This is a genomic window from Haloferula sp. BvORR071, assembly GCF_000739615.1.
Lineage (GTDB): Bacteria > Verrucomicrobiota > Verrucomicrobiia > Verrucomicrobiales > Akkermansiaceae > Haloferula.
This window is the reverse complement of the sequence record NZ_BATP01000003.1, coordinates 1-230,686: the sequence shown is the minus strand read 5'-3', so window position 1 is coordinate 230,686 and position 230,686 is coordinate 1. Positions and strand designations below refer to the sequence as shown.

Here is a 230,686-nt window from a genome sequence, read left to right as displayed (position 1 = left end):
GCGGCGGATGAGGGCACGCAGGCGGGCGAGCAGTTCCTCAAAGTCGAAGGGTTTTGTTAGGTAGTCGTCGGCGCCGGCATCAAGGCCGCGGATGCGATCGGGGATGGCGTCGCGGGCGGTGAGCATCAGCACCGGGGTCGTCTTTTCTCGACGCAGGCGCAGCAGGAGTTCCCAGCCATCGAAGCCGGGAAGCATGCCATCGAGAATGATTGCGTCGTAGCCGGACTCGCTGGCCTTTGCCAGACCCTCGGGCCCATCGGCTGCCGCATCGACGGCATACTGCTCCTCCCGCAGCCCTTCGGTCAGGCTGTGGCGGAGCAGGGGATCGTCTTCGATGACTAGAAGCCGCACGAGTGGTGGATGGTCTATAGGTGATGACTGATAGTTTGAAGCGGGTCCGGGCGATCGTTGGTTTTACCGTCCAACCATCAAACTCATTCGTGTCTGAGTGCTTCGATCGGATCGAGCTTTGCCGCCCTGCTTGCTGGCATGAATCCGAAGACGATGCCGATCACCGCGGAGAAGACGAACGCGATGATGTTGATCTTGGGGTCGAAATGGAAGGGAGCACCGCTCATCGGCGCCAGGAAGTAGCAGGCCACATAGGCAAGGCCAATGCCGGCCAGCCCGCCCACACAGGACAAGGTCACCGCCTCCACCAGGAACTGCGCCATGACCTCACGCGCCCGCGCGCCGATGGACATGCGGATGCCGATCTCCCGCGTCCGCTCGGTCACCGAGACCAGCATGATATTCATGATCCCGATCCCGCCGACCAAAAGGCTGGCTCCGGCTACCGCCCCGAGCAGGCTGGTCATGATCTTGATGCTGGAGCTCATCACCTCCGCGACCTGGCGCGAGTCGGTGACCGAGAAGTTGTCCTGCACCGTGCGAGCCAGATTGCGGCGCTCGCGCATCAGCGCGGCGATATCAGTCATCACCCCGTCGGTTGGGTAGCCATCGATGGTGGAGATCATGATCTGATTGACGTTCTGCTTGAACATCTGACCGTTCAGCCGGCTTTGCAGCGTGGTGATCGGGATGATGATGTTGTCATCCAAATCGTCGCCCCAGCCGGCCAAGCCTTTCACCTCGGTCACGCCGATCACCGTGACGGCCGTATTGAGCAAGCGGATCCGCTTGCCGATCGGATCCTCACCCATGAACAGCTCCTTCTTGATCGTCTCGCCGATGACAGCGACCGGTTCACCGGTGTTCAGTTCGCTGATGTCGAAGAATCGGCCGCTAGAGATCTTCCAATTGCTGATCGGGAAATACTCGGGATAGACGCCCTGGACATCGGTCTGGCGCGCCTGCTCCTGATAGATGGCCTGCACCGTGGTGTTCGACAGCGGCGTGATGTGCTTGATGCCGGGAACCTGCTGGCGGATCATCTCCACATCCGTGCGGCTGAAGAGCGGCGAGGCGGAAGGCCCCCAGCCTTGACCCGGGCGCACGGTCAGCAGGTTGTTGCCGAGCTTCGAAATGCCTTCCTTCATGGCTTCGGTGGCACCGTTGCCGAGCGTGACCATGGTGATCACTGCCGCCACGCCGATGACTACGCCGATGACAGTGAGGAAGGCGCGTAGGAGATTCCGGCGGATCTCCCGCAGGGCGATAATGAGAGCGTTCCAGAACATCTTGGTTCAGTGGGTGGCTGCCGGCGTGTTGCGCAGCGCGCGGTCTTCGTTGATCACGTCAGAGCCGATCAGGCCGTCGCGGACATGGACGATGCGCTTGGCATAGTGGGCGACCTCGTCTTCGTGGGTCACCATCAGCACGGTGATATTGCGCTCGTCGTTGAGACGGCAAAGCAGCTCCATGATTTCCAGAGTGGTCTTTGAATCGAGGTTGCCGGTCGGTTCGTCAGCGAAAAGGGTCCCGGGGTGGGTCACGATCGCGCGGGCGATGGCGACGCGCTGCTGCTGACCTCCGGAAAGCTCGGCGGGCGTGTTGCGCTCCTTGTTGCCCAGGCCGACACTGCGGAGCGCCTCGCGGGCCATCTCGTGGCGCTGGCTACGGGTGTAGCCGCGGTAGAGCAGCGGCAGCTCGACATTCTCCAGCGCGGAGGTGCGTGCGAGCAGATTGAAGCCCTGGAAGATGAAACCCAGTGCGTGCCGCCGCAGCAGCGAACGCTGGTCCTTGTTCAGCGTCTCGACGGCGATGCCCTCGAACATATAGCTGCCAGTAGTCGGGGTATCAAGGCAGCCCAGCAGGTTCATGAGCGTGGACTTCCCGGAGCCGCTGGGCCCCATGACTGCGACGAATTCGCCCTTGTGGATGGTGAGGTCCACGCCTTTCAAGGCTTGGAACGCGGCATCGCCGCGACCGTAGGTCTTGGTCAGAGCCTGGAGCTCGATGAGGGTCTTTTCCACGACAGCTCAGGTGGTGGTTTTCGGCTTGGCACTGATGATCACAGCCATGCCTTCCTTGAGTTGTTCGCCGCTGACTTCCGTGCGGTTGCCATCGGTCACGCCGGTGGTCACAGAGATCTCGACCGGCTTGCCGTCCTCCAGCACCCAGATCCGCGCGCCCTTCTTGGGGTCGGGGCCACCTGATGGCGGGCCGCCGGTGTTGCCGCGGCCGATGCGTCCCCCGCGGCGACCGCCAAAGGGGGACATTTGCTGCACCAAGGTCTTGCCACCGCTATCGTCGGCTTTCTGGCCGAGCCTGGCGGCGGATTCAGGGTCGAAGCGCAGCGCCGCATTGGAAACGGTGAGGACGTTCTCCTTGCGCGTCACGTAGATCTCGGCGGTGGCGGTCATGCCTGGGCGCAGGCTCAGGTCGTCGTTGTTGACGTCCAGTTCGGTGCTGTAGGTCACCACGTTGTTGGTGACCACGGAACCGAAGAGCACTTTCTTGACCGAGGCCTTGTAGGTGCGCTGGCGCCAGGCGGAGACGCTGAACTCGGCTTCCTGTCCGGCCTCGATGCGACCGATCTCGGCCTCGCCGACGGCGACGTTGAGCTCCATCTTACTGAGGTCCTCACCGATGACGAAAAGCTCCGGTGCGGTGAAGGAGGCGGCCACGGTCTGGCCGACTTCCAGCTTGCGGGTGAGCACGGTGCCGTCGACGGGCGAGCGGATGATGGTCTTGCTAAGGTCACGCTCGATCGACTTGAGATCGGCTTGGGCCTGCTCCACCGAGGCATTGGCACTCTCGAGATCGGCCAGACCACGGGCGACAGTTGCATCGGAAGTTTCCATCTCTGCCTTCGACGGAGTCTGGCCACCGCTGAGCTTGTGCAGTTCCTTGAGGCGTGCGTGGTTGGCCTCACTTTCCGTGAGGGTGGCCCGCGCCTGGTTGACCCGGGCCTTGGCAGCGGCCAGCACGGCGCGGCTGCGATCGGTCTGGCTTTCGAGCTTGGTGGTATCCAGCTTTGCCAGCGGTTGGCCCTTCTTCACGAGGTCATTGGTATCCGCATAGACCTCCGATGCAGTACCGGAAAGCTCGCTGCCCACGGTGACCTGGTTGATCGGTGCCAGCGTGCCGGTGGCGGTGACTTCGATCGAAATGTCACCCGGCTCCAGAGGTTCGGTCAGGAATTCAGGGCCGCCCGCGACTTCCTTGTCACGGGACTTATAGTAGGCCCAGCCACCGCCGATCAGGCCGAGGCCGATGACGATGTAGATCCATTTTTTCAAAGGGTTGGAAGCACCTTGGCGGACAATCGCGGCAAGATCCTCGGACGAGTCAGGCTTGGACATGGGTGTAGGAAGAAGAAAGAAGGGAAGGGGGAATAATTCAGGAAGCTGAGGACCAGCCGCCGCCGAGGGCCTTGTAGAGCTGGACGTGGGCAGCGGCGCGGTCGGCGCGGGCATTGATGAGGGCTTCCTCCTGAGCGAGGGTATTGCGCTGGGCATCCAGCACGGTGAGGAAGTCGATCACACCGGTGCGATAGCGCTGGGTGGCGAGCTTGGACGCCTCGCGGCCGGCGTCGGCAGCCTTTTCCAAGGTGGAGAGACGAAGCTCCGTCTGGCGGCAGGCGATCAGGGCGTCCTCCACTTCGGAGAGGGCGGTGAGAATGCTGCGTTCGTAAGCGAGCAAGGACTGCTCTTCCGCCGCGCTCTGGGCGGTGATGTTCGCGCGGATGCGGCCACCATCGAAGATCGGACCAGAGATGCCAGCGATGAGGCCAGCGGCGGCGGACTCGGGATTGAACAGTTTCGAAGAGTGCAGCGTATCCACGCCGAGATTACCGCTGAGGCGCAGGCTTGGGAGGCGCTCAAGCTCGGCAGCGTGGGTGTTTGCGATCGATGCGACCCATGCATAGCCGGCGGCGCGCACGTCCGGGCGCTGACGAATGGTATCGGCGGGAATGCCCACGCCCAAGCGGCGCCCTGGCACGGGCACGGACCCGGCTCCCGTGGAGACATCACCGGGGACCCGTCCACAGAGCAGGGAAAGACGATTGCGGGTTTGCTCGATGTTTTGATTGAGGGTGGCCAATTGAGTGCGCGCGGACTCCAGGCTCGATTCGGCTTGGCGGAGTTCGAGGGCGTCGATCTGACCCGCCTGAGCACGCCATGATGCAATCTGGGTGGTTTCCTCGCGGGTCTTTACACTCTCCTTCACCACCTGCAGGCGGCCTTCAGCGGCGCGGAGATCCAGATAGGCGAGGGCGACTTCCGACGCGAGCGATGCCTGTGCGCTGTGGAGATCCTCCTTTGCGGCTTCGGCATTCGCGGTAGCCGCAGCGATGCTCTGGCGATTGCGGCCGAAGAAGTCCGGCTCCCACGAAGCACTCAGGCCAGCGGAATAAGCGGTGCCGGAGCTGGTGCGGGTCCAGTCATCGAAACGGGCGTTGGTACTACGCGCACCGGAGTAATCGAGAGTGGGGTAGAGCGAGGCCTTCTGGGCATCGCGGCGCGCTTGGGCCTCGCGCACCCGGGAGACGGCGGAGGCGAGATCCTTATTGCCGGCCAGCGCCTCGCCAATCAGACGGGTGAGTTGAGGATCTCCGAATTGTCCCCACCAGCGCGAGAGATCGCGATCCGGCGAGGCTGTGGGGAAACCCGCTGCATTCCGCCACGAGACCGGGAGGGTGACGCTCGGGGCCTTCGGTGCCGTCGGGGTACACGAGGGCGCGACAAAGGCGGTGGAACCCATGGCGAGAATCGCGATGAGTCGGCGGCGGGCAGGCGAGGTCATGTGCGGGAAGGTGGCAGTTGTCACCTTTAGACAAGGTGAAGGAGCTGGATTTTTCAGACATGACGGAGCTACTTTTCCTTGAAAGAATGGGAATAAATCCAGCGTTGCGCATTCGTGAATCGGCGTTGGTATCCATGCCCCTTGCTTGGCATGATCGCATCAATGCAAGGGGCCGATTGAGGGAAGTGTCCGGGATTGTGGAGACGGACTGCCAAGTAATCTGCCTCGACCCACCAAAGGAAAAGCCGCTCCCATCACAGGAGCGGCTTTCAAATCAATTAAAGAGACGGGCTCGGGGCTCAGCGGCTGGAGTTGGCGCCGCTGTAGTGGCTGCGGCCTCCACTGCGGCGACGGCGCCGACGTGCTGGGTTGAATCCGGTTGCACCCGCCACCGCTGGGGCAGCTTGGGATTCGCCTTGGCTCTGACTTTGGCCTGAGCCTTGTCCGCCACGATTCTGCCCTTGGCCTCCTCGCTTTTGGCCGCCGCCTTGGTTGCGGCCGCCACCCCCGCCACGCTTCTGTCCGCCGCCGGACTTCCCGCCACGGGCAGGAACCGGCCCACGGATGCCGCGAGCGTGTTTGTCGGCCACCGTTTCGTCATGCCAGCGGTGGTCATTCCAGAGTGGCACGGGCATCTTGATGACCTTCTCGATGTCGCGCAGGAACTCGAGTTCTTCATCCGAGCAGAACGATACCGAGAGACCGTCGGCTCCGGCGCGACCGGTCCGGCCGATGCGGTGAACGTAGGCTTCCGGCTCGTTCGGCAGGTCGAAGTTCACCACCAGGCCCACATCCTTCACGTCCACGCCGCGGGCTGCCACATCGGTGGCCACCAGCACGGGAGTGAGACCTTTACGGAAGCGGTCGAGCGCCTTCTCGCGCTGGGCTTGGGACTTGTTGCCGTGGATGGCATCCGCTTGGAAGCCGACGGCGCAAAGGCCCTTGGCGAGCTTGTTCGCGCCATGCTTGGTGCGGCTGAAAACAATCGTCAGCTTCGCGCTGCCAGCCTTCGCTTGTTCGGAAAGCAACTGCTCTAACAAGTGGCGCTTGTGCTCTTTGTGGATGAAGGCCACGCGTTGCTCGATCCGCTCGGCGGTCGTGGTCTGCGGCTGGATGCTGACCCGCGCCGGATTGCGCAAAATGATCTCCGCGAGCTGCACGATATTCGGTGCCAGGGTGGCGGAGAAGAACAGTGACTGGCGTTGCTGCGGCAGCATCGAGACGATCTTGTTCACGTCGCGAGCGAAGCCCATGTCGAGCATGCGGTCCACCTCATCGAGCACGAAGAACTCCACGCCGCTCAGGTCGAGGTGCCGTTGTTCGATCAAGTCGAGCAAGCGGCCCGGGGTCGCGACCAGTACATCCACGCCGATTCGCATCGCGGCGACCTGTGGATTCTGGCCGACGCCACCGTAGATCAGCGTCTGACGAAAGCGGACTTGCTTGCCATAAGTGGTGAAGCTCTTGGCCACCTGCACTGCGAGCTCGCGAGTGGGTGTTAGAATCAAGGTGCGCGTCGTCTTCGGCTTGAGAGCCTTGGGCTTTTCATGGATGGCGTGTAGAATCGGCAGCGCGAAGCTGGCGGTCTTGCCCGTGCCGGTCTGGGCGCAACCCAGCAGGTCACGGCCTTCTAACAGAAGTGGAATCGCCTGCGCCTGGATCGGCGAGGGCACGGTGTAGCCAAGATCGCGCAAAGCACGATGAAGGGGCGCAGCCAGTGGCAACGCCTCGAATGTATCAGGGGTCATGTTTTCAAGTGCCTGCCCGGCCGGATTCCCGGCGGCTGGCGGTGTCGATGAGCATCAGGTAGAAGTCCCAGAACAATCTCTCATCGATGAAGACCGGAAGGGGCTGGAGTTCTTGGAAAAAACTCCTTCGGCCTCGGCCGACGCCGGGAACTTAGCCGTAAAGCTCACGAACGCAAGGTGAATCGCGAGAAAGGGGCAAGGGAGTTACTTTGGTGGGGCCGCGATATCAGCAGGTAGTTTTGACATTGGACAGGGCATCCAAAAAGAAAGATCTGTGTATTCAGGCCCACCCCCCCCGGGGATCTCCACTGCTCTTTTCCCATGCTTTGCCGCGGGCCCACCGGTCTTCGAGAAGCCTTTTGCGATCAAGGACCGCTGGCTTGAGCCGATGACCATCCCCGCAGGCAAGGAACGTGTCCGTTCTGCCATCGTCATCGGGGATCGGGGTAAAAAGAAGTGGCCTCTCATTGTGATTTCTCCCGGCAGCACTTGGACCGGCGGCGACAAGGGCCGGGTGGAGATCTCCGGGGGCAATCTGCTGGCCACGAAATGCCAGTTCGAGAAGCTGCCACTGGAGGTGGACCACGCCTGCCACTATTATTTCACCAATTGCTCTTTCGACGACTGCCGCTTCGGCAAAACCGGCATCTGGTATGGCGGTGACCTCGCCGCGAAGACCTATATGGATGGCTGCATCATCCGGAAGAATTTCGCGAAGCCGCTCAATATCGTTGATACCGGTTTCCGGATTCAAGACTCCGTGTTTGAGAACATCGAGCTACCGCCGATGAGCTTCAAGAAGAAGCAACCCGCCGACTTCGTCAACGAGCGCTGGCTGCGGGTCATCCACTGCCGCTTCATCAAGTGCACCGTGCCTCTTAGCTTCGCGATGATCACCCGCGAGTGCGTCTTCGAGAACTGCACCTTCATCGGCGACAAGGACAAGGATGAGGAATACACCAAGCTGATCGCCGTCGAGGTCTTCGACAAGGGCAGCAAGTCGAAGATCGAGGTCTATCCACGCAACGTCAGCTTCAAGATGCGGCCCGAAGCCGAATTGCAGGGAGCGACGATTCCCACGGTAGCCTCGCTGACTCCGGCGATCACTGCGGCCTGAGGAGACTTCGTAACGGCGATAGCAACCGAAATGAAACCCTCCATCCCGGCCGTGATCTTCCGGCTCGTCTGTTTTTTGGCGGCCGTCCTTTTCTGCTCCTGCGCCACCAGTCCGCCTCGGTTTGGCCATGCCGTGTTCGAGTTGCCTCCGTCCTACTCACGCGTCCACTCCCCGGGGGTGTTTATGGCATTGGACCAAACTTCCAGTGGACCCGCATGTTCATGGTGCAGCGGGCAGCTCACCAACAGGATCTAGACAAGATGACTCCGCGGGAATGGGATCAAGCCGGGGCTCTTGCGATGAAGACCGCGTCCTCACAGCTCAATTTCAAGAATGCCCGGGAGCTCCACCGGAGTAGGGGGTGGCACTCAGGGCTTCGCACGATGGATCATGTGTTGTCAGGAGACTTGGCCAGCTTCGGTGGTGGGATGACAGGGGTCGTGATCAGCAGTCGGATGTATTTCTCTCCCAGCGAGGTCTACTTCTTCGCCCTCGCGGAGACTCAAGGAAGTCACTCGAAAGATCCCAGTCGTTTCTCACGGCTGATGACTACTGTTAGATTCGAGTAAGGCCGGGCCTCGATCTGGCCGGCAGATCTTCAGGTGTCGAATTCGACACCTGAATGATGAGTTCGTGTGACGCGGCGTCATGCTAAATCCACATTGCGATTAGTTTGAAACTCTTGAATATCCATGAGAATTGACATCGTCACTGACACCTTTGCTCCCGACGTGAATGGCGTGGCCATGACGCTCGGTCGCCTCTGCGACGGTCTCCGCCTCAAGGGTCATCTGGTCCATGTGATCCGCACGGGCGAGGGCGGGGGCAGGGGAGAGACCGTGGCCGCGTCGGTGCCATTGCCGGGCTATAAGGAGGTGCGTGTCGGCCTGCCCGGGCCCTTCAAGCTGCGCAAGCGCTGGACCAAGAGGCGCCCGGACGCTGTCTACGTCGCCACTGAGAGCCCGCTTGGCAGTTCCGCGATCAAGGCGGCGAATGCCCTGGAGATTCCGGTGGCTGCGGGCTTCCACACGAATTTCCATCAATACATGGAACAGTATCTCCTCGGCGGCTTGCAGCCCGCGGCGATGGCCTATCTCAAGCGCGTCCACAACCGCGCAAACCTGACCATGGCGCCCACGACCGACGTCGTGGACATGCTGCGGCGGGAAGGTTTCAATAACGTCCGCCTTTTAGGCCGGGGCGTGGATACTGTGTTCTTCCATCCCGCCAAGCGCGATGCCGCGTTGCGCGCCGCTTGGGGAGCCCGTGCGGAGTCGCCGGTGGCCCTCGTTGTTGGTCGCGTGGCTGCGGAGAAGAATCTGCCCTTCGCGATGGAGTGCTTCCGCAAGATGCGCGAGCAGATTCCGGACCTGCGCTGTGTGGTAGTGGGCGATGGGCCGATCCGCGAGAAGCTCCAGCTTGAGAATCCCTACGTCCACTTCGCTGGCATGCAGACTGGCGAAGATCTCGCCCGCCACTACGCCTCCGCGGACATCCTGCTCTTTCCCAGCGAGACCGAGACCTTCGGGAACGTCTTGTTAGAAGGCATGGCCAGCGGCTTGGTCACGGTCAGCTACGACTATGCAGCCTCCGCCCGCCACGTTACCCAGGAGAGCAACGGCCTGAAGGCACCCAAGGGTGAATCCGATGCTTACCTTGCTGAATGCTTCCGCTCCCTGCGGCACTGGCGGAACGATACCTTCCGCGCCGAGGCCCGCGCCTCCGCTGAAGACCTCGGCTGGGATCAAGTCGTCGACTCCTTTGAAAACCACCTCCTCGAAGCCAGCGAGGCCCGCGGCCCGGTGACACTCACGCTACGGGAACGCAAGAAGCGCCCGAAGCGGAACTTCCGCAGCATCTTCATCTCCGATGTCCACCTCGGCACCGAGGACTCCAAGGTCCACGAGGTGATCGATTTCCTCAAGCACACCCGCTGCGAGAAGCTCGTGCTGAATGGCGACATCATCGACGGCTGGGCTCTCAAACGGGGCGCGAAGTGGCGCAAGCGCCACAGCCGCTTCATCCGCACCGTGCTCAAGAAGATGGAGAAAGATGACACCGAGGTAGTCTATCTCCGCGGCAATCACGACGATATCCTTGAGCGCTTCCTGCCACTCGGCTTCGGCAAGCTGCAGTTCGTGAAGGAGCACATCCACAAGGGTGTGGACGGCAAACGCTACCTCGTCGTCCATGGCGATGGCTTCGACGCGGTCTCCACCAATCACAAGTGGGTCGCCGTGCTTGGTGCGATCGGTTACGACGCCCTGCTCAGTGCGAACCGCATCTACAACCGCTACCGGGCTTGGATTGGCAAGGAATACTACTCTGTCAGCAAGGCCATCAAAGCCCGCGTGAAGTCTGCCGTGAACTTCGTGGGCGAGTATGAGACCCAGCTCCAGGAATTCGCCCGCAAGAAGAATTGCGACGGCATCATCTGCGGCCACATCCACACCCCCGAGGACAAGCAGGTTGGCGAGATCCGCTACCTGAACTCCGGTGATTGGGTCGAGAGTCTCACGGCCATCGTCGAGCACCACGACGGACGTCTGGAGCTGATCCACTATACCCAGTTCATGGCCGAACTCGCGGCTGAGGTCCGCAACGACACCACCCGCAGGACAGGGCAAGCGACAGTGGTGCTTTCCGCTTGAGCGCGCTCCCGATCGGAGCGATCTAGCAGGGATGAAAAAAGAGCTCTTCCCAGCGGTCCTGCTTCTCGCCGCTTCCGCTTCGTTGGCAGCTCCGCGGGCGCAAGGCAAGTTCATGATGCCACAGCCGCTGCCGGTGGAGCGACTGGCGGCAGGTGCTGAACGCTATATCACGGCCCACGGGGATGATCCGATGGGCCCCTACGCCTTGGCACGGATCCACTATGCCGCCTTCATCTACGGCGCTACTCAAGTCGCGGCCTTTCCCATCAATGAGGACAGCCCGCCAGCAATCGGTGATGGGCCGCAATCCAAGGCCGATCCGGTTCGCGCGGAGGCCGTCCGGCGGGTCGCGGAGCGCCGCAATCTCGCCGAGCCGCCGCCCTTGTTCGGCGGCGATGCCGATTTCCGGGCCGCGGTGGATGCTGAGATCGAGGCTCTCAGGAAGAGCAATTGGCAAGCGCCTGCCATGCCTCCCGCAGACTCGTTGAAGCACTTCCTCTCCGCTCGTGACGGCTTCGAGAAAGCCATCACGATGAAGCCGGACGATGCCTTGTTCGCCCTCGGCAAGGCCTCCCTGTGGCAACAGTTTTCCAGCCCGGCCCTGCGCGATCCCATGAAGGCACTGCCGGACCTTCCCGCTGCCAAGTCGGACGCTGAACTCGCGGAGCTTTACCTTCATGCCTTCGAGTTGTCGGCCACTGCCGATGCCGGGGCCGCGCACATGCCGATCCGTGGCATCAGCTCCCTGGTCAGTCATGAAGCAGGAGAGGCTTACCTCAAGCTGGCTCCAGATGCCCCGCAAGCGGCCAAGGTCAAGGCTCACCTCGAACGTCTCACGAAATTGCCGCGAGGACCGATCACGCCGCTGGTCTTCGCGACCTCCGCCAGGGACCAGGCTCTAGACTCGCTCATCGATGCCAACGCGAAGGTCAGCTTCGACATCTCCGGTATGAAGCAGGGCTCGGTCTGGCCATGGCTCCGCCCACACGCGGCCTTCCTCGTCTGGAATGGCGACGGCACGCAACCCATCCATGATGGTCGCCAGTTCTTTGGAACCTACACGTGGGGCATCTTCTGGCGTGATGGCTTCCAAGCGCTCTCGATGCTTGATTCCAACGGCGATCAAAGCATCAGCGGCCCCGAATTGGAGGGTATCGCCGTCTGGCAAGACCGCAATGGCAATGCCACCTGCGAAGCCGGCGAAGTCGAGTCACTCTCCGGCATCGGTGTCACCGCCATCGCCTGCGTAGCCACCGGGCACGATGGGATCCACCCGCTCCACCCGCAGGGCATCACCCTGCGTGATGGCAGTCAGCGGCCGCTTTGGGACTGGATCGCGGAGCCGCGCTGAGCGAGCCTTTCTGTTCAGGCATCATCCGCAGATATTTCCCAGCGCTCTTCCGCGAAGGGAGGCGGCACCGGCTTGCCGACCTCAGCCACGAAGCCCGATTTGCCCTGATACCAGTCAGCAGGCTGGAGCTGCGAGAGGAAGACCTCGCCTCGGATCACCTCGCCCTTCGATGAGGTCCAGCTCACCATGCCGAGAGCTCCGGAAATATCCTCCACCTTCAGCAGCCCCGGGAAGCCGGGCATCCGCACCGTATCACCGATTTTCACTTGCATGGCAGGGTGGGGAGTTGCGCCCGGAGAGCAGGATGCTTCCTCCGGGCTGGCTGCCTCCTCCATCGCGCCATCCACCACGCCCGTCAATCCGCTTTCCGTGGTAGGGAGACCTCGGGTCGCGCGCTTACACGCAAGCCCTTCGATTGGAATGGCATGCCTTCAGGAATCTGACAGTCTGCCCGACGATGAAAACACCCCATGCCCTCGGCTTGGTGCTAGTGGCGATCGCCGCCACCGTCGCGATCGAAGAATCCCGCATCGCCTCCCTCCGTGGCTCGCTCGCGTCAGCGACGGCCAACGCCGCGTCCGTCGCCTCCCCGGCGTCCTCTCCACCCTCCCCAAACCCAGCAGCAAAAGATCCATCCCCCGCAACCCGTACCGCGAAGACCGATCGAGCGGCCAAATCCGACTCGCCCAAACCGGCGGACGAGAAGGATGGCCCCGAGGATTTCTCCAAGACGGTGCGCAAGATGTGGGACAATCCCGCCGGCAAGGCGATGATGAACCAAGGCGTCAAGATCGCCGTGGCCATGATGTATGAGGACTACCTCGGTGGCCTCAGCCTGAGCAAGGAGGAGAGCGACTACTTCAAGAATCTCCTCGGCAAGGACATCTCCGACCAGCAGGAACTCGGCATGAAGATGATGGGCGGCGGTGTGGACATGAAGGAGCTCCAAGCCGAAATGGACAAGCGCAAGGCTAGCAACGAAGGCGAGATCAAGGCCTTCCTCAATGACGACGAGGACTTCAAGAACTACACCGCCTACCGTGACCGCTTGCCGGAGCGCCAGCAACTCGAGGGCATCCGCGCCACGATGAACAGCAAGAGCGCCAGCCTCGACGCGGCTACCGAGCAGAAGCTGATCGACGCGATGTATACCGCCCGCACCCAGTCTGATGCGCCGGACTACTCCGGCCCCAAGGCCTTCGAGGAGCTGTCCAAAGGCAACCTCGAGGAGAACTTCGAATCCGGCTGGCAAAAACAGGATGCCAAGCTCACCGCCGAGACCGCCAAGATCCTCAACCCCGAGCAGCAAGCTGCCTTCCTGGAATACCGCAAGCAGGCCAAGGAAATGCAGCTCATGGGAATCAAGATGGCCCAGCAGATGATGTCCGGGAAGAAGGACAAGTGAAGCCATCCCATTCTCACGGCACTCCCATCTTCCGCTTCAGCGCATTCACCTTCTCGTCCAGTTCGCTCACTGCATCCGCGAGCGTCGCCAGCCCCTGCGCTTGGCGCTGCAGCCCCGCGAGCATATCCGTGAGGACAGACGGATCCAGCCGCCCGAGGTTCATCACGCCATTGAATGCTCCCTGGAGCCGCCCTTCCGCCCCCCGGAAATCCTGCGCTGCCCGTTGCGTTTTGTCAGACATGGGATGATGGGATTGGGTTAAGGTGAATTCAACCTGCTAGGATGCGCCATTCCCCGCGGGAAACAAGGAGGAATCGGCCGAAGCCAAACCCGATGCCATTCGACAGCGGAAATTTTCGCGCCGAGTGTCCATCCGGTCGCGACTGCTTCGTCGCTTGCTTGAGTTCCATCCATCACCACCACCACCGCGCCATGCCACTCTCCAAGTTAAGCCCCTGCCTCTGGTTCGATAGCAATGCCGAGGAAGCCGTGAAGTTCTACACCTCGATCTTCAAGAACTCGAAGATCGGGGACATCGGCTACTATGGCGAGGCCGGACGAGAGCACCACGGCCGCGAACCCGGCAGCGTCTGCGCCATTTACTTCGAGCTCGATGGCCAATCCTTCACTGCGCTCAACGGCGGCCCGCTCTTCAAGTTCAACGAGGCCATCTCCCTCCAGATCGACTGCGCCGACCAAGCCGAAGTGGACTACTACTGGGAGAAGCTGAATGAAGGTGGCGACCCCTCCTGCCAGGCTTGCGGCTGGCTGAAGGACAAGTTCGGAGTATCCTGGCAAGTCGTCCCCAGCATGCTCCCCAAACTCTTCGTGGACCCCGATACCGTGGCATCCCAGCGCATGCTCACTGTCATGCATGAGATGAAGAAACTGGACATCGCCAAGCTCCAAGCCGCCTTCGACGGCCGCTAGCCGAGCACTCAATCCGGCACGAATCCCGTCTGCTCTGCGAGCTTCTTGCCTTCCTCACCGGTCGCGAAGGCCAAGAACTCCTTCACCGCAGCTGACGCATCTTCCCGCGAGTAGTAGTAGCACACGCGGCTGTAGGCGTATTTCTTCGCATTGGCGGCTATCGGCTCGATATCGTCGATCACCACGCCGCGGACGTTTGCATCCTTCATCACGGAGGCCAGCCCCACGTAGCCGATTCCGTTTTTGTTCGCGCCCACCTCTTGCACCACCTGCTCGGTGCCGGCCATCTTCTGGGCGCTGGGCGCATAGTCCTTGCCATTCATCGCCATCGCCTGCCAGTCCTTGTAGGTTCCGGAGGCGCTGTTGCGGGTGTAAATGGAGATGGCACCTGGCGCACCGCTGAGTTCGCTCCAGTCCTTCACCGCGCCCGTGAAAACCTTGGCCACCTCGGTCTTCTTCAGGGCCTTCAACTTGTTGGCCTTGTTCACGACCACCACGATCATGTCGTGGCAGGCCACTGTCTCCACCAGCTTGATGCCCTTTGCCTGTGCTGCTGCTAGCTCCGCCGGCGTCGCCTTGCGCGACGACATCCCGAGATCCGCCGTGCCATTGACTAGGGCAGGGAAGGCCACCGCGGATCCCTCGGCGGACAATTCGAAATCGATGCCCGGGTGCTTCGCCCGGTAGCTCTCGTTGAGCCGCGGCATCAGCTTCGCCCCCAGCGTATCGGAGCCCTTGATCCGGATTACCTCAGCCCCCGCCAGACCAATCATCGCCACTCCCGCCAGAATCTGAGCCGCCAACTTCATCCCGGCACATTCTCCTGTAATCTCTCTTCTTCAAGTGGCTCGCCGTGACAAATCCGCCATGCCGTCCCTCAGCCCCGGCACATTTACTCCGACTTTACTCAACTCGAACCGTCCGCCGTGCTAAGGCTTCAGGCAATCCATGAAGCTACTTCTCTCCGCCATCTTCTCCGGCGCATGCGTCGCGCTGGCACCCGCAGCAGAGCAGAAAGAGCCTGCTGAGTATCAGCAGGCAGTGGTCGAGGCTTCATCGGAATATCAGGCCGCCGCACTCGCGAAGCTGATCGACCAAGGGCAACCGCCTGCTCCAGTGCAAGCCCCCCTTTTCGGGCCACAGATCAAACCGGAGATCCCCCAATCCCGACGGGAGAAAGCCGAAGCAGCCTTCCGCGCCATCCTCATTCGCTTCCAACTCAGCCCCACCGACCAGCCACCCGAATTCGAGGACCGCGGCACCGAGCTCGCAGTCACCCAGAGAGACAAGGAGAACAAAACCTTTCTCTCGATAGGCTTCGATGCGGAGAACCAACCGGTATCGATCTACTTCTCCGACGCACGCCTGCCACTGTCAGGCAACCGCATCACCACCCCGGAGAAATTCGCCGAGTACGCCGCCGATTGCTACCTGCGCGCCTTCGGCTTCAAGCCCGTGGGCGACCTTGAGATCGACCACATCAACGCCGGCCCCGAAGGACTCACAGGCGCTTCGGATCTCACTTGGACTCCACTCCCCGAAGGCATCCCCATGAAGACCTACGCCAACCTCGGCGCCTCTCTAGATGGGTTCGGCAGATGGACTCTCTCCTGTCACCGCGGCCCGACTGCAACCGAAGTCGCCGACATCGCGACCCTCATCCAGACTTACCCCACCACGATCACCGAAGCCCGGGCCGTCGCCATCGCCTGGAAAAACTGGAAGGCAGTCCGCGACGTCCGCTACGAAAATGGCAGCTTTCGGCTCTGGTCCAAGCTCCGGGAACTCGCCCCCGACGAGATCAAGCCGTGGAGTGGCATCGAACATGGCGGCTTTTCCGAGCAGCAAGCATGGCTCCCCGCCGAGCCTCCATTGCAGCCCCTCGATCCGGTTGCCTATGAGATCACCATGTCTGAGGGCCTCTTCACCGCCCACGCCATCATCGACCGCCGCAGCGGCAAAATCCTGCGCCTCAGCCACGCCCGCATGCAGTGGTGAGGGCAGGGGCCCTCGCATCAACCCCCTCCCGCCAGCCGCACCGCTACCGAGCAGCCATAGCGCTCGAAGCCCAGGGCCCGCGCGATCGCCACCGATGGCGCATTCGCCTCCAGCGTCCGGTACTGTGGCAGCAGCCCCGCTCTCAAAGCCCGCGCCGCCAGATGCGCCACCGCCGCACGACCATAACCACGCCCGCGATATCCCGGATGCGCCACGATCGAAATGTGCGCGATCTCCTCCGACCAAATCTCATATCCCGCCAGCGCCGCGATCTCACCATCCTCCGCAAAAGCAGCGGAGCAGGGGACCTCGCCCGCCTCACTCCCACCGTGATCCCACTCCTCTGGATCACACGCCAGCCGCAAGCGTTCCACCGCCGCCAGATCCGCCTCTGACAAATTCCGCACACCCTCCATCTCCGGCACCGCTCCCGCATAGCCGATGTAGGCCGGCCCGATCACCCGGAAGCCAGCATCCCGAAAATACCCGGCCCAAGCCCTCGGATCAAGGGCAGGGGACCACTCAGGCAGACGCCGTTGGAGAGCCTCGAAACGATCTCCCGGCAGCGAAACCATCACTCGCCCCTCGCGGAACAACGCGAAGATCCCATCGTAATCCGCCAGCGCCTCGGCATGTCGGACCAGCATCAATTCCTCCGCGAACATCCCTTCCGGATCGATGCCGAATTCACTCGCCCAATGACGGTTCGCGATCCCGACTGCCGAGTCCGAAAGCATGGCTGAAATAAGCAGAGGGGAACCGCGAAGGGAAAGCTCGAACGGTTAGGCCAAAGGCTCCGCGTTCAGACCCCTGTTAGATCCTGGGCTGCCAGATCCGCCCCGCAGTTCCAACAAATCTCGAAACTCCCCGGATTCATCTCTCCACAGGCCGCGCATTTCCGCTCCGCGACCGGAGCCTCTGCCGCCTCCTGCTGGTTTTCGCGAATCAGCGCCACCGCCTTCTCCAGATCCTCATCATTCACCACGCATAGCACCGGCATGAATGCCGGAATCGGTGCCTCCAACTGCGACAGATTTTCGTTGCGGATGAAGGTCGGAATCCCCGCCGCCTCCAGCAAGGACTGGTAACGGCTCAGTGCCACCTGATTGCGCTCGCGGAATAGCTCTTTCATCGCTGCTGCACCCCTAAGCCCGGCACCGCCGCCTGTCGAACGAAACGAAACACCCGCAGTGCTCCCATTTGCGGCCCCGCCGCTCTCGGAGCGCGCGCGGGCAGCACCGCTTCTCGACGGACCCCGGTAGGGCGCGCTGGCCTCAGCGCGCCGCGTGCGATGTCGGGATCTCCCACAATCCATCAACCAAGAGAAAATCCGCGTGGATCGCCCAAGGCGGCCTGAAGCCAGACCACCCTTAACCGAATGCCATCCAAATCTCAGACAGCCTCAACACCCCGGGATCTCGACGGATGCCAGGGGCAGGGGCCTCCAAGAGCAAGAATCGAAATCTGCCTGCGGTATTAACACCAAGATCCTCCACCCACACACGCTCGCCTAACCGATCTGACCTGACCTCGCCATGACCCGCTATCATGTGCTGCCAATCGGCGCGCTTTCGCTTTGTTGCTCCGCGCTTGTCCTCAGTCCGCTTCATGCGGCCGAGGGCCATGAGACGAGCCTGGCGAAGCTCGATGCATGGCAGCCCGCAAACGGCTGGAGTGAAGTCGCTGCGGTGAAGCTCGATCCCGCCGACTCCTCGCGCTTTGTCGCCACTCACGGAGTCGGCGTGCTCTTGGCCTCGGGCAAGGAAGTGCCCTTCCTGCTGAGCAAGCAGCTGTATGGCGACGCCGAGATCCACGTGGAGTTCAACCTCCCCGCGCACTCGAACTCCGGCGTCTATGTGATGAGCAGCTACGAGGTCCAGATTTACGACAGCCATGGCGTCGCAAAGGACAAGTATCCGGCATCGAATGCGGCGGCATCTACCCGCAGTGGATCGGAGAGGCGAATGTGAACGGTCACTCGCCGCAGGTGAATGTCGCGTTGCATGCCGGCGAGTGGCAGACCTTCGACATCGTCTTCCGCGCCCCTCGATTCGACGCCCAAGGTCACAAGACCGCGCACGCCCGATTTGAAAAGGTCCTGCACAACGGCAAGCTCGTGCAGGAAAACATCGAGGTCCTAGGCCCCACCCACGGCGGAGCGGAGGAATCCACAACCGGAACGGGCCCGCTATGCCTGCAAGGCGACCACGGCGTGGTGGCCTACCGGAATATCACCATCAAGCAGCTCGCCCCGCGCCCCTGAGCTTGATCGGCCAGCTTCATAAGGAGCCAAGGGGAGAAGGCGGGCGGGGTGGCCTCGCGCTCAGCCCTGCCTACTTTCTCGACCGGCACGACGTCATCGGAGACGAGCCGGAAGGACATCGAGGGAAGCTGGCACGGATCGGTGCCGACGACATACAGCCAGGTCGCTTTGTGGCCGCGGTGGCCGAACCACGATTGATGCACGGGCAGGATGAAGCCGCCGAAATCGTCACCAAGGCCGGGCAGGGGCAATGCCTGATCGGCCCACAGCTGGGAGTACGCCGGATGCTCAAGAACGCCACCACAGCGGCGGACCTCGGCCACAGCAAAACGGGCCTGCTCGATTTCATCGGGCCGCGGCTTGGCGTTGTGGCGGAGCTTGCCCCATGCACGGCAAGGCGGATGGCAGACCACCGGCAAGCGGCCGGCACAAATCCGGGCATCGCGCCGGATGTCCCAGACATCACAGCCAGGGCAATCGCTATAGTTTGTCCGCCGACGGGCGAACAAGATAGCGACCCGAAGCGGGTCTGATCCACGGCGCGGGCTAACCTCTGCGCTGCCATGTTCTGGCTTTTCGCTCCTCATTCCCACGCAGTGGATAGACCCCGGCCAGGAGCATACTTCGGATTATTCTTACAGTGGATTCCGCGCCCGTTGCCTTGTGCTGCGGCCCCTTACTTTTCATTCGGCTTGCTACACCGACCGGCTTACTACACTGGATGACCGATGGCCACATGCGCGACTACAATCGTCCGCTTCGAGGCCAAGCGGATTATCTTCCGAGAATAGCAGCCGAAACAAATTCCCTTAATTCACGGAGCTCACCATCGGCTGCAAGATCCTTTCGAGACAGAACTTCGCCGACCCACCTCTCACCGTGCTTCCCGACCGATTTACAATAGGCCTCAACCTCACCGTTTGGAAGAACCCAAATACCCCACTTAGACAACAGTTGGATTACGTCGACACATCGCTGATAATCATCCCCGCGAAGCATCCCTATTCCATGAGACTTGGCACCTTTCCATAGGGAGGGTGTTTTCAAAACCTCAACCAAGGCAGACCTAATTTTCTTATCGAAGGGGCCGTCGCCTGCACTGTCGAATACCTCTTCCAGTTCGGTTTTCACTTGAGCCCTTGTTCTTTTAGCGTTGGACGATTGCATCGCGGCCCCGATGCGTTTCAGGGGCTCAAGGATCTCGCCAAAATTTCCCCCCATCGTTGAAACGAGCCGCTCGACGTCTCCCAGATCACGGAGGAAGTCGAAATCTACAATTGCGATCGCCGTAACACCAATTCGCTGGAGGGCGGCGGCTACGACGGGCATTCTTTGCTTCCCGCCGCAGTGCGTGAACATCAGGTCCGGACTTCGTGCGTCTGCTGGCGTGATAGCCTCCACGATGGCCGCGAAAATCCGGCAATCGGTATCCGATTCGCAAACAACGACCTTCTCATGAAAGAGACCCTCCAAAATATTAGAATGACGAAGGAGTGAATCCCGCCCACCTCGCTGATCCCGGCGGAATCGAGCTGATTCACATAATCTGATCTACTGCGATCCAGCCTCACGACCTTCACCCGTTCAGGAGCAGCTTGGAGAAGCCCTTTAAGGAAATCTGCGCTGTGCGTAGCAACGAAAATCTGACGGTCCTGCGGTGTCTTCTGACCGACAAGCTTCCCCAGAATGCGAGCCTGAGGGGGATGAAGGAATGCCTCAGGCTCATCGATAAGCACTAAAAACCTTCGCTGGACTAGGACGTACAGAAGCGTGCCCATGAAGGACCTCATTCCATCACCCTGATGGTCCACTCGAGGTAGCTTGGAAAGGGCCGCACCTACCGCCGCCAAATCGTAGGCATCAACCTTGGGCAGCTCCTCCTTTTCTCCAATTACAAGTGTTACCTGTGATCCAGCTGCTTGATTCACAATGATCCCGCTTCCAAACGCCTCGTTGAAGGCCTTTGATAACGTTTCAGCGATCTTTGCATCCTTAGCCATTACGTGAATCGGATGTTTTGGCGCTTCCTCGTGAGTGAGGATGGAAGGCGGCGGATTGGCTGCGTTCAGCTTTTCCTCAGTGGAGAGGTAAGCGACAAAGAAGCTAGACAGCATGCTCAGCATCGATGGCTGATCCTTATGATTCACCCGTTGCCAAGTGGCGGCGATGTGGCTGACGTGAATAGAATGCCCCAACGAATCATAGTTCAGGCCTCCGGCGGAATCGATTCTCCTAGTGGTGTTCTCCTCAAACCACGCCAGAACATCCTCTTCGGCACCAGCCGTCGTAGCCCACACGCTAGAAAGGTTGCGGCTCGGCACAGCACTGTTCTTCAACTTACCGGAAATGCTCCTCAAGGCCTCACTTTTGCCCGAATTATTGGGGCCGACGAAGACTACAATACCAGCGGGCGGAACCTCCACTTGATCGCCAGAAAGGAAATCCAACCTTGAGATTTGTATATCGATCATAAGGGCCGAAAAAAGCCCCGGGTGGTAGCAACACCCCGAGGCGGAAAGGAACACAACAAGACCCACGGGCGTGAGACCTTGCAGCGATGGCGGTTCATTACCAGCCACTCCGAGAGGGGGCAAACGGAATCCACAGATAGCTGGAAAGCGTCAAACACGATTCCGCATTACATGCATTGTAACAAGTTAATTGCGATTCCAATTGGATGACCACGAGGCCTCGGAAGCCCAGAAATCCAAGGATCCCAGCCATCTGGATCTCACTTGAGCCTCCTTGAACCAGAGCCCCGATCTAGCCTTCATCGCAGCAAGCTCTCCATGTCCTCGGCGGTCCAGTTCTGCGGCACCGCCTCATCCTCACCGCCACCAGTCGCCGCGTTGATCACCGCGCGCTTCTGATCCTGCATTCGCCGCACGCGTTCCTCCACAGTTCCTCGGGTGAGCAGCCGGTAAACCGTCACCGGACGACTCTGGCCGATCCGGTGTGCCCGGTCGGTCGCTTGGGCCTCGACCGCCGGATTCCACCAGGGATCCATGTGGATCACCGCATCGGCCGCGGTCAGGTTCAGGCCGTAGCCGCCAGCCTTCAGGCTGATCAGGAAGACCGCAGCACCGGGCGCGGCTTGGAAGGCATTCACCAGATTCTGGCGCTTTTGGGTGCTCCCATCGATGCGAAAAACCTGCGAATAAGCCTTCGGAAGTCGCTCCTCAATTCGACGTAAATTCGTAGCAAATTGACTGAATACCAGTGTTTTTAGGCCGTTCTCAGCGCGTTCTTCCAATAGAGCCAACAAGCGTTCGATTTTAACCGCTGTTTGCTTCTCTTGTTTCTCCAGATCCAGCAGCCCCGGATCCACGCAAACCTGCCTCAGTCGCAACAGCAGCGTCAGCAAATGCATCCGCCCGGCACCTTCGCCCTGCTTGTCGCGGACCCGCTCGAGTTCCTCTAGACCGGCCCGCGCCAGGCTCCCATAGAGCGCCGCTTGGTCGTCCGCGAGGTCCAGCCATTCATCGATGACCACCTTGTCCGGCAGATCCGTGGCGACCTGATCCTTGGTCCGACGCAGGACGAAGGGCGAAACCCGCAGCCGCAGGCGCTGTAGTAATCCTGGTGCGGCCGCAGCGCCGCCACCAGCCGATGCTGGTGCCTCGTAGCGCTCCTTGAAGTCCTGGCGATTGCCCAGATAGCCCGGCGCAATGAATCGGAAGATCGACCACAGGTCCTGCATCCGGTTTTCCACCGGCGTCCCGGTCAGTGCCAGCCGCGCTTTAGCCTTCAGCTTCACCAGCGCCTTGCTCAGCTCCGCGTCCGGATTCCGCAGCAGGCTCGCCTCATCCGCCACGATCAGCCGGTATTCCCTCCCCAAGTGGAATGCGAGGTCCCGGACCAAGGTTCCATAACTTGTGACAACAACATCCACCCCGTCACTGCGCTCCCGCAACTTGTCCCGGCTTGGACCATGGAAAAGCAGCGTCTCCAGTCCCGGTGCGAAACGTTTGAATTCCGCCATCCAGTTCCCCAGCAGCGAGGTCGGCGCAACCACCAGATAAGTCTGCTTGGCCTCCGGCTCAGAGTGCTTGAAATGGTTGATGGAAGCGATGGTTTGCAGGGTCTTTCCCAGCCCCATTTCGTCTGCCAGAAGCGCCCCTCCGAGGCGTTGCAAACGCTCCGCCAACCACGCCGATCCCTGCTCCTGGTAGGGTCTCAAACTCGCGTTTAACCCAAGATTTGGGAGGGTCTTAAATTGAAGGTTATTTCCAGATCCCGGTAAATTGCTACCTAGTGGATTAGCTAGAATTTCACGGAGATTCTGTAACAGCAGCGAAGAAGCCCCCGAAAGCTGGAATGGCTCATCCGGACGTCCGATTCCGAGCTCCTCCACTAGTGGCTGGACCAGTTCCTCACAGCTTTTGCTCACCACCAACTCAGCCCCGCTCGCCAGCCTCACACTGCGCTTACCACCCCGCAGAATACGCCGGATTTCCGGCCCCGGAATCCGCTTTCCACCGGTGGTCTGGAAGGACAATTCAAACACCAGCGACTGGCTCGGGTCTCCCCGTTCCTGAATGTCTGGTCGCACAATGTGGACCCTTGAAGTCGCCGTGGTGAAACGTTCGTTCTTCCTCAGAGTCCAGATCGTCTCTAGTAGGGGCAGCCCGTCCGCCAGCAGACCGAAGATCTCCTCCCGCCCCCGCATCCGGAACCTCGCCGGATCCGATCCCGCGCTGAAGCCGAGGCCCAGCAAGCGGGCCCTAGCCGAGGCCTCCGCCGTCATGCTCCGGGCCTGCAGGTGGCCATCCGGAGCCAGCCGTGGCAATCCGGGAATCGCTTCGCCCTCCGGTGGCAGCGCCCTAGCTGAGAGCCCCGGATAGCGGACCTTCAGCACCACCTCGACCAGCTCCAGAGAGCCGTCGATCTCCAGCTCGAAGTCCGGCTGAGCGCCCGCCAGCCTTAGCTCGCCGAGCCAACCCGGCGGCGGCGATTCAAACAAATCCGACCACGAATCGAAGCCAGCCAGAAAGCGATCCAAGGGCAGGGCCAAACGCCGCTTCGCGAAAAGCTCCGCCGCCTGCTCATGCCAAGCCGGATCCGCAGACTGCGCCGGCAAGCGCCGGATCCCTGCCGGACTGGCCAGCGCCGCCGCGTCACCCCAGAGCACCAGAGTGCCCGCCGGAAGCTCCGCCCCCAGCTCCAGAATGACCCGTTGACCCTCCAAGCGACTGAGCGCCAAGGGCAGGGGCTCAGCCACTTCACTGAAGACCCGCAGGAGGCCCTTACGCCCATCGATCTCCACCCGCGGGTGCCCCGCCACGAGATCCAAGAACTCCCCGATCTCCGGCCCACTCAGCCGCAGGTGCACCGCGGTCTCCGAGGCCGGGACCTTCCGGGTCTCCAACCAGCTCGAAATCAAACGATCCTGCTCCAGCAACGGCTCCTTTGCGACCGTCAGCCGCAGCGACAAGCGCCCGCCAGTCCATTCCGACTCGAAGCGGGGCGAGAGCCGGATTTCCCAAGCGCGCGGCGCACGCGCCAGCTGGGATGATCTCACCGAAACCGGCTCAGCCACAGCAACTTTGGACGCCGCCGGAGCCGCCAGCGCAGACAGCATCACCGCCACCGCATGGGCGCAGATTCCTCCAGTGGCGCGGTGTTCCGTGCACCCGCAAGTCACCCGCACATCGCTCGGTCCCGCGATCTTCACGGTCGGCCGCAGGTTCATTTTCCCTTCACGTAGAGTCCCTTGCAGGATCTCGCCCTGCCGCTTGAATCCGGAAATCCGCCCCTCTGCGGCCATCGCCTTGCCCTCCTTAAAGGGCTTCCAGCCGGTGAGTCCCCTCACCCAATCTTCCGTGATCTCCATGCGCTGCCTGGGACCTTAGCCAGCCACGCCGCCCGGGCGAATCGAAAAGGCCGCCCGGCGCTCCAATCCCGGCTAGCTTGAAGTATTGACAATCGCCATCGTTCCGTCCCATAAGCGAAACGCAATAAACCCATTCCGGCGCCTTGGGGTTCCGGTCATAAATTCCTCCTATGTAACCATATAGCAAACCCAAGCGATATGTACTACGTGATGATCAATGAAGAGGTGTCTGGGCCTCACGAAATGGATAAGATCGCAAGCATGCTCCAAGACGGCACCATCCTGCCGTTCACATTGGCGGTGGAAGAAGGCCACCAAAACTGGATGGCCTTGGACAAACTGGTCGATATCCGCATCGAGAAGGCGTCTTATCCTGTGTCCGGCGGGGACCTCCCCCCCGAGAAGGAACACCACGACGAACATCATCACGGGCCAAGCGGAATAAAGAAATGCCCCTTCTGCGGAACCAGGAAGATAAAATCTGTATCCAAGGAATTGAATTATTCCACCAGCATGCACCTGTTTTCCCCAAAAGTGTGCAAAACCTGCCATGCGATATGGACACCGAAAGTCCCAAAAGCCAGCGCCATGCAGGTGTTCTTTATCGGAATCGGCTGTATCGGTGCCGCCTCGGTGTTCCTCGCTCCCGAGATTGCCTATGTTGTCGGAGCCAAGACAAGCCGGATGGTGGCGCCAGGCCCCCTGCTGATTATCGGCTGGATCCTGAGCTGCATTATCTGCATCGGTGGCGGGGTCGCCGTCGCAAAATCCCTGCGCTATCTGAGATCCGAAAACGCCCGCGCCTTCAAGGTCCTGCGACACCCGCACTTGGTTTCCCACTAAAGTCGTAGAGTTCGCTCCCGCCCTCCTGTCTCTTCCTTTCAAGTTCTCCACCTCCTTGTCTTCCTCCTGCCTTCTCCTGTTAAAGAATCCGCCTTTTAGAAACCAGACCGGGAGCTCGCCCGCCTTGGTCCGGAGCCCCTGCGCTTGAACCGGCTGTCCCGCCGTTTCTCCCGGCTGTTCGGATTCCGCGCCCTTTCGCGTTTTCGCGGTCCATTCTTCCTCGCCCTCGACCAGCGGATCTGACCTCCCAGCACGAGTCTGAAAGGCATTTCAGTCTCGACACTTGGCGAGCGTTATCCTCGGCCTACACTGCTGCGCATGTCATCCAGCTACGGCCACGCATTCCGCATCCACACCTTCGGTGAATCGCACGGGGGCGGCGTCGGCGTGGTCATCGATGGCGTGCCGCCGCGGGTCCCGCTGACGGTGGAGGACATCCAGCACGAACTCGACCGCCGCCGCCCGGGCCAGAGCGAGATCGTCACCCCGCGCAAGGAAGCCGACCGCGCGGAGATCCTTTCCGGCGTGGTCGATGGCCTGACCCTCGGCACCCCGATCGCGGTGGTCGTCCGCAACGAGGACCAACGCCCCGGTGCCTATGACGAGATGGCGACCAAGTATCGGCCCTCCCACGCCGACTACACTTACGATGCCAAGTACGGCATCCGCGCCCTCTCCGGCGGTGGCCGCGCCTCGGCTCGCGAGACCATTGGCCGCGTGGCCGGTGCCGCCGTGGCCAAGAAGGTGCTCGATAAGCTTGCGCCCGGCATTGAGGTGCTGGCTTGGGTGAAGTCGATCCATGATCTCAATGCCACGGTCGATTCCTCCGCGGTCACTTCCCAGGACATCGAAAGCAACATCGTTCGTACCGGCGATCCCGCGATGGTAGAGCCGATGATCGAACGGATCAAGGCAGTGCGCGCCGAGGGCAACTCGGTCGGCGGCGTGGTGGAGTGCGTGATCCGCAATTGCCCGCCAGGACTCGGCGAGCCGGTCTTCGACAAGCTGGAGGCGGAACTGGCCAAGGCAATGCTCTCGCTGCCGGCAACCAAGGGCTTCGAGATTGGGTCGGGCTTTGCCGGCACCTTGCTCACCGGTCGCGAGCACAATGATCCCTTCCGCATGGTCGAGGGCAAGGTCCGAACCACCAGCAACCGCTCCGGCGGCATCCAAGGTGGTATCAGCAACGGTGAGAACATCGTCTTCCGCGTCGCCTTCAAGCCGACCGCCACCATCATGACCTCGCAGGAAACCGTCACCAGCGGCGGCGAGAACACCGAGCTCGCCGGCCGCGGCCGGCACGATGCCTGCGTCCTCCCTCGCGCCGTCCCGATGGTCGAGGCCATGGCCGTGCTGGTCCTCTGCGATCACCTCCTGCGCCAGCGCGCCCAAGTCGGCGGCTTTCCCGCGCCGGAGCCGCAGGTGGTTCGGGCTGATATGGCAAAGAGCGATATTGATTCTTAACCGCGAAATGGCGCGAAATTTGAAGAGGGTGTTTGAGCTAGGCGCCCCTGATTTGTTGGCTGTTAGATTTCGCGCCCTTTCGCGTTTTTCGCGGTTTAATCTTCTACCCGAGCCATCAGCCCGATGATGAAGGAACTCTTGGCAGCGCTCGACCTCGAGACCATTCCCCAGATTAGCCTGGGAACGGCCGCCCTCCTGATCTCCGCGGCCTGTGCAATCCTGGCCATGCTGCGCGGCTTCCTGCGTCTTCTAACAGGCTCGCTCATCCTCTGCGCCAGCGGCATCGCCGGCTACCTGGTTTGGCGCCACCTACCGGCCTTGGGTGGCACTGGCATATCCTTAGCGATTCCCGCGATTGTCGCCTTGGTGGTATTTCTGACTCTTCGCTCTGTCCTGCGCTTCGCCACTAGACCCTTCAGCAGCTCCAGTGAGGATGGCGGCTCATCGCGCCGCTCCCCGCTGCGGCGCGTCCTCACCCTGCTCTTCAGTCTCTTTCCCGCCTCCATGCTCGGCTTCACCGGCGCGAGCGCGGTCCGCCATCTTGGCTCGGTAGCGGAAATCCAGCGCTTCATCGATGGCTCCAATGCGGAAGGCCCCTCGATCTTCGTCGCCGAACTGAAAAAGACCATCGACCGCGCCCTGCCCGCGGATTGGTTCAAGAACCTCGATCCGCTCACCGACGATGCGCGCGTGACCCTGGCCAAGCTGATCGCGATGGGCGACTCCAGCCCACCGCCCAAGGCCATCCCGGTGATGGAAGAACCCGAGATCCGCGATCTGGTTGAGAACGACCCGAAGCTCCGCAAGCTCGCCCAGGAAAAGCGCTACGGCGAAATCCTCAAGGACCCGCGCCTCGACACCATCATGGCCGATCCCGACCTTCGCAAGATCCTCGCGGACCTGAAGCTCTGAATACCGTCCGGCTGCAGTCCGCTAGACCGGATGGAAAGGCCAGATCAGCGGGATCAGCGAACAGGACACCACCCAGCAGATGATATTGAGCGGTATCCCCACCTTCAGGAAGTCCGAGAACTTGAAGCCGCCCGGGCCATACACCATCATGTGCGTCTGGTAGCCCATCGGCAGCGCAAAGGCGGTCGATGCGGCCACCGTCACCGCCATCGTGAAGGGCCAATGGTTGACCCCGAGCTTGTGCGCCAGCGTCACCACGATCGGCACCATCATCACCGCGGTGGCGTTGTTGGATAGCACCTCCGTGAGCAAGAGGGTCAGCAGGTAGATCCCCCACAGCATCACCCAAGGCATCAATTGCGGGCTCACGAAACCCTGGGTCATCCCGACCATCCCCTCCGCCAACCACTTGGCCGTGCCCGTGTTCTGCATCGCGAGGCCCAAGCCTAACAGCCCGTAGAGCATCAGCAGCACCTGCCAGTCGATGCTCGCATAGGCCTCGCGCGGAGTCACGATCTTGGACCACAGCAGCATCAGCGCACCCACCATCGCGGCGTAGTGAATCGGAATGACCGGCAGCCATGAAATCACGCCCTTGCCATCCTCGCCGCCGAAAAGATCGGTAATCGTGGCCACCAAAACTACCCCGATCAGCACTGCCCAGGAAACCCACGCATGATGCCGCGGCTTGGGCGGTTGGTCCGTGGCGACAGCTTCTTCCGCGATGTCCGTAAGCACGAAATCCCGGGTTTCATCCAGCGCCGCCAGGTTGTTCACCGCGGTGATCACCAGCAGTGTGTCGCCAGTCTCCAGAGGGATCTCCGCCAGTTGATGGGTGATATTCACCCCATTGCGGTGCACCGCGATCACCACGCTGTTGTAGCGCTGGCGGAAGTCGGACTTGGCCAGGGTGCGGCCGGCAAGCGAGGACTCATCGCGGATCACCAGCTCCGTGACCACTCCATCGATGGTGGAAAGCACGCTTGCACCGATCTCCGCACAGAGTTCCTCGGCCTTCGCCGCCTTTCCGCTGCGGCCATGAAGTGCGATCAGGAAGCGGTCGTTCTTCTCAATCGTGATCGTATTCAGCGAATGCATTTCGCGCGCGCCCTTGCGCCGCACCTCCATCACGTGCACGTGCTTGTTGCGATCAAAGAACGGCGTGTCCTTCAGCGACCTCCCGATCAGCGGCGAGTTCTCGCCAATCAGAATATGATACAGTGGCGTGGTCCGGTCTTTGATGTCCAGGCTGCCGGAAATCGTGGAGCGCGAGGGAATCAGCTTCGGCCCGAAGATCGAGAGGTAAGCGATGCCCGCGATCGACAGCGGAATCCCGATCGGCGCCAACTGGAACATCGTCATCGGCTCCATCTTCATGTCCTTCAGCGTGCCATTCACCAGCAGGTTCGTGGAGGTGCCGATCAGAGTGCAGACCCCGCCGAGAATCGAGCAGTAGGAAAGCGGCATCAGCAGGCGGGACGGCGCCACATCCTTCGAGCGCGCGAAGCCAAGTGCCACCGGCAGCAGGATCGCCACGATCGCCGTGTTGTTCATCCAGGCGCTGAAGAAGCAGGTCAGCACCGAGAACCCGAGAATCGCGAGGCGGATATTCCCCGGCAGCTTGTCCCGCAGCACCCGCCCGATGTGGTCCACCGCCCCGGAGGCCTCCAGCGCCCCGCCGATGATGAACAGAGCGGCAATCGCCAGCGGTGCCTCGTTCTTGAAAACCGAGGACATGGCGCTGACATCGATGAGTCCCAGCGCCACCACCCCGCAGAGCACCGTGAGAGCGATCACGTCGGGCGCGGCCCATTCGCGGATGAAGGCGATCAGCGTGATGGCGATCACCGCCAGGGTAAGGCCGATTTGTAGAGTGAACATGGGTTTCGTCTCCCCGTGCGGGGTCAACGGCCCCGCCTTGCACCGGGGATTGCCTCTTTGCAAGTGCCGGTCGAGCCATCACGGGCGAGATTCAGGGTTGGCCAAGTGGCCCTCGCCCGCCAAGCTCCCGCTGTTTCCGCCACCATGCCTTACCTCGTCACCATCGGCCTCGAAGTCCATTGCCAGGTCAAAACGCGCACGAAAATGTTCTGCGCCTGCGAAACTTCCTTCGGCGAGGAGCCCAATACCCGCACCTGCCCGGTCTGCCTAGGCCTGCCCGGCGCCCTGCCAGTGCTGAACCGCCACGCGATCGAGAAAACCCTGCTCGCGGGCCTACTGCTGGATTGCGGATCGCCCGAAATCTCCCGCTGGGACCGGAAGAGCTACTTCTACCCGGACATGCCGAAGAATTTCCAGACCACGCAGATGGATTTTCCCCTCTGCATCGGCGGCGAGGTCCCCCTCTACGACTTCTGTTACCCCACGGACGTGCGGAAAAACATCCCCCGTCCCGGCCACAAGGTCCGCCTGAACCGCATTCACCTTGAGGAAGATGTGGCGAAATCCACTCACCTCGGCAGCTCCTCGCTGGTCGATTTTAACCGCGCCGGCACTCCGCTGATGGAAATCGTCAGCGAGCCGGACATCGAGTCTGCGGAGGAAGCGATGTCCTACATCCGCTCGCTGCAAATGATTCTCCAGCAAGGCGGTATCTCCGATGCCGACATGGAAAAGGGCCAGATGCGCGCCGATGTGAATATCTCCCTCCGTCGCCAACAGGGAGACCCCTTGGGCGCTAAAATCGAGCTGAAAAACCTCAATTCGATCTCAGCCATCCGCCGCGCCATCCAGTTCGAGGTCGAGCGCCAGACAGAGGAGCTCAACGCCGGGATCCCGCAGATCCAATCCACCCGCCGTTGGGATGACGATCGCGGCGAGTCGCAACTCCTGCGCACCAAGGAGGATGCTCACGACTACCGCTATTTCACCTGCCCCGACCTCCTCCCGGTAGTCACCGCCCCCCTCCTCGAAAAGGTCCGCCCCCTCCTCGTCGAGCGTCCCCACGAACGCGCCGCGCGTTACGAGAAGGACTATGGCGTGAGCGCCTACGATGCCTCGGTCCTCGCCGCGGATCTGCCGCTTGCCCACTACTTCGAGAAGCTCGCCGCTACGCCGGGGTTGCCCGGGAAGAAGGCCGCGAACTTCCTGCTCAATACCCTGCTCGGCTTGCTGAACGAACGCTCGGTGGCCATCGCGGATTCACCGCTTTCCCCGGAGAAGATCGGCGCGCTGTTAGGTCTGGTCGAGGGCGGAACTCTGGCTCTCAGCCAAGCTAAGGAAGTGTTGGTCGTGCTGCTTGAGTCCTCGGACAAGGACCCCGCCACTGTGGCCAAAGAACTTGGCTTTGAGCCCACCGATGCCGGAGAACTCGATACCCTCTGCGACCAGGTCATCGCCGCGAATCCCGACAAGGTTGCCGAGATCAAGGGCGGTAATGAGAAGCTCCTCAACTGGCTGACCGGGCAGGTGATGAAGGCTTCGTCCAGTAAGCCGAATCCCAAGCAGGTGACGGATTTGCTGAAGGGGAAGTTGTCTTCCTAATCCTCGGTCAATGAACATTCAACGGCTGCCATTTCCGCCCGTGGCCGACACGGAGGCCGGGCCGGTGATCAGGTGGGAATCGGGAGACCTGATCGTGGAGTTCCGAGACTACAAGACCGAGGAGCACCATGTCCAATTCGTGGACGTGCCTCATTTCGCGCTACTCGGCGAGGGCGAAATGGATGGCAGTAAATTTGCCTATGATAGCTCGATGGAGGTGATCAATTCGCCGCTGATAGCCAGCTTGGTGAAGCATGGTGCGATTTTCTCAAACGACTATCGGCACCTCGTCATCGGCTTCAATGAGATCGGGTCCTTTTTGGAGGTCGTTTGTCGCGACTTGAAGGTGAGCAGTGGAAGCGCTAGCCATGCTGCGAACCAATATTGATGACCGAACAAGTCGGGCAAGATGGCCGAATTTTGGTGAGCTGATTCTTCCGATCAAGGATTGAGCTTCGGCAACCCGCCCTCCAAGCTCCCGCCAGTGCTCCACCACGGCGATTGTCTCAAAGTTCTTCCGACACTTCCCGAGAAGTCGGTCGACCTCATTGTCACATCGCCGCCCTACAATCTGGGCATCAATTACCGCAGCTTCGACGATACCGCCGGGCGCGCGGAGTTCCTCGAGTGGTGCAAGTCTTGGGCCGCGGAGTTGAGACGCGTGCTCGCTGATGACGGCTCTTTCTTCCTCAATGTCGGTGCTGCTCCAGCGAATCCGCTGATGCCGCACCAGATCATCCTCGCCTTCACCGAGGGACCGGAACCGCTCTTCGTGCTCCAGAATACCTTCCACTGGATCAAGTCGATCACCGTGGAGACCCGCAGCGGCGACCAGATCAGCGCCGGCCATTTCAAGCCGATCAACTCGAAGCGCTACGTCAACGACTGCCACGAGTATATCTTCCACCTCACCAAAAGCGGCGAGGTCCCGGTGGACCGACGGGGCGCGGGCGTGCCTTATCAGGACAAGTCGAACATCGCCCGCTGGGGTCACACCGGCGGTGTCGATCGTCGCTGCCGCGGGAATACCTGGTTCATCCCCTACGACACAATCAACTCCCGGGACAAAGACCGCCCCCACCCCGCGAGCTTCCCGGTGGGCCTGGTGGAGCAATGCATCCTGCTCCATGGCAAGGGACCGGAGACCCACCTGCTGGACCCCTTCCTGGGTATCGGTACTTCCGCGCTAGCCGCTCAGCGTCAGGGTCTCAAGGAGTTCACTGGTATCGAGCTGGATGACTACTACCTCTCCGTGGCCAAGGAGCGGCTGGCGGCCGATGCCGAGCTGCCGGTCCAGCAGGACCTCCTCTAGCGAGTCAGCGAGAATCGTAATTTCGCGTTTGGATTTCCCGCATTCCCGCTTCTACCCTACCGCGTGCCAGAGCCTGAGGAGGTCCAAGTCGAAGAATACACCAAGGTCGAATCGATTTTCGTCCGTCATCGCAATGCGCTGTTGCTGCGGGCGAATTTCACCCCGATCTACACTGACTATTATTTGCATCTCATGCAGCACGGCATCCGCCATAGCGCGGATCTCGACCAGATGCTCAAAGATAGCTTCGCCGGTTTGACCCTGCACTTGGTGGCGCGTCCTTGGGCGGAAACCATCGCGTGGACCGCCAATCTTCGCGCCCCACGGGTCAATGTCTTCGTTACCGGCGGCTCCCTGCAGGAGTCGATCACGGGCCGCCTCTTTACCGAGGATGTCCGCGAGCCCGACCGCAATTTCTTCTACTCGCAGACCACTGCCAAAAATCTGCCCGAACCTCGGCTCTCCACCGTGGAGGTCGAGGGCCGCGATCCGCTTGCCTGGGTTGAGCAATACTACGCCCAGTCCGAGCAGCGTCCGGCACGCATGTTCCGCCACGAGGACGAGTGGTTTTCGCTCATTGTCGCGCAGCCGGATTGCGATGAGGCATGGCTGGCGGGGCTCGATGCCGAGTCTGCGGAGCGCATCCAGGCGACCGAGGAAACCACCCTGCTGGAGACCCGCCGTTTCCGCTTCCACTGCGGCTGCGACCTCTCAAAAATCCTGCCCGTGCTCGGCTCATGGCGCGAGCGGCCCGATGATCTTTTCGAAGATGCCGATGTGATCACCGTGCAATGCCCGAGATGTGCGGCGCGCTACAAGGTCACGCGGGACATGATCTGAGACGATGAAGCGACCTCCAGTCATCGCCGAGACCCGGGAGTTCGTTCAGAAGAATAGGTCGGACCGCCTGCAGGCGGAGCGGCTCTCGCTGCGGCAGAATCGGCTGGCGAAGTTCCTCGGCTGGATGCTCGTCACTATCGTGCTTTTGGCGATCCAGGGCATCTGCGTGTCCGACCCGCGCGCCATGCCCGACCTGCGCCTGTTCGTCTTTTTCCTCTTTCCGATCCCCGGGATCCTGATCCTCCGGGGATCAGCAGGAGGATTGAGATTTGCGACCGCGACGCTCGCCATCACTTCACTCTTGTGGTTCCTGTGGTTACTCCCGGCTCTTTTGGGACGCCATCCCGTGATAATCCTGCAGCAATGGATTTCCGTGGATCAGATCGGATTCTTACCCTTCGGGCTCGTCCCTTTGATCTATCTCACGGCGTGCCTGGTGATGGCGGTGGCTTGCTTGGTGAGTTCTCGCATCAAGTTCGCCACCAAACCTGTGATCGCCTTCCTCGTGATCGTCGGTCTGGGAATTGGTATTCCATGGAAAATTGAATCAAATCGTGCGGCGAAAGTTCGTAGCGCTTACTCTGCCGAATTGGCAGCCGCGAAGGCGTTTCTGATTGAGAAACGCTTCCAGGATGTCGAGGGGAACTACCCGATCGGTGCCACCCATCCTCAATCTCAGGAGATCGCTCCGGTGTTCGAAAAGTATCCCGGGCTTATCTCAGTCGCCACTTATCGGTCCACGATTTCAGGATGGGTCGTGCTCTACCAAGCCCGGCAAGCGAAGGGGACCGGCTACTACCATTACAGTGACTGGGTCAGGATGCCTTCGGGATACTGGCTTAATCTTGAATTAAGGCTCTATCTCTCCTCCCTGCCCTGAACTGAAGCCGTGCCCGCGACTTTCCACCACCGTGACTTTGGAGATCTCGCTGCCTTGGCGGCGGAGAAGGAAGCCGCGGGTCTGCGGGTTTCCCTCTGCATCCCCACGTTGAATGAGGAGGGCACCATTGCCCGCGTCGTGTCGGTACTGCGGGCAGAACTGTTAGACCGCCATCGCCTGCTGGATGAGCTGGTCGTGATCGACTCCGGCTCCACCGACCGCACCCGTTCGCTAGCCGCCGAGGCCGGGGCTGAGGTTATCCAGGCCTCCGATATCCTGCCCTTTCAAGGTCAGCGCACCGGCAAGGGCGAAAACCTGTGGAAGGCCGTGCACCATTTGAGAGGCGATATCCTCTGCTTCGTCGATGGCGACATCGGGAACATCCATCCCCGCTTCGTCTATGGCACCGTCGGCCCACTCCTCCGGCATCCTGAAATCGGCTATGTGAAGGGCTTCTACGAGCGCCCCTTGCTCGCGGCAGAGGGTGTCGATCCCCGTGGCGGCGGCCGAGTCACGGAGATCCTCGTGCGGCCGCTCTTCCAGCGCTTTTGCCCGGAGCTGACCGGCCTGCACCAGCCCCTCGCCGGCGAGTATGCCGCCCGCCGCGAGATCCTGGAGCAACTGCCCTTTCCTACCGGCTACGGGGTGGAGACCGCCCACCTCTTGGATGTCCACCGCCTCTTCGGCATTGGCGCAATCGCCCAGACCGATCTCGACGAACGCATCCACCGCAACCGCTCGCTGGCCCAGCTCGGACGCATGTCAGGCGAGATTCTGGAGGCCTTCTTCGCCCGGATTCCTGAGCCCGTCGCCGTGCCTGCCGAGCGGCCGCCGATGATTTCTCTACCAGACTATCTCCAGCGCTTCCCTGCCGCCGCAACTCGCGCTAAGAAACCGGCGTGAGCATGAGCCCGCCGGAGATCCGCCAGCTTGTCCCTGAAGATTACCCCGCTGCTGTCCTACTGCTCGGACACCTGAATCCCGGGATTCCCCAAGAGGTTCTGCTGCAACGCTTCGAGACCATTCTCACGGAGCATCCCCATTACCACATCTTTGGAGCCTTCATCTACGGTAAGCTCTCCGCCATCGCCGGTGCCTGGATCGCCACCAAGATCTGGTGCGGCAAATACCTCGAAGTCGACAATCTCGTGGTCGATCCCGAGATCCGCTCCCTCGGCTTTGGTTCCTTGCTAATCCGCCACGTGGAAGAGTTCGCCCGGCAACAAGGCTGCTTGCTAATGGTGCTCGATAGCTACACTTCGAATCATCCCTCGCACCGGCTCTATCATCGGCTAGGTTTTGAAATCTGGGGCTTCCATTTCGTGAAGCCCTTCGGCCCCCACGATCATTGACTCCTTCGTCCCCATGACCGCGCCCTATTCTGTCGCCATTGTCCACTACCACCTCCACCGCGGTGGCGTCACGCGGGTGATTCATACAGCTTCCCGCTGCCTGACCGAGGCCGGCATCCCGCATGTGATCCTCAGCGGCGATGCGGATGAGAGCGGCGCGAAGCTGCCGGTGCAGGTCGTGGGAGGACTCGGCTATGGCACCGAGCCCGGCGGCCCCAGTGCGCTCCAATTGGTGCAGGCCATGCGCGCTGCCGTCTCCGCCACGCTCGGGCCCGGTCCGGTGGTCTGGCACGTCCACAATCATTCGCTCGGCCGCAACCGGGCGATGGCTGATGCCGTGGCAATCCTGGCAGAGGCAGGCGACCCGATGATCCTGCAGATCCACGACTTTGCTGAAGACGGTCGCTCCCAGAACTACGAAGTGATCGCCGGTGCGGAAACGCTCTACCCACACTCGCCCCGCATTCGCCAGGCCTTCCTCAATTCGCGTGACCGCGGTTACCTGATAGCGGCAGGCCTGCCCGCCGCCCGGGCAGCTTTGCTTCCGAATGCGATTACCGCACCGGCTTCCGTGAAGCCTCTGGAGAAGGTGCCCGAATCACCGCTGGTAATCTACCCGGTGCGCGGCATCCGTCGCAAAAACCTCGGTGAGCTCTTCCTGCTCGCGGCTCTTTCGCCGAAGGGCACCCGTTACGCGGTGACACTCGGGCCGGACAATGTGCGCTGGCAGGCGGTACATGAAGAGTGGATGGCCTTCGCGGAGGATACCCAACTGCCGGTCATGCTGGACGTGGTGGGACGCCTTTCGCCTTCACCAAAGGCACCGCGATCCTACGCCAGTTGGTTGCGGCACTCGACGCATGCCATCACCACCTCGGTGTCAGAGGGATTTGGTCTGGGCTTCCTGGAACCCATCATCGTCGGCAAGCCACTGCTCGGCCGCAATCTGCCCGCCGTGACCAATGACTTCTCGGAAGCCGGCATCGTCCCCGGCAGGCTTTACGATCGATTGCTGGTTCCGGCTTCATGGGTGGGTATGGAAACGCTCCGCCAGCGCCTCGTGCGCAGCCTGCGGATGACGCTGGAAGCCTATGGCCAAGCCATGTCGAACGAACACTTGGAGCGTTCCTTCGCGGCCATGCTTCACAGGGGCCACCTCGACTTCGGCAATCTTCCCGAAGATCTCCAGCGGCAGGTCATCCACCGCATCCTTGCCGGTGAAGATGAAGACAACGTGTTGGTCGAGATCCGAGCGGAGACACAGCCGCTCAAGGCATGGCTGCGGCGCACGCTCAAGCAGACCACTCCCACTGCAAAGCCCCAGGACTTGGCGGCCTATACCACGGAGGCCTATGGTGCCCGCCTCCAGCAGCTCTACCAGGCTGTCTTCGAAGCTTCACCCGCAGCGCCGGAATACGTGCCCAAGCACAAGGTGCTGAACCGCTTTCTCAAGCCCGGCTCCTTCCACTTCCTTTGCACCTGATCTGACGTGGCCATTCGCGCCGTGCTTTTCGATATCTACGGGACTCTTCTGGTCTCGCATGCGGGCGGCAGCCACCCCGATCCGCAGCTCAGGCAAGCCATCGCCCGGGCCCACGCCGCCTCGCCCTATTCCTTTCCGGAAGTGGATATTCGTGAGGTCTATTCGGAGCTACATCCTAAGTTGGAACCCGTGGAGATCGAAGCTCTCGCCCTGGAGCAAGAGCACGCCTTCAATCCTGTGTCCGCGATGCCCGGCGCCACGGAAACGCTGCAGGCGCTGTCTTCCGCAGGCATGCAGCTTGGGTTGGTATCCAACGCGCAGTTCTATACCGTCCCGATCTTGGAGGAATGCTTGGGAGCAAGCATCATGGGTTTGGGAATCGATCCCGATCTTTGCCAGTTCTCCTATCTACTGAGGCGCGCGAAACCGGACCTTTTTGTCTTTGAAACCGCGCGGGATACTTTGGCCCGCCGCGGCATCTCCGCCGCCGAAACTCTCTACGTGGGCAATGACGTGCTAAAGGATATCGACCCTGCACGAAGCGTGGGTTTCCGCACTGCCCTCCTCGCTGGCGATCCACAGATGCTGCGGTTGCACGGCCGCAATCTAGCCGACTCCGGAGCCAACTGGCTCCTGAACGATCTCCGCGAGATCATTGCAGGAGTAGCGCAACTTTGAAAGTAGCGGAGGGAGCGTGTGGTTCAGGGTCCGCCACTCAATACACCCGGTGCCTAACCCCCAGCTTATCGTCATAGAAGACCTTGGTCTTGGTTCCAGCAGCCTTCTCTTCCTTGATCACCTTGTGGCCTCCAGAGGGATTCCTCACGCCACCGACTGAATTGATCACAAAGCTCCCGTCTCCAAGCGACCCAACACCGCATCCGATGATCTCCCAGCGTTCCGACGAAACGGTAATGCGAACCTCGCTTCCATGCTCCGTAACATCGAAGCGCAGATCTTTGGGCGGGATCGCAGCAAGCCCCGCAGGCACATCTCCGAGCACAACGCCACCGTCATGGGTTGCGATCACGGGCTGGCTGAACTGACGGCCGATCAGGTAGTCGCAGGCGCTCAAACCCGCACAAGCTCCGACTAGAGGCAGCGACAGCAAAGACCTTGATCCAAAAACAATACCAAGCTTCATAGTGCTGGAAATCCAGCATTTAAATTCCATCGGGTCAACTATTCTCTATACCAAGCGCCGCCCACTCCGGAGCCTGAGCCTCAAAGCTAGCCCTTTCTCCCGTTGAAGGATGCTGGAACCAAATCCTCCAAGCATGCAGACACACGGCCGGATCCCCGACCGCCGAGGTCTGCATCTCTCCACGCTTACCCTCGCGCAGATACACCGGATCTCCCACGATCGGGAAACCCGCGTGCCACAGGTGAATCCGGATCTGATTGGTCCGTCCTGTGAGAGGACGCACTTCTAACAACGCCGTCCCATCCGCGTCTCGCCGCAGCACCCGGAATTCCGTCTTCGACTCCAAGCCTCCCTCTTCCTCAATTTCACGCGCCCCGAGATAGACGGACTCTTCCGAGATCGATGCATCCACGATGAACTGATCTTCCGCCGGATGCCCGTGCACCCGCGCCAGGTAAAGCTTCTCCACCTCGCCACGCGCGAACTGCGGGTTCAGCAGCTTGGCGAAGTGTCGTGTGCGGGCGAAGACCAATACACCGGTGGTGTTCGCGTCCAGGCGATGTGCGGGTCGCGGTTTTTCCGGATGCCATGCCTCGTGAACAAAGCGCACCAGCGTGTTGCGGTTGAATCTTCCACAGGGGTGCATCGGTAGCGGTGCCGGCTTGTCGATCACCACGATCGCTTCGTCTTCATGCATTACCCGGATCCCGGCATTCACCTCCGGCTCGACATTGCCCGGGATCAGGCGCATCCACTCTTCCCCTGCCCTCACGATCCGCTCGGGACTCGCGGGCACACCGCGCGGATCAATCACATGACCCGCATCGATACGACCCCGCCATTCTCCTTGCGGCGCATAGGCGAAGATGGCCTCGAGCGCATCAAGGATAGTCTTGCCATCATGCTCACCCGGAATCCGCAGAGGACGGCGGTTCTCGTAGGGCTGGCTGCCAGGGAGCGGATGCGTGATCGCCTGCAGGGCTGCATGCCGCGCCGCGATTCGCTCCACCATCTGATCAGGGGCACTGCGGTAACAATGCGGACAGGAGACATGCGCCACGTAGCGAGTGTCCTCCTGCTCCTCCTGCGTCAGCGGAGCCTGGCAAGTGAAACACACCGCCGAGCCCGTCTCCTGCAGTGCTGGGTCCACGCCCACACGTTGATCGAAGACGAAGCACTCGCCATCGTAGTGGTCGCCGCCCACTTCCTCGAAATACTTCAGGATCCCGCCCTCAAGCTGATAGACCTCGCGGAAACCTGCCCGTTCCATGAAGGGCGCGGCCTTCTCGCAGCGGATGCCGCCGGTGCAGAAGGTCACCACCGGCGCATCCCGGATCTCCGCCGGCAGCTTGGCAACCGCCTCCGGGAAATGCCGGAAGTGATCGATCCCGGCAGTGATTGCGTTGCGGAAGGTGCCGAGCTTCACCTCGTAGTCATTCCGCGTGTCGTAAAGGATCACCGGCTTGCCCTCGTCCAGCCACTGCTTGAGCGTGCGCGCTTCCAACCGTGGCGACGTGTAAGTCGCGGGATCGATTCCCTCCACGCCGAAGGCGATGATCTCTTTCTTCAGGCGCACCAGCATCCGCGAGAAGGGCTGCGCATCGCTCTCGCTATACTTCGGCATGAGGTCCGCCAGCCCCGGCAAGGACCGCAGTTTCTCTAACAGCTCCTCCACTGCCGCGCCGTCACCCGCCACAAAGAGATTAATCCCCTCAGGTGCCAGCAGGATCGTCCCCTTCAAGGCGCGAGCCTTGCAGAAATCAATGAGGTCCCCGCGCAGCTCCTTCAGCCCCTCCATGCGGGCGAAGCGATAGGCGGCAATATTGGTAATGGCAGGCACAGGAAGAGAATCTCGGATCAGGTGGCGCGCGTCCCGTAGCCTTTGAACCACAGGCATTCAACCGCGAAACTCTAACTACTTGATCCCTACCCCGCTGACCAAATAGGTCGCAAAGGAACCGAGCCAGTGCTCGCCCTCGTAGTGCCCGGTCGTCACCATGGACAGCCCGGCCTCCGAATGCTTGGCTGCAGCATCCAGAAGCACTTTCTTGCGCGGATCTGCCTCCGGTAGCGCGGAAGCAATCCCTCGCATGGTCCATCCCCGGCTGAGGTTCAGTCCGGCGAGATGAATCAGGTGCCCGTCCGTGGGATCGCTGACGGTGACCGGAGTCAGCAAATTCCCCGCCTCGCCCTTGGCCAGTCCGGGGAGGTAATCGGCCAGCCACTGGGCAAATTCTTCCGGAGACAGGACCCGCCGCATCAGGTCGGCCACATTCAGGCCCGGCGAGAAAAAGTCGTTTCCGGAGGGCTCGTAGGCGGCCGGATAGGCCCGGTCGCGGCCATAAAAGGCCCTCGCCTTGGCCTCCAAAAGCCTCTTGAAAGCCCCGTCTCCGGTCGCCTCGGCATAGTCGAGCATCTGCGCCAGAGCAAATGCCGACTCGGGGTGAAACCCGCAGCGAATCGGCCAGTCGAGCTTGGGCAAATAATCCTTGGCGAGGCCGCTGATCTCCTGCTCCAGCACCGCATAGTCTGCCGCCCAGCGCTTTGCATCGGGATCATCCCATGTCCGCAGCTCGACCGCCAAACGCAGCGCCCAGGCCCAGCCATACATCCGCTCGAAGCTCTTGTTCTCCTTGCTCCGGAAGTAGGCGGCCTCCCCCTCCAGAGCCTGCTTGGTGAAGCGCCCGTTCAGGACTTCCCGGACCTCAGGGGCAAAAGGGGCGTCCGGAAACAGCTTCAGCAGGCGCACCAAGGTCCAGTGGCCGTGGACCGAGGAATGCCAGTCGAAGTGACCATAAAACACCGGATGCATCTGCCGCGGGGTCTTGAGATCCTCCGCTCCGATCGTGACGTGGCTGGTCTTGTTCGGATACTCGCGGTCGAGACCCGCCAAGGCCAGTTTCACAAAGCCCGCCGCCTGCTCCTTGGTCATGGCATTCTCCTGTGCGCTCAAAGGGGAAAGGGCAAGCGTGGCGAGAACCGGGATAATCGCAAAGATGCGCAACATGAGCGCAGGGATAGCGGACGGCGCGCCAGCGGCGAGCAGATATCCGGAAATCCCGCGCTCAGGCCTTCACCGCCCAGCGCAATTTGGCCGGAGAGCTCCGTGGATTATTCCGGCGCTCTTCGGCGGAAGCCACGATCACGCCGTCACTGACGCTGGCGTAGACCCCATCCTTCTCGCCGAACTGGAAGGATTTTTTTACCCTCCGGTCCTCGCCGGAGTGGAAGGTCAGGATCACCGCCCGGCCACCCGGCTTGAGGCAGGCGGGCAGAACTCGCAGGAAGGCATCGAGGGCTGAGAATTCCTCGTTCACGGCAATCCGGATCGCTTGGAAAACCCGGCGCAGGGTCAACTCCCGGAGCTCCTCATCCAGTCTCGCAACCGCGGGAATTCGCTCTACTAGCCGCACCAGATCGGAAGTCCGCCGTAGGGATGCACCCGCGAGGGCCTCGGCGATTTCCTCAGCCCGTGGCTCATCCGAATTTTCGCCGAGCGCAGTGGCCAGTTTCAATGGGCTCACCTTCGCAAGCCAATCGGCGGCGGACACTCCGCGCTCGGGATTCATGCGCATGTCCAGCGGGCCCTCGGTCTTGAAGCTGAAGCCGCGGGAAGGATCGTCAAATTGCATCGACGAGCAGCCGAGATCGGCAAACACGAAGTCCACGGCCTCAATCTCTTGGGCATCCAGCACCTTGCGGATGCCCGCGTAATTCGAATGCCGCGCCAAGAAGCATTCCGCACCGAATCCGGCCGCCTTGAGCCGTTTACCGGTCTTGGGTTGCTCGATTGGATCGACATCCAGGCCGATCAGAAAGCCACCGGGCGAGATCCCTGCCAGGATCTCCCGTGCGTGGCCGCCGTAGCCCAGGGTGGCGTCCACGCCTTGTTGACCCGGAGCCAGTTGGAGAGCCCCGAGGCATTCCTCCATCATGATCGGCACATGCATCCCGGCCGGGGTTTTTCCGGAAGCCAGCACCTTCGAGACCGTCTCCGCGTGGCGGCTTGGGTCATGCTCCTTGTATTTGTCCTCAAAGCGCCGGGGATTCTTCCCGGCGTAGCGCTTTCTCCGCGGGGGCCGTGGCGGCTGGTCGTCCATGGCGGGAGCCTATGCGCGGTCCGATTCAATTCCGCAATCCTGAACCAAAATGCTTGCCATCTCCTCGCTGATTCCCCAAAACCTCGGCCCCGCCGCAAGGCACCCCAAAAAGCGCGCTTAGCTCAGTGGTAGAGCACATCCTTCACACGGATGGGGTCGCAGGTTCGAACCCTGCAGCGCGCACCATCTTGAATCCGTTTGGTTCAGGAATCGGGGGGGGTCGGATTAGCACTTTGCTGATTCAAATCAGGCCTGAGTTTGGGCCGTTCTCATTTGAGATCTCCACTGAGCTTAAGGGTTTGGCCCTTCGTAGTGCTCAGCGGAATCGAGAGGTCGCCGCTTCGCAAGGTGGCCGTGCCTCCCAGGGTCGAGATGATCGTGACGTTGGATAGCTTCCCGGCCTTCCATTCGAGGTCGATGGTGAAGCCGCCGCGGGCTTTCAGGCCGCTGACTATGCCCTCGCTCCATGCTGTGGGCAGCGCGGGCAGGAGGTCGATCACGGGGTTTCCCTGTGTATCGGACTGCTGGCTTTGAAGAAGCATTTCGGCAATCGCCGCGGTGCCGCCGAAGTTGCCATCGATCTGGAAAGGCGGATGGAGGCAGAAGAGATTGCCCGCGCCGCGGCCGATCAACATCGACAACAGCTTGCGGCTGCGGTCGCCATCGCGGAGGCGGGCCCAGAAGTTTGCCTTCCAAGCCATCGACCATCCGGTGGAGGCATCGCCACGGCGCTCGAGAAGCAGGCGCGCGCCCTTGAAGAGTTCCGGCGTGCCGGCGGTGATTTGGTTGCCGGGATGTAAGCCCCAGAGCGGTGAACAATGGCGGTGATGCGGATCGGTTTCCTCGTAGCCCTCGATCCACTCCATGATGCGGCCCTCGGCGTTGACGCGGGTGGGAGCAAGCTTGGTGCGCGCGGCATCGATCGTCGCCATCAGATCGGCATCGGTCTTGAGCACCTTGGCGGCGGCGATGGTGTTCGTGAAGAGGTCGCGCACGATCTGCATGTCATAGGTCGCGCCATAGGTAAGCGAGGTGTGGGCGTCCTTCGCTTCCTTCTGCGTACCGGGGATGACGTAGTCGTTTTCCGGAGAGTTCGAGGGGCTGGTGACAAGCCAGTGGTTCTTCGGTTCTTCGACCAGGGTGGCGAGAAAGAAGCGGCAGGCCTCGCGCATGACCGGGTAGTTCTCGCGCAGGAAGGCCTCGTCGCGGGTGTAATCGTAGTGGAGCCAGATGTGCTGGGCGAGCCAAGCGCCACAGGTAGAACCGGAGCCCGCCGAGAGATTGGTGGGCGCGGAGTAGCCCCATGGATTCTGGGTATGGAAGCAGAGCCAGCCCGGTGCGTCGTAGTAGGCCTTGGCGGTCTTCTCGCCCTCCTTTGCGGTCCGCCGGATCAGATCGAAGAGTGGCAGATGGCAGTCGGAGAGATTGGTCGCCTCCGCCGGCCAGTAGTTCATCTGGATGTTGATGTTGCTGTGGAAGTCGGCATTCCACGGGGCCTTGATCTCCTCACACCAAATGCCTTGCAGATTATTCGGTAGCGGCGAATCCGGGCGCGAGCCGGAGACCAGCAGGTGCCGGCCGAACTGGAAGTAGATCGCATCCAGCGCTGGATCGGGAGTCTTCTCCGCCTGCTTCACCCGCTCCGGTGTAGGAAGTGATGCAGCAGCGGTGGTGGGAAGCGTGAGTTGGCAGCGCTCGATGTAGGACTGGTGGTCCTTCGCCGCGGCATCACGAATGGCGATGTAGTCGGCGGCCAAGGCGGCATCCAGGCGTTTCGCGATCAGGCCGGTGAAGTCCTTCTCGCGCATGTCAGTGCCGGCGGAGACGTAAAGCGTCACCTCATCGGCACCGCTGACTTGAATGCCTTCATCCGTGATCGCGATCTTGCCGCCCTTGCTGCTGGCACCGAGCAGGGCATGGTAGCGCAGGCCCTGCTTGCCCGGCCAGTCGAAGGTGAGTTGGCCTTCCATCACGAAGCGTCCACCCTCCTTGCGGGTCTTTACCTGCGCGGGGCGTGCGAGCGTGGCGAGGAAGCTGAGAGTTCCCGGCTTGTCCGCCGTGAGATGCAGCGCGATGACCTCCTCTTTCTTCGGCACCACAAGCTCGCGGGTGAATTTTACACTACCGCGGGTGTAGGTGGTGGTGGCGACGCCGGTGAGCAGGTTCAAGTCGCGCCGGTAGCCGCTGGCTGGCTCCGCGCTGTCGGGGAACTTCAACAAGAGATCCCCCAAGGTCTGATAGCTGCCGAACTGGGAGGGATCGAAGCGCTTGCCGATCCAGCCGAAGTTTGCCTCCAGCACCTCGCGCGCAGCGGTGATCTCACCCGCGAAGAGCTTTTTCCGGATCTCCGGCAAACTCTTATAGGCATCGTACTTGTTGCCATCGTAGTCACCGCCGGACCAGACGCTGGATTCATTCAGGATCACCCTTTCCAGATCCACGCCGCCGCAGTCCATCGCGCCAAGGCGGCCATTGCCCAGTGGCAGGGACTGCTGGAAGTCATACTTCCGGGCTTCCTTCGCGAGATCCGCCTGTGTGCCATCCTCGCCGATCTCCACTCGCGGCTTGTCGCGTTGCTCGGCGGGGGCCGTGAACCACAGGCTGGCGGGTTCGGCCGGTGGCGTGCGATCACCGGTGACGGAGGGTTCCTTGGCGTGGACGCAACCGAAGCTGGCCAGCAGGAGAATGAACGGAGAACGGCGCATAGGGTGCGGGTATACCAGTCTTGGACCCAGCGCCAAGCCGATAGCCCGGCCAGCTCCGCTCAGGGATCGGACTTGATGTCCTTCTCCGTCCATTCCACCGGCTTGCCATCGCGAGTCACCCGGTTGTCCTTCTGAACGAAATTCTTACAATGACGGAGAATGAAGGGCGGCTTGTTCCAAGCAGGATAGTGGTCATTGTAAGTAACCTCGTTTCCCGTGAAGGACAGACCGCTGGTGGACATGGCAAAGAGCAGCGGGACGTCGAAGGTCTCGAAGCGGTTGCCCTCAATGCGGACATTGCGGTGATAGAACTCCTTCTGACCTTCCAGATCCGGGACCTCCGGGTAGATTGAGATGAGGGCCTCTGTGAACTGGAAGCGGGAGGTCAGGTTGTCGCGGAAGGTATTGTTGCGGATGAGCACATCGTGGCATCCCCCGCTCTCATACCAGCCGTTGGCATCGCCCGCGAGGAGGATGGCAGAGCCGGCGATGGACTCGAAGGTATTGCCTTCCACGATCACCTTCTCCGGCGTGGTGAAGAGCGAGCCGCGGGCGCGATTGTGGCGCACGGTGTTGCCACGGAAGGTCACTTGAGGGAACAAATCGGCATTCTCGACGGCATCGCCCTTGCCGAGATCGGCAGGTGTGTCGGAATCCAGGGTGATGATCAGCTCGGTATCGGAGAGCCGGCGCACGGCTACCACCTTGCGCGGGTCCCGCGGGGTGAGGTGCTTCGCCTCGATGAAGCGCAGCGTCTCGCCGGGTAGGAAGGTCTCGAAGCCGATCGACTGTTCGTGGATGTAGCTGCAGCGCAAGGTCCGTGAGTCCGGCTTGTCCTCGATCCGCAGACAAGTGGCATGGACGTTGATGGCGTCGTCCATCATGCCCTCGTAGAGGCCGTTCTCGGAAAGGATGAGGCCCTTGCAGTTCGAGAAATGGGTGGCATCCGCCACGGTGCTGAAGTAGCGCCCGGTTTCCTTGCGTGGATACACGCCGCCTCCGCTGAGGCGGATATTCTCCGAGCGCTGGGCGAGCAGGCCCATGCCGTGGGATGAGTGGATGGGACAATCCACCAGCGCGGTGTCCTTCGCCCGGTAGAGGGTGATCGCCGGATGGGGTCGTCCGCCCTGGCGGAAGGTGAGGATATCCCCCGTCTTGATGCCGGACTTGGCGAGGTTCTTCTCCACGCGGTAGTGCCCGGGCGTAAGTTCCGTGAGTCTGCCGCCGAAGTTGTAGTCGGAAGTCCCGGCAACGATCTCACGGGTCTTGCCATCGAACACAATGCCGCCCTTGCCGCCGCCGGTTTCCCAGCCATCCCCCTTAAAGGCCGGCCAGCCATTCCTCACTTCGTGAGGATAGCGCACGGGATCGACTTCGACCTCGTAGGCGTCTTGTTCCACTTTCGTTAGAGTGCCCTGCGAATGATGGGGAATGGCGTAGTCGATGCCGATGCCCTGCAGGGTGACCTTCTCCGAATCCATCACCAGGACGGGCTGGACTTCACCATGGAAAAGGAAGAGCGAGCCCTGCCCATCGATGGTGACGCCGCGGAGATCGACGAGGGGGATGGAGACCGGATGCCACTTCGGTTGATCGTGATTCGAGACATGGAAGTGGTGCTTGAGAGCACCCTCGCGGCGGAAGTGATAGGTGCCCTTGGCAAGTTTAAGGGTGGATCCCGGTGCCTCGCGCAGGGCTTGGATGGCCTTGCGGAAGGCCGAGCTCTGATCTTCCTCTACCTCCGGACGAATGCCGAAGTCCGCGCCAGCGAAGGTCCGCGCCTGGCCGGTCGCCGCGGTGCCGCCCTCCTTTTTCCACTGGAGATCCACCCAGTCCGCGTGGTCGTAGGAATTCTCACCGAGATCGTCGGCTTGCAGGTAGAGCTTGCGGTAAAGGATGGAAGAAACCGGGAGATCGAAGGCAGCGGCAGGGTCGCCGCTCTTGAGTTCGGCAGACTCCCACAGCACTGCATTGCCCGAAAGAATCCGGAACTTCACCGAGCCTTTTCCGGGGCCTTGAGCATCGTCCACCCCCGCGGCACCGGTGAAACGTGTCGCGCCATCCGGCACGTCGATAGGGATTTCGGAAACCGCGTGGCTGCCGAGGCCCTGCGGGTAGACCTTGCCGCCAATGGTCAGCGGGCCGCCCTCTACCGCTAGGTTTTCGCGAAGCTCACCATACGCTTGGGCGGCCAGCGGGAGATCCAGCGCAAAGCCGGGGCTCGCGAGGAAGGCGAAGCAAAGGAAGGATTTTGTAGGGCTCATGATCTCGTCTTGGCCAGCACGGCGGAGGAAAGTTCCGCGAGCTTGGACGAGCGAGAGACGGGGCGTCAATCAGAGGAACAAGTCCATCCCCGCCTCACGGAGTCGCCCGCATGCGCATGAAGAGACGCGGCGTCGCCGATCCCAAGGGCGCGAGCGCACGGACGAGCAGGGCATCGGGCGCGCTCGCCGTAACCTGTGTGTAAGTGGGGCCGGAAGACCACAGCGCAAGATCGGTGGAGACTTCCGTGATCAGGGTGGCGGGCCGATCGAGGCGGCGTGGAATCGAGATTTGCAGGTACCTTTGGCCGGAGATTTCTACGATAGAGATTGGCGTGACAGGCAAGGCATCACGGCTGCGGGGGCGGGTGCCGAAGAGGTATTCTAGGATGTTCGGGATGCCGTCGCCGTCCGGGTCATCGTCGGGCCCGTTCAAGGCGACGTCACTGAGTTCCTCAACCCGCCAAAGATTGAAGGTGCTGGCGGGTGGCGCGCTATTGGACACCGCGGCGGAGCGCATCAGAATCGCGGGGCTGCCGGGAGGCTTGATGGCGCCGAGCACGACCTGGGTGGCGTCATCCGCATTCCAATCGAAGCCAATGGGATCAATCGGATCGGGTTCCGGCCAAGTCCATGAGAGCGCACGGAAAAGGATCCACTCCCTGCCCGAGGTGCCGCCAAAGCCCCAGACCCAGGCCTGCGCGCCGGCAGTGAAGGGCGAGGCATTGCTGGTGACGGTGAACTGCGCTGTGAAGAGCCGATTGCTCTCGTTGTAAACCGCACGCTGGGCGGAAGCCCAATGCGAGGCCCAATCCGCGGTATTGGCGCTGGTAGGAGTGAAGCCGCCGGTGAAGACGCCAAGCTCGAAACGGAAGCCGCCATCCATCGCGGCTCCGCTGCTGGTGCGGTTGTCCTTCAGCGGATCGCTGAACCAGCGGATGGTTTTGGCTCGGAGCGCTGTCGTTGTTAGAGCCAGCAGGCAACAGACGGAGCCGAAAAGGCGAATGAATGGGATGCTGCGGCTGGCGAACGACATAAACTGGACCATCAGGCTTTCTGCGGGCGACGGCGCAGGAAACACAGGCCGGCCGAGAGAATGGCAAGCATGAATGCGGAAGGCTCCGGAACCATGGTGTAGGTCTGGATGTTGTAGTTCCCCGGTTGGCTGGCCGAGCCCGCACCCGTGGTCGCCCCCTGGCCGCCGTAGATCGGGACATCGAAGACGCCGAGATCGCTGGTGGACCACTGGAGTGGCAAGGTGCCACTGCAGCCGCAATCCTCCGCCAGTGAGGGCATCACCCAATTGTCGTTGCGACCGAGGAACCACTCCGTGCCACTCTGCATCTCCTGGTCGTTGTAAACCCACAGGTAAGCCTCGCCCTCCGCGAAATTCAGACCGAGGTCGGCAAAGGCGCTGCTGCTGCTGCCATCGGCCTTCAGGTCGGCGGTACCGGTGAAGTAACCCATGTCCGGATCGAAGTTCGCGAGGTCAAAGGTTTGCCAGTTTGCAGCCCACTCAGAGGTGTTCTCGCTGGTAGGCACGAAGGAATTCGCGAAGGTGCCGAGTTCGAACTTGAAGCTCGAATCGAGTGCCTGGCCCTGGCTGTCGACCAGATTGTCGAGGACCCGGCCGCCCCAGTTGATGGTGGTGGCACCCGCTTGCAGCGAGCCCAAGGCAAGCAGGGCAACTACAAGGTGTGAGGGGTGAATGCGGAGTTTCATGGGATCAGCATTAAGGGGTGTTTGTTCAGGGCTGCCACGGACGTGTGATCCGGTGGGATGGCAGCGGGGCATTCAGCTTGATGAATGCACTGTGGTCTCGTTTGAACAGGAGGGTGGAATCCTGCGACTGCAGCGTGGCATCGCCCACCTTCGCCCAACGCTGGATCAGCGGCGTGCGCGGTGCGGTATCTAGCAGGAAGTAAGTATCATAGCCGCTGCTGCCGGAGACAATATCACCGCGCCAGATGAAGATCTCATCCGCCTTCTTGAAGTCGCGGTCGCCATCGTAGCCATTCGGTATGGTCATGCCGCGGGAGACCGGGGACTCATCGAGTGGGTAACCGCCACGGACGAGGTTATTGCCAGCGGCCATGGGCAGCACGAAGTCATTCGCGCGAACCTTGCCGTAGGCGAGCATCGAGCCCGGGGCATTGAGGCACTTGATGAAGGTCCCCTGCTCTGCCGGGACGATGGTGGTGTCCTGATCGGCAAGGTCAGCATCACCCACGCGGACCCAACGCTTGGACGTGCCATTGTCGTAGAGCCAGTAGGTGGTGTAGACGCCATTGGCAAAGGTCTGGACCTGATCGGCCGTTTCCTGGCTGGCGGAGCCGGTGAAGGACTCGACCGGGAACATATTCCCGAGCGTCCAGTGGGTGCGGATCACGAAGCTGTCTCCCGCGAGGCTGGCCGGCAGGGCGCCGGTGAGCGTATTGAAGGGCACGCTGCCCGCGAAGAGGTTAGCATCATTCGCCAGTGTGAGCGAGGACGGGCCAGTGCCGGTAACGTCGAAGCGGTGGCCGGCCCAATCGCCAGACGTGACCTCGATGTAATAGGCAGCGCCCGGCGGCAGGACGGTGGCGAGATTCAGTCCGGGAGCTGATGTCGTCAGACTGAGCTGCTGACCGTTCACCGCATCGATCACGCCGGAGAAGCTCGGGCAGGAGATGAAGGGATTGCTGTAGGTCACGCACTCGGTACCCCAGCTCGTGCCAACCCAACCACCGGTCTCGGTGACGGCTTGTGCTTCGAAGACACTGTTGTGGTCTGCATCCAGGCTGACACGGATGCGAACGAAGCCCGCATTCGGAGAGCCCGTCAGAGCCTGCAGATCGAGGATGCGGACCGTCTCGGAGCCATCGCCATTGTCGGTGATGGTGAAGTTGGCAGGCGTGAGCGCGACCGTGGACCAGCCGCCAGGCGAGAGCACGAGGCTGGAGACGAACTGAAGTTCATAGGTCAGATCGAGTGGACCGCCAGCGGTGCGGGTGTAGACTGCATCGATCGCGGTAGAGCTGGTCAGCGATGGAACCAGGCAGAAGGGGCTGCCCGAGCCATTGGCCGGATCGGTCCCGAAGGCGTATTCGATCAGGTTGTTCGAAAGGTCGCCGTCGGGGTTGCCAGCCGGACCGTTGTTGCCGCCAAGCGGATTCGCGGTTTGCCACCCGCCGAAGGTGTTCGGGGTCTTGATTGGACGCTCCAGGAAGTTGCGGTTGCCCACGGTGGCACCGGCGGTGACCACGATCGGGGTCACGTCACCGATGTTGTCCAGATCACCACCATCACTATCAGAGACACTCAGATAGCCGGTGGGTTGGAGCTCTACGATCACGTAGTTGCCCGGGGCGATGCCGTTGAAGACATAGCTGCCGTCAGCACCCGTGGTGGTCATGGCGAGTCCGTGGCCTTCGGTATCGAAGAGGCCGATGGTGACCCCTGCCAGCGGAAGGTCCGGCGTGCCGTCGCCATTGGTATCCACCCGGACGAAACCGCTGATGCTGCCCGGCGTGAAGTAGCCGTTGTCACCGGTGAAGACATCGTTGCCCGCAGATGCGGTGACCGTGACCGGATCAGTGCCCTCCTTGTGGATCGCTCCCGCAGGAATCGGTCCGCCGGCTTCAATCACATTGGCGGTGGTCAGGCCCGGAGGGACGGTGGCGGTCCAGATGCCGCTGGCATTGGTGATGACGGTCTGGGAGGCACCATTCACATCGGTGATCAGGATCGAGACGCCTTGCAGATCCGGCTCGCCGGAATCCTGGTCGCCATTGCCATTGGTATCGGCATAGACGTGACCGCTCACGGTGCCAGCCAGGTAGAAGCCATCGTTCTCCGAGAAGGTCTCGAGGGTGGCCACCGCGGTAACTTGGGAAGGGTCGCTGCCCTCAGTTTGGGTGTAGCCTGTCGGGTAGTCCGGATCGGCGTTGTCGATGTCGATCGTTGTTGTGCCCGGAGGAACGATGGCGTGCCAGTTGCCGTGTTCATCGGTGCTCACGGTCTGGGTGTTGTTGATCGCACTGGTGACGAATACGTCCACGCCCGTGAGGCTCGGCTCGCCGGAATCCTGGATGTGGTTGCCATTTGTATCGACATAGAGGTGACCGGTGACGATCGCCGGGAAGAAGAAGCCGACCGGTGTGCTACTAGTTGGGGTGGGGCTATTCGCCACCGCGGTGAAGGCAGTGGTAAGGGAACCCTGGGTGATCACCGAGCCGGAGGGATATTCCGCATCGCTGGAGTCAACCGTGGCAGTGGCCGGTCCCGGAGGCACGGTGGCCGTCCAGTTACCGTTGGAATCCGTGGTGACACGGAAGGTCCGGTTATTCGCGTCCGTGATGATGACATCGACGTTGGCAAGGTTGTGGATCACGAAGTCCTGCACCCCGTTGCCATTCAGGTCGAGATAGAGGTGACCGCTGATGGCCGCAGGCACGAAGTAGGCCAAGGTGCCAGCGCCTACGGTGCCGCCCGCGATGGCGGTGACGGTGGTCTGTGGCAGTCCGGCCGTGAGGACACCACCCGCAGGGAACTGCGGATCGGTCTCGTCCACATCCACCAGGGTCGGCCCCGGTGGCACACTGGCGATCCAGTTGCCGTTCGAGTCGGTCTCCACGGTGATGAGCGCGCCATTCGAGCCGAGAACGAAGACATTCACTCCGGCGAGGTCCGGCTCACCGTCGTCCTGCACTCCGTTGCCGTTCACATCCTTGAAGAGGTGGCCGGTGACGAAGGCCGGGACGAAGTAGCCATTGGTGCCGCCATCGGCCGTCTGGCCGGGCAGGACGGTGGTATTGGTGAAGGCATTGCCCTGCGTCTGCTGCGAATTCGCCGGATACTGAGGATCGGTCTTATCCACCTCCACGCCGACCGGGCCGGATGGAACGGAAGCCGTCCAATCGCCAGTTCCATTGGTCGCGACCGTGGTGATGCCACCGGTGCTATCGTGGATGAGCACGTCGATGTCGGCGAGATCCGGCTCGGTGCCGTCCTGCTGCCCGTTGCCATTCACATCGAGGTAGAGGTGGCCGCTGATGCTACCCGGGAAGTAGTAGCCGGTGAGATCCGCAGACACCGGGGCGCCTGGAGCGGTAGTCAGCGAGTCATTCCCACTGCCCTCGCTGCGGACGAAACCGGAGGTGAAGACCGGATCGGTTTCGAGAATATCCGTGAGGACACTGCCCGGCGGCACGCTGGCTACCCAGACACCATTCGAATCAGTAAGAACGAACTGATCGTGGTTCACCGAGTCGGTGACTTTCACGGTCACGCCTGCCACTCCGGGTTCGCCGGAGTCGCGGGTGCCATTGTTGTTGAGGTCGTTGTAGACCGTGCCGGTGACGGAGGTGGCGATGTAGTAGCCATCGGTGCCGCCGTTCGCAGTCTGGCCGGCAATGACCGTGACCGTGGTCGGGTCGTCGCCCTCGCGATGCTCGGGGCTATTGCCCGGGAACTGTGGGTCGCTTTCTTGAACATCCGCCGTGGTGTTGCCGGGCGGCACGCTGGCAGTCCAATTGCCAGTGCCATCGCTCTCGACGATCTGCGTGTTGCTCTGCGAATCGGTGATCAGCACACTGATACCCGCGAGATTCGGCTCGCCGGGGTCTTGGGTGCCGTTCCCGTTCGTGTCGATGTAGAGGTGGCCGGTGATGGTGCCGAGGATGCGGAAGCCGGTGGGCGGAATATTCGTCGAACCTGCCGTGGTGGCAGTGACGGTGGTCGGATTCGTGCCCGTGGCCGGAGTGCCACCAACCGGGAACTGCGGATCATTCACATCCACGAGAACCGTCGTAGCTCCCGGCGGAACACTGATGGTCCAGTTGCCGCTGGCATCGGTTGTGACGATATGCGGATTGCCGTTGCTATCGGTGACGATGACATCGACACCTGCCAGCGGCGTGTCGCCGGGGCCTTCCGTTCCATTGCCATCGTTGTCCACGTAGAGGTGGCCGTTAACCACGGCGGCGAGGTAGAAGCCGTCGTTGCCCGTATCCACAGTCGAGCCAGCCAGTGCTGTGGCCGATCGCGGATCGCTGCCTTGCGTGCGGGTCGCGCCGAGGGGGATCGAGCCGCTGCCTTCAAGCACGTCGATGGTCGCGGCGCCCGGCGGGACGCTTACGGTCCAGCGGCCATTACTATCGGTCGTCACGGTGCGAGGCATGCCGAGCACATCCGTGATGGTCACCGAGACACCGGCGATGCCGTTCTCAGCAACCTGACGGCTGCCGTTGCCATTGGTATCAAGGTAGACAATACCAGTGAGAGTGGCGGCGGTGTAGTAGCCATCGAGGCCCGCGGAGGTCACCGCATTGGGCACAGCATTCACGGAGCTCGGGTCCGTGCCGGCGGATTGGCTGGTACCAGCAGGATACTGCGGATCGCTCTCGTCCACCTTCACCTGGGTGCTGCCAGGCGGCACGCTGGCGGTCCAAGTGCCGGTCGAGTCGGTCACAACGATCTGCTGCCGGCTGTTGCTATCGGTGATGATGACGTTGATATCGGACAGACCCGGCTCGCCGCTTTCCTCGGTGCCGTTGCCATTCGTATCGAAGAAGACGCGACCAGTGACAGTAGCCGGGAAATAGTAACCGTCCTTGCCCGCGTTAGTCGTGCTGCCAGCCACCGCGGTGAAGAAGGTCGGATCAGAACCCTCGATGTGGACGCCGCCCTCCGGGAAGGTGGCGTCGAGATTCAGCACGTCGGCGATGGTTTCGCCAGGTGGCACGCTGGCGGTCCAGATGCCTGCGCTATTGGTGATGACGTCCTTGGTGGCGCCGGTGCTATCCGTGATGCGGACGATTGCATTCGGGATGCCGAGTTCGCCACTGCCTTGCGCGCCATCGCCATTGACATCGCGATAGACGAGGCCGGTGACGATGGCAGGGAGGTAGTAGCCATCTCGGCCTGCGTCCACGGACTGACCTGCCTGAGCGGTGACGGTGGTGGGCTCAGTGCCATCGGTGAGGCTGACGCCTGCCGGGAAGTCGGGATCGGTGGTATCGATCGCCACGGTGGTGGTGCCCGGCGGCACGCTGGCGGTCCAGACGCCATTGGCATCAGTGACCACCACATGGACGTTGTTGAGACTATCGGTGACCCGGACATTCACGTTCGGGATACCCGGCTCACCATTCTGGAGGGTGGTGTTGCCATTCGTGTCCAAGTAGAGGACGCCTGTGACAGAACCGGCCTGATAGAAGCCGGCAGCATCGCCCGCCGGGGTATCGATGCCAGCCACGGCTGGAACCGTCACCGGATCCGTGCCGGGAGTGGTGCGCACGGCTCCCGAGGGGATCTGCGGATCGCTATCGACGATATCCACGATGGTGTTGCCTGGCGGGACCGTGGCGATCCAATTGCCATCCGAACCGGTGGTTGCAGTCTGGGTATTGCCATTCGAGTCCGTGATCAGGATATCGACATCCGCGAGATCGGGCTCACCCGGGTCTTCAACGCCATTGCCATTCGTGTCGACAAAGAGGTGGCCGCTGACGGTGCCCGGCTGATAGAAACCGTCGTTGCCTGCGAAGGTGGTGGTGCTAGCCGTCGCGTTGACGATGGTTGGGTCGTCCCCTTCCCGATGAAGGAAGCCGGTGGGATAGTCCGGATCGGTTTCCCTGACCTTCGCGATGGTATTGCCCGGCGGCACGATGGCCGTCCAGTTACCGTTCGCATTCGTGGTGACCGTCTGGGTATTATTGATCGAGCTGGTGACCAGCACATCGACATTCGCAAGATCCGGCTCTCCGGAATCCTGGGTGCCGTTACCGTTCGTATCGATGTAGAGATGACCGGTGATGGTGGCCGGGAAGTGGAAGCCTACCGGCGTGCTGCCGGTGGTGGAACCGGCGACCGCGTTGATATTGGTAGTGATCGCACCTTGAGTGATCACCGAACCGGCGGGGTATTGCGGGTCGGTGTTGTCGATTTTGGCGCTCGTCAGGCCCGGTGGAACGGTGGCGCTCCAGTTGCCGTTCGAGTCAGTCACCACGATCTGGGTGTTCCCGTTCGAATCGGTGATGATGATGTTCACGTTGGCCAGATCGTGGACCACGAAGTCCTGCTGACCGTTGCCATTCAGATCAAGGTAGAGGTGGCCGGTGATCACTGCCGGGATGAAGAAGCCGGCGGGCGTGCTGGACTTGATGACACCGGCCTCCGCGATGACTGTGGTCTGATTCGTGCCCTGAGTCTGCGTCGAGCCCGCGGGATACTGGCCATCGGTTTCGTCGATATCGATGATGGTAGTGCCCGGCGGCACGCTGGCGCTCCAGTTGCCGTTCGAGTCGGTCAAGACGGTCTGGGTGCCGCCATTCGAAGCTGCTACGAAGACATTCACATTGGCGAGGTTCGGCTCGCTGCCGTCCTGCGTGCCGTTGCCATTGGTATCGACGTAGAGGTGACCGGTGACGGTGGCGGCCTGATAGAAGCCAACTCCCCCACCCGCCGGAGTATTCACGCCGGAGACCGCGGTGATAGTAACCGGGTCGACGCCGCCGGTGCGGACGGAGCCGGACGGGATGTCAGTGTCGCCGTTGTCGATGTCGACGATGGTGGTGCCTGGCGGCACGGTGGCGGTCCAGTTGCCGCTCGCATTGGTCACGACGAACTGGGTATTCCCGAGGCTGTCGATGATATTGACGGTGATGTTTGCAAGGCCCGGCTCGCCGGAGTCCTCAATGCCGTTGCCGTTCGTGTCGCTGAAGACATGGCCGCTGATGGTGCCAGGGAAATAGTAGCCATTGATCGGCACGCTGGCCGGGCTGCCGTTGACCGCGATAACGGTGGCCGTGCTCGTTCCTTCCGTGCGGCTGAATCCAGCCGGGAAAGCCGGGCCGGTCTGTTGAACCGTAGCGATGGTGCTGCCGGGCGGCACGCTGGCAACCCAGACGCCGTCACTATCCGTGATCACGGTGCGGGTCGCATTGTTCACGTCGGTCACGAGCACACTGGCTCCGGCGAGGCCGGGCTCACCCGGATCGCGGCTGCCGTTGTGGTTGGTGTCGACGTAGATGGTGCCAGTGACAGAGGTGGCGATGTAGTAACCCACATTGCCAGCACTCACCGTCTGACCGGCAATGGCGGTGACAACCGAAGGATCGTTGCCTTCACTGCGGGAACTTCCCACCGGGAATTGCGGATCGGTGGTATCGACCTTCGCGGAGGTGCTGCCGGGCGGCACGCTCACGGACCAATTGCCTGAAGCATCCGATTCGATGGTGTGAATCGCACCGAGGGAATCGGTGACGATGACATTCACCCCAGCAAGACCCGGCTCGTTGGGACCCTGCGTGTGGTTGTTGTTGACGTCGATGTAGAGGTGACCAGTGACGACTCCAAGGATTTGGAATCCGGTGGCAGGAATGTTCGTGGCGGTTCCCGCGACGGCAGTGGTCTGTTGAGGATTGGTGCCCGGGGCGAAGGTGCCACCGGCGGGGAACTGCGGATCGTTGACGTCCACCAGGGCAGTCGTGGTGCCGGGCGGCACGCTCACGGTCCAGTTGCCGCTGGCATCCGTGCTCACGGTGCGGACGGTGCCGGTGCTATCGGTGACGATGATGTCGATATTCGCGACCGGAGTGTCGCCAGCGTCCTCGATGCCATTGTCGTTATTGTCGGAATAGAGGTGGCCGCTCACTTGGGCCGGGATGTAGTAGCCATCCTTGCCGGCATTCGCGGTGGTGCCAGCGACGGCAATGACCGTGGTCGGATCGGTGCCTTCCTTCCGGATCGCACCGGTCGGGATGTCAGGATCGCTATCGACAATGTCGGCGATGGTGCTGCCGGGAGGCACTGTGGCGCTCCAGTTGCCGTTCGCATCCGTATTGACGGTCTGGGTGTTGCCCAGGCTATTGGTGATGACCAGGGAGACGTTCGGCAGGCCGGGTTCGCCGCTGTCTTCCACCCCGTTGCCATTCACGTCGCGGTAGATGTGACCGACGACCGTGGCAGGAACGTAGTAGCCATCGATGCCGCCGGAAACGGAACTGGCGGCGATAGCGGTGAAGCCAGTCGGATCCGTGCCCTCGGTGTGATTCGAACCGGACGGGAACTGTGGATCGAGTTCGTCCACATCGGCGGTGCCGGCACCGGGCGGCACGCTGGCGGTCCAATTTCCGGCGGAGTCGGTGGTGACACGGAAGGCCGCGCCGAAGCTCGGAGTGATGATGACGTCCACACCGGGAAGCGGCGACTCGCCGGAGTCCTGAGTGCCGTTGCCATTCACATCGAGGTAGAGGTGGCCGGTGACGGTGCCGGGGAAGTAGTAGCCGTCCTTGCCGGTGTCGACGGTCGTGGCCGCAAGCGCGGTGACGGTCTCAGGATCGGTGCCCTCACGATGGATGCCACCGACCGGGAAGTTCGCGGCAAGGTCCAGCACATCCACGATGGTGGCTCCCGGCGGCACGCTGACGGTCCAGAAGCCGGTGCTATTGGTGGTGACATCGCGCACCACGCCGAGGATGTCGGTGATGCGAACGGTCACGCCGGAGAGTCCCGAATCAGTGCCGTCTTGGCTGCCGTTGCCATTGACGTCGCGATAGACGATACCGGTGAGGGTGGCAGCGCGGTAGTAGCCGTCATTGCCTGCGCTGATGCTGGCACCACCGGTGACCACGACCACGGTCGGATCGGTGCCCTCGGTCTGAGCGGAGCCGGAGGGGAGATCAGCAATCGTGATCTTGGCCGAGGTGCTGCCGGGCGGCACGGTGGCCGTCCAGTTGCCACTCGGGTCGGTGGTAACGGTCTGGACCGAGTTGTCTGAAGCAGTGACCACCACGCGGATGCCGGAAAGATTCCCCTCCCCACCTTGCTGGCTACCGTTGCCGTTGGCATCGAGATAGACATGGCCGGTGACGGTTCCCGGGCGTTCTTCCACGAAGGAAGCGGTAGCATTCGCCCCGGCTCCGAGCGCAACGACCACCGCATTCAGGGTACTGTTGCCGTCACTATCAGAGACGTTCAGGTAGCCAGCAGGTTGGCTCTCCACCACCACGTAGGTGCGCGGGGTGAGACCGGTGAAGGAATAAGAGCCATCTGCGGCAGTGGTGGTCGTGCCGATCTGGACACCATCGGCCGGATTGCCGTCTCCATTCGGATCGGTGTAGAGCGTGAGGGTCACACCCGCGATGCCGGTGTCGCCGACATCATCGTTGTTGGTGTCGTCTAGGACCGTGCCGACAATGCTACCGATGCTGCTGTTCGGGACGAAGCCGAAGTCGACGGTGTTGTCGGTCTCATTCGCGGAGATCACGATCACTGGACTGCTCACCGGCTGCCCGGAAGCGGTCTGGATGCCGTTGTCGTCGTTGTTGACCTGGTTGTCGCCATTGACAGTGATTTGCGACGAGAGCGGCGCAGAGGCCAAGGGGCCGCCAGCGACGAAGTTCGAGGCCGGGAAATAGATCCGATAGCTACCTGCAGGCACGTTCGCGAAGGAATAGATGCCGCTGAGATTTGTGCTGGTGATGCGATACGGGGTGTCCGTGCCGGGCGTCTGGGTGGAGCGATAGAGCTGCACGTTGACACCGGGAATGCCGGACTCCGTGGCGGTGTCAAAGATGCCGTTGTTGTTCGTATCTGCCCAGACCGAGTCACCGATGGTGCCAAGCAAGGTCAGCGTATTGGTGTCCAGGAAGTCGTTGCCGCTATTCGTGACGGAGGCAACGGCATTCACCGGCACGCGGTTGTCGTTAGGCAGGGTCTTGTCGCCAGTGCTGGCGTAGCCACTAAGATCGGTCTCCACCACCACATAGGTGCCGGGAGGCACGAGGTTGAAGGCGTAGTTGCCGGAAGCGTTGGTCGTGGCGGTGGCGTAGAGGGTGCCATCCACCGGATTGCCGTCGCCATTCGGGTCGGTGTAGAGATCGATGGTAACGCCACTGATGCCGGTGTCGCTATCAGTCAGATCGCCGTCGCCATCCGCATCGTTGCGGACCTGGCCGGTGATGTTCGCGTAGAGCGCTGGATCGATGTATTTATCGAGGAAGTTGTTCCCGGTCGAGGCCGCGAAAGTCGTCAGTGTGAGCGCTATCCGGTTGTCGTTCGCGCCTTGGGTATCGGCAATGCTGTTGAAGCCGGTAGGATCGGTCTCAACCACCACATAGCTCCCCAGTGCCAAGCTCAGGAATTCATAGCTGCCATCAGCCAAGGTGCTGGTGATCGCTACCAAGGTGCCATCGGCAGGATTACCGTCGGCATTCGGATCGGTGTAGAGCGAGAGGTTTATCCCGGCGAGCGGAGTATCGCCGCCACCGAAGCCGGCAGTGCCCTTGTCTTCCAGAACACTGCCGCGGATGCTGGCGGCAGTGGTGACAATGGTGGCCACGCCGCTGGAGCCGGGAACGGAATTGCCGTTCGAATCCGTGGCGTAGTTGACCGCTGCGGTATTTGTCGCGGGGTTCGCCTGACCTTTGACCTTGAGGGTTACGGAGATGGTCTGCGTGGCGCCGACCGCGAGACTGCCGCTGCCAGTGATATCGTTCCAAAGGATAGTCCCTGAGCCCGTGGCATTCGGAGCCAAGGAGGCGGAGACGTATTCAAAGGTGTCACCACTGTAGAGATCCTCCAACGGAAGATTCGGGATCGCGGTGGTGCCGCTGTTTTGCACGGCAATGCTGAAGACAACGTTGTCGCCCTTCCCTGCTGTGCCAGTGGCCGGGCTGGTCACGGTCTTGGTGACGGTGACTCGCGGGCGGGTGATGGTGAGGTTTGCGGAGCTATTCGAACTGGCGGTGCCGGCAGTGACCGCCGCGGAGTTGGTCACGGTGCCACCCGCGGCGTTCGCGGTGAAGTTCACGAAGATCTCGGCCGCCTGGCCTTGGGCCAACGGACCGACATTCGACCAAGTGATCGTGCCGCCGGAGACGCTGGTCGGCGTGGTGCTGGCGGAGACGTAGGTTAGGTTCGAGGTTGGAAAGGTATCCGTGACCGTGGCACTGGAAAGCGCGGTACCGCCGGTGTTCGTCACCCGCAAACGATACTGCACGGACTCGCCGACGATCGCCTGACCGCCAGCGGGGGTGATGAGGACCTTGCTGATCGAGACGCCATCCACCGCGGTCGGAGTCGGAATCGTCGCGGTGTCGGTGGAAGTGTCGGAAGAGTCTGTGGGATCGACATAGCTCACGCTGAGAGCACTTCCGGCAATGGCATAGAGCGTCCCGTTGTTGCTCGTGCCGGCCACCGTCGAGCTGGTCGGCACGGTGGCGGCGAAGATCCCGGTATTGATGCCGGTCTCGGTGAGGGTAACGACCTCAGTATCGCCGGTGCTGCTGGTCAGGGTGACGGTGAGCGTTTCGGCGACCGCCGGATCCATATTCTGGTCAAGGTCGGTGACCCGAATGACGATCGACTCGTTGGTAGCGTAGGTCAGCGTGCTATTGCCGCCGGTGTTGAAGAACTCGACGGAGGAAGGGGTGCCGAGATCGAGGTAGTTGAGATTCACCGAGGTCGAGCGCGAGGCGGAAATCGTGTTCTCCGTGCCTTCCTTGGCGTTGGCCACGATCTGATAGGCGCCGGTGGTAGAGCCGGTGCGCCACTCGTATTCAAAGGTCTTCGACGAAGCGGTGGTGGCCGCGGTGACTACGGACATGTTCGCCGAGATGTCGCCGGCCGTGCCGGGACCATCGATGCTCAGCGGCATGCTGGTGATGTCATAGGCGCCGAAGGGGTCGCCAGCAGTCGCGCGGACGTAGAGAGTCTGGCCATTGGCGGGGCTCGTGACCAGCGTTCCGTTCGGATACGGGGCATCGTAAACGCCGATCGAGTCGACGTGAATCACCGTGGTCGTCGGCAGCGTGATGCGCGAGGGCTTAGTATTCGCGTCGTAGTCGATGGTGAAGCCGACTCCGGCGACCGCGCTGGAGATATCGATCGAGAGAGCTTGGCCGGAGGGGATCGTCACCGCGCTGGCCAAGGCCGGGAAGGTGAAGGTGATCACCCCGCTGGCAGCGCTGGCCGAACTGCTGGTGGCAACTGTGGTCGAACCGTAACGCAGCGTGGCAGTCACGGCCACCGTGCCACTCAAGGTGCCGGAGGTGGTGGTGAAGTAAGTCTGTGCACCCAGCACCGCGCCAGCGGGCAAGGTGAAGCTCTCAGCATAAGCCGGGCTCTGTGTGAAGGTCGCCGTGGCCGTGCCGGTAGCCGGCTTGATCGGCACGCCGATTGCAGCCCAGGCATCCGCGGTTCCCAGGGTCCACGACGAAGTGCCCGCGGAGCCAGTGCCAGCCCGGGTGCTGCCGACGGAGCGGATGCCGTCGCTTTCCGAAACACCGCTAAGGGCATTCCAAAGTGCGGTCTGGCCGCTGGAGGCGATGGTCGCGGTGCGAGCATCATCAATGCCAGCGGTAACGAAGACGAGTTCGTTGGTCGCGCCCGTGACGCTGATGGTCGCGGGACTGGTCGCGGCCGTGGCAGTGACGGCCGCGCCGAGCGGAGTGGTTTGGTTGACACCGGTGAAGGTGGTGGCAGCGACGTGCAGAGCATCCGCATTGCCGAAGCTCGTCATATTCACCGTAACGTTGGCAGTGCCTGCGGCGGGAGCGACCAGACTCCAGAGCTGCGCATTCGCTTCCTGGCTGGAGGCTCGGCTGGCCACCAAGGTCATCGCCTGTGAACCATAGCTCACCGAGTTGATCGCCATCCCTGCAGTGCTGTCGTCCTCGAAATTGACCGCGACGAGCAACAGGCGGTTATTCCCGGCTGCCACGGTGTGGCTGAGGGTCACGCTGGCAGTGGAGCCCGAGTTCGGACCGGCGTAGGCCCCCAGGCTCGGGGTTCCCGCGACGATGGTCGAAGAAGGGCTCAGCACCGCAGTGCTGGCGACCGTGGTGTCGACCGGGTTGGCCGGATCGACACGATCAAGGATCTGGCCGGAAGTGCCGGAAGCATCCGTGCCGAGGTAAAGGATCTTCGTCGCGGTTCCGGCGGTCACGGTCGCGGTGGTGTTCGCGGTCTCGCCGTAGATTGGGTCCGTGTAGCTGACGGTGAGGCTATTGCCAGGGAAGACGTTCAGCGTGCTGTCATTCGGATTGGTCCCCGCCGCGGAGGAAGATGCCAGAGGTGCACCCGTGTTACGAAAGACTCCGGTATTCACGCCGGTCTCCGTGAGAGTGATCGTCTCGTAGTCGCCGGTGGTCGCGTTCTTCACGATCACGGTGATGGTCTGCACCGTGGTGGCGCTGGTGTTGGCATCGGGATCGGTGACAGTCACGTAGATCCCATCCCCCGCCCCATAGGTCGTGGTGGCAGTGCCGCCTGCGAGGCTGAAGCTGATCTGGGCTGCGGTGCCGCCACCGGGAACAGAGACACTATTGGTGGAGGTGACGCCCGCGTATGAGGTCGTCACCGTGTTGTTGATCGAACCCGCTGCGTTGACGACCGCGCGATACTTGAAGACCGTCGTCTGGCCGCGGGGCAGGATCGGCACGTTGTAGCCGCTGGCATCCAGCGGGAAGGGCGTGGCGGGGAGGGTGTTGTCGGCAATGGCGACTCCGTCGCGCGTCGTGCTGCCTGCGACATAGGTGATCTGCGCGGGCAAACCGTCGATCACGAGCAGGTTGCCGAGAGCCACGAGTCCGGCATTGTCCATGGTGATCGAATATTCCAAGGTATCACCGATACTGAGGCCGTTGCTGGTCGGGTCGATGACCACAGCGGAGTTCTTGCGAACCACCGGCACAGGGAAGGCCGGGATGGTGGTGCCGGCATCCAGATAGGGATTGCCAGGACCCGCCGTGGCTGGATCCTGACCCCAAGCGCCCGCGATCAAAGTGCCATCCAGCGTGTAGACACGCATACCCGTCTGGTCCTTGTCAGGATCGAAGAGGCGCTGCACCTGCAGCGCGGAAAGCGTATAGGCGGCATCGTATTTGCCGCCGAGGGGGTCAGTCAGCGACCCGAGGCGGTCGCCATTGTAGTCCACGTAGATGGTGGTGGCCTTCACCGGAGTCACCCACACAGGGTTGCCATTCACGGTAATCGTGCCGGACTCGGAGCTGCCCGGTCCCCAGCCAAGGGAAAGAGTGGTGGTGAGATCGGCTTCCTGAATCAAGCTGAAGCCCCAGTCATGTACGTTGTTCGCCGTAGGTTCTGCACCCACGGTGGCGATGGCGTAGAAGGGCTTGTTCGAGGTATTGATGAAGCTCGCCCCCGAGTCTTGGGGCATCAGGTAGATGTAGTTGCTCTTCGCCGGGATGCTGATGGTGCTGGCTCCGACGCGAGTGGTGACGTTCACCGAGATCGCCGCGCTGTCCGGGTTGTAGAGGAAGACGTAGGTGTCATCGCCATTCGAGGCCGTGCCCACCGGGCTGTAGTAGCGGGTGCCCCATTGGGTGGTGGGAGCCACGGTATACCAGCGGTTCTCATAGTTGCCGCCGATATCGCCGGTAATGATGTCCACCTGCACCGGCTTCGACGAGGTCACGGTGGCGCCGCGCAAGACGCCACGCTCGATGTAGTAGGTCTCGCCCTGATTCAGGGTGACCGTGGTTTCAGCAGTGCCGTTCGCATCCTTGTCGATCTGCACCGTGGTGCCCGGCTGGGATGCCTGCACGAAGAGCGAGCAGAGCTCGAACATCGAGGAAGTCAACGGAGTCGGGAAAATCTCATTCTCGCCGACAGGGATGATGAAATTGCTGCCCCAGTCGATGGTCGAGTAGACCTCGGTGGCATCCGCCAGCACCGCCCCGGGAGAAGTCGCCCAAGCCGAACGGGTCATCACGATGCCTCGCGTCGCACCCACCCGGTCACGGCCATCGTAGAGAAGCGTCGTCGGATTGCGAGGCAGCGCGATCTGGTTGCGCAGGGCGATCACAGCGCCGGAGCTCAAGCCGTTTGGATCGGTTGCAAAACCCGGAGGCTTGCCGTTCACGTCATTGCCATCCCCCCAAACTTGGGTCGTCGACTGCGTCGGATTGTCGAGGCTCAGTTCGTAGCCGTCTTCCCACTGGTCATAGACAATTTTGGTCCCGCTCACCGCTGCGACCAGCGAGACGGTACTGTCCATGGTGGTCCCAGTGCCCGGCGCCAAGGCCAAGAAGGTCTGCCGGATCTGCGCTTCCGGCATGGGCACATAGTATTCTTGAACGATTGACTGGGCATGCGCCGCGATCATCCCCGCAAGCGCGAGGAAGGAATTCAGCAACAGCGTTCGAACTCTTGGGAGAGCAGTCCGGTAGGTCATGGGGTGGGATGCATGGGACATCCGCCTCTGGGAGAGCCTTCCGATGGAAACGGATACGCTCTTCGACCAGCGTAAACACGCCGTCGGTAGATTCTCCCGGATGCGAATTGGTGGGTGATGAACAGCAACAATGTGGTCCGGGAGCGAGTATCGCCCCGCTTGAAGCGAAGCGACGAACCACGGAACCTTCATACCTCGAATGCTCGGATCGTCAACCTTTGGAAACTAGTTTGATTACCTAATCTTCAATACCCCCATAAGGGCTTGGGTTTGTTGCAAAATGCCACGTCCGATTTTGCGTAGACCAAACTACTATGGACCTAGCAGACGCGCGGGGAGTGGCTTCAAAATCAGAAGTTTGGCGACGCGCTCACAAGAGGCCCAAGGCGCTTGCCGATGCTGCCTCCCTGACATCAAGAGAGCGGTCGTCATGATTCCGCATGCCCCTATTACCGGCCCCCAAGCGGCGCCCGGGAAAGGTCTCCGCCCCTCGGTCGCGCTGGAAGGGAGCATTCGACGCATTTTCCGTTAAGGAAGATGCTTGCAATGGGCCCCAAAGTTGTATTACATCTTCGCAACCCAAGGGTCCTCGCCGACCGCTTTTACGAATGAAACCCTCCCGCAACCCCTTCCTGGTGGTCGCTCTTGCGACATCTGCCACAGTCTCACTCTCGTCCGCCATCGACAAAGCCGCCACCGGCACTGAGCTCACCGACGGGACGAGTTGGGCAGGCGGAGTCGCTCCAGCGACCGCCAACCCCGCGAACTGGACATCGACTTCGCTGACCGGAGGCCAGACGGTCAGCGGCCCGGTGACGTGGAATCAGATTGGTTTCGCGAATACGACGGCGCTTTCGCTCACTGGCTCGGCCATCACCCTTTCGGGGGCGACTTCCAACGGTTCATTTAACGTCATCAACGACACCGGTGCGACCGGCACCCGTAGTATTGGCAATGACCTGCTGCTTAGCGGGGTCAACAGCACTACTGCTGTCGCTGTAGGAAACCTCACGTCACGCCTGCAAATCAATGCGGGCACCGGCGGCCTGACCTTGGGCAATGTCACCAGCAACGGCGGCGCCTTGGCCAACGATGCCAATCTCTTCCTGCGCGGCACTGCCGGATCCTCCATCATCAATGGCACGCTGACCGTCGATGGTCAGCTCGGCAAAGGTGATGCCGGAACCTGGACCCTCAACGGCAACAATTCGCTGGGTTGGGTCTTCATCAACAACGGCACCCTGCGTGCCGGAAATGATGGGGCCTTTGGCAGCGGCACCATCTACCTCGGCACGGGTGGCGGGACCACTACCTTGTCATCCGCCGACGGCACCGCCCGCAACTTTGGCAATGGCCTCAACTTCTCCATCGGCGCGACCTTCGGCCAAACCAGCGGCGGCACTGGAGCGCTCACCTTCACCGGTGGGGTGAATCTGAATACCGCCCAGCGAGCCATCACCACCAATGTCGACACCATCTTTTCCGGGGTCGTAACCGGCACCGGTGGTGGCATCGCCAAGGACGGTGCGGCCACCCTGACACTCTCCAATGCGAATACCCACAGCGGCGTCACGGCAGTCAATGCCGGCACCTTGGCATTGGGAAATGACGGTGCCCTTGGCACTTCGCAGCTTCGCATGGGCGGCGGCACCATTGCCTCCGCGGATTCCACTGCCCGGGTCATCACCACAAACAGGCAACTCGACTTCGCCAACAGCAGTACCTTCGGCACCGCGAGCACCGGCAATCTGAAATTCGTTGATACCGTCAGTCTCGGCAATGCCGCCGATAAGATCGCCACGGTGAACAATACCGTCACCGAATTTGCCGGAGTAATTTCCGACGGCGGTGATACCACCCGGAAATTCACAAAAGCAGGCACGGGCAACCTCATCATCAGCGGGAATAACACCTATTCCCGCCAGACCACGGTCACTTCCGGCACGCTGACTGCCGGTCACGCGTCGGCCTTCGGCACGGGTACGATTACCATCAACGGCGGCGTCCTCAACACCGGCGCCTATGCGGTGGGAAATACAATCACCCTGGCGGGCGGCACTCTAACCGGAACTGCTGCTACCTCGACCGTGACCGTGACCGGAAGTTCATCGATCTCCGGCATCTTCTCCGGGATGGTGAATACCGGGACCGATCCGGCGCGGGCAATTAATACCACCGGTGGACTCACGGTCGGCACACTGACCGGTCAAGGCGCCTTTGGCGGCGGCTTGGTCACGGTGAATGGCCAGCACAATCCCGGCAACTCGCCTGGCAGCCAGAGCTTCGCCAACGGGTTGAGTTACGGGAATAACGCCAATGTGACCACGGAAATTGCCGCCGACGGAAGCGCTGCGGATCAGATCTCCATCACGGGCGACTTGGGCATCGGCAACAATGTGGCGCTGGCGGTGACCTTGTTTGGCGCGGCCGACTACACGACCGCCTTTTGGGACAGCAACCATTCCTTCGATCTTTTCACCTACACGGGCGCACTCAATGGGGCCTTCTCCAGCATCAATCTGAGCGGGTTGGACAACACCGCCGGCCAAGGAAGCTGGAGCACTTCATCCGGCGGAGGAAAGGTCACTGCGACTTGGACCGCGGTGCCTGAGCCAAGCATGGCGCTGCTCGGAGGCCTGGGGCTGCTCGCGCTGTTGCGCCGCCGGCGCTGAAGTGTAGCGACGTGCACCTTGGTTACATCCCTTTTGCCCTCCGGCATCGCCGGAGGGCAAAATAATACGCGTTTCTTATCTCGCCAGCATTGGCTGATGCCGCGCTGGGTGCCGTATGCTGGGCACGATGTGGGTAGTGAGTGAGCCGAGGCCGGATGTGCCGTTCTATTCGTCGGGCGGAGGTCGTTTCACCGAAATTCCCGGCGAGAACGCCATGTATCCGCTTATACGCATGAATCCAATGCCGCCGAACCTTGGGACGCCTCGTGAGAATGCCGGCCATGAAGTCTAGCCTCGACTTCCCAGCCTTTGCGATTTCGCCGCGCGCGGTGCGACTCCTGTCCTTGGCGGGCGTGATCAGCTGGTCACTACCAGCCCAAGCGGACATCCACTATGGCCGCGACATCCGGCCGATTCTTTCCGACAAGTGCTTCTATTGCCACGGCCCCGACCCGAAGACGCGTGAGGAAGATCTCCGGCTCGACATCCGCGAGGAGGCTCTCGCCTCCAAGGCCTTCGTCCCGGGCAATCCGGAGAAGAGCAGGTTGATCAAGCTGATCAATGCCGAGGACGAGGACGACCGGATGCCGCCGCCGGAAAGCCACAAGACCCTCAATCCGGCGGAGAAGCAACTGCTCCGCGATTGGATCAAGAAGGGTGCTGCTTATGAACCCCACTGGGCTTACACGCTGCCCAAGCGGGATGCCGGCCAAAGCATCGACTCCCTGGTGGCCCATCAATTGGAATCCCGCCAACTGGCGTTCTCTTCACCAGCGGACCCGACTACCTTGCTGCGGCGCTTGCACTTCGATGTGACCGGGCTTCCTCCGAGTCCAGAACAGGTGACCGCATTCCAGCAGGCCTACGCCCGCGATCCCGAGGTCGCGGTCCGGGAAGTGGTGGAGCAATTGCTTGTCTCGCCCCATTTCGGCGAACGTATGGCGGTTGGATGGCTGGACAATGTCCGCTATGCGGACACCGTCGGTTATCACGGTGACCAGGATCGCTCTGCGTCGCCTTACCGCGACTACGTGATTGAGGCATTCAATAGCGACAAGCCCTTCGATCAATTCACGATCGAACAGCTTGCCGGCGACTTGCTGCCGAATGCAACGCTGAGCCAGAAGGTCGCCGCGTCCTACAACCGCCTCAATCAGTTGTCCGAGGAAGGCGGCATCCAAGACGCCGAATACCTCGCCAAATATCAAGGTGAACGGGTGCGCACCACCTCCGCCGCATGGCTGGGCTCGACCATGGCCTGCTGCGAGTGCCACGACCACAAATTCGATCCCTTCACCACGAAGGATTTCTATTCCTTCGCCGCTTACTTCAGCGACATCTTGGAACGAGGCGCGTGTAACGACGACGGCCGCTACCAGGAGGACATCTCGAAATGGACTTCGCAGGGTGTGGTCTTCGACAAATGGGGCCCCCTGCTGCAGGTCCCCTCGCCCGAGCAAGCCGGCCGCCTCGCACAAGTGGATGTCGAACTCGGCCAGTTGCGACCACAGTTGGAGTCCAATGGCGCGGTCGAGCCGAAGGAAGTCGCGGACTGGATCGCCCGCCAGCAAGCTTTGCTCGCATCGAAGGATGCCTACGACGCGCCGATTCTCGATGAGACATTGCCCGAGCCCGCCTCGATCGATCAACCGGGCTTCGTCGAAGCGAGCAGCGGTGCTCCAGTTCAGTCCGGCACCCATTCACGCCGCCAGGAATCCGGTGGGCTTGTCCAGCACATCGCGGTCTTGAAGCGGCCGGTCACAATCCAGGACAAGGATGAGTTCTACCTGTGGGTCTATCTCGATTCCGCCAAGCCAACCCGGACTCTAATGCTGCAGGCCAACATGGCCGGAGATTGGAGCCACCGTGCCTATTGGGGAGACGCGGAGATTCCCTACGGCAAGGGCAAGGATGGCCCCGCCTATCATCGCGCTGGAGATCTACCCAAGGCCGGTGCTTGGACTCGCCTCACCGTGTCCCCTGCCGACATGGGCCTTCCGCCCGGCTCAGTCATCGGTCAAGTCGCGTGCACCCAAGTTGGAGGCCTCATCTACTGGGATAATGTCGGTCTCCATACCACGAATCCTGCGCAGCGCCTCGGCCACTTGCCAAAGGAGGCCATCGCCCTTCTCCAGTCCGCATCTCCGGACCCTGCCAAGCTGGCGCTCTACTACCGGCAGACGACGCCCGCCTGGCAGAAGCTTTCATCTGAAGTAGCCAAGCTGGAACGCGAACGGACGGAGATCCTGAAAGCGGCCCCCAGCGTGCCGATGACGATTTCCGCGAAGCCGCGCGAGCTCCGGGTCCTCAACCGCGGGGATTGGCAGGACAAGTCGGGTGCAGTCGTCACCCCAGCCCCGCCAGCCTTCTTGGCCACGGCATCAAACGCCGCTCCTGCCGCGGGTCGTGCAACGCGCCTCGATCTCGCACATTGGATTGCCAACAAGGACAATCCCCTCACTGCCCGGGTCTTCGTCAACCGGCAGTGGGCCCGCCTCTTCGGGGTCGGATTGTCGAAGGACACCGGCGATTTCGGCTTGCAGGGAGAATACCCCAGCAACCGGGAGCTGCTCGACTGGTTGGCAATCGAGTTCGTGGAGAACGGCTGGAGCACCAAGCACCTGCTGCGGACCATCCTGCTTTCAAAGACCTACCGCCAAGCGAGCACACCCACTCCCGCGCTGTTAGAGATCGATCCCCAGAACCGCCAGCTGGCTCGCCAGTCCCAGCTGCGCCTGCCAGCGGAGCTGATCCGCGACAATGCGCTCGCGGTGGCCGGGCTGCTCAACCCGGCGATCGGCGGACCAAGCGCCAAGCCCTATCAACCGGCCGGCTACTACCGGCACCTCAACTTCCCGCCCCGCGAGTATCAGGCGGACAAGGGCGCGATGCTCTATCGTCGCGGCCTCTACACCCATTGGCAGCGGACATTCTTGCACCCAATGCTCAAAGCCTTCGACGCCCCGGCACGCGAGGAATGCACCGCCGAGCGGACGCTTTCCAACACCCCGCTCCAGGCTCTCGACCTGCTCAATGACCCTAGCTTCACGGAGGCCGCTCGTGCGCTTGCGACAAGCTTACTTAAGGAACCTGAGGGCGAGAAGAACCTGACCACACGAGCATGGGTCCGTTGCCTCAGCCGGCCACCGACAGAGGAGGAACTCAAGGTTCTTGGAGAGTTTAATGCCGGAGAGCTCGCCCGCTTCACCGCTGATCCCAAGGCCGCAAGCGATCTGCTAGGCGTCGGCGATTTGCCCGCGCCGCAGGACATCCCGCCAGCCAAGTTGGCCGCCGCCACCTCGCTGGCCCGGACGATCCTCAACTTGCACGAAACCATCACCCGCTACTGAGCCACGGCCATGTTGTTCCACTCTGCCACTCGCCGGACCTTCCTTGGCCAAGGCTTGACCGGTCTTGGTTCGATCGCTCTGTCGCGTCTGCTGGCGGGCGACCTGCCCAGTGTCCTGGCTGCCGCTCCCACGCGCGCGGCCAAGGTCAAGCGGGTGATCTTCCTCAGCATGTCGGGCGGGCCGTCCCATCTGGAGACCTTTGACTTCAAGCCCAAGCTGCGCGAGATGCACGGCAAGCCGATGCCCGAGTCCTTCACCAAGGGCCAGCAGCTCGCCCAACTTCAAGGCAAGGCCCTCAACTGCATGGGGGCTCAACACGATTTCTCCCGCCACGGCAAGTCCGGCATCGAAATCTGCAATCTCTTCCCCCACATCGCCAAGCACGCCGACGAGATCGCGGTGATCCGTTCGATGAACACCAAGCAGATCAACCACGATCCCGCGCAAGGTTTCTTGAACACCGGCTCGATCATTCCGGGTCGGCCCTCGATGGGCTCCTGGGTGCTGTATGGACTCGGCAGCGAATGCCAGAACCTCCCGGGCTTCGTCGTTCTAACAAGCGTCGGCGGCGGCCAAGCGCAGCCGATTTCCTCGCGGCAGTGGAGCAGCGGTTTCCTTCCCGGCCATCTGCAGGGTGTGGAGTTCCAATCCGCCGGGGATCCGGTGCACTACGTGCGGACACCACCGGGCAATACCGACGAGTCCCAGAAGAAGCTGATCCAGACGGTCAATCGTCTCAACCAGATCGGCGCGCAGCAAAGCCGCGATCCGGAAGTCGCCACCCGGATCCAGCAGTATGAGCTAGCCTTCCGGATGCAGGCTTCCGTCCCCGAGTTGATGGACAACCGCGGCGAATCCAAGGAAACCCTTGAATTGTATGGCTGCAAGCCGGGCGATGGTTCCTTCGCTTCGAACTGCCTGCTGGCCCGCCGCCTCGCCGAGCGCGGCGTGCGCTTCATCCAGCTCTATCACCGCGGCTGGGATCATCATGGCGGGATCAAGCAAGGCCTGGTCGACATCGCAAAGCTGGTGGACCAAGGCACTTCCGCTCTGCTCACCGATCTCAAGCAGCGGGGTCTACTGGACGACACCCTAGTGGTCTGGGGCGGCGAATTCGGCCGCACTCCGATGGCCCAGGGAGATGGCCGCGATCATCACATCAAGGCCTTCTCGATCTTCCTTGCCGGCGGTGGGATCAAGGGCGGCGTGGTCCACGGCGAGACCGATGAACTCGGCTACGACATCGCGCGCGATCCTGTGTCCGTCCATGATCTCCACGCCACCCTGTTGCATCTGCTGGGCCTCGACTTCGAGCGATTCACCTATCGCTACCAAGGCCTCGACCAAAGGCTGACGGGCGTCGAGCCGGCTTCGATCATTCGACCGATCCTCGCTTGACCGGCTACTTGGCCCAAACTCCAGCGTCACTGATTCCACCCCATGGGAAAGGAAAGGCCGGGAGAGAAAACCCCTCCCGGCCCGGATACCCGGATGGACCCAAGAAGCCTGTTTTAGTTACGGCGCATCCACGGTGTCGATGTCGATGAAGCCCTTCGGCCCCCGCGGAGTGGCACCACCAATCGCGCCGTCCAAGCGGAAGGTGCGGTAGGTCCACCCGGTGCTCAGCACCGGCATTCCGGTTGAGCTGACTGCAATCTCGGTGATGCCTTGGTCAAAGGCCGCGAAATTGTTCCCGCCCCTGACGGTGTAGATCAGGTCATCAATGGTCGCCGACTTCGACGGGGTGCCGCTGAAGGTAGCCCCACTGCGAACCGGCAGCGTGATCACCAGAGCTTGATCAGCACCCACCGTTTCAATCCGCGAGCGGACCTTGCCGGTGCTGGCACCGCTGGCGGGATTACCATCAAGCGCAAACTCCTCCAGGTTGGTGAGGCCGTCACCGTCGGCATCATCGGCCTTGCCGGTGAGAGCGCCGACCGAGAAGCTGCCAATCCAAGCGATGTAAGGATCGGCGGCCGCCACACGGAGCGAACCGGTGCCGGTGATCCGCCCGCCGCTATTCGCAGAAGTGTAGGTGCCGGGACCTTGGGACACGCCGTTGATCAGGAAGTCCTGAACCGTATCGACCTGACCGTGGGGCAGATTGATGACAGCACCGGTGGCCACGTCCACGGTGGCCGCATCGCTGAGCGTAGCGGTGCCCAGCACTAGCGTCCCCGCGGTGACGTTCGTATTGCCCGTATAGTTGTAAGTTCCAGAGAGGGTCAGCGTGCCAGCCCCGCTCTTCACCAATGAGCCGGTCCCGCTAACGGCTCCGGATAGGGTAATGTCGTGCGCGACACTGCTGGCGTCCGCAGCTTTCACCTCGAAGACGTTCGAGGTGGCGACCGGCAGTGCCGTTGACCAGGCAGCCTTCGCACCGATCACGCCACCGGAGAGACGGAGCGTAGCCACGTAGCCTGGCTCAGTCGTGCCCATGACCATTCCGCCGGAGCCAACATAGAGCTCACCACCGCTAACGGCGACTGTGCCGGTGCCACCAAGGGCCAGGTTCCCGAACTGGAAACGCTCGACCGTGGCAACACCGCCGCGGGTAAGGAAGGCCGCATTGCCTTGGAGCGGTCCGCCGAGACGGACGCCGGTCCCGGTGTCGGCACTACTGAAGACGCCACCACCCACATCCACGACGGACCAGCGACCGCCATTGTTGAGGCCGATGGAGATGGGACCGGTAATATCGAGGCTACCGGAGTCGATGCGGGTGCTCACCGAAGAGTTGGCTCCGGAAGTATTGCCCAGCAGCAGGCTCCCGACGATGTCCACATCACCACCATTCACATACAGACCATCGTTGACCGAGCCCGCGGCAGGTTCCGTGGTGTAGACCAAGCCGGAGCGGCCGATGCTCATGCCGCCGGCGCTCAAGCTGCCACCGCTCACCTGGATGCGATAGACGTTGGTCGCGTTACCCACGCCATTGAGTCCTCCGGGGAAATTCGCCGTCCCGCCGAAGACTTCAAAGATGGCCGCGCCTGTGGCCCCAGCCGCCACATTGGACGCCACCGAGGCATTGATCGTGGCTCCGTTGCTGGTCAAACGGCCGGTCGCGCCTACGCTCACCGTAGTGTTATTGAGTGTCACCGTTGAGTCCAACTCCAAGGCACCGCCATTCACCTGAGTAGCGCCGCTGTAGGTATGTGCTCCCGTGAAGGTCATGATTCCGGCACCGGCCTTGGTGAAGGATCCTGCCCCCGAGAGGACACCGGTGTAGGCGGTGGCTGCTCCGTTGCCACCGGCCGTGAGGATCACCGCACTCGCCGAGCCATTCTCAAGCACGAGATCCTTGTCACCGCCAAGCGACCCGAGCGTTGCCGCGGAGTTTGCTCCGAAATCGAGAGCGCCGCCTGCGGCATTGTAGAGGAGCGAGCTATTCTGCAAGGCCAAGCCACTGCCCAGAACCGCGGTGCCGCCATTGATCGTGGTCGTCCCGCTAAAGGTGTTCGGCTGCATCAGCGACTGCAATCCGTTGCCATCCAGCACCAGGCTGCCTGTGCCAGAGATGAGATTGTTGATCACCGGATCACCCGAGTGGCTCACGGTCAGGATGCTGGAGGCATTGTTCAGGGCGATCGCTCCGAGCACCGACCCCGTCGCGCCACCGTCACCGAGCGTGAGATTGCCGTTCAGAACCGTCAGATTCCCCAAGAAGCTGGTGTCTGCGACCAAGGTCAGCTTGCCAGTGCCGTCCTTGGTGAGGTTGGCCGTTCCTGAGAGGCCGAAGTCATTCGAAAGAATGACATCCGAATCCATGGAGAAGGTGATCGGGTCATTCCCGAAGGTGATGGCACGACCGATCGTGATGTCCTGGTTATTGCCCGGGCCCCAGACCAGGGAAGCGTTGTTCAGGGTCAGGGCTCCCGAGCCTAGGCTCTTGTTGCCAAAGGTCAGCGTGCCGTTCGCAAAAGAGAGATTCCCCAAGAAGTTGTTGCTGCCTGCCAACGCCAGGTTACCCGGCCCGGATTTGGTGATCCCGCCCGCACCACCGATGTTTCCAGACAGGGTGAGCGAATTGGCACCGTTGAATAAATCAATGCCGATTGGATCTGCTAGCTGGATCGGCGTCGAAATGGAGTGAGCACCCAAGAGCACGTCGACTTGGGCATTCCCCACCGCTTGGTTGAGCGTCAGTGTAGCCGTGCCGTCGATCGCATAGGAGTTGGCGTTGTTGAATTGAATCAAGCCCACCGTGCGGCTGCTGTCCAAGGTCACGGTCTGGGTTCCGGTGATCTTGCTGTCAAACTGAGCCGTGGCACCGATCGCATTGGGTGATCCATTCGCCCAGTTACCGGCAGCGCTCCAGTTGCCGGACGCATCGACATTCCAGATCGAGGGCAAGTTGCCGGCCACCACGAGCTGGATGCTATTCCCTACGACCGAGAAGGTATAGGTCTGGCCGGCCTGCTGGCTGGCTGGAGTCACCTCGAACAGATCATTGGCGTTTCCGACGAAGGAGCCTGCAAACTGCAGGATGGTATAGGTTCCCGGAGTGGTCCACTTGGCGGTGGAGTTGGCCACCCGCAGATCCACCATCACTGGATTGGCAAGCGATGCGGACACGGTCAATCCGTTCGGGTTGGAAACCGTGATCTTGTCGTAAGTCGCGGAATTGGTGAACTCGGTGTAGAGCGTGGTGCCACCTGCGAGAGCGAGCGAGCCGACGGTCAGATTGCCGACGCCCGAAGAAGTCGGCGTCAGTGCACCGGGCTTCAGAGATACGCCTGAAGCCGTGGTCACGGCACCGGCAATGGTGCCCTCGCCCGCCAGCGTGCCAGCCGAGAATGACACCGCGCCGGACGAGGTTGCGCTTCCGGAAAGATTCGCCGCGACCAGCGCGCCACTGCTGACAGTGGTAGGACCGGCGTAGGCATTGGCGCCGGAGAGCGTGAGGAAGCCATCACCGCTCACAGCCAAGGAGCCAGCGCCGGTGATGGAACTGGTGACTTCCAGCGAATCCCCAGCGGTCGCGCCCCCGAAGCTGGCGGTGAGGCCACTGGCCACGTTGAAGCTGCGGCTCTCCACCACACCGGGCAAGATTGAGATCACCCCGCCATTGGCGGTGGTGAAGCTGACCGCACCGGCGCTGCCGAGCGATGCCGGGCTATTGATGCCGATGATGCCGCCTTCGATTGTGGTGCCCGCGGTGTAGGTATTGGCACCGGTGAAGTTCACCTGGCCAGCACCACGCTTCGTGATCGTGCCCGGTCCGGAAAGGATGCCGGGATAGACGCTCGATGCGCTGCTGCCGCGGTTGAAGATGAGTTGGGTTCCCGCAACGGTGATCACGTTGGTCGCTGCCAGACTACCGGAAGCACCACCGTTTCCGACCGAAATCTTGCCGGCATTGAGCTGGGTGTCCCCGGTGTAGGTGTTCGCACCACTCAATGTCAAAGTCCCGGTGCCCACTTTGTAGAGGCGGGCCGCACCGGCCGAATTTCCGATGACGCCGGCGTATTCGGTATCCTGATTCAGAGCCCCCACCTGCCAGTTGACGAAGCGCCCGCCCACCGGGCTGCCGCCCAAAAAGGCCGCTGCGCTTCCACTCAGCCTGCCGATAATCTGGGTGGTGCCGACCGCATTGTTAGGCGGGTTGTAGGTCTGATAGACGCTGGCATTCGTAATATTCAGCGCGAGCCCCGCATGCAGGATGTTTGCACCGGCGATGCGGACATCGGAATTGCCGGCCGTGTTGGCACCGGATGCATTGACGGTGCCAGTGAATCCGGTCCAGTTGCCGTTCAGGTCACCGCGCACATAGTTGCCGATGAAATTGAAGGTGCCGCTGCCAGTCAGCGTGGAGTTGAAAGCACCACGCTGGGGCCCCCAGACGGTACCGGTCTGTCCTGCTGCGACCACCACGGGATTGGTGAAGGCAACGGTGGTCGGGCCATTGCTTCCTGTTGCTCCATTGAGCATGAGCGCTCCACCTTCAAAAGTAATCGTCTTCGTGAGCGAACCGATGGGCTCTTGATTGAGTGCGACGCCAGTGGCACCGGTGGCCATATTGCCACGGATGCGGACCAAGCCGCCCTTCAGGGTCATCGGGCCGGTGAAGCTCGCAACATTCGCGCCGGAGAGCAGCACTTCACCTGCGCCATCTTTCGTGAAGGTGCCAGTGCTGGTGATGACGCCGCCGAGGTTCAGTTGGCCTGCAGTCGCCGTAAGCGTGATGGCACCCGGAACGTTGATTGCACCCGTACCCATCGCCAGATTGCTCGGCCCCGCGAAGGTGAAGTTCGAGTTCCAGTTCTGCGCGTTGTTGTTGTTGAGTGTTACTGCGGCACCGGTGCTGCCGATATTGCCCCCGGCCAGAGTCAGGGTGCTCGTGCCGATCGCAGTGGCGCTATTGATGTTGAGCGTGCCTGCGTTCACCGCAGTGGTGCCGCTGTAAGTGTTCGCTCCGCTCAAGGTCAGGGCACCAGTTCCCGCCTTGCTCACTCCGGCGCTGCCCGCGACCACCGCGCTGATCTCCGCCGCGGCACCGGTTGCCATCGCATTCACGGTGAGCACCGGCGTGCCATCGAGCGTGAGGACGTTGAGTGGATCGAGATTATTGTCCACCAACCACGAGCCAGCGGTGGTGGTATTGATATCGCCAAAGCTCAGATTGCTCAGCGTGCGCGGCGTATCCAGCGACAACTGGAACGGGCCATCCGGGAGATCGATGGTTTCGAAGTGTGCCGTATTTCCGGATCCGCTGGCGACGATCCCACCAGTCCAGTTGGCGGTGTTACTCCAGAGTGCCGGGCTTGCGACTCCGGTCCACGTGCCACTCTGGGCATGGGCAGCTGAAATCGCGCAGACAGTGGCGCAAGATAGCAAAGAGGCTCGCTTGAAATTACCAATAGACGGGGAGTTTTTCATGGGTTTGTGGCGTTGGGTTCTGCCGAAGGCCGGAACTGGGCAGGTTCCCGCATTACAAGAATCGTTATCCACGCAGGGCTAAAATCCGTCCATTACCCCATCGGAGTTATGAAGGGCGAGACCGGCAGCCAATGGACCGCTTGCTGTTCCCGGCAGTGCAGGGCGCGATCAACCGAGTGCCCCCATTCCCTAACCGGGTTATTGAATTCCCGTTCGCCAAGCGCGCAGTCTTGTATCGGCACCTTGGGGCGAAATGAGCCTTGGCGGTGTCTGTCACTCCCGATCCCGGAGCCCAACCGGGACTTCAAACCCCAAACCTCCATTTGCTGCGGCTTTTCCTCCTGCCGCAGGGATGTTTCCGCCCGCTGCCTTCGGAGCCAGCCAGGACGACCGCGCTGTTTGGCTAATACCGCGAGGCACTTCGACTCCCAAACCCATGAAAGCCCAAAACCCGACTTCCACCCCTTCATTCTGCCGCAGCAGTCTCTGCAGGCTGGCACTAGGCATGGCCGCCGCCTCACCGCTGTTCGCCGGGGACTGCACTTGGACCGCAGTTCCGAGCAGTTCCAACTGGTCGCTCCCGGCCAACTGGGGCGGCACCGCTCCGGTGGCCAATGATGCATTGATCTTTGGCAATTCGGGAATCGCAACTCTCAACAACGACCTCGCCGCGAACCTCGCCCTCAACGGCATCACCTTCAACGCCGGAGCCAGTGTTTTCACGCTGGGAGGGAACGCCATGAACTTGAACGGCAATCTGTCTAACAACAGCTCAGTCACTCAAGCCATCGCCTTGCCGATGGGGCTGCAGGCAGCCACCGTGGTCGTTTCAGGTAACAGCGATGTCAGCTTCTCCGGCAAGCTCACCTCCGGGATTCTTGGCGGAATCGCCGGTGCGAACCGAACCCTCACCAATAACCTCAGTGGAGCTGCCAAGCTCACCTTGGGCGCGATCGATCTATCGATCGATCCTGATACCTCGGTCCGCACCCTCACCTTGAATGGCGCTGCCGACGTCACCATCAACGGTCCGGTTGCCAATGGTAGCAGTGCCGTGGCTGCCGCGAACAAGCTCACCTACGCCGGCACCGGAACCCTCACAATCAGTGGCAGCACCGGGAGCACCTACACCGGCTCCACCACCCTCTCCAGCGGCTCCCTGGTGCTGGATTTTTCCAGTATGGCCGTGCCGTCGAATCTGCTCGGCCTGACCAATCTGACTCTCGGTGGGGCCGCCACCTTGAAAGGGAAGAACGCCGCTGCCGTCTCGCAGACTTTCAATGGCATCACCACCAGCGCCAACCGGGCCGCTTCTCTTACCGTCGTTCCGAATGGGGCGACGACTGTCGACGTCACCCTCGGCGGCATGACCCGCAATGCTCAGAGCACGATGGATTTCGTGCTCCCCGCCTCAGGCTCGGTCACGACCACCAGCGCCAACACAGCCAACGGCATCGCCACCAACAGCTCGAATTCAGCCTACCAAACCGTTGGTGGCACCACCTGGCTCACGAAGTCCGGAACGGGACCCTACACGCTTTCCGGCCTGCCAGCGGGCTCCTACGGGACTACCTACACAGCCGCGACCAACGTCGATGTCGCAGGCGGTGATTCGGTCTCCGGAGTCACGGTCAATTCGCTGCGATTCAGCGGTGCTCCCAATAAACTGCTCGGCTTGGACGGTGTGAATACCGTTGCCACCGGCGGCGTATTGGTGACACCCGTGGCCACTGGCTCGATGATCAGCGGTGGCACCATCCGTGGCAATGCCAACGGTGCCAGCCGCGAGCTGATCCTCATCAATCACGCCTCTCTTGAGGTCGCCTCGAACATTGCCGACAACGGCAGCAACAGCGGCCTCACGCTTTCCGGCCCCGGCACGACTACCTTGAGCGGAAACAACACCTTCACCGGTGCCGTTTCCATCAACCAGGGCATCACCAAGCTCGGTGTCAGCCAGGTGGGCACTACCTCAAGCCCCCTCGGTATCGGCAACGCTGCGGCCCCTTCCGTAACCATCGCCTCGGGGGCCGTCCTCGATCTCAACGGCTTCAATCAGACCATCGGCACTCTTGGCACCGCCGAGGGCGCGATCCGCAATAGCAGCGGTCAGCCCAGTTCACTCACGGTGAAAAACAATGGCATCCAAAACGGCATCAACATCATCGGCGGAGACATCAACCTCATTTCGGACATCGGCTCCGGCAACCAATACCAGCTCAACACCAGCCTGAAGAACTTCAGCGGCTCGCTGAGCCAGCGCAGCGGCAACATCCGCAGCAACAACTTCAGCGCCGATTTTTCAAACGCCCTCATCGTGCTCGATGTAGCCGCGGCCGGTGCGATTGGGACCAATGGCACGCTCGGAACCAACAACCGGCTTTACCTCAACGCAGGCACCGGAAATCTGCCAAATGACATCGAAGTTCTCAGCAATGGTTTCATTGCCCAGAACGCCAGCGGCCGGACCCTCACGGGCCGCCTTAGTGGCAGCGGCGTGCTCAACATCATGGACGGCAGCGACACACTGACCGCGGACAACTCGGCCTTCACCGGCACCTTCAACCTCTGGCAAGCCGGCACCACCATCCTCTTCAACAGTTCCAGCTCCTCAAGTCAGGCCGCCAAATTCACCTTTAGCACCGAAGGAACTCTCTCTTCCACTTCCGCCTACGTCGCCAACATGGCCGCCGGAGGCACGGTCCACATGGGCGAGCTCTCGACCACCGGAGCCACATCCAACTCCCGGCTTCGCAACAACGTCAACAACACCACGGCTACCTTTTCGGTCGGCGCGCTCGGCACTGACAGCAGCTTCGGCGGTGTGATTGCCAACGGCAGCGGCACCAACCAGATTACCGCGCTTACCAAGGTCGGCACGGGCAAGCTGACCCTGACAGGCAGCAGCACCTATACCGGCAACACCACCGTCCAGGAGGGAACTCTGGCCATCCTTGCTCCTCGCAGCATCTCCGCTTCCAGCCCGGTAAATGTCTCAGCCGGAGCCAAGCTTGCAGGCACGGGTATCTTCCCCGGCACTGTCACGGCGGCGGGCAGCATCGCCCCGGGAACGAGTGTCGGCACGCTGACCACAGGCCCCACCACCCTCACCGGTTCCTTGGATATCGAGGTCAGCGGTGTCGCCGCCGACAAGCTGGTCGTCAGCGGCAATCTCAACATCAGCGGTGCCACCCTCAATGTCACCGAGCTTAGCCCCGCCACGCAACCGAGCTACGTGATCGCTGAAGCCACCAGCCTCACTGGCACCTTCGCCATCAAGAACCTGCCTGCCGGCTATTCGGTCGCCTACACCGCCACCCAGATCATCATCAATCAGACCGGCAGCGGTTACGACGCTTGGAAGACCCTGCCGGCCAATGGTCTCACCGCCGGAGTCAACGACGGCGTGAATGACGATCCCGACCACGATGGCGTGGCCAACTTGCTGGAATTCGTCTTCGGCGGAGTTCCCGCCGGCACCGGCGCCTCAAGCCAGTCGGGCTTGCCCGCCTGCTCCCTCACACCCACCCACCTGGTGCTCAGCTTCAAGCGCACCGACCTCAGCGAAGGTGATGTGACCATCAAGGTTCAATGGACCAACGACCTCTCTCTCTGGAGCGCGGCTCATGAAGTCGCTATCGGTGCTACCAGTGCGGGCATGGCTAGTATCGCGGAGGACTCTCCCTCAGCGGCGCTCGACACCGTGGAGGTTTCGATCCCGCGGACCGAGGAGTCGGCAGGCCACAAGCTCTTCGCCCGCGTGCTCGTTTCCCGTCCTTGAGATTCCAGACGCACTTGGACGGAAAGGCTGCTGCCACAGTAAATCGCTGTGGCAGCACGATTTCCGGCAACCAGGATGAGAACTTAGAACCGCCAAGTGAGCCCGCTCCGCAGCGAAAAGTCGCTGGAGGCCTGGCCGATGCCCACACCCGCACCGAGCCGGATGGTGCAGGAGTGGATCGGGGTCCAGTAAAGTCCCGCGATAAGCTCGTTCTCACCGTGGGTATTAAAGTCCCCGATGTTCTCGATACCCGCGGCCCAAGCGTGACTGAACTGGTAGCGAAGCCCAATCGCATAGCCGAAGTCATACTCCCCTCCGCCAGGGGCCACGCCGATCAGGTTCGCCACCAGCCGTGTGTGATCACCCAGCTTGGTATCCGCGATCAGCCGCATGTGGAAGTGATCTTGGCCGTGGCGATGAATGCCGTTGTGACTGTGCGAGTGCTCATGCTCCTCACCGTGATCATGGTCGTGTTCCATACCGCCGCCCAAGGGGCCGTCGGGACCGGGGTCCACCCCGCCATCATCTTCATCATGGTCGTGGTCGTCAGCACCATGGTCATGATCGTCGTCGGATTCGTCGGCAAAAACGTAACCCGCGTGGACTGCGAACTTCACTGGGAAGTCCCCGATCGGCAGGGTCCATTGGATCGAGGGATCCACAGCGCTGTATTCCCAGCCCGCGCCGTCCTCGTCGCCGAACTGGAAGCTACTGCCCACAGCCAGCCCCGGCAGCACCCCGGCCATGAAGCCGGGCTCGAAACCGACCTCGTCCTCGGTGCCCCGGCGCGACCACTCGATCGCACTGAAGACCGTGGCATGCATCGGTTCCGGCACGGTCGAGTCCATGACCACGAGGAAGTCCTCACCGTGGTGGGCATTGGCAATCCCTTGGAGCAAAGCCGTCACCAGCAAGGCGGCACGGCAGCAAATCATCGTTTTGTTAGAGCGCATGGGTAAAATATGATTGGGAAGCTTGGATTAACGGCGGCGACGAATCACCAGGAGCCCGGCGGCAAAGGCCCCCAGCAGTGCGGATGAAGGCTCGGGCGCCGTGGTGAAGGTTGCCTTGAATCCCTGCCGCGGCGGGTTCGATTCGGAGGGCGCATTGCTCCCCATCACCAGGGTGTAGGTGCCCGCAGGTAGGAACCAAGTGGCCTCAGCGAAAGACTGAGTGCTGTTCTCCTTTAAGCCAACAAAGGTGAGATCCTCGGCCCAGTCGATGTTGCCGCGGTTATTGTACATGTGGTTCTCACCGTCCGCGGGGTTCAGCCCCAAGGCTTCCGCAATCGCATCCGGGATCGCATCTTGGTCGATTCCCGAATAGAGCGTGAACGACGGGAAGAAGTTGTCGCTTGGCCGGAATCCACCGACGTTACCTGCCCCGGTATAAGGCACCGCACCATTCGCTTCGAGCCGGACCGTAAAATAGGCAGCCTCCGTAAGGGTGATGGCTGCCCACTGGGAAGTATGGGTCCAGCCCACCGTCGGATCGCCGGGATCGAAAAGACCCTGATCTTCCCAAGACCACGCACCGACATGCGAACCCGCGACGTTAGGCGTCGAGATGACCTCCTCGCTACCGAGCGTGACCGACCATTCATATCCGATGCCTCCGGCGGCATCAGGATTCTCGGCATCGTGGAAAGTAACGGTGGCGGCGTGGGCAAGCGGAGCGGCGAGGAAGACCGCGAGGAGTTTGGCTTTCATGGTATGTATCGATTCAGTTAGGAAAAAGAGCTCACCAGGTGCGGCGCAGGCGGAAGAACTGGCTGCCGCCACTCACCGGACTCGGATTGATGCGCAGGAAGGGACCCTCGGTAACCGGCACCGCGTTCAGCGGCAGCCATGACCCCGGCAACACGGAGGAAGACTCAGGCGTCCAGTCCCTTGCCGCTGCTGGCCAAAGGAAGGCGCTGTCGCTCGCACTCACTTGGATCAAAGGCACCGGCTCCAGCTCGTCTGCGTCGCGGATACCATCGCCATCGCGGTCTCCACCCATCCGCGAGCCATCTCCCAGAGACACGCCGAGGAAGGTGAAGGACTCGCCAGCAACCAAGAGGTCGAGCGTCTGGGCCCGGGTAAGCGGAGGAATCGAACTGCGATCCGCCTCATACTTCTGGCTCCCCGGGTTGAAGCGGAAACGATGGCCGTCCACCGCCGACCTTCCCTGCACCACCAGATCACAATTCGTTCCCGCCTGGGATTCTAGCAGCGCGATCTCCGCCAGCGCCGTCGCCGAATTCCGGCTCACCAGATCCACCGTCACACTGCGGCCCACCGCCGGTGCGGTCCCCGTGTCGAAACACAACACAAAGGCGGTCAGGTTCGCGAGGTCCGACTCGGAATCGATCGTGTCGAGCTGATAGAAGTGGATCCGCGGCAGTTCGTGCCCCGTGCCGTCCGAGCCCAGCCCGAAGCCCGAAAGCGATGTCGCGCCCGCAGCCGGATCGTAGAGCTCCGCGCGCTGATAGACCGTGCGCAGCGGTGGGTTCTTCATCTCCTGCGTGCCATCCACCTCGCGGCGCAGGTCGATATTGTTGTCCGTTCCCGCCGGCAACGGATGGCAGACCACACAATGGCTTACCAAGTGGTCGTTGAAGAGATCGCGGCCAAACACCGCATTCCCGCCGTGAAAGGAAGTCGGCAAGCTGCGATCCGGATTCCGGTTCGGATTCGGATGATGCGGGATCGTCATCAAATACGCTGCCAAGGCATCCATGTCCGCCGCCGGAAGCTGGCTGCCACCCATCAGATTGCTGAAGGTCGGATTGAAACTCTGGATCGATGGCTTGTCGCCGCGCCAGTGGAACTTCGGCGTCACCGCCGCAGCGGGAATCGTCACCCCGCTAATATTCCCCACCATCCCGCGCAGCGTTTGCGTGACCATCGGCCCCTTCATCGGGTGCAGGCTGCGGTTGCGGAGCTGCGTATTGTGGGCAGAGAGATTCGCGCCCTGCACCATCACCATGGCACCACCCGGATCCCCGAGATCCCACGCCAGTCCATCGCGGTCGGCATCAAGATGGCAGCTCGCACAAGAGTTCGTGCCATTGCCAGAAAGCCGCGCATCGAAAAGGAAGCCGCGCCCGGCCCGCACCGCAGCGGATGTCGGATCGAAACTCCCCACCGGAATCTCGGACAAGATCGCCCGCGTCGCGGCATCGACCACGGTCAGGCTGTTAGATAGCTTGTTCAGCACAAACAGCCGCGCCCCGTCAGCGGATAGCACTAGCCCTCTTGGTCCCCGCATCGCAGCGGAGCCTCCCCCGCCCGTCCTCAGATCCACCCGGTTCAGCACACCCCCATCCGCCGCATTCACCTCGGCAACCCGGTCCGAATTGAACGCCGCCACCCATGCACGCGAGCCATCGCCAGTGAAGATCAGTCCAGTTGGCTGCGCTAGCGCTACGGCCTTCGCCGCCTCATTCGGCAGCATGCTGTAGTTGACCGTCGGATTGAGATCATAAGCAACCGGGGTTCCCAGCAGCGGCAGCTTGGTCAAGCGATGCCTTACGAAGTTCCCTCGCAGTTGCGGTTCGAAGCGCACCAAGTTCAGCGACTCCGAATTCGCAATCCACAGATCCCCGGTCCCCGGATGCAACGCGAGATCGAAGGGATGAGTGCCAGTCCCACCCAGATAGCGGCTCACGCTCAGCGTTGCGCAATCGATCTCCGCCACGTCGCGATCCAGCACCTGATGATGAATCCGCGGATCGCTCGCCGCCACGATCAAAGCCGTCTGCGGCGCAGCGGGCAAGCTGCTGTTAGACGGCGCGGGCTGCGCCGGTGCCTCGCTCCTCGGCAGGATCGTCGTCCCATTCCCCGAGAGCAGGAACGCAACATAGACCTTGCTACCATCCGCACTTGCCACGAGCGCCCGCGGATACACCCCGTTCAGAGGAATCGACCCCAGGCTCGCACGAGTCACCGCATCGAAGACCCGCAGCTGCGAATTCCGTGCACAGGACACGAAAGCCTTCCCTGCTGCAAACACCACATCCGCCGGCTCATCCGGGACGGCCAGCGTTGCAAGCACCCGCCGCTCGCTCAGCGAGATCACCGAGACCGAATCCGAAAGCTCGTTGACCACCCACGCCTCGTCATTGCCGCGGGCACGCACCGAGACCGGCTCCAGCCCGGTGCCGATCTCATCGATCAACAAGGGCGCACTCCGCGCAGGGTTCGAGATATCGAAGACTGAAAGCGCGGCCTCCGGCGAATTAATCGCCAGCAAGCGCGTCCCATCCGGGGTTAGCGCCACGGGATGCACTTGGCGGGCCTCGAATTGAGCACGCAGCGGCGCGACAGCCGCGAGAAGGATCGCGGCGAAGACAGGAATACGAAAAAGCATCGGCGAAGGAATTCGCAGTCAGGGGCCTAACAGGACCCACGGAGGCACACGCATCCGCGGAGCGAACGAAGCAAGGCACGCCATCCCCTCGTCAGCCTTCCGCCTCAGCCATGATCAGCCGTGCAGACAAACAAACTCGCCCTTCATGCAGGCGGCTTGAATCGGGCCACGATGATTCCAGTAGATAGCTATCGATGAACGGCTCGGCACCACCTCGGCATCCTCGCCTCGCTCCGGCCCGGCACAGGTGTGCCGCCCACAGCTAGGCATGAGTCAACCCGACGACAGTCCTCCCGCGGCAATCAATCCACCGGAAGTTCGGGATGGATCAGGCGGCCAGTCGTGGCGGTGGCACTGGCGGACGATAGCCAACCCATGCTCCGTTACTCGCGAAGTCAGGCAGGACCACCACCGTCGCTTCGCAAGTCACAGGCGGAGGCACCACGATCGGCTTGCCGAGCACACACTCCTTCAGCGCCAGATTCTGCGCCGCGAGGGGTGCTTTGCTATTCTGCTCCTTGCTCTCCTGTTTCTTGCCCTCGGCGATCGCCTTGCACATGCAGCAGGGGTGCGCCCCGTCGAAGGTCTTTGCAGCGCCTTCGGCCAAGCCATCCTGCGCCGAGTAGTCGACGATCATCTTCGTCCACGCCACCACCTGCAACGCCCCCCACTGGCCGCCGCAGAGATGCAGGCAGCCAAGGACGGCGACGGCAATGCGCACGAAGCGGTTCAAGACGCCCGTGTGGATCTTTCCTCGCGGACGCAGCGTCAATTCGAAAAAGCGCGGCATCCCCCTTCCCCTACAACATCCCTATGCAAAATCGGGGCTGGCCGGGGGCGGATCCACTCGGGTTAAATCGACACGCGTTCGCGCATTTCCCCCGCTTCCCTTCGTAATTTCACGGTTATGCCGAATTCCCGTGAATCCTTGAATTTATGGTCATTCCGCTAAACCGGGCATGGCCTCCCTCACGTGAATTAGCGTTCTCGCTGCCCATGGACCGCAAAAAGAAGGACAACCTCGAAGACTTCGTTCAGGAGCTGACCCAGTGTCAGGGCGACCTGTTCTATTTTATTCGAGCGCTCTGCGGGGACCCGCACGCGGCCGCCGATATCCGCCAGGCCGTGAATATGATCCTCTGGCGCAAGCGCGAGAAATTCCGGCCCGGCAGCAGCTTCAAGAACTGGGCCTTCCGCATCGCCCAGCTTGAGGTGATGACTTACCTCCGCCGCAAGAAGAAGGACCGCTCGGTCTGCTTCGATGCGGATCTGATCGAGTGCTTCGCCTCCGAGATGCCCTCGGTCATCGACGAACTACCCGAAAGGCGCCTCGCTTTGACCGAGTGTCTCAAGAAACTCACCCCCAAAGACGACGAATTGATCCGCCACCACTACTGGTCCGGCGGATCCCTCGAAGCCCTCGCCCGCGCCACCGAGCGCAGCGTCGGCACCCTCAAGGCCCGATTATTCCAGCTTCGCGGCAATCTCCGCCGCTGCATCCGCGGCCAACTCTCCCCTCGCGAATCCTGAGCTAATGGAAGAACACGATGTCAACCGCCTCCTCAATCGCCTGATCGATGGCTCGATCAGCCGTGAGGATTTTGCGCGGCTACAAGGCGCGATGCGGGTCAATCCAGAGATCCGCGCTGAATACTACGATCTTATCGGCGTCGATCTGATGCTCTCGGAGCGCTACGAAGTGCCCACTCACATTTCGGTCCAGGCCAAGACCATGGAGGATCATTGGGTGGTCCGGCGCTCGAAGCACAAGGTGATCAGAATCGCCTTCTGGGCCGCAGCCGCCTGCGTACTGCTGACCTTGGGCGGCACCTACCTCTTCCGCGGCCAACCCTCCGCCGCGACCCTGAGCGCCTCCAAGGAGTGCATCTACACCATCGCCGGCGTCAGACAGCCCATCGATACCGATACCACCCTCGAGAAGGATCAGGAAGTCGTGGTCACGAACGGCCTGCTGTCTATGGACATCGGCACTCACGTGAAGGTTGTCGTCGAGGCTCCCGCACGCTTCCGCCTACCGGCTAAAAAGGGCAAACTGGATCTCCAGGAAGGCAGCGCTTTCCTCGCTATCCAGCCCGGCGGCAAAGGCTTCGAGGTCTTGACCCCAGGTGGCGGCACTCTCCGCGACATCGGCACCCAGTTCGGCGTCAATGTGAGCAGCACCAAGCAGGTGGAAGTCCACGTGATCGACGGCACCGTGGGGATTGTCCGGGAGGCAGACGGCAAGGTGGAACACGAGATCCGCGCCGGCGAGATGGCCCGCTGGACCGGCAAGGGCGCGATCCAAGGTGGCTTGGGCACCCGCGGTCGCTTCGCCGAGAGCCTGCCGCGCGATGTCACCATCTTCGACGACGACTTCAACGAAGCGGACGGCACCAAGATCGACGGCAAGATGCCGGACATCGGTCTGCCTTGGGTCACCCAGATGGAGATCAACCCCTCTACCATCACCGGCGGCAGGCTCGATACTTCGAAGGGCCCGCGCTCTCTGCTCGCCCGCTTCAAGGGCGGGCAGACTACCGACCGCAAGGTTTACATCGTCACCTTCTCCACCCGCGGCCCCGCGAATATCTGGGACAAGGCAGCCTTCCCCGATGCTGCAGAGCGCATCACCTTTATTCGCAGCGGCAATGCAGGCCCCGCCTTCAGCTTGGTGGCCCGCAAATCCCGCGACCACCACTGGCAGATCAAGGACGAGATCAAACCTGAGAACGATCCCACGAAGTACTCGATCGGCACCCGGGTCTCCGCCCTGTCGGAGGCTGACATCACCCTCAGCTACGACAGCGGGACTGGCTTGGTAAGCCTTTACAAAGGGACCGACACCAAGGGCGAACTCATCGACACTCCCTTCCAGGTGGGATCCGGTCATTCGCTCGACTCTCTCGTGGTTTCGAACGATGGCGGCGGCGACGTTTCCTTGGATGACCTCAAGGTACGGATGCTTACGTATCAGCAAGACGGGGGAAACTCGTCGAATCGCTAATTTTGGCGAATTCCTGCGCAATCGCGCCACGGGTAATTCCGTATCAAAGCTCAACCCCTAGGGATCATTGAGCATATTCATCTATTCCTCTGCGAAAATGAGATTGAAGACCACAGGAAAAGGGCCTACCACTTAGCGATCGGCCCACAATCTGCGTGATTACGGAGCAGGTACAAAACCCATGACGCCTTCCGGATCGGCCCGCTTCAAAACCCCACACTCCCGGATGGCTCGTGCCGCCGGCAAGAAGGGGTTTGCGCTGGTGGTTGTCCTGATGCTGCTGACGCTCCTGTCCGTTCTCGCCATAGGTCTCCTCTCCTTGGCGAATGTTTCGCTCCGCGGCTCCAGCATGAGCGAAGCCCGCCGCACCGCTCAGGCAAATGCCCGCTTGGCCCTGTCCCTAGCCTTGGGCCAGATGCAAAGCGAACTCGGTGACGACCGCCGGGTGACTGCGGATGCATCTCTGCTTTCCGTCACCTCCGCCCAGCCACAATTGGTCGGCGTCTGGAACTCCGCCGCCGGCAGCCAAACCAGCAATGTGACTTCGGCGGCACCTGCCTATGATGCTTGGAAGCGTGATCGCTTCCGCACTTGGCTGGCCTCCAGCCCGGATCCGGATGCCCTGAAGACCCGCGACTTTGCAAGCAGACCTCTTTCCCCTGGGGACCCGCGGCTGTTTTCAAAGGAGCGCGATGGCTTCGAGATGCGCGCGGCCTGCATTCCGGTAGCGGATCAGACCGGCGGCAGCAGCTCGATGGCCTGGGCCGTGACCCAGGAAGGCACCAAGGCCCGGATCAATCTTGGCAACGATTCGCAGCGAACCGCCAGCAACGACGCAATTCAAGCACCGGACGGCCCGAATCTGGCACTCTCCGATCTCGCCCTGCAGCCCAGCAAGGGCTGGTCCCAGCGCTCTGCCCGCGTGCTCGGCATCCAGCAGGCCGTACTCGATCAGGACTTCAATCTCGCCAAAAACAAAGTCGTCCAACTCGGCCGCGAGCACACGGCAGTTGCCCGGGGCGTGCTCGCAGACGTGGTGAAGGGTGGTCTCAAAACCGACCTCTCGCTCGGCTTCGAGCTCGATGACAACAGTTTCAGGCAGCCGCGCTGGGACAAGGTGGTGAATCCCTTCGGCGGTGGCAATGCCCCTCAGGGCGAAGTGCCGCTCTTCCAGCCGCTCAACGGCGGCACCCCCGTGAAGGTCACCATGAACTACCGCTCGGTGACCTACGATCACATCTTCGAAAGTGGCTCGGCACCCACCTTCCAGTCGCTGCGTTCCTACCACAATCTCTACAAGTATCTCTACGACTCCGGCGGCCCCACCGCCTCTTACCGCCCGCAGGCTAGCAGCTACTGGGGTGATCCCCTCGCCACCCGTGGCAGTGAGACTTCGGTCGCGCCGGTGCTCGACCGGATCCTCTTCTTCGTCTGTCTGTCGGTGGATTCCTCCGGCTATCTCAATACCGTGTTCACCCCGGTGATCACGCTGTGGAATCCCTACAATGTCGCGGTGGAATCAGAAGGCTTCGTGGTCTTCCCATGGATGGACATCCCGATTTTTGAGACCTTCAGCGTGAATGGCCAAGCGCTCCCGCAGGTGCCGCTTTCCTATCACATGGGCAAGGATTCCACAGGTGCCCGTGAAGGCCGGCAAAAGGAACCTTACTTCTATTGCAATCTCACGGGCGACGGCACCAAGAGCCTCAAGACCCCGATCCGGATCGGCCCGGGTGAAGTTAGGGTCTTCGTCCCCTCCTCTAAGTCGGTGGTCCGCTATGACCGCTTCCCGGACGAGAAGAACCGCACCTCGATCTACATGAAGCCGGCAGTCACGGCGGAAGACCTGGCATTGGGCGGCGGCATCGGCGTGCCGATGAACATTAGCATGGGCGAACCCATCACCCGCCAGATCTCCAGGACCGATCAGGTGAAGGTCAAAATCGATCTCCGCTTCGATGGCTTCCATTACTTCGTCCGTGCCGAAGACGCTGGCCGCATGAAGAACTTGGTCCGCGGCAAGACGCTCTCTGAAGTCCAGATCCATAGCGGTAAGATCGCCCAGCAGACGCTTGAATCACCGTCCTATCCCGGCGCCGCTCTAAAGGCCAAGCCGCAGCCGGTGGCATTGCTCGAAACCTATCATCGCACCGCCGGTGAGGCCGGTCAGGTGGCCGATCTCGTCTATACCGTCAATCCGCGCCAACGCTACGTGAATGGCATGCTCTCCGGCTCGCAGAACTTCGCGGCCGGCCCGCACTACGAGTCGACCATGCATGCGGTCTCCGACTTCATCAGCACCGCCTTTCAGGTCACCGGCGATGGCCAGCGCTCCTACTATGGGATGAGCAATACCTCCGGCAGCGGTCGGGACCACCTCTCCTTCTTCGAGATCCCACGCGAGCCCATGCTCTCGCTCGGAGCCTTCCAGGGTGCTGATCTTGCGGACTCCGCTTTCACCCCGGGTTCGCAGTTCGGGAATGCTTGGGCCTCCGGCTTCGTCGCCAATTCCAAGGTAGTCAACCATCTCAGGACCGCGCCGATCAACGGCGAGAAGATCGAGCCCAACGGCGTCGGGCTCTATGACAGCTCCTATCTGGTGAATGCTGCACTGTGGGACGGCTTCTTCTTCTCCTCGCTTGGTCCCCGCACCGAACCCACATCATCACCGCCCGGCACCCGTGGTTCGGCGCAGGCTTATGACCGGCCGCTCGCCCCGGTGAAGCAGAGTCTCGGCGATGTCCTCAAGGAGTGGGTGACAGACCCGGAGGACCATCCGCTGCGCAATCCGCGCCACCTCCTCTACCGCGGTGGCCTGACCAATGAGCAGATCCTCAACCGCTTGAACTCGCCCGCCGGCTGCCGCTGGGCTGCGGCACACCTGCTGGTGGACGGTGCTTTCAATGTAAACTCGGTGAACGAGGCCGCTTGGCGGGCCATGCTGTCCAGCCTGCGTGGCAGCACCCTGGATGTCACCGGCAAGGGACCTTATTATTCGGACGATTCCACTCCGGTGCCGCGCCTGCGTCATCCTGCAGGTAGCCCCGGTGACCTGTGGAACGGCTTCCGCGAACTCTCCGATGCCGAGATCCGCGTCTTGGCCACCGAGATCGTAAAGGAAGTCCGTGACCGCGGGCCCTTCCAATCCCTTGGTGAGTTCGTCAACCGCCGCCTCTCGTCTGGCAAGGTCGGCCTCAAAGGTGCGCTTCAAGCCGCCATCGACCGCGCCAAGCTGAACTCCCAGGCCACGGTCGAGAGATTCAGCCGCGACGGCTATCCCTTCCAGGCCAACATTCCCGAGCCCTACACCGGCATCGGCACCCCGGGCTGGCTGACCCAAGCGGACCTACTGACTGCGCTCGGCCCCTTCATCACGGTCCGCTCGGATACCTTCACCATCCGCGCCTATGGCGAGGCGAAGGACGCGAATGGCAAGCTCCTCGCCCGCGCCTGGTGTGAGGCTGTGGTGCAGCGCGTGCCGGATCTCCTCGATCCCGATCCGAACGACAACGCCACCGAGCAACCGCTCGACCTTACACCCATCAATGCGCGCTTCGGCCGCCGTTTCGAAATCGTCTCCTTCCGCGACTTGCAGGAGGATGAATTGGGCGCCTGATTTCCCGTCTTGTTTTGTTTCATGAAGTCTTTGCTCCGCTGTCTTGTCGCCTCGTCCATCGCCGTCCTCCCCGCTGCCCGCGCCCTTGATGTCAGTTTCCTCGCTTGGGACGAGCAGGTCGCGACCCGCCAGATCGCGGTGGGCGAGAGCGAGATCGCCGTGAAGGAACTTCATCCCTTGAAGCGCACCGAAGCCGTGACCGCATCGCTGCTGCCAAGCGGCGAACTCGCCCTGCGCGCGCTCGATCGCAAGGATAGTTCCGACAAGCCGCTGACCTTCACGGTGAAGCTCGGCACCGGTATGACCAAGCCCTTGGTCTTGCTCCTGCCGGATACCAAGGCTGCCTCAGGCCTCCGCGGCTTCGCCATTGAGGATGACACCAGCTCCTTCCCTTGGGGTACCTTCCGCGTCCTGAACTCCACTGGCAAGCCGCTCAACCTCGCCCTCGGCAGCATCCGCAAGCAGCTTCCCGTCGGCTGGCAACCGGTCGATCTCCAACCGGAAGGCGAGAAGGCCTTGCCCATCGCCATCTCCACCACGGAGGCACCTCAAGAGCCTCTCTATACCGGCATCTGGAAGGCCGAGCGTGAGGTCCGCCGCCTCGTCTTCATCGTCCCCGGTACCGAGCCCCGCCTAGGCCCTCTGGCCATCAAGGTGATCCCCGAAGACCGCCGGATCCTGGCGGCTACAGCTGAGCCCTAGCGAGGCACGGACTTTTCAATCCTCCTCTTCCGCCTATACAACTGCCACCAGCTCAATAGAACCCACAGCGGCAAGTAGCTCGCCAAGAGCTGCCACAAGGGTATGGTTACGGTCGATGTGTGATGAAGGACCATCGTCACCCGGTTTCCGCATCTTCCCGGTGTAGGAAGGTCGGAAACCAAGATTCATCGCTGACATCAGGATGGCGATGCCATGAGCCCCAAGGTCCGGTCACGGGGAAACCGAAGTTCGGACCCTCCTCGAATTCCAGAAGCTTCTCCTTGCGGTGGAACTCGGCGTCAATGGCTGAGGCCCAGAGCCTTGCCCCCCATGGCGCGCTCTGGAGTCCGCGAATAATACCAGCCTGTCGCGTGATTTGGGGAATCCGCCCAAGCCCATAGAAGAATCACCACCAGCAAGAGCCCTATCCAGAACACGGACGGTAGTCGTTTGACGGGGCCTATCGTGGTCATGACGTTTTACGAACAGCATCTGTTCCCGGCCCGGGAAAGCAAATCCCGTTGGCTGTCAGGACATAGTAGTCGTTGGACAAAAGGGAGGCCCGGATCCATCTTGGCACCCTTGCCGGAAAATTCTTCCAGCCTCGCGACCTCGCGCCCGGCCATCTACCAGATGCTGCCGCGCTTGTTCGCGAATACCGTTGAGACCCGCCAGTTCAACGCGCCGCTGGCGGTGAATGGCTGCGGGAAGTTCAACGATATCACGAATGCAGCCTTGGACTCGCTGAAGCAGATGGGCTTCACGCACATCTGGCTTACCGGAATCCACGAGCAGGCCAGTGGCACTGCCCACCCGGAGCGCCCGGCCGATCCCCCGGACATTCTCAAAGGCATCGCGGGCAGCCCCTATGCGATCAAGGACTACTTCGATGTCTGCCCGGACTATGCGGTGAATCCCGCCGAACGCCTGGCGGAGTTCGAGTCCTTGGCGGAGCGCTGCCACGCCCACGGACTGAAGGTCATCATCGACTTCGTGCCGAACCACGTCGCCCGATCCTACCACTCTGACATCAAGCCCGACCTGTCCTTCGGCGAGGGTGATGACCACGAGGTCTTCTTCGCTCGCGACAACCATTTCTTCTACCTGCGCCCGGAACATCCCGGCGAGGGTCCGCCGCTAAAGCTGCCCACTGCCGGGCAGGCCGGCTGCAGTGGGCTCTTCGCACCGGAGACGGACTATGGCCGGGTCAGCGGCAACAACGTGATCTCCTGGGCACCCTCGATCTACGATTGGTATGAGACGGTGAAGCTCAATTACGGCCACGACTTCACCAAGGGCCGTGACACCTCCCACCTGCCCGCCTCGAATGCCTCGCCGGAAACAGTGCCCCGCACCTGGCGTACGATGGATGCCGTACTTTCCTACTGGCAAAAGTTGGGAGTGGATGGCTTCCGCGCGGACATGGCCCACATGATCCCGATGGAGTTCTGGCGCTGGGCCGTTCGCCGAGCCCGCGCCCGGAATTCCGCAGCCTTCTTCTGCGCGGAGGCCTATGACAACGATCCCGCCAAGCTCTGCGACGGGCATGTACTCGACGCGCTGTTAGAGGCTGGCTTCGACGCGATTTACGACGACCCGGTCTACGATGTCCTTGAAGGCCTTTACGACTCCTCGGGCAAGTGGGCCAACGACCTCGACGCCCTCACCTTCACCGGCACGCGCTTCCACCGCTCGCTGCGCTATGCCGAGAACCATGACGAAGTGCGCCTCGCCAGCCCGAAGGAATGGGGTGGCCTCGGCATGGCAGTCGGCCGCCCGGTGTCGGCGGTCGTTTATGCCATGGGCCGCGGTCCGATCATGCTCTACAGCGGTCAGGAAGTCGGTGAGCCCGCGGAAGGCGCGGCGGGCTTCGGTGGCGACAATGCACGCACGACCATCTTCGACTACTGGTCGATGCCCGAGTTCACGAAGTGGGTTAATGGCGGCAACTTCGATGGCGGCCGCCTGAGTCCTGAACAGCGCGAGCTGCGCGGGTGGTATGGCCGCCTAATCCGGCTCATGCACGAGCCCGCCTTCACCCGCGGCGAGTTCTACGGCCTGAACCATGCGAACAAGGAGAACCCCAACTTCGGCAGGCTGGATGGTGAGACTGCCAGCGGACACTGGCTCTACGCCTTCCTGCGGCAAGATCCCGAGTCAGGCCAAGCCTTCATGGTCGTAGCGAACTTCAACGGCAGCCAAGCCATGCACGGAATTCGCGTGAGAATCCCCCAGCATGCGCTGGGCTGGCTGGGCATGGATACCGCCGGGAAGCTAAGCTTCCGTGAGCGCCTGGCTGAAGGCTGGGCAGCGGAGATGGCATCCGAGGAACTGCCCTACGGCGGCATCCCCTTGCCCTCCATGCCGGCGCTAAGCGTGATGATGATCGAACTCCACGCCTAGGCACCCAAGCGCGGCTTACTTCTTCAAGATCACCAGCAAGGGCCGATGATCGCTGCCACCGCTCACCTCTTTGCCATCGACGACCCGCGACTTCTCGCGATCCACCGATTCCTTCAAAGCCTGCGAGACCATCACGTAATCGATCCGCGAATAGACATCCTGAAAATCCCAATGATGGGTCCAATACTCACCGCGGGAGTCCCGCAGCGGCAGCATGTTCAGGGTGCTGGGATCGCGCCCTGAACCCTGAACCGTGCGGATTGAAGGGCTATTGCGGGTATCGTTGAAATCCCCATACACCACCAACCGCGCTTGCGGGTCTTGGCTAAGGATCGCATCGAGTTCGCGCCGCAGCAGATGGGCCTCGTTGCGCCGCATCTCTTCTTCATCGCCCTCCTGGACATCGCGCTTCGACTTCAGGTGCAGGCCGATGAAGCGGAATGTACCCACCGGCGTATCCACACTGGCATCTAGAATCCCGCGCTGCATGGCGAACTCCTCACCCTGCAAGCGATAGGTGAGATTCTCATGCTTGACCGTCTTACCGATCGGATAGCGCGACAGCAGCACCAGGCTTCGCGTGGGATCAGCCCCGTGGTTCTGGTATGAATAGGTCATTGGCCATCCGGCATCAGCCAGATGCTTCTGTAAATCCCTCACGTCCTCCTCTTTGCCGATCTCCGCAACGCCAAGGATATCCGGCTTCACCGAAACGATCGCCTGCGTGACCGCATTGCGTTGTTTCTCCGGCTTGGCACCACTCGTGAGCTTGCCGTTCTCGGTGCGTTCGATCGTCAGCCAGTTCTCCACATTGTAGGCCACAAAGCGGAGCCTTGAAGGATCGCTGGTGTCAGCTGCCGGTGCGACCGGACCCACTGAGGGTGCTGACTGAGGAGCGGGCGCCGACGACGCCTCTCCCTGTGCGGGGACCTTCTGGCCTGCCCAATCGCCGCCCTGCTCCTTTTCGCGGCAGGCACCCAGGCCAAGTGCCAAGCAAAACGCCCCGAGTAATCCCGGGGCGCTGCGTTTAAAATCGATCTGAGGGAACTCTGACATCAGGCCTTCTCGACCGGCTCGCTGCTGGCGGCTTGCTTGATGCGGATTTCTTCTTCCTCCTTTTTGGCCGTTTCGCGAGTCTTCACATCCTGCTCGGAGCGGGTGATCTCGCGTTCGAAATCATCACGGGCCTTCTTGAATTCGCCCATGCTCTTGCCCACCCCGCGGGCCAGTTCCGGAAGCTTCTTGGCTCCGAACAGGAGCAAGACGATCAGGAAAATGACAATCATTTCTTGGCCACCGAAGTTCATAGCGAGCGTGGAGTTGTTGGTAAAAAGAGTAGGCCCCCTTGGCTGGCCATGCAATGGGAATCACTGCCTGGCTGCTCGGATCGCCGCCCTCATGAGGCGAGCGTCCGCCATGTGGGAAACCGTCTGGAAAAATTAAAGAGCGATCGCTTTTTTCAGCCCTTGATCTCGTTCTCGAAATCGTTGCGCGCCTTCTTGAACTCGCCCATGCTCTTGCCCACCCCGCGGGCCAGTTCCGGAAGCTTCTTGGCCCCGAACAGGAGCAAGACGATCAGGAAAATGACGATCATTTCTTGGCCACCGAAGTTAAACATAGTGTCTGGAGTTTAGGCCCTGCACCGGGCCTTGCAATGCCCAATACCGGGCCATTCCCGACCCTCTTTCGCCCTGCTTTGGCCTTTTCCTTACCCCGGTTTCGCCGCTATCGCGGGGCGTGCGCTTGCCCGTCCATGAAATCGAAGCCGATCTGAAAGCCGCAGTAGCCCCCGGCGAACGCGACCGTGTGCTGCTCAAAGCCCCCACAGGATCGGGTAAATCCACCGCCGTGCCAGGGATGCTCATGGACGCCGGAATCGCTGGGAAAATCCTCGTGATCGAGCCGCGACGAATGGCTGCACGCCTGTTGGCGGGCTGGGTCGCGAAGCTCCGCGGTGCCACCCTCGGCGGCGAGGTCGGCTATGCGGTCCGCTTTGACACAAAATACGGCCGGGACACCCGCCTGATCTACATGACCGACGGGGTTTTCCAGCGCTGGCTGCAGGACGATCCACAGCTCAGCGGAGTTGGCGCGGTGGTTTTCGATGAGTTCCACGAGCGCCGTCTGGCGGTGGACGTGGCGCTGGGGCGCTGCCTTAATCTTCAGGAGACTGGCCGCCCTGACCTGCGGGTGCTGGTGATGTCAGCCACCCTCGAAACCCATGGGCTGGCGGATTACTTGGCCCCGGCCAAAATGCTGGAAGCGGGCGGACGGACTTACCCGATCGAGGTCGCCTACCGTCCGGAGCGGCCGAAAACCAATGATCGCCGCGGCGGGCCGCCGATGGAGACGCCGGTCTGGGAGCGGATCGCGACGGTCTGCAAAGAAGCCTTGGGAATGCCAGAGCCGGGCGATGTGCTGTGCTTCCTGCCGGGGATGCACGAGATCCGCAAGACGGTGGAGGCGCTGGAGAATTCGTCGGCCTTCCGGAATTACGACATTTTCCCGCTGCACGGTGGGCTGCCGCCGGCGGCTCAGGAGGCGGCGGTTTCGCCGGGGAAGCGGCCGAAAATCATAGTTTCGACGAATGTTGCCGAGACCTCGCTGACGATTGAGGGGGTGCGGACGGTGATTGATGCGGGACTGGCTCGGGAGGCGAGCTTTGATCCCAGACGAGGCATTGATACTCTGTTGATTAGGAAGATTTCACGAGCATCGACCGAGCAGCGGGCCGGACGTGCCGGACGCACTGGCCCGGGGCGGGCGTTCCGCCTGTGGAGCGAGAGTGAGCATGCCCGGCGCGAGGCCTTCGATGCGCCGGAGGTGCGGCGGGTGGACTTGGCGGAGATGGTTTTGTTGCTCAAAGCAGCGGGGGTCGCAGAGGTGCGGAAGTTCCGTTGGCTGGATGCTCCGCTCGAGGAGAGCCTGGTGCGAGCCGAGTCGCTACTGCACGATCTGGGGGCTCTGGATGCGCATGGTGCGCTGACGGATGAGGGACGGGCGATGGCGGCGCTGCCACTGGAGCCGCGCTATTCGCGGCTGATGCTGGCCGGAGTAGAGCAAGGCTGCGTGGCGGAAATGGCGTTCATTGCAGCAGCGGTGCAGGGCGAAGGGATCTTTGCCTCGAAGCGCGGTGGGATCGGGCGGAAGGATTTTGTTTTCCCCGGGGATGGTAGCGACTTCGAGGCGGAGTGGCGGGCCTTCGATTCGGCCGCGGGCATGGACTTCGATGGTCGGCGCTGCGGGCCACTGGGGATCCACGGGCGCGGTGCGAAGGAAGTGGCGCAGGGTTTTGATCGCTTGCAGCGGCTGGCGCTGCAACGGGGATGGCCATGGGAAGGTGTCGATTTTGCCAAGCGCCGCGAGGCGGTGGGCCGGGCGATGCTGGCATCCTTCAGCGACCGGCTGGCGGTGCGTTTCAGCGAGGCGACCCTGGCCTGCCGGGTGGTCGGCAAGCGCCGGGGCAAGCTGGATGAGGAGAGCGCGGCGAAGCGGGCGGATGCTTTCGTGGCGGCGGAGATCACCGAGGTGGAAGGGCGCGAGGTGATCGTGCAACTCAGGCGCGCGACGGCGATTGATCCTGAGTGGCTGAAGGAGCTTTTTCCCGAGGATTTCAGCTTCACGAATGGTGCCAGCTACGATGAGCCTCGTAGACGGGTGGTCGCGCTGAAGGAGACGAAATTCCGCGACCTGGTGCTCGAATCCAAGGAGAGCGACCACGGAGTGAACGAGGATGCCGCGGCGGAGATCCTAGCCGCGAAGGTGCTATCGGGAGAACTCATCTTGAAGAACTGGGATGCTGCGGTGGACCAGTGGTGTGCGCGACTCGACGGCTTGGGCAAGTGGATGCCGGAGTTGGAATTGCCGGGTTGGTCGGAAGAAGACCGCGCGGCGGCGGTGGCGCAGATTTGCCACGGGGCGCTCGGCTACAAGGACATCAAGGAGCGGCAGGTCTGGCGGGTGCTGAAGGATTGGTTGAATGGACCGCAGCGGGCGGCATTGGATTCCTACGCGCCGGAGCGTATGACGTTGGCAAATGGCCAGACGCCGAAGGTGACTTATGAAGCGGGCAAGGATCCATGGATTGCCTTGAGGGTGCGGGATCTCTTCGGCGTGTGGCAGACGCCCATGATTGCGAATGGCCGCGTGCCGCTGCTGGTACATATTCTGGCGCCAAACCAGCGGCCCTGGCAGATGACCAAGGACCTCACGAGCTTCTGGGCTGGGGGCTATACCCAGATGAAGAAGGACCTCGCCGGGCGCTATCCAAAGCATCCTTGGCCGGATGATCCGAAGGCATGGCTTGCCGCGGGCGGCGGGAAACGCTGACCTATTTGTCTCAAGCGTGGCAAAGCTCCTCATTCTATTGGCTCTAATTCCTGTGCTCGGTGCATGGGCTGCCCGGCGTTGGTTCTGGAGCCGGGTGAAGCTGGAAGGCACGCGGCGTGATTGTGAGACCAGCGTGAAGGACCTGCGGGTGCGGCTCGGCCTGCCGGCAGGTCGCCGCGGCAAAGAGACGCACGCCGCGGCGCTGGGGAACGCCGTGCGCGAGTGCGGGCTCGAGTTGTTAGAGAAGGATGGCGACACGCTCGCCAAGGCACGGCTGAAGGGAGCCTATCTGACCCGGGCCTTGCCGGTCCTGGTGATGGTGGTTGCGATCTTTGCGATCTTCTCGAAGCGGATGTCAGCCAGTTGGGCGATCGCCGGGGCGATCGGCGTGGTGGCGATTTGGACCGTGCTCCGGCTCAGCGGTTTGGCGGTCGAATGGCGCGCGGTGGCGCGGGGCACGGAGGCGCTCAAGGCCAGCCGGGCGCTCAAGCGGATCAATGATGAGACAGAGGTGATCCGTTGTGCGAAGGCGAGCGTGTGGAGCAGTGTTTGGCCGTTTTGAGGGGTGGTCGGGACATTCCTTGGACGCGGGCAGCACTGGTAGCTTCCGCGTTCTGACGAACGCGCCTACGTATCAGGTGAGCCTTCGGCCTCGATTGGACCTCGGGGTTCGCTTATCGAGTAGTAGCGGGTCACCTCCCGGTTGTGGATCTTCCAGAACTTTCCCCAAAACTCGCAGGCCGGGTGTATTGGAAGTTCAGGATAGCCCGGGACGATGGCACCGCCATAGAGCCAGTGCTGCCATTCGTTCACCAAGCCCGCACGTTGAGGGTTGTGGCGGATGTAGAGCACAGTGTCCTCGAAGGAATCTGGCCGGCATTCGTGGTGGCGGAGGACGCGGTCGTGGGCTTGGGTTTGAAGCTGGTGGCCAAGTGGAAGGAGGAGTGCATTCCATTGTTTTCGCAGGAAGCGGGCCGCCAGAAGTTGGTCGGAGTCGGGAGAGATCCCCATCCAGAGGATGTGGGCGTGATCAGGCATCAAGCAGTAGGCCGGACAGTGAACGAGGTGGCGCGATCCTGCGTGGAGCAGGAGCTCTCGGAATGCGTGGTGCATCGTGGCGTCGAGCCAACCGGAGGTTCGTTTGTGTATGCCCATGGTCCAATGGACCCACGCTCGACCGCGATAGGTTTCCGGAGGAAGACGCGGGAGGTGTCCGGGATGGGACATGTCCGGTATGTTAGAGGATGTGGAGGGAGAGGGACAATCTTGTTTTTGGGCTTGGGGGGAAGCGGGCTGGTCTCGTGGCTTCCGCGTTCTCACGAACGCGCCTACATTTGAGGGACGTTGTGGCGAGACTGTGGACGCGCTGTTGGCCGAGCGGGACGATCCTTCGGCGCGGGCTGCACTGGTGGCTTCCGCGTTCTGACGAACGCGCCTACGGTTCTTCGGGGGCGCCCTTCTGAGGCGAGCGGCTTCTCAGGCCCATGCCGAGGATGGCGGCGAGGGCCAGGCCGATGAGGCCCCAGTCGCCGATGATGGAATAGAGGGTGCGGATGGGATGCTTGGGGATATCCACGTCCACGAAGAGGGTGCCGCGGGTGAAGGTGCTGCCGTTTTCGTCGCGCAGTTCCTGGGACTTCCACTCGCGGGAGTGCGGGTTGAGGGTGATGCCGGTGGAGGTGATGGCGGCGCTGACGCCGGTGTTGGCGGCGCGGATCATCGGGCGGCGGAGTTCGATAGCGCGGAAGCGGGCGTTGGCGAATTGCTGGTCGGCGCCTTCGCTTTCCTTGAACCAGCCGTCGTTGGTGATGTTGACGATGATCTGCGGTTCGTCGCGGGTGAACTTGCGGACGAGGCGCGGGACGGTGTCTTCGAAGCAGACGGTGGGGATGATGCTGACGGACTCGCCCTTCACCTCGGCCGGCATTGGATCGAGGCTTTCGCCGACGGAGAAGCCGTGGCCGAACTTGGTGCCGGTCTGCTGCTCGTAGATCTTCGCGAGGAAGGGCAGCTTCTCCACGAAGGGAATGTATTCGCCGAAGATGACGAGGTGATGCTTGCGGAAGGTCGCGATCGAGCCGTCGGGAGGCAGGATCGTCATGGTGTTCCAGCCACGGGCGTTTTCCTTCATCCAATACTCATCGCCCTTCTGTTCGCCCTCGAGCTCATTGAGCCCCATGATCAGGGTGAAGTCCCCGCCCTCGCGGACACGGTCGATCGAGATCTTGTTATCGATCGGCATCAAGGCGGTGCCGTCGTCGAGACGGAGGATGCGCCCGGTTAGGGCGGTCTCAGGCCATAGCACCCAATCGGGCTTCGGAGCGCCGGGCTGCTGCAGGGCTTTGAGGGTGTCGTCCTCATAGCCCATGTGGATTTCGGTGGCCTCCCATTCCTGCGCGCCGGCCTGTTGCGGGATATTGAGCTGCACGAGCAGGGCCTTGAGCGGGATCGTTTCGCCCTTCTGCACGGTATTGATGCGCCACATGCCGTAGCCGTAGCAGGCGGCCATGAAGAGGGTCGCGGAACCAAGGGCAACGCGGCGGCGTTGCTCCGCGGAGTGATATTGGGAGCTGCGGCGGACGCAGAGCTGGAGTAGCGTGCCCTGCACGAAGATCGGCAGGATCGAGAGTGCAGTGGCGCCGAGGAGATCGGCGGCTTGGGCGAAGACCGGGGTCTCGTGGAAGGCAACGCCGAGTGGGTTCCAACCGAAGCCGGTGAAGAGCCAGCTGCGCAGCCATTCGAGGCCGGCCCAGACCAAGGCACAGGCCATGGCGTGCAGGGGGGCATGGAAGAGGCCCTCATCCTCGTTCTTGCGCCATGGGTTGCCCCAGGTGGAGGCGAAGAGGGCGAAGAAAGCCGGGAAGAGCGAGAGGTAGAGGGAGAGTGCGATCCAGCCGGCATCGCTGACGGTGCGGAGCCAGACGATGTTGAGGAGGAAGAAGGCGAGGCCGGTTAGATAGCCGAGGCCGAAGGCTTTGCGCTTGCGACGTTTCTCGGGGAGGGACCAGAGGGATGCCAGTAGCGGCACGAGAGCGATCCAGACGAGCTTGCCGAAGGAGTGAGGCGGGAAGAGCAAGGCCATGCCCAGGCCGCTGGCGATGGCAGCGAGGGGACGGAGGATGATGGCGAGGAAGCGGGGCATGGTGCGACTCAATTAGAAAGCGGAATGTGAGGTGCGCCACCGGCATCTTTCTGGGGCCACCGAGAATGTGGAGATGCCACTTCCGCATGCGTGAGCTCCTCGCCCCCCTTCAGGGGGCAATTCGTTCTCCATGCCCTGCCCAGGGTTGCGCTGCGCTTACCCTGGGCTATCTCCCGGCCGCCCCTTTGGGGCTTTGGAAATAGGCGCCGCTCTGCGTCCACCCTTGTGATCATGCAAGGCGAGCCTTGGCATCGCTTTCGATCCAGGCCCAGAGGCTGTCGAGCGAGGCGCCGACCTTGGTGCGGGCAGCGGCGAGATCGGCCGAAGGCTTGGCCTTGCCGAAGAGGTAGAACTTGATCTTCGGTTCGGTGCCGGAGGGGCGCACGGCGAAGGAGCGTCCGTCTTCAAGATCAACAAAGAGCATCTTCTCCTTGGGCAGCGGATCGCCTTCGGCATCGAAGAGATCGTGGGTGGCGAAGTCGCGGATCCGCGAAACCTTCGAGCCATCGACTTCGATGGGCGCATTGAGCGAGTAAGAGCCGGCGAGCGCCTGGATCTTGGCCGCGCCATCCGCGCCTTCCATGGTGAGGGACTTGCCGCGCTCCTCGTGGTAGCCGAACTCGATGAAGATATCGTCGAGCAAGGTGGCCAGCGACTTGCCGACGGACTTCGCGTAGGCAGCGACTTCCGCGAACATCACCGCGGCACCGTTGCCGTCCTTGTCGCGCACAAAGTCGCAGCCGAGGTAGCCGTAGCTTTCCTCACCGCCGAAGAGGAAGAAGCGCGAGTATTCCAAGCGCAGGGCGCGGGTGGTCGCTTCGTCGAGCGAGCGGTAGTCGCCACCCTTCTTGTCGGCCGGGATGGCTTCCTCGTATTTGCGGAGCTTCTCGGCGATGTACTTGAAGCCAGTGAGGGTATCGACCACGCCGATGCCGAATTTCTCGGCGATTTCGCGCTGCAGCTCGGTGGTGACGAAGGTCTTCACGAAGAGCGCGCGGGCGCGGGTGGCATCGTTCAGCCAGCCGATTTCGAAGGCGGTCTTGGCGCGATACCAAGCCATCAGCGAGCCGATCTGATTGCCGGTGATGACGCGCATCTTGCCGCCATCCTCGCGGACGGCGATGCCCATGCGGTCGTTGTCAGGATCCGTGCCGATGACCAGCTCCGCGCCCTCCTTGTCGGCCAGATCGATGGCCATCTTGAGGGCCGGCGGGTTCTCCGGGTTCGGCGACTCCACGGTCGGGAAGCGGCCGTCCTGGATGTCCTGCTCCGGCACGGTGAGGACCTCGAAGCCGAGCTCGCGGAGCATCGGCGCGATGATCACGCCACCGACGCCGTGGAGATTGGTATAGACCACCTTGGTGCTGCTGCCCTTGAGAAGCTCGGGGCGCATCAGCAGGGACTTCAGCCGGTCCATGTAAGGACGGTCGATATCCTTGCCGATGATGGTGACGGTGCCCTGCTGATCGGCGGGCAGCGCCTCGTAGATCTCATTCTGGAGCGAGTTCACCTCGGCGATGATACCGGAGGCATTCGGCTCGACGATCTGCGCGCCATCGGTGAAGTAGGCCTTGAAGCCGTTGTCGTGGGACGGATTGTGGCTGGCGGTGAGGACCACGCCGGCATCGGCACGCAACTGGCGGATGGCGAAGGAGAGCTCCGGGGTCGAGCGGCCGGACTCGAAGAGATAGGCATCGCAGCCGAGCTCGGCGGAGGCCTTGGCGCAGAACTCGGCGAAATCGCGCGAGAAGTGGCGGCTGTCGTGGGCGAAGACCAGCTTGGCCTTGCGGGAGCTGCCGACGTGCTTCTTGGCGTAGGCGATCAGGCCGCGAACCGCGCGGGAGACATTGAAGAAGTTCATCGTGGCCGTGCCGGCGCAGGGATGCTCCGGGCGGTCGTTAGGGCCACCCTTCCCCTGCTCTGCCTTGGTCACGATCCTGCCGATGGTGCGGCCGCGCAGACCGCCAGTGCCGAAGGCGAGAGTCTTGAAGAAGCGGTCGTTCAACTCCTGCCATTCCCCGGCCTCAGCCAGCTCGGTGACAGCCTCGCTGGCCACCTTGGTGGCGGAGCCTGCGAGCAGCAGGTCGATATTCACGCGGGAGCTCTGCAGCAGGAGTCCGTTGGCCAGGGCTTCGTCTAATCGGGAGGCGAGGTCGCTCATTTCGCGCTGGATGCTAGCGGGCCGATGCTCCATGGCAATGCCTCCCATGCGCCAATTGCTCGATGCCGCCCTCGCCAAACGTGCCCCGCTGCGGGTGCCGGGGACGGACGCCCTGCGGCTGATCGACGGGGACGGCGACGGGCTTCCGGATATTGAGCTGGAAGACTTTGCGGGAAATTGGCTGCTCTCCACCCGCGACCGCGAGGTGCCGCGGGAAATGGGTACCTGGCTGCGGGACCAGGGCCGGAGCGTCTATTGGAAACGGCTGGACCAGCAGCAGAAGGAGTCCCCTGCCCGCCTCTCCGGCCCGCCCCAGGAGGAGCCCTTCACCGCCCACGAAGGAGGGCTGGCCTTTGAGATTTCGTTTCAATCCGGCTACTCGCAGGGGATCTTCCTCGACCAGCGGGACAACCGAGCCGAGTTGCGCTCCCGCCTGAAGCCGGGCATGACCCTGCTCAATACCTTCGCCTACACCGGGGCCTTCTCGGTCTATGCGGCGGCGGCCGGGGCGACAGCAACCACACTGGACCTAGCCCAGCCTTACCTCGACTGGGCGAAGCGGAACTTCGAGCTGAACGGCTTCGACCCTGCCGCGCACTACTTCTGCAAGGGCGACACCTTCCAGTGGCTGGCGCGCTTCGCGAAACAGGGCCGGAAGTTCGATGGCATCGTGCTCGATCCGCCGACCTTCTCGCGGGACAAGGAGGGCAAGGTCTTCCGCGTCGAGAAGGACTATGGGCGACTGGCTGAGCTGGCCTTTGCCTGTCTCGCGCCGGGAGGTTTCTTGCTGGCCTCGACCAATTGCCGGACCTTGCCGCCGAGGGCCTTTGAGGCGCAGGTGCGCGGGATAGCAAAGCGGGCTGTGAAGACGCGGCTGGCGCCGATGCCGACGGATTTCACCGGCGAGGCATATCTGAAGAGTTTGTGGGTGGATCCGGCATGAATGGAAGGCGGCAAGGTTGTCCCTGCCGCCCTCCAGTCAATCCAACTTCTACTAGCAACTCTCTATCGCTACAGCGGAGCCTTGGGGCCGCCGGGGTTCCATTCATCGCGAGTCAGCACTGCGTCCTCGTTCGCATCGAGCTTGGCAAACTTGGCCGTGACCTTGGCACCTGCGGCACCACGCGGGTAAACGTAGGAGAACTCCTCGAGGCTGAGCTTGTTGTCCTCGCTGTAGTCGGCGAGGTCGAACTTGAGAAACCTGGTGCCCGGCTCCGGCTTGGCCTTGCCCTGCTTGAAGAGAGTCCACTCTTCCAAGGAGAGCAGGTGATTGTCATCCGTATCCGCGATGCGGAAGTTTTTGATCATCGCGATGATCGGGGCCTTGCTGAGCGTCGCCCAGTAGAACTCGTTGATGTCTAGGGAGAGGTTATGATTCCCATCCGCATCAGCGAAGGACAGAGCTTCCTTGCCGGGCGATTCCTGTTCACCGACGAAGACGAGATACTCCACCAGTGAGATCGAACCGTTCTTGCTGAGGTCCGCCTTGGCAAGCTGGCGGTTCACCGTCTTTGCCGAAGCCCCGACTTCGAGGGTGGTGGTGAACTCGGCCTTGTTGAGGGCGGAAGAGACATCGACATCGGCGGCGGCGAAGGCCGCGGCACCGGGAGTGAGGACACCGGCGGAGGCGGCGCCGGAGAGCGCGATCGCACAAGCGATCAAGGCGTTACGGGAGTTGGTATGGCTGGTCATTTTCATGTGAGGAGAAACAAGAAAAGGGAACCGTGGGGGCGAGCGAAGTTGATATCTGGATATCACAAAGACAAGCCAAATACCTTCCTAACATTGATTTCACGGACCACCCTAACAATAAAGTTGACCGGCACAACGGCGGACGGGTCCGGAGCAGGGCCGGCGTGCCTCGTTTTGGATTCCACTTTTAGCTATCGAATCCAAAGAGGGATTTGCGTGGATCATTGATTCTCGGGGCCTTGCAAATGCGAGTAAGCCACACAAATCGTGCCGCCGGGGTTGGCAGGCGGGCCGGGAGCGACTAAATCCATCCCCTCCGTTCGTTCACACTTCCATGCCGCACTCGACCCACATCCAGAATCCCGACGTCATCCTCATTGGCAGCGGCGTGATGTCAGCCAATCTCGCTGCGCTGCTAAAGCGCCTGGAGCCGTCCCTTTCGATCCAAGTTTACGAGGTCACCGAGGAGCTTGCGCAGGAGAGCTCGCACGGCTGGAACAATGCTGGCACCGGGCACGCGGGGATCTGCGAGCTGAGCTATACCCCGACCCACGAGGCCGATGGCACGGTGAAAGTGGGCAAGGCGATTGAGATTTTCGAACAATTCGACCACTCCAAGCAGTTCTGGGCCTACGCGGTGGCCAGCGGGATGGTGGAGAAGCCGCGGGAGTTCATTACTCCCCTGCCCCATATCAGCTTCGTCCACGGCGAGAAGATGGTCGCGTATTTGAAGGCGCGCTACGAAGGCATGGCGGCGCACCATTTCTTCAAGGAGATGGAGTTCAGCACCGACCGGGACAAGATCCGCTCCTGGGCACCGCTGCTGCTCGACAAGCGTGGTGATGTGCCGATCGCGGCGACCAAGATGGATGCCGGGACCGATGTGAACTTCGGGAACATTTCCCGCAAGCTGCTCGGCTGGCTGGAGAAGCAAGCGGGTTGCGGTGTGGCGACCAACCATCGCGTGACCAATCTGACGAAGAACGATCAGGGCTGGGAGGTCGAGGTGAAGGATCTGGTGAGTGGCGCGACGCACCACAACAATGCGAAGTTTGTCTTCGTGGGTGCAGGCGGCGGCAGTCTCGGGCTGCTGCAGAAGGCCGATATCCCGGAAGCCAAGGGCCTGGGTGGCTTCCCGATCGGCGGGCAGTGGCTGGTGTGCGACAATCCGGAGATCGTGGCGCAGCACGAGGCGAAGGTGTATGGGCAGCCGCTCGACTCCGCGCCGACGATGGCGGTGCCGCACCTGGATACCCGCTATCTTGACGGCAAGAAGACGCTGCTGTTCGGGCCCTTTGCGGCGTGGACCACGAAGTTCCTGCACAAGAAGGGCAGCTATCTGGATCTGCCGCTCTCGGTAAAGCCGGACAACCTGGCGACCCTGATCAAGATCGGCCTGAGCAACATGCCGCTGGTGAAGTATCTGGTCCAGCAGGGCACCCAGAGCATGGATGACCGGATGGAGGTCCTGCATGTCTTCTACCCCGGGGCCAAGACCGAGGACTGGAAGCTCATCGACGCCGGCATCCGGGTGCAGGCGATCAAAAAGACCGACGGCGAGGCGGGTATCGTGCACTACGGCACCGAGGTCATCACCAACGAGGACAAGAGCATTTCCGCACTGCTGGGTGCTTCGCCAGGGGCCTCGGTCTCGGTGAACATCGTGATGGAGGTGATCAAGAAGTGCTTCGGCCACCTGCTGGAGACGGCCGAGGGCAAGGCCCGGATGAAGGAGATGATCCCGAGCTGGGATGAGGATCTCAAGAAGCCGGGGATGGAGGGGCGCTATCAGGAGATTGAGAGGCGTTCAAATGAACTACTTCAGTTGGGCTAAGCCGGCGCACTTAATCTGAATAAGAGACGCCCTTGCGGCGTCTCTACCCTGCGCTGTTTCACCGATTCCGGGCATTCCGCAACTTCCGGCTGGCCGGACGGTTCGTCACGGTAAGAATGGAAGCAGCACTGACCTTCCCGACCTACTGCATGCCATCGTCACGCCCGACCTCAGCGACCGACAGCGCGGACGGGGATGACATTGACGTGGCTCTGATGCGCAAGATCGCCGAGGGCGACGAGCGGGCTTTCCGCGAGCTGGTGGAGCGGCACCAGAATGCGGTGGTCGGCACCGTGGCGCGGATGCTGAATGACTCCACCGAGGCGGAGGACATCGCGCAGCTGGCCTTCCTGCGGATCTGGAAGCACGCCAAGCGCTGGCGGCCGGACGCGAAGTTCACGACCTATTTGTTCACGATCACCCGGAACCTGGTCTTCAACGAGTCCCGGCGCCGGACCCGGCGCAAGGAGGTCTCCTCCGAGGAGCGCGAGGAGGAGAGTGGATTCCAGGTGGCCTCCGAGTCGCGGCATGAGCCGCAGGAGGAGGCGATGAAGGTGGAGATGCACCAGCAGATCGACCGGGCGATTGCGACCCTGCCTGAGGCCCAGCGGACGGCGGTGATCCTCTACAGCTACGAGTCGCTGCCGTATGAGGAGATCGCGACGGTGCTGAATACCTCGGTATCGTCGGTGAAGAGCCTGCTTTTCCGGGCGCGGACGACGCTGCGGGAGAAGCTGGCGAATTACATGGCGGAATAATTTCCCTATCTAGTTCGAGATAGGTGAAACCGGATGACGGGACTGGTCGGAGCATGTATAGCCGCATCACTCCTCCATCATGAGATTCCTCCGTTCCCCCTTCCTTTTGCTTCTGGCTCTGACGGGACTTTCCCAAGCTGCCAGCACTCTGTTCCACCTTGAGACCGATTACTCGGGACCGCTGACCCCGTCGATCAACACGACGGCCACCCAGTCGAGCGACCTGAGTGACTTGAGCGGCCTCGCTCCCGGACAATCGATCCAGCTCCAATTCATCCCGGACAATCCGGTCGCGTGGTCGGGGAGCATGTTCTACCCCGCCGGAGATCTGAGTCTAACATGGACTGCCACGGTGGAGATCTCGGTGGGCGGCCATATCCTGACTTACACTGACACCTGGACCTTGAACGCTCAGGGCGCCCCTGAGAGCGGGGCTAGCGGAGTCTTTGGCATCGGGGTGCCAGGGCCGTCCGCCGTGATGCATACGCTGGACCTGCCGTGGGGCACGGATCTCAGCAACATCACGATCACGCTGCGGGATTTGAGCAACTTCTCCGGCGGCGACTTCGGTGATTCGTCGATGCTGCTGAAGGGAAGCCTGAAGACCGTATCGGTCCCCGAGCCCTCGGCCTTGCTGATGGCGGGCCTGCTTCCGGCGACGCTACTGTTGCGGCGCCGCCGGTGTGTGGCTTGAGGTCTTGCTCAGCGCTCCAGCAGTTCCCGGAAGCGCGGCATGATCTTCTGGAAGAGCGAGTTCTTGCCGCCGCGGGCGAGTTGCTCGCCGAGAAGGCCGACCGAGCTATCGGGATCGACCGGGCCCGGTGATTCGATTTCGTGACCCGATGCCTTGATGCGGCGGGTCAGGAAGCTGGCACCTGCCTCGCGGGAGATGGCGACTTCCACGCCCCCACCCTGCAAGGAGACGAGGCTGAGCGGGGCTGCGCTTGCGTCGGCTGTTAGAGTGGCGGTGATGGACTTGCCGGCGGCCCCCTCGAAGGAGAAGCCTTCCTTGTTGCCGCTGCGGCGGGTCACGGCGAGATCGAGCTCCATGCCATCGCGCCAGCTGGCCTGCACGGCGAGCCAGGCGAGCATTTGCAGGGCGGTGCTGCGGTGAGCGGGATGGTAGACAATCTCCACGCTATCCACCTTCGGCAGGGCGCCGAGAACGAGCGGGTCATCATACACAGCGGCGACCGAGACGCGGAACTGGAAGCTGCGCGTCCATGCGAGGTCCTGCACCACCAGTTCGCGGGTGGCGCTATCGACCGCCGCGGAGATGGTGGCGAAGGCCGCTTTCGGCTCGGCCCATTCGCTGCTATCGAAGACGAAGCGATCTACCAGGCTGTAGAGGCGATCCTCGAAGATCGGCGAAAGTTCGCCCTGCCACCAGAAGATCAGCGGCAAGTCCGAGGCAAGGTGGGCGAAGACAGTATTCCGCAGGCGGCCGGTGGCCCGGCCGGTGAGGGCGAAGGAGATCTGCTCGCAGCAGACCGACTTGCGGCCGTGCAGGAGGTGGCAGTGTGCGGTGATCCAAGCGCGGATCGACGCGTCCTGCTCACTGCGGTCAATGCCGATGAGGATCGCGCGGCAGGCGTGCTCCGTGGTGAGCTCGCGGACAGCGGCGGAGTTTTGCTCCAACGCGCCCGGGGCCTCGGAGTAAACCGCGAGGTTCATCAGCGAGGCATTGGTGCGCGCCTCGTCTTCCTCCCAGAGCTTGCGCAGCTCCTTGTCGATCGAGCCGACAAAGACCTCGCGGCCGAGTTCGGGATGCATCTCTAGAGTGGCCATGGGATCTTCAGAGTCTGCGCCAGGAATTCCCGTCGCGCTGCAAAAGTTCGTCCGCTTCCTTCGGTCCCCAGGTGCCGGCGACGTATTCGGCCATCGGCGGCGGGGTGTCGCTCTGGTGCCAAGCGTGCTCGATGTGGTCGATGAACTTCCAGGCTTCCTCCACTTCGTCGCGGCGGGCGAAGAGGGTGGCGTCACCGGCCATGGCATCGAGCAAGAGGCGCTCGTAGGCTTCCGGGCTGCCCTTGCCGAAGCTGGTGGCGTAGTGGAAGTCCATCTTCACCGGCTCCAGGCGCAGGCTGGTGCCGGGGATCTTCGAGACCATGCGCAACGAGATGCCTTCATCCGGCTGGATGCGGATGACCAGCACGTTGGCACCGGGAACGCCGCCGGGCAGCGCATTGAAGAGCACACAGGGCGGGGCCTTGAAGTGCACGGAAATCTCGGTGGCCTTCTTCGGCAACTGCTTGCCCATGCGGATGTAGAAGGGCACGCCGCTCCAGCGCCAGGTATCGATCATCAGGCGCACGGCCACGTAGGCCTCGGTCATGCTCTCCGGATCCACGCGGTCTTCCTCGCGGTAGCCGGGGACCTCCTTGCCATCGACGAAGCCCTTGGTGTATTGGGCGCGGACGACGTTCTCGGCGACCTTTTCCGGGGTGTCCCACTGGCGGAGCGAGCGGATCACCTTGACCTTCTCATCGCGGACGCCATCCGCGCTGAGGTCGGTGGGAGGCTCCATGGTGATCAGGCTGAGGAGCTGGAGCAGGTGGTTCTGCACCATGTCACGCAGGGCACCAGCAGTGTCGTAATAGCCGCCGCGGCCACCTTCCATGCCGAGGTTCTCGGCGCAGGTGACCTGCACGTGGGAGATGTAGCGGTTGTTCCAGAGCGGTTCGAAGATCGCGTTGGCGAAGCGCAGGACCATGATGTTCTGCGCGGTCTCCTTCCCGAGGTAGTGGTCGATGCGGTAAGTGTCCTTTTCGTGGAAGGTCCGGTTCACCACCTCGTTGAGGTGCTGGGCGGTCTTGAGATCGGTGCCGAAAGGCTTTTCCACGATCACGCGGGCCCAGCAGCCGTCCTTGGCCTCGTTTAGACCGGCTTCCTTGAGCTTCTCCAGGATCACGTCGAAGAACTCGGGAGCGCTGGCGATGTAAAAGAGGCGGTTGCCCTTCCCGCCGCGGTCGCGATCGATCGTGTCGAGGCGCTCGGCGAGGCGCTTGTAACCGTCGGTTTCGTCGAACTCGCTCTGGTGGTAGTGGATGTTGTCCACGAACTTGCCCCAGATGGTGTCGTCATGGCCGGAGCGGGAGACCTTGCGGTTGAGTTCTTCGAGGCCCTTGCGGAACTCCTCGTCGGATTTCTCACGGCGCGCAAAGCCGAGGATCTTCACACCGGGTGGCAGCTCGCCGTCCACGGCCAGATTGTAGATCGCCGGGACCAGCTTGCGGTGGGTAAGGTCTCCGGTGGCACCGAAGATCACGACTGTGCAGGGCTCCGGGCGCGAACGGGAGACGAGGTCTTCGCGAAAAGGGTTCGTCATGGCAGGGCGGCGGTGTCGCTCAAAGTCCCCCGCGGGGGAAGCGAAATGGGTATGAATTCTCGTCACCATTACCATCAAGGCCGCGATTTGGAAGCTCTTCCAAGCGGTGCGGGAGGGCTGATGATCCTTTCAGGGCCAATGGTTCGCAGTGGAAATTCGTTCGTCCACTGCTGATTCCCGCAGCATGGCATCTTTTGCCAGAAAATGGTTCACCGACGCTAGCCCGGGCTATCGGGGCTTCGCTGGAGGCTAGCGGGTAAAAAATCCAAAGGGTTGAAAGTTGGACTTGAATTCCCACCGTTGAGTATGCAAATTCGCCCCGTCAGCCGCACCGGCCAGCTCACCTGAGATGGGCGGATGCGAATCGCCACCCCGCGGAGGGGAGCATGTTGGCATGGTGCCGGGTCAGGTTGCGGACTTCCGTTCCGATCCCGGCGAATGAAACAGCGCTCCTCAAGATGAGAACTCATTCGACCAGAAACTCCGCAGCCGCGACGGCTTCGTGTTGACGCCTTCCTCGCGGTGACCCGCTGACGATGGCATGTCGCAAAGCAAGGACTTGCCGCGCCCGCGCGAACCACGCCGGAGCCCAGTGATCCCGTGCGGGCAAGGTGTGCCCGCGCATCCCGTGCAAGGGCAACAAGCTTTCACCTTTCATCTTCTCCAAGCCAATATGATCAAGCAATTCGTCAGGGACTTCCAATACGCTCTCAATTCCCGGGAGCACTCCTTGTTCACCCACCTGCTTCCCAATGAGAAGCGAGACCGACTCGCCGCGCACGCTGCGAAGTACGACAACTTCGTGGAGACGGGCACTTATCTCGGTGAAACCACGGCCGCCATGTCCGGCGTTTACCGCAAGGTTTACACGGTGGAGATTCACGAGGAACTTTACCGCAAGGCTGCCGCGCGCTTTGCCGGGCAGGACTACATCCGCTGCTTCCACGGCGACAGTGCCAAGGTCCTGCCGGAGATCGTCGCGCAGCTCGATGGGCCCGCCGTCTTCTGGCTCGATGCCCACTACTCCGGCCCGCGCACTGGCAAGGCAGGATCCCGCGAAACACCGATCGAAGATGAACTGGCGACGATCTTCGAGAGCGAGTCCAAGGAGCACCTGATCCTTATCGATGACGCCCGGCTATTCGTCGGGAAAAACTCGTATCCGACGATTGGCCGCTTGTGGAAGTTCGTGCGGACCCACTCGCCCTACAGCATGACCGTGCGGGATGACATCATCCGCCTGTATCGCGACCCCGAGCGCTACTGAGTCCGTTTCTTTCCTTGGATGGTGGTCTCAAGCTGCCGGTGCTCCGGCCCGGCAGCTTGAGCGTATCAGCTTCTCCACTTCACCCCACATCGCATCGTTGCGTTGCTTGATGCGGTTTGCAGCCTGCGTGAGTCGCTCTTGATAGCCGCCGCGCTCCTCGGGGGAGCAGAGCTTGTCGATGGTGGCCTCAAGCAATACTTCGTTATCCAGCTCGTCGATGAGCAGATCCGGGCAGCCGAAGTCTTGGTAGAGCTGTGGATACTTGTGCGACCAGCCGACGGCAATCGCGGGCAGCCCCTGCGAGAGCGTGCTGACAAGAGCATGGAAGCGGGAGCCAATGACAAGGCTCGCTTTTGCCAGGATGGCCTTGAGCACGCGGGCGTCCTCGTGCTCGATCACCGGCAGCGTCAGGCCGCGTTCTTTCAAGGCTGCCACCACCTTGCGGTCGTCGTTGGCATCGTGCAGCAAGAAGACGGGGTTCAGCCCGCGGCGCTCGAGGGAGCGGGCTGAACGCAGCAAGAATGCGAGATAGGTATCACCTGCCTCTCCCTTGTCGACCATGCGCTGATTGGGAACGATGGCGGAGAAGCTCTTCGGGATGCGGAGTGAAGCCGGGTGCAGCGGGCGGATGCCGATGGTGAAGTCCGGATAGACGCGGAGAGTGGGCAAGGTGCCCAAGGCAAGCAGCTCCTCGCGTGAGCGAGAATCGCGGGCACAGACAAGACTCGCTCGTCCGCAGAGCTGGCGCGTGGCCTTTGCTGTCTCCGGATCGGTGAAGGGACCGAAGGCCTGCGGAAGCAGTAGCAGTGGCTTCCCCGCGCGGGCGGTGCGGGTCATCTTGCGGTGGAGATGACGGGCACCCTTCGGTCCCCACTTATCGGAGAAGGAAAAACCGGAAGCATCCAGCACCACATCGATCGTGGCGGGATCGACAATGCCGGCGGCCTCTTCAATGCCCGGTGAGTAGCGCCGGATACTCGCAGCGGAGAGCCGCGATTGCCAGCGCTTGGAAAACTCCCAAGTGGTCCAGAAGCCATAGCGGGCGCGCGCCTCGAAATCACCGAAGCCCGGCGGCACGACCAGACGGACTCCCGGGAAGCTGGCGCGCAGGCGTTCGGCAATGGCGATAGCCATCAACTCCGCGCCACGGTTGTGGGTGCCGGTGCCATGGATCTCGACGGTGAGAGGCTTCTTCATTCGAAATTGTAGCGGCGGATGAGCGGCAGGCTCTTCTTGGTAGAGTGTGCCACCATGCCTTCCGGATCGGGATAGCCAAGGGCGACCAGCATCACCGGACGCTCGTCCGGGGCCAAGTTGAGAAGCTTCGCCATCTGAGTCTCGTTTGCCTCGATGTCGGGCCAATTCACGCAGCAGGAGCTCAGGCCCTGCACCTCCAGACCGAAGAGCAGGCCCATGACCGCGAGCGAGGAATCGATATAGATGAGATGGCGGTCGCGCTCGCTGAAGAAGTGCCGCTGCTGCCCCAGCACCACGATCACCACCGGCACATTGTGGCCATAGCCCGCGAGGCCGAAGGGAATCCCGATCACCTTCTGCACAAGTTCCGGGTCATCGAAGATCCGGAATTCGAAGGGCTGGCGATTGCAGGCGCTCGGGGCCTGGGTGCCCACTTCAATGGCTTGGTCGATCGCCTCGCGCGGGACCGGCTTCGGCAAGAACCAGCGCACCGAACGCCGGCGTTTTGCCAATGCCTGCAGGCCCGCGAGATCAAGCGGCAAGGGACCCAGATCGCGGCGATACGGAATCCGCGAAGGCTCCGCCGGATCATGCCCGGCTGCGGCATCAAAGCTGATGGCATGCGGATCGACCACCGATTGCCCGGCGTGACGCCTGAAATATTCCGTCAGAACATCGCGAGCCCAAGCGAGCTCTGTGGCATCGATCCCGGCGGTGCTGGCGGTGACGAAGGCAGCCACTGTCTCGCCGATGTAATCAAGGGCGAAGGGCAGGCGCTGCGGCCGCATCAAGAGGCCCTTCTCCAAGCGATGCACGTTGCGCCGCAAGATGGCCATGCTGCCACCGGGGCGCCGAAGGGAATCCTCATAGGCCTGCCGCCCCGCGGCAAAGGAGCGCTGCTCCCGCCCGAAGTCTGAGCGGACGAAGCCATAGTAGAAGCCAGAGCCCATGGCACTGCGAGCCGCGGCTTTCGCAAGCAAGGGATCAATCCGGCGGAGCAAACGGCGAAAAAAGCGCATGAGACGGGCGGCTTGCTTACTTCTTCGGCACGTAGCCCGGGATCAGGAGTTGGCGGATCCAGCGCTTGAGGTAGCGCTTCCGGTAGCGGCCGGTGCTGCCCAGCACGTTGTCCGCATAGATGCGGTTGTAGGCAGCGGAGACCGTGATTTCCGGCGGATGCTGCAATGGAAACGCAAGTGGCGTGGTCGGTGCATTCGCCGCATGCAGGCTACCCTCCCCGGTGGTGTGGGTAGCCTCGCCACCGAAGCCGGTGTTCGAGATCTGATTGACGGCTGGAGCCAAGCAGAGGCCGCGGTTCTTCATCACCGCGAAGTGCCAGCGGTAGCCCCACATGCTGTCCTTCTGCCTGACCGAGATCACGCGATCCCGCTGCGCGTATTGGCGATAGCGGTCCACGCCTTCCATAACGAAGTAGGACTTGAGAATCTGCTCGGGTGGCGGGACCTCGTAGCGGAAATGCTTCCAAGCGCGGGCCCAGGTTCCCCAGCCCCAGAGATCGGGGTAGCGGGTGAAGGCGTAGCTGTAAGGAGCACAGGCAGCCGTGGTCCGCTGATCCGCATAGCTATTGCCGCAGATGTGCATTACTCCGGGATGATCCCGGTAGCGCTCTAACAGCTCGGCAACGTACGCGAAGAAGGTCGGCTCCGGCAGGCAGTCATCCTCCAGGATGATTCCCCTCTCCTCCCACCCGAACATCCAAGTGATCGCGTTGCTCACGCCGCGACCGCAGCCTTGGTTCACTTCCGAGAAGCGAGTGAGGACTTCGCAGGGCCAATCGACCTGGTCCGCGAGTTCGCGGCACTGTCGCGTGGCTTCCGCATCACGCGGATGGGTGGAGGGATCACGGGGGCCGTCCACCGCGAGATAGAGGCGCTCCGGTCGATACTCGCGGATCTTTTCGAAGACCTGCCGCGACAACTCCGGGCGGTTGAAGGAGAGCAAGAGGATGGGCGGTTTGCTCGACATGCCGGAACGGAAAGAGGTGGCCGCCGCTTGTGTCGCCGCTCTCCCTGAAACGGGCAAGCATTTTCACACCATTCAGTATGGTATTAAGTAGAGTTTATGGCGGCTTCCTGCTGCCAGATGCTCCTGCAAAATGCTAGCGATGATCTGGCAACCCATTCCAATTCAGGATCTCGGCCCGGAATTGGCGGGCTTCGAGGACTGGGTGCTCGGCGGCGGCCACTCGGTTGACTTGGTCGCTGGCAAAGACAGCCGCGAGCACGGCGATACGGACATTGGTGTCCTGCGCTCGCGGCTGGGAGAGTGCCTGCGTTGTTTGGATCGCCGGCGGGTCTTTCTTTGCCTCGCCGGGCAGCATGTGGCGTGGGATGGCGGAGAGGTTCCCAGAGAGGTCCATGACATCTGGGTCACGGATCGGCTGCGCGAGCATTGGTCCTTCCAGATCATGGTCTTCGATGAGGAGGGCGATGAGGTGATTTACCGCCGCGACCCACGGATCCGCTGGAAGCGCGACCATCATCATGTGATGGTGAATGGGATCCGGGTGCTGAATCCCTTCATCACCTTCTTGTTCAAAGCGAACCAGACGATCGTGGGGGACAAAGATGCACACGATCTTGCGACGCTCATCGCAAGTGTGTCCTCCCGAGTAGTCCCCTACCCCCGCTTCCCATGACCCGCGATCCGGCTCTTCTTGCGCTCGCCCTAGTCCTCGCCTCGTGTGCGGGAATCCCGCCCACGCCGTCCGAGCCGACGGTGGCCGAGTCCAAGGCCCAAGGGCTTCCGGCTGCACCAATCGAAGGAAAACGGGTTTCCGAGGTGGCGATCCGCTACACCCTGCCAATCGACATCGATCCACCCCGGCGGCTCCGCTCCTACATCGGCACCCATAGCGGCGGAACCTATTCAGACAAGCAGGTCGACTCTGACATCAAGGCGCTTTACGAAAGTGGCTATGTCGACAAGGTCCGGGTGCTGGCTGAGCCATCGGGCGATGAGGTGCTTCTCATCTATGAGGTGACGCCGCGGGCTTCCCTCTTCTCCGGCCGATGAAGATCGATTCGGCGTGAAATAGGTGGAGTCACCCAAACGCAAATCGCTTGCAAATACCACCTTCCTGCGCGAAGCATCGCTTGTCGGAGCCATGCGCGGATCGCCCCTTTTGAGAACTTTGATCGTCCTGGCCGCGTTGCTGGCGACGGGGCTGGCGCTTGGCAAGCTGACGAAGTCCCATGCCCCGGTCGCACCACTGCCAGTGAAGACCGAGGAGCCCCCCGCGGCCAAGGCGACGAAGAAGGCAACCTACGAGTTGGTGCTTTCCGGGGTCGCCAAGGAGGTCGCGATCAATGACCAGCCGGTGGTGGTGAGCGAAGCTGGCCCGTTGGCGGGACGGCTGGAGATCACCGGAGAGCAACCGGTGGTCGCCTTGCGGGTGACTTGGGCAGATCAAGCTGCGGGGCACCGCTTCGCCAAGCTGCGGCTGGAGATCCCGGGCAAGCCGACGCTTGAGCACGTTTTCGATTCCAGCGGCGACATCGACGACATCTGGGAACCATGAGCCACGAGCACCACGACTGCTGCGCCCACCACGCGCATCACCACGAGATGGTGATCGACGCGCTGCAGGTGCGCTACCGGAACAATCTGGCGCTGGATGGCGTGTCCTTTGCGACCTCCTGCGGCAACCGGGTGGCGCTAGTGGGGCCGAATGGCGCGGGCAAGAGCACGCTGCTCAAGGCGATCGCAGGGCTGGTGCCACGCAGTGCCGGCAAGATCCTGTGGCGTGGCACGGCGGTAAAGCGCTGGTCGCGGGAGTTCGCCTACCTGCCGCAGCGGGAGGAAGTGGACTGGTCCTTCCCCATCACCGTACGCGGCCTGGTGGAGATGGGGCGCTATCCGCAGACCGGGATGTTCGGGCGCTTCAGCGACAAGGATGATGCGGCGGTGGAAAGTGCCCTCGCCGCCTTGGATTTGCTCGATCTCCAGCGGCGGCAGATCCGCGAGCTTTCCGGCGGGCAGCAGCAGCGGGCCTTCTTGGCGCGAGCGCTGGCGCAGGAGGCACACGTGCTTTTGTTAGACGAGCCCTTCACCGGGCTGGACCGGAATGCCTCACGCCAACTCAGTGATTTGTTGGAGCGACTGGCACATGAAGGCCGACTGGTGGTGGCATCGCATCATGACCTGGCGAGTGCGCCGCGATTGTTTGACGAGGCACTGCTATTGAAGACGCGGCCGATTGGCTTCGGTGTGGCGGCGGAGGTTTTGAGCGCGGGGAATTTAGACCGGGCCTTCGGGCATATTTCGGATGTGGAGGATCGCGCGGCGCCGCAGCCCGTGACCTCGGATTTGTGAGGGCGCTGATGGAATGAAGGTGAACTTTCAGATGGCAATGGCCCTACCACGCATGAGGCGTCCTTACGGGACACAGGGTTTGTTGCGGGTTCTACCCGGCACTTTGTTCCGGGCTGGTATGAGTCGTCCCGTTGGGACGGAGAGTGGTGGGAGCGAAGCCCTAACGGTGGTTTTGGCATGAGCGAGTTGTTCTCCAATCCCTTCTACCAGCGGGCGCTGGCGGCGGCGCTGATGATCGGCTTTGCCAATGGCTTCTTCAGCGGCTTCGTGGTGCTGCGGCGGAATGCGCTGTCGGTGAGTGCGCTGTCGCACACGATGCTGCCGGGGATCGCCTTCGGGATCCTGCTCACGGGCGCATTGACGCAGGGCAGTGCTTTCGTGGGCGCTTTGTTCGCGGCACTGATGGTCGGGCTCGGCTCGGTGGCGATCGCGCGCGGCAACCGGGTGGCGCAGGGCACTGCACTGGCGGTGATCTATACTTCCGCGTTTGCGGCGGGCGTGGCGATCTTGCCGCGGCTGGACACGCGGCAGGAGCTGGAGCACTGGCTCTTCGGCGACATTATGGCGGTGGGAGACTCCGACCTGAAGATCGCGTTCTGGATCGGGGCCTTCACCTTGGTATCGGCGAACCTGCTGATGCGGCCGCTGCTGCTGACTTTGTTCGAGCCGAACGTGGCGGCGGCGCAAGGAGTGCCAGTGCGCTTCATGCACTATCTGCAGTTCACGCTGCTGGTGCTGTCGCTGGTGAGTTCGCTCCAGGCGGTGGGTTGTGTGCTCTCCGTGGGGATGCTGATTGCTCCCGCGGCGACGATTTCCTTGCTCACGGACCGGACCTCCGCGTTGTTTTGGGGTGGAGGGACCTTGGGGGCTGTGGGAGCGGTCGGCGGGGTGTTGTTAGCAGCCTGGCTCCGGCTCGCGCCGGGACCGGTGATCGTGATCTTGCTGGGAATCTTCTTCCTCTTGGCGTGGCTGTTCAGCCCCAAGTATGGAGTGTTCGCCATGCGCCGCAGCTAGGAGCCGCGTCACCCTTCCCCGCCGGAGCGCAAAAAGCCCCGGCTGCATCGCGAGGACGCAACCGGGGCTAACAAGCTTCAGCCGCGGCTTATCGGGCGCGGTAGAACATCCTGGCCGGCGACCCTGCCGGCACGGTATATGGCGAAGTCGCACCGGGGACATCCGTGAAACCGCTCATGATGTCAGTCGAGGACTGCAACACACCGGTGTAGGTGACCTTTAGTTGCCCCGACACCTTGTCGATGGAGATCGAGCTTGGGGCCGAATTCGCGAAGACCGAGAGGTTCACGTTGTCGATGTCCTGGCGAACGAATAGCCCGCCGGTACGGCCGCCCGCGATCAAGCGGAAGGATTCGCTCGCAATGTCGAAGCCCGGGACCAGCACGTTGGTGAAGACCTGCTGCACCGTTGCCGCTCCATTGACATCCTGAACCAATTGCAGGCTGACCATGGTTCCGCCGGGCCCATTGCTCATCATGGTGATGATCGCCCGGTGGAATAGATTACTGCTCAGGGTAAATGGCGAGACAACTTGCGCCAAAGCGGTCCCCGGAGAAAGCGGACCCGCCATCCGGATGACGTTCTGGCCGTAGATTCCGAAGCCCAAGGCCAGCGAATTCCCCAACCCGCCCTCGCCGGAGGGGTTCTCCCAGTTCTTGTTCGGAGCCGCCGGATTCGCACCGCCGGTCTCACCGAAGGCACTGGTCCGGAAGAGCCCGATCCCGACACCATCCGCAGGATTGCTGGAACCCTGGCGGAAGTCGAAGCTCAGGCGCAAAGCCAAGGGAGCCCCGGAAGGCACCTTGTTCCAAGCAATCGAATTGTTGTTGCTGTTGGAGGCATCGGTGATCTGCAGCGCATTGTTGTTTGCCGCGACACCGGTCGCCGTGACCGCGGGAACCCAAGCACCGCCCGAATTCGTCAAGGTATAGGTCGAGTTGAGCTTCGTACCATCGAAGTTCTCCGTCAGTAGTGGCGTGTAGGTAATCGCCGGAACGCTTCCCACCACCTTCGGATTACTGCCGAGTGTCACCTCGACTCGATCGGGGTAGCCGTCGCCATCGGTATCCACCTTGTTCGGATCCGTGCCAGGTTGAGAGACCCCGGTGAAGGCCTCGGTGGGATCTTCCACATCGTCCCGGAAGCCGTCGTTGTCGCTGTCTTGAACCAGCGGATCGGTTCCGGTGTGGGTGGCGTCGAGCCACACGCCGGTGCCGGTTTCCCAACCGTCCTTGAGTCCGTCGTCGTCGGTGTCCGAATCGTTCGCCTTGGTGTGGCGGCTGAATTCAAACTTGTTCAAGAGTCCGTCTTGGTCGGGATCGCCGTCGGCACCATTGTCACCCACGGCGGAGTTCGGGTCCAATTGGTTGTCGATCTCCCACTGGTTCGGCAGGCCGTCACCGTCGCTATCGGGGCTGTAGGCTTCGAGGAGTTCCCAGGTAGTTTCGGTGTTCGCGAAGAACTCGCCGATGTCTTGGGCGATCGAGAGTTCCATCTGATCGCCGCCCCCGATCTCATACATCGTATACTCCAGCGTGTGCGTGCCGACGGTAAGCTCGGCAACACCGAATGAGGGGCTATTCGCCGTGCCACTGATGAAGACCTGCTCGCCATCGATCCGCAGCCGCTGGCCGTCATCGGCGATACCACGGAAACTGTAGAATCCCGCTTGGCGCACGTAGAAGGTCCCAGTCGCCTGGGTCGCGAACTGATTGCCGCTGCCCGCGGTGTCCGGGAAAGCGCGGTCGCCGCCGAAGTAGCCTTGGGCCACTCCTCCGTTGGCATAGTTGACCACCTGGTTCTGCTGGGTTGCTGAGGTCGCAGCATTGGTCCCTGCAAGAAGGGCGTCCGCCACGTCGAAGTTGTTGACGACGGTGCCGGCGGTGGCGTGGACCTGCCTGACGGTGAAGCTGCCGCCGCCCGACACGATCGGATTCTTCGTCGTCAGGGCCAACTTGATGCCGAGCGGATCGTTGCTGACGGGATCCAGCGAGGCATGAGAAGTCGCCTGAACGCCATCACCCGCGAAGAGCACGGTCACGCCGACCACTTGGTTGGGGTTCAGCGTGATTGGAAGCGCAGGACCCTGCACAGAGAACTTGGCCGCATCCGGACCGGTGAAATTCCATCCGGTAATGGTTAGAGGAGCATTGCCGGTATTGGCCACTCCCAGCGCCGTGGATTGCAGGTAGTCGGTCCGTCCGACCACCCGCCTGAAGACCGGAACCGGAACCGGATTGGTGGAGACCAAGCTGTCGTATTGCACGATCGGGGCTACTGCATCCAGCCCGATGAAGACCTGGTAAGGGCCTCCGGTCCCTCCCGGAGAGCCAAAGCCGGTGCCGGGAATCGTGGGATCCGCGGGCAAGCTACCGGCCGGGTAACTGTCCACGTTGACCCAATTGCTGACCACCACGTAGTAGGTGCCCGCGACGGTCGCGGTGTAGGTGAGCTTGCTGGCGCGGCCGTAGGTATCATCGTCGAACGCCTTCATCGTTCCATCCGGCCCATAGATGGCGACCAAGGAATCGAAATCATCGCTGGTGCCGGCATTCTTGAGATCGACCGTGATGACCTGCCCGGCATTGGCGGTCAGCTTGAAGAAATCGAAGTCGCCGCTGCCATCTCCATCCACCACGCCATAGAGTCCATCCGAACTGTGGCCGTAGGCGACCTTGAGCCCGCTGCTCCCCGCCGTGAGGCCGGTGGGATTTGCGGTCGAAAACGAGTCGTCTTGTTCGGTCTGGGTGATGACTTGGCCGAGGGCCGGTGTAAGGCCGCAAAGGACAGTGAGAAGGCCGGCCAAGAGCGGTCGCCGGAATTTCGGCGGGATATCGACCGATCCTAATCGGGGAGCGACGGATGGGCGATGGAAGGTTTTTTCGCTAATCATGGTTTATATTAGTATTGGCTTAACTCGCCAGCTCTCACGAGGCCACCCTAACAGCCCATGGAGTTGGCTTCGCACGCGCGGAGCCTACAAGGGAATGAGTTAGGAGGAGTGTGATCGCCGGATTTTCCCTCTGGGTCACAGAGGGCGCGTTTGCATCACTTTACACAAACGCGACGACTAGCAGCGAGCGCGCCAGCCCGCAATGGGAAATCTTAATCAGCTCACTTGCCGATTCGCATAATTGCGGGTGCATCAATGAAATGCATTCAGGCATGCATGGTGCAACGGCCAGCAGCATGATCGGGATTGTCACTCAATTTCCCATGAACCCGTAGGCACGGAAGTTCATTTGTATCACAGAATTGCAATCGCACCCGAGGCCAAATTCAGGCGCAGAAATAGACAGATAGTCCACCATTGGAAGACTATCTTAAACATTACAACTTAGATTCAATTACTCATCCAATACCGCGAGCCAGCGAACAGCCATCGGCTTCGCCCTCCGGATTCAGGAAAATCAGGTCGTTAGAAATCTCTGCTGCGTAATCACGTCAGCCCTCGAGGAAGGGTTTATTCGCCGCGGAAAGGTTTTGGAAAAACCTCCCTCGTCCCGCCGAAACCTAATGGAAGCCGCTATTTCCGGATCACCTGGAGCACCTGGAGATCCGCTTGGGCCAGATCACGCTCGCCCGCGAAGTAGGCCTCGAGGATCTCAAAGGCCGCGGCTGCGGCGGAGATCCGCCGCCGAAACAGATCGCGGTCGGTTTTGCGCAAGTCCGCATCGTCGAGAGCCTCGACCAAGTGGCGCTTGAGCCAGACTTTCTTGCCGACGTAGCCCACCAACTCGCCGAGGACATCGAGGGCGTAGCGGCGCTGGTCGTCGGGCTGTGCGTCCATGATCCTGTGGCAGAGGAAGGCATGGCAGATCGGCGGCCGGCCGACGCCCAGCTTGCAGCCGCGGGCACCGAGGTAGCCGGTTTTTTCGTCGAAGGCTTGGCGGGAACCGTGGACCGCGAGCAGAAAGGGGCTCTCTGCCGCTTCCCGGCAGATCGCAGTGCGGCAGCAAGGCGTGGGGCAGACGCTGCAGTGCGGGGTGCACTCTTTCTCCATGACCCGCATCACGCCCCGCTCGAAGGAACGGTAGTCTTCGAGCAAGGCGGTGAAGTCGGGATCGGTCACGGGGCTGGCGTTATATCCTGAGCGTCAAGCCGCAGGAAGCCATGGTCAGTCACGGGCAGCCAGGCGCGGCGGTTTTCGATCACGCCGGTAGTAGAGACCAGCTCATCGTGCTCGGCGGGCACCCATGCCTGCAAGCCGATGGACTGAAGGGCCGAAAGGCTGCCATCGTCACGGTCCTTGCGGAGGGTGTAATCCAGCACGAAGCGCGGCTCGCCGTCATTCGGATCGATGCTGCCCGCCAAGGCAGTGAACGAGGCCGGCGGTGTGCCTAACAGGTATTCCGCGAGGTTCGACAGGCCGTCGCCATCCGGGTCATCGCCCTTGTCCCCTCCGGAGACCGGGAAGTTCGCGAACTTCCATGCAGCATAGCCGCTGGCTCCGGTGCCGGGAGAAGGCGCGTCCGCCGCCCATGCTGCCGGGTCGCTGCCCTGGAAGTAGATGCCCAGGCGACGGATCGCCGAGCCGGTGCCCGAGGCCGTGGTGGGCCATGGCGCGCTGGCGAGGTAGTTCACCTCATCCTCGACCATCAGGCCGATGTAGCCGGGCTCTTCCGCCGGTGGTGGCACCAGGCGGCGCAGGCGGACGGTGCCACCGCTATTGCCAAGCGTATCGTTCGCCGACCACGGCCCCGCGAGACGCACCGCGGCTGGCACGGCGTATTGATTGCGGAAGGCCGTTGCCTGGCCCGGCAGAAGCACTGGATCGAAGGAGACCAAGACGATCGATTCGCCCGATGCGATCGGATAGCTGGCCGGGAAATCGTAGTCCACGTCGCCACGCAGGGTCCACTTGCCGAGATTCTCCGTGCCGCTGCCGGTATTGGTGAGCTCGACGAATTCCGGGGAGCTGCCCGCGGGATGGTAGTGGATCTCGGTGACCTGCACGGGACCCACGCGCGGGGCGGCATTGGCCGCGCCAGGCGTGTAGGCCGCGAGCGGGACGTAGTTGCCGCTGCCATCCGGGGAAGCACCGTAGGAAACGCCGGCGAGCGTGGGCATGAACTCCACTTCGCTCTCGAAGTTCAGGAGCTGGCCGGTGCCGGGGTTTGCCGAGATGAGATGCAGGAAGCCACCGCGATTGCCATCGAGTGGCATTTCATTCGCGGGGCTGAAGGCTGTGTCCTCAAAGACCACATGGCCACCGGCGGGGATCACCGTGCCATTCGGAATGCGGAAGGTGCGATAGTCGGCCGCCGTCTCGACCGCGCTGGTATTGCTGAGGAACCAGCCGCCGAGATCGATGGGGCCGGCGCTACCGTTGTAGAGTTCGATCGCATCGTGGGCGGGAAGCACCGTATTCGCGCGGATCTCATTGACCGCGACGCTGGCCGCCGCCGCGGCTTGCGCCAGACCGGGACTGCCGTGCACTGCCAAGCTGGCACGCCAAGCGAAGGGCGAGTCGCTGGGACCTTCCGCGGTGAACTCAAGCGCGCTCCCCTTCCCGTCCGCCCGTTCCGGCCAACTGCCACCGTCGTCGTAGGCGAACTCGGCGATCACATTGCCCAAGTGATCCTCCAGGAGAATGGCATCACCGCCATTGTCCAAGCTGCCATCGCCCGACCAGGTGCCAGCGATGCGGGCTGCCGCGGCGGAACCGTAACGCAGGGTGAAGGCCGCGGCATTCCGGGCGACCACGGCGCGGGCACCCGGTGCCAGGGTGAAGGGCGCCAAGGTAATCGCGCTCACCGGCGCATCCTGGGCGAAGGAGACGCCATCCAGATTGATCGGCGCGGCGCTGATGTTCTTCAGCTCGATCCACTCGAAGTCGGAGGCCTGTGCTTCAGGCATTGCGGCAGCCTCAGCGGCATCCGGACCCAGCGGGTTGTAGTTGATACCGCTGACCACCAGGGTACTGGCCGTAGCGTAGGTTTCATTGACCAAATAGAGCGCATCCACCGGGCCGCTCCAATTCGTGGCCGGCACCGAGTAGCTGCCCGAGCGGAAGGCACGGGCCGTCAGCCTCATGCTCTCCGAGATGCCCACCGGGGTGCCGTTGTAAATTTGTGCGGAGCCCGAGGGATTCCCGCCTTCTGCACGCGGATCGCTCCCATCCGTGGTGTAGTAGACAGTGGTGCCCGCGGGGACAGCGATGGTCGTGGTCGAGCCTACCAGCACTTCCCCGGAAGCCCGGGCGATAGTCGGCTGCTGGGCGAACTGGGAGTCAATCCACGCAGAGCGCGCGGAGAGCCAGCTCTTCATATTGCCGACCTCCGTGCTGATGTTGTTAGAGCCTGCCGAATACCAGCGGGTATAGTCGCGGGCCGCCGGGTTATCAGTGTCGGCTGGCTTGAACTCGGCCAGATAGCCATCGAAGACGCTGTTCACATTGGCTGTGGCCAAGGGGCCCTTGCGCAGCTTCTGCCAGCGGTCCACGTAAACTTGGCGGAACTCCACGTCCGCAAAGAGATTCTGCCACCAGGCGAAGGTGAAGTAGTTCGTGGCGTCACCGGTGCCGATCCAAGTGTTGGTGTCGTTGTCGCGGCCATCGGTCGAATTCACCGAGCGGTCGAAGTCCCAGAGCGGCCCCGCCACCATCTTGCCAGCCCGGTCCTTGTAGAAATAAGCGCTGAGGCGCAGGGCATCGACGTTCTTGGCCAAGCCATTGAAGATGTTGTGGTCCGCCCATGAGGCGGAGTCGATGTAGTTGCGGTAGTTCCGCGTGCTGAAGTTCGTGGCGGCCTCGTTGTAGAGGGCGTCCTCGAAGCTCTGGAAATAGTTCTTCAGGTAGGTCGACTGCTGGGTCGCCAGATCCGCCAGCTTGGGGCGGTGGATCACCAGGTTGTCGCCACCGGTGCCGGCAAGCGGCAGGCCGCGGTTGGTCTTCCACGAGAACTCATCGCTCTCCGGAGAATCGACCTTGAAGATGAAGCCGCCGCTGACTCCCGGGTAGGTGGTCTCGCCCTTTTGCAGGTCATCGATATCCACACGGTCCGAGCCGCGGCGGATGGTCTCGCAGAGAATGTAAACGCCGCGGTAGTCGGAGCTCTGGTAGCTGAGCTGATTGCCGTCCTGATTGAAGAACACCTCCACCAGGCGTGTGCGCGGGGACCAGCGGCCGGCCTGGCGGCTCATCTCATAGATCCAGGCATTCCGCGAGAAGGCGCGGTCGAAGTCGTAGCAACCGACCAGCGCCCAGTCCTCTCCGGCGGGCATGCCGAGGATCGAAAGGTCCTTGCCATTCTCGTTTTCATCGTGGACTTCGACGCCGTAGGACTTCTTGGGGAAACCCGACGAGCTGCGGCCGCGGATGTTGATCGAGGCATTGAAGGTCTGCGGCACCGCGGTGGTGTTCAGCGTGGCGTAGCCGCTGGCATCGCGATCGTAGATCTGGACGCGGACATTCTCCTTCGGATCGCCGATCTCCCCGCCGCCGCGGTTGTTCAGCACCATGATCGGGAGGCTGGATTTGAAGAACTGGCCGCTGCTATTGTAGTTCGAGATGGTGGTGGCCACCGACTCGAAGTGGCGTGCGCCGATGAAGCCGAGCGCGCCGGTGGACGGGGCGTAGATGCGCGCCCGCACAATGGTGGAGGCGCTGATGGTGAAGGGCGCGCTGTAGAGCGTGGAAGCCGCGGTGGGAGTGCTGCCATCCATGGTGTAGCGGATCTGCTGGTCACCCAAGGCACCGCTGAGAGTCAGATTGAAGTTCGTGGTGAAGGTGCCATCCGCGCGTGAAAAGCCGACCTCCTGGGGCACCACCGTGCCGGAGGAGCCGGAGTTCTTGGCGCCGGGTGTGGGCGTGGCGAAGTAGCCCGGCGGCAGGGGCCCGCCCGCTGTGGCGACGGTGCCGGTGAGCTCCGGACGCAGCAGGAAGTCGCTCGAGCCCGTGGTTTGGTTCATCCCCTGGATGCAGAGGACGTTCTGGCCTTCCACCAGCAGGCCGCTGCTTTCCGAAACGTCGAAGTCCTCAAAGACGAGCGATGGGCTATCGCCGCGGCTACCCGTCGCGGCGCTGTTCCAAACCACCGGGGTGGGGCTAAGCCGACGGAGTTGGGTGCCGCCCGACATCAGCGGCTGGCCATTGAGCCAGGCGATGAAGCCATCGTCATATTTCATCCGCAGCTTGAGGCTGGAGACCTGGGCGCCAGCGGCGACAGTGAAGGGCACACGCAGGTAACAGGAGGCATTCAGCCCGGACATGGCGGCCTGGGTATTCCCGCCGCTGCCGATCTCCGGCAGATAGTTGGTGCCGGAGAGATTGGTGTCGTAGCCAATGCCCAAGGTCGCCGAGTTCCAGCCCGAGGGGACGAAGGATGGGTTCTTCCAAGTCGATGCCGGATTGGTCGCGGAGGTCGGCACCATCCAGTTGCCGGTGCTGGTCTGCGTCACCAAGGTGACCGACGCCTCATTCGTGGGGGTGCCGTAGGAGAGATCCGCGAATTGCGCCGGGAAGGAGGGGTTGAACTCGGAGACCGCCGTCTGGCCGTCCGGCTGGATCAGGCCGAGGTATTCCCCGCCCGCACCGAGGGAGAAATTCGTGTGCAACGGCTGCCCGGCCACCCGGCGATCTTTGCCCGAAGCGAAGACCACCAGATAGCCCTTCGCCGGGATGCTCACGGCTGGAAATCGCCACTTGGTCTTGGCGGCGGCACTGTCGGTGAGATACCAGTCTGACAAGTCCGCTGAAACGGCGTCTGGATTGTAAATTTCGATCCAATCCGAGCGGTCTCCATCGCCATCCTGAAGCCCGCTTTGGTTGCTGGCACAGAATTCGTTGATGACCGGGGTCGCGTTTGAAACATTCACCGCGGCCAGAAGCAGCAGCGCGAGGGCTTTAATGTAGCGCATTGAGAGAGTTACCGGGTGCAGCAGGGGTGATGGGTTTGGGCGGCCCAGTGTCGATTACGTCACAAAACAGCCGCCGGTTTAAGGAGTGTCGATGCACAATTTTGCACTCCTCTCCCGCATACGCTCTGCAATCAGAGCCATGTTTACGGAATCATACACAAATCTATTGTGGACTCCGGGCCCCTCTCGGCCTATTGGAAACGCACCCATGGCCTACTTCCCGGACATACCCAAGATCGCTTACGAAGGTTCCAAATCCAAGAACCCTTTCGCGTTCAAACAATACAATCCCGACGAGGTGATCGAAGGGAAGACAATGCGCGAGCACTTCCGCTTCGGCGCTGCCTACTGGCACGTGATGCGCAACGAGCTGGCCGACCCATTCGGCCCCGGCACCGCAGTCACGCCGTGGGACGACCACAGCAACTCGGTGGACAACGCCAAGAAGCGTGCGGACGTCTTCTTCGAGTTCCTCGATAAGATCGACATCGACTACTACTGCTTCCACGACCGCGACATCGCGCCGGAGCTGAACGACTTGGCGAAGTCGACCCAGGCGCTCAACGACGTGGTGGCGCACCTCGGTGGCCTGCAGAAGGCGACCGGCAAGAAGCTCCTCTGGGGCACTGCCTGCCTCTTCTCCCACCCGCGCTACTCGCAGGGTGCCGGCACCTCGCCGGATGCCCGGGTCTTCGCCTACGGCGCGGCCCAGGTGAAGGCAGCAATGGACGCCACCCACGCGCTGGGCGGTGAAGGCTACACCTTCTGGGGTGGCCGCGAAGGCTACGCCACGCTGCTGAACACCGACATGAAGCGTGAGCTCGACCACTTGGCCGCGCTGCTGCACATGGCCGTGGACTATAAGAAGAAGATCGGCTTCACCGGCCAGTTCTACATCGAGCCCAAGCCGCGCGAACCTTCCACCCACCAGTACGACTCGGACTCCGCAGCCTGCCTCAACTTCCTGCGGCAGTATAACCTGCTCGATCACTTCAAGCTGAACATCGAGACCAACCACGCCACGCTGGCCGGCCACACCATGGAGCACGAACTGACCGTGGCCATGGACGCAGGTGCGCTCGGCTCGATCGACGCCAACCAAGGCGACGAACTGCTGGGCTGGGACACCGACCAATTCCCGAGCGACCTCTACGGCACCACCAAGGTGATGCTGAAGTTGCTGGAGATGGGCGGCTTCACCACCGGTGGCCTGAACTTCGACGCCAAGCGCCGCCGTGAATCGCACGAGCCGGTCGATCTCTTCCACGCCCACATCGGCGGCATGGATGCCTTCGCCCGTGGCCTCCGCGTCGCCGCAGCAATCCGCGAGGACGGCCGTATCTCGAACTTCGTCAAGACCCGCTACTCCTCCTGGGACAACGGCATCGGCGCGGAGATCGAAGCCGGCAAGATGGACTTCGACCAACTCAGCGACTGGGCGCTCCGCAACGGCGAGCCCGTGGTGGCCTCCGGACGCCAAGAGCTGATGGAGAATATCCTCAATGAACTTCTGTGATCCGCGGCGGAGTTCTCGGGCTGATTAATTAATCAATCAATTCAGCTCCAAGCTCTCCGACAAAGATCACCTTCCAACGGGTGCCAAACGGCCCGGGACGCGAGTCCCGGGCCGTTTCTTTTTTGGGGTGAAGGCTTCGTCCGCCGTCCATCCATCCATTTGCCTAGGGGAATGGACGGATGGACGGGTCGAGCTGCCTTTGGACGGTTCGAGCTGCCTTAACCCGCCATTCATGCCTACTTCACGAGGGTGCACTTCACCATTTCCCATTCGTCGGGGCCCTCGCCTTCGCGAAATAAGCTTACCTCCTTCAAGTTATCATTGAGGTATTTGAAGAGGCAGCGTTTGCCCCCGATGATAAATCCGGGCTGTTCCCCAAGCAGCATTTGTCTTCCCGTGGCCTCCGGCCAAGGGCCACCCTCCGTGAAGGTCAGCGTGCGGTAGTTCAGCCGAAAGCTCATGCCTCCCTTCTCCGACTTCCACTCGCCGGACATTTTGAGAAAGGCGAGTCTCCACCCGGTCTGCTCGCTACTGAGAAAGTCATCCTCCTTGCGCGGAGTCCGCGACCAGCCATTGCGAAGGAGAACACGATATTCCGGAACCGCCTTGGGATCCGCGGAGTGGCGGATGAGCAACAGGTTCTTCTCGGGGAGGTCCCCTAGGAAAAGCTCATAGCGGTGGCTCGCGCTCAGGAAGTCCATCTGCTCCGAAAGCTCGATTTCCCCAAGCGCATCCAGATCTGGCCATTCGCCGCCGGTTTCCCATTTGACGCCGCGGTTGGCGAGCACGCCCCGGAAGCCACCCGTGGCCGTCGTCCAGGTTCCCGCGAAGTAGCCGAGATACTTATCCCAAACCAACCACGGTGAATTGATGAAGCCAGCCGGCGCCCGGTAGAAGGGCGACCGCTCGGCGGCGGCGGGTTCCGGGCCGGTTTCGGTTTGGGGCTGAGGTGCGTTCGGAGTTTGAGCCGGACACAGCGCGGTTAGCAGCAGGCAGGCGATGACCATAATCGCACAGAGCTTCAACGTCTGTCTGGTTTCCGCTTGCATATCGCATTCTGAGACGCCGCGAGCCGCGATGCAATTCGAAGCGATCTCTCCGCCGTCCATCCATCCATTCCCTTAGGCAAATGGATGGATGGACGGCGGACAGCGCCGATCCCGAGTTGCGCCCGTTACGCGACCGGCGTCCGTGATGTTCCGATGGCGTTCATGACAGCGAACAACATGAACGCCACGGCCAAGACCGAGGCAAACGGCGACAGCAAAGCCACCCCCACCCCGCCGCCTGAGGGCTACCTCAAGGGCACTGGCATTCCGGCAACCCTGCTCGATCCCCAGGCACCCGCCGATTGGATCCGCCCGAAAGAAGTCGCGGCCCGCTACGGCATCGGCCGCACGCGGCTCTATGCGATGATCGCGGAAGGACAGATCAAGTCCGTCTCCCTACGCAGCAAGGAGCAGCCGCACGGCACGCGCTTGATCTGCCGGGCCAGCTTGATCGCGCACCTGGAAACGCTGTGGGAGAAGAGCCGTGGCGATAGCAACGAGAAGAACGAGAGCCAGGAAGGAGGTGTCGCATGATCACCCTGCCTCCATCCTCCGAAGAAGCCACGCCCAAGGCCATCACCCGCGAGACCCTGCGCGCTGGCGCTGGCAAGCCGCCCGAGCCACCGCCGCCGCCGAAGCGCTCCTACCTCACCACTTGGACGCCCTCCGAGTTCATGGACTACCAGCCGCCGGAGGACTTCGTGCTGATGGGCGATTGCCATCTCACCCGTGGTAGCCTCACCGTGCTTGGAGGTTGGCCGGGCGTCGGCAAGAGCCGCGCTGCACTTGGTCTCGCGATTGCCGGGGCGCGTGGCGTGGAATGGCTGGGCCACCGCGTGCACAGCCGCTTCCGCAGCCTGGTGATCCAGTGCGAGAACGGCCCCTTCCGCCTGAAGCAAGAGTTGCGGGATGCGATGCCCGAGCGCGGCCTGGACGAGTGGATCAAGATCACCCCACCCCCGGCCTACGGGCTGGCCTTCCAGGAAGCGGCCTTTCGCATGGAGCTCACCGAGCTGATCGCCGCCTTCCAGCCGGGCCTCGTCATCATCGATCCCTGGAACCGCGCGGCGGATGGCGACAAGCAAGCCGACTACCGCAGCGCGCTGGATGGCATCTTCGAGTGCTTGCCGGAAGCGCCGGAGCACAAGCCGGCGATCATGGTGATCCACCATATGCGCAAGAAGGGCAGCGAGACCATCCGCAAGCACGGTCGCGACCTGCTGCACGAGTTGGCGGGCAGCTATCAGATCGGTGCCGCGGCACGCTGTGTCTTCGCCCTGGAGCCGGTGAATACCGACGTGACCGACGACACAGTGGTGCTCACTTGCTGCAAGAACAATGACGGCAAGGAAGGCGCGCCCAGTGCATGGTTCCGGCGGAATGGGCTCTTCGATCCTGCACTGGACTTCGACATGGAGGCCTTCCTCGATGGCGATGGCGTGAACCGCCGCGGGACCTTCGAGGAGATTGCCAAGGCCCTGCGCGGGATGTGCGGGGAGACGCAGAAGAGCGCGGCGGCCCGCCTAACAGCTGCTGGGGTCTGCGAGCGCAGCAAGGCCTATCAGATCATCAAGAGCTATCCCGAGCACATCGTGCAGGACGACAAGGGCAAGTTCTGGTGGCGGGAAGATGGGGACGGCTGAGAAGGAAGAAGACGCGTCCCTTCTTCCTTCCCACTTCATCTCTACATCCACGCGTCCATCCATCCATTCCCCTAGGGCAATGGATGGATGGACGGATTCCCACCATCACGGCTACCATGACCTCCGATCTCTCCCTCGATCCTTCCCGACTCGAGCGCCTGCGCCACTCCGGCACTCGCATGATCGCCCGCTGCCCTGCCTGCTCCGAACAAGAACACGACCGCAGCGGCGCGCATCTGGTGATCTTCCCCAGCGGCAAGTTCGCCTGTGCCGCCCATCCCGGAGACCGCGACCATCGCCGCCGGATCTTCGAGCTCGTTGGCATCCGTCGGAAGCTGAGTCTCCCTCAGGACCTCGCCAGCCTCCGCGCCCGCCGTGAGGAATACTCCCGCGAGCAAGCCAAGTTCCGCGATCGCCAACAGCTCCAGGAAGATGCCCGCGAAGAACTACGCGCCATCCTCGCGCGCCACTCTTGGGACTTCGCCGATGTCTGGCACGACTCACCGCAGATCCCGGATGGCGAGCTGGTGGAAAGCGACCCCCGCCATTTCCTCGCCACCCTCTTTCCGCCCGAGGCCCTGCTGTGGACCGGCGCGGTCTATCAGTCCGGCGGCACCCACGCCGCGCGCTGGCAAAGCTGCGCGACCTGGCAGCAGGTGCCGAAGAACGAAGTCGGCCCGCTGGTCACGCCCGCACACTGGCAGCCCGCCACCGATTCCCGCTGCGCCAGCGCCGTGATCGCCGCGCCCTACACCGTGCTCGACTTCGATGGCTTCGGCGGCGTGAAGCCGATTACCGCAGAGCAGAAGCAGGCCCACCTCCGCGACTCCCTCGCCATGATCCGCTGGATCCGGGAAGACCTTGGCTGGAAGCTCGCCGCCATCCTCTGGACCGGCGGCAAAAGCCTCCATGCTTGGTTCCACACGCCGCCGCCGGAGGTCCTTGAGTCGCTCGCGCTCACCGCCACCGAACTGGGCATCGACGCCGGCTTGATCGGCCGCCCCGAGCACCCCTGCCGCCTGCCGGGTTGGCGCCACGCCGGCACGGGTCAGTGGTCGCGGGTGCTGTGGCTAGAGCTGGGCCGCTTAACGCGAAGCCAGCAGCAAAGCCAATGATCCCCCGATCTCCTCCCGCGTGAAGCCCTCCTCGGCCAGCCACGAGTCCGGGACCTCGGCCAAGGTCGCTTCGACCAATTCACGTGTCAGTGGCTTCAGCCACGCCATGTCGAATAGATCCTCCCTGCCTTGGAAGATATGATCTTCAGGCAAGCTCGCCGCAGGAGCAGTGGCCCGCCTGAAAAGAAAGCGGCAGCCGCCATGATCGATGATCCATCGGCGACCATCTGAATCCCGCAGCAAATTGCAGCTCGCCGCGCTGCGATCGAGATTCGCGAAGACAAGATCAAGGGTCACCACCTGCGAGATGAACTCTTCAGGCAAGGCCTTCGCCTGCTCCGCGCTGAGCTGTGCCGCTTCCGGGATCCAACAGATCCCTAGATTCGCCCCCGGGCTCTTCTGGAGCAGGTCGTCGAACTCATCGGTCCCGAATTCCCAAGGATGATCCGCGGCGATCTCGACAATCCTCACATCCGGGACTGGCAGGCCGCTGAGATGGGCAAAGCGGTTGACCAGGAACTCGGAAAGCAAGGCCCCTGCCCCGTTCCCCGCGCCACGCATCTTGATTACGACCTGCTCGCCGTCCCGGGTCTCCGACAAGGTCGGAAAGGAACTGCCACGGAAGGTCTCAATGAAGCGGGCTAAAATCGCACGCATCGCTCACTCCGCCCGCACCTCGTCCGATACCGGTGGCCGGTTCTGCTTGTCGTGCCGGATGTCGCGCGCCTGGTCCAGATACACCGCGTCCTCGCCAATGTTCTTCGCGAGGTCGCCGATGCGCTCCAGCGAGCGGGCCACGAAGACCAGGTGGAGGTAGTCCTCCGCGCGCTCCCCACCCTCTTCCAGACGGGCGGTAAAGGTCGCGATCAGGCGCTTGTGCATCTTGTCCAGGTCCTTGTCGCGGAGCTGCAGGGACGCGCCGAGCTCGGCATTGCGGTCCGTGTAGGCGGACATCGCGTCGCGGAGCTGCTGGTCGGCCAGCGCATAGAGCGGCTCCAGGAAGGCAACTTCCGCACACTCGGAGCGGGAGAGCATCTTGCGGGCGCGCTTGGCGATGTTCGTAGCATGGTCGGAGACCCGCTCGAGGTTCGCGGCGCACTTCATGGTGGTGATCACCAGGCGCAGGTCGCTGGCCACCGGGTGGAAGCGCACCAGGGTCTCCATGCCGATGCGGTCGATCCGCAGCTCGGCTTCGTCGACTTCATCGTCATCGGCGATCGCCGCCTTGCAGCGCTCCAGATCGCGCTGCAGCAGACCCTGCATGGCGCGCTCCAGATTCAGCCGGGCCTGTCCGGCCATGGCGATGACCTCGTTTCTCAAGGAGGCGAAGGCTTGATCGAACTCGCGCAAAATATGTGGGGTATCCGAGTGCATGGAGAGGGATTCAGCCGAAACGGCCGCTGATGTAGTCGAGGGTGCGCTTCTGGACGGGGTTTTCGAAGATCTTGCGGGTGGTGTCGTATTCTACCACCTCCCCCAGGTAGAAGAAAGCAGTGCGGTCGGAAACCCGCGTCGCCTGCTGCATGTTGTGGGTCACGATCACGATCGTGTAGTGATCCTTCAGGCTGAAAATCAGGTCCTCGACGTGCGCCGTGGCGATTGGATCGAGAGCCGAGCAAGGCTCATCCATCAGGATGATCTCCGGATCCACCGCGATGGTCCGGGCGATGCAGAGGCGCTGCTGCTGGCCGCCGGAGAGTCCGGTGGCAATGTCGTCCAGGCGGTCCTTCACCTCGTCCCAGAGGGCGGCGCGGCGCAGGGACTTCTCCACGATCTCATCCAGCGCGGCCTTTTTTCTCTCGCCGAGGGTCCGCGGGCCATAGGCCACGTTCTCGTAGATGCTGCGGGGAAAGGGATTGTACTTCTGGAAAACCATGCCGACGTGGCGGCGGAGCTGCACCGGGTCGATCGACTTGTCGGCGATATTCGCGCCCTCGATGATGATAGAGCCCTTGGTCACCCGTGCGCCGGGAACGAGATCGTTCATCCGGTTGAAGCAGCGCAGCAAGGTGGTCTTGCCGCAGCCGGAGGGACCAATGAAGGCAACTACCTGATTTTGAGGGACGTCCAGCGTGACATTCTTGAGCACCTGCTTGTCCCCGTAGGAGAAATCCACGCCCTTCACCTGAATCGCCGGGATCCCCGCGGGTGCGGTCGAGTCGGCGGCTGGCGTCTTGGGGGCGTCTTGCGTCATCGGCGGGGTCTCGGGCCGTTTCCGCGGCGGGGCTTCGGTTAGCAGTGGCATGGCGGCTTGTAAAGGTCCCGCGCCCAGTCAAGTCTCTCGGGGCGACGGCCGCAATGTGTCAGGGAAATCGATCAGCGCGGCTTGCCACGTGTGACGTTTTCGCCACATATCCCCACGGAAACCTTTCTTCATGATCTCCATCCAACGCCTGTTCGGCAAAGAGGACCGCTTTTTCGACCTGCTCACCGCGAGCGCCGAGGAGGCGCGCAACAGCATCGTGGACCTGACCCAGGTCCTGCGCCACGAGCAGGAGCCCTCGCTCGAGAAGTTCGCGGAACTCCGCAAGAAGGACAAAGCAATCACCCAGGAGATCAATGACCTGCTCGTAAAGACCTTCGTGACCGCGCTGGAGCGCGAGGACATCGAGGCCCTGACCACCGCCCTCTACAAGATCCCGAAGACGGTCGAGAAATTCGCCGAACGCTACCAGATCTCCCAGGACCGCGTGAAGCAGACAGACTTCACCCGCCAGGCAGTCATGCTTGATGAGGCGACCTCGCTGGTGGTGCAGATGATCCACGCGCTCCGCAAGGGCATGGACATCGTGAAGATGAAGGAACTCAACGACCGGATGCAGCAGATCGAGGGCGAGGCCGACCGCTTGATCGTGGACTCGCTGCGGGATCTCTACAGCGGCAAGTATGATGTGCTGCTAGTGCTTATCATCTCAAATCTCAATGACCTGCTAGAGAAGGTCTTCGACCGCTGCCGCGACGTCGGCAACGTGGCCAAACAGATCGCCTACAAGAACTCCTGAAGCGCCATCCATGACGCTTATCCTTGTCGTCATTCTCATCGCGCTGGCCTTCGAGTTCGTCAACGGCTTCCACGATACCGCGAACTCGATCGCCACGGTGGTCTCCACCAAGGTGCTCACGCCACGCCAGGCGATCATGCTGGCGGCCTGCACCAATCTGGTCGGTGCGCTGATTGGCCATGCGGTGGCCAAGACGGTCTCGTCCGGCTTGGTGGATTCGCAGTTCGTGAACTCGCAGACCATCATCTGCGCGCTTTTCGGTGGGATCGTCTGGAATCTCCTCACCTGGTGGCTGGGCCTGCCTTCCAGCTCCACCCACGCCTTGGTCGGCGGCCTCTGCGGTGCCACCGTGGCGAATGCCCAGAACAACTTCGGCGCGATCAACAGGGACGGCGTGTGGAACAAGGTGCTGGTACCCATGATGGGCTCGCCAGTGATCGGGCTCGTCGGCGGCTTCCTCGTCATGACGCTGCTCTACGCCCTGCTGCGCAATGCCCGCCCGATGTGGGTGAACCGCTTCTTCGGCCGCGCCCAGATCTTCAGCGCCAGCTACATGGGCTTCGCACACGGCTTGGCGGATGCGCAGAAGACCATGGGCATCATCACCCTCGCGCTGGTCACCGCCACCACCGCCGGTTCATTCAACCATCTGCCGGACTTCCTCCACTTCCTGAAGATGGAGAAGACCCCGGTGGCGGAGCAGCTCCTCGGCACCGTGATCGCCGGCCAGCACACCCAGGAAACCGCCGCCGCCCTGGAGACGGAGGGCTTCAAGATGCGCTCTGGTGAATTCCGCGAGGCTTTCCTCTCCCTCGCCGCGGAGGTCCATCAATCGCTCGGCGATGAAGCCGGTGCCGCCCGCAGCCGTGGCGATGTGAAGAAGGACTACGAGGCCAACGTCGCCCATGAGAACGCACGCATTTTGCCGAAGCTGCCGATCATCGGTGAGATGGTCGCGGTCAAGGTCACCGACTGGCCCAAGACCCTGAAGTCCGAGGGCGACAAGGCTGCCAAGGACGGCAAGCCGCCGCTCAAGGCGATGGCCACCAAGGTCCGCGAACTCGCCCCCGACGTTCCGGTCTGGATCAAGGTGGTCTGCGCCTTGACCATGGCTGCCGGCACCTCCGCCGGTGGCTGGCGCATCATCAAGACCATGGGTCACAAGATGGTGAAGCTACAGCCGGTCCACGGCTTCGCCGCGGAGACGACCGCCGCTACCCTGCTCGCCGTTACTGGCAAGCTGGGGATGACCGTCTCCACTACCCACGCCATCACCACTGCCATCATGGGCGTCGGCGCGACCAAGCGCTTCAGCGCGATCGACATGGGCATTGTGAAGAAGATCCTGGGCGCCTGGGTTCTCACCCTCCCCGCTTCCTTCGCCGTGGCCTACACCGCGATGTGGCTGTGGCTGAAGATCGCGGGATGAGGTAGCCCGCACACGCCGTGTGCGGACGAAGCAATAATTGCTGCCCACCTCACCCCCAGCCCTGTGGACAGCGGACACTCATGCCCGCCTTTTGTCGCTCTAGCAAAGCCTCACGCCACCGGCTCTCGACCCGTCCCCCCGCACCTTAGGCATGCCCCATCCTCCGCCTCTCCCTCCTCGAAGAGATAGTCGGTCATGCTCCCGTCCTTGATCAGCAGCCTGCGGTCCCCCAAGGTCGCCAGGTGCTCATCATGCGTCACCACCACCAAGGTCGTGTCGCTCTCCGCCGCGAGGCCTAACAGCAGGTCCATCACCTCCTTGCTGTTCCGCGAGTCGAGATTCCCCGTCGGCTCATCCGCAAACAGCACCGGCGGATGATTCACCAGCGCCCGCGCGATTGCCACGCGCTGCTGCTCGCCACCGGAGAGCTCCGCTGGCAAGTGCTCGGCGCGATCCGCCAAGCCCACCCGTGCGAGCGCCGCACGCGCTGCATCATCCGCATCCACCCCGCCGATCGCTCCGGGCACCAGCACGTTTTCCAGCGCGGTCAGTTCCGGCAGCAGCAGGTAGTTCTGGAAGATGTAGCCGATCTTCGCATTCCGGAAGGCCGCCTGCTTCTTCGGCCCCAACGAATAGAGATCCATGCCGTCGATGTGCACGCTTCCCTGCTGCGGTCGCTCCAGACCGGCCAGGGTGTAGAGCAGCGTCGTCTTGCCCGCCCCGCTGGGCCCGCATAGGAAGACCCGCTCGCCGCGCTCGATCGTGAGATCGACCCCGTGCAGGACTTCGATGCTCTTCGCCCCGATGCGGTAGCTGCGGTGGAGATTGCGGGCTTGGATGACGGGCTCGGCCATGCCCGAGCCTCTGAAGCCAGCCTGAGGATGAACAGCCGGAATTTAGAGCTCTACCCTCTCCCTGCCGCTCTTCGAAAATCCCCTCCTCACCGAGAAGCACTTAGAACCTAAATATTAAGTATTCTTAAATTTTACTTGAGAGGCTTCAGATTTTTTGAAAATCTTCGAGCACGTCATGAGAGCACTACCGATTCTCGCCGCCATTCTCTGCACCGCGCCGCTCGCCAAGGGCGCCGCTTCGCAGATGGATCTTCTCCAGAGCCGTTGCCAGGAGTATGAGCGCCAGATTCGCCAGCTCGAGGAGGAGAACTCTCGCCTGAAGTCGCTGGTCAACACCGCCTCCAAGACCCCGGCCACTCAAGAGGCTCCGGTCGCCAAGAAGGAAGACGCCAAGGCAGTGGTCACCCCTGCCGCGCAGACCAAGGCCCCGGAAAAGGAGAGCACCGACGCCTACGGTATCGTCCGCGACGGTGACACTCTGGTGAAGCTGGCCAAGCGCCACGGCACCACTCCTGAGGCTATCGCGAAGCTCAACGATCTCAAGAAGCCCTATCCGATCCGTGCCGGTCAACGCTTGCGCCTGCCGGAGAAGACCGAGGCTGTCGCTTCCACCAAGTCCGAGAAGTCGGAGGTTGCCGCTGTCGCCGAAGCATCCACCAAGCCGGCCGCACCGAGTCGCAGCAAGCACACGGTGAAGGACGGAGAAACCTTCTACAGCATCGCCCGCCATTACCGGATCGGCGCCGAGGCTCTCCAATCTGCCAATCCTGGCGTCAAGGCTACTGCCCTGCACACCGGTCAGGTCATCAACATCGAGAAGCCGGCGGATACGCCTGCTCCGGTCGCGAAGTCTTCTTCATCCAAGCCGGCAGCCAGCACGCCGAAGACGGCTGCCAGCAAGCCCGCTGCGGAAAGCCCTAAGGCTCCAGCACCAGCTCCGAAGCCGGCGGCTGAGAAGAGCAGCGAAACAGCTGCGAAGACCAGCGAAGCTCCGAAGCACGCTGCTGCTGAGACCGCCGCGAAGACGCCGGTCGCTTCCGAAACTCCCGCTCCTTCCCCGGCCCCAGCGCCGGCTTCCAATGGCCCGCGTATCCACACGATCGCCATCGAGGAGAATACCGATCTCGCGGACTTTGCCGCAGCACACGGCACAAGCATCGCGAAACTTAATGCCCTGAATGGCCTGAACCTAAACTCCAGTACAGTCCTTGCAAAGGGATCGGAGCTGTATGTTCCCGCCCAGCCTTGAGAAAGCAGTTCCGCTTCCTTGGTGACGGCCTTTTTAGGACATGGCACCCGCCCGGGATTCGTCCCGGGCGGGTTTTCCTTTTTCGCCAGCTTTGAAGCAATGAGCACCTGGGGTCCACCCTCACTCAAGCTTGGATCTCATCGGCCTCGCAGGCGCGCCACCACTCTTCAAGGGCATGAGCATCTTCCTCGTAAACGATCACCGCGTCCGCGGTGACGAACAAGAAGTTGGTGAACCACAGGCAGATCATCCAAGGCTCCTTTTGCGCGCCTAACAGCTTCTGCAACCGGACACAAAGATCGCGGTCCAGATACCTATCGTTCTCAAAGGCAAGGTCGATGAAGCGGGTCGAATTGTGCCCATCGTAAAGGGTGTAGTCACCCTCATCCGCACCCGAGTCATAGGAGGAGAAGCCATCCGACAAAACCAGTTCGAGATTCTCGATAAGCCCCCAGAACTCAGCGCTGAAGTCCTCCGCCGACTGTTTGGCGGAATCCAAGGGATTGAAGTCCCTTTCGTTGTAGAGGGCCAGGAACTCTTCCTCACCGCATTTCCGGATCGAGAGCTTGGACATAACCGTTCCGTAACTTTTCAAGCTGAGACTGCCAAGCGTTCAGCACGCTGCTTTCCAGACTTCTGTCCCAGGCGCTCAGCGCGAGGCTTCCGTCTTGTCGGGCACGTAGATGACTTCGCCGGATCTAAGGCGATACGCTGTGCCGAGCCGCTGCCCTTCGCCGCCGGAACTCTCCTCGCTGCTGCGGTAGCGTTCGAGGGTCGCCCCCTGCTCGGGCACGGTTTCCATTCCGGGATCACCTTGGGATTTTGCGAGCGAGGCATCCTGCTTCTTCGCGAGATTGCCGTAGCTCACGATCGCCAGCAGCAGGGCCACCGCGAAGGCGATCCAGACGTCGAAGAGATTGAGCAACCCCCCGCCGGGGTCCTCGTCGGCGCCATGGTGCCAGCGGCGTTGGCTGCGCTTCTTCCTCATGGCTGCGTTTCGGAGGCTTGGGGTGCGAGCACGTGCTCCAGGTCGCTCATATCCCGGTCATACCAGTTCCGGCGCACCGTGTTCACGGTGTAGGCCATACAGCCGATTAACACGCCGATCACGGTAGCGGTGAAAGCGACCACCAGATTGCCAGAGAGCAAGCGCATGTCGCCGGAAGCAAGCCCGGTCAAGGCGGGCCCCAGGGGAATCAAGGTGCACATCAGGCCAAGCATCGGCGCAATGCGGGTGATCCAAGTGAGCTTCGACAAGCTGGCGGCCACCGTCATTTCCAGATCCTCCACCACCTTGTCACGCTGGCCGGGATAGGCGGCATCCAGCATCGCGAAACGCGCTGGCAGGCCGTGAGGGCAGGTCTTGAGATGACCCAATGCCCCGGGCAGATCCTTCCGTGCCCTGGCAAAGGTCCGGCGCACGCTGCCCCGCGAGAAGACTTCGCGGATCGCCCCGCCGCTCAGCCACAGGGTCCAAGCCCCCAAGCCGAGCAACGCGACCAGTGTCGGCACGAGCAGGGCATTCGAGATCTGATAGAGGGCGTTCTGAAGGGATTCCATCATGGCATGCCGGACTTGAAAGCGAAGCCACCGATAAGCAGGAGCACGCAAGCCGCCAAGGCCGCATATTCCCAAATCGGACGTGGCGCAGGCGGCTGCGGCTGCGGCTTTACTTGCGATTCAGGAGTTTGCTTCACCTGCTCCAGCTTCTGGCCCGCCACTTTGTCCGGGCCGGGCGCAGCGGCGGATTCGGCTGCCTTCTCCTTCAGCGCTTGTGCCAACTCCGCACCGCGCGCGCCGCCGGTCGAGACCAGCGATTGGCTGGCGTAGTCGCGCAGGTGCTCATTCCCGCCGCCGACCAGGCCGCCGGACTCGCCGTGCTTCGCCACGGATTCGCCGTAGACCCGCGCCAGCTCGGCAATCTGCTCGGGAGTCGCTTCCCACACGCCTTTGCGCGCGGACTCCAGCAGCGTGGCCGCTATCTCCTGCAGGGCGTGCGGTGAAACCTCCTCGAAAAACTTGTCCATATCCAGCTTCTCGCGATCGCGGATGTAGGTCTCGTAGATGTCGTTCCAAGTACCCTGCCCCACACTCCCCGGCCGTGTGACCGACCAGCCGAAGGTGTTCTTCACCAGCTCCGAAATGTGCCCGGCACCGGCATAGCCGTTGCCCTTCATGCCTTCGATCCACTTGCGATTGAGCAACTCGGCCTGAAAGTTCGCCGCCAGCACTTCGTTGAAATCGCGGATGCGCGCGCCGTTCGGATCCCGCACGTCGGAGATGAAGGCGGCGGGCTCCTTTCCGGTCACCTTCTTCACCGCCATGCTCAGGCCACCGAGGTACTCGTAGGCGTGGTGGTTGGAGAGCTGGCTGGTCATGTTCGAGGCCCAGACCCGCAGCAGCGTATCGGTGCCTTGCATCGCTTCCTCATAGAGTCCGTCCACCTTGCGACCCCAGGCATCGCCGCTGTAGACGTAGCTCATGTTGTCCATGTAGACGCTGGTGATCTGATCATCGTTGTCCCACACGCCGGAGCGCGGCACGAGGTAGAGGATATTCGTGCCACTGACATTGCCCGGCTTGGTGCCAAAGATGCGCGCCACCGAGAACTTCCCTGCGTCCTCCGCGGTAAAGCCCTTCCCCGCAAGGCGTGAGCGCATTGCATCCGAGTGCGCGCGCACGGGATTGTCGGTCTCCTTCGCCTCGGCGGCGAGCTTCACCGCCTTGTCGAGCAGCTTCACGCGCGAGGGGAAGTTCTCCTTGTACATCCCGCCCATGGCGATGAAGACATCGACGCGCGGACGGCCCAGTTCTTCCGCCGGGATCAGCTCTACATCGATCACCTGATTGGCACTGTTCCAGACCGGCTTCACGCCCAACAGAAAGAGGATTTGCCCCTCCATCACGCCGAAGTCGCGCATGGTGTCCATGCCGTTCAGGTCGATGCCAATCTTCTCCGGCTTGCGGGTCGCCAGCAGCTGGCCGACGAGTTGGCGCGCCACTTCCCATGCCGGGCGCGTGGGGATTTCCTCGGGATTGAGCGAGTAGAGATTCCGACCGGTGGGCAGCGTCGCCGGGTTGCGGATCGGCTCGGGTCCCGGGCCGGCTTCCAGATAACCACCGGCGAGTGCGTGCAAGAGGCCATCCACTTCCACCCGGCCGTTCATCAGCTTCGCGAGCGTCGTGCGCGCCAGCTCCACATCCTTCTCCAGTCCCGGCGGCACGGGCTTCCCTGACGATACCTCCTTCAGCGACTCTGTTAGAAAAGCGGCCGCCTTGTCGCGCAGTTCTTGTTGGTGACCGTCGCGCACGGACTCAGTCTCTCCAATCGACTTCGCATAATGATCGAGGAAGTCCTTGCCCAGAATCGAGACCAGATAGGGCATGCGGTCCTGCTCCAGCGGCGGCTCACCCAGCACATGCAGGCGCACCGGCGTCTGTGCCTCGTAGAGTTCGTGCAGGTGATCGTCCAACTTGCGGATCGCCGCATCATCCAGTGGCTCTTGGCCGAGCTTCCGGCCAGGGCTTGCGGTTTCGTCGAGATGCTCGGCCTCGGCCAGCTTGGTGATGTTCTTGCGGAATTCCTCGCGCAGGAGGTTTTTGTCGAGCGTGTTGAACTTGTGGATCTCCTCGTGGAGATTCTTGAACTTGTCGCCCAAGCCTGCACCCACCGTCGCCGGTGGCAAATGATCGGAGAGCAGCGCATAGGAGCGGCGGCGCGCCAAGGTCGACTCGCCGAGGTTATCGGTGATCCACAGGTCGATCACCGGCAGTTTGCCCACGCAGATGTCGCTCCAACTGTCCGCCGAAAGGCCGGTCTCCTTGCCTGGCAGCAGCTCCAGCGAACCGTGCGTGCCCCAGTGGACGATCGCATCCGCCTTATACTCGCGGTCCAGCCACCAGTAGAAGGCCAGGTAATTGTGCGGCGGAGGCAGGTCGCGCGAGTGCAGCAGCTTGTCGTCCTGCTTCTCTGCGCGTTCCGGCTGCGGCATCAAGATCACGTTGCCGAGCTTCAAGCGCGGCAGCACGATCTGCGGCTCACCATTGCGCTGCACCACCATCAGTTTTCCCGGTGGCGGGCCGTGCTTTTCGATCACCGCCTTCTGGCTTTCCGGTGAAAGCCGCTCCTCGAACCAGCGTTTGTAAGTGGACAGCGGCACCAGCACCGGATCCGCCTCGTCCGCCTGTTTTTCCAGATCACCCTGCGCCCAAGGACCCAGATTGCGGCCGCCATGGCGGATGCGGTCGATCAGCTCCGCAGAGGTCGCGGGCAAATCCTTCACCGCATAGCCGGCCTTCTGCATCTCCGGCAGGAAGCGGACCATGCTCTCCGGTCCATCGAGGAAAGCCCCTGTCGGGCTACCACGCATGAAGTCGTCCTGGCCCAAGCTCTTGTTGTAGTAGATCAGCGCGAGCTTCTTCTCTGCATTCTTCTTGGCATGCAGGGCTGCCCAGCGTGCGGCGCGCGCCGCGAAGGTCTCCACTCGCTCGGGGATCGGCTCATGCAGGCGGAAGCCCTGGATGTTCGCCTTCAGCCCTCCAACCACCACCGGCTCGATGGTGCCCCAGGATTCCTGCAGCGACATGAACATGCCGATGTCCTTCGGCGTGAGACCCATCGGGTTCGCCTGCCACTCCGCGACCGTCGAGCCGAGCATCGAGATTGGCCGCAAGTAAGGCACATCCAGTTGCTTGAGGATCGCATTGCTCTCCCAGGTCGAGCCGTGGCGATCTTCGATCAGCACGTCCGGCTTCGAAGAAGCGACGAGCTGGCCAACCTTGTCACCATGATCGCCGAAGATGACCACGGCATTCAGCCCGGCTTTTTCCAGCGCCGTGATCTGCGCATCCACCACCTTGAGGTCACGGGTAATCCAGAAGGATTGCTGGATCACCATCACCGCGGAGGGCTGGCCATCTTGCCAGCGGCCCTTCGATTTCTTGAAGGCGCGGTAAGCATCGATGGTCTCGAAGGCCTCCTCTTGGGAAGGATCGTAGAAGCCGGACTCCGGGATCATCACCGGTGGCTCGACCTTGCGCGGCACACCCAGGTAGGTGTTCTCCACGTAGGCGATCATCCGCCGGATATTCGTCGTGCCATTCGGCTTCCAATAGGAGACCACGGCATCATCCTTCTTCAGCAGGCCCGCCTTCTCCAGATCCACGTGGCTGCTGCGGGTATCCAGGGGAATCACCAGCTGCTTGGGATTCGCCGCTGCGGCATTCTTGAGCAGCCCGGTGAGCTTCGGCGACTCCGTGTCGTCGATATTCAACACCAGCACCACCGAGAAGGCCCCGATCTCCGCCTCCGTCAGCTTGGTAAACTGCGGCGTACGGTAAAAGGACGCGTTCAGCCCAGCATCCTGGCAGGCGTCATGCAGTTGCGGCATGGACCGGTCCCACACGTCCAGGAAAGCCACCCGGGCGGGATCCGCCCGGGTGATCATGGACAGCAGGCAAAGCCAGAGCGCGGCGAATAGGAAGCGTCTCATCGATCAGAAACCAAGCCGGGCACCGATGGCTGCACCAAAGCCGGGGGCCTCACGCTGTTGCTGCGAATAGGCCTCGCGGTAATGGGCGTCGAGCACATTGTTCAGATCCAGTGTGAGGTCCAGCGTGCTCTCAGGCCGCTCCCACACCTTCATCCCGCCGCGAATGTTCGTCACGGCGAAGCCCGGGATGCTGAAGTCGGCACGCAGCGGCAAATTGGTCGTGGTATTCGGCGAGCCCAGGCCGGGATCGGTCGAGAAACCGGAGTCCTGCTCATCGCGGATCGAATGGCGGTCGAGCTTGGCGGCCATGACTTCCACGATTTCCGCCCACCACTTGCCGGAGGGCGATTCGTAGCGCAGGCCGACCGTGCCATTGAGCGGTGGGATGAAACGATAGGGGTCGTTCGCGGTGGTATCCTCGCCACGCAGGTAGGTGCCATTGCCGAAGGCGGTCCAGCCTTCCGCAAAGCGCCAGGCCACAGCCGTCTCCACGCCGGCCACGTAGCCGCTGCCGATGTTCGCATTGCGCGAGGCCACGAAGGTCCCCTGCCCCGGAATCGTCACGGTGCCGGACTCCACGCTGCCTACCACATCGGTCAGGTGCGTGTAGTAACCGGTGAGTGAAGCGGCGAAGCATTCGGAATTGTAGCGCGGCCCTGTCTCGATCGTGATGCTGCGCTCCGGATCCACGCCCGGTGCCGGCACGGAGGCGATGCGGCTGGAGAAGACCGGCGTGCCAGCACTCAGCACATCCGAATAGGTCGGCGCGCGGAAGCCGCTGCCCACATTCGCGGCCCAACTGAATTCGCTGTTGATGTCGTAAATCGTGCCGAGGTTCCAGGTGACGGAATCCCAGCTCTTGTCCATCCGGAGGTCATTGATGGTGTAGCCAGCATTCGGGATCACGTCCAAGAGCTCCGGCTCGGATTGGATGTGGCTGTTCTCATAGCGCAGGCCGCCGGTGATCAGCCATCTCTGGACCGGCCGCCAATTCAGCGTGGCAAAGGTGTCGAAGACGTCGTAGCCGCCATCCGGCGTATTCCCCGCCGGCTCGGTGAGCTTCAGCGCACCCGTGGCCTTCGTGACCGTGTAGAGCGCCTGGCGCGATGCGAGGTCTTCATCGCGATAGTCCACGCCAGCGATGAGGCGCACTGGCCCCCACTCCTTGGCATTCTGCAAGCCAATCCCCCACACATCCTGGTCTTGGTCGCGGCGGGTGTTCGAGAAGGTCTTGGTATTCTCCACGCGTCGGTCGCGGAGCGCATCGTAGAAGTGGTAGTAACCGTAAGCCTTCAGCTCATCACTCCACTCGCCCAGATTGCTCAGGGTGTAGTCGATCTTGCCGATGCCGCGGCGCTCGCTGGGGCCGAAGATCCGCGGCACGCCGCTGGAATTGAGCTTGGACTGGACGTAGCTATCCACGTCCTCACGGTCATTGTAGATCCAGCCGATGTGGAGCAATTGGTCCTGAGTGGGCCGCCACGCAAAGTTGGCATAGCCACCCAGCGCATTGAAGCCGGAGGGATCAGCCGCACCGAAGTCGGGGCCGTGATAGTCGGAAACCTCCTGACGGGTGATGCCGCCGGAGAATGCCACCGTTGAATTGCCGGCGTGGAAATCGAAGGTCTCGGTGTTCTCGTCGTTGTTGCTATTGTAGCGCCCGTACACTGCACCTCCGATCAGGGGGTTCCCGGAGAAGGTCGCAGGCTTCGAGAAGACGTTGATCACCCCGCCGATGGCATCGCTGCCATACTGCACCGAGCCAGAGCCGAGCACGACCTCCATGCGGTCGACGGCCCCCACGGGGAACTGGTTGAAGAAGCCGTTCGGTCCGCTGAAGAGCGCGCCGTTGTTAATGCGCACGCCATCCCACAGGTAGATCACGCGGTTGCCCATCTGGCCGCGCAAGATCGGCGAGCCCTGGGCCGCCACATTCGGTGCCCAGATCCCGGGCTGCTCCTTGAGCATCTCGATCGGCAGGGTGGGCTGGCGGCGCTCGATATCCTCGGAGTCAATGACCCGGACCGTCTGAGGGACGTCTTTGATCTTCTCCACCACCCGGGAGGCGGTTTCGGCCACGACCACATCTTCCAAGTGCTCAGCTTCTTGCTTCTTCTCGGGCTTGGCCTCTTCCTTCTTGGTTTCAGGGCTGTTCTGGGCAGCAAGGGGGGCAGTGAAAAGCGCTGCGACGAGCAGGACGTCGCGGAGGGGGCGCAGAGCGGGATAGTGGATCATTGAAAGGGGCGTGCTGGGGATAGATTGATTCTGACTGGCAACGCCCATCCCGATTTCCTCTTAGAGAAATTTCCGAGAAAAATGGCAACATGACGGAAGCCCGGGATTCGCGGTAGCGGACTCCAAACCTGCAGGACAGGCAGGGATCAAGGCGCGTTCGCCTCTACCTTGCAGGGACGCCACGACTCTTCCAAAGCCCTCTCATTGTAGAGGGCCTCAAACTCGCTCCTGCCACACCTTGGGATCTCAAGTCTTGGCTCAATCTCCATCAAGGAGACACCGCCAAGCGCTCGGGGCCGCCTTGCTCCTCGAAGAGGAAGCCGTTCTCCTTATAAGTTTTCAGGCGGAAATGGGTAGCGGTCGAAATCACGCCCTCCATACTGCTGAGCTTTTCGGAGACAAAACGGGCCACCTCGCGCAGGTCAGTGCCTTCCACCACGACCATCAGGTCGTAGCCGCCGCTGGCCAGGTAGCAACTCACCACTTGCTCGAAACGCGCGATGCGCATTGCCAGACGATCGAAGCCACCGCCGCGTTCCGGCGTGACCTTCACTTCGATGAAGGCGGACACGTCGTCGTCGCCCGCCTGCTCGGCATCCACGACGGCCTGATAACCTAGGATTGTGCCGTTTTTTTCCCAAGCGGCGATCCGGGATCGGACCTCGTCCTCGGTCAGGGACAGCAGCTCGGCGAGTTCCTGGTGCGAGTGGCGGGCCTTGCGGCGGAGCAATTGGAGCAGCGGATCGATGGACATGGCGGCAGGGGTTCTAGGCGGCGGCGGGCGGCGGGGCAAGGGCGGCGTCAGCCCTCAAGACATCTCACCGGAATTGCCGGATTACCAGTAAGCGGCGTCAAATACTCACGTTTGAAATATTAGAAAAAACATGCTTCGGTGCCGCTTATAGAATCTGAACAAGTCGCTTATGAAAACTCCCGCACTTTGCCTCATATCCCTGATTTCCATCGTCCTACCCACCACCCTGCAAGCCCGGGCGTGGAAGGAAGCCGGCTCCGAACGCACCCTCGAAGGTGACTTCCTGAAGGTGGAGGGAGGGCAGGTCATCATCCGCAAGGCCGGCGGCACCACGGTGAAGATCGCCCTCTCCAAGCTCAGCGATGAGGACCAGAAATTCGTGGCCGGCCAAGCCGCGCCGAAGGAAGACGCCGCCGCTGACAAGGACGTCTTCAAGTGGGAGACCGATCTTGAATTGGCCAAGAAGCGCGCCAAGGAGGAGAAGAAGGACATCCTTCTGGACTTCACCGGCTCTGACTGGTGCGGCTGGTGCATCAAACTGAAGAAGGAAGTCTTCGATCAGGCCTCCTTCCAGGAATACGCGAAGAAGAACCTGATCATGGTCGAGCTGGACTACCCGCGTAAGAAGGAGCTGCCCGCGAAGGAGAAGGAACAGAATGAGAAGGCCCAAAAGGAATACCAGATTGAAGGCTTCCCGACCATCATCCTGCTCAACTCCAAGGGTCGCGAAGTTGCCCGCACCGGCTATCAGGAAGGCGGACCCGACAAATACGTCGAGCACGTGAAGGGGCTGCTCAAGAAGTAAGCTTCATACCGCTTACCCGCGCACCCAGCACGCCCCGGTGAAAGTCTTCCCGCTACAACGGCCTGAGAACAGCCCGTGGTATCGCGCGGGAATTGCGTGCTGGCTGCTGTTCATCGGCTATCTCTGGTTCGCCCGCGATCACTCCAAGTTTTCGAGCTACCTATTCGTCTCGATGCTCGCCGTGATGGCGATCGTCAGGGATCAGCGCTTGCGTCGGACACCGGATCGGCATGTGGAGATGGATGAAGAGGGCATCCGTCTCTTCCCCGCAGGATACTGGGTGGTGGATAGCATCCCTTGGAGTTCGGTGCTTGGACACCGGGAAGAAGGCCAAGGGATCTTCCTTCACTTCAAGAACGACGGTATCGAGCGGGCCGTGCTGTTTGAGCGGAGATTCTTCGCCAAGGGAGACTGGGACGAGTTGGCAGGCTGGCTGAAGAAGGACACAGAGGTCTTTCTGCTCGCCTACTGAATTGAAGCGAGCGGAGCGCAGCCAATCGGAATGAAGAAGGGCGACATCTCTGTCGCCCTTCTTCGTAAACTCTCTGAAGCGTTTGTGCAGCTCAGTCGCCGAGGCAGATGCCGACGGCCTTCGCGGCCTTCACCATCTCGCCGTCGGGCTCGACCAAGCGAAGCTGGTTCACCGCTTCCTCGATCGGCACGGAATCCACGTGGTAGGCTTGGTAGCTGACCATGCGGCCGAAGCGGCCTTCCTCGGCGAGCTTCACCGCCATCACGCCGAAGCGCGTGCCGAGGATCCTGTCGAGCGCCGTCGGTGCACCGCCGCGCTGGAGGTGACCAAGGGTGCAGGAGCGGGTTTCCTTGCCGGTGAGCGATTCGAGGCGATGGGCGACGATGTCACCGATGCCGCCGAGACGGACTTCACCGCCGGCGTTTTCGGCAATCGTGGCAAGTTCACCGGAGGGCAGGTGGGCACCTTCCGCCACCACCACAAGGGTGCTGTGGTGGCCTTGGGCATCACGTGCCTTGATGAATTCGGCGACCTTCTCGGTGTCGTAAGGGATCTCGGGCAGGAGGATGACGTCGGCACCACCAGCGATGCCACCCCAGAGGGCGATCCAGCCGGCGTGGCGGCCCATCACTTCCAGCACCATGATCCGCTTGTGGCTCTCGGCCGTGGTGTGCAAGCGGTCAAGACCATCGACCACCGTGCTCACGGCGCTGTCGAAGCCGAAGGTCATCGCGGTCGCACGCAGGTCGTTGTCGATCGTCTTCGGCACGCCGATGATCGGCCAACCTTCGCGGTAAAGTTGCAGGCCGGTGGTCAGCGAGCCGTCGCCACCGACGATAATCAGCGCGCGGATCTCCAGTTGCTCCATCGTGCGCTTGGCCTTGGCCACGATGTCGGCCGGCACCTCGGCGATATCGCCCTTGCCCACCTTGGCGGCGAAGTGGCCCTTGTTGGTGGTGCCCAGGATCGTCCCGCCGAGCTTCAGGATGCCCAAGGTATCCTGAGGACGCAGCACCTTGTAGTCGCCGGGAGGCAGGAGCCCTTCAAAGCCGTCCTTGAATCCAATCACTTCCCAGCCGAGCTGGCTGGCTGCTCCCACGACGCCGTGGATCACTGCATTGAGTCCGGGGCAATCGCCGCCGCTGTTGAGAATACCGATGCGCATCGAAGGAGGATTTGGAGTGTAGAATCAGGTTCGATAAGTCAAAAACGCGCCATCCTTACCGGGGATTTGGAACGTCGAGGATTTCACTGTCGCGATCTTCCACCGGAGCTCCGGCGGCAACCCAGCCGTCATACTTCGCCCAGCCCGGAGCGATGAAGCCTCGGGCACGGTTGAAACGGTCGGGATTGTTCAGCACCACGATGATCAAGCGCCGCGGGGTTGCCTTCTTTTCACCGTTCACTTCACGGACCAAGGGATCGCGTTCGACCGAGACGCTCACGCAGGCACCGGCAGCGGTAGTCGTGCCAGTCTTGACACCCAGGATGTTCGGCTCGCCGATCAGCTCGTTGGTGTTCTGGATCTTGTAGCTGCGCTTGTTGCCATCCGCGCCGGTTACCGAAATCTGGCGCTCCTTCTGCCGGGTGATGAAAGTCACGCCCGGCTTGCGCATCGCATAGACCGAAAGTTTTGCGACGTCCGCCGCGGTCGAGAATGCTTTTTGCTTCGGCAGCTCAAGGCCGTGGGGATTGGCAAAGCGGGTCTTGCTCAGGCCGATCGCCTTGGCGAGCTCGTTCATTTCGACCACGAAGGCAGCCACGCCGTCGCCTTCCTTGCCCCGCGCACGCAGGATCTCCCGGCCCACATGGTCGGCCACGGTCGCCGCCGCGATATTGTCGGACCCAAGCATCGCGGAGTAGAGGGCGTCGCGCAGGGTCAGCCGGTCGCCGACTTGCAGCGCCAGGGGATTTGCCCCCCCGATCGCGAGAGCCGAGGCCGGAACCGCCGCTGAAACCTGGGAAAGATCAGTCCCAGTCGCATCTGCCCAATCAACCGCGATCACCGCAGTGGCGATCTTGGTGAGGCTGGCGATCGGCCGCTGTACGGTCGAATTGTTCGCCATCAGGACTTTCCCCGAATGAGCTTCCACCACCATGTAAGCCTCCCCCTGCTGACCGCGGGCCACGGAGGAAACAAGAGCGACAAGAATGAATATGAGCGCGCGCATCGTGAACCGGCGCGGACTCTAGCTTTCCCGGCAGGGGGGGCAAGCGGAGAAGACCGGAAAGACCCGCAGCGAGCGGCGGGAAAAAATATTACCCGCTGTCACGGCCTCCAGCGGGCCCGAATTCGAGGGCTTCAGAGGAGCCGGCCGCCCGCGAAGTCCCGCCTTGCATTGCGCGCCAAGGCCTTTTAAGCTCCCCGCGTCAGGCAGATCCGGGACCCATTCCGGCTGCCCGCCGCCGGCCAAACGCAGATTTTGGCAGCAGCTTCCGCTTGGGCGGAATGCAATCGGACTCCGGCGGACGCGGTAATAACGCGGTGAAGCCTGCCCCACTACCGGGCCAGCGCGCGATAGCCGCCAGGTCCCGGGTCCATGGAAATTCCGCCCGTCCCGCAATGAGAGGTGGATCATCCCCGGCACCAGAAAGCCGGCGACCCGGACCGGCAGGTCGAGCCTGCAGCCCCGCCCGATAAGCGGGCGGCTGCCCGCCGTCGCGAGACAGGCCCGCCAACCGAGAACAGAAAACATGTCCAACGCCCCATCTGACACGAACAGAGGCGCCGGAGGCGAGCGTCGTAGAAATCGCTCCCGCGGAGGCAAAGGCCGGAATCGCAACCGGAACAACAACGAAGGCAACCAGAACCGCGGCGATCGCGGTGATCGTGGCGAGCACAACCGCGGAGATCGCGGTGAGCGCGGCGAACGCAATCAAGGCAACCGCGGCGGCGATCGCGGTGACCGTGGCAACCGCCCTCCCCGCAAGGAGTTCAAGCCTGCTCCGCTGACCCTGTGGCAGAAGATCCTGAAGATCTTCGGCCTCTACAAGGAGCCGGTCCGCCCACCACGCCCCGAGCGCCGCGAAAGCGTGCGCTTCGAAGAAGGACCACCGAGCGGAGCCGTCGTCGCTCCACGCGAAGTAAAGTCCAACACCCGCAACGCCCGCCAGCCGGGTGCTGAGGGTCAACAAGAGCGTGGCCCACGTGAGCCTCGCGAGCCCCGTGAACCGCGCGAGCGCCGTGGTGGAGAGAGAGGCGAGGTCGCCGGCTCACGCATCTACCTCGGCAACCTGTCCTACGAATGCTCCGAAGAGGACCTCAAGGACCTCTTCAAGGGCGTCGGCACGGTCCGCAACGTCGAGATCGTTTACAACCGCCGCACCCACAAGTCCAAGGGCTACGGCTTCGTGGACATGCTCAACACCGAAGAAGCCAAGCGCTCGGTGGAGGTCCTGCACGATCAGTTCTTCATGGGCCGCAAGCTCGTGGTGAGCGGTGCCAAGTCCAAGGAGCACGAAGAGGCTCTCCGCGAAGAAACCGTGGAAGCCCGCGAAGCGCGTGAACCGCGTTCCGCTCCGGCTCAAGCTCCAGCCGCGGCCCCGGCCGCTGCAGCTCCGGCTCCAGAACCCGCTCCTGTGGCGGAAGTGGAAGCCGCTCCGCTGATCGTCGAAGAAGCTCCCGCGGCCCCTGCCCCGGTTGCGCAGAACGACGACGAGCAGCAGCCCCACGCCTGATCGATCCCGATCTTAGACAGATTCCCCGCCCCGTCCGGTCACTCCGGGCGGGGCGTTTTTCTTGGTTGTAGCGGAATACCGCAGCCATTCCGCTACGGGATGTGCGGCAGCACCGATCAAGCCCCCAGCCGCTCCAAGAGCTTCTTGTGGATCCCACCGAATCCACCATTGCTCAAGACCGCGACGACATCGCCGGGCTGGGCTTCGTTGACGACCGTCTCCACGATCTCGTCCACCGTGTGGATATAGCGTCCATTCCCGCCGTTCGCGAGGATGTCGATCACCAGCTGATCCGGGTTGAGGCGGTCATTCTCGGGGAACTTGTGAAGATCCGGAATTTCCGCGACGATCGCCTCGTCGGCGAGGGCCAGGGCCTCGGCCAGTTCCGTCTGGAAGACCGCGCGCCGCGTCGTGTTGGAGCGCGGCTCGAAAAGGATCCACAGCTTGGCGCCATCGTAGCGCTGGCGCAGGCTGCCCACCGCATACTTAATCGCCGTAGGATGGTGCGCGAAGTCGTCGATCACCTTCACCCCGCCGGCTTCACCGCGGAGCTCCTGTCGTCGGGCCACACCACCGAAGGACTCGAGCCCGGTGCGAATCTCGTCCGCTGTCAGCCCGGCAAACAGGGCCGCTGCCGTAGCCATCGCCGCGTTGCGCACGTTGAACTCACCGGTCATGTGCAGCGAGTAGCGCTCGCCGCCCAGCGTGAAGGAACTACGATCCGCCTCGTACCCGATCTCCGTGATCCGCAGATCATTGCCCTCGCCGATTCCCACGGTCTTCACCGGGCAAGGAGCCGACTCCGCCACCTCGCGGCAATTCGGATCATCTCCATTGATGATCGCGCAGCCGGTGCGCGGCACCACGTTCAGCAGGCGTTTGAAGGTGAGCTTGATCTCATCCAGGCAGGAATAGATGTCGGCGTGGTCGAACTCGATGTTGTTCACCACCGCCACCTCCGGCAGGTAATGGAGGAACTTGGAACGCTTGTCGAAGAAGGCGGTGTCGTATTCGTCACCCTCCAGCACGTTAAACTCGGAGTCGCTGAATTGCGCACCGCGGCCGAGATTCTTTGGCAGGCCGCCGATCATCCAACCGGGGTCACGGCTCGCGGAAAGGAAGATCCACGCCAGCATCGAGCTGGTGGTGGTCTTGCCATGGGTTCCGCTCACCACGTAGTTCCGCTTGCCGCGCAGGAAGTGCTCCTTCATCACCTCCGGCAAGGACTGGTAGAGCAACTTGCGGGACAGCGCCGCCTCGGCCTCTTCATTGCCGCGGCTGATCGCGTTGCCGATTACAATAACGTCCGCACCTGCCGGTAGATTCTCAGAACGATAGCCCTCGGTGATCACGATTCCCTCATTGCGCAGGAAATCCGACATCGGCGGATAGACGTTGTTGTCGGACCCGGTGACGGTGAAGCCCTTGCGCTTCATCGCCACAGCCACGGCGCCCATGGCCGTCCCGCAGACGCCGGTGAAATGGAAATGCTTCTTCTCAGACATGAATCAAATGGGTTTCTCAATCAGGGGCCCTTTCCTCAGGCCGCCCTGCCTCTAACAACTGGAGCCGCGCCACATCCTGCCTGCGGGTATCCGGACCCTTGGCGAGCTTGGCGTCTTGGCGGTTCCATTGTCTTCAGAACGTCGGCGCTGCCACCGTGGCATTGTCCCGCTCTTCCGTTCGGCGGCGCAGGATCCGGTCGGCGATCTCGCTTACCATCTCGCTCAAGAGCAGCCACAGGTGGCTGCCCTGCTGGTAGTCCGCGGGCGCGATGTGTTTCACCCGGTTCGCATGGGTCGATAGCTGGAAGCACTTCCGGAAGCTCTTCCCGGTCGAATCGTCGGGATTGTAGACGGCGATGCCGTGGCCGCCATTCTTGTTCATCACCGTGAAACAGGGGACGTCAGTCGGACCGTCGCCGACATAGACCATGTTCTCAAAAGGGATCGGCCGCTGGTCGGCGGGCATGTGGTCATTCACATCCTGCGAGTACTCCAGCATGCCCTTGTTGATGCGGAACAGGAACTGCGTCTTGGTCGTGTGGGAAATCGCCCGCTTCGGGAAGCTGATGTGGCCCTGTGAATCCTCGCCGAACTCGCAGCCGAAGATCGCCTTCACCTTGTTCTTGAGCCGACTGCCATCGAGCAGCGCCTTGAGACCGGAGGAAATGATGTAGAACTCGATCTTGATCCCCGCCGCCTCGTGGACCGCGCCCAGAGAGGCACCCGGCAGGGTATCAAAGATTTCCGGAATCCCCGGGAAGAAACGCAAGCCGGCACCCAGTTGGGAGAGCCGGGCATTGCTCACCTGATCCATCTGCAGGTAGTCCAGCAGGCACTTCAAGTAGGCCAGTTCGCCATCCCATTGCTGCTCCACCACCAAGGTGTTGCACCGCTTCCAGAACTGCGCCGGATCGATCCCAAACTCCGGGAACAGCACGTCGTCCTGCATATAGCGGGGACTCAGCGTCTGGTCGTAGTCGAAGACCAAGGCGATCGTGTTCTGGGGTGCAGCCATGGGCGGCCCGAAGCGAACCAGCCCCCACCCCGCCCCGCAAGCTGAATCCCGCCGGTCGCGGTCCCCCGATGCTGCCTTGCGGGGAAACCTGAAATCCCTTAGTTTCCGGGCATGCCAGCCGAGGATCTGCTCAAGCGAATCACCACCTCGCCAGAGGTTTGCCACGGCAAACCCTGCATCCGGGGGCTGCGCTATCCGGTGGAGTTTCTTCTGGATCTGCTCAGCGGGGAAACCACCGAAGCCGAGATTCTGACGGATTACCCGGATTTGGAGTCGGATGACCTTCGGGCCGCTCACGCCTATGCCGCCCGCTTGAGCCGGGTGAAACGCTTCGAGCCACTGCCCGCGGCGTGAAGTTTCTGGTCGATGCGCAGTTGCCGAAGACTTTGGCCACGCTACTTGGCAAGGCTGGTCATGAATGTCGGCACACCCTCGACCTCCCTGAGGGAAACCGAACCAGCGACGGCGCCATCCGGGCCTTGGCGGACAAGGAGGGCTTCGTGGTTGTAACCAAGGATTCGGACTTCGTGGACTCCCACCTCCTCACGACCAGCCCACCGAAGCTCTTGCTCATTTCGACGGGCAACATTTCCAACCGTCAGCTCTTGGAGATGGTTGAGAAGCATTGGCCCTCAATTAGCTCCGCCTTGGCCGATTCGTCTTTCGTCGAGCTCTCCCAAGGCGGCCTCGTGGTTCATTGAGCCCGCAAGCCGGCGCCACTGCACGCAGGAAATGAGCAGAAAAATGGGGTTTCTTAGCCACGTTTCTCCATCCACTCTGCCTTCTTCGCCATGCGCTGCCTGGTCCCTCTTCTCCTTGCCCCGCTCCTCGCGAGCGCTGCCGATTTCCATGTCTCCCCTCAAGGCGATGACTCCCAAACGGGAAGCGCCGCAGTCCCCTTCGCTACCCTCGCCAAGGCCCGCGCTGCCGCACGGCCCCTCGCAGGCAAGGAGAGCGTCACGATTCACTTGGCCGATGGCACCTATTATCTTCCCGAGCCCTTGACCCTCAAGGCGGAGGATTCCGGCAGCGAGTCCTTCCCGGTCGTCTGGAAGGCCGAGCATGAGGGCAAGGCGATCCTCAGCGGCGGCCTCAGGCTGCCCCTGGAGTGGAAGCCCTTCCGCGACGGCATTTTCCAAGCCGCCACCCCGGCAGGCCTCAGCATCGACCAACTATTCATCGGTGGTGCCCGCCAGCGGATGGCCCGCTACCCGAACTACGATCCCGCGAAGCCGACCGCTGCCTATCAGGGCTATGCTACGGATGCCATTTCCAAGGAGCGCGCCGCCCGTTGGGCCGATCCCGCTGGCGGCTACATCCATGCCATGCACGTCGCCCGCTGGGGTGGTTACCACTACCGCATTACCGGCAAGAATCCCGATGGCACCTTGGCCTACGAGGGCGGCTGGCAGAACAACCGCCAGATGGGCATGCACGCCGAACAGCGCATGGTGGAAAACATCTTCGAGGAGCTGGATGCGCCCGGGGAATGGTTCCACAACGCGAAGACCAATACGCTCTACTTCAAACCGGGGCCGGAGATCGATCTCAGCTCCGCCAGTGTGGAAGTCGTGCGCCACAACCGCTTGATCGACATCGCGGGCACGGAATCCACGCCGGTCCACCATCTCACTTTCCAAGGCTTCGTCATCCGCCATGCGGCCCGCACCTTCATGGAGAACCGCGAGCCGCTGCTGCGCTCGGACTGGACCATCTATCGCGGTGGTGCGGTGACGCTCACCGGTGCCAGCGATGTTGCGATTCTGGATTGCGAGTTCGATCAGCCGGGCGGCAACGCGGTCTTTGTGAACAACTTCAACCGCCGCGTGCGGATCAAGGGCTGCTACATCCACGACACTGGCGCAAGCGGTGTCTGCTTCGTCGGCGATCCCGCCGCGGTGCGCAATCCGCTCTCCGAATATGCCCAAGGCCAGGACCTCTCGAAGATCGACCTGACGGAGGGCCCGAAGGGCAATAACTACCCCGCCGATTGCAGTGTGGAAGACTGCCTGATCACCGGCATCGGCCGCGTCGAGCGTCAACCGGCTGGAGTCGAGATCTCCATGTCGGCCCGCATCGCCCTGCGCGATCTATCGATCTACGACTGCGCTCGCGCGGGCATCAATATCGGCGACGGTTGCTGGGGCGGCCATCTTATCGAGCGGTGCGATGTCTTCGATACGGTGCTCGAAACGCACGATCACGGGTCCTTCAACTCTTGGGGCCGCGACCGCTACTGGTTCCGCAATCACCGCGGTGTTTCCGAGCCGGCGGTAAAAAAGAACCCGAAGCTCCCCTATCTGGACGCGGTGGCCACCAATGTGATCCGAGATTCCCGCTGGCGCTGCGACCACGGCTGGGACATCGACCTCGACGACGGCTCCAGCAACTACGACATCTATCGTAACCTGCTCCTCGCCGGCGGCCTCAAGTTCCGCGAAGGTTACGGCCGCAAGGCCCACAACAACATCATCGTCAACAATGGCCTCCACCCCCATGTCTGGTTCGACCAGAGCGGCGACTCGCTCAACGGCAACATCTTGATGAGGCCGCACGCCGTCATCGGCATGCCCGATGGTTGGCAATCCGCAATGGCTGGCAACTACTTCACCGATCCCGCCGCCCTCGCGAAATGCCAGAGTCTTGGCAGCGACAACCAGTCCATCGCCATCGCCCCGGACTTCGTCGATCCCCCCCATGGCGACTATCGTCTCAAAGAGGGCTCACCGGCACTCAAGGCCGGTTTCGAGAATTTCCCGATGGATCAATTCGGGGTGAAGAAGCCAGCCCTCAAGAGGCTCGCCAAATCCCCTGACTTCCCCGCCCTGGAGCATTCTGCCGGGTCGATCAGCGGCAACGAACCCGCGGCCTTCTGGCTGGGTGCCAAGCTGCATGGGATCGAAGGCGAGGAGTTCTCCGCCTTCGGCGTCGCGCGGGAAGATGGCGGCGTCCAGTTTGTCAAAGTTCCAGCGGACTCCGCCGCAACAAAGGCAGGCATCCGGGAGAATGACCTTCTGCAAAGCATCCAGGGCCGCAAAGTCCGCGGAACCAAGGATCTCTTCTCCATTCTCATGGAGCTGCGCGACACGCCCTTGGAGATCGCCGTCGTCCGCAATCAGACTTTGCAAACCCTTCATCTAGGAAGGGTTCCCTACCTTCTCACAGAGGGCGCCAGCAATCCGGGCGGGTTCAAGACTCTCAGGCCACCCGCGGCCAGCAACGCGAAAGTCCTCACCCTCCCAGCCACCGCCAACGAACCCGTCTCCAATCTAACCGATGGCAAACTGGCGGCCAACTACGGACCGGTGTTCCGCAACGGCGTCACCGGCCTCTACAAGCTCGATCTCGGCAGCCTTGCCAACCTGAGCGCCGTCAACACCTGGAGCTTCAACCAAGGCGGCAACCGTGCCCCACAGTGCTTCACTCTCTACGGCAGCGCCGCCGAAAGCGATCCGGGCTGGAATCCGGAATCGTTTACCGCCATCGGCAGCATCGATACCCGCAGCGCTCCGAGCCCGCCCTTCCTCACGACCTCATTGCGCGCCCCTAACGGTGAATCCTTGGGCAAGTTCCGCTGGATCCTTTGGGCCCCCCTGCCCCTGAACCCCACCGGCGAAAACACCGCATTCCAAGAGTTCGCCGTCGAAGTCCAGCACTAGGGGCATAGCCGGAAGTCGCAGCACTCCAAGATCTCACGCCGAGGCCGCGCCGGTCCCGACCAAATCCGCCATTGCCATCTCTAGCGTCGGAAAGCGGAACCCGAACCCGCTCTCCAGCAGCACCCGTGGCACCGCCCGCTGGCTGCCCACCAAGGCGCTGGCAAAATCCCCCATCATCCAGCGCAGCGCAAATTCCGGCACTGCAAGGGCTGCCGGCCTCTGCAGCGCCGCGGCCAGCTTGCGGGTAAAGTCCTCATTCCGCTCAGGCTCAGGGGCCGAGCCATTGACCGGCCCTGCGATCCCTCCGCCACGGATGCAGAAGAGGATCGCCGCGATCAGGTCCGCGACGTGGATCCACGGCATCCACTGCTTGCCCGTGCCCAAGCGCCCGCCCAGCCCGAGCCGAAAAGGCAGGAGCATCTTCTTGAAGGACTCTCCCTCCTTGCCCAGCACGATGCCGCTGCGCAGCTTGACTACCCTTGGGCCGAGCCGTCCGACGCCATCGGCAGCGTCTTCCCACGCTTGGCAGAGTTCCGCCAGATAGCCGGTTCCGGTGGGGGCCCCTTCCTCGAGTATTTCGTCACCCCGTTCGCCGTAAATCCCCACCGCAGAGGCATTCACCAGGACATGGGGGCGCTCCGTCCGGCCGAGCATCGATAGCCCGCGCACGATCCGGGAGGTCGCTCCGATCCGGCTGTCATAGAAGCGCCGCTTGGCATCCGCCGTCCAGCGCTGGTTGATCGGCTCGCCGGCCATGTTCACGACCGCAGAAATGCCGCTGAAATCCGGGACCTCCCGCCAGTCCCGCCACTCCGCCACCACCCCGTCCCGCCGCTTGACCTTCCGGCTGAAGCCACAGACCGACCAGCCCGCGGCGGCGGCCTCCCGTGCCAGCTCGCGGCCGATAAAGCCGGAGGCTCCAATAATGGCGAGGGTTTCCGGTCGAGATGTCATTTTCCAACAAATTCCCTGCTTCGCCTCAACCCGCAACCGCTTTCGGGCTTTCCCCCTTTACTTCAAATCCGGGACCCCGTCTCATCCCGCCACGATGAGGGTCGCCGTTCTCCCTGCTTTTCTATTCACTACCACGATCCGGCTCGCCGCACAGAACCCCGAGGAAGTCCTCCCGGAGCCACCTCCCCCAGCAGAGGCGCCCCTTCCCATCGCCCCGGTCCCGCCGCCGCCAAAGATGGACCTTTTTCCGGGTGCCACCAATCAACTGCCCGGGACGCCGAAGAACCTGAAGATCGTTCGCACCGGCAATACCAACACCTTCGATCTCGTCGAGCAGGTCTACAACTTCTCCGGCCCCTTCGAGGTCGAGACGGACAACGGCATGAAGCTGCGGTCCTCGAAGGCCGTCTGGAAGGGCAAGGAAAACAAGTTCTACATTGATGGTGACGTCAAGATGACCACCAAACAGGGGACGGAAGTCTTCGCCGACCATGCCGTGGCGGATACCCAGACCGAGTCGGTCACCTTGACCGGAAATGTCAGCGTCTATCGCGGCAACCTGCTGCAGCGCGGTGACGAACTGGTCTTCTTCTGGAAGGAGGAAAAGATGGATGCCTCCGGCCTGCGTGCTGGCGTGGATCCCTTCCTCCTTGAGGCGGGGCGCTTCAGCGTGGAGGACCGCGATGGCAAGCAGGTCTACGTGGGCCACGACGCCGGGGTCACGACCCACGACGTGGAGGAGCCCGGCTTCTGGCTGCGTGCCAAGGAAACCACCATCTATCCGGACGACAAGGTGGTCTTCAAGAACCTGCGCCTCTACGCGGGTGAAACCCCCATCTTCTGGCTACCCTACCTCTCCCAACCGCTCGACGGCGATCTGGGCTACCACTTCGTGCCGGGCGCGCGATCGAACTGGGGCGTGTTCCTGCTCAACAGCTATGGCATCATGCTGGGCGGCAACCCCGATCCCAAAACCGGCGAGACCGACAACGAATGGCTGCTTTCCCGCTGGCACTTCGACATGCGCAGCCGCCGCGGCGTGGGCGCAGGCGTCGATCTGCTGGATTCCAAGGAGCACAACCCGAACCTGACCGGACTCTCGATCTATTACGCGAACGACATGAATCCGGACATCAGCCGGACCGGTCTGCCGCGCACGGACGTCGGCGACGACCGCTACCGCTTCGCCTTCCAACAGAGCTTCCCGCTCGATTTCAAGGAGCTCAAAAAGGTCGATAAAGATGGAGAATGGCGCCTGGACGCCAACCTGAACATTCTCAGCGACAACTATTATCTGGAAGACTTCGAGCCTGAGATCTTCCGCACCGACCCAAGTCCGGACAATACCATCGGCCTCTATCGCCGCGATGACGGCACCCTCTTCAGCGCCCTCGCCCGCATCCGCCCGAACGAATTCTACCGTTCCGATACCCGAGCCCCGGAAGTTGCCTTGGACTTTGCCCGCCGTCCGCTCTTCGACCTGCCGATCCTGCACGAGGGCAGCATCTCCCTCTCCTTCATCGAGGAAGAAATCGGCAGTGCCACAGCCTCCACGATCCACTCGCTCCTGAGGCTACCCACCAACGATCCACTGGTCCCGGTCCTGCTCAGTCAATTGCCGACCTACGAGCGCCAGTTGATCCAGCAGATCCGCTCGCTGCCACCCGGCAGCCCCCTGCTGCCCGGCCTGATCAATCAACTCGATAGCCCCGGCTACAACCGCTTCCATACCTATCACGAGTTCTCGATGCCGGCTAACATCGGCGGTTGGCTCAGCCTGACTCCGGAACTCGGCATCGGCTACAGCCGCTACTGGGATGCCGACGGCCCGTCCGATTCGATGGACCGCATCCACCTCACCGCCGGTGCGGAGGCGTCCATGAAGTTCTCCAAGGACCTCGGCGTGGTGCAGAACCGCAGCATCGGTCTGGATGGCCTCTTGCACGTCATCCAACCTTACGCCCGCTTCTCCTACGTCTCGACGGACGATCTCGATCCGCTCTTCCCGGCGGTCGACCGCGAAACCTTCAGCACCCGCCCGCAACCGCTCTCAGTCCCCAGCTTCACCGCGATCGATAGCCTGCGGGACTGGAACATCTTCCGTTTCGGTGTTCGCAACAAGCTCATCACGAAGCGCGACGGCCAGAGCTTCGACTGGCTATCGATGGATACCTACATCGATGCCTTCATCACCGACCCCGACTACGACCGGAACTTGTCCAACCTCTACAACGACCTGCGTTGGAATCCGCTGCCGTGGTTCGGCATGACCTTGGAGACCCAGTTCCCGGTGATCGACGACGACGCCGGCTTCTCTGAAGTCGCCGCCCGCGCCCGCTTCATGCCGACCGAAAACCTCGAGTTTTCAATCGGCCATCGCCTGCTCGACAACCACCCCGTATTGCCGGACTCACAGCGGGTCGACTTCCGCGCCTTCGCCCGCCTCAATGACAAGTGGGGCGTCGGCTTCTTCCAACTCTGGGAACTCGATAGCGGCACCCTCGAAGTCCAGCAATACACCATCCACCGCGACTTCAATTCCTGGGTCGCCTCGATGGGCATCACCCAGCGCGACAACCAATTCAAGGACGAGTTCGGCGTGATCTTCAGCGTCACCCTGAAGGAGTTCCCCTCCGGCTCGGTGCCCTTCAGGCTGGACGCCCAATAATATCTCAAATTTGAAATTTGAAATTTCAGATCGCTCTTCTTCCTGCGCCAACCTGCTACCCATGACTCCCGAAAAGCTCATCGAATCCCTCCAGTTCCGCTACGCGACCAAGAAATTCGACGCCGAGCGCAAGATCCCCGCTGAGATCTGGGCGGTGCTTGAGCACTCGCTGGTACTCACGCCTTCCTCCTTCGGCTTGCAGCCGTGGAAGTTCCTGGTGATCGACTCCCCCGAAGTGCGGGCGGACCTCTCCAAAAAGTCATGGGGCCAATCGCAGGTCACGGATGCTTCCCACCTGGTCGTCTTCACTACCCGCACGGACATGACGGAAGCCGATGTGGACCGCCTCATGGATTCGCTGTCGTCCATCCAGAGCCGCAGCCCGGAGAGCCTGAGTGGCTATCGAAATGTCATCACCGGTTTCGCTGCCGCCATGACTCCGGAAGCCCGCCACGGCTGGAACATGCGCCAGACTTACATCGCGCTGGGCCAGTTCATGGCTTCCGCCGCAGCCCTCGGAATCGACACTTGTCCCTTGGAGGGCTTGGAACCCGCCGGTTACGACCAGGTCCTCGGACTTGTTGGCACCGGTTACGCCACTTCCGTCGCTTGTGCCGTCGGCTACCGGTCGGCGGAAGATAAATACGCTTCAACTCCCAAGGCACGCTTTCCGCTGGAAGAGATCATCGAGCATCGCTAGACAAGTCAGCGCGATGAACTCGACACGTACCCCCAGGGAAGTTGGTGAAGCGTGGTTCGGCCCGATGTGGAATAACCGGGACACGGCCTTGATGCGGGAACTCATGACGGAGGATGCCGTCGGCCACCTCGAAGGTGGCGAGGACGTCATCGGTCCGGCTGGATTCGAAGCCTTCATGCAGGAATTCCTGCGCGCCGTGCCGGACCTGAAGCTGACCATGATCAATTGCCTCAGCGATGGGGATGACGTCTGCGTCCACTGGCGTGCCAGCGGCAACCACACCGGTGCCGGCCTGGGCTTCTCACCCAGCGACGCCCAGGTGGACTTCCAAGGCGTCACCTGGCTGCGGGTCAAGAATGGCCAACTCGTCGAGGGCTGGGACTTCTGGAATCGAGACGCCCTGCTCCAGACCATGTCCGGCAAGGTCTTAGTCTGAGCCAGCATCCGTTCTTCGACTCCGACTCCGCGTTTTCCCCGGAACTACGCGATGACGGTGTTCCGCACCCGCCGGAATCGGTTAGTGTCGCGACGTCACCAAGCAGCCGTTTTCGGGCGACTTGAGGATGTCAGTTAGGAACAAGTCAGGGTTCCTCGTTTGTCGAAATTTCCGGGCGTCGGAGGGTTGGACTCCTTCGGCGCCCGGGGGGCGTACAGGAGTCAGGATCCGGCCAAGCGACCGGCTTACCAGTCGACGTTCTCGCCGCGGGTGTCGACGTGGGTGAAGGTGTCGTAAAGACCGACACCACCGCGGAATAGCCCCGCGCCGCGCAGCTTGCGGGCGGCACCTGCCACGGAAGATGGCCCAGCGGCAAATTTCACATCCACCGCCACATTCGCCTGATGCCAAGACCCACTGCGGGCTCCCGGGCAGGTGGCATTGTAAGCCGGACAACGGTAGGCGGAGACGATCTCCCCGACCGGTTGGCCGAGTTCCATCGCCACGCGGTCGATCACCCGCAAGGTCGGTACCATCTGGCGCCACAGGCTGCGCGGCGGCAGGCTATTCCACAGCAGACCGTGCTGCTTGGCGTGGGCATCGATGATCTGCTCCGGCGTCAGGTGCTGGAGGCGGCAGGCGACCAAATAAGAGTAGTAGATCTTCAGCTCGTTCCCTTGGCGCTGCACCCACTCCTGCGGCAGGTTCGACGAATCGAAGGGCAAGACCTGCAGGGTCTTGGCGGTAGCCGTGTTAGTGTTGACCGGGCTCGTGGTCCGGGTGAGCGAAGGATTTACCGTCACCTTCGGCGGGGCATTGCCCGTCACCGCTGCCACCCGGGCGTTTGAGCCGAGGAAGGCAATAGCCCCAAGACCGAGGGTGCCTAGGGCACCGCGGCGGGTTGAAATCTGGGGGAACCGGAATTCAGCGGCGTCTGGGTTTGGGGACATGCGTGAGGGTTCGGGCTGGCTGGGATGAAGGTAGGAGCGAGGAAACTCCTACCACCGTGACGGGAGGTCGAATCAGCCCGAAGTCTCCTCCGGGACAAATTCGACCGGTAGGAAAGCAACCGGAATGCCCGCGGCAAGGATTTTCGGCCAGATTTGCTAACCGTTAGGCAGCGGTCCCGGCCTCGGTCGACTCTCCGGGGCCCTTTTTCGCCACTCGACAGGCCCCCCCCCGGCGCCCAGACTCCCCCCACACGCATGCGTCTTTCCGACCGCTACATCGGCCGCCAGGTGCTCGCTAGCACCGTATTTGCCATCCTTGTCCTGAGCACCATCCTGGTGATGGGCAGCATCTTCCAAAAGATCCGCCCGCTGCTGGTGGACGCCGGAGCCCGCTTGTCGGTCATCGCCGAGCTCGTCGTCGCCAGCATCCCCGCCTCGCTCATCTACACCATCCCGTGGGCCTTCCTCTCGGCCATCCTGCTGGTCTTCGGCAGGATGTCCTCGGACCAGGAATTGACTGGCTTCCGGGTGGCTGGCATTAGCTTGGCCCGTCTCTCGGCCCCGGTTTTCGCCATCGCAGGCGCCCTCTCGGCTCTTTGCTTGTGGCTGAATGTCACCATCGCGCCAAAGTCCAACAACGAGGTCGACTACATCTTCGTCCGGGCCTTCTTTACAGATCCGCTGAGCATGCTGCGCGCGGCCGCGGAGACCGATGGCTTGGCCCGCTTGGACGAAACTGCCAAGGGCGTGCGCGTCTACTTGGGGGAGTCCAACGAGAAGGGCAGCTACATCAAGAATCTCCACCTCTTCAAGGTCGCCGAGAAGAAGAGGAAGGACCCCAAGGACCCGAATTCGCCGTTCATCTATACGCCGCCGGTTTACGTACATGCGCAGAGCGCGCAGACAGAAGCCGACCTCGTCAAACGCCAGTTCAACTTCCGCCTTTTCGACGCCTATCTTGAGACTACGGAGAAGGACAAGGAGGACGGGACAAAGGGTGCGGTCAAGATGATCGTCGCCAGCGAGGCCGTTCCCGCGGTCATTCCCTTCGAGATGAAGCCGCCGAAGCCGAAGGCGAACACCATGACCAATCGGCAGATCCGGGAATACCTGGCCACGGATCCCAAGCTGGCCAAGAACGAGGCCCTCTCGCGGCGCCTTCAAATCTCGCGCTTCTGGTCGGAGGAGCAACGCCGCTACGCCTCGTCCTTCGCCTGTTTGGCCTTCGCATTCGTCGGCATTCCGCTCGGGATCAAGGCCCGGCGCAAGGATACCTCCACCGGTCTGGTGCTCAGCCTGCTGATCGGTGCGGCCTACTTCGTCTGCAGCATGTCGGGTGGCACCACCAAGGCCGCCGTGCTCGCGGGGCTGTGGGGGCCGAATATCGCTTGCGTCTTGATCGGCCTCTACCTGCTGCGCCGCGCGCGCTTCCGCTGAAGCCAGCAAGCGAGCGACCGGCGCCGCCATGAGCCACCATTTCCAGCCCCGCCGGATTCTCCGCCGCCTCGTGGAGTTCTTCCGGGGTGGCAAGCTCGACCCGCTGCCCATCCTCCATACCTGGCGGCAATACGACCGGGAAAAATTCCGCGCCGATGGCAAGGCCGCGCTGAATGTCTCCCTGCTCGATATCCCGCAGGGCATCGCCTACGCGGCGATCGCTGAGCTGCCGATCGTCTTCGGCATCGCCTGTTCTGCGGCAGCCTCGATCATCGCGCCGTTCTTCGCGGGTAGCCGTCACACGATCCTGGGGCCGACGAATGCGACCGCCTTCATGCTCTTCGGTTTCTTCGCCGTAGAGCCGATGCTTGGCGCCCGCGAGACCCAGCTCGTGCCGCTGCTGGTCCTGATGGTCGGCATTTTCTGCCTGATCGGCTCGATCCTGCGGGTGGCGGACTTACTGCAGTATATCTCGCGCTCAGTGCTCGTCGGTTACGTCTCCGGTGCGGCGGTGCTGATCATGACCAATCAGTTCAAGCACCTGTTAGGCGTGGCCTACGAGGTGGATGAACTGCGCCCGCGCTCCTTCGTCGGCTTGGTCGAGGCCTTGGTCCGTTCCCTGCCCCACGCCGATTGGCCGCCTCTGGTAATCGGTGCCTGCACCTTCCTGGCCTTCTTCCTGATGAGGAAGTGGAAGCCGCGCTGGCCGAATCTCGCCATCGTGCTGGTCTTCTGCTCCGCGGTCTTCGGCACCTTGGCCCACCAAAAGAGCGGCTTTTTCAGCGGCGTGGCCCGTTTCCGGAATTTCCAGCCTGCGGACCTGATGCCCAATTTCCCCGATCTCACCCGCAGCGGGATCTTTGAGGACATCTCTTCCCTACTCGGGGTCTCGCTGGCTATCGCCTTCCTCGCCTGCCTCGAGAATACCCTGATGGCAAAGACCATCGCCTCGCGCTCTGGCGACCGCTCGGACGTGAACCAGGACATGTTCGCGGTGGGCCTCGCGAATATTGCCTCGGCCATCGCCGGCGGCATGCCCGCCTCCGGATCCCTGCTGCGATCCTCGCTCAATTTCAACTCCGGTGCGCGGACCCGGATGTCCTCCGTCTACTCGGGCATGCTGGTGCTTTCCACCGCCTTGCTGATCGCATGGCTGCCCAAGTTCGGCGGTGTCTCCCTGATCGATTACGTGCCGAAGGCGGTGCTCGCCGCTCTGGTAGTCGGCATCGCCCTCGCCCTGATCAACCGCCACAACATCCGCATCTGCGCGCGCTCGACGCCGGACGACGCGGCCGTGCTGGTCATCACCTTCATCGCCACCCTGATCGCCCCGCTGCACCTCGCGATCTTCATCGGCGTTGCGATCTCCGTGACCCTCTTCCTGCGCAAGGCCAGTCGGCCCCACTTGGTGGAATACGAGTTCAACGACGCCGGGGAACTCCGCCAGATGGGCGAGAAGCGCCAGCGCCCGAACCCGGCGATCTCGATCGTTCACGTGGAGGGCGACCTCTTCTTCGGCGCCGCCGAACTCTTCCGCACCCAGATCCAGCGCACCGCGGCGGATGAATCGCTCAAGATCATCATCCTGCGCCTCAAGAACGCCCGCCACCTCGATGCGACTTCCGTGCTCGCGCTGGAGGACCTGATCAAGTTCATGCGCGCGAATGACCGCCACGTCCTGATCTCCGGCGCCACCCGCGACGTCTACCGCGTGCTCAAGCACTCCGGCGTGCTCGAAACCATCCAGCAGGGAGCCAACCGCAAGGGCGGCGAAAGCAACATCTTCCTCAACCGGCCGAGCAACCCAAACCTCTCGACCCGCGACGCCCTGAAACGCGCACAGCAACTGCTAGGCGGCGAGAAGGCGGACATCCGGATCTTCTACGATCCCGCAAAGAAGTAGGCCCACGCCCTACGATCCTGTAGGCGAACCACTTGGTCTCGGCTTATCCGCAAAATCGCGGACAGAAATCCGCTCGCCAATCCACCCCCGGCTCACGGAGAATCACAAAGGAGCGCAACGCGTCAGTTCGGACGCCCAACTTCCCCCGCTCCAACCCGCCTGCTGCCCTGTGGACGATTTTCAGAAAGACCTTGCCCTCATCGCTTCCATCGGTGCGGTGCCCACCATCCTCGACGTGATCTGCCGGACCACGGGCATGGGTTTTGCCGCGGTCGCGCGGGTCACCGGGGAGCGTTGGATCGCCTGCAGCGTGAAGGATGAAATCAGCTTCGGGCTCAAGCCGGGCGGCGAGTTGCAACTGGAGACCACCATCTGCAATGAGATCCGCCAGCATCGCAATGCGGTGGTGATCGATCACGTCGCCGAGGACGATACCTACGCCTGCCACGCCACACCGCGGCAGTATGGCTTCCAGAGCTACATCTCGATGCCGATTATCCTCAAGGACGGCAGCTTCTTCGGCACCCTCTGCGCGATCGATCCCAAACCGGCGAAACTAAAAACGCCTGCTGTAATCGGGATGTTCAAGATGTTCGCGGAACTCATCGCCCTGCACATCGAGACCACCGAGCGATTGTTAGAGTCGGAGGCCCGCTTGAAGGTGGAACGCGAGGCCGCGGAACTTCGCGAGGAATTCATTGCGGTGCTCGGTCATGATCTTCGGAATCCCTTGGGAGCCCTCCGCACCGGCGTCGTCCTGCTCCAGGAACTGAGCGGCGACCCCAAGGCCGCGAGAGTCGCCGCGATGATGGACCGCAGCGTCACCCGCATGTCCGAGCTCATCGAGGATGTCATGGATTTCGCCCGCGGCCGCCTGGGAGGCGGGATCGCACTTGAAGGCTGCGCCGAGGAGTCGCCGGAACCAGTCTTGCGCCAAGCGGTCGAGGAAGCCCGCGCAATGCGGCCCGATAAAACGATTGAGATGGCTTTCGATCTCATCGATCCCGTGGTCCACGACAAACGCCGTCTGGCCCAGCTCTTCACCAATCTGTTAGGCAATGCCCTGACCCACGGCAAGGATGGCGAACCCGTGAGGGTCCACGCCCGCAGCCAGGGAGGTCGCTTCGAACTCGCGGTGGAGAATGCCGCCGAACCGATCCCCGCCGAGACCATGGACCGACTCTTCCAACCCTTCGCCCGCGGGGACACCAGCGGACAAAAGCAAGGCCTGGGCCTCGGCCTCTACATCGCCTCCGAGATCGCCAAGGCCCACGGCGGGAAGATCGAGGTGAAGTCGGACGTGGACGGCACCCGCTTCACCTTCCGCATGGATGGTGCTCCCGCAGCCTGAGGCAGGACCTGCCTGCGGAAGGGAGTTCGGGATTGCGAAGTTACCCTGGTTCGTCACCTCCGCCGTCTCCTCAAGCCCATCCCCATCCCCAGCCCCATACAGGACAGGAGCAGAGCGGAAGGCTCCGGCACGACCACTAGATTCACGGAATAGCCAGTCAACTGCGGGCCGGTCTGCTGGACCAAAAAGCTATAAGTTCCCGGCCCGAGCGTACCACCTGCGAAGCCAGCCGCTCCCAGACCGGCGCTACCGAGACCAGCCAGGATATTCTCCCCGATCTGGCCCGAAGTCAGGTGATTCGCACCAAGGAAGCTGCCTACCGTCCCTGCGCTCGGGATAAAGCTCGTGGCACCGAGGTTGATGGCACTGAAGCCAGTGTTCCCGTCTCCGGCCGCACCCGTATTGAGATCGTCGTAGTCCAGCAGTTGGATGGCACCGAGCGACTGCCCGGGCAGGATCGTGAAGGTGACGTAGTCTCGTGCATCGGTCGTGCCGTTGACGTTGCCGCTGATGATATTGCTTCCCAGTACAACCACGAGGGAGGTCGGAGCAGCTTCATTCGACGACAGGTCGCCGTTGCTGGTTTCAGTCCAAATGGTCGCCGCGGACGCGGTCGCCGTAAGGAGCGCGAGCGAGAAGACATGAATGAGAGGAGTATTCATGAGCCTGTTTGTTTTTGGAGGGGAATGGATGCTCGATTCAGGAAAGCACCTATCTGCCAGGATGAACAGTTAGGATGACTGGGCAAGCTTTTCCGCCCCCAACCCCAACTCGACCTCTCCCCCCTGACCGAGATTATTGCCCGAGCTCTTTTTCGATGCGCCGACGCACGACGGGATCCTTCACAACATCCAAGGCGGCTGCCAAGGACGCCTCGTCACCAGCGGAGAGAAAGAACCGGCAAGCAACGAGGGCCGCATCCGCTTGAATCGGCGAGGACGTATTCGCGGCAAGCCATTGGATGGTTTCTTCGGGAGACGTCTTCGCGGTAAGCCGCACCGTGCTCTGAAAGGTCGTCGACTCCTCCGAGCGCTCACCCAGCACTTTCCCGGCAGCCAAGCGGCTCATTAAATCCAGGGCGGCGCCCCCTTTCACTTGGGCGAGTTTCCCAGCCAACTGGCCATCTTCCAGTGGCAGGACTTCGTTGATCTTCTCAAGACGGCTGGCGAGCATTGCCGCCGAATCCGAACTTGTCTGCGCGGAGCCGAAGACCCTGCCCAAAATCTCGTCCCTCACCTTCTTGGCATAGGGATCATCCTTTCCCTCCGCTGACTGTTGCACTCCGATCATCCAATCGACGGCCCGGTCGAGTCCCTCGTTCTGGATGAGGTTCCAAGTGAAGTGCCCGATGCACGCGTTCCGGTCTTCCTTCGGAAGCGACGCCAGCATCTCGATCGCACGATCCGAATCATGGAGGGCCAGGCCACCGAGAAGGCCGGGCAGCAAGCGCTTGCTTTGGGCTGGATCATTCACGCCAAGTTCATCCAGCCATTTCTTCGCAGCATTGGGATCCTTCCCAGCCCAGCCGTAGAAGGTATACCATGACTCGTCCTCGTGCTTGGACAGTCCTCGTTCCTTCCATCCTTCCATAATGTCGGGACCGAGACGCTGGCCGGCCACGGAGAGGGCGAAGAGGTATTCGCGGTCAAGGGTTCGCCCGGTTTGATTGTAGCTCCGCCCGAACTGATCCAGGACCTCCTGCCAGTTCGACTCGTCGATGCGGTTGTAGATTTCCCCGAGAAGTGTCCGACGCTCGTTCGCATCCGGGATCTCCATCGCGCGATAAGCGAGCCCCGGGACCGCCCCTCTCGAAGCGGTCCGCACCTCTTTCCGGAGGCGGGCGATCTCATCGAACTCTGCAGGCCCCATCCGGGCACCCGCCTTCGAGTCCAATGCTCCTGCCTGCCCTCCTGCCGCAGGACCATCTCCGGCACCTCGCCCCGATGGCATCGACCAACGCCCGGCGACTATCCCGAGCAGAATTCCGATCACCAGATGCCACCACCGCAATTTCACCTCCATCTCTTATCAGGGACACATCTCACCGCAATGGCATTTGCGCTTCACTTCAGGCTATTCAAATAGCTGAACAAATCGCTCACCTGCTGCTCGCTCAAGCCATCCATCAGCCCTTCCGGCATGAGGCTGCGCTTGGACACAGTGTGCTCGCGCACCATCCGCTTCGGGATCGCCCGCTCGTCCGCGCCGATCTGCCGGATCACGATCATATCCTTGTCCTCGGAGGCGAGGAAGCCGCTGGCAAAGCTGCCATCTTCCAAGGCGATGTCGTGACGGTAGTAGCCGCTCTCCAATTGCGCATTCGGTGTGAGCACATTTCGCAGCAAGCTCTCCGTGCCCATCGCGCCGGCCCCGCTCAGATTCGGGCCCACGGCTGTGCCCTCACCGGCGACCTGATGGCAAATCATGCAGGTGGCCTGGAAGATCTGGCGCCCCGCCGCCGGGGTGCCAGGCTTGTTCGCCAAGGCTCGCACGCGTTCGAACTTCTCCCCCAGCGTCTTCGCCGCCGCCGGAGTCAGCAGATCGGGAAAATCGGAAGTCCACTCCAGCGAGGCGCCACCTTCCGGAGTCATCCCTGGAGCCTCGCCGCTAATTTGCTGCACCAGCCCAGGCATCGCCGTCCCAGCGGGAATCCGCGTGCGGTACTCGCCGCGGATCTCCGCAGCACTGCGCGCCACACTCCAGATCCGATATTCCAGGAAGCTGCCCGCCGTCCCGCCGGGCTGATTTGCGCGCCCGATATCCAGATCCCGCATCACCGCCTTGAAGCGGCCACCCGAGACACCCGCTGGCTCGCCATCGAGATAGAGTGCCACCTTGCCGGCATCGTCGCGGGTCACCGCACAGTGCGTCCACTTGCCCGCTTCGATCGGGCGGTCGGCAATCACAACGTCACCAGCACCGCTGTACAGCCGCAGCCGCGCATCGTAGAAATTGATGTCGGCACCACCACCGCGCGTGCCCAAGAGCCCGTCGCGGTTATCAATCCGCGGATCCAGCTTCACCCAAGTCTCAACCGTGAAAGGTCCATCGAGGACAACCTTTGTCGGGATCACCGCGTCCTGCTTGCCGGGAAAACGGATCGCGCGCACCAGCAGGCCATCGACCTTTTGAAGCACTGCTTGGAAGTCGGGATGATCCGGCCCCAGCACCGCAGCCAGCTTCTCAACCACCGCCGGGTCGAAGCCAGCGAAGCCGCCTTCCGCGACCTTCCGCGCAAACGCGACGGCGGATTTTTTCTTGGAGATTAGGCCGTTGACCGCAAATTGGCGCATCGCCCCCGGCAGCTTCGCCCAGCGATCCTGGATCTCCATCACACAGCGCGGATCCCCCGAGGAAGCGAAACCGATCAGAGCCTCGCGGGCTACCGCTGGATCGCCGCTATCGAGATTTTTGAGGAACACATCCCGATCCGCCCCGCCGCATTCGTTCAGTGCCTTCAGCAGGGCGGCAAGCTCCGCCGGCTGGGTCTCCTTGAGTGCGAGCTCACGGATCATCGGTCCCAGTTGCTCCAAGCGGAAGCGCCGCGCCAGCTCCAGCGCCAGCGGCAATTTCTCCGGCGACTGCTGGATCATCGCCTGCGTCGCCTTGCCCACGGCCTCGCGCAGGCTTTCGTTGGAGGCCGCCACTGGATCGAGCTTGAGCAGCGAGCGCAAGAGGCCTTCGCGATTGGCGGCACTCTCGAGTTGTTTGCCGAAGGCAACCGCCACCGGCTCGCGCGAAAGCTGGGAACCTAACAGCGCAAGTTCGTCGCCGTCGATCGGCCGTTCGACGAGGCTGGGCAGCAAGCTCACCATCGCCAGCGCGCCGTCCTGCGGCGGCAGCGCGAGCGCACAAAGACGACGGGCCTCCATCGTCAAGGTCTCTTGGCCGGAGAAGAGCGTCCAAGCAGGCAAGGGATGATCCTCCAGCGCCCGGCGGATCAGGTAGCGCAGAAACTCCGCCTCGTAGGCGGCGCGACCACCTCCGGCCCCCGGTGCCGGCGTCATGTTGGCAATCACCGCCATCATCGCGGTGGTCGGCTCCTTTTGATAAAGCAAGGCATTCGCCAAGGCGCATGACACGCCGAAGTCCTCGCCCGCTTCCTTCGCCTGCACCACCGTCCGCAGGAAGAGGTTGCCGCCGATGCCGCGGGCGTCACCTGACGCTTCAATCACCTCGCGGCGGATATTCGGGTTCTTGTCGGCCGCCAGACGCAGCAGCAGCTCCCGGTTGAGTGCCCGCATCTCGCGGACCGCCCACAGGGCACCGAGGCGCTTGGGCAGCGGCTGCGAGTCATCGCCAGCCAACTCGCCTAAGAGCGGAACGACGTCCGCATCGGCGCGATCGCCGATCTCCTCCCATGCCATCTGCGCGATCCGTGCATTCGGGGAACCGAGCTGTCCTGTTAGATCAGCCGTCGCCAGCTTCGTGAGGTCCACAGGGGCTGAAGGCTGGAAGCCCTTCGGCTTCACACGCCAGATCCGGCCGCGGGTCTTGTCACGCTCGGGGTGGTTCCGTGGCACCTCATTGTGCGAGATGATCTTGTTATACCAATCCGCGATGTAGAGGCAGCCATCCGGTCCGAAATGAATCGAGACCGGGCGGAACCATTCGTCGGAAGACTCCATGAAGTCCTGCTGCTTCCTGTAAACCGGCTGCCCGTTCGCATCCGATTCCAAGGTCACGATCTGAATCCGGTTGGTGATCGGATTGGCCACGTAGAAGACCCGCTTGCCCGGCCACATCGCGGCAAAGGCGCTGCCCTCATCCTCCGCCAGGGCCAAGCCACTGAGACCCGTGCCGCCCATCGGCTGGCCGGGCGTGGACTCCGGCACCTGTGGCGCGTAGGGTTTCAGCTTCTCCTTCGAGCCGGTGGGGTAGTGGCTGCCATCGATGAATTCCGAGACAGGGTGCCCGAGATCGTTTGCTTCCTGCAGGAATTCACGGCCGTCCCTCGCCGAAGTGGTGAAGCCCCAGATGTTGTTGGGCCCGGCTGTTAGAAGACCGAAGTCGGAACCGTCGAGCCTTGCCCGGGCCAGCTTGCAGGCGTTGAGCGCGATCTCCGTCGGCCCGCTGGAGAATGCCGCACCATCCGGCCGCTGGACCTTGGAGGCATTGAACAAGCCCTGCGCCAGATAGAACCAGCCACCGGGCGAGCGTTCGAACTGGTGCGGGAAAAGGTGCGAATCCTGGATCCCGAAGCCCTTGAGGACCACATCGTAGTTGTCCGCCTTGCCGTCCTTGTCGAGGTCGGTGTAGCGCCGGATCTCGGTGCCGTGTTGGACCAAGACCGAGTTCTTGTAAGGCAGGATGCCCAGCGGGATCGCCAGCTTGTCCGCGAAGACCCGCGGCGTCTGCGGCCCCGGCTTCCAGGGCTCGTCGAAGACCAGCACCTTGTCCTTGCCGCCGCGCGCGTAGAGGGCCTCGGCCTCTGCCTGGTTCTCGTTCGCGTCCACCGGATACTCCAGCGCGGTCATCGTCCACATCTTGCCGGAGTGGTCCCAGGCCATGGTGATCGGCTTGCCGACGCCTTCCTTCTCGGAGGCGACCAGCTCGACCTCAAAACCCTCCGGAACTTTGAATGTGGCGATCTCCCGCTCCGCCGAGCGATTAAAAGCATCCTCCCACTTCGGCGAGTTGGGGGTCGGCGGCAGCTCTTGGATCGTGATGTCCTTGAACTGCGCCAGCACCTTGCCACCGCCATGGGTTTGCAGGCCGATCAAGCCTTCGAGTGGAATCATGCCGTCCTCTTCCTTGTAGTCCAGCGCGGCCACACCATTGATCCAGGAGCGGATGCGCGGGCCCTCGCAGCGGATCCGGTATTCGTTCCAGTCCCAGTCCTTGGCTGCACCCTTGATTGCCTCCGCATCCAGCGGTTCGCCGACCACCTTGTTCCTACGGGACTCATCGTACAACTTTCCCCACCAGCCGGTTCCGGCATCCACTTGGTAGCCGACCATCTCTGAGTTGTCCGCCTCTCGGCGGCTGCGGAGCTGCACGCCGGAGTTCATGAAGCCTTCGCCTTGCGTCAGGCGCACCTTCAGCTTCAGCTCAAAGTTCTCGTAGCGCTTCTTGGTCGCCAGGAAGGTATTGAAGGGCACCTTCTCCTCCAGCGAGCCGCCGGTGATCATGCCGTCCTGCACCTTCCACCACTTCTCCTCGCCCGGCCGGATTTCCCAACCGTCCAGCGACTTGCCATCGAAAAGCGACACCGGCGGCGTCGGCAGCGGCTTGTTCGAGTAATCGCCCCACTGGATGACCTCCCCCTCCTTGGCGCGGTCCAGGTAGTATTGCAGTGCTTCCTCGGTCCACCCGGGGTTCTGCTTCTCCTGGCCTTGCAGGAAACGCTTGGCGTCCGGGGTTTTCGAGACCCGACCGCCTTCGGGGATTTCCACACCCGCGCTCCACAGGATGCCGTTCAGCACCATCTTGCGTGCGTCGTCATTCGCCCAGCTCCATAGGAAGTGGCCGCCAGTGAACCCGAAAGCGCGCCCACCCTTCGGCCGCGGGTAGGCCCAGGCATCCCAGTGCTGGTGTTTCTCATCCTCCATCACCGCCCGCGCGGGATCATTGCCGCGATACGGGCTCAGCCCCGGTTCCACCAACTCCTTGTTAGGAAAAATCCGGAACAGCGGCTGGATCTGGCCGTGATCATGATCGGTCTCGCGCAGCAGGAAGTAGCACTCGTCAAAGATCGAGAAGGGCTTCACCCCGCGCATGACCGGGTGATCAGCATGCTCGCTCGACTTGGCATTCCAGAAATTGCTAATCGAGTAGTAGGCCTCGAAGTCCGCGCCCATCAGGTTCCGCCACTTCTCGCGCCGCGGGTCTTTGGCTTGCTCCTTGCTGTTAGGGTCCTGCGCCTGGATCCCGGTAGCCCAGTGCAGCGCCACCAGCCCCTTGCCGGAATTCATGAAGGCTTCCAGCTCGTCCAGCTTGTCATTCGCCGGATGCTGGTCCCAGCCGTCCGCATAGATCACCAGCGCATCCGCCTTCGCCAGGGTCTCCGCATCCGGCCACTCGCGGATGACCTGCGCCTCGACGTCGCCACCCTCCTTGATGGAGTCGCATAGCAAGGTGCTGCCCGGACCGTGGCGATGCTGGCCCCAGGCGTGGGTATCGTGCCCGGCTAGGAAGAGGATCCGCTTGGGAGCGGCCGTGGCAGCCCCGCAGGCTAGCAGGAGAAAAAGGATGGGTCGAAGTCGCATGGCAGGAGTGGGCTTGGGAATACGGAATGAAGCGTGCGAAATTGCAGTTTGGATCGTTGAAAATGACCGCGGCGCTCTTCGGATGAATGCGTCGGACATTCACACAAAGCCGCGCCGCGGAAGACAGTCTCAAATTCCCTCCGCCTCTCCATGCGCCATTTGGCACCGCCAGCCGCCACGCTTTTTGCGCCAGCCGCGCTCCACCGAAAACGGACGGCAATTTCACAGACCCTTCGCAGGGCTCTCATCCGCCGGGGCGAACTTGAGCGCCATGAACTTCTACGCATCCGCCCCCCCGGATCCGAGCCTGGCCCAGAAGACGAGGGGCAGTCATCTCGTTCTCTTCACCATCGGCTGCTTCCTGATGCTGCCCGCTGCAGCGGTCTTCGCACTGATGGCCATGGCCATGGAGGAAGGCGCCATTTTCAACCTCAATGGCGAGGAACTCGGCCTCGTCTTCACCGCCGCGCTCACCAGCACCACCGGGGTCTTGGCCTGGGCTGCTCTCGGGCTGCTGCTGACCAAGCCCGCACGGCCGAAGTGGCACTTCGCCGCTTGGTCCCTGGTCCTCAGCTTCGGGATCTTCTCCGTGCCCGCCTGCATTTACTGGCTGGCAGCCGACCACCATCCGCAAGAATCCATCAAGTGGATCGTAGCCACCGTCCTGATGATCGGCGTGGTCTGCGCCTTGCTTGGGGCACGGAACCTGAGCTTTACCCGCGCCTCCTTCTGCCGCCGCCCGGAGGAACCGCATCCGCTCAGACCGCTTGAAGCCGGCGGGCGAAGCTGATAGCTAGGAACCCATGCGTTGGCCGATCCCGTCCCTCTTGATTGCCCTCCTCGGTGTGGCGAACGGCGACGAACCCAAGGCCGAAAATCGGGCCGAAATCACCCTCTCAAAGCCCGCCGAAGGCCCGGAAAAAGCCTTCCCGATCGGCAATGGCGAGCTGCGCGCCCGGGTCAAGGGCCGCACCAGCCTCGAGCCGATGGCCATCTTTCCTAGGGGTGGCCGCCACCCCGCGACCCCGCAGGTACCGGGCAATGCGATCTGCGGACCGGCATGGTTCCATTTCTCGCTCGACTGGCTGGCGGAGAACGAGGGACCGGTCACCAACTACAAGCGGACCCTCAATCTGGAGGATGGTACCGTAGTGACGACCTTCAACCGCGGCGGTGCGGGCTTCACCTGGACGGTTTTCGCCACCGGTGAGGACGGGCTGATTGTCACTCACTTGCGCACGGACAAGCCGGGCTCGCTGCATTTCCGGGTGACTCTGCCGACCGAGTTGCCCGCCACCCTCAAGGTCGAGGACCGCCGGATCCTGACGCTCAACGGCAAATCCGGCGGCAAGCCCTTCGCCGCACGCGCTTGGGTCTACCCGATGGAATCGGAGGTCACCCCGGGCGAGAAGGAGATCACGGTGCGCGGCGAGGGCGAGGCGCTGATCCTGCTGGCCGCGACCCGTGATCCAGACAAGATCGCGACCCTGCCCGATCGACTCAAGCCGCTGGGCTTCGGCGGTGACGATCACCCCGATGTCTTCCAAGTCTGGAACGGCCTTCTGGAGCGACACCTCGCGGCCCACCGCAAGGCGATGGAAAATGCCGGCGAGACGAAGCAGCAGATCTTCAACCGCTACGCGAAAGTAGCAATCACTCCGCCCGAGCAACTCAAACCGGCGGAGGCATTGCCACCGCCACCGGAAGACATCGAATTCCCGCCGGAAGATCCCGCTGACAATCCGAAGGATGGCGAGATTTTACCGGGAAAAAAGTAAACAGCGTCAGCGGCTGAGCTCTTCTTGGTAAATCAGCTTGAAGCCGGCGTTGTTCAGCACCCCAACGGCGAAGTCGTAGTCCTCCACATGCAGCGCCAGAAGGGTGTGGCCCTTGGGCGATGGCATGAGGGCGTAGGCGAAATCGATATTGGTCTCAGCGACCATCAAGGTATCGAGCACCGGAAGGAGTTCCGGACCGGACTCACGCAGCGAGATGACCACCAGTTCGCAAAGGGTATGCGGAATCCCCTTTTCCACGAAGATCTGCTCAGTGGTATCCGGATCGGTAACCACCAGACGGGCGATCGTCGCATCCCGCGAATCCTGGACGCTGAGTCCCACCACTTCGATCGCGGCCGAGCGCAAGAGTTTGACCAGCGAGGCGAGGGCTCCGGCACGATTGGGCAGTAGCACGGAGAATTGCTTCACCGGATTCCCCGGTGCGATCGTCTTGGCGGGCATGTCAAAAAGGAGGAATCAGCCCCGCGGGCCGCGGAGCGGGACCGTTATTACCTCACCTTTACTACGATTCTCAATCACCATTTGATTGGGGCGGACATCGATGACGGTGAATTCCTCTCCCCCGGCCGAGCGGAAATGCTGCCCGGCGCGGGCCACATAGCGTTTGCCCGAGGAATCCTCGACCAAGGCGACCGGATCGCTACCCGTGGGGTCGATGCCGGAGATGATCTCGCGGCGGCGGCCGGTCGAGGGGTCCTCCAGCTCAACGACCGAGACCGGAGAGGCGGGCTGGGCGCTATCCTTGATCGACTGCACACGGCTGCTGACCTTCACCACTTTGAGGCGCGACTTCGGGATAGTTCCGCCCTCGGGGACCGCTTCCACGCCGCCGCCCACCATCCTGAAACGGGCCACTTGGCCCTCGGACGCTTCCACCCGCAGCGGCAATTCGCGCTGGCGGTAAGCGCGCATGACCAACGGGGAGGCAGGAGCGGCACTGGCTTGGGTAGTGGTTTCGGAAGGAGAAGGCCCGGGATGTGCCCCAGCGGACAGCACGGCGGCTTCCAAGGGAGCCGGCGGAGCGGCCGAGGCAGTCTTGGGCTGTCCCGCGGGATCGACTCCCGCTGCCAGGCCTGCCTTGGCATCGGCGGCGGCGATCAGATCCATCATCTCCTTGCCTAGATCGGACGGCTCCTCGAGGCCGAACTCATCCAGCTTCGGCTGCTTGGCCAAATGATCAGCCAAGACCTCGTGCCCCGCCTCGCGGGCAAGGTCGGCGGCGGTCCGGCCTTGGTCGTCCATCGAGAAGCGGTTCGCGCCGAGATTCAGAAGCATTTCGGCGGCTTCGACATTGCCGTTCTGCGCCGCCACCATTAGGGCAGTGCGGCCGTCGTCCATGCGGGCGTAAATCGAGGCACCGTATTGGGTCAGCTCGTCGATGGCAGTGGGCCGGCCCTCAAGGGCAGCCACCAACAGGGCGTCATCGAGCCCGTCGCGATCTTGGGCCGCCAAGGCGGCAGCGGTTCCCGGCTGGCCTTCCAGCACCGCGATGGTCAGGCACTTATAGCCCTTGGCGTTCTTCTTCTGGGAATCCGCCCTGTGGGCGAGAAGGAAGCGGACCATCGCCGGAGTCCCCTTGGTGATGGCTGACATCAGCGGGGTTTGTTGCTCAGCATTCAAGACATCAACCGGCAGTCCATGATTGATCAGAAATTTCGCCGACTCCTTCATGCCCGCGGCAGCAGCGGCGTGGAGGGCGGTGTCGCCCGCTTGATTGCGGGTATCGATGGCGATCCCGTTCTTGGTGATCTCCTCAAGGGCCTTCACGTCATCGCTTTCCGCAGCACGAAAGAAGGCTTCAGGGCTGACGTCGTAGCCCTTTTCCTTCAGCTCCTGGCGAGCCGTTTCATGGCGATCGCGACAGCCGGTGGAAATGACAAGGGCTGCGCCGAGGCCGAGGACAAGCATGGGTTTCCCGCTCACACGAGAGGGAATACTTCGGATTTGTTAAGCTTTCAATCCGGAACCCTCGGCGCTTTCCACGGAAAAGATCCGGCAGATCCCGTCCGTCACCTGGAACTTCACCTCCACACCACAGAGACCGGCACCGTGGGTGCGGCCGGGTTCATCACGGCCAGCGGGCGGCCGGGGGTCGAGCGAGAGCGCCTCAACGATGACTTGGCGGGAGCGCTCGGGCAGGCGGTCGAAATTCGCGACTTCCTCCGCGATCACTTGTAGGCGCTCCGGCTCGGAGGGAGCGAAGCCGCCACGGGCTTCTGGCAAGGCCTCGGCGTAAGGCAGGTAGGGCTTGATGTCGAAGACCGGAGTGCCATCGACCAGATCGAGACCGCCCAAGCGCAACACCGAGCCACCGGGACGGGACTCAATTCCCTCCAAGCGGACCAGAGAGAGTCCCAAGCCGTTAGGCCGGAAGGTCGAACGGGTGGCAAAGACCCCCACCCTTTCGTTCCCGCCAAGCCGCGGCGGGCGCACGGTGGGCTTCCAGCCAGCCGCGGCGGTGAGGTGGAAGCCGAAGATCAGCCAGAGATGGGAGAAGCCTTCAATGCCCCGGAGGGCCTCAGCCTGGCGATACTCCGGCTCGAAGACCAGTTCGCCCCAAGCGCTCGGACAGAGGCCGGGCTGGCGCGGCACCGCAAACTTGCCGCCGAAGCAGGAACGGATGATGCCGATGGGCTGGATTTCCACGGGCGAAGGATTCTTCGTTGCGGACCGCTTGCCAAGCTGCACCGACCATCGGGTTTTGATTTGCCAGTGCGAAGAGCGCTCCCAAGCTCCGCGGCGTGCTCGCCCGACTGTTGCTAACCATTCCCGCCGCTGCCCTGCTTTGCCAATGTTCCCCGGTTGCAAGTTCAGATCTCTCGATTGCCGGGCCGGCCTCATCTGTTAGACGGGAGGAGGCGATTGCCATCGCATACACCTACAGCCGGGTGGAGTGGATGCCGGAGGAGCGGCATGTGAGGCATGGCAAGGATCGCGCAGGAATCACGGTGCATACGCCGGATACTTCGTTGGCGTTGCATGGCTTCTCGAATGGCTGGTGGCAGCCAGGGAAGAAGGCTCGCGGGGTGGTCTATCAGTGGGGTGGATTTGATACGCCGCAGCAGTTCGTGGATTCGCTGGCGAAGGGTGAAGTAGCGGGAGACATCTCGACTGCAGAGAAGCGGCGGCTCAATGACGATGGGACCAGCAAGGAGGCTTGTGGCATCGATTGCTCGGGTTTCGTGTCGCGCTGCTGGCGGCTTTCAAAACCGGTATCGACGAAGGAGTTGCCGGGGATCTGCGACAAGCTCGGATCCTGGGATGAGTTGAAGGCGGGAGACATCCTGCTCAACAACCAGCATGTGCTGCTCTTCGCGAGGTGGGCGAAGCCGGGGAAGACGGTGTATGCTTATGAGGCGGGTCCACTCCCGGTATGGCGGGTGAATGCGGCGGAGATCGAGGTGGAGGTCCTGACGAAGCGGGGCTACTCGCCATGGCGTTATCGGGAGATCCGGGATTAAGCCGGGGCCGCTTCCATCTCGGCGTGCTCAATCCTTCGCGTGTTCCTTGAGGATCTTCATGACCTTCGCAATGGCCTGCGGATCCTGGTGGGCACTGTGATCGGAGGGGACGATCTGTTCGCTCTGCGCCCCCGCCATGTGGGAACTCCAATAGGGAACAACGCCGTCGCTGGAATCCGGCGAATCGCCACGACCGCGGTCGCCGATGATAGTGTGGTAGGGCACACCGGGCGTGGTTGGCAGTGTGTTGATCGCCTGCACGAAGCGGCTTTCGGGCGTGAGGGTGTCCACGCTGTTCGCACGGCGCTTCGGCTTCAATTCGCTCGCGAGCGCGGAGGTGTGGTGAAGCATCTCGTCGCTCGCCTGGTTGGCCAGTTGTGCGGGGCGGATGAGGCCGGCGAGGGCGCGACCAAGCCAGCCCTTGGCCATATTGCTGCCCTTCAATGGTGCGGCGATGAAGATGACCCGGCCCACCTCCGGGCGGTGCTGGAAGTAGAGTTCATCCCGGAAATAATCGCGGGTGTGGGGGGACAGCGGGACTTCATCAAGCGGCTTGCCGAAGATCTTCTGGCAGAGCGTATCGCCGCTATCCGTGATGAGCAGGCGGCTGATGCAGCCGCCCATGCTGTGGCCGATCACCACCATGGGCTTGCGCAAGGGCATCCGCTGCTCCACTTCATCGAGCTCCTTGCGCAGGATCGCCGCGGAGTAGGGATAAGGGTAGCCGCTGGGGTAGCTGTAGAACCAGAACTGGTAGTGCTTCCGGATCTCCGGATCACCACGCAGGGTATTGATCATCGGCGTCCAGGTGGCCTGCGAATCCATCAGGCCGTGGATGACCAGGACGACGGTCTTGTTAGGATCGTAAGGTTGGAGCCGCTCGATCGCCGCGGTATGCGCATACTTCTCCGGATTGAGGACGCGGAGGTACTCGTGCTTGGCCGGATCGGTCTGCTGGAGCATGACGGCCAACGGGACGGTGAAGTCCGCCGCGAGCGGCATGGTGTGGCCGGCGATGCTGACCTTCTCCACCGCCAAGGGATCCTCGGCGGAGATGATGCAGCGTCGGCCCTCAAAGCGGGCCAAGGCGGTGACACTGTAGAACACGCGGGAGGGAGCGAAAGTCTGGCGCGCATTCTTGGCAGGCTCGCGCTCGACGGCGACGATTGGTGCGCCAATACCCGCGCGGACCGTGCGCTCCGTGACATAGCTGCCGCCGACATCGAACTCGTCCGCCGGCGTGAAGTCGTAGCGGGCCGGATTCCACTCCGGGCGCGGGTCGGGCTTGCGGGTAATCTCGTAATCGCCATGGGAGCCGGGCACGATCAGCGATTGGGACCACGCGTCCGCCCTCCCCTGGCGCAAGATATCGATGGCACGTCCGAGCGCGAAGTTGTAGTCACGCCGGGCGAGTTGATTGTCCGGATGCTTGCCCAGCTCGCGCGAGGCCATATCGAGTGCTTCAATGCAATCGCCGAGAGCCTTGAGCGGAGTGCCGCGATGCTGTCCGGTCGCGCGGCTGATCGCTCGTTCCGCGGCGACGAGTTCGCCAGCCCCGGCAGGTCCGTCCAGCGAGGGACGCCTCATGGAGACCTCGCCGTATTGCGAGCAGGCGGCTAGCAGAAGGGCCGGCCCGATGGCGGGGAGAAGCAAGCGCATGACTGGTGGAAATGAGGACCATTCGGAATCATGGACTGTGACGCAATTGGACTTTGGTTCAATCACCCAGAGCCGCTCGGCAGCTTGAAGCAATTTTGACGCGACCTTGGGAGAAGTGAGATCCGGCATACCGGGAAAGAGCGTGATGCTGGGTCCTTGAATGCAGCCCGCTGGATGTGCAGACTGTGTCCCAGCGCATGTCCGGCAATTCCACTGCCAGCCGCGGTCGTCAGCCGGGACTGTTCCGTCTCGAGAATCCGCTGACGATGCGCTTTGGCGCGGAGTATTTCGCAAAACTGCCCCGGGGCCCGGGAGTTTACTTTTTCTCGGATCAGCACGCGCGGCTGCTGTACATCGGGCAGTCGGCGAACCTGCGGGCGCGGATCGGGAGTTACCGGCATGTGACCCCGGAGAGGCATCCGCGGCGGACGCTGCGCTTGGTAGCGCGGATCCATGCGATCCGCTGGGAGGATTGCGAGTCAGCATTGGCGGCGATCGAGCGCGAGCGGGAGTTGCTGCTCGAGCACCGGCCGCCATTCAACCGTGCCGGAGTTTGGATCGGGCCTCCGTGGTGGTTGAGCGCGGAGGTGGAGGCTGGAAAATTGAACCTCGCCTTGGGACGGGAGCAGAATGGGATAGGTCCCCTGCCCCCGGCCTTCCGGCATGTGTTCGGCAGCTTGGCGCGCTGTGTGTATCGCGTGGCTTATCCGGAGATGCCTTGGTATGCCTTTCCCTGTGGGTTGATGCGGGCAACGGTGCCTCTCAGTTTGAGACTGGGATTGGGGGAAGAGAGCCGGCTTTTGTTGGCCGAGGCTGCGTGTGGGCGGGTGGAGGCATTGATCCGGAGCTTGGATGAGATTCCGATGCCCGAGTCTGATCAGCAGCGGGAGTTCTGGGAGGAGGAACGGGAGCGCGTGCTGATGTATGGAGGGAAGCACGGACCTGCAATGGATCCGCCTACTGGGGTAGCTCACTCAAGCCTCCAAGCCGGTTGAAAACCAGTGCATCCGGTGGGCTGAGGGCGATGAGGGACTCGCGGCGCTCCTAAAAAAGTATTCCCGGGGAAACGACGCCGGAGATCACCACGCACTCCTTCTTAAGCAAGCGACTGACCCGGCGAGGGGGAGGTTCTCGCCGGATCAGTGCGCCTGAATCGGGGGGAAGATTCGATCAGGCGGCCTTCCGGAGAAGAGCCACCAATACGCCCTGAATGATGAGTTCGCGAGCGGGAATGAGATCGGGGAATTGCTCGTTTTCAGCGTGAAGGAAGGGCTTGCCCTTGTTCACGATGTAACGCTTGAGAGTGGTCTCGCCATCAATGAGAGCAGCGACGATGTCGCGGTCACGCGGCTCGCGGAACTCGAGAATGACAGTGTCGCCGTGGCAGATGTGGGCATCGACCATCGAGTCACCGCGGACCTTCAGGGCGAAGGTGCGGGCGCTACGCGGGATGCCGATGGAGGCGATATCCACCGAGACGCAACCAAGGCGCTCCTGCTCCACCTCACCGGCCATACCGGCGGCGATCTGGCCGTAAACCGGGATGTCCACGATTTCCTCGCGGTCGAGTTCTTCCGGGAAGACCACAGCACGGGCCTTACCGGGGAGACGCTGGATGACTCCCTTGCGCTCCAAGGCGCGGAGGTGGCTCATCGCCGCCGTCTGGCTGGCGAAGCCGAAATAGTGCTGCAACTCACGGGTGGAGGGCATCACACCGGTGGTCCGTTGTGCGGACTTCAGGTATTCCACGATCTCCTTCTGGCGCTGGGTCAACCCTTCGTGCATGGCTTAGTGAACAGTGTTCTTAGGAACAAACCATGGTCGTGAAATTACGGCAAGCGAAAATTCGTGGATTTCCCGTCTTGAGGAAGCGGGCGTGAAACCCGATAATCCCCAGCGATGTTTCGCCGAGCCAGCCTGCGTGTCGTCGCACTTCTCGCCTTTTCCGTTCTGCTTCCGGCCTGTGGTGTGGATACGCCACCGCCGAAGCGCAGCACCAGCACCCCCACCGCAGCTTCCACGCCTGACAATGCGCCGCTGCAGACCACGACCGTGCCGCGGACCCCACCGCCAGCGGTGGCCGCGCAGAGCGCGATCGTGATCGATCCCCTCTCCGGACGGGTCCTCTTCGCCAAGAACGCCGATACCCAGCGACAGATCGCTTCCACACAGAAGCTGGTCACCGCGCTGGTGGTGATGGATTCCGGCAGCCTGAGCGATCCGGTGACGATCACCCCGGAAGACACCCAGTGCGAGCCGACCAAGCTCAATCTGAAGGCCGGTGAAACCTATACCCGCGGCGACCTGCTCCGGGTGCTGATCGTCAAGAGCGCGAACGATGTGGCACGGGCACTTGCCCGCGACGTGGGTGGCAGCCAAGAGGGCTTCGCCCAGCTCATGAACCAGAAGGCTGCCTCGCTCGGCATGCGCAACTCGCATTTCGTGAACCCGAACGGTTTGCCAAACGCGGCGCAATATTCCACCGCGCGGGACATCTCGATCGCTGCCCGCTCCGCGTGGCGCATCCAGACGATCCGCTCGATGACCTCCCTGAAGGCCACCTCCTTCCAATACAACGACGGACGGGTGAAGACGCTGGAGAACACCAACAAGCTCCTGAAGCGGGTGCCCTACTGCGACGGCCTCAAGACCGGCACCACCGACCTCGCCGGGCGCTGCTTGGTGAGCTCTGGAACTCTCAACGGCCGCTCCGCGATCGTCGTGGTGCTGAAGAGCACCACACCGAATGTGTGGGACGATTCTGAAAAGCTCCTGCGCTGGGCTCTGGAGCGGCCGGCGGCGTCTTGAGTGGAGCGGAATGAGCGGACCGCAGGATGAACTCGCGGGGCTGGCATCGGCCGGCTTGCTGCGCAGCCTGCGGGCGCTGGACTCCGGCACAGGCCCACGCGTGATCCGCGAGGGCCGGGAACTATGGAACTTCGCTTCCAACGATTACCTCGGCTTGGCCGGCCATCCGGCGCTGGCGGAGGCTTTCATCGAAGGGGTTAGCAAGTATGGAGTGGGGGCCGCGGCCTCGCGCTTAGTATGTGGCACCTTGCCACCGCACCGGGAGCTGGAGGAGGCGATGGCAGCGGCCAAGGGCTGTGAGGCAGCGCTGACCTTTCCGAGTGGATTTGCCACCGCTACCGGGTCGCTGCCGGCCTTGGCCGGCAAGGATGACGTGCTGGTGCTGGACAAGCTGTGCCATGCCTCGTTGATCGATGGGGCGCGGCTTTCCGGTGCCACGATCCGGGTCTTCCCACACAACGATGTCGCGAAGCTGGAGAAGCTGTTAGCGGGTATCCGCGGCAAGCAAGCAAAGGCGCGGGTGATCGTGGTGACGGAGTCCGTCTTCTCGATGGACGGCGACCTGTGCCCCCTGCGTGAGATCGTGGACGCAAAGGACCGACATGGGGCCTTGCTGTTCCTGGATGAGGCGCATGCCTTCGGAGTGCTGGGGCCGCATGGGATGGGCCTGGCAGAGCGAGAGGGTCTCCAGGATCGCGTGGATTTCCAAATGGGCACGCTGAGCAAGGCGGCGGGCTTGGCGGGAGGATATCTGGCCACCAGCGGGGCATGGCGGGATCTATTGGTGAATCGCGCGCGGTCGTTTGTTTATACGACGGCACCGCCGCCAGCGCTGGCGTGTGCTTCGTTGAAGGCCCTGGAGATCATCCGATCTGAGGAAGGTCAGCAGTTGCGGCAGCGACTCCGGGAGAACCTCAGGGTGATCGATCCGAGCCACGAGTCGGCGATCGTGCCGGTGCTGTTAGGTGAGAATGAGGCGGCGCTGAACGCCTCCGCCAAACTGGAAGAAGCCGGCTTCATGGTGCCGGCGATCCGCTATCCAACCGTGCCGCGGGGCAAGGCACGGCTGCGGGTTTCGCTTTCGGCAGCGCATTCGGCAGAAGTGGTGCGGGACTTGGCTGGATTGCTATTGGGCCGAGCGCAAAATTCTTGAGTTCGGCAGCGGTCCGTCGAGAACCGATGCTATGAGTGATCACGATCCGTTTAACCAACCCGAGATAGCGCACCCGCGATCCCGTGATTTGATGGCGGAAGAGCTATTCTGGGACTGCGCCGACGAAGATGCTCCATTTGGCAGCGACGAGGGATGGACCGCTTATTACGAGTGGCGCCAGTGGCGGGAAGACAATCCGGGAAGCTCCTTGGTGGACTGCTTCTCTTGGATTCTCAACGACAGATTGGACGAATACAACGACTCGCTAAGCTCCGATGAGAGGATCGCCGCTGATCTGGAGTCGCCTGACGATGCATTCCTTTCTGAAGCCTTCGATATCTTCACCTTGGACACAACTATCATCGGCACCGCGCTCGGCCAACTCCTTGATGAAGGCATGATCGACGTCACCGCGAAGCCTTATGTCCAGGTCGCTATTGCGCGGCAGTTGAATCCCCGCATTTGCGAAAGCGATGCCAGACGCGAGATTTTGCTGGCGGTCAAGCGAGTGATCGAAAAGGCGTGACGCGAACCGTCTAGCACAAGGATGACTTAAGGGACCATAAAACCCGATTCGGGGTTCGATCCTGTTCCTAAGGTAGCTCGAAGGGCACTCGTTTAAGGCGACTTTCGGTAGGGCTGTCTGGCCTCAGGCAGCCGCGGGCGATCCGCGTGGACCTTAACAATCTTCTACGCTCTCGGATGATTCCCACATCGCTCGCGGCGCGCTGAGGCCAGCGCGCCCTACCGGCCTTAAACGAATGCCATTCAAGATAGCCCGGGTCCACCCGGCGGCGGATCGGACAAGTTGTTCCCGTGGTGAACCTTGTCGGTCGAGTAGTGGAGCACGATATCCGCGAGGCTCACCTCGCTCCACCCGTCCATGCGGCTGATGATCGTGGCCATTTGAGCCTCGCGCTGCTCGGCACCAATGCCTCCCTGGCGGTATCCTTCCTACTCCAAGCAGCGTAGCACCGACAATTGCGCGTCGCGGACTTTCTCGGCAGCACGTTCGATCCGTTCGGGAGACTCCTGCCTTTTGATCGCGCCCATCAGTTCCTCGACCCGCTTGTCGCGGATCTTGCGCTTCTTGAAAGCTCCGACGCCCGGGATGTAGTTCGACATAGAGGCGGCCCGAGAAGGGCATTGCCGAGGAGTATAGCAAGCGTTGGGGTCTGCTCAAGTTTGCAGGTGAATCCCGCTTTTACGGAACCCCTGTGGGGTTCGGATCCGTTTGGGGTCTATACCGGGGTGGCCTTCTTCGTCGGCAACCCCGGGCTTTGTTACGGAACGGCGTTGCCGTTCTTGAAAAAAGGCGTTCACGCGTCCCGCGGCTAGATTAGTCGGGCAGCTTGATCACCGCAACGACGGGACGGTGATCCGAGGCCACGTTCTCCTGAAGGACCGTGGCGTCTTCTTTCCTTTCCAGACCACCGAGGAATATATGATCGATCTCGCTGGAGGGCTTCCCAGCCGGACAGGTCAGCTTCGGTTCCTTCTTGGGGACCGCCTGCCATTGGGCGGCGAAGGCCTTCAGAGGTGCGGACTCGGGACCATCGTTGAAGTCACCGGCGAGGATCATCGGCTCGTGGTGATTCTCCAAAGCCTTCGCCAAGGTCTCGGCCTGTTTCAGGCGGCGGGCATCCTGCTGATGGTCGAGGTGAACGGTGACCATCCGCAGGGGCTTGCCATCGATCTTCACCTCCGCCTCGAAGGCGATGCGCGGCTCACCGTCGCCGGGCAGTTGGTGGACTTGGGTATCGCCAATCGGGAAGCGTGAGAGGATGGCCTGTCCATAGGCTCCGCCGTCGAAGTCCATCGCCTTACCAAAGGCCACGTGAAGACCGGTAAGGCGGGCGAGCTCGGCGGCTTCGTCGATGCTCTTCGAGCGGCGGCACTTGTTGTCGATCTCCTGAAGTGCGACCAGATCCGGCTTTTGCTCGGAAATGACCTTGGCGATGCGCTCAAGATCCAGCTTGTCGTCCTCCCCCACCCCGTGGTGAAGATTCCAAGAGAGAACCCGGAGTTCGCCAGCTTGGACAGAAGCAGCGGTGGCAAGGAGGATGGCGAAGAGTGGACGCAACATGTGAGGGTCTTGATACGCATCGTGGCGGAAATTCTCTCGTTCGAGGTGAATTCGTGAGCCCGAATTGCGTGTCGCCCGAGTTGGAGAACTGTGCTTTAATCACGCGAGTGCCGCTGACCCTCGCCAGCAAGATCACGCTGGGCCGCATCTTCCTGGTGCCGGTCTTCGCCGTTTATGTGGCGCGCTATGGGATGAGCGTCACGGCGAGGCACCCAGAGGAGAGCCTGCGCTGGACGGCGTTGGGCCTCTTCGTCTTCGCGGCGGCCACGGACGGGGTGGACGGATTCATCGCCCGGCACTTCAACCAGAAGTCGAAGTTCGGGGCCTTCATCGATCCGCTGGCGGACAAATTCCTGCTGATCACAGCGATCGTGTTCCTGAGCGCCTTCCCGTGGGGCGACAACGATTGGCGGATCCCGCCGTGGTTCGCATGGCTGGTGATCATCCGGGATACCCTGATCGTGATCGGGATCATCCTGGTGAAGCGCTCCGCAAAGAACGTCCACTATTCCCCGCACTGGACCGGCAAGGTGTGCACGGTGACCCAAATGTTCGCGATCGGCTGGGTGATGCTCAAGGTGAGCCACCTGCCGCCGGTCTATCCCTGCCTGGTGGCGGCGGTTTTCACCCTGTGGTCGGCCTTCAACTACTATCTTGAAGCCTCACGGCAATTGCGGCGAAGCCCCGCTACCCAAGCCGTCGATGGCAAACCCACCCCTTCGCCATGAAGCTTCCGCGTATCCTTGCCGCTTGCCTCTTCTTGGCTTCCTTCAAGACGTCGGCGCAGACCGACGAGGAAATCAAGGTCATCGAGGCGGAGACAAGGAAGGAGTATGTAGAGACATACAACAATATGATCAAAAACGGGGCGCTCGACCCCAAGGCCGATGAGGGCGCCGGGACGCCGGGTTCCCTCGAACGCCGTCTGTGGAGGTTGGGTTTCGATTCCGCCGTGGTGGAGCTTCTGGATCCGGAAAAAGCCCAAGTAGCCAAAGATCCTGGCTTGGTACGGCCTTTCGGCCGCGGCGTCGCTATTCACTACGCTTTGGGCTTCATTGCCGGTCAGCAAGCGTCCTGCGAGGGGGCGCGCGAGCTCTTCATGAAGATCCGCGCGCGGCGCATCGGAGAATTGGACGATCATCTCGCCCGCAAGAAGCTGGAGAAGAAGAGCAAACCGGCTGGGGAAACCCCGAAATAGGCGTTTTCCTTGGCGCGCTCGCCAGCTCCTGCCGGGATTCGATCCTGCGACCGTCACCACCGGGGGTATCGCTTCGCCGGACACCACGCTATTTGATATTCTCCTTCCGGGAGTGGGGAACTTGATCACGGGCCCTGACCCGGGCGGCCCTGCCGAAACCGGCCCGTAATGCCCTTGCCCCCGGCCGCTTGCTGGCCTAAGCCCCTCGCATGCCTACCGTTGCCATCGTCGGTCGCCCCAATGTCGGGAAGTCCGCGCTCTTCAACCGCCTCGCCAAGCGGAAGATCGCGATCGTCCACGACCAGCCGGGCGTGACCCGCGACCGGATTTCCGCGCCCTGCTTGGCGACGACCATCCCCTGCACGTTGATCGATACCGGCGGCATCGGCGGGACGCTGGAAGACGGCTTTGCCGAAGCCGTGACCATCGAGGCCGATATCGCGATGCAAACGGCCGACCTGATCCTGTTCGTGGTGGATGCCCAGAGCGGCCTGACCCCCGTCGATCTGGATCTTGGGGCGAAGCTACGCAAGGCCAAGCCGCCGGTGATGCTGGTGGTGAACAAGGTGGACGAGGAGAAGCACACCAAGAACGCCGATGAATTCGCGCGCTTGGGCTTCGGCGAGGCGGTTCGGGTTTCCGCAGAGCACGGCAAGGGCATGCAATTCCTGACCGAAAAGATCGACGAATTCATGAAGCCAATCGTCGGCGAAATCGAGCAGATCGTGGCTGAAGCGGAGATCGCCGGGATCAAGCTCGCCATCGTCGGCAAGCCGAATGCGGGCAAGTCCTCGCTGGCAAATGCGATCCTCAATGACCAGCGGACCATCGTTTCGGATATCGCCGGGACCACCCGCGACGCCATCGACCTGCCCTGCGAATTCGCAGGCGAGAAGTTCACACTGATCGATACCGCCGGCCTGCGCCCGCGCTCGAAGCGGGATACCTCAGTTGAGGTGTTCTCCGCGATGCGCTCCGAACGGGCGGTCCGCCGCGCCGACCTGTGCATCCTGGTGGTGGACCTCGCCGCGGGGATCAGTTCGCAGGACCGCAAGATCGCGCAGATGGTGTTGGAGGAGAATAAGCCCTGCCTGATCGTGCTGAACAAATTCGACCTCTATCACCCGGACGCGCCGAAGAAGGCGCGGATGGAAGAGGCCACGGAGCACGTGAAGCGCGAACTCTTCTTCCTTTCTTATGCACCCTTCGTCGCGGTTTCGGCCAAGAGCGGTCAAGCCGTCGATCAGGTGCTCAAGGAGGTGCTGAAGATCCGCAAGGGAGCCAAGCAGGTGCCGAGCACCGGCAAGCTTAACCGCATGCTGCAGGAAGCCTTCCAGATCAATCCACCGCCCACGGACAAGCGCTCGGCCAAGCGGGTGAAGCTCTACTACGCCACCGCCGCGGTGGATGAGAAGTATAGCACCATCCCGGTGCCGACCTTCGTGCTCTTCGTGAACGACAAGAGCCTGATGCCGCAGAGCTATGAGAGCTATCTCTCGAACCGCTTGCGGGAATTCAATCCAGTGGCGGGAGTGCCGATCGTGTTTTCCGTGAGATCACGGGATCGCCGCGAGTGGGAGAAGCGGGATGGCCCTCCTGGTGGAGCGCGGGGTGGAAAGAAGACGGATAGTCCGCGGGGTGGCCCCAAGGGCGGCAAGAAAAAGGACGGTCCGCCAGGTGGTGCGCGCGGCGGGAAGAAGAAGTGAAAGGCGAGAGGCTCTCCGAAGGACTGAAGCCGCGGCGCTGCTTCAAGGTCCGATAGTCTCGCTCCCCCGATAGCTATCTCGCAGGGCGCGGGGACCGATACCGCTGCTTCCAGGCGGTAGGGCTGCGTGCCGCCTCAGCTTGATACCGGTTACCGGCGAGCCGACCAGTTCACCCCGGCGTGGAAATCCGGTTTGCACTGGGAGTTTCCCGTTTCAATTTAATGTACTTTTGTGGAGCTCGGCACCCCGATCACGGCTGCCTTGAGCGCGATTGAAGGTCTTTCAAAAGCCTTATATTTCAAGGCTATAGCGGCATAAGGCCTTGTCATACAAATACCGGCTTTACAATCCGAGCCCAAAAGATTTGCATGCAAGAGTCAGGGATTGAGAAACCCAAGCTCCCTCTCCCCGACCAACCCGAATTGTCCATGAAAACCCCATTGTACTCCCGCTACAGCTATTGCCTGCTTCTTAGTCTCCAAGCCATCGCGAACGGTGCTGAAATCCAAAAGATTGCCAACACCGTGGCCCTCAATACCGGTGGCTCCTGGACCGGCGGTCTCGTTCCCGGCGTGAACGACGTCATGCTCTGGGACACCGGAGACACCTACTCCGCCGCCGCCTCACTTCCCCAAATCGGCGGTGATATGTCGGTCTCGGGCATCAAGATCACCACCAATACCGGTGCCCGCAATCAGACCCTGCGGTTCATCGGCTTCCAGAACACTTCGTCAGCCAACACGCTGACGATCGGTGCGGGCGGCATTGACATGTCCGCCGCCCAACAGTCTTGGCTCGGCCAATCGAAGATCATCCTCGGTGCCAACCAGAGTTGGAACGTTAGCGACGCGAATACCGCCGTGAACCCGATGACCTTCAATAACAATGAAGATCTCGCGTTCCAAGCCACTGCCGCCGGGGTGCCCTTCAACCTGAACAACAAGGTTTTGAGCACCACGGGCAATGGCCAAATCACGATTGGAGCCGGATGGACGATTAGCAGCGGGACGATCAACTGCGGCAATAACCTACTCGTCCTGCAAGGCGGTGGTAGCCAGACGATGAACGTCCAGAACACCGTGACCCTGAACGTCAATTCGGGTCGTCTGCGCATCGGCTCCCAGAGCGCACCAACCGGGCAGCCCTCGATCAACTGCGCCGCGCCGATCTTCGTGAACAATACCGGAACACTTGAGTTCCGCAGCAACAACAGCCCCGCACTCAACCAGACCGGTGCGATCACGCTGAATCCGGGATCCATCATGGCGTATCTGGTGGACAACACCGCCCCCATCACCGTGAGCGGCGGAATCAATGCTGTCGGCAGCACCAGCCTGCGTATGACCGGTGGCGGCAACCCGGGAACCCTTCCCGTCTTCTCCGGGGCTCTGACAGGCTCCGCTGCGATCAGCTACCAGAACACGGCGACGGCGGCTGGCGGCGTCCTCCGCCTTACCGGAAACAACAGCGCTTATGCTGGAACCATCACTTTGAATGGGGCGACTGGTAACCGTGCGCTCCGCTTTGGCAGCACAAACGCGGGTAGCACCAGCGCCACCTGGGAAGTCGGCACGGGCAACATCCTCCAGTCCGAAGGACTTGCGGTGAGCCTCGGAACGCTCAACGGGGCCGGCACCGTGACCAACACCCACGCCAGCAATGTCGCGACCTACAGCATCGGAGCGGGCAATTTCTCAGGGATCATCGCCAACAATCTGACAACACCAACGGTAGCAACCGCGGTGACTAAAACGGGGCCCGGCACACTCGTGCTCACCGGCTTCAACACCTATACCGGAGCCACGACCGTCAACCAAGGCACCTTGGTGGATACCTCGAATCATGTCAGCCCTGATCCGCAGAACATTCCTCCTACCTCAGTTACAGTCGCCGATGGCGCTACCTTCGGAACCTTGGTCAAGGCGTCGGATACAACCCTTAGCGTTAATAATCTGGGCGTAGGTGCAACCACCGGTGGCACACTGCAATTCGACTTTGGGAGCTTCGGCAATCCGGCAATTGCTTCCCTCGCGGCCAGCAACCTGTTCTTCCACGGGCCATCCACGATCAAGGTCGTCGGCAAGAACCTGACCACGGGAACCTTCCCGCTGCTGCAATACACTGCCAAAGATCCCGGTAGCACCGCAGTCGGCGGACTCGGCCTGGTCCTGCCGACACGCACCAGCGCCACCCTCTCCGACAATGGCAATACGGTTAGCGTGAACATCTCCGCGACCCAGCAGGTCAAGTGGGCCGGCAACGTGAGCGACGACTGGGACATTGATCCGGATGGCAGCGGCGCAGTGGGCACCCCGAACTGGCTGACCACGGTCAGCAATACGGCCACCCGCTATATCCAAGGCAGCATTGGTGCCGACGCGGTCAACTTCACCGATAGCGCCGCGGGCGGTAATGAGAAGACCGTGAACCTTACCACCACGGTAAGCCCCAGCGGTCTCGTTTTCGACAATTCCGCCAAGAACTACACGATCACCGGCGCGAACAAAATCAGCGGCCCGGCCACCTTGGAAAAGAAAGGCAGTGGCGTGGTGACGATCGCAAACACGATCGCCAACGACTTCACTGGTGGCGCGACGATCAGCGCAGGCTCGCTGCGCATCGGCGATGGCGTGACCCCCGGTGCCGGACAAATCGCGGGAGCGATCCAGAACGAGGGCACGCTGGTCCTGAACCGGCCTGACAACGTCGATTTCACCAATAGCATTGCTGGCGGCGGGACCCTCGAAAAGGCAGGCCCGGGCACGACAAGCTTCGCGCAGGCAGCCAACATCACGGGTCCAGTCACCCTGACCGCGGGCAAGTTGAAATTCAGCGCAGGGGGAAACCTCAGCGGGGTCGTAAGCGGCCCGGGAGAGTTGGAATGTGGCGGTGGCATCCTCGAACTCGGAGGTACGGCCTCCACCCCCGACGCCAGCACCATCCCCAACACGAATACCGGCCTGATCACGGTCAGCGGCGGCACCCTGCGCCTGAACAAGGCGGTGGATGTCGATGCATTTGCGGGGAATGTGGACATCACTGGCACCGGCATTGTCGCAACCATCAATGCGAACCAATTCCCGAATACGGCCACTGTCCGTGCGCTGGGAACCTCTGCGGATTCGCTGTCCGGCGTGGTTGGCACCGAAACCTATGCAAATGTTGTGGTTAACGGAACCGCCGCCACCCAGTTGATCCTGCGCTACAATGCGGTGGTGACGGGGACCGGAACCGTAACCACCGGCATCCTCGGTGTTGCCAGCGCGCACACTGCCACAGTGAATACCTTGGTGATGACTTCGCCGGCAGCGATCTTCCGCATCGCGGCGAATACCGGGGCCTCCACCTACAATGTCGGTTCCGGTGGCATCACCGCGAGCGGCGGGGAGGTGCAGGTGAAGTTCAACACCACTGACCAAGACGGCTTTTTGAACCTCGCCGGGGATCTCACAACCACTGGCAACCTCAGTTTCACCAACGGCGGCTATGCCGGCGGCAACCAGAACGTGGTCAACCTGACCGGCGACCGGATCTTCAACATCGGCGCGAGCACCACCACCACCTTTGCGCCGGACCTTTCCAGCGCTGCGGGCAATCTGACAAAGTCAGGAGGAGGCACCTTGGTGCTGAACAATTCCTGTGCGGCCAATATCACCAACGGCACGACGGTTAGTGCCGGGACCCTGGTTGTGGACGGGACCTTGGCTGGAGCCGTGACAGTGGGATCGGCTGGCACCTTGGGCGGCCTCGGGGGCCTGTCCGGCGCGACGGTCGTGAATGGGACTGTTACTCCCGGCTCGGTGGCACCCGGAGTGACCATCGGTACCCTGGGCATGGGAGCAGCAACCTTCGGGCCGGACTCCGATCTGCTGATTGGCATCGGCAGTTGGACCGGCACGACGGCTGGCACGGATTGGGATCAAGTGAGCGCGGCTTCGCTGGCCTTCACCGCTACGCCATCCAATCCCTTGGTCATCCACGTCTCGGGCACTCCCACCGGTTTCACCGAGGTCAGCAAGACCATGGTGATCGGCACCTCGACGGCAGCTCCCACTGGCTTCGATGCGGCTGCGGTGAGCGTTGTGAAGGAAGGCTTCGCGGGTACTGGCACCTTTGCAGTGCAACTCAACGGTAATAACGTGGAGCTGGTCTATACTGCGGCAGCAGGCAATGCCTATGACACTTGGGCCAGCGGTGCCGGACTCACTCCTGCGAACAATGGCCAAGCCCAGGATCCTGAGAACGACGGCAATCTCAACCGCGAGGAATTCGCCCTGAACGGCGATCCACTGTCCGGCAAGGCCGACGGCAAGGTGGTCTCCAAACTTGCCAGCGTGGGCGGACAGAATGCTCTCACCCTGACCCTGCCCGTACGCAACGGAGTGATCTTCTCCGGAGCCACCGAACAAAGTGGCGCTGCTGACGGCATCCTCTACCGCGTCCAAGCCAGCGACGAGCTGGGCTCTTGGACCCTCGCGGTCGCGGAAGTGACCGGAGCGGACGCTACGGCGATCCAAGCCGGATTGCCTGCACTGTCACCAGGCTGGTCCTACCGCAGCTTCCGCAGCCCGGGACCTGTGGCCGGTGATCCCCAGGAATACATCCGCGTCCTGATCGATCCCGCGGGCTAAAGGCCATTTGAGCAAGATTCAGTAATTCAGGCCTGCACCGCTGCCATGGCGGTGCAGGCTTTTTTTCGTCACCGCACTGCCGGGTTGACTCCGGCCGATCCCGGGGGCACAGCGGGGTGCTTGCTGCTGTATCTGCACATCCCCTTCTGCCACCGCGTCTGCCCGTATTGCTCCTTCTACAAGCATACCCCGGGAGACACTCCCGTGGGCAGTTTCGTGGAGGCATTGCTGGCAGAGGCGCGCGAGCGGCTCGGCGGATGTGGAGAGCAGCCCCGCACGCTCTACCTCGGCGGTGGCACGCCATCCATGCTCTCGCCCTCGCATCTGCGGAAGCTCTTCGGCGGGCTGCGGGAGCTGTTGCCCTTGGACGAGCTCGATGAAGTGACCCTGGAGGCCAACCCGGCGACCTTCGATCTTGGCAAGGCGCGACTGTTCCGGGAGCTGGGACTGTCCCGCGTCTCGCTCGGTATCCAGTCCTTTGCGCCCCATGTGCTCCAAGCCTTGGGCCGGGAACACAGCGCGGAGGAAGCCGCCGCATCGGTCGGGATCCTGCGCGAAGCAGGGATGCCGGGAGTGAACATCGACCTGATGTTCGCGATTCCCGGGCAGACGGAAGCGGATTGGCGCGAGACCATCGAGACGGCCATTGCCCTGCAGCCCGATCACATCTCCGCCTACAACCTCACCTACGAGGAAGACACCGCCTTCTTCGAATCCCTGCGGCGTGGCGAAGTCGCCGAGAGCGAGGATATCAACGCACGCTACTTCCTGTTAGCCGACGAGCTGCTGCGCGGCGCGGGCTTCGAGCACTATGAGACCTCGAATTACGCCAAGCCAGGTCACCGCTCCACCCACAATCGCGGCTATTGGCGCGGCGAGGACTATCTGGGGCTTGGACCTTCCGCAGTTTCCACGATCCAAGGCGAACGGGTAAAGAACATATCCGACACCGCCGCTTATGTGCGCATGGTGGGCTCGCTCGGCCACGCGGTGGTCGAGAGCGAATCGCTCGATCCGGAACAGCGGCGGCTGGAGCGTATTGCGCTTATGTTGCGGACAGATGAGGGAGTGCCGGTATCTCTGTTAGATAAGGCGGGCATACCTCGACTGTTAGAACACGGGCTTGCGGAGATTAAAGGCGAGCACCTGGTGCTGACCTTGGCGGGCTCGCCGCTGGTCGATCCGATTGCGGCGGAGCTGGTGTGACAAGCCATGGAGCCCCTGTGCGGCGCGCAACAAGTCCGGGCTGGCCTGTGGCTGGCGGGATGATGAGCCAGCGGCTACCCTGCCTGCCCCTTGCCCTGCCTTTGGCTACAGGCTGGAAAGCAAAAGCGCCGCCATTCATTCATGGCGGCGCTCGGTAGAGTTAAGAACTGTTAGCGGCAATTAGGCTGCCCAGCACGGGTTGTTTGCTTAAAACTTCCCAGCTAGCGGAAGCCACTAGGACCTCTTGCGGCGGACTCGCATGAAAGCACCAGAAAGCATCAAGCCGCCAAGTGCCAAGGTGCTCGATGTTTCGGGGATGGTCGACGTCGTAGTCGGTGTTCCACCGGTCAACCGAGGTTCATCCGTGCCGGTCCCATACTGGAACATGACGTTGCCGATCTCGTTGAGGTCAAGGAACTGGGTTCCAGTCAGCGTGATCAACACGGAGTTGCTGATGAGCGGCTCATCCGCCATTCCGCCATTGTAGGTGGCCAGACTATCTCCTGCGCTGACAATACCATAGTTCATCCCATTCGGCGAATCCGGCCCATGCAGATTGGTCGTCGTAAATCTGTCACCGGGTCCGAATATGCCAAGTCCACTCGAACTGACTCCGTAATAGGTGCCCGCGCCGAAGATTCCGCCGGTCAAACCGCTGCGGAAAGCAAACTCGCCGCCAACATCACCACCTCCCACCAGAGGGTTGCCAGCAGCCAAAGTTGCGCCGCCCACCGAGACCGTGCTGCCGTTGAGAAGCGCGCTGCCACCGGTCCGCGACAGGGCAACCTGCGGATCGGACACGGTGAAGAAGAGGCCTGTCAACAGGTTCGCCGGAACCAGTGTATCGGAGGCCGAGGTATTCGTGAGAAGAATCTGCAGATTGCCTCCCACGATCGAAAATTGAGCGGACGCCGACAAATTTGAGCCGTTCGTTCCACTAAAGGTCACAGCGGCATTGGCTGCCGTTGCCAGCGAGCCAATCATCAAAGCGCCTGAGAGCCTTCTCACACTGCGCTGCCATACGGAACCGAAGCCACTTGGCTTGATAGAACTGAATAATGAGTTCATGGGGGCTGGGGGTTGTTAAAAACGGGGGGAAGAAACCAACTGAGAAATCAATCCAACCCGGGCGCATCGCGCTTTGGATCGAACTTCGGCGGCGAAAATAACAACTACCGACCAACTGTCGAGAAAAACCCGCCTTATATTTTAGTCTAACCGATTCTGATTTATCCTTATTTTGTTCGGAACACGCCAAACAAATAGAGCTTATCCTTTACTTTGTTCGGAACCCGAAAAACAAACCACTGTATAAAATTTTAATATTACTCAAATATTTAAAATAAATCTCCGCTATCCTTAAAAGATTGCTTCCAAAGCAAGTGCCGGCGAATTCGCTCCAATCAGGAGGAACCAAGCTTTCGCCCCCGCGATCCGGGGTAAGGCCTCGCCGGGAACTGGACCGTCGGGCGCGCACAGGGGTTTCCTGCGCGACACCCGACGGTCCCCTTGTCATGGGCACGGAAAGCATCAACAGCGGCGAGTAGTCAATCGCCACAAACGCCAAGGGTAAGAACGATCGTTGCGAGGAAAAGTTTGGAGAACATTGCGGCAGGAATGAAAAATTTTTCCCCAGCGCTCCAATCGATCACGGGCGTCGCATCATCGCAGAGAGCGACCACCGGCCGCTCTCCAAAAGACGATCTTCGCTATTGGAGGTAATCCAGCTGCCGTACACGCTCCCGCCGTGCCCGATGCCTATGACCTTGCCCGCAGCCTGCTATTCCGGCTCGACGCGGAGACCGCCCACCACCTGAGCCTGAAAGGCCTGCGACTTGCCGAAGAATCCCGGTTGCTGAGTGCCCTGTTCCCCGCGTCCGAGTGCATCGCGCCTGTGGAAGTGATGGGCCTGCGCTTCCCGAACCGCGTCGGTCTGGCAGCTGGCCTCGACAAGGAGGGCAACACCATCGACGCCCTCGGACGACTCGGCTTCGGCTTTGTCGAGATCGGCACGATCACTCCCCGCCCCCAAGTAGGAAATCCCAAGCCGCGCTTGTTCCGCCTGGTCGAGCACGAGGCGATCATCAACCGGATGGGCTTCAACAACCCGGGCATCGACGCTGGGGTCGCCAACGTGAAGAAGTCGAAGGCCTTCGAGGGCGTGATCGGCTTCAACATCGGCAAGAACAAGGACACGCCGAACGAGAACGCGGCGGATGACTACCTCACCTGCCTGCGTGCCGCCTACCCGGTGGCAGATTACATCGCGGTGAATCTTTCCTCGCCGAATACTCCCGGCCTGCGGGATCTGCAGGGAGAGGAAGCATCGGAACGGCTGCTGGAGCGGCTGAAGAAGGAACAGGAATCTCTGGCCAAGGAGCACGGCAAGAAGGTGCCCCTCCTCTTCAAGGTCGCGCCGGATCTTGATCCACCCCACGTCACCGCGCTGGCGCGGGTGTTTCTCAATGGCGGGCTGGACGGCTTGATCGCCACCAATACCACCTTGGCGCGCGAGCCGGTGGCGGGTCACCCACGCGCGGGTGAAGCCGGCGGCCTCTCCGGACGCCCGCTCACACAACGGAGCACGGAGATCATCCGTGCTTTTGCAGGAGAATTCGGCGGCAGGCTTCCGATCATCGGCGTCGGCGGGATTTCCTGCGCGCAGGACGCGGTGGATAAGATTCAAGCCGGTGCGAGCCTGGTGCAGATCTACTCCGCCTTCATTTTCCAAGGCCCGCGCCTGATCCGCGATTGTGCGGCGGCACTCGATACTTTACGTATGTGAATAAATCCGGAGCGGTGCTAGTCTAAGACGGTAAGCACTCCAAATCCCACCCACTTGCGGGAAGCGCAAACGGGCGGAAAATGCCGGTGCAAGCACACTAATTCACAGACCATGAAACATTCCCTCGCCATTCTCTCCTCTCTTCTGATCGCCGGGCTGGCCACGAGCTGCGGTCCGAATGCCACCAACGGGGCCCTCATCGGCGGAGCTGTGGGCGCGGGTGCCGGTGCCATCATCGGTAACCAGAACCACGGCCACAACGGCGAGGGCGCGCTGATCGGCGCGGCCACCGGAGCCGCCATCGGTGGTGCGATCGGCAACCAGAAGGACCAAGAGAACCAACGCCGCTACGAAGAAAGCCAAGGCTACTATCGCTGATAGTCCCGCCGACAAACGCGTTTTTCTTTCCAGCCGGACAGGTCCAAGGCCTGTCCGGCATTTTTTTGGATGACCCCCGGGCGGCATGCCCTCTAGCTTCACAAGCGCCAACTGGCATCCGATGCGTAAAATCCTTCATTTTTTCTCCGCTTTCCTCGTCTTCCTGGCGCTGTCAGCGGCTCATGCCCAAGAGGAGAAACCCGACTTCGGCTTCGGTGGCGCGGGAATCCCCGGGGCCGCCACCGAGAAGTCCAAGACGGTCGCGAAACTGATCCCCGAAGTCAGCGCGGTTCAGCCCGGGAAGCCCTTCACCGTAGCGCTGCTGCTCAGCCATCCTGAGGGCTGGCACAGCTATTTTGCCAACTCCGGGGGCATTGAGCAGCCGGTAACGATCCAGTGGACGTTGCCCGAAGGTGCCAGCGCGGGACCGCTGCAATACCCGGTGCCGCATGTCCATGAGGGCCCACTCAACAAGGGCTTCATTTTTGAAGGGTCGCCCGTCTTCTTGATCGAGATCACGCCACCCGCCTCACTCAAGCCGGACAGCAAATTCGAGCTCAAGGGCAAGGCAGCCTGGCAAATCTGCAACCCGCTCAACTGCGTCGACGAAGATCTCAAGATCGCGCTGTCGCTCCCGGTCAAGGCCGCCGCGGAAATCGATGCCGCCCAAAGTGCGCTCTTTGCCCAAGCCCGCGCGGAGGGGCCCGCGAGCCCTGCAGGTTGGAACTTCCGTTCCGAAAACGCCGGCAAGCAGGTTCGTCTGTTAGTGACTCCGCCCGCCGGCACCACGATGCCGACGGACATCGATTTCATCCCCGAGGTTCGTTACCTTGCTTCGGTCAGCCAAGGCAGCACGGTGTCACAACAAGGCGGTGATTGGGTCTTCACGCTGAACCGCGTCACCGAGAACGTTCTGGGCAAGATCGAGCAAGGCAAGGAAGTCTCCGGCATGCTGGTCTCGAAGAGCGCGCTGGATACGAAGTCCGGTGCCCACGCGGTGCTGGTGCCGAGCCACGCCTTCAGCAAGCCGCCCGCGAAGCCGCTCTCTCTCGCCGATTTCCTGCCGGTGCTTGGCGGGATGTTGATCGGCGGTCTGATCCTGAACTTGATGCCATGCGTCTTCCCGGTGCTCGGCCTGAAGATCATGGGCTTCGTCCAACAGTCCGGCCAGGACCGGCGCAAGGTGGCGATGCACGGCTTTGCCTTCGCCATCGGTGTGCTGATCTCATTCTGGGTAATCAGTGGCATCCTCTTCGTGCTGCGGGAGAATTCGACCGCGGAGATCGGCTGGGGTTATCAGCTGCAGAACAAGTGGTTCGTGTATGGGCTGGTGATGCTGTTCTACGTTTTCGGACTGAGCATGTTCGGTCTCTTCGAGATCGGGGCCTCGGCGACCGGTGTGGGCGGCAAGCTCCAATCGAAGGACGGGCTGACCGGCTCCTTCTTCTCCGGCGTGTTGGCGACCATCGCCGCCACTCCCTGCTCGGCGCCGATTCTCGGCCCCGCCATCGGTGCGGCGATCGTGTTGCCGACGGTGCAGTTCTTCACCGCGTTTACTGTGATGGCGCTTGGTCTTGCCCTGCCCTATCTGCTGCTTTCGCTGTTTCCCAAGCTGATCGACATGCTGCCGCGTCCCGGCGCGTGGATGGAGTCCTTCAAGCAGGCAATGTCCTTCCTGCTGATCGGGGCGGCCGGTTTCTTCTTCTGGGTCTACATGGACCATGTGGAGCCGGATGTGCTGTTGCTGGTGATCTTCGGGATGGTGTTCATCGCGATGGCGGGCTGGATCTACGGCCGCTGGGCCACGCCTTACCGCTCGGCCAAGGCGCGCAACATCGGGCGCTTCGCGACGGTGCTGTTTGCCGCTCTCGGCTTCTATCTGGCCACGGGCCCTTACAAGGGTCTCCACTGGGAACGCTGGAGCCAGGGCAAGGTGGACGACTATCTGGACAAGGATGTGCCCGTCTATGTGGACTTCACCGCCAAGTGGTGTGCGACCTGCCAGGTGAACAAGAAGGTGGCCTACACCCCTGAGGTGGTGGCGCTCTTCAAGGAGCGCGGAATCATCCCCCTGCGTGCGGACAAGACCAAGCCGGATCCTGAGATCGACGCCAAGGTGGCTGAATTCGGCCGCGCGGCCATTCCGGTGAATGTGCTCTATGTGCCGGGCAAGGATCCGATCGTGACGCCGGAGATCCTGACCCCGGACTATATGAAGGAGCTGATCATCCGGGAGGTGCCGCTGTCCACCAAGGGGGACAAGACCCCGTGAGCGGAGAGATGAGGCGCATTCAAGCCTGACGTCACACTCACCACTTTGCAGGAGCGGCAAGTTCGGCCATGATGCCGGGGTGAGCGAAACACCCCGGCTTGTCCTTGATGATCCTTGGCTTGAACCCCAAAAGGAGGTCATTGCCCGGCGCTTGGATCGCTTCCACCAGACGGTGGCGGACATCGATGGCCGCAGCGGCAGCCTATCGGCGCATGCCAATGGTCACAAGCTGACCGGCATCCATCGCCAGCCGGACGGCGGCTGGATGGTCCGCGAGTGGCTGCCCAAGGCCAAGGCGGTGTCGCTGGTCGGGGATTTCAACTTCTGGGACCGCGAGGCCCATCCACTGGCACCAGCCCGCGGCGGGGTCTGGCAACTGCGCCTGCCTCCCGGGGCCTTGGCCCATGGCCAGCGTGTGAAGCTGCACATCGTGGGGGCCGATGGTTCGCGCCGCGACCGAATTCCGGCCTGCATCCTGCGGGTGGTGCAAGACCCGCAGAGCCACGACTTCTCCGGACAGATCTGGGAGCCCGCGGAGCCCTATGTGTGGAAGCACGAGTTCGATCCCGCTTCGGTGAAGGTGCCCTTCATCTATGAGGCACACGTTGGGATGTCCGGCGAGGAAGGCCGCGTGCACAGCTACCGCGAGTTCGCGAATGCCACCCTGCCCCGCATCGCCGCGGCGGGCTACAACGTGGTGCAACTCATGGCAGTGCAGGAGCATCCCTACTACGGCTCCTTCGGCTATCACGTCTCGTCCTTCTTTGCGCCGTCCTCGCGCTTCGGCACGCCGGAGGACCTGAAGTATCTGGTGGACACGGCGCACGGGCTGGGGGTCGCCGTTCTGTTAGACATCGTCCACTCTCATGCGGTGAAGAACTATGCCGAGGGGCTCAATGACCTCGACGGCTCCGGCAATCTCTACTTCCACTCCGACTGGCGCGGGGACCACCCGCAGTGGGACTCGAAGGTCTTCGACTACGGCCGGGCGGAGGTACGCCAGTTCCTGCTCTCAAATGTGCGTCACTGGCTGGAGGACTTCCGCTTCGACGGCTTCCGCTTCGATGGCGTGACCTCGATGCTCTACTGGAACCGCGGTGCTACCACCTTCGACGACTACTGGAAGTACTTCGGCGACGAGGCGGATCACGATGCGGTGCTCTACCTCCAGCTCGCGACCACTCTCGCGCGTCAGCTCAAGCCCGGAGCGATCCTAGTAGCAGAGGATATGTCCGGCATGCCCGGTCTATGCCGGCCGGTGCAAGATGGCGGCGTAGGTTTCAGCCACCGCCTGGCGATGGGGATTCCCGACTTCTGGATCAAGCTGCTCAAGCATACGCCGGACGAGGACTGGGACATCGGCGAGATCTGGAGCACGCTGAGCAACCGCCGCCATGGCGAGGCGAACATCGCCTATGCCGAAAGCCACGACCAAGCCTTGGTGGGCGACAAGACCCTAGCCTTCTGGCTAATGGACCAGAATATGTACTGGCACATGGGCAAGGAGGATCCGAACCCCATCGTCGAGCGCGGCATCGCCCTACACAAAATTATCCGCCTGCTAACTTTCGCGCTCGGTGGCGAAGGCTGGCTGAACTTCATGGGCAACGAATTCGGCCATCCCGAATGGCTCGACTTCCCGCGCGAGGGCAATGGCTGGTCCTACCACTACTGCCGCCGCCAGTGGTCGCTGGCCGACAACCCGGCGCTGAAGTACTGCTTCCTCGGTGCCTTCGACCGCGCAATGCTCGAGACAGGCAAGAAGCATGGCTTACCCGGTGAAGAGCGCGCAGAGCTGCTCAACCTGGATGCGGGCAACAAGGTCCTCTGCGCTCGTCGCGGCGATCTGATCTTCGTCTTCAATCTTTCGATCGACCGCTCGATCCCAGGCTACAAGTTCCCCGTGCCTGGCAAGGGCGAGTATCGGCTGGTGCTCGATACGGATGCCTCCTTCTTCGGCGGGCAGGACCGGGTGGATGCCAATATCACCTACCCGGTGGCGAAGGATGGCACGCTGGCGATCTACACGCCGGCGCGGACGGCGATGGTATTCGCTCCGGCCTAGCCGGAATCGAGAGGAGCCTAGGCATCTTGGATGCGGGGTGGGATTCACGCCGTTTTCACACTAAAGTTCTTTCCATCGGGGTGGGCTCAAAGATCTACATTGTATATTCATTGTAGAGAAAACCCACCCATTTATGAACCCCACTCCTCCACTCCCGGTGCGCCGAATCCGTCGCACCGGCATTTCCGCCCTGATCATTCTCGGCGGTGCTCTTTGGATCCTCAAGCCGGGCCATAACCCGGACAAGCGCGGGCGATCGGAGCCCGATGCGGCAGTATCTTCTTCCCCACGCCCGGCTGCCGCCAATACATCCGCGCTCGAAAGCTTGGCCCCGGCCGAGCAAGAGAGTCTCTGGTCCGCTCTCGACATCGCCCGCCGCAGCATCAGCACCTTGACCGAAGAGGAAGCATCCCTGCCCGGCAACGAAGGCGTGTCTGCCTTCTCCTACCATTCCGTCCAAGACATCGCGGCACGCTACACGTCAGAGGGTGTGCGCCTCACGATCGGGAGCCGAGATGAGCGGCAGGTCGCTTTCGAGTATGACGATGGCGGAGTCGTCTCCGAACTTAGCACCACCGGCATCCGTGCCGAGCTACGGCATGGCGATGGCGTCACCGAATGGTTCGAGAACCGCCCCGAGGGAATCGAGCACGGTTTCACCTTGAAGGATCGCCCTGCCAGTTCAGGGGAGCTGGTTGAGTTGAAGGTGAAACTCTCCGGTCTGCATGCGGTGGCCACTGGAGATCCGGCGACATTGGAGCTCCATTCAACCGATGGAACGCCCAAGCTCAATTACTCCGGCCTCAAAGCCTGGGATGCGGATGGCAAGGAACTCTCTTCCTCCATGAAGCCTACTTCGGAGGGCATCCAGCTCGCAGTCAACGACAGCGGCGCGCGCTACCCCCTTACCGTCGATCCCCTCATCACCAATCTCGAGCAGGCGCTGACGCCTCCGGTCACCGGCCCGGGCGAGGCCGGTGATGGCTTTGGCGTATCGGTGGCTGTCGACGGTTTGTTCGCACTGGTCGGAGCCGATTCCGACGACACGCCGAAAGGGAAGGATGCCGGCAGCGCCTATGTCTTCGCCCGCGAAGGCAGCAAGTGGGTATTCAAGTCGTTGCTGCGGGCGAAGAATGGAGCGGCCGGAGATGCCTTCGGTAGAGCGGTGGCGCTTTCCGCTTCCGGAAGCACCGCGCTGGTCGGCGCTCCGCTAGATGATCTCAGCACCACTGCTGTCGATGCGGGCAGTGCGATCGTCTTTAACCGCGAGGGGAACGTGTGGGTCGAGGTAGCGACCTTAACCATCGAGAACCGAGCCAAAGGCGATCACTTCGGTGAGGTCGTTTCGCTCAGCGGCACCAGCGCTGCGGTGGGCACCACCGAAAAGACCGGTGGCCGGGGCGCGGTGTATGTCTTTGTCCGCGGCAGCAGCGGTTGGCAATTGCAGCGAACGTTCAACCCACCGGAAGCAGCTGGAAATCCACCCCGTTTCGGCAGGGCGATTTCGATCGATGGCAACATTCTCGCGGTGGGTGCCTTGGGAACTCCGGGTGCCTTCACCAACAGGGGTGGCGTATATCTCTACACCCGCTCCGGAACCACATGGACGGATCTGCCGCCGCTTACGATTGCCGCCAATGAAAACTTCGGCGTGTCGGTCGCCCTATCCGGAACCGGGCTGCTGGTCGGTGCCGACATGGGCTCGGAGGCGGCCCCGGGAGCAGCTTATTTCTTCACCTTCACCGGGAATACCTGGACTCAACGGGCCAGAGTCGAGGCGTTTCAAGCGAAAGGAGCAGACGGTTTCGGCCGCACCGTCGCGCTTTCCGGCAGCGAGGCAATCGTGGGTGCGGCCAAGATCCAGGTGAACACGAACTCAGGCATGCGAAAGGGAGCGATCTACAGCTTCCTGCGGCAGGACAACTTCTTCACTCGTGGCTCAAGCGTGAGTCCCCAAGGGACCGATGCCAGTGGGGATACGATTCCCGTCGCCATCAGCGGAACTTTTGGAGTGGCGGCTTGGACCGCAGGCGGGACCGAGGCAGGAAGGCCTTCTGGTGCCGCCGAGGCTTTCGACATTACCAGCAGCCGTTGGACCCGCCGCAGTGTCTTGAGTGCCGGCGACAACGCGCTCAACAACCGCTTTGGCTATGCCGTCGACATCGATGGCGATACCTGTGCGATTGGAGCCGCTACCGACAACACCGCTGCAGGCATGGAGAGCGGAAGTGCCTATATCTTCGTCCGGAATGGCACGACCTGGGCACAAGAGGCCAAGCTGAGCCCGGCCGGGACCCAGAACAAGATTCACCTCGGCGCAGCGGTGGCATTGCGCAACGGTATCTTGATCGCCGGCGCACCCGGTGAATTGGATGGAACCGGTGCCGCCTATATTTATGGCCGATTCAACGGCCAATGGGACCTGCACAGGAAAATCGAAGCAGAGGACGGTGGGGCAGTTAACTTCGGTGCCAGCGTCGCGATCAACGATAAAGCCGATACCGCTGTGATCGGTGCCCCGAAGCCGGGAGACTTCAGCGGTAGCGCCTACGTCTTCGGGCGCAGCGACCAATTGTGGACCCAGCAGGCAGAGCTTGAAGGAAGCCCTCCCGGCCATGCGGATCAATTCGGTTTCTCCGTTGCCATCGAGGGTCCGACCATTGCGGTCGGCGCGCCGGGATTGAACGAGGATCCGGGAGCTGCCCATGTCTTCAAACGCAGTGCCGCGGGGTGGACCCATCAAGCGACCTTGAACGGAAACGACGACCGGCGCTTTGGTACCGCCGTGGCCCTGAGTGGAAAGCTCGCGCTGATCGGTGCCCCGGGGTCCGAGGACAATCCCTTGCTATCCCAACCGAGCGCCGCCCATCTCTTCGCCCGCAGTGGAGATTCCTGGCAGCGCGTCGCTCGCTTTACCCCGGAGGATCCCCAAACTGGCTACCGCTTCGGACAGACCGTCGCCATCGAAGGCAAGGTCGCACTGGTCGGAGCTTACAATGGGGAAGGCTATAAGGGCGGGGTCCAAGTCTTTGCCCGCGAGGGCACTAACTGGACCCGCCAGGATCGGATCGGTGAAGGCGAAAACTACTCCTTCGCAGCATCCTTGGCCTTGAGCGGCGATACCGTCATCGTCGGTTCCCCCGAGATGTATGGCATCAACCCTGTCGACAAGACGATGACCGACCTTGTCGGCAAGGTCGGCATCTTTCGCCTCAGTGGTTCACTGCTTTCCGGCCCGGACGCATCGTTGTTCCTCGCTTTCGATGTGGACGGCAGCCACGGCCTGTCCGCCACGGAATGGCTAGCCATCTATGCCAATCCCCCGGCAGCCAAGAAGGAAAAGCTCTTTGTGAAAGCTGATGCGGATGCTTCCGACGAGGTGTCGCTTGATGAGTTCATCGCGGCCAAGAGTGACCCCGCCTTGGCCCGCACCCTCGAAGGCTGGACCATCCGTGCCGCGGCATTTCTTGACCTGGATGAAATTCCAGACGGCGTGGTCACCCGGGATGAGGTGGCCGCGATGTGGAGACCCGGCACCCCCGCCAAAGCCGTTGATGCCTTCTGGGCCCGCGCCAAAGGCGGCTCGGGCATGGACCTCAAAGCGTGGATGGGCGCGAAGACCCTGCCGAATTTCTCAACCTACGTGGCAGCCAAGGACACCCGCGGCGAGCGCGCCGGGCTTGCCGCCGATCTCGATGCCGATGACGATGAGATGATCAGCAGAGAGGAGTTTGCATCCCTCTTCGCTCCAGAAGCGCCGGCCAAGTCCATCGACGCAGCATGGCGGGCAGCCTGCGCGACACCCAAGAAGGGCACACCACCCTCTTCGATCGGAATCCTGGAATTTATCGAAGCCCCCAAGCTGCCAAAGTTGCCGAACGAACCCTAGTAGTCCCTACGGCAGAAGATCCACGCCGCGAGTGAGAGCATGACCGCGGCGAAAATCGAGGAAGTGCCGAAGACATACCAGGCAGAGTGACGCTTGGCCGCCTCGTTCTGCGCCTCTCGTTCCCGCGGGTCGCGCAGGCGGCCGGCCATCGCCTCATCAAGCGAGATGCCGGAGAGCAGCGAGTCGCGCTCCTTCATCTTGATCAGGCGGCTGAGGTACATCGTGCAGTCCCGGGTCTTGGGCAGCGGGCTGCCTGCGGCTTCGAGAGCGGCGTGAGCCTTCGCCATTCCGCTGGCCGTCTCCTGCTCCTCGTCGGTCTTGCGGGTCTCGCCGGTTTTCATGTCGACGGAGATCCCCGAGCGCGGTGCGGTGTAGGCAACGGCATAGAGACCGTCCTCCATCAGATGGACGAACCAGGAGATCACCCAAACCGCGATGGCACCCAGAAGAGAGAACAGCGTGGAACGCGTCCAAACACCGAGGAACACTGCGACCGAAAAAAGCAGGGCAAAGATGAAGGTCACCAGCGGCACGGCCCAGAAGACCGTGAAATTCCATTCCCCGACCCGGAAGCCGATCGCCAGGAACACCGCCGCCGTGAATACGCCGACTTGAAGCGCCACGAAAAGCAGTGCTCCGGTGAACTTCATCAGGAACAGGCGCAGCCGTCCGACCGGCTTCGAAAGCGGTATGCCGATCGACCCCTCTGCGATGAAATCCGGAAAGATTCCCGCCGTCGAAACCAAGGCCAAGCCAAGCGCCACCCAAGCCAGCCAGAAACGAACGATGAGATCGGTAAAGATCTTCACGTAGAAATCAGCCGCCTCGGGACGACCTTCGCGGACAATCGGATTCTCGAAATGCTTCCAGCCGAAGAAGACGGACATCCCCTTTTCATCAAAGCCGATCGAGGCATAGACCAGGGCCACCAAGAGCGAGACCGAAAAAGTGATCCAAAACAACTTCCGAGCCTTCAGGTGGCGGAAGGAATCCATGAAAATTGCAATCCAAGCACTCATGCCGCACCTCCGTTCATTTCGCCACGAGCACTGTCCATCGAGGAGAGATAAAGTTCTTCCAAGCTCAAGCGTGCCTCTTTCATCTCACGGATCACCACGCCCGCCGTTCGCAGCGCGTCAATCACCGGCTGCACGTCGCCGGCATTTGCCGCGGGAACCAGCACTTGGTCCCCCGCCACCTTGATGCCCGATTTTTCAAGGCTCTCGCGCAGATCAAGAGGAATGGGTCCCAAGCTACGGATCTCGAAGGTCTTCTCCGCTTGGGTCAGCTCTTTCATTGAGCCGGACCGGATGATCTTCCCGCCCACCAGAATCACGACGAAGTCCGCGACCTGCTCGACCTCGGCGAGCAAGTGGCTGTTGACGAAAACTGTTCGCCCTTCGGCGCGCATCCGCTCGATGATCTTGCGGATCTCGATCCGGCCCTCTGGGTCCACTCCGTCGGTCGGCTCATCAAGGAAGACGATCTCGGGTTCATTCACCAGTGCTTGGGCCAAACCGGCGCGCTGCTTCATGCCCTTCGAGTAGGTTCCCACCGGCTTGTCCTGCCAAGCCTTCAAACCCACCAGATCCAAGAGCTGCGAGGTCCGCTCCCGGGCGGCCTTGCCCGGGACACCGGCCAAGCCCGCCGAATAGAGGACCACCTGCCGCCCCGTCAGGTATTCCGGGAACTTGGCATGCTCCGGCAAATAGCCAACCCGGCCCAAGGTCTTGCGGTCCCCGATCTTCTTGCCGAGCAAGCTGCCGCGGCATTCGGTGGGGCGGATGATTGTCAGCAGCGACTTCACCATGGTGCTCTTGCCAGCGCCGTTAGGCCCTAACAGCCCGAACACGCTGCCCTTCGGCACGGTCAGGGAGACACCCTTGAGCGCCTCGAAGCCGCCCTTGTAGCGCTTTCGCAGGTATTCGATTTCCACCGCAGCCTCCGCCATAGGCCTAGCAGTTCAGCGGCCGGCCCGGATTTTGCCAAGTGGGAATCCGGCGGAGGATTATCATCCCTGCTCAAAACAGGCGGAAGCCCGCGAATATCATCAGGCCGAGAAGCACTGCAGCCGTGAGCCACCAATACCACTTCACTCCTGTCTTGTGGTGCGGCTTGCCGCCGAACTCGCGGGACACGAAGTCATCGTAGTCGAAGTCCTCGCCCGGCAAATCCGCACCATCATAGGCGGAATCCTGCTCCCAGCTCCGCTTGCCGCCGCTGGTCGCACTCTTGTGCTTCTTGCGGCGCTTCGCCGGCGGATTGCAGTAGGGACAGTAGCGCGAGCCGACACGCACTTCCTTGTCGCAGCCGGGACAGAGGTAGGTATCCACACTCACAGCGGCAATGATGCACTCAAGGACGCGGCTGGGCCAGCAGCTTTTCCAGCTTGCCGCGGATTTCATCATCCACAAAGGCAGCCACGCGCGCTGTGCGCTGCTCGGGAACCACATCCCTTAAAGATTCTGCAGCGGCGGTAAGGCATTCGAGCCGCAATTCCTCACTGCCTCGCGCCGTGACCCAAGCCGCGGCAGCAACCGGGTCGTGCTCCAGCCACCCGCCGAGCGAGAACTTCAGACCCGCACTCCGCGCCGCCCCCGCCGGAAAGTCCCCTGCCCACTCCGTTGCAGCCACCGGATCTTCCTGAGACCAGCGCTGGAGGACCTGCACCACCGCCCGGTCCTGCACCGGGCCAGCCGTCACCTGTTCCGCCGCCAGCTTCGCGCCCCGCTCCGGGTCCTTGGCGGAGATGACCACCGCGATGCGTCCCAGCGATTCCGTACGTTCGCCTGCTTCCAGACCGCTGGCCCACTCGATCGCTGCATCAGGATCGCTTTCAGCGAGACGCATCGCGAAGTGAGCCGAGAGCTTGCGTTTCACCGGACTATCCGGAGCCAGCTCCTTGTAGGCCCGGCGGGCTAGTTCGGGATCCACGTCGATGCCGTCCCATGCCACCTGCTCCAGGGCTTTCTCGCGCGCGGCCGCATCCGGACTCACCAGCGCATCCTCAAAGGTCCGAGCCAGAACCTTGGCCGGCTCTTCATCCTCGCCCTCGCCATGCAAGCTGCGGTCCGCCGTGCGCGCGGCCTTGGGATCGGCGGCATTTCGGGGAACGGTGGCCGCAGGTTCCTTCTTTCCGCAAGCGGTAGCAGCCAGTGCGATGAGGCTGAGAATCAGGTGACGGGTCCGGATCAAGGCGTGATGGAAACGTTGCTGAAGCGCGCCTGATTCTGCACCCCGGGGCTGCCGCTGGCGACCGCCAATCCGAAGTAGCATGTTTCAGGAAGCGCAGCTGTCAGGCTGCCAATCACGATCCATGTTGTCCCGTCGAAACTCTTGGAAGCGGTGATCTGGTCACCTTGACGGGTTAGCCGCACCCAAGCATCCGGGAAGACCGCCTGACCGCTCGAACTAGTAGAGGTGTTACCATTCAGGCCGGTGCGCCGCGCCCAGCGGAAACCACCGTCGCCCGCAAGACCGATGAAAACGTGCCGGGAATTCGCAGCCAAACTGTCGCGGATCATGATCCCCGCCCGGGCCTGCTGCCCAGTGTCCTCCATTGAATCGACCCTCGCGGTGATCACCCCATCGCCACTCAACGGTTGCCACACAAATTGGAAGGCATCGTTGCGCCCTGCGAGTTGCCCGCCTCCGGAAACGAGGAAGGCACCGTGCCCAATGGAATTGCTCCAGCCCTCTTCCAGCGGGCCGACAATCCCCAGCTCCCAGGGCAAGGGCACAGCTGCCAATACCTCAATCACCAGCGAGGCCTCCGTAAAATCCCCGGCCAAGTCCGTCACGCGGACGGTGAAGACATTCGTGCCGGAACTCCCCGGCGGCGGCGTGCCGGAAAGACTTCCATCTTCCGCGACGACCAACCATGCGGGCCCCGCCGTCTTCGAATAGACCAGGGTATCCCCGGCATCCTCGTCAATCGCCACCAGCGGCGACGCGCTCAGAGCCTCGCCCTCGCGCAGGAGTCCGGAATAGACCGGGTCTACGCTGAATACCGGCGCATCATTGGTGTTCGTGACCGTGATCGAAAGTTCGGCTTCGTCATGGGCACCTTCTGCGTCGGTCACCCGGACCGTGAAGACATTCAGGCCGATGTCATTGGCAGAGGGAACGCCCTGCACTGTCCCGTCTTCACCGACCGACAGCCACTCCGGCCCCGATACCTTGGAGTAAACGAGCACATCGTCCACGTCAGGGTCGCTGGCGGTGAGATGGAGAGCGTAAGGCAAGTCCTCGGCGGCATCACCCACCAGGTGGTCAGCGTCGAAGGCCGGCGGATGATTGTTGCTCAAGACCGTGACTGGCACCTCGATCAGCGAAGTCTTGAAGGGGTAGCTGCCCGCCAACCCACGATCCTGAGCTCCGATGCCCAGCGTTCGGGTGCCGAGCACGAGGACCGCCGGATTGGCCAAGGTGACCATTCCGCTGGCCGCATCGATGGCAAAGGCGCCATCGTCATTGCCACTGAGGATCGCGTGGATCACGGGTTCACCTTCGGGGTCAACCGCTGCGAGGGTTCCGACCACGGCGCCCGCCTGACTCAGGCCCTTGGTCACGGCCCATTCCGTGGCGGGTGGTGTAAACACCGGGGTAAGATTGATATCGAAGGCCTGCAGGGAAGTGCCCGGGATCACCGTAGGCGTGTAGATACCCGGCCCCGTCCACGCCACTTGGAGGTGGTCGGAACCCATGTCCTCCTTGTGCAGGGCCTCGATGTAATAGGAGGAGCCGGTCTCCAGATAGACCGGGATGGATTGCTGGGTGGAATACTTGGTCCACTGGTTGTAGTAAGTCCAACCGCTCACGCTGGCGACCGTGGCCGCACTGGATGCCTCCTCGTCCGCGCCCAGTTTCAACTCCGCTTGGTCGTTCGACGCCAGATAGAAGGTATAGTAGCCGCTGACCGGCGGTGTCACCAGCGCCCGGATACGAGACCCGTAGTAGTCGGCGATGTTCGCTCCGCTATCGAAGGAAGTCAGCGTACGAATCCGGTCCGGGAGGAAGGGATACTTGCTACTCTCGGTCAGGTCATCGAGGTGGCTGCCCTCGATCCCGTCCCAAATCTGCTGCCGGATCCCGCTGCCGGAGACCACGCCGGCCGGAGTTACTGTCACGGCGATCTCCCCACTGCCACTGCGAGGAGGAGAACCGTTATCGGTCACTCCAACCACCAGCGTGCGATGCGGCTGAGCTTGGGCGTCCAGCAGGCCCCGCACTGCGATGCTGATCTTGCCGCTCTCCGCATCGATATTGAATAGACCGTCCTCGTTGCCGGAGAGAATCGTGTAGCCTTCGTAGCTATCGTCGCTGTTCGCATCCACGACCGTTACGCTGCCGACTTCTTGTCCCGCGAAGGCGTCCTCACTGATCGTGAATTGGACCGGGGCGACCTTTGGTGGGTAATTTAGATACTCCGGTGCCAGATACTTCCCGGTAAGCATTTGCTTCGGGATCCCCGGACCGGAAAAAGCCACTGACACATGATCGGTTCCGGTCGATTCCTTATGCAGGACCTCGATCCGGCAGGGCTGTCCCGCAATCAGAGAAACCGGCGAGGACCGGTAGGGCGCATTGTCCACCCAATCGCGCGGCGCGGTGGCCCCACTCACCGAGGCGATCGGACTGGCTCCGGAGCCATGAGGCGGAGCATTGAGGAAGAGCTGGCTTGAGCCGTCCGAAGCGATCCAGAAGCGGTAATTCCCGCTGAACGGGGGAATGAAGAAGCCGTGGAGCGAACTGCCGAAATTGTCCCCGTGCTGTCCTGCATCGAAGCTGGTGAGGAATTCCTCGCTATCGGGTAGGTCCGGCCATTTCGAGCTGTCCGCAAGCAAACTGCTCACCGAGTTGCCCGAAATCCCTTCGTAGTAGGTCCGCACGATACCGCCCGGAACCTGGCCCGCAGGGATGCCAATCACGGTCAAGGTGGCCTGGGAGATCGTTGTTAGAGGCGGCGAGCCTTGATCGCTGACTTGGACCTCGAGAACCACCTCGGTGGTGTCTTCGACTTCGCCGACTCCCGTCTCCGACGCTGAAATGACTCCGCTCTGGGGATCGATGCTGAACCACCCGGCTTCATTGCCACCGGTGATAGCGAAGACCGGCTGATCAAAGCGATCCGGATCCGTTGACTCGACCGTAAGCAGAGCTGTCCCGGGACGAGTCCGCTCCAGCACGATGGACGAAACCGGAGGCACCACGGGTGGATCGTTCACATCTGCAAGCGTGATCACAACCCGGACCACCTCGTTCAAGCCGGGAGTATCCGCATCCTTGATGGATACTCGCAGTTCGAAAGTCGCCGGGACATCCCAGCGCGTGGACAGCGTGGCGAAATCGAGTTCCGCACTCTCTGCTACCGTCAGCAGGCCGGTCTCCGAATCGATTACGAAGGCTCCCGACGAATTGCCCGACACGATGCTCCAAGTCAGGGCAGCGGTCCCGTGGTCATTCCGCGGAGCGACGCTCCCGACCGCGCTTCCTTCACTACTGTGTTCACTGATCGCAAAGCGGGCCGGCTTCTCTCCGCCTTCGACACTGCCGTGCACGAAGTAGGTCCCCAAGGAGGCATAGTCCGAATAGCCATCCAGAAAGGGATTGCCGCAACCGGTGCCGCTAACCTTCAGCGCGTATTCGCCCGCGGGGAGCTCCACCTCAATCGTGGCGCTCAGTGTTTCCTGGGGGTTGGCGCTGGCAATCAAATCTCCATTTGAGTCCTCCAGCTCCGCCAGAATATCCAGATTGGGATTCAGCGCTACGGGATCGAGTTGCAGCATGGCGTGGCCGCCCGTCGTGCGGAAGCGGAAGGCATCGACATCGGCACGGGTCTCGATGATGCCCTCGTTCGAGACGCTGTCGTCATCGGCGATCTCAAGATACCGTGCATCATCGAGATCGTCGCCGATATCATCGTCACGATAGTAGACGTTGTTGTTCGAGACGATGATCGCGAGATCGTCCTGGGTGCGATTGGCCAAGGCATACTCGCCCTTCGACCACTGGGTGACGTTCTCGTAGTAGGCAGCACCCATGATGGGGGCCCAGCCGGTCTCTCCCGAGCCGTGGCCGAGATAGTAGTCTTCGGCGGGCACCGTGTTGCGACCGTCGTGACTGAGGCCCAAGGTGTGCCCCACTTCGTGCGAGATCACCTCGGCGCAGTACTTGCCGGTGCTGTAAAAGGCCCAGCAGGGAATGTCCGCGGTGAAGTTGAATGAACTCACTTGTGCAACCCCGCCGAAACCGGGTGCGGCGGTATTCGTCGGAGTGATGATCACGTGCTGGCGACTGCCCGGTTCGGCGTTCTCGAAGACCTTGCGATCCGTGGTGACGTTCAGCTCGAAGCCTTGAAAGTCCTCGCAGACCATCTGCCAGACCTGCTTCACCTGTTCGTTCGTCACGCCCGGTGCCGCTGCATCGAAATCCCCCCAGCTCGGGAAAGGGCCCTTCTCGCCGTCGAAGTCGAGGTAGACCACGGCGCTCGCCCTTGGCAGGCTCTGCAGAGGAACGATAGTTTGATAGGCAGGCAGAGGAATATCCAGCGGATGGGCCTCCGGCGCATACTCGGCGGCCGCAGCAGCAGAAGCCGCCTCAGGCATCCGGTAATTTACGCAGATGATCGAGTCGCGATGGGTTCGCTCCAAGCGAGGACTCCGGCCCGGACCGGAAGGCTCGACCTTCCATCCCATCTCTTCGCCGTCGAAAAGGATATGTCCTACCAGACGGCCTGCCACCCCGTCCGCGGTCTGGCGTGAGAAGAAGAAACGCCCCGGTCGCGGAGTTGTCAGACAACCATCCAACATTAACACGCCGCGTTCATCGGAGTTTAGCATCCGCGTGTCGCCGCGGAGCTCCTCGCCATCCGGGAGCTTGAGGTGGAAGCCGCCGTCCGCAACGGCGGTATCCAGAAAGTCTTGGCCCAAGGGCATCCCGGACTCCGCTGGATTCGTAGTCTTCCCGGCCTGTCCGCTATCGCGCGCTTTGCTTGAAATTCCTTCGGTTTCCGGGCTTGGCGATCCTTGCGTGATCGCATGCGCGACCGTCCCTGGCTTCGTTGCATACAAAGCAACGAATGCGAAGGTTGCAGCGGCCAGCAGAGCGGCCAAGGTCGCGGAAATCCGCCTCATCGGGGGTGAAAATCAACGTAAGTTGACCGATCACCTCTATCTTGCAGATTGCATCTGCAAGTGCAAGCGCTGAAAAGCTAACCAGTTTTCCGACTCAAGGAGTCACTGTCACGCTGGAAAACTGAGAAGTATTGAGGGTGTCATTGCCGCCGCTGGCGACCGCCAGCCCCGCGTAACAGGTCTCCGGCAGATCCGCAGTGAGGCTGCCGACTGTCGTCCAATTCACGCCATCGGCACTCTTGAAGGCGGTGATGACGCTTCCACTGCGCACCAGCCGCACCCACGCACCAGGCACGATAGCAGCGCCGCTGCCAGAGGTGGAAGTGTTGCCACTCAGACCGGTGCGGCGAACCCAACGGTAGCCGCCGCTGCCATCCAAACCGATGAAGACCTGCCGCGAGTTCGTAGCCATCGTATCGCGGATCATCACTCCCACACGCGCATTGGCGCCAGTATTGTCCAAGCTCTGGATCCGCGCGGTCACCGAGCCATCACCGCTGATCGTCTGCCAGGCGAAGTTGAACTGGTCATTGCGACCCGTCAGAGCACCGGACCCGGCGACCGTATAGACGCCACCCATATACGTGGCGCTACCTTCCAAGCTGCCACTCCCCACGCCATCGGCCTCCCACGGCAGTGGTAGCTCGTCGTTCAGCACTTCGATCAGCAGGGTCGCCTCGGCAAAATCTCCCGCCAAGTCCTTCGCCTGCACCGTGAAGCTATTGATACCCGAGCTTCCCGCGGGTGGCGTGCCGCTGAGCGCACCGTCCGCCGCCACTTGCAGCCACTCCGGACCGCCGGTCTTCAAATAAATGATCGAGTCTCCCGCATCCGCATCCGTCGCACTTCCGGCGAGACTCGCCGGGCCATAGGCAGTCTCCTCATACACCGCGGGCCGCGTCATCGGATTCACCGCGAAGACCGGAGCGTCATTCACATTGGCAACACTGATCGAGAGGGCGGCCTCGGCATGAGCACCGCCGCTGTCGGTCACGCGGATCGTGAAGAGCCCCGTGCCCACGTCGCCATTCGCCGGTGTGCCGGATAGCGCTCCACCCGCAGCGACCACCAGCCAATCCGGGCCCGCGGCTTTCGAGTAAACCAGCGTCTCGCCCGCATCCACATCACTGGCGCTGCCGGCCACGCTTCCGCTGTAAGCAACATCCTCGGTGGCAGCCGTTCCGGTGAGTGTGCCGCTGGCGAAGGTCGGCGGATCATTCACGTTCACCACATGGATCGTAAGCGTCGCATCATCGCTCGTGCCGGAGACATCCTTCACCCGGACCACAAAGCTGTTGGAACCGACGTCGCCATTGTCGGGTGTGCCGCTGACCGCACCACTCGCCGCCACGTTCAACCACGCCGGACCGGAGACCTTTTCATAAGTGAGACTGTCCCCGAGATCGGGGTCGCTCGCAGAAGCCGCGAGGGACGCCGAATAGATGACATCCTCCGTCGCAGCAATACCCGCCATCGGGTCGGCATTGAATGCGGGTGCATCGTTGGTATTGGTCACAGCGATCGTGAGATTCACCAAGCTCTCCGCCCCGCCCGCGTCAGAGACCTTCACGGAGAAGGTATTGTTGCCAACATCGCCATTCCCTGGAGTTCCGGAAAGGGTCCCATTACCGGCGACAGAGAGCCACAGCGGCCCGCCCATCTTGGTGAAGCTGAGGGTGTCGCCATAATCGGGGTCGATCGCATCTGCGGCCAGAGATCCGGAGTAAGCCGAATCCTCCGTGGCTGCGGCCTTCACCACCGGACTGCTGGTGAAAAAGGGCGTGCGGTTCGGAACCAAGCTATCCACTTCCGCGGCGCTCAAGGCACGCTCGTAGATCCGCAGATCGTCGATCCGTCCGTGGAAGTATTTGTTAGAGTCGCGGTTGTCGTAGCCGATCGACACCGCCCGCGAAACCAAGGGCTGAACCGCGCCGCTGCCAAGCGCGGCCTGCACGCCATCGACATAGACGGTTCCGACGCTGCCGGCACGAGTCGCAGCCAGATGGTGCCACTGGCCGTCGTTCACCGTGCCGCTGGTCGTCAGGTCGAACTGATAGGTGCTGTTGTTGTAGATGAAGAAATTGACCGTGCCGTTGGCATTCACGTTGAGCTGATACTGCCCCTGGTTGCCATCCACCCCGCCCTCACGCTGCTGGATCACGGTGCCGAGGGGGGAGCCGGGATCGACCTTTACCCAAGCCGAAACCGAGAGATTCCCGCTTCCAACGAGCGCGGCGGAATTCCCCACGAAGATGCCGTCATCTACACCGTCGAAGTTCAGCGCATTGCCGCTCGTTCCGGTGGTCCAGGTGGCACCGCTCACATTGCCATCCTGCGGACGGCCAGTGAAGTCATCGGCGATGACCCCGCTGGTTTCATCCAGCTTCCACCACGCGCGCAGGTTCTGATAGATCGCCGGTGGCTGGGATGCCGCCGAGTTGTGGTTGGTGCCGAAGGCGAGCTCGATTCCCGTGTTGAAGCCGTCGCCATCGGGATCGAGCGCAGGATCGGGATTGGCCACCGTGATCGAGACCGGCGAAGAACTGACACCGCCCCCGCTGAAGATCACCTTCGCTGTGATCGCGTGCGTGCCCTGCGCGGTGGCGTTGTTCCAAGTGACCGAGTAGGGAGCACTGCTGTCCGAACCGATCAGCGTGGCACCACGGTAGAATTCCACCGCGGTCACGGTTTGGCTTCCGCCCGCCACATTGGCGCTGATCGGGATGCTGCTGCCCGTCTCGTAGCTTGCGCCCGCGAGCGGCTCGCTGAGCACCACGGTCGGCACGGCCGGCGGTGGGCCGAAATCTGCGGCTGCGTTGAAGGGATACAATGCGCTCGCCGGAAGACTCACCCGCGAGAAAGCCGGTCCGGACCATGCGACTGAGACGTGATCGCCGCCGCCGCCCTCGCGCTGCTGGGCCTCCAGCCAATAGACCTTGCCTGCCTGCAGGGTGACCGGCTCGGACTTCTGCGTGCCCTGCGAATCCCAAGCCTGGAAGTTGGAATAACCGTCGACCGAGGCAATCAACACTTTGCTCGCGGAGCCGCTGCCGGTTCCAAGATAAAGGCGGCAATCGTCGTCACCCGCGATCCAGAAGGTGTAGTCACCCGTGGTCGGCGGCACCAGCAGGCCGGTCAGGCGCCGCGAATAGTCATCGGCCACGCCCTGCGAGGTCGTGAAGGTGCTGAGGGTCCCGCTGAAGCTCGAGCTTCCAGTCCAATCCTCGTTCCAGAAGGCGGTGTTCCCTGCCCAGCGGCGCTCCACCACTTTGTTGGCTGGTGCATTGCAGACGACATTCACCGCGCCATCGCCGGTGGCTCCGAGGTTGTCCGTAGCCCGCACCACCAGCTGCCGCGCTCCGGGATTCGGCAGCGAGGCCGTGGTCAGAAGTGTCACCTGACCACTGGCATTGATCGCGAAGTTGGCTGGTGAATTGCCCGCCACGATCGACCAGGAGGCAATGGTCCGGCCGGCTGCCGGTGTGGTCGCCATCGTCCCCAGTACGGTGCCTGTCGCGGTGGACGAGGTCACGGTTGCGAACAAGGGCTCGACCGTCGGTGCCGCCGCATCGATCAGAGTGATCGTGTGCGCCGAGGGCGAAGCAATGGTCGCACCGTTCGCACCCGTCATCGTCACCGTAATGGCTTCCGGTGCCTCGTTGCCCGCATCCGCGAGCAGCGACAACGGCAGCAGCTTCATCTGCTCACCCGTAGCGAAGCTCAGGGTCCCCGCTGCCAAGGTGAAGTCGCTGCCAGCGGCTGCAGTGCCGCTCACGCTGTAATTGACCGTGATCGCCGTACTTCCTGCCGGCCGGTCAAGCACGGCCATCAGCAGCGGCTCGCTACCGTCGCTCTCACGCCGCGTGCTCGCGCCGGTGACGAAGCGCACGGTCCGCGGAGCGATATCCACGGCCGGGCTCAGGATCGGGGTCCGTGAGAAGCCCGGCACCTGCCATGCCACCGAAACATGATCTCCCCCGCCGCCTTCCTGGTGCTGGACCTCCATGTAGTAGGACTGCCCCGCGGTCAGGCTGATCAGCCCGGATTGCGCGCCAGCATCGTAGTCCTGATAGCCCACCGCCCCCGACATCGTCGCGATCTGCACCTTGTTCGCCGAGCTGGAGGTCGTGCTCAGGTAGAGCCGCGAGGCGTCATCGGAGGCGATCCAGAAACGATACTGGCCGGTGACAGGTGCCACGATCTGGCCGGTCAATCGCCGTGAGTAATTGTCGGCAACGTCGATCGGCGTGGTGAAAGTCGTGAGCAGCCCGCTGTAGATCGGCGTCACGCTGCTCCAAGTCTGGTTATTATAAACCGTGTTACCAGACCAGCGTTCCTCGGTGACCAGTGCGGGCACCACGCCGTCGAAGATCAGCAGGCTATGCTTGTTCAGGCTACTGTTGAGACCTGCTTGATTGGGCGCTCGCAATTCAAGCAGCGCGGTTTCCGCAGCCTCGGAGACACCGTCATTCTTCACCCGGATCCGGATGTTCTGGGTGGTCACGCCCGGCGAAAACACCAGGGTGCCGCCGGGGATGATGGCGTTACCATTGGCCGCATCCGCGAAGGCCCAGTCGACATCATCGCCGGTTGCACTGCCGCCACCGGAAACATAGTCCACGGTCACAGTATTCACCGAGGCCGCCGAGAGCGTTACCGGGATGTCGCGATACTCGCCGTTCGCGCCCGGCTGCTCGCTGGTCGCGGAGCTCGCCGCCTGGAAGCCCACGCTCACAGTCAGGGCATCATTGTCCGCTATCTCAAGCGTCGCCGAGGCCGGCCGGTCCACGCCGTAACCGGCACCCGCAACGATGCTTAGAGTCAGCTTCTCGGTGCCTTCGGCCAGGACGTCGTCCACCGGTGTGAAGGTCACCACCGAGCCCGTTGCAGTATCGGGGATCACCACGGAGCCTGTAAGGCCCGTGTAGTCCAAGCCATCGGTCGCGGTCCCGGAGAGGCTGTAATTGACTGTCAGGTCACCGGTACTGCCAGCCCGCGCGATGTAGAACTTGCCAGCGCTCCCTCCTTCGGCGGCGCCAGAGTTGTAAGCGGAAACCGACACCCGGTCCCCACTGTCGTTGTCGCGGATAATCGCCTCGGCGGAGCCGTCGTTATAGACGCGGTAGTTCGCGCTAGGTGTGATGCTGACCTTGACCGTCTCGCTGGGCTCGGCCACCGCGTCGTTGATCACCGGAATGGTCAGCGTGGTGTCGGTCGTGCCATTGAGCGACACCGAGATCGAGCCGGAGAGAGCCGTGTAGTCGCTGCCGGATGTGGCCAAGCCACTGACCGTGTAGTTCACGGTCACGCTGCCGGTCGTGGAGCTGATCGCCCGGAAGATCACCGTGGCATTCGAGCCGCCCTCGGTGCCGACATTCCCGGCACGGACCGACACCAGCGGGGTGTCGGCATTGTCCGCGATATCGACCGTCGACTGGAAAGCTTTGCCCAGGCTGTAGGCATTGTCGAAGGTGGTCACCGCCAAGGTCACCTCCTCGACCGGTTCAGCGAGATCATCGTTGCAGGGAGTGATCACCACTGGAGCGCTTGCGGAGCCGGCAGGGATCGTCACTTCACCGCTCAGCCGCGCATAGTCGGTGCCATGGAAAGCACTGCCCGAAAGGCCATAGTAAACCTTCAGCGGGGCCGCGGTGCTACCGCTGCGGGTAATCAGGAACATTCCGGTGTCGCCCGCTTCCGAAGCCGTAGGATCGATCGCCTCCACGGTGACCACCGGAGTATCATCGTCGCTCAAGGTCACCGTGGCCGAGTTCGCGGAACTGTCGCGAACATAGGCGGCATTTGTGTTGATCGTCACGATTACGGTCTCAGGCACCTCGATCGTGCTGTCATTGATCGGGACCACATTGACGACCACCGAGCTCTGGTTGGCCGGAATAGTCACCGTGGTGCCTAGTGTAGTATAGTCGGTGCCGTTGCTGGCGGTGCCGCTCCAGCTTACGTTGAGATTGAGGGCAGCCGCAGTGGAGCCGGTTCGCTTGAAGGTGAAGCTGGCATTGTCCGCCGGGAACTCCATGCCATAAGGATCGGTCGGCAGAACCGAGACCTGCGGCAGGCTGGTATCGTTGTCCACCAAGGTCATCACCATCTGGTTGGTGGAATTCGAAAGGTAGGTCCCATTCGAGGCGATCTGGAGAAGGATCGTCTCCGGCCCCTCAGCCGTGGTGTCGTTGGTCGGCGTGACCGTCACTGCCAGCGAGGCCGACCCGGCCGGGATGGTGAAGCTGCGGTAGGAACCGTCGGTCGCGTAGTCCGGCGTAAACGTGTAGTCGGTATTCCGGGTTGCAGTGCCACTCACCGGCGAGACGCGCACCGTGAGAGCATTGGTGGTGTCGCCCGTGCGGCTCAGCGTGAAGCTGCCATTCACGCCGCCTTCCACTGGATCCACGTCCTTGGTGATGGTAACGAAGGTCGAGTTGCCGGCAGTCCAGTTGGCGGTGTTGGCACCGGCAACGACGGTCAGCGGATTTGTGAAGGAAGGAGTGAAGACGTATCCGTTCCGCGTCGCGGTAAGGGTCGCCGAGCCGGTTGCGATTCCGGAGAGCGCATAGTTTCCGTCGGCATCGCTGAAGGCGTATTTGGTGCCATTGCTCACCTTCACGTTTTGCAGCGGCTGGCCATTCCACGATATGTTCCCCGTGATGGTTTGCTTGCCGTGGTTACCCACGTTGATCACCACGTGCCGACGCGTGGTCGCCCCCTTCATGTCGGAGACCGTCACCATCGCGGTCACTTGCGAGGTGGTGCTGAAGGTCCGCGTCACCACTGCGGCATTCGCGGCAGTCTGGCCGTCATCAAATTCCCAGTCGTAGGCCAGTGCGTCGCCATCCGGATCGCTGGCAGTGACGGTAAAGGTCACGCTGCCGCCGGTCGTGATGCTGGTGGCGCTCGCGCCGAGACTGGCTACCGGCGCTTGGTTACCAGGGAAGGGCCCGCGAAAATAGGCGAGATCCAGCGAGGGAGGCGAGGTGTCGTTCTTCGCGATCACCGTGAAGTTCTGGTCGGACTCGGGATCGGAGAAGGTGCGGCCGATCTTAATACCGCCATCAGCCTTGCCGCCGGCACTGCCGGGAGTGACGTCGATCAGGTGACCGGCATTGCTGCCCATGCCGCCGTAGATCACCAGGGCTTGGTCAGCCACCTTGGCCGGATGATATTCGAGATTGTAGGTGCGGATGCTGTCCTTCGCGACGCTCAGGGCATAGCGCTTGCCCTCTTCCAACCGTGGCTGGTCGTAGGCGTAGAGGCGAAAGACGCCATTGGTCTTGGGCAAGTGGACGTAGTTGTCCGGCAACCAGCCGAGAGCGCGCTTGCTGAAGGTATTGTAGTGGGCGCCAAAGCCACCCCCGCCGCCCATCACGTCGAAGGAATTGCCATACTCCTGGTTTGCGCCGTTGCCGTAGGGAGTGCCGTCATTGGTTTCCCAGAAGTTCGCATGGCTGCGGCCCAGCGAGTGACCGCACTCGTGGTTGATCACGTCCATCCCGCCCCAACCAAGCCACACGCTGTCACCACCGCCCCATGAGGCGCCGGAACGCAGGCCGCCATTCACGCGGACAATCACGCAGTTATACTGGGTGGAATCGTATCCAAGCTTGCGGGCCTCGTTGCGAGCTTGGGTTTGCATCACGCCCAAGCCATCCACTTCGGAGTCCTTGGCGATGTACCATGCCAAGGTCTGCGGCAGCACGATCAGCGGCGTGACCGTAGAAGTCGAAGTCATCTTGCCATAGGAGCTTTCGAGGTAATAGCGAGCGTTGTTGCGCATGTCCTCGATGGCCTCATCCTCCGTGTTCGGCTGGGCCATTTGGTCCGGGTAGGTCGCACGGATGTAGAGGCAGCGGAAGTTGCCAATCGCGCGCGACGAAGTGCCCGGGAAATTGTCCATGAAGAAGGCCGGACCACCAGCACCGCTGGCCTGCACCAAGGTCCGGTACTTCTCGTCGAGCACGGTCACGTGCGACCCATTGCAGAGCGTGATAATCCGCTCTCCGACCTCAACCGTAGGCGTCGCATCGCTGACCGCTTCACCGGAGGCCACCTCTTCGGTGGTCTCTCCCGAGACCGGACAAACGTCTTCGACCTTGGTTCCTGCCGGGATCCGCTCGCCGGTCTCCAAGCGGCGCAGCGGGCTCTCTGCCACCGCAAGTTCGCGGTCCACGGCCACACCGCGCAGCGGGATCTGCTTGCGCGACATCACCGGTGCCATCTCGCCGAAGACGCGCGCCTTGTAGCTCACGCCTTGAGCCTCGAAGTAGCGCAGCGTCAGGCCATCTTTCGGCACAACCTTCTCCTCCGAGGGCTTGCCGAGATAGACATTATAGTCACCGGTGGCGGAGACCGGCGACTCCAGTGCATCGGCAATCGCCGCTGGCAGATCCTGGCGGACCACCCGTGGCACCGCCCGCTCCAGTGCCTCACGCGGGTCGGTGGCGATCAGCGCCTTGAACTCCGGCCGCCGCTCGATTGCCAGCTTGCGGCCCTCCGCCCTCATCCCCCGTCGCTCTTCCGGGGCCGCCGCCTGCCAGCGCTCCAGCCAGCCATCAAACGCTGCGATCTTGGCAAAATCCGGCTCCACCACCTTCTCCGCGGCCCACTCGCCGAAACCGGCAGGCTCCTTTTCTGCGACAGTTTCTTCACCAACAGAAACTCGTCTTGCAACCGAGTCCTCGCCTAAGCTCTCAGGGGTTTGGAGGCGGGGCGCATTGGGCCGCAGCAATATGGCGGCGACAGCGATCAGCATCACACATGCGATCGCAAGGGTGCGTTTCGGGGACAGCATGGGTTTTTCGGGGACAGCTAAGAGAATTCCGGCACGGCAGAGCAGTTACAGAAAGGAAAACTGACAACCGACTCAGCCTCCGGAACCTGTTTGTACCAAGAAATCCTAAGATCTCAACATCTGACTTTGGAAGGCAGGGCCTCCCGGGAATATGCGGATTCGGGCCGGAATCTCGTCCAAATTGGCCAGCACACCACAGCAGGTGATTCCACGCTGGTATAAGCCCCGCCACGCCTCCGTAATGGGCTTCAGATGATTCGACCCCTGATTCTCGCTCTCGCCGCCGTGGTGCTTCCGGCCGCCGCCGAGGTCCGTCTGCCGAAAGTTTTCACCACCGGCGCCGTGCTCCAACGCGACCGCCCGGTCCCGGTCTGGGGTTGGGCAACGCCCGGCAAGAAGGTAACAGTCAAATTCGCGGGCCAGGAAAAGTCCACCGAGGCCAAGCCCGATTCGACCTGGCAGCTCGAGCTCGATCCCCTGCCCGCGAGCGCTGAATCGCGCTCGATCGAAGTCGCGGAGGACGGCGGAAACCAACTGGAATTCAAGGATGTCTTGGTCGGGGAAGTGTGGTTGGCGAGCGGCCAATCAAACATGGAACTGGCCGTGAACGGAGCCCGCCAAGAGGATCAGGATCTCGCCAAGTCGGGACAGACTCCCCTCCTCCGCCTGCTCACCGTGCCCAAGAAGGTTTCACCTTATCGCCTGAACGATTTCGAAGGCTCCTGGCAGCAATCCACGCCGGAAAACACCGCCAAATTCTCCGCCGTCGCCTATTTCTTCGGCCGCCGTCTGACCGAGGAGCTGGGCGTCCCAGTGGGAATCATCCACAGTTCCTGGGGCGGCTCACGCATCGAGCCATGGTTCGCCGATGAAGGCTTCGACGGCATTGAGGACCTCCAGGAGATGCGCGAATTCCGCAATGCTCGCACGCCAGGCACGCAGAAGTATGACGACGCGATGCGCCGCCATTTAGCCGCGACCCGCTCGTGGGTGGACAACGCCGAGCGCGCCCTCGCCGAGAAGAAGTCCCTGCCTGCCCAGCCAGCCGCACCACCGATGCTCCAAGTGGGCTCGAACCAAGCGCTGGGGACCTACCAAGCGATGATCCATCCACTGGTGCCTTACGCCCTGCGCGGGTTCCTATGGTATCAGGGGGAATCGAATGTTGGCGAGGATCTGCTCTACACCCTCAAGATGGAGGCTCTAATCAAGGGCTGGCGAAAGCAATTCAACGTGCCCGATGCGCCGTTCTACTACGTGCAACTGGCCCCGTATAACTACGGGGACAACCGCCAGGGGGCCCTCCAAGGCCTCTGGATCGCCCAGCAAGAGGCCCTGAAAATACCCCATACGGGGATGGCCGTGACCATGGACATCGGCAACCCGGGAGACATTCACCCGAAGAATAAATCCGAGGTGGGCCGGCGGCTCTCGCTGTGGGCGCTGGCGGACACTTACGGCAAGCAGGGCATTGTGAAATCCGGGCCGATGTTCGAGAGCTACGAAGCGACGGGCGACACGATCCGGATTCACTTCAAGAGCGCCCCGACCGGTCTCGCCACCCGTGACCAGAAAGCTCCGGATCTCTTCGAAGTCGCCGGGCCGGACTGGAACTTCAAGCCGGCTACCGCGGAGATCGCCGGAAACGAGCCGGTGATCATCCTGAAGAGCGCGGAGGTGCAACAGCCGACGATGGCGCGGTTCGCATGGTCACAAACGGCCGAACCGAACCTGATGAACAAAGAGGGACTCCCCGCAGCGGCCTTCCACACCCATTGGCCGGATGAGCCCGGAATGGGGCGCAATGTCGCCCGCCAGCGGCCCTTCACCTCCAGCGATCCAAATCGCAGTGGCTGGGATTCCGGTCTCACCGACGGCAACTGGTGGAGTGGTGCTGGCACTTGCTTCGCCACCGGAGCCTCGGATCAATTCCCGAAATACGTGACCATCGATCTGGGTCGCTCCCGGCCGGTGCAGGCGGTGCGTTTCGGCGTGCCGGGATTTGGCTCTACCAAAACGGTGGTGATCTCCTTGAGCGAGGACGGCAAGGAGTTCCAGGAAGCAGGCAAGCAGGAGTTCGCTGGCAAGACCGAGACGCGCAAAGAGCTGCGCTTCGACAAGCGGAATGCCCGCTTCGTCCGTGCGACCTTCCCGGACCATCACGAGCGCCAGGACAATTACAGCGAGAACCACTCCTTCCTCAGCGAGTTGGAGGTCTATGGGCCTGCGAACTGAGGTAGGCGCGCGCGGTTTCGATCTACCGCGACTGCTCTAACAAGAAGCGGATTGCCTGGTCACCGGTCTCCTCCGGCAGGTTCCACATGACACCGCCATGGCCGACGCCGGGAAGCAGGATACGCTGCCCCTGCCCCGGCGCGCATTGGTCGAGCAGGAGCTGGGATTGCCAGGGCGGGATGGTGCCGTCGCGGTCGCCGTGGATGAAGAGCATCTTGCACTTGGTGTCCTTCACGGCATCAACCGGACGG

General features: G+C 62.1%; 159 protein-coding genes and 1 tRNA gene (1 of these 160 cut by a window edge). 79 read left to right on the top strand and 81 right to left on the bottom strand.

Annotated features, from left to right (window positions below):
- The 6 genes from BV071_RS01870 to BV071_RS01845 all read right to left on the bottom strand — a co-directional run.
- Window positions 1-351: the 5' portion of a response regulator transcription factor gene (locus tag BV071_RS01870; RefSeq protein WP_035601301.1), read on the bottom strand. It extends 300 nt beyond the left edge of the window; 351 of the gene's 651 nt are visible here — the first part of the coding sequence; its start codon is at window positions 349-351; the stop codon falls past the left edge of the window.
- Window positions 352-434: 83 nt separating this feature from the next.
- A complete protein-coding gene (locus BV071_RS01865) occupies window positions 435-1,640 on the bottom strand; it encodes an ABC transporter permease (protein ID WP_035601299.1) in 1,206 nt (401 codons plus the stop codon).
- 6 nt (window positions 1,641-1,646) lie between these two features.
- A complete protein-coding gene (locus tag BV071_RS01860; protein WP_035601297.1) occupies window positions 1,647-2,375 on the bottom strand; it encodes an ABC transporter ATP-binding protein in 729 nt (242 codons plus the stop codon).
- A gap of 6 nt (window positions 2,376-2,381) precedes the next feature.
- Window positions 2,382-3,707, bottom strand: coding sequence for an efflux RND transporter periplasmic adaptor subunit (locus tag BV071_RS01855; RefSeq protein ID WP_035601295.1), 1,326 nt, complete (start codon window positions 3,705-3,707; stop codon window positions 2,382-2,384).
- A 37-nt stretch (window positions 3,708-3,744) separates the two neighbouring features.
- Window positions 3,745-5,151, bottom strand: a complete 1,407-nt coding sequence (locus tag BV071_RS01850; RefSeq protein ID WP_035601292.1) for an efflux transporter outer membrane subunit — start codon at window positions 5,149-5,151, stop codon at window positions 3,745-3,747.
- Window positions 5,152-5,450: 299 nt separating this feature from the next.
- Window positions 5,451-6,899 carry a DEAD/DEAH box helicase gene (locus BV071_RS01845; RefSeq protein ID WP_265593950.1) on the bottom strand — a complete coding sequence of 483 codons (1,449 nt, stop codon included), beginning with the start codon at window positions 6,897-6,899 and terminating at the stop codon, window positions 5,451-5,453.
- Between the two features lie 388 nt (window positions 6,900-7,287).
- On the opposite strand from BV071_RS01845, the gene BV071_RS01835 reads away from it, so the two are divergent.
- The 3 genes from BV071_RS01835 to BV071_RS01815 all read left to right on the top strand — a co-directional run bounded on the left by BV071_RS01835 (window position 7,288) and on the right by BV071_RS01815 (window position 12,018).
- A complete protein-coding gene (locus BV071_RS01835; protein WP_265593949.1) occupies window positions 7,288-8,016 on the top strand; it encodes a hypothetical protein in 729 nt (242 codons plus the stop codon).
- 692 nt (window positions 8,017-8,708) lie between these two features.
- The gene (locus tag BV071_RS35075; RefSeq protein ID WP_052572757.1) at window positions 8,709-10,667 is read left to right on the top strand and encodes a glycosyltransferase; all 1,959 of its coding nucleotides are present in this window, start codon (window positions 8,709-8,711) and stop codon (window positions 10,665-10,667) included.
- 31 nt (window positions 10,668-10,698) lie between these two features.
- Window positions 10,699-12,018, top strand: a complete 1,320-nt coding sequence (locus BV071_RS01815) for a hypothetical protein (RefSeq protein ID WP_035601285.1) — start codon at window positions 10,699-10,701, stop codon at window positions 12,016-12,018.
- Between the two features lie 14 nt (window positions 12,019-12,032).
- Here the strand turns inward: BV071_RS01815 and BV071_RS01810 are convergent, their stop codons facing one another.
- A complete protein-coding gene (locus BV071_RS01810) occupies window positions 12,033-12,290 on the bottom strand; it encodes a hypothetical protein (protein ID WP_265593948.1) in 258 nt (85 codons plus the stop codon).
- A gap of 185 nt (window positions 12,291-12,475) precedes the next feature.
- On the opposite strand from BV071_RS01810, the gene BV071_RS01805 reads away from it, so the two are divergent.
- The gene (locus tag BV071_RS01805) at window positions 12,476-13,423 is read left to right on the top strand and encodes a hypothetical protein (protein WP_035601283.1); all 948 of its coding nucleotides are present in this window, start codon (window positions 12,476-12,478) and stop codon (window positions 13,421-13,423) included.
- 13 nt (window positions 13,424-13,436) lie between these two features.
- On the opposite strand, the gene BV071_RS01800 is transcribed toward BV071_RS01805, so the two are convergent.
- A complete protein-coding gene (locus BV071_RS01800; RefSeq protein WP_035601280.1) occupies window positions 13,437-13,664 on the bottom strand; it encodes a hypothetical protein in 228 nt (75 codons plus the stop codon).
- 191 nt (window positions 13,665-13,855) lie between these two features.
- Between BV071_RS01800 and BV071_RS01795 the strand changes: the two genes are divergently transcribed.
- On the top strand, window positions 13,856-14,353 hold the full coding sequence (locus BV071_RS01795; protein ID WP_035601277.1) for a VOC family protein: 498 nt from the start codon (window positions 13,856-13,858) through the stop codon (window positions 14,351-14,353).
- An 8-nt stretch (window positions 14,354-14,361) separates the two neighbouring features.
- Here the strand turns inward: BV071_RS01795 and BV071_RS01790 are convergent, their stop codons facing one another.
- Window positions 14,362-15,162: a PstS family phosphate ABC transporter substrate-binding protein gene (locus BV071_RS01790; protein ID WP_035601275.1), complete on the bottom strand. Its 801-nt coding sequence runs from the start codon at window positions 15,160-15,162 to the stop codon at window positions 14,362-14,364.
- Between the two features lie 139 nt (window positions 15,163-15,301).
- Between BV071_RS01790 and BV071_RS01785 the strand changes: the two genes are divergently transcribed.
- A complete protein-coding gene (locus BV071_RS01785; protein ID WP_035601272.1) occupies window positions 15,302-16,351 on the top strand; it encodes a hypothetical protein in 1,050 nt (349 codons plus the stop codon).
- Between the two features lie 17 nt (window positions 16,352-16,368).
- On the opposite strand, the gene BV071_RS01780 is transcribed toward BV071_RS01785, so the two are convergent.
- Window positions 16,369-17,088, bottom strand: coding sequence for a GNAT family N-acetyltransferase (locus tag BV071_RS01780; RefSeq protein WP_035601269.1), 720 nt, complete (start codon window positions 17,086-17,088; stop codon window positions 16,369-16,371).
- Window positions 17,089-17,153: 65 nt separating this feature from the next.
- Entirely contained in the window at window positions 17,154-17,483 is a 330-nt protein-coding gene (locus BV071_RS35070) for a DUF2007 domain-containing protein (RefSeq protein ID WP_052572756.1), read from the bottom strand.
- Window positions 17,484-17,886: 403 nt separating this feature from the next.
- On the opposite strand from BV071_RS35070, the gene BV071_RS32325 reads away from it, so the two are divergent.
- Together BV071_RS32325 and BV071_RS32320 are read left to right on the top strand one after the other, a co-directional pair.
- Window positions 17,887-18,321, top strand: a complete 435-nt coding sequence (locus BV071_RS32325) for a family 16 glycoside hydrolase (RefSeq protein ID WP_052572755.1) — start codon at window positions 17,887-17,889, stop codon at window positions 18,319-18,321.
- Complete coding sequence (locus tag BV071_RS32320; RefSeq protein WP_052572754.1) at window positions 18,318-18,614, top strand: DUF1080 domain-containing protein; 297 nt, start codon at window positions 18,318-18,320, stop codon at window positions 18,612-18,614. The genes BV071_RS32325 and BV071_RS32320 overlap by 4 nt, the downstream gene beginning before the upstream one ends.
- On the opposite strand, the gene BV071_RS34145 is transcribed toward BV071_RS32320, so the two are convergent.
- The 4 genes from BV071_RS34145 to BV071_RS32315 all read right to left on the bottom strand — a co-directional run bounded on the left by BV071_RS34145 (window position 18,572) and on the right by BV071_RS32315 (window position 24,447).
- Window positions 18,572-19,027, bottom strand: a complete 456-nt coding sequence (locus tag BV071_RS34145; RefSeq protein WP_343123396.1) for a hypothetical protein — start codon at window positions 19,025-19,027, stop codon at window positions 18,572-18,574. The two genes, BV071_RS32320 and BV071_RS34145, sit on opposite strands and share 43 nt — an antisense overlap.
- A 361-nt stretch (window positions 19,028-19,388) precedes the next feature.
- Window positions 19,389-20,087: a TOPRIM nucleotidyl transferase/hydrolase domain-containing protein gene (locus BV071_RS01760; protein ID WP_343123394.1), complete on the bottom strand. Its 699-nt coding sequence runs from the start codon at window positions 20,085-20,087 to the stop codon at window positions 19,389-19,391.
- Window positions 19,973-21,085 carry an AAA family ATPase gene (locus BV071_RS01755; protein ID WP_035601262.1) on the bottom strand — a complete coding sequence of 371 codons (1,113 nt, stop codon included), beginning with the start codon at window positions 21,083-21,085 and terminating at the stop codon, window positions 19,973-19,975. The genes BV071_RS01760 and BV071_RS01755 overlap by 115 nt, the downstream gene beginning before the upstream one ends.
- A gap of 299 nt (window positions 21,086-21,384) precedes the next feature.
- Entirely contained in the window at window positions 21,385-24,447 is a 3,063-nt protein-coding gene (locus BV071_RS32315) for a DEAD/DEAH box helicase (protein WP_052572753.1), read from the bottom strand.
- 198 nt (window positions 24,448-24,645) lie between these two features.
- Between BV071_RS32315 and BV071_RS01745 the strand changes: the two genes are divergently transcribed.
- The 3 genes from BV071_RS01745 (at window position 24,646) to BV071_RS01735 (ending at window position 27,666) form a co-directional block, all read left to right on the top strand.
- The gene (locus BV071_RS01745) at window positions 24,646-25,290 is read left to right on the top strand and encodes a GYF domain-containing protein (protein WP_035601261.1); all 645 of its coding nucleotides are present in this window, start codon (window positions 24,646-24,648) and stop codon (window positions 25,288-25,290) included.
- A 318-nt stretch (window positions 25,291-25,608) separates the two neighbouring features.
- Window positions 25,609-26,754, top strand: a complete 1,146-nt coding sequence (aroC, locus tag BV071_RS01740; protein ID WP_081885724.1) for a chorismate synthase — start codon at window positions 25,609-25,611, stop codon at window positions 26,752-26,754.
- A 123-nt stretch (window positions 26,755-26,877) separates the two neighbouring features.
- Entirely contained in the window at window positions 26,878-27,666 is a 789-nt protein-coding gene (locus BV071_RS01735; RefSeq protein ID WP_035601257.1) for a hypothetical protein, read from the top strand.
- Window positions 27,667-27,687: 21 nt separating this feature from the next.
- Here BV071_RS01735 and BV071_RS01730 read toward each other — a convergent pair whose 3' ends face one another.
- Complete coding sequence (locus BV071_RS01730; protein ID WP_035601255.1) at window positions 27,688-29,547, bottom strand: SLC13 family permease; 1,860 nt, start codon at window positions 29,545-29,547, stop codon at window positions 27,688-27,690.
- 105 nt (window positions 29,548-29,652) lie between these two features.
- Here BV071_RS01730 and gatB point away from each other — a divergent pair, with 105 nt between their 5' ends.
- The 9 genes from gatB (at window position 29,653) to BV071_RS01685 (ending at window position 37,694) form a co-directional block, all read left to right on the top strand.
- On the top strand, window positions 29,653-31,149 hold the full coding sequence (gatB, locus tag BV071_RS01725) for an Asp-tRNA(Asn)/Glu-tRNA(Gln) amidotransferase subunit GatB (protein ID WP_265593946.1): 1,497 nt from the start codon (window positions 29,653-29,655) through the stop codon (window positions 31,147-31,149).
- 10 nt (window positions 31,150-31,159) lie between these two features.
- Window positions 31,160-31,537, top strand: a complete 378-nt coding sequence (locus tag BV071_RS01720) for a hypothetical protein (protein ID WP_035601253.1) — start codon at window positions 31,160-31,162, stop codon at window positions 31,535-31,537.
- Window positions 31,538-31,597: 60 nt separating this feature from the next.
- Window positions 31,598-32,461: a site-specific DNA-methyltransferase gene (locus BV071_RS01715; RefSeq protein ID WP_052572752.1), complete on the top strand. Its 864-nt coding sequence runs from the start codon at window positions 31,598-31,600 to the stop codon at window positions 32,459-32,461.
- 63 nt (window positions 32,462-32,524) lie between these two features.
- Complete coding sequence (locus BV071_RS01710; protein WP_035601250.1) at window positions 32,525-33,301, top strand: Hsp33 family molecular chaperone HslO; 777 nt, start codon at window positions 32,525-32,527, stop codon at window positions 33,299-33,301.
- A gap of 4 nt (window positions 33,302-33,305) precedes the next feature.
- Window positions 33,306-34,181, top strand: coding sequence for a hypothetical protein (locus tag BV071_RS01705; protein WP_035601248.1), 876 nt, complete (start codon window positions 33,306-33,308; stop codon window positions 34,179-34,181).
- Between the two features lie 9 nt (window positions 34,182-34,190).
- Window positions 34,191-35,084: a glucosyl-3-phosphoglycerate synthase gene (locus BV071_RS01700; protein ID WP_035601245.1), complete on the top strand. Its 894-nt coding sequence runs from the start codon at window positions 34,191-34,193 to the stop codon at window positions 35,082-35,084.
- Window positions 35,085-35,086: 2 nt separating this feature from the next.
- A complete protein-coding gene (locus BV071_RS01695) occupies window positions 35,087-35,533 on the top strand; it encodes a GNAT family N-acetyltransferase (protein ID WP_035601242.1) in 447 nt (148 codons plus the stop codon).
- A gap of 13 nt (window positions 35,534-35,546) precedes the next feature.
- Window positions 35,547-37,016 carry a glycosyltransferase family 1 protein gene (locus BV071_RS01690; protein ID WP_035601239.1) on the top strand — a complete coding sequence of 490 codons (1,470 nt, stop codon included), beginning with the start codon at window positions 35,547-35,549 and terminating at the stop codon, window positions 37,014-37,016.
- 6 nt (window positions 37,017-37,022) lie between these two features.
- Window positions 37,023-37,694 (top strand): HAD family hydrolase, encoded by a 672-nt coding sequence (locus BV071_RS01685; RefSeq protein WP_035601237.1) that lies wholly within the window; start codon window positions 37,023-37,025, stop codon window positions 37,692-37,694.
- A 37-nt stretch (window positions 37,695-37,731) separates the two neighbouring features.
- Here the strand turns inward: BV071_RS01685 and BV071_RS01680 are convergent, their stop codons facing one another.
- The 4 genes from BV071_RS01680 to rsmH all read right to left on the bottom strand — a co-directional run bounded on the left by BV071_RS01680 (window position 37,732) and on the right by rsmH (window position 42,260).
- On the bottom strand, window positions 37,732-38,160 hold the full coding sequence (locus BV071_RS01680; RefSeq protein ID WP_265593945.1) for a hypothetical protein: 429 nt from the start codon (window positions 38,158-38,160) through the stop codon (window positions 37,732-37,734).
- A 34-nt stretch (window positions 38,161-38,194) separates the two neighbouring features.
- Window positions 38,195-40,000 carry a sulfurtransferase gene (locus BV071_RS01675; protein WP_035601231.1) on the bottom strand — a complete coding sequence of 602 codons (1,806 nt, stop codon included), beginning with the start codon at window positions 39,998-40,000 and terminating at the stop codon, window positions 38,195-38,197.
- A 75-nt stretch (window positions 40,001-40,075) separates the two neighbouring features.
- Entirely contained in the window at window positions 40,076-41,167 is a 1,092-nt protein-coding gene (locus BV071_RS01670) for a DUF2891 domain-containing protein (RefSeq protein ID WP_075090821.1), read from the bottom strand.
- A gap of 58 nt (window positions 41,168-41,225) precedes the next feature.
- On the bottom strand, window positions 41,226-42,260 hold the full coding sequence (gene rsmH, locus BV071_RS01665; RefSeq protein ID WP_035601226.1) for a 16S rRNA (cytosine(1402)-N(4))-methyltransferase RsmH: 1,035 nt from the start codon (window positions 42,258-42,260) through the stop codon (window positions 41,226-41,228).
- Window positions 42,261-42,371: 111 nt separating this feature from the next.
- On the opposite strand from rsmH, the gene BV071_RS01660 reads away from it, so the two are divergent.
- A tRNA-Val gene (locus tag BV071_RS01660) sits at window positions 42,372-42,446 on the top strand.
- Window positions 42,447-42,529: 83 nt separating this feature from the next.
- Here the strand turns inward: BV071_RS01660 and BV071_RS01655 are convergent.
- From BV071_RS01655 to BV071_RS01635, 5 genes are all read right to left on the bottom strand, one after another.
- Window positions 42,530-44,965, bottom strand: a complete 2,436-nt coding sequence (locus BV071_RS01655) for a glycoside hydrolase family 95 protein (RefSeq protein WP_052572751.1) — start codon at window positions 44,963-44,965, stop codon at window positions 42,530-42,532.
- Between the two features lie 59 nt (window positions 44,966-45,024).
- A complete protein-coding gene (locus BV071_RS01650; protein WP_052572750.1) occupies window positions 45,025-47,229 on the bottom strand; it encodes an NPCBM/NEW2 domain-containing protein in 2,205 nt (734 codons plus the stop codon).
- Between the two features lie 94 nt (window positions 47,230-47,323).
- The gene (locus tag BV071_RS01645) at window positions 47,324-48,262 is read right to left on the bottom strand and encodes a hypothetical protein (RefSeq protein WP_035601223.1); all 939 of its coding nucleotides are present in this window, start codon (window positions 48,260-48,262) and stop codon (window positions 47,324-47,326) included.
- An 11-nt stretch (window positions 48,263-48,273) separates the two neighbouring features.
- Window positions 48,274-48,948, bottom strand: a complete 675-nt coding sequence (locus tag BV071_RS01640) for a hypothetical protein (protein WP_265593944.1) — start codon at window positions 48,946-48,948, stop codon at window positions 48,274-48,276.
- Between the two features lie 25 nt (window positions 48,949-48,973).
- Window positions 48,974-64,408 carry an SdrD B-like domain-containing protein gene (locus tag BV071_RS01635; RefSeq protein WP_265593943.1) on the bottom strand — a complete coding sequence of 5,145 codons (15,435 nt, stop codon included), beginning with the start codon at window positions 64,406-64,408 and terminating at the stop codon, window positions 48,974-48,976.
- 608 nt (window positions 64,409-65,016) lie between these two features.
- Between BV071_RS01635 and BV071_RS01630 the strand changes: the two genes are divergently transcribed.
- The 3 genes from BV071_RS01630 (at window position 65,017) to BV071_RS01620 (ending at window position 71,828) form a co-directional block, all read left to right on the top strand.
- Window positions 65,017-67,080, top strand: coding sequence for an autotransporter-associated beta strand repeat-containing protein (locus tag BV071_RS01630; RefSeq protein WP_035601216.1), 2,064 nt, complete (start codon window positions 65,017-65,019; stop codon window positions 67,078-67,080).
- Window positions 67,081-67,361: 281 nt separating this feature from the next.
- Window positions 67,362-70,430 (top strand): PSD1 and planctomycete cytochrome C domain-containing protein, encoded by a 3,069-nt coding sequence (locus BV071_RS01625; RefSeq protein ID WP_265593942.1) that lies wholly within the window; start codon window positions 67,362-67,364, stop codon window positions 70,428-70,430.
- A gap of 9 nt (window positions 70,431-70,439) precedes the next feature.
- Entirely contained in the window at window positions 70,440-71,828 is a 1,389-nt protein-coding gene (locus BV071_RS01620) for a DUF1501 domain-containing protein (RefSeq protein ID WP_035601210.1), read from the top strand.
- Window positions 71,829-71,945: 117 nt separating this feature from the next.
- Here the strand turns inward: BV071_RS01620 and BV071_RS32310 are convergent, their stop codons facing one another.
- The gene (locus BV071_RS32310; protein ID WP_265593941.1) at window positions 71,946-77,270 is read right to left on the bottom strand and encodes an autotransporter-associated beta strand repeat-containing protein; all 5,325 of its coding nucleotides are present in this window, start codon (window positions 77,268-77,270) and stop codon (window positions 71,946-71,948) included.
- A gap of 478 nt (window positions 77,271-77,748) precedes the next feature.
- On the opposite strand from BV071_RS32310, the gene BV071_RS01605 reads away from it, so the two are divergent.
- On the top strand, window positions 77,749-81,093 hold the full coding sequence (locus BV071_RS01605; RefSeq protein ID WP_265593940.1) for an autotransporter-associated beta strand repeat-containing protein: 3,345 nt from the start codon (window positions 77,749-77,751) through the stop codon (window positions 81,091-81,093).
- Window positions 81,094-81,176: 83 nt separating this feature from the next.
- On the opposite strand, the gene BV071_RS01600 is transcribed toward BV071_RS01605, so the two are convergent.
- The 4 genes from BV071_RS01600 to BV071_RS01585 form a co-directional block, all read right to left on the bottom strand.
- Window positions 81,177-82,046 carry a hypothetical protein gene (locus BV071_RS01600; RefSeq protein WP_265593939.1) on the bottom strand — a complete coding sequence of 290 codons (870 nt, stop codon included), beginning with the start codon at window positions 82,044-82,046 and terminating at the stop codon, window positions 81,177-81,179.
- Between the two features lie 27 nt (window positions 82,047-82,073).
- Entirely contained in the window at window positions 82,074-82,802 is a 729-nt protein-coding gene (locus tag BV071_RS01595; RefSeq protein ID WP_035601199.1) for a hypothetical protein, read from the bottom strand.
- A 31-nt stretch (window positions 82,803-82,833) separates the two neighbouring features.
- Window positions 82,834-85,446, bottom strand: a complete 2,613-nt coding sequence (locus BV071_RS01590; RefSeq protein WP_035601197.1) for a cytochrome c peroxidase — start codon at window positions 85,444-85,446, stop codon at window positions 82,834-82,836.
- Window positions 85,447-85,774: 328 nt separating this feature from the next.
- The gene (locus BV071_RS01585; protein ID WP_265593938.1) at window positions 85,775-86,179 is read right to left on the bottom strand and encodes a hypothetical protein; all 405 of its coding nucleotides are present in this window, start codon (window positions 86,177-86,179) and stop codon (window positions 85,775-85,777) included.
- Between the two features lie 263 nt (window positions 86,180-86,442).
- Here BV071_RS01585 and BV071_RS01580 point away from each other — a divergent pair, with 263 nt between their 5' ends.
- The 5 genes from BV071_RS01580 (at window position 86,443) to BV071_RS01560 (ending at window position 95,171) form a co-directional block, all read left to right on the top strand.
- Window positions 86,443-86,976: a sigma-70 family RNA polymerase sigma factor gene (locus tag BV071_RS01580; RefSeq protein ID WP_035601192.1), complete on the top strand. Its 534-nt coding sequence runs from the start codon at window positions 86,443-86,445 to the stop codon at window positions 86,974-86,976.
- 4 nt (window positions 86,977-86,980) lie between these two features.
- Window positions 86,981-88,450: a FecR domain-containing protein gene (locus tag BV071_RS01575; RefSeq protein WP_035601189.1), complete on the top strand. Its 1,470-nt coding sequence runs from the start codon at window positions 86,981-86,983 to the stop codon at window positions 88,448-88,450.
- A gap of 226 nt (window positions 88,451-88,676) precedes the next feature.
- Window positions 88,677-92,066 (top strand): hypothetical protein, encoded by a 3,390-nt coding sequence (locus tag BV071_RS01570; protein WP_035601187.1) that lies wholly within the window; start codon window positions 88,677-88,679, stop codon window positions 92,064-92,066.
- Between the two features lie 21 nt (window positions 92,067-92,087).
- The gene (locus BV071_RS01565) at window positions 92,088-92,768 is read left to right on the top strand and encodes a hypothetical protein (protein ID WP_035601184.1); all 681 of its coding nucleotides are present in this window, start codon (window positions 92,088-92,090) and stop codon (window positions 92,766-92,768) included.
- Window positions 92,769-93,350: 582 nt separating this feature from the next.
- Window positions 93,351-95,171 carry an alpha-amylase family glycosyl hydrolase gene (locus tag BV071_RS01560; protein ID WP_052572748.1) on the top strand — a complete coding sequence of 607 codons (1,821 nt, stop codon included), beginning with the start codon at window positions 93,351-93,353 and terminating at the stop codon, window positions 95,169-95,171.
- A 15-nt stretch (window positions 95,172-95,186) separates the two neighbouring features.
- Here the strand turns inward: BV071_RS01560 and BV071_RS01555 are convergent, their stop codons facing one another.
- The 3 genes from BV071_RS01555 to BV071_RS01545 all read right to left on the bottom strand — a co-directional run bounded on the left by BV071_RS01555 (window position 95,187) and on the right by BV071_RS01545 (window position 96,789).
- Window positions 95,187-96,164, bottom strand: a complete 978-nt coding sequence (locus tag BV071_RS01555) for an endonuclease/exonuclease/phosphatase family protein (protein ID WP_265593937.1) — start codon at window positions 96,162-96,164, stop codon at window positions 95,187-95,189.
- 62 nt (window positions 96,165-96,226) lie between these two features.
- Window positions 96,227-96,478 carry a twin-arginine translocase TatA/TatE family subunit gene (tatA, locus tag BV071_RS01550; protein WP_035601181.1) on the bottom strand — a complete coding sequence of 84 codons (252 nt, stop codon included), beginning with the start codon at window positions 96,476-96,478 and terminating at the stop codon, window positions 96,227-96,229.
- 152 nt (window positions 96,479-96,630) lie between these two features.
- Window positions 96,631-96,789 (bottom strand): twin-arginine translocase TatA/TatE family subunit, encoded by a 159-nt coding sequence (locus BV071_RS01545; protein WP_035601179.1) that lies wholly within the window; start codon window positions 96,787-96,789, stop codon window positions 96,631-96,633.
- A 119-nt stretch (window positions 96,790-96,908) separates the two neighbouring features.
- Here BV071_RS01545 and hrpB point away from each other — a divergent pair, with 119 nt between their 5' ends.
- The gene (gene hrpB, locus BV071_RS01540; protein ID WP_035601176.1) at window positions 96,909-99,500 is read left to right on the top strand and encodes an ATP-dependent helicase HrpB; all 2,592 of its coding nucleotides are present in this window, start codon (window positions 96,909-96,911) and stop codon (window positions 99,498-99,500) included.
- A gap of 16 nt (window positions 99,501-99,516) precedes the next feature.
- Window positions 99,517-100,062, top strand: a complete 546-nt coding sequence (locus BV071_RS01535; RefSeq protein WP_265593936.1) for a zinc metallopeptidase — start codon at window positions 99,517-99,519, stop codon at window positions 100,060-100,062.
- Window positions 100,063-100,127: 65 nt separating this feature from the next.
- On the opposite strand, the gene BV071_RS01530 is transcribed toward BV071_RS01535, so the two are convergent.
- From BV071_RS01530 to BV071_RS01520, 3 genes are all read right to left on the bottom strand, one after another.
- Window positions 100,128-100,538 (bottom strand): hypothetical protein, encoded by a 411-nt coding sequence (locus BV071_RS01530; protein WP_265593935.1) that lies wholly within the window; start codon window positions 100,536-100,538, stop codon window positions 100,128-100,130.
- Window positions 100,539-100,935: 397 nt separating this feature from the next.
- Complete coding sequence (lnt, locus tag BV071_RS01525; RefSeq protein ID WP_035601169.1) at window positions 100,936-102,642, bottom strand: apolipoprotein N-acyltransferase; 1,707 nt, start codon at window positions 102,640-102,642, stop codon at window positions 100,936-100,938.
- Between the two features lie 229 nt (window positions 102,643-102,871).
- Window positions 102,872-104,803: a phospho-sugar mutase gene (locus BV071_RS01520; protein WP_035601167.1), complete on the bottom strand. Its 1,932-nt coding sequence runs from the start codon at window positions 104,801-104,803 to the stop codon at window positions 102,872-102,874.
- 46 nt (window positions 104,804-104,849) lie between these two features.
- Between BV071_RS01520 and BV071_RS01515 the strand changes: the two genes are divergently transcribed.
- Complete coding sequence (locus BV071_RS01515) at window positions 104,850-105,746, top strand: class I SAM-dependent methyltransferase (RefSeq protein WP_265593934.1); 897 nt, start codon at window positions 104,850-104,852, stop codon at window positions 105,744-105,746.
- 68 nt (window positions 105,747-105,814) lie between these two features.
- Here the strand turns inward: BV071_RS01515 and BV071_RS01510 are convergent, their stop codons facing one another.
- Window positions 105,815-106,501, bottom strand: a complete 687-nt coding sequence (locus tag BV071_RS01510) for a hypothetical protein (protein WP_035601163.1) — start codon at window positions 106,499-106,501, stop codon at window positions 105,815-105,817.
- Between the two features lie 328 nt (window positions 106,502-106,829).
- On the opposite strand from BV071_RS01510, the gene mqo reads away from it, so the two are divergent.
- From mqo to BV071_RS01495, 3 genes are all read left to right on the top strand, one after another.
- Window positions 106,830-108,329 (top strand): malate dehydrogenase (quinone), encoded by a 1,500-nt coding sequence (mqo, locus tag BV071_RS01505; protein WP_035601160.1) that lies wholly within the window; start codon window positions 106,830-106,832, stop codon window positions 108,327-108,329.
- Window positions 108,330-108,445: 116 nt separating this feature from the next.
- A complete protein-coding gene (locus BV071_RS01500; RefSeq protein WP_265593933.1) occupies window positions 108,446-109,087 on the top strand; it encodes a sigma-70 family RNA polymerase sigma factor in 642 nt (213 codons plus the stop codon).
- Between the two features lie 79 nt (window positions 109,088-109,166).
- The gene (locus tag BV071_RS01495; RefSeq protein ID WP_265593932.1) at window positions 109,167-109,781 is read left to right on the top strand and encodes a hypothetical protein; all 615 of its coding nucleotides are present in this window, start codon (window positions 109,167-109,169) and stop codon (window positions 109,779-109,781) included.
- Between the two features lie 8 nt (window positions 109,782-109,789).
- On the opposite strand, the gene BV071_RS01490 is transcribed toward BV071_RS01495, so the two are convergent.
- Both BV071_RS01490 and zwf read right to left on the bottom strand, forming a co-directional pair.
- Complete coding sequence (locus tag BV071_RS01490; protein WP_035601155.1) at window positions 109,790-110,875, bottom strand: glucose-6-phosphate dehydrogenase assembly protein OpcA; 1,086 nt, start codon at window positions 110,873-110,875, stop codon at window positions 109,790-109,792.
- Between the two features lie 7 nt (window positions 110,876-110,882).
- Complete coding sequence (zwf, locus tag BV071_RS01485; protein WP_035601152.1) at window positions 110,883-112,415, bottom strand: glucose-6-phosphate dehydrogenase; 1,533 nt, start codon at window positions 112,413-112,415, stop codon at window positions 110,883-110,885.
- Window positions 112,416-113,088: 673 nt separating this feature from the next.
- On the opposite strand from zwf, the gene BV071_RS32305 reads away from it, so the two are divergent.
- A complete protein-coding gene (locus BV071_RS32305; RefSeq protein ID WP_052572745.1) occupies window positions 113,089-113,682 on the top strand; it encodes a hypothetical protein in 594 nt (197 codons plus the stop codon).
- 27 nt (window positions 113,683-113,709) lie between these two features.
- On the opposite strand, the gene BV071_RS01475 is transcribed toward BV071_RS32305, so the two are convergent.
- From BV071_RS01475 to BV071_RS01465, 3 genes are read right to left on the bottom strand one after another with little or no spacing between them, the layout of a single operon-like run.
- A complete protein-coding gene (locus BV071_RS01475) occupies window positions 113,710-114,879 on the bottom strand; it encodes a polysaccharide pyruvyl transferase family protein (protein WP_035601148.1) in 1,170 nt (389 codons plus the stop codon).
- Complete coding sequence (locus tag BV071_RS01470) at window positions 114,876-115,898, bottom strand: nitroreductase family protein (RefSeq protein WP_052572744.1); 1,023 nt, start codon at window positions 115,896-115,898, stop codon at window positions 114,876-114,878. Before BV071_RS01470 ends, BV071_RS01475 begins: the two co-directional genes overlap by 4 nt.
- Before the next feature lie 16 nt (window positions 115,899-115,914).
- The gene (locus tag BV071_RS01465) at window positions 115,915-116,865 is read right to left on the bottom strand and encodes a hypothetical protein (RefSeq protein ID WP_052572743.1); all 951 of its coding nucleotides are present in this window, start codon (window positions 116,863-116,865) and stop codon (window positions 115,915-115,917) included.
- A gap of 139 nt (window positions 116,866-117,004) precedes the next feature.
- Between BV071_RS01465 and BV071_RS01460 the strand changes: the two genes are divergently transcribed.
- From BV071_RS01460 to BV071_RS01440, 5 genes are all read left to right on the top strand, one after another.
- Complete coding sequence (locus BV071_RS01460; protein ID WP_265593931.1) at window positions 117,005-117,538, top strand: hypothetical protein; 534 nt, start codon at window positions 117,005-117,007, stop codon at window positions 117,536-117,538.
- Entirely contained in the window at window positions 117,535-117,915 is a 381-nt protein-coding gene (locus BV071_RS01455; RefSeq protein WP_035601143.1) for a POTRA domain-containing protein, read from the top strand. Before BV071_RS01460 ends, BV071_RS01455 begins: the two co-directional genes overlap by 4 nt.
- Before the next feature lie 91 nt (window positions 117,916-118,006).
- On the top strand, window positions 118,007-118,420 hold the full coding sequence (locus BV071_RS01450) for a hypothetical protein (RefSeq protein WP_265593930.1): 414 nt from the start codon (window positions 118,007-118,009) through the stop codon (window positions 118,418-118,420).
- Entirely contained in the window at window positions 118,417-119,214 is a 798-nt protein-coding gene (locus BV071_RS01445; protein WP_052572742.1) for a metal ABC transporter ATP-binding protein, read from the top strand. Before BV071_RS01450 ends, BV071_RS01445 begins: the two co-directional genes overlap by 4 nt.
- 177 nt (window positions 119,215-119,391) lie before the next feature.
- Window positions 119,392-120,228 carry a metal ABC transporter permease gene (locus BV071_RS01440; protein WP_035601138.1) on the top strand — a complete coding sequence of 279 codons (837 nt, stop codon included), beginning with the start codon at window positions 119,392-119,394 and terminating at the stop codon, window positions 120,226-120,228.
- 88 nt (window positions 120,229-120,316) lie between these two features.
- Here the strand turns inward: BV071_RS01440 and BV071_RS32300 are convergent, their stop codons facing one another.
- From BV071_RS32300 to BV071_RS01425, 3 genes are all read right to left on the bottom strand, one after another.
- Window positions 120,317-123,034, bottom strand: coding sequence for a pre-peptidase C-terminal domain-containing protein (locus BV071_RS32300; RefSeq protein WP_052572741.1), 2,718 nt, complete (start codon window positions 123,032-123,034; stop codon window positions 120,317-120,319).
- Window positions 123,035-123,754: 720 nt separating this feature from the next.
- Window positions 123,755-124,300 carry a hypothetical protein gene (locus BV071_RS01430; protein WP_035601135.1) on the bottom strand — a complete coding sequence of 182 codons (546 nt, stop codon included), beginning with the start codon at window positions 124,298-124,300 and terminating at the stop codon, window positions 123,755-123,757.
- Window positions 124,297-129,087 (bottom strand): lamin tail domain-containing protein, encoded by a 4,791-nt coding sequence (locus tag BV071_RS01425; protein WP_035601132.1) that lies wholly within the window; start codon window positions 129,085-129,087, stop codon window positions 124,297-124,299. Before BV071_RS01425 ends, BV071_RS01430 begins: the two co-directional genes overlap by 4 nt.
- A gap of 208 nt (window positions 129,088-129,295) precedes the next feature.
- Between BV071_RS01425 and xylA the strand changes: the two genes are divergently transcribed.
- A complete protein-coding gene (xylA, locus tag BV071_RS01420; protein WP_035601129.1) occupies window positions 129,296-130,603 on the top strand; it encodes a xylose isomerase in 1,308 nt (435 codons plus the stop codon).
- Between the two features lie 236 nt (window positions 130,604-130,839).
- On the opposite strand, the gene BV071_RS01415 is transcribed toward xylA, so the two are convergent.
- Window positions 130,840-131,610: a hypothetical protein gene (locus BV071_RS01415; protein WP_035601127.1), complete on the bottom strand. Its 771-nt coding sequence runs from the start codon at window positions 131,608-131,610 to the stop codon at window positions 130,840-130,842.
- Window positions 131,611-131,814: 204 nt separating this feature from the next.
- Between BV071_RS01415 and BV071_RS01410 the strand changes: the two genes are divergently transcribed.
- From BV071_RS01410 to BV071_RS01400, 3 genes are all read left to right on the top strand, one after another.
- Window positions 131,815-132,186, top strand: coding sequence for a helix-turn-helix domain-containing protein (locus BV071_RS01410; RefSeq protein WP_265593929.1), 372 nt, complete (start codon window positions 131,815-131,817; stop codon window positions 132,184-132,186).
- The gene (locus BV071_RS01405) at window positions 132,183-133,295 is read left to right on the top strand and encodes an AAA family ATPase (protein WP_035601122.1); all 1,113 of its coding nucleotides are present in this window, start codon (window positions 132,183-132,185) and stop codon (window positions 133,293-133,295) included. The genes BV071_RS01410 and BV071_RS01405 overlap by 4 nt, the downstream gene beginning before the upstream one ends.
- Window positions 133,296-133,411: 116 nt before the next feature.
- On the top strand, window positions 133,412-134,410 hold the full coding sequence (locus tag BV071_RS01400) for a hypothetical protein (protein WP_035601120.1): 999 nt from the start codon (window positions 133,412-133,414) through the stop codon (window positions 134,408-134,410).
- On the opposite strand, the gene BV071_RS01395 is transcribed toward BV071_RS01400, so the two are convergent.
- The 3 genes from BV071_RS01395 to pstB are packed head-to-tail and all read right to left on the bottom strand — an operon-like array spanning window position 134,381 to window position 136,604.
- Window positions 134,381-135,067, bottom strand: coding sequence for a HipA family kinase (locus tag BV071_RS01395; protein WP_035601118.1), 687 nt, complete (start codon window positions 135,065-135,067; stop codon window positions 134,381-134,383). The two genes, BV071_RS01400 and BV071_RS01395, sit on opposite strands and share 30 nt — an antisense overlap.
- Window positions 135,068-135,070: 3 nt before the next feature.
- On the bottom strand, window positions 135,071-135,784 hold the full coding sequence (phoU, locus tag BV071_RS01390) for a phosphate signaling complex protein PhoU (RefSeq protein ID WP_081885710.1): 714 nt from the start codon (window positions 135,782-135,784) through the stop codon (window positions 135,071-135,073).
- Window positions 135,785-135,794: 10 nt separating this feature from the next.
- Window positions 135,795-136,604, bottom strand: coding sequence for a phosphate ABC transporter ATP-binding protein PstB (gene pstB / locus BV071_RS01385; RefSeq protein WP_052572740.1), 810 nt, complete (start codon window positions 136,602-136,604; stop codon window positions 135,795-135,797).
- A 181-nt stretch (window positions 136,605-136,785) separates the two neighbouring features.
- Here pstB and BV071_RS01380 point away from each other — a divergent pair, with 181 nt between their 5' ends.
- Both BV071_RS01380 and BV071_RS32295 read left to right on the top strand, forming a co-directional pair.
- Window positions 136,786-137,412 (top strand): hypothetical protein, encoded by a 627-nt coding sequence (locus BV071_RS01380; RefSeq protein ID WP_035601115.1) that lies wholly within the window; start codon window positions 136,786-136,788, stop codon window positions 137,410-137,412.
- 10 nt (window positions 137,413-137,422) lie between these two features.
- A complete protein-coding gene (locus BV071_RS32295) occupies window positions 137,423-138,841 on the top strand; it encodes an inorganic phosphate transporter (protein ID WP_052572739.1) in 1,419 nt (472 codons plus the stop codon).
- A 110-nt stretch (window positions 138,842-138,951) separates the two neighbouring features.
- On the opposite strand, the gene BV071_RS01370 is transcribed toward BV071_RS32295, so the two are convergent.
- Window positions 138,952-139,695 (bottom strand): ABC transporter ATP-binding protein, encoded by a 744-nt coding sequence (locus BV071_RS01370; RefSeq protein WP_075090820.1) that lies wholly within the window; start codon window positions 139,693-139,695, stop codon window positions 138,952-138,954.
- Window positions 139,696-139,870: 175 nt separating this feature from the next.
- Between BV071_RS01370 and BV071_RS32290 the strand changes: the two genes are divergently transcribed.
- Window positions 139,871-140,944, top strand: a complete 1,074-nt coding sequence (locus BV071_RS32290) for a LysM peptidoglycan-binding domain-containing protein (protein WP_265593927.1) — start codon at window positions 139,871-139,873, stop codon at window positions 140,942-140,944.
- Window positions 140,945-141,068: 124 nt separating this feature from the next.
- On the opposite strand, the gene BV071_RS01360 is transcribed toward BV071_RS32290, so the two are convergent.
- The 6 genes from BV071_RS01360 to BV071_RS01335 form a co-directional block, all read right to left on the bottom strand.
- The gene (locus tag BV071_RS01360) at window positions 141,069-141,518 is read right to left on the bottom strand and encodes a hypothetical protein (RefSeq protein WP_035601113.1); all 450 of its coding nucleotides are present in this window, start codon (window positions 141,516-141,518) and stop codon (window positions 141,069-141,071) included.
- Between the two features lie 75 nt (window positions 141,519-141,593).
- Window positions 141,594-141,932: a DUF2149 domain-containing protein gene (locus tag BV071_RS01355; RefSeq protein ID WP_035601111.1), complete on the bottom strand. Its 339-nt coding sequence runs from the start codon at window positions 141,930-141,932 to the stop codon at window positions 141,594-141,596.
- A complete protein-coding gene (locus BV071_RS01350; protein ID WP_035601110.1) occupies window positions 141,929-142,507 on the bottom strand; it encodes a MotA/TolQ/ExbB proton channel family protein in 579 nt (192 codons plus the stop codon). The genes BV071_RS01355 and BV071_RS01350 overlap by 4 nt, the downstream gene beginning before the upstream one ends.
- Complete coding sequence (locus BV071_RS01345) at window positions 142,504-146,436, bottom strand: cobaltochelatase subunit CobN (RefSeq protein WP_081885709.1); 3,933 nt, start codon at window positions 146,434-146,436, stop codon at window positions 142,504-142,506. Before BV071_RS01345 ends, BV071_RS01350 begins: the two co-directional genes overlap by 4 nt.
- A gap of 3 nt (window positions 146,437-146,439) precedes the next feature.
- The gene (locus tag BV071_RS01340; RefSeq protein ID WP_052572736.1) at window positions 146,440-148,671 is read right to left on the bottom strand and encodes a TonB-dependent receptor; all 2,232 of its coding nucleotides are present in this window, start codon (window positions 148,669-148,671) and stop codon (window positions 146,440-146,442) included.
- Between the two features lie 268 nt (window positions 148,672-148,939).
- Entirely contained in the window at window positions 148,940-149,425 is a 486-nt protein-coding gene (locus tag BV071_RS01335; RefSeq protein ID WP_035601108.1) for an Lrp/AsnC family transcriptional regulator, read from the bottom strand.
- Window positions 149,426-149,594: 169 nt separating this feature from the next.
- Between BV071_RS01335 and BV071_RS32285 the strand changes: the two genes are divergently transcribed.
- Together BV071_RS32285 and BV071_RS01325 are read left to right on the top strand one after the other, a co-directional pair.
- A complete protein-coding gene (locus BV071_RS32285) occupies window positions 149,595-150,230 on the top strand; it encodes a thioredoxin family protein (protein ID WP_052572735.1) in 636 nt (211 codons plus the stop codon).
- Window positions 150,231-150,267: 37 nt separating this feature from the next.
- Window positions 150,268-150,702, top strand: coding sequence for a hypothetical protein (locus BV071_RS01325; RefSeq protein WP_035601106.1), 435 nt, complete (start codon window positions 150,268-150,270; stop codon window positions 150,700-150,702).
- 91 nt (window positions 150,703-150,793) lie between these two features.
- Here the strand turns inward: BV071_RS01325 and BV071_RS01320 are convergent, their stop codons facing one another.
- Window positions 150,794-151,867: an ATP-dependent 6-phosphofructokinase gene (locus BV071_RS01320; RefSeq protein ID WP_035601104.1), complete on the bottom strand. Its 1,074-nt coding sequence runs from the start codon at window positions 151,865-151,867 to the stop codon at window positions 150,794-150,796.
- 55 nt (window positions 151,868-151,922) lie between these two features.
- Window positions 151,923-152,831, bottom strand: coding sequence for a serine hydrolase (locus tag BV071_RS01315; protein WP_265593926.1), 909 nt, complete (start codon window positions 152,829-152,831; stop codon window positions 151,923-151,925).
- Window positions 152,832-153,396: 565 nt separating this feature from the next.
- On the opposite strand from BV071_RS01315, the gene BV071_RS32280 reads away from it, so the two are divergent.
- The gene (locus tag BV071_RS32280) at window positions 153,397-154,380 is read left to right on the top strand and encodes a hypothetical protein (RefSeq protein WP_052572734.1); all 984 of its coding nucleotides are present in this window, start codon (window positions 153,397-153,399) and stop codon (window positions 154,378-154,380) included.
- A gap of 116 nt (window positions 154,381-154,496) precedes the next feature.
- On the opposite strand, the gene mpl is transcribed toward BV071_RS32280, so the two are convergent.
- Entirely contained in the window at window positions 154,497-155,885 is a 1,389-nt protein-coding gene (gene mpl, locus BV071_RS01305) for a UDP-N-acetylmuramate:L-alanyl-gamma-D-glutamyl-meso-diaminopimelate ligase (RefSeq protein WP_035601100.1), read from the bottom strand.
- Between the two features lie 133 nt (window positions 155,886-156,018).
- Window positions 156,019-156,900, bottom strand: a complete 882-nt coding sequence (locus tag BV071_RS01300; protein WP_035601099.1) for a haloacid dehalogenase-like hydrolase — start codon at window positions 156,898-156,900, stop codon at window positions 156,019-156,021.
- Window positions 156,901-157,011: 111 nt separating this feature from the next.
- Between BV071_RS01300 and BV071_RS01295 the strand changes: the two genes are divergently transcribed.
- From BV071_RS01295 to BV071_RS01285, 3 genes are all read left to right on the top strand, one after another.
- A complete protein-coding gene (locus BV071_RS01295) occupies window positions 157,012-157,254 on the top strand; it encodes a DUF433 domain-containing protein (protein WP_035601098.1) in 243 nt (80 codons plus the stop codon).
- Entirely contained in the window at window positions 157,251-157,601 is a 351-nt protein-coding gene (locus BV071_RS01290) for a DUF5615 family PIN-like protein (RefSeq protein WP_035601095.1), read from the top strand. The genes BV071_RS01295 and BV071_RS01290 overlap by 4 nt, the downstream gene beginning before the upstream one ends.
- Window positions 157,602-157,691: 90 nt before the next feature.
- Complete coding sequence (locus BV071_RS01285; RefSeq protein ID WP_052572733.1) at window positions 157,692-160,559, top strand: right-handed parallel beta-helix repeat-containing protein; 2,868 nt, start codon at window positions 157,692-157,694, stop codon at window positions 160,557-160,559.
- A 33-nt stretch (window positions 160,560-160,592) separates the two neighbouring features.
- Here the strand turns inward: BV071_RS01285 and BV071_RS01280 are convergent, their stop codons facing one another.
- On the bottom strand, window positions 160,593-161,513 hold the full coding sequence (locus tag BV071_RS01280; RefSeq protein ID WP_035601092.1) for a TIGR01777 family oxidoreductase: 921 nt from the start codon (window positions 161,511-161,513) through the stop codon (window positions 160,593-160,595).
- Window positions 161,514-161,748: 235 nt separating this feature from the next.
- Between BV071_RS01280 and lptD the strand changes: the two genes are divergently transcribed.
- The 3 genes from lptD to BV071_RS01265 all read left to right on the top strand — a co-directional run bounded on the left by lptD (window position 161,749) and on the right by BV071_RS01265 (window position 165,317).
- Window positions 161,749-164,181 (top strand): LPS assembly protein LptD, encoded by a 2,433-nt coding sequence (gene lptD, locus BV071_RS01275; protein WP_035601089.1) that lies wholly within the window; start codon window positions 161,749-161,751, stop codon window positions 164,179-164,181.
- A gap of 61 nt (window positions 164,182-164,242) precedes the next feature.
- Complete coding sequence (locus BV071_RS01270; protein ID WP_035601086.1) at window positions 164,243-164,881, top strand: NAD(P)H-dependent oxidoreductase; 639 nt, start codon at window positions 164,243-164,245, stop codon at window positions 164,879-164,881.
- 13 nt (window positions 164,882-164,894) lie between these two features.
- Window positions 164,895-165,317 (top strand): ester cyclase, encoded by a 423-nt coding sequence (locus BV071_RS01265; protein ID WP_081885707.1) that lies wholly within the window; start codon window positions 164,895-164,897, stop codon window positions 165,315-165,317.
- 245 nt (window positions 165,318-165,562) lie between these two features.
- Here the strand turns inward: BV071_RS01265 and BV071_RS01260 are convergent, their stop codons facing one another.
- Window positions 165,563-166,267, bottom strand: a complete 705-nt coding sequence (locus tag BV071_RS01260; RefSeq protein ID WP_081885706.1) for a D-Ala-D-Ala carboxypeptidase family metallohydrolase — start codon at window positions 166,265-166,267, stop codon at window positions 165,563-165,565.
- 255 nt (window positions 166,268-166,522) lie between these two features.
- Here BV071_RS01260 and BV071_RS01255 point away from each other — a divergent pair, with 255 nt between their 5' ends.
- From BV071_RS01255 to BV071_RS01245, 3 genes are all read left to right on the top strand, one after another.
- A complete protein-coding gene (locus tag BV071_RS01255; protein ID WP_035601077.1) occupies window positions 166,523-167,704 on the top strand; it encodes an LptF/LptG family permease in 1,182 nt (393 codons plus the stop codon).
- A 28-nt stretch (window positions 167,705-167,732) separates the two neighbouring features.
- Entirely contained in the window at window positions 167,733-169,607 is a 1,875-nt protein-coding gene (locus tag BV071_RS01250; RefSeq protein WP_052572732.1) for a SulP family inorganic anion transporter, read from the top strand.
- Between the two features lie 169 nt (window positions 169,608-169,776).
- Window positions 169,777-170,958, top strand: a complete 1,182-nt coding sequence (locus tag BV071_RS01245) for a GAF domain-containing sensor histidine kinase (protein ID WP_035601075.1) — start codon at window positions 169,777-169,779, stop codon at window positions 170,956-170,958.
- Between the two features lie 53 nt (window positions 170,959-171,011).
- Here the strand turns inward: BV071_RS01245 and BV071_RS01240 are convergent, their stop codons facing one another.
- The 3 genes from BV071_RS01240 to BV071_RS34140 form a co-directional block, all read right to left on the bottom strand.
- Window positions 171,012-171,620 carry a PEP-CTERM sorting domain-containing protein gene (locus tag BV071_RS01240; protein ID WP_035601073.1) on the bottom strand — a complete coding sequence of 203 codons (609 nt, stop codon included), beginning with the start codon at window positions 171,618-171,620 and terminating at the stop codon, window positions 171,012-171,014.
- A 133-nt stretch (window positions 171,621-171,753) separates the two neighbouring features.
- Entirely contained in the window at window positions 171,754-172,908 is a 1,155-nt protein-coding gene (locus tag BV071_RS01235) for a hypothetical protein (RefSeq protein WP_265593925.1), read from the bottom strand.
- Between the two features lie 113 nt (window positions 172,909-173,021).
- The gene (locus BV071_RS34140; RefSeq protein ID WP_075090819.1) at window positions 173,022-178,166 is read right to left on the bottom strand and encodes a PVC-type heme-binding CxxCH protein; all 5,145 of its coding nucleotides are present in this window, start codon (window positions 178,164-178,166) and stop codon (window positions 173,022-173,024) included.
- 271 nt (window positions 178,167-178,437) lie between these two features.
- Between BV071_RS34140 and BV071_RS01225 the strand changes: the two genes are divergently transcribed.
- Together BV071_RS01225 and BV071_RS01220 are read left to right on the top strand one after the other, a co-directional pair.
- A complete protein-coding gene (locus BV071_RS01225; protein ID WP_035601067.1) occupies window positions 178,438-178,956 on the top strand; it encodes a hypothetical protein in 519 nt (172 codons plus the stop codon).
- Between the two features lie 13 nt (window positions 178,957-178,969).
- Window positions 178,970-179,944: a glycoside hydrolase N-terminal domain-containing protein gene (locus BV071_RS01220; protein WP_035601065.1), complete on the top strand. Its 975-nt coding sequence runs from the start codon at window positions 178,970-178,972 to the stop codon at window positions 179,942-179,944.
- 6 nt (window positions 179,945-179,950) lie between these two features.
- On the opposite strand, the gene BV071_RS01215 is transcribed toward BV071_RS01220, so the two are convergent.
- Genes BV071_RS01215 through tsaA form a run of 3 tightly spaced genes read right to left on the bottom strand, consistent with a single transcriptional unit; the run spans window position 179,951 to window position 182,611 of the window.
- Window positions 179,951-180,406, bottom strand: a complete 456-nt coding sequence (locus BV071_RS01215) for a hypothetical protein (protein WP_035601063.1) — start codon at window positions 180,404-180,406, stop codon at window positions 179,951-179,953.
- Window positions 180,407-180,421: 15 nt separating this feature from the next.
- On the bottom strand, window positions 180,422-181,888 hold the full coding sequence (locus BV071_RS01210; RefSeq protein WP_265593924.1) for an ankyrin repeat domain-containing protein: 1,467 nt from the start codon (window positions 181,886-181,888) through the stop codon (window positions 180,422-180,424).
- Window positions 181,889-181,912: 24 nt separating this feature from the next.
- Entirely contained in the window at window positions 181,913-182,611 is a 699-nt protein-coding gene (tsaA, locus tag BV071_RS01205; RefSeq protein ID WP_035601875.1) for a tRNA (N6-threonylcarbamoyladenosine(37)-N6)-methyltransferase TrmO, read from the bottom strand.
- A gap of 95 nt (window positions 182,612-182,706) precedes the next feature.
- On the opposite strand from tsaA, the gene BV071_RS01200 reads away from it, so the two are divergent.
- Window positions 182,707-183,426: a hypothetical protein gene (locus BV071_RS01200; RefSeq protein WP_265593923.1), complete on the top strand. Its 720-nt coding sequence runs from the start codon at window positions 182,707-182,709 to the stop codon at window positions 183,424-183,426.
- Between the two features lie 27 nt (window positions 183,427-183,453).
- Here BV071_RS01200 and BV071_RS01195 read toward each other — a convergent pair whose 3' ends face one another.
- A complete protein-coding gene (locus tag BV071_RS01195) occupies window positions 183,454-185,085 on the bottom strand; it encodes an alpha/beta hydrolase (protein WP_035601057.1) in 1,632 nt (543 codons plus the stop codon).
- 197 nt (window positions 185,086-185,282) lie between these two features.
- Between BV071_RS01195 and BV071_RS01190 the strand changes: the two genes are divergently transcribed.
- Entirely contained in the window at window positions 185,283-186,080 is a 798-nt protein-coding gene (locus tag BV071_RS01190) for a nucleotide excision repair endonuclease (RefSeq protein WP_035601054.1), read from the top strand.
- A 175-nt stretch (window positions 186,081-186,255) separates the two neighbouring features.
- Here the strand turns inward: BV071_RS01190 and lexA are convergent, their stop codons facing one another.
- Window positions 186,256-186,870 (bottom strand): transcriptional repressor LexA, encoded by a 615-nt coding sequence (lexA, locus tag BV071_RS01185; protein ID WP_035601053.1) that lies wholly within the window; start codon window positions 186,868-186,870, stop codon window positions 186,256-186,258.
- A gap of 114 nt (window positions 186,871-186,984) precedes the next feature.
- On the opposite strand from lexA, the gene BV071_RS01180 reads away from it, so the two are divergent.
- From BV071_RS01180 to BV071_RS01170, 3 genes are read left to right on the top strand one after another with little or no spacing between them, the layout of a single operon-like run.
- On the top strand, window positions 186,985-187,893 hold the full coding sequence (locus BV071_RS01180) for a D-alanyl-D-alanine carboxypeptidase family protein (RefSeq protein WP_035601051.1): 909 nt from the start codon (window positions 186,985-186,987) through the stop codon (window positions 187,891-187,893).
- A gap of 10 nt (window positions 187,894-187,903) precedes the next feature.
- Window positions 187,904-189,046 carry an 8-amino-7-oxononanoate synthase gene (locus tag BV071_RS01175; protein WP_052572731.1) on the top strand — a complete coding sequence of 381 codons (1,143 nt, stop codon included), beginning with the start codon at window positions 187,904-187,906 and terminating at the stop codon, window positions 189,044-189,046.
- Between the two features lie 31 nt (window positions 189,047-189,077).
- On the top strand, window positions 189,078-189,572 hold the full coding sequence (locus tag BV071_RS01170; RefSeq protein WP_035601048.1) for a molybdate metabolism regulator: 495 nt from the start codon (window positions 189,078-189,080) through the stop codon (window positions 189,570-189,572).
- Window positions 189,573-189,814: 242 nt separating this feature from the next.
- Here the strand turns inward: BV071_RS01170 and BV071_RS35065 are convergent, their stop codons facing one another.
- From BV071_RS35065 to BV071_RS01165, 3 genes are all read right to left on the bottom strand, one after another.
- Window positions 189,815-189,952, bottom strand: a complete 138-nt coding sequence (locus BV071_RS35065) for a hypothetical protein (protein WP_265593922.1) — start codon at window positions 189,950-189,952, stop codon at window positions 189,815-189,817.
- A 48-nt stretch (window positions 189,953-190,000) separates the two neighbouring features.
- A complete protein-coding gene (locus tag BV071_RS35060) occupies window positions 190,001-190,171 on the bottom strand; it encodes a hypothetical protein (RefSeq protein WP_265593921.1) in 171 nt (56 codons plus the stop codon).
- A 214-nt stretch (window positions 190,172-190,385) separates the two neighbouring features.
- On the bottom strand, window positions 190,386-191,132 hold the full coding sequence (locus tag BV071_RS01165; RefSeq protein WP_035601046.1) for an endonuclease/exonuclease/phosphatase family protein: 747 nt from the start codon (window positions 191,130-191,132) through the stop codon (window positions 190,386-190,388).
- Window positions 191,133-191,239: 107 nt separating this feature from the next.
- Between BV071_RS01165 and BV071_RS01160 the strand changes: the two genes are divergently transcribed.
- From BV071_RS01160 to hemW, 5 genes are all read left to right on the top strand, one after another.
- Window positions 191,240-191,860, top strand: coding sequence for a CDP-alcohol phosphatidyltransferase family protein (locus BV071_RS01160; RefSeq protein ID WP_265593920.1), 621 nt, complete (start codon window positions 191,240-191,242; stop codon window positions 191,858-191,860).
- Window positions 191,861-191,892: 32 nt separating this feature from the next.
- The gene (locus BV071_RS01155; protein WP_265593919.1) at window positions 191,893-192,330 is read left to right on the top strand and encodes a hypothetical protein; all 438 of its coding nucleotides are present in this window, start codon (window positions 191,893-191,895) and stop codon (window positions 192,328-192,330) included.
- A gap of 209 nt (window positions 192,331-192,539) precedes the next feature.
- Window positions 192,540-194,036 (top strand): ribosome biogenesis GTPase Der, encoded by a 1,497-nt coding sequence (gene der, locus BV071_RS01150; protein ID WP_075090818.1) that lies wholly within the window; start codon window positions 192,540-192,542, stop codon window positions 194,034-194,036.
- A 428-nt stretch (window positions 194,037-194,464) separates the two neighbouring features.
- Complete coding sequence (locus BV071_RS01145) at window positions 194,465-198,667, top strand: autotransporter-associated beta strand repeat-containing protein (protein ID WP_265593918.1); 4,203 nt, start codon at window positions 194,465-194,467, stop codon at window positions 198,665-198,667.
- Between the two features lie 120 nt (window positions 198,668-198,787).
- Entirely contained in the window at window positions 198,788-199,873 is a 1,086-nt protein-coding gene (hemW, locus tag BV071_RS01140; RefSeq protein WP_035601866.1) for a radical SAM family heme chaperone HemW, read from the top strand.
- Between the two features lie 234 nt (window positions 199,874-200,107).
- Here hemW and BV071_RS01135 read toward each other — a convergent pair whose 3' ends face one another.
- Entirely contained in the window at window positions 200,108-200,941 is an 834-nt protein-coding gene (locus BV071_RS01135) for an XDD4 family exosortase-dependent surface protein (protein ID WP_265593917.1), read from the bottom strand.
- Window positions 200,942-201,620: 679 nt separating this feature from the next.
- Between BV071_RS01135 and BV071_RS01130 the strand changes: the two genes are divergently transcribed.
- The 5 genes from BV071_RS01130 to BV071_RS01110 all read left to right on the top strand — a co-directional run bounded on the left by BV071_RS01130 (window position 201,621) and on the right by BV071_RS01110 (window position 211,262).
- Window positions 201,621-202,658: a quinone-dependent dihydroorotate dehydrogenase gene (locus tag BV071_RS01130; protein WP_035601033.1), complete on the top strand. Its 1,038-nt coding sequence runs from the start codon at window positions 201,621-201,623 to the stop codon at window positions 202,656-202,658.
- A gap of 111 nt (window positions 202,659-202,769) precedes the next feature.
- On the top strand, window positions 202,770-203,036 hold the full coding sequence (locus BV071_RS01125; protein ID WP_035601030.1) for a glycine zipper domain-containing protein: 267 nt from the start codon (window positions 202,770-202,772) through the stop codon (window positions 203,034-203,036).
- A gap of 121 nt (window positions 203,037-203,157) precedes the next feature.
- Entirely contained in the window at window positions 203,158-205,308 is a 2,151-nt protein-coding gene (locus tag BV071_RS01120) for a thioredoxin family protein (RefSeq protein ID WP_035601027.1), read from the top strand.
- 79 nt (window positions 205,309-205,387) lie between these two features.
- A complete protein-coding gene (locus BV071_RS01115; RefSeq protein ID WP_035601024.1) occupies window positions 205,388-207,373 on the top strand; it encodes an alpha amylase C-terminal domain-containing protein in 1,986 nt (661 codons plus the stop codon).
- Window positions 207,374-207,506: 133 nt separating this feature from the next.
- Complete coding sequence (locus tag BV071_RS01110) at window positions 207,507-211,262, top strand: hypothetical protein (protein WP_035601021.1); 3,756 nt, start codon at window positions 207,507-207,509, stop codon at window positions 211,260-211,262.
- On the opposite strand, the gene BV071_RS01105 is transcribed toward BV071_RS01110, so the two are convergent.
- The 6 genes from BV071_RS01105 to BV071_RS01080 form a co-directional block, all read right to left on the bottom strand.
- Window positions 211,259-212,281: an ABC transporter permease subunit gene (locus BV071_RS01105; RefSeq protein WP_035601018.1), complete on the bottom strand. Its 1,023-nt coding sequence runs from the start codon at window positions 212,279-212,281 to the stop codon at window positions 211,259-211,261. The two genes, BV071_RS01110 and BV071_RS01105, sit on opposite strands and share 4 nt — an antisense overlap.
- Window positions 212,278-213,213, bottom strand: coding sequence for an ABC transporter ATP-binding protein (locus tag BV071_RS01100; RefSeq protein ID WP_035601015.1), 936 nt, complete (start codon window positions 213,211-213,213; stop codon window positions 212,278-212,280). The genes BV071_RS01105 and BV071_RS01100 overlap by 4 nt, the downstream gene beginning before the upstream one ends.
- Before the next feature lie 70 nt (window positions 213,214-213,283).
- Window positions 213,284-213,601 carry a hypothetical protein gene (locus tag BV071_RS01095; RefSeq protein WP_265593916.1) on the bottom strand — a complete coding sequence of 106 codons (318 nt, stop codon included), beginning with the start codon at window positions 213,599-213,601 and terminating at the stop codon, window positions 213,284-213,286.
- Window positions 213,602-213,617: 16 nt separating this feature from the next.
- Window positions 213,618-214,457 carry a hypothetical protein gene (locus BV071_RS01090; protein WP_035601010.1) on the bottom strand — a complete coding sequence of 280 codons (840 nt, stop codon included), beginning with the start codon at window positions 214,455-214,457 and terminating at the stop codon, window positions 213,618-213,620.
- Window positions 214,454-219,199, bottom strand: coding sequence for a cadherin domain-containing protein (locus BV071_RS32275; protein ID WP_265593915.1), 4,746 nt, complete (start codon window positions 219,197-219,199; stop codon window positions 214,454-214,456). Before BV071_RS32275 ends, BV071_RS01090 begins: the two co-directional genes overlap by 4 nt.
- Before the next feature lie 292 nt (window positions 219,200-219,491).
- Window positions 219,492-228,200: a Calx-beta domain-containing protein gene (locus BV071_RS01080; protein ID WP_035601007.1), complete on the bottom strand. Its 8,709-nt coding sequence runs from the start codon at window positions 228,198-228,200 to the stop codon at window positions 219,492-219,494.
- A 252-nt stretch (window positions 228,201-228,452) separates the two neighbouring features.
- Here BV071_RS01080 and BV071_RS01075 point away from each other — a divergent pair, with 252 nt between their 5' ends.
- Window positions 228,453-230,435, top strand: a complete 1,983-nt coding sequence (locus tag BV071_RS01075) for a sialate O-acetylesterase (RefSeq protein WP_052572728.1) — start codon at window positions 228,453-228,455, stop codon at window positions 230,433-230,435.
- 22 nt (window positions 230,436-230,457) lie between these two features.
- On the opposite strand, the gene BV071_RS01070 is transcribed toward BV071_RS01075, so the two are convergent.
- A partial coding sequence (locus tag BV071_RS01070) for an alpha/beta hydrolase (protein WP_035601005.1) occupies window positions 230,458-230,686 on the bottom strand: 229 nt, incomplete at its 5' end.

What these genes read in the sequence shown, in the direction of transcription:
- BV071_RS01865 (WP_035601299.1), bottom strand. Translation starts at nt 1,640, where the DNA reads ATGTTCTGGAACGCTCTCATTATCGCCCTGCGGGAGATCCGCCGGAAT.
- BV071_RS01855 (WP_035601295.1), bottom strand. Translation starts at nt 3,707, where the DNA reads ATGTCCAAGCCTGACTCGTCCGAGGATCTTGCCGCGATTGTCCGCCAA.
- BV071_RS01850 (WP_035601292.1), bottom strand. Translation starts at nt 5,151, where the DNA reads ATGACCTCGCCTGCCCGCCGCCGACTCATCGCGATTCTCGCCATGGGT.
- BV071_RS01845 (WP_265593950.1), bottom strand. Translation starts at nt 6,899, where the DNA reads ATGACCCCTGATACATTCGAGGCGTTGCCACTGGCTGCGCCCCTTCAT.
- BV071_RS01835 (WP_265593949.1), top strand. Translation starts at nt 7,288, where the DNA reads ATGACCATCCCCGCAGGCAAGGAACGTGTCCGTTCTGCCATCGTCATC.
- BV071_RS35075 (WP_052572757.1), top strand. Translation starts at nt 8,709, where the DNA reads ATGAGAATTGACATCGTCACTGACACCTTTGCTCCCGACGTGAATGGC.
- BV071_RS01815 (WP_035601285.1), top strand. Translation starts at nt 10,699, where the DNA reads ATGAAAAAAGAGCTCTTCCCAGCGGTCCTGCTTCTCGCCGCTTCCGCT.
- BV071_RS01810 (WP_265593948.1), bottom strand. Translation starts at nt 12,290, where the DNA reads ATGCAAGTGAAAATCGGTGATACGGTGCGGATGCCCGGCTTCCCGGGG.
- BV071_RS01805 (WP_035601283.1), top strand. Translation starts at nt 12,476, where the DNA reads ATGAAAACACCCCATGCCCTCGGCTTGGTGCTAGTGGCGATCGCCGCC.
- BV071_RS01800 (WP_035601280.1), bottom strand. Translation starts at nt 13,664, where the DNA reads ATGTCTGACAAAACGCAACGGGCAGCGCAGGATTTCCGGGGGGCGGAA.
- BV071_RS01795 (WP_035601277.1), top strand. Translation starts at nt 13,856, where the DNA reads ATGCCACTCTCCAAGTTAAGCCCCTGCCTCTGGTTCGATAGCAATGCC.
- BV071_RS01790 (WP_035601275.1), bottom strand. Translation starts at nt 15,162, where the DNA reads ATGAAGTTGGCGGCTCAGATTCTGGCGGGAGTGGCGATGATTGGTCTG.
- BV071_RS01785 (WP_035601272.1), top strand. Translation starts at nt 15,302, where the DNA reads ATGAAGCTACTTCTCTCCGCCATCTTCTCCGGCGCATGCGTCGCGCTG.
- BV071_RS01780 (WP_035601269.1), bottom strand. Translation starts at nt 17,088, where the DNA reads ATGCTTTCGGACTCGGCAGTCGGGATCGCGAACCGTCATTGGGCGAGT.
- BV071_RS35070 (WP_052572756.1), bottom strand. Translation starts at nt 17,483, where the DNA reads ATGAAAGAGCTATTCCGCGAGCGCAATCAGGTGGCACTGAGCCGTTAC.
- BV071_RS32325 (WP_052572755.1), top strand. Translation starts at nt 17,887, where the DNA reads ATGACCCGCTATCATGTGCTGCCAATCGGCGCGCTTTCGCTTTGTTGC.
- BV071_RS01755 (WP_035601262.1), bottom strand. Translation starts at nt 21,085, where the DNA reads ATGATCGATATACAAATCTCAAGGTTGGATTTCCTTTCTGGCGATCAA.
- BV071_RS32315 (WP_052572753.1), bottom strand. Translation starts at nt 24,447, where the DNA reads ATGGAGATCACGGAAGATTGGGTGAGGGGACTCACCGGCTGGAAGCCC.
- BV071_RS01745 (WP_035601261.1), top strand. Translation starts at nt 24,646, where the DNA reads ATGTACTACGTGATGATCAATGAAGAGGTGTCTGGGCCTCACGAAATG.
- aroC (WP_081885724.1), top strand. Translation starts at nt 25,609, where the DNA reads ATGTCATCCAGCTACGGCCACGCATTCCGCATCCACACCTTCGGTGAA.
- BV071_RS01735 (WP_035601257.1), top strand. Translation starts at nt 26,878, where the DNA reads ATGATGAAGGAACTCTTGGCAGCGCTCGACCTCGAGACCATTCCCCAG.
- BV071_RS01730 (WP_035601255.1), bottom strand. Translation starts at nt 29,547, where the DNA reads ATGTTCACTCTACAAATCGGCCTTACCCTGGCGGTGATCGCCATCACG.
- BV071_RS01720 (WP_035601253.1), top strand. Translation starts at nt 31,160, where the DNA reads ATGAACATTCAACGGCTGCCATTTCCGCCCGTGGCCGACACGGAGGCC.
- BV071_RS01705 (WP_035601248.1), top strand. Translation starts at nt 33,306, where the DNA reads ATGAAGCGACCTCCAGTCATCGCCGAGACCCGGGAGTTCGTTCAGAAG.
- BV071_RS01695 (WP_035601242.1), top strand. Translation starts at nt 35,087, where the DNA reads ATGAGCCCGCCGGAGATCCGCCAGCTTGTCCCTGAAGATTACCCCGCT.
- BV071_RS01690 (WP_035601239.1), top strand. Translation starts at nt 35,547, where the DNA reads ATGACCGCGCCCTATTCTGTCGCCATTGTCCACTACCACCTCCACCGC.
- BV071_RS01680 (WP_265593945.1), bottom strand. Translation starts at nt 38,160, where the DNA reads ATGAAGCTTGGTATTGTTTTTGGATCAAGGTCTTTGCTGTCGCTGCCT.
- BV071_RS01670 (WP_075090821.1), bottom strand. Translation starts at nt 41,167, where the DNA reads ATGTTGCGCATCTTTGCGATTATCCCGGTTCTCGCCACGCTTGCCCTT.
- rsmH (WP_035601226.1), bottom strand. Translation starts at nt 42,260, where the DNA reads ATGGACGACCAGCCGCCACGGCCCCCGCGGAGAAAGCGCTACGCCGGG.
- BV071_RS01655 (WP_052572751.1), bottom strand. Translation starts at nt 44,965, where the DNA reads ATGCGCCGTTCTCCGTTCATTCTCCTGCTGGCCAGCTTCGGTTGCGTC.
- BV071_RS01650 (WP_052572750.1), bottom strand. Translation starts at nt 47,229, where the DNA reads ATGAGCCCTACAAAATCCTTCCTTTGCTTCGCCTTCCTCGCGAGCCCC.
- BV071_RS01645 (WP_035601223.1), bottom strand. Translation starts at nt 48,262, where the DNA reads ATGTCGTTCGCCAGCCGCAGCATCCCATTCATTCGCCTTTTCGGCTCC.
- BV071_RS01640 (WP_265593944.1), bottom strand. Translation starts at nt 48,948, where the DNA reads ATGAAACTCCGCATTCACCCCTCACACCTTGTAGTTGCCCTGCTTGCC.
- BV071_RS01635 (WP_265593943.1), bottom strand. Translation starts at nt 64,408, where the DNA reads ATGACCTACCGGACTGCTCTCCCAAGAGTTCGAACGCTGTTGCTGAAT.
- BV071_RS01630 (WP_035601216.1), top strand. Translation starts at nt 65,017, where the DNA reads ATGAAACCCTCCCGCAACCCCTTCCTGGTGGTCGCTCTTGCGACATCT.
- BV071_RS01625 (WP_265593942.1), top strand. Translation starts at nt 67,362, where the DNA reads ATGAAGTCTAGCCTCGACTTCCCAGCCTTTGCGATTTCGCCGCGCGCG.
- BV071_RS01620 (WP_035601210.1), top strand. Translation starts at nt 70,440, where the DNA reads ATGTTGTTCCACTCTGCCACTCGCCGGACCTTCCTTGGCCAAGGCTTG.
- BV071_RS01605 (WP_265593940.1), top strand. Translation starts at nt 77,749, where the DNA reads ATGAAAGCCCAAAACCCGACTTCCACCCCTTCATTCTGCCGCAGCAGT.
- BV071_RS01600 (WP_265593939.1), bottom strand. Translation starts at nt 82,046, where the DNA reads ATGCGCTCTAACAAAACGATGATTTGCTGCCGTGCCGCCTTGCTGGTG.
- BV071_RS01595 (WP_035601199.1), bottom strand. Translation starts at nt 82,802, where the DNA reads ATGAAAGCCAAACTCCTCGCGGTCTTCCTCGCCGCTCCGCTTGCCCAC.
- BV071_RS01590 (WP_035601197.1), bottom strand. Translation starts at nt 85,446, where the DNA reads ATGCTTTTTCGTATTCCTGTCTTCGCCGCGATCCTTCTCGCGGCTGTC.
- BV071_RS01580 (WP_035601192.1), top strand. Translation starts at nt 86,443, where the DNA reads ATGGACCGCAAAAAGAAGGACAACCTCGAAGACTTCGTTCAGGAGCTG.
- BV071_RS01575 (WP_035601189.1), top strand. Translation starts at nt 86,981, where the DNA reads ATGGAAGAACACGATGTCAACCGCCTCCTCAATCGCCTGATCGATGGC.
- BV071_RS01570 (WP_035601187.1), top strand. Translation starts at nt 88,677, where the DNA reads ATGGCTCGTGCCGCCGGCAAGAAGGGGTTTGCGCTGGTGGTTGTCCTG.
- BV071_RS01565 (WP_035601184.1), top strand. Translation starts at nt 92,088, where the DNA reads ATGAAGTCTTTGCTCCGCTGTCTTGTCGCCTCGTCCATCGCCGTCCTC.
- tatA (WP_035601181.1), bottom strand. Translation starts at nt 96,478, where the DNA reads ATGAACTTCGGTGGCCAAGAAATGATTGTCATTTTCCTGATCGTCTTG.
- BV071_RS01545 (WP_035601179.1), bottom strand. Translation starts at nt 96,789, where the DNA reads ATGTTTAACTTCGGTGGCCAAGAAATGATCGTCATTTTCCTGATCGTC.
- BV071_RS01530 (WP_265593935.1), bottom strand. Translation starts at nt 100,538, where the DNA reads ATGCCTGATCACGCCCACATCCTCTGGATGGGGATCTCTCCCGACTCC.
- lnt (WP_035601169.1), bottom strand. Translation starts at nt 102,642, where the DNA reads ATGCCCCGCTTCCTCGCCATCATCCTCCGTCCCCTCGCTGCCATCGCC.
- BV071_RS01520 (WP_035601167.1), bottom strand. Translation starts at nt 104,803, where the DNA reads ATGAGCGACCTCGCCTCCCGATTAGACGAAGCCCTGGCCAACGGACTC.
- BV071_RS01515 (WP_265593934.1), top strand. Translation starts at nt 104,850, where the DNA reads ATGCGCCAATTGCTCGATGCCGCCCTCGCCAAACGTGCCCCGCTGCGG.
- BV071_RS01510 (WP_035601163.1), bottom strand. Translation starts at nt 106,501, where the DNA reads ATGAAAATGACCAGCCATACCAACTCCCGTAACGCCTTGATCGCTTGT.
- mqo (WP_035601160.1), top strand. Translation starts at nt 106,830, where the DNA reads ATGCCGCACTCGACCCACATCCAGAATCCCGACGTCATCCTCATTGGC.
- BV071_RS01500 (WP_265593933.1), top strand. Translation starts at nt 108,446, where the DNA reads ATGGAAGCAGCACTGACCTTCCCGACCTACTGCATGCCATCGTCACGC.
- BV071_RS01495 (WP_265593932.1), top strand. Translation starts at nt 109,167, where the DNA reads ATGAGATTCCTCCGTTCCCCCTTCCTTTTGCTTCTGGCTCTGACGGGA.
- BV071_RS01490 (WP_035601155.1), bottom strand. Translation starts at nt 110,875, where the DNA reads ATGGCCACTCTAGAGATGCATCCCGAACTCGGCCGCGAGGTCTTTGTC.
- zwf (WP_035601152.1), bottom strand. Translation starts at nt 112,415, where the DNA reads ATGACGAACCCTTTTCGCGAAGACCTCGTCTCCCGTTCGCGCCCGGAG.
- BV071_RS32305 (WP_052572745.1), top strand. Translation starts at nt 113,089, where the DNA reads ATGATCAAGCAATTCGTCAGGGACTTCCAATACGCTCTCAATTCCCGG.
- BV071_RS01475 (WP_035601148.1), bottom strand. Translation starts at nt 114,879, where the DNA reads ATGAAGAAGCCTCTCACCGTCGAGATCCATGGCACCGGCACCCACAAC.
- BV071_RS01470 (WP_052572744.1), bottom strand. Translation starts at nt 115,898, where the DNA reads ATGCGCTTTTTTCGCCGTTTGCTCCGCCGGATTGATCCCTTGCTTGCG.
- BV071_RS01465 (WP_052572743.1), bottom strand. Translation starts at nt 116,865, where the DNA reads ATGTCGAGCAAACCGCCCATCCTCTTGCTCTCCTTCAACCGCCCGGAG.
- BV071_RS01460 (WP_265593931.1), top strand. Translation starts at nt 117,005, where the DNA reads ATGATCTGGCAACCCATTCCAATTCAGGATCTCGGCCCGGAATTGGCG.
- BV071_RS01455 (WP_035601143.1), top strand. Translation starts at nt 117,535, where the DNA reads ATGACCCGCGATCCGGCTCTTCTTGCGCTCGCCCTAGTCCTCGCCTCG.
- BV071_RS01450 (WP_265593930.1), top strand. Translation starts at nt 118,007, where the DNA reads ATGCGCGGATCGCCCCTTTTGAGAACTTTGATCGTCCTGGCCGCGTTG.
- BV071_RS01445 (WP_052572742.1), top strand. Translation starts at nt 118,417, where the DNA reads ATGAGCCACGAGCACCACGACTGCTGCGCCCACCACGCGCATCACCAC.
- BV071_RS01440 (WP_035601138.1), top strand. Translation starts at nt 119,392, where the DNA reads ATGAGCGAGTTGTTCTCCAATCCCTTCTACCAGCGGGCGCTGGCGGCG.
- BV071_RS01425 (WP_035601132.1), bottom strand. Translation starts at nt 129,087, where the DNA reads ATGCGCTACATTAAAGCCCTCGCGCTGCTGCTTCTGGCCGCGGTGAAT.
- xylA (WP_035601129.1), top strand. Translation starts at nt 129,296, where the DNA reads ATGGCCTACTTCCCGGACATACCCAAGATCGCTTACGAAGGTTCCAAA.
- BV071_RS01415 (WP_035601127.1), bottom strand. Translation starts at nt 131,610, where the DNA reads ATGGTCATCGCCTGCCTGCTGCTAACCGCGCTGTGTCCGGCTCAAACT.
- BV071_RS01410 (WP_265593929.1), top strand. Translation starts at nt 131,815, where the DNA reads ATGACAGCGAACAACATGAACGCCACGGCCAAGACCGAGGCAAACGGC.
- BV071_RS01405 (WP_035601122.1), top strand. Translation starts at nt 132,183, where the DNA reads ATGATCACCCTGCCTCCATCCTCCGAAGAAGCCACGCCCAAGGCCATC.
- BV071_RS01400 (WP_035601120.1), top strand. Translation starts at nt 133,412, where the DNA reads ATGACCTCCGATCTCTCCCTCGATCCTTCCCGACTCGAGCGCCTGCGC.
- BV071_RS01395 (WP_035601118.1), bottom strand. Translation starts at nt 135,067, where the DNA reads ATGCGTGCGATTTTAGCCCGCTTCATTGAGACCTTCCGTGGCAGTTCC.
- phoU (WP_081885710.1), bottom strand. Translation starts at nt 135,784, where the DNA reads ATGCACTCGGATACCCCACATATTTTGCGCGAGTTCGATCAAGCCTTC.
- pstB (WP_052572740.1), bottom strand. Translation starts at nt 136,604, where the DNA reads ATGACGCAAGACGCCCCCAAGACGCCAGCCGCCGACTCGACCGCACCC.
- BV071_RS01380 (WP_035601115.1), top strand. Translation starts at nt 136,786, where the DNA reads ATGATCTCCATCCAACGCCTGTTCGGCAAAGAGGACCGCTTTTTCGAC.
- BV071_RS32295 (WP_052572739.1), top strand. Translation starts at nt 137,423, where the DNA reads ATGACGCTTATCCTTGTCGTCATTCTCATCGCGCTGGCCTTCGAGTTC.
- BV071_RS01370 (WP_075090820.1), bottom strand. Translation starts at nt 139,695, where the DNA reads ATGGCCGAGCCCGTCATCCAAGCCCGCAATCTCCACCGCAGCTACCGC.
- BV071_RS32290 (WP_265593927.1), top strand. Translation starts at nt 139,871, where the DNA reads ATGAGAGCACTACCGATTCTCGCCGCCATTCTCTGCACCGCGCCGCTC.
- BV071_RS01360 (WP_035601113.1), bottom strand. Translation starts at nt 141,518, where the DNA reads ATGTCCAAGCTCTCGATCCGGAAATGCGGTGAGGAAGAGTTCCTGGCC.
- BV071_RS01355 (WP_035601111.1), bottom strand. Translation starts at nt 141,932, where the DNA reads ATGAGGAAGAAGCGCAGCCAACGCCGCTGGCACCATGGCGCCGACGAG.
- BV071_RS01350 (WP_035601110.1), bottom strand. Translation starts at nt 142,507, where the DNA reads ATGATGGAATCCCTTCAGAACGCCCTCTATCAGATCTCGAATGCCCTG.
- BV071_RS01345 (WP_081885709.1), bottom strand. Translation starts at nt 146,436, where the DNA reads ATGAGACGCTTCCTATTCGCCGCGCTCTGGCTTTGCCTGCTGTCCATG.
- BV071_RS01340 (WP_052572736.1), bottom strand. Translation starts at nt 148,671, where the DNA reads ATGATCCACTATCCCGCTCTGCGCCCCCTCCGCGACGTCCTGCTCGTC.
- BV071_RS01335 (WP_035601108.1), bottom strand. Translation starts at nt 149,425, where the DNA reads ATGTCCATCGATCCGCTGCTCCAATTGCTCCGCCGCAAGGCCCGCCAC.
- BV071_RS32285 (WP_052572735.1), top strand. Translation starts at nt 149,595, where the DNA reads ATGAAAACTCCCGCACTTTGCCTCATATCCCTGATTTCCATCGTCCTA.
- BV071_RS01320 (WP_035601104.1), bottom strand. Translation starts at nt 151,867, where the DNA reads ATGCGCATCGGTATTCTCAACAGCGGCGGCGATTGCCCCGGACTCAAT.
- BV071_RS32280 (WP_052572734.1), top strand. Translation starts at nt 153,397, where the DNA reads ATGTCCAACGCCCCATCTGACACGAACAGAGGCGCCGGAGGCGAGCGT.
- mpl (WP_035601100.1), bottom strand. Translation starts at nt 155,885, where the DNA reads ATGTCTGAGAAGAAGCATTTCCATTTCACCGGCGTCTGCGGGACGGCC.
- BV071_RS01300 (WP_035601099.1), bottom strand. Translation starts at nt 156,900, where the DNA reads ATGGCTGCACCCCAGAACACGATCGCCTTGGTCTTCGACTACGACCAG.
- BV071_RS01295 (WP_035601098.1), top strand. Translation starts at nt 157,012, where the DNA reads ATGCCAGCCGAGGATCTGCTCAAGCGAATCACCACCTCGCCAGAGGTT.
- BV071_RS01285 (WP_052572733.1), top strand. Translation starts at nt 157,692, where the DNA reads ATGCGCTGCCTGGTCCCTCTTCTCCTTGCCCCGCTCCTCGCGAGCGCT.
- BV071_RS01280 (WP_035601092.1), bottom strand. Translation starts at nt 161,513, where the DNA reads ATGACATCTCGACCGGAAACCCTCGCCATTATTGGAGCCTCCGGCTTT.
- lptD (WP_035601089.1), top strand. Translation starts at nt 161,749, where the DNA reads ATGGACCTTTTTCCGGGTGCCACCAATCAACTGCCCGGGACGCCGAAG.
- BV071_RS01270 (WP_035601086.1), top strand. Translation starts at nt 164,243, where the DNA reads ATGACTCCCGAAAAGCTCATCGAATCCCTCCAGTTCCGCTACGCGACC.
- BV071_RS01265 (WP_081885707.1), top strand. Translation starts at nt 164,895, where the DNA reads ATGAACTCGACACGTACCCCCAGGGAAGTTGGTGAAGCGTGGTTCGGC.
- BV071_RS01260 (WP_081885706.1), bottom strand. Translation starts at nt 166,267, where the DNA reads ATGTCCCCAAACCCAGACGCCGCTGAATTCCGGTTCCCCCAGATTTCA.
- BV071_RS01255 (WP_035601077.1), top strand. Translation starts at nt 166,523, where the DNA reads ATGCGTCTTTCCGACCGCTACATCGGCCGCCAGGTGCTCGCTAGCACC.
- BV071_RS01250 (WP_052572732.1), top strand. Translation starts at nt 167,733, where the DNA reads ATGAGCCACCATTTCCAGCCCCGCCGGATTCTCCGCCGCCTCGTGGAG.
- BV071_RS01240 (WP_035601073.1), bottom strand. Translation starts at nt 171,620, where the DNA reads ATGAATACTCCTCTCATTCATGTCTTCTCGCTCGCGCTCCTTACGGCG.
- BV071_RS01235 (WP_265593925.1), bottom strand. Translation starts at nt 172,908, where the DNA reads ATGCCATCGGGGCGAGGTGCCGGAGATGGTCCTGCGGCAGGAGGGCAG.
- BV071_RS34140 (WP_075090819.1), bottom strand. Translation starts at nt 178,166, where the DNA reads ATGCGACTTCGACCCATCCTTTTTCTCCTGCTAGCCTGCGGGGCTGCC.
- BV071_RS01225 (WP_035601067.1), top strand. Translation starts at nt 178,438, where the DNA reads ATGAACTTCTACGCATCCGCCCCCCCGGATCCGAGCCTGGCCCAGAAG.
- BV071_RS01220 (WP_035601065.1), top strand. Translation starts at nt 178,970, where the DNA reads ATGCGTTGGCCGATCCCGTCCCTCTTGATTGCCCTCCTCGGTGTGGCG.
- BV071_RS01215 (WP_035601063.1), bottom strand. Translation starts at nt 180,406, where the DNA reads ATGCCCGCCAAGACGATCGCACCGGGGAATCCGGTGAAGCAATTCTCC.
- BV071_RS01195 (WP_035601057.1), bottom strand. Translation starts at nt 185,085, where the DNA reads ATGCGCTTGCTTCTCCCCGCCATCGGGCCGGCCCTTCTGCTAGCCGCC.
- BV071_RS01190 (WP_035601054.1), top strand. Translation starts at nt 185,283, where the DNA reads ATGTCCGGCAATTCCACTGCCAGCCGCGGTCGTCAGCCGGGACTGTTC.
- lexA (WP_035601053.1), bottom strand. Translation starts at nt 186,870, where the DNA reads ATGCACGAAGGGTTGACCCAGCGCCAGAAGGAGATCGTGGAATACCTG.
- BV071_RS01180 (WP_035601051.1), top strand. Translation starts at nt 186,985, where the DNA reads ATGTTTCGCCGAGCCAGCCTGCGTGTCGTCGCACTTCTCGCCTTTTCC.
- BV071_RS01175 (WP_052572731.1), top strand. Translation starts at nt 187,904, where the DNA reads ATGAGCGGACCGCAGGATGAACTCGCGGGGCTGGCATCGGCCGGCTTG.
- BV071_RS01170 (WP_035601048.1), top strand. Translation starts at nt 189,078, where the DNA reads ATGAGTGATCACGATCCGTTTAACCAACCCGAGATAGCGCACCCGCGA.
- BV071_RS35065 (WP_265593922.1), bottom strand. Translation starts at nt 189,952, where the DNA reads ATGGCCACGATCATCAGCCGCATGGACGGGTGGAGCGAGGTGAGCCTC.
- BV071_RS35060 (WP_265593921.1), bottom strand. Translation starts at nt 190,171, where the DNA reads ATGTCGAACTACATCCCGGGCGTCGGAGCTTTCAAGAAGCGCAAGATC.
- BV071_RS01165 (WP_035601046.1), bottom strand. Translation starts at nt 191,132, where the DNA reads ATGTTGCGTCCACTCTTCGCCATCCTCCTTGCCACCGCTGCTTCTGTC.
- der (WP_075090818.1), top strand. Translation starts at nt 192,540, where the DNA reads ATGCCTACCGTTGCCATCGTCGGTCGCCCCAATGTCGGGAAGTCCGCG.
- BV071_RS01145 (WP_265593918.1), top strand. Translation starts at nt 194,465, where the DNA reads ATGAAAACCCCATTGTACTCCCGCTACAGCTATTGCCTGCTTCTTAGT.
- BV071_RS01135 (WP_265593917.1), bottom strand. Translation starts at nt 200,941, where the DNA reads ATGAACTCATTATTCAGTTCTATCAAGCCAAGTGGCTTCGGTTCCGTA.
- BV071_RS01125 (WP_035601030.1), top strand. Translation starts at nt 202,770, where the DNA reads ATGAAACATTCCCTCGCCATTCTCTCCTCTCTTCTGATCGCCGGGCTG.
- BV071_RS01120 (WP_035601027.1), top strand. Translation starts at nt 203,158, where the DNA reads ATGCGTAAAATCCTTCATTTTTTCTCCGCTTTCCTCGTCTTCCTGGCG.
- BV071_RS01110 (WP_035601021.1), top strand. Translation starts at nt 207,507, where the DNA reads ATGAACCCCACTCCTCCACTCCCGGTGCGCCGAATCCGTCGCACCGGC.
- BV071_RS01105 (WP_035601018.1), bottom strand. Translation starts at nt 212,281, where the DNA reads ATGAGTGCTTGGATTGCAATTTTCATGGATTCCTTCCGCCACCTGAAG.
- BV071_RS01100 (WP_035601015.1), bottom strand. Translation starts at nt 213,213, where the DNA reads ATGGCGGAGGCTGCGGTGGAAATCGAATACCTGCGAAAGCGCTACAAG.
- BV071_RS32275 (WP_265593915.1), bottom strand. Translation starts at nt 219,199, where the DNA reads ATGCCCTTGGGCCAAGACTTTCTGGATACCGCCGTTGCGGACGGCGGC.
- BV071_RS01080 (WP_035601007.1), bottom strand. Translation starts at nt 228,200, where the DNA reads ATGCTGTCCCCGAAACGCACCCTTGCGATCGCATGTGTGATGCTGATC.
- BV071_RS01075 (WP_052572728.1), top strand. Translation starts at nt 228,453, where the DNA reads ATGATTCGACCCCTGATTCTCGCTCTCGCCGCCGTGGTGCTTCCGGCC.